Consider the following 229,723-nt stretch of genomic DNA (forward strand, 5'->3'; position numbering starts at 1 on the left):
TGTGTTTCGGCTTTCTGGCGAAGCAACACCATCCGGCTTCTTTCAAGCATATGTTCGATTAAACGACCGGTCTCTTTGGACGGGTTTATTTGATCGAAATTGCTTGCTTCCATGTGCGGCGCCCAGTCCGGCGTAAGATCGCTCGCTTTAAGCCCCTGATAGCGGGTCGCAAGCTGCGCATTGTCTTCGAAGAAGGCGGCCTGAAGTTTGGTCGCGCGATCGATGCCCAGGCGCAATGGCGTCTGCACCGGATAGGACTGGAAATACTGAATGTGACGCGTGCGCAAATCGGGCACGGACATGACGGCCTCAATCATGGAGAGGTCAAGGCCCATGGTCAGGGAGTCTTCGGCATTCTCTATAATGTCAGACTCGATGCTGGCTGGACCCGCATCCATGCCCTTGAGCGGGAATACATCGTTCTTGAAGGCCGAGAGGCGAATGCTGGAAATTCCGAAAACGCTCGCCCACTTCTTTACCATGCCCAGATAGTCGTAATATGGGGTAGATGGCTTCACGACGTTAAAGCTCGCGCGGGATATTGGCTGCCCGAAAAGAACCGAATTCGTGATAGCGCTGATTGCCATATCGATTTGCGGACGCAGATGAAACAACACGGTCACGTTTTCGAATAAGCCGTCGAACAATGTTTTAAGCTCGGAAATCCATTCTGGCTTGGTCAGACGAGAGTGAGCGTGTTCGCAGCTCAAGAAGAAGACGTCCGCGCCATTCTCGCGCGCTTTCATGACTTCGTTCTCAAGCTTTTCGCGGGTTTTTTCGCGAAATTTGACCTGTGCATCGGCGCTCTGAATGCCGAACATCTCCAGACTGTCATCCTTCTCAGAGAAAGGACGCGCATATGCGATCAACTTTCGATGGTTCGCCGGGAAAAACGGAGCACCCATACTGGCGGAATACCAGAGTTTGCTCTCGGCCAGCTGGCTGCGATAATGGAACAGAACTTTCTGCCAGTTAGCGGCCCCCGTCTGTTCCGTCCCGACGTGCAATAGAAGATGCATAACTTCAGTACCCCTGCACAATACAAAATAAGCGTTTCAGCTGAAACGCTTCCCCCAATTTCATCAGACACTATCGGCAGTGGTGCGAGTTATCCATCGTAAATCGTGAGATTTTTTGGGGAATTGATCGCTGAGGCGACATCATTGGAAAGATTTTTAGCGCGGCTGTTCGCTGGCGCCTTTTCGCGCCAGTTCATCGGCTCTCTCATTACCCTCATCGCCTGCGTGTCCCTTGACCCATTTCCATTTCAAGTGAGGGTGACGGGAGGCGGCAACATCAAGTCTCTGCCATAGATCTGCGTTCTTAACCGGTTTTTTCGCGGCCGTTTTCCAGCCATTGCGTTTCCAGTTATGGATCCACTTGTTCAGACCGTCCTTCACGTATGTAGAGTCGGTATGTAGCGTGATGTGGTAGCCATCTTTAACAGCCTCAAGCGCGACAATGGCGGCCATGAGTTCCATACGGTTATTTGTGCTTTCGGGCTCTCCGCCATAAAGCTCTTTCTTGTGTGCGCCGCTTATTAGGAGCGCGCCCCAGCCGCCGGGGCCGGGGTTTCCGGAGCAGGCTCCGTCTGTCCAGATTTCAACTGATTTAGTCATCACACAGGTTGAACCGAGCTTTGAGCGTAGCGTCAATTTCAGAAGTGCAGTTTCACCCAGATTTTTCAGGCGTCTTCGGTTTTAGCTTCTATTGTCGGGGCTGAAGTGAAGATTGTGATGAGGCTTTGCAAGTCGACAGGCTTGGTCAGCACATGATCGAAGCCGACAGCCTTGTAATGTTCGACCTGATGGGTCATCGCGTTGGCGGTGAATGCAACATATTGGGTACCAAATCGGCCTTTCTCCTGATCGATTTGTTTCATTCTGATGAGTGCGTCGATTCCATCCATAACGGGCATCTGGATATCGAGGAAAACGAAACTGAATGGCGCCTTCTCATATGCGCTGACCGCATCCAGACCGGTCTCAACGATCAGAGGGGAGATTCCCAGACCATCCATCAGTACATCAATAACCTTGCGGTTCACAGAATGGTCTTCGGCGACCAGAACCTGAGTACTGTTCTCGAAGCTGACTGGCACTTCGGCATCGTTGATGATTTGACTATCTTCGGAAACGAGTTCAGCCGGAATGGAAAATTCGATCCGTGTTCCTGAGCCTACGGTGGAACTCGCGTAGATGCTTCCATTCATCAGTTCGACAAGTTGTCGGGAGATTGCGAGGCCTAGACCCAGCCCGCCAAAGCGGCGCGTGGAGGAACTGTCAGCCTGCATGAACGGTTCAAAAATCGTCTTCAGTTTGTCGGATGGTATGCCTTGGCCAGTATCTTCGACTGAAAACCAGAGACAAATTTTGTTATCCGCGCCGCCAGTCTTGTTCGCCCAGCATCTGACTTCGATACTACCGCTGTCTGTAAATTTCAGCGCGTTGGTGATCAGATTGTAGAGGATCTGGCGGATACGTGACGCGTCGCCGTTTACCAGAAGGTTTTCGCTGATACTCGGCACAAAGCTGAGTGAGAGTTCTTTTCTTTCGGTGCTTGCTTCGAAAAAGACTCTCGTCTCTTCGAACAACTCGCGTGGCAGAAATTCGTTGTTTTCTATGATGATCTTTTCGGACTCGATACGTGAAAGGTCCAGAATATCGTCAAGAACTGTTGTCATCAACTTGCTTGAACGCTGTATGAGCGTCACGAGCTCAGACTGGCGATCATCGAGTTCCGTTTTTTCGAGCGCACCGGCGAGGCCGATGACACCGTTCATCGGCGTTCTTACTTCATGACTCATGTTGGCGAGAAAACGCGATTTTACTTCGCTCATACGTCGAGCATCATCTCGCGCATGTATGACTTCGCGGTTCTTTCGGAGCATAAGAAAAGCGAATGCAATGGAGAGAGTCAGTAGTAGTCCGAACAGGGCGGACAACCATTGGAACAGTTTGATCGTTCGTTGCTGGAGAGTGTTCTGCAGGTTCAGCAGATTTGCGCGTTCGGTAATCCGGTCTGCTTCTTCCTGCAGATATTGCATCTGATTGGCGGCAAGCGCCTGGATTTCGTCATCCAGTGCAACGGCCTTCGTCTGGTGGAAGGTCAGCATTGCATTATAAGCGCTTTCAATATCTCCGGAGAGCGCAAAGAGCCTTGCCTCGAGTTCCGCGACGATGAACTGGTTTCGGTTTGTGAGTTGCGCTTCAGGAAGTGCGCTTAGCGTTTGGAAGTAGGCTTCAGCAAGTTCTTCGTTACCCGAACGAATGGCTGCATCAACAGTAGTGACAGCCCATTCGAACTGTGTGCGGTCTTTTTCCTGGAAATATGGCTCTGCCTCAATAGAGCATTCCATAGCGAGCTCATTATTACCACGGGCAAGGTTCAAAAGTGCGCAGCTATGAAGAGCATCTCCGCGCAGATATTCGTATACGCCCGTTTCCGTGGCGGTCAGAAACGTATTGGTCAGGCGCTCAAGCTCATCAATCCGGTTATGTGAATACAGCAATGTTGCAAGATCATGTGGCGTTGAACTGACCGTGTAGGGCAGCATCAAGTCCTGAATGGTCCAATATTCGCGAGCAAGCAGTTCGACGATTTCTTCAGGCGAGGTATGTGCCTCGAAGACCCTGATTTCTAGTTGGGCAACATCAAACTGGACCAGCTCGGAAACGGGGTGTCTATTCGTGAACGCCGTAATATCTCGCATGACATTTGCGGCGTCGATGTCCTGATCCAGTTGCAAAAGGAAGATAGATTGTAAGATCAGAGCCCGGACATACTCATCAGTCGTGAAGTTTCGTGCGCGCAGGAAAGCGTCGATCCGATCCAGCCCCATGTGATAGTTATTAGACGTCGACGTCTCATACCCGATGGCGGTGAGTGTTCGAAACGATGAGGATACTTCGAGTCCTGTTTCTGCGAGAAACGCGTTCATCTCTTCTAATACGCGAGGATAATCCGAAAGGCCCATAAAGGAATCGTGGAACACGTATTCCATGTGCCGTTCGAGAAGTTCACTCTCAGGCAGGGTCTCTTTCAGGGCTTCAAAATCATGATAGTCGCCCGGCATAAAATAGCGAGACAGAATGTCTTCGGCCAATTGAACTGCAGCGTCGGGCCAGTTTTCAGCGGTCGCCGTAGTTATGGTGTTGCGGGTTGTCTGTGGTTCATTCTGAGCTGAAGCAGGCGCGCTTAGAAAAAGGGCGAGCGCAGAGAAAACTGCAATGCCACAGCTTGCCGTGCAGCTGAGCGAACGTGTCGAGACTTTGTTTATTTCGCCCACGCCGGCTTCCACCTATAATGCAGTTTACCTGAAGAGTGGTCAGGATTCCTGAAAAATGGGAAGCAGAAGCTGATGAATGTCAGGTTAGCGCTTTACTATTTGATGGTGTTTTGTCGTTTTTTTTTGAATATGGGCTACGTTGGCGGGATTAGCTGGCGATATATCCGTAATCTTCCACGGTTCGTGCCAATCGGTGGAAACCCAGCTTTTCTGCGTACTCGACCGGATTTTTCGGGCGCACGAGCGCGTCGGCTGGCGTATCCGTCCAGTCGACGAGGCGTGTCAGGAAGAAACGCATAGCCGCGCCATGGATGAGTGCTGGAAGAGCTTTGCGTTCGGCTTCGGTGAAGCTGCGCACGCTATCATAGCCAGCCATCAAGGCTCGGCCTTTGGTCATGTTGAATTCGCCGCGCGCTTCAAAGCACCAGGCGTTGAGCGCGATCGCGACATCATAAGCCAGCATGTCAGTGCAGGCAAAATAGAAGTCGATAACCCCGGAAAATGTATCACCGAGGAAGAACGCGTTATCCGGGAAAAGGTCTGCGTGGATAATGCCTCGTGGCAGGGTTTCAGGATCAGGCCACTGGTCGTGCAAACGATCCAGATCACCAGAAATAAGCGTGGCAAGGTTGGGAGCCAGCGTGGCGGCAACGCTCTCGCGGCCGTCATAAAGCTCATCCCATGCGTCGATGGACAGATTGTTCGGACGTCCGAGAGAGCTTGTCTGTAGCACAAGGTGCATGCGCGCCATGGCTTCGCCAATCTGGCGGCACTGGTTTGCGTCCGGCCGTCGCGGAGACATGCCCTTCAGAAAGGTGACGATGGCAGCTGGCTTATCGAGGAGTGTCTGAAGCGCCGACCTATTCTTTCCTTTGACCGGCTGAGGGCACGGGAAGTCTGCGGCAGACAAGGCTTCCATCACACCCATGAAGAAGGGAAGATCGTCCGGGTTTACGCGCTTCTCATAGAGGGTAAGAATGAAGCGCGCCTTGGTGGTCTCAAGGAGGTAGTTGGAGTTTTCAACGCCCTCTGCAATGCCTTTAAAAGCAACCGCTTCACCGATGTCATATCGGGTCAGAAAGTCGTTCAGTGCGTCGTCATCAACTTCAGTGTATACAGCCATGCGCTTCCTTCACATGAGAGCCCCATCGGGTCAATTGAGCAGTTGTCGCGGGTTGGTTGTATTGAACGATAGTGGCTCACCTTTTTGTTGAGCAGGCTGCACTCATTTTGTGCATGATGATCGATAACATTCAAGAAACAGGGCTGTTGCTCCAGTTCTTGGAACGAAATGCCAAATTGATGACTTATTTCGTTCTTAAGCGTGACCCGGTATTGCGTACGTGTCCATTTTCGGAGACGACGGGATCACATCAGCCTGGGGACAGGCATTTGAAGAATGAGGTTGATTATGCATTTCAGGACACTTGGTGTTTCCATTTTGGCGCTCGGGCTTGCCGCATGCGGGGGACAGGATGAGCCAGCGCCGGTAGCTTCGACACCTGCCCCTGAAGAAGTCGTTGAGACGCCTTCTAATCCGCAGAATATGAGCTGGGAAGGTGCTGCACTCGTTGGCGCGCTTAGCGCAACTGAGCAGGTCACGGTAACGCCGGGTGCTGCAGCAGTTACGCTGGTAAACACAAATATCGGCGGTATGAGCTCTGGCGGAGAAACGTCTGGCGCATCCATTGAATACACTGGGCCAACGCTCGGCAGCCTCGACGGTCAGACGGTTACAGTTAGTTTTTCAGCGCGCGCGTCAGGCGGTCAGGCGAACCGCGTCGCGGTCGCTTATTCTACGAATGCTGCAGGCAATAGCGGGTGGGAACGCTTTGATCTGACGTCTGAATTCGCAGAGTATTCTTTCGACTACACCATTCCGGACATCGTTGATCCGGCGTCAGACTTTGTCGGCTTCTGGCCAGCTGGCGACACAGTGGTCGAACTGGAGTCTGTCTCTGTGGCGGTAGCTGAATAAGTTTGGTGAAAGCTAAAAACGAAGGCGGTGCTGAAGAACGCCGCCTTTTTTGTATCAGATTGCTAGTATTCGTGGGAGTTTGAAGGTCACGTGCTCATCTGTGACGCGGATTTCTTCCATCGAGACGTCGAACCTTTCGCGGCAGGCATCGATCAAATCGTCGACGAGGATTTCAGGTGCGCTGGCGCCCGCTGTGATGCCGAGCGTTGAGACGCCCTCAAGCCAGCACCAGTCTACGAAATCGACCGATGCGATGAGGCGCGCGGCCTTTGCGCCTGAACGTAGCGCCACATCTACAAGTCGTTTCGAGTTCGAAGAGTTTTCCGCGCCGATGACCAGCACCAGATCAGCGCCTTCAGCCATGGCTTTTACTGCTTCCTGACGATTGGTCGTTGCATAACATATGTCTTCTTTATGCGGTGCTGAAATGGACGGGAAACGGCGCTGTAGTACGCCGATAACTTCGGCCGTGTCATCTACTGAGAGCGTGGTCTGTGTAACAAACGCCAGATTGTCCGGATTTTCGACGCTGATCGTCTCAGCGTCTTGTGGCGTTTCAATCAGACGAATCGTTCCGTCAGGCAGCTGGCCCATTGTGCCGACGACTTCGGGGTGGCCAGCATGGCCGATCAGAAGAATGTCACGGCCGGCATCAGCATGTTTCTGAGCTTCAACGTGAACTTTAGAGACGAGCGGACAGGTCGCATCGACGTAAATCATCTCGCGAGACGCGGCCTCAGCGGGTACGGATTTTGGCACGCCATGGGCAGAAAAAATGACCGGACGGTCGTCAGGGCACTCATGCAGTTCTTCTACAAACACCGCGCCTTTGGCCTTCAGGCCTTCGACAACATGGGCGTTGTGAACGATTTCGTGGCGCACATAAACGGGTGGTCCCCATTTAGTCAGCGCCTCTTCGACGATCTGAATGGCACGGTCTACGCCGGCGCAGAATCCACGCGGGGCAGAGAGGCGGATCGTCAGTGACTGCATGTTTTCTTATTACCTCTTGTTCACACGGCACAATGCGCCGTTGCCAGTTCGGGTTTGCACCGTTATCACGCTCTAACAGATGGTGTCCTTACAGAAAACGGCCAAGGAGTTGTTTCACGTGCGTCTTTTAGTGTCTTCTACCCTTGCCGGGTCCGCTTTGCTTCTTTCAGCCTGTTCCACTTTGGATGGCCTGGACACCCGCACGAACCAGGGGCCATGCCCTGCTGCCGGTTCTGTGTATGAGGCGCAGCGTGTGGTCGAATTCAACGGTGAAGGTGATCAATACTATGACATCGAGTATACCGGCGAAATTAACGGTGTGCGACTGTTCTGCCGTTATGTAGAGGACAATCCGATCGAAGCACAGATCGAGATCGATTTTGCATTCGGTCGCGGAGAAGCTGCGACGGCAAACCAGCACACATTCAACTATTTCGTAGCTGTGACGCGTACAAACCGCGCGGTGATCGAAAAGCAGGTCTTCCCTGTGAATGTTGAATTCCGTAATGGTCGTCAGGTTGTGACAATGGAAGAGACTGTAGGTCGCATCGTGATCCCGCGCGCTGATTCTTCAATCTCCGGCGCGAACTTTGAAATTCTTGTGGGCTTTGAGCTGACCGATGAACAACGCACGTTCAACGAAACCGGTCGTCGCTTCCTGCTCCAGACACAATAACCAGTACAGTTCAGTAAATAAGGAAATCCGGTCATGGCGGACATAGCGTCCGAACTGTCCACGGCATGTGGACAGGCGTTTGAAGCAATTGGTCTTGAAGCAAAACTCGGCATGGTTCGCCGATCTGACCGCCCGGACCTCGCAGATTTCCAGTGCAACGGCGCTATGGCGGCGGCTAAGGCTGCGCGCCGCAACCCGCGTGAGATTGCGGGCGAGCTCGTTGAGAAACTGTCTGGCCATCCTGCCATTGCGGACATCACGGTGGCTGGCCCTGGCTTCCTGAATATCAAAGTGACTGAAGAGCTTCTCGCAGGCCGTGTACAAGGCGTGCGCGAAAGTGAATTTGCAGGCGCGGACCAGAGCGCAGACACCAAAACCATTGTGATCGATTTTGGCGGCCCGAACGTTGCCAAGCCAATGCACGTTGGACACCTGCGGTCTGCCGTTATCGGCGACACTCTGAAGCGTCTTTGTCGTTTCCTCGGCCATACCGTTATCGGCGATGCGCACCTTGGCGACTGGGGCCTTCAGATGGGCCAGCTGATTGTCGGTCTTTCCGAAGAGCAGCCTGACCTGCCTTACTTTGATGTGGGTAATGAAGGTCCGTTCCCTGCCGAAAGCCCGGTCACGATTGAAGATCTTGCGCGGCTTTACCCGCTTGCATCCGGCAAATCCAAGTCGGATGAGGCGTATCGCGAGCTTTGCCAGAAAGCCACGGCAGAGCTACAGGCTGGCCGTGCGGGCTATCGTGCGCTTTTGAAACATTTCATCGATGTGTCGGTTAAAGCGCTGAAAGTCGATTATGACCGTCTCAATGTGTCGTTCGATCTCTGGAAAGGCGAAAGTGACGCGGATCCGTTCGTCGCGCCAATGGTCACTGACTTGAAAGATCGCGGCATTGCCGAGGAAAGTGATGGCGCGTGGATTATCCGCGTGGCGCGTGACACCGACAAAGGCAAAACCGAAATGCCGCCGTTTATTCTCGTGAACTCACGAGGTGGCGTCGGCTATCACACGACTGATCTCGCGACGATTTTTGACCGCGCGCAGAACATCAAGCCGGATACCATGCTGTATGTTGTGGACCAGCGTCAGGCGCTGCACTTCCAGCAGGTTTTCCGTGCGTCTGAAAAAGCGGGCTATTTCCCGGAAGCAGGTCTGGAGCATATCGGTTTCGGCACGGTGAATGGTGATGATGGCAAGCCGTTCAAAACGCGTGACGGCGGCACCGTGCGCCTTTCCGACCTGAACCGTATGGCGCTGGAAGAGGCTGAAAAGCGTATCTCCGAAGCAAACCTCTCTGACGATCTGTCAGAAGAAGAGGTGCGCGATATCGGTCTGAAGATTGCGCTTGCAGCGACACGTTTCTCTGATCTTCAGAATACCCGGACTACGGATTACAAGTTCGATCTGGAGCGCTTCACAAGCTTTGAAGGCAAAACTGGTCCGTATCTCCTTTACGCAGCAGTTCGCATCAAAGCGCTTCTGCGCCGCGCAAAAGGCGAGGGAAATGCTGCGGGCGCGATCAGGATCGTCAGCGACACAGAACGTAAGCTCGCGATGCAGATGGACGGCTTTAACACGGCGCTGGAGCAGGCGTTTGAGAAGCGTATGCCACACTTCCTCTGCGAGCATATCTACAACCTCGCTCAGGCGTTCTCAGCATTCTATGCAGCCCATCCGATCGCTGCGGAGAAAGACGCAGAGCTGCGCGCATCGCGACTCGGTCTGTGCGAAGCGGTGTTGAACCAGCTTGAAACGGGCCTCGACATTCTGGGTATTAAAACCCCAGAGCGCATGTAGTGCCTCAATAAGGAGCAGGAAATCGCTGATTTTCTGCCGAATTTGCAAGAACTGGGGATAGGCCGCGGAATCTGCGGCCTGTCATTTGACTCTCACCTTGTGAGTCATACTCTTTGACTCGCGTAATGTTTACGCATAGAGACCACGCTCTCGACGGGAGACACCGGGATTAGCCCCGGGGCCGAAGGCGCAACCGCCCCGGAAACGCTCAGGCAAAAGGACCGTTGAGAACGAAAACGCTGGAAAGAGGCAAAAAGCCTCGCCGACGGAGCAAGTGAGCGCGTTTCTGGCTCACGGAATCTCTCAGGCACCGAGACAGCGGGGGCTGGCTGCGACACGCGGCTGCTAACCCGTTGGAGTGCATTTTGAGTGACCATCCGCCGCTAGCGCAAACCCCTTTGCATGATGTTCATGTCCGCCTCGGCGCGAAAATGGTCGGCTTTGCCGGTTATGACATGCCAATCCAGTTTGAAGGCGTCATGGCCGAGCATAAGTGGACTCGCGAACACTGCGGTCTGTTTGATGTCTCCCATATGGGACCATGTCTTCTGACCCTTCCTGGCGGTCCACGTGAAGATGAAGACGCGCACATTGAAATTGCCAAACTGATCGAAACGCTCGTTCCGGGTGACATTCAGGGCCTTGAGCCAGGTCAGGCCCGGCTGACCGTGCTGCTCAATGAAAACGGCGGCATTCTCGATGATCTGATCATCACCCGTCCGTATGAAGGCGACCAGCAGGGCCGTCTCTACATCGTTGTGAATGGTGCGACTAAAGGAGACGACTGGGCGCTGATGAACGAAAAGCTCGGTGATCTTGCTGATCTTGAGCGCCTCGATAACCGAATTCTCGTAGCTCTTCAGGGGCCTGACGCTGAAGCCGTTGTGAGCGAAAGCTTCCCGGAAGCAGCCTATCTCGGCTTCATGGAAAGCCGCCGTATGGTCTGTAAAGACCTCACTTGCATCGTGTCACGTTGTGGCTATACGGGCGAAGACGGTTTTGAAATTCTCGTTCCGGCGTCAGGTGTCGGTCATATCGTCGAACTGCTGGGCGATGAGCGTGTAAAGCCGATCGGTCTTGGCGCGCGCGACAGCCTTCGCCTTGAGGCAGGTCTCTGTCTTTATGGGCATGACCTTGATCCTCAGAAAACGCCTGTCGAAGCGTCTCTCACATGGCTGATCTCCAAGAACCGCCGCGCAGCTGCAGACTTTCCGGGCGCGACGAAAATTCTCGACCAGATCGCTAATGGCGCGCCGATCCGCCGCGTAGGCATCCAGCCAATGGACCGTGCGCCAGCGCGCGAAGGCACCGAGATTTACGCAGGTGACAAGAAGATTGGCGAGATCACATCAGGTGGTTTCGGGCCAACTGTCGAAGGCCCTGTGGCTATGGGGTATGTCGACCGCGAGTTTGCCAAAACGGGCACTGAACTGACGCTTATGGTTCGCGGTAAGCCGCGCGCCGCGAAGGTCGCAAAGCTTCCGTTCGTTCCGCACAATTACAAGAGATAAGGCGTCTGGTCGGGCACCAGATATATGCCGGGCAGTTTGAAAAGGGGTAAGGCAATGACTGTTAAGTACACAGAAGATCATGAATGGGTGAGCGTTGAAGGTGACACCGCGACTGTAGGCATTACCTCCTATGCCGCTGAACAGCTTGGCGATGTTGTCTTTGTTGAGCTGCCTGACGTTGGCGCTAGTTTCGAAAAAGGTGACGATATGGCTGTCGTCGAGAGCGTAAAAGCTGCCTCCGACGTTTATGCGCCTGTGTCTGGCGATGTCATCGAAGCTAATACAAAGCTCAGCGATGCGCCTGAAACCGTCAACGAAGCTCCCGACAGTGAAGGCTGGTTTGCGAAAATCAAACTGTCAAATCCCAGCGAGCTCGATTCGCTGATGGACGACGCTGCATACAAAGCTTTCTGCGCAGACCTCTAAGCGGTCTGACACTTAAACCAGAAATTCTGAGAGAGGCATAATGAGATACCTCCCGCTTACACAGGAAGACCGCGCAGATATGCTGTCGGTGATCGGCGCAAACAGCGTCGATGATTTCTACACAGACGTCCCTGAAAGTGCGCGCCTGCCAGGCACTGTGCCGGGCCTGCCGGACCATCAGGGCGAATTCGCCGTTGAACGCTATCTGACCAAACTGGCCAGCAAGAACGTCACAGCATCTGACTCAGCCTTCTTTGTGGGCTGCGGCGCCTATAAGCACCATGTTCCGGCGAGCGTCGACATGGTGATCCAGCGCTCTGAATTTCTGACGACTTACACGCCGTACCAGCCGGAAATCGCGCAAGGCACGCTTCAGACCCTGTTTGAGTTCCAGACGCAGGTTGCTGAAATCACCGCAATGGATGTCGCCAACGCGTCCATGTATGACGGCGCAACATCCTGCGCAGAAGCTGCGGTCATGGCATGCCGCGCGACGCGCCGTAAAAAGGTTGTTCTGTCCGGCGGTCTCCACCCGCATTATGCAGCGTCCACAAAGCTTCTTTGCGAAGCGCAGGGCATTGAGGTTGTCCAGCTGCCAGCCGCGATTGATGGCGAGCTTGAACTTGCTGGTGCAGTCGACGACGCAACGGCCTGTGTGATCGGCCAGAGCCCGAATGTGTTCGGCACAATTACCGACATGACGCCGGTTGCTGATGCCGCTCACGAAAAGAAAGCGCTGTTTGTGTCTGTCTTCACAGAAGCGGTCAGCCTTGGCCTCGTGAAGCCGCCAGGCGAAATGGGCGCAGACATTGCTGTAGGTGAGGGACAGTCCATTGGTAACTCCCTCAATTTCGGTGGCCCTTATGTTGGACTGTTCGCAGCGACGCAAAAGCTGGTTCGCCAGATGCCAGGCCGCCTGTGCGGTGAAACAACTGATGCTGAAGGCAAGCGCGGCTTCGTGCTGACGCTCTCAACGCGTGAGCAGCACATTCGCCGCGACAAGGCGACGTCTAACATCTGTACAAACTCCGGCCTTTGCGCGCTGGCGTTCACAGCGCACATGACGCTTCTCGGCGGCAAAGGTCTGCACGACCTTGCTGTTCTGAACCATGAGGCAGCGTGTGATCTGGCGGACGCTCTGGAAGCCGTAAATGGCGTTGAAATCCTCACGCCGCGCTTCTTCAACGAGTTTGCCTTCCGTGTGCCAATGAATGCAGCTGACGCGCTTCAGGGCCTTCTGGACCGTGATGTTGTTGGCGGTGTGCGTGCATCGCGCCTCTATCCGCATGAGGATGAGCTCTCCAACGTCATCGTTTGCGCGGCAACAGAATGCACAACATCTGAAGACATCGCCGCCTACGCGTCAGCCCTGAAGGAGATCCTCTCATGAGCATGAACTCTCAAGGCCGCCCATCAGCGCCAGTTGCCGCGGGCTCTCAGCGTGACACTGAAACGGTATCGGGCTCCAAAGGCCTCTACCAGTTTGAACCGCTGATCTTTGAAACAGATCGCTGGGGCAAAACCGGTGTGGACTTTCCAAAAGCCAAAGGCAACAAGTCGCGTCTTGGCGGCGTAGAACGTGCGGGAAAGGCTGAGCTGCCGGGCCTGTCCGAGCCTGAAACGGTTCGCCACTATATGCGTCTGTCACAGCGTAACTACGCAATCGACCTTGGTCTCTTCCCGCTGGGTTCATGCACTATGAAGCACAATCCGCGTCTGAACGAGAAAATGGCGCGTCTGCCGGGCTTTGCTGACATTCACCCGATGCAGCCTCAGGCGAGCGTGCAGGGCGCGCTGGAGCTGATCGACGAGCTGGCGACATGGCTGAAAACGCTGACAGGCATGCCGGCCGTTGCGATGAGCCCTAAGGCAGGCGCGCACGGTGAGCTGTGCGGCATGCTGGCAATCCGTCAGGCGCTCATCTCCCGCGGTGAGGCCGATACGCGTAAGCGCGTGCTGGTACCTGCATCTGCGCACGGCACGAACCCTGCGACAGCTGCCCAATGCGGTTTCATTGTAGACGAAATCAGCGCTGACACGCGTGGCCGCGTCGACATTGATGACCTGCGCTCGAAGCTGGAAAAGACAGATGATATCGCCGGCATCATGCTGACGAACCCGAATACGTGCGGTTTGTTCGAAACCGACATCAAGGACATCGCTGATCTTATCCATGAGGCTGGCGGCTATTTCTATTGTGACGGCGCGAACTTCAACGCGATCGTTGGTCGTGTGCGCCCGGGTGACCTTGGCATCGACGCGATGCACATCAACCTGCACAAAACCTTCTCTACGCCGCATGGCGGTGGCGGTCCGGGTTCCGGCCCGACCGTGCTTTCAGAAGCGCTCGCGCCATTCGCGCCTGTACCATTCATTCTGAAGGGCGAAGACGGTTTCCGTCTGGTGGAAGAGGCTGAGGAAGAAGCCAAAGAGAGCTTTGGCCGTATGGCAAGCTTCCACGGTCAGATGGGAATGTTCGTACGTGCTCTGTCTTATATGCTGAGCCATGGCGCAGATGGTCTGAAACAGGTCGCTGAAGATGCTGTTCTCAATGCCAACTACATTCAGGCCAAGCTGAAGACGGTTATGACGCCTGCGTTTGACGGCTTCTGCATGCACGAGGCGTTGTTCTCGGACAAGTTCACGGCTGAAGGCATTGAGACAATCGATATCGCGAAAGCGCTCATCGATGAGGGCTATCACCCGATGACCATGTACTTCCCTCTGGTCGTGCATGGCGCGATGCTGATCGAGCCGACCGAGACAGAGAGCAAAGCCGAGCTCGACCGTTTTTGCGGCGCTCTGGAAAGCGTAGCCCGCCGCGCGGCACAGGGCGATGATACGCTGAAAGGCGCGCCATATCTTGCGCCGATGAAGCGCCTTGATGAAACACAGGCAGCACGTAAGCCGGTTCTGAAATGGGCGCCGCCCGCGCCTGAACAGCTGGCCGCTGAATAATCACACGCTAAGGCGCGACGGTTTCATTCAGTCGCGCCTTTTCCTTGTCTGTTTGCGGCTTGCGGAACCGCTTGGTGAGGAAGCGCAGTGCAGGCTGTTCGAAGAAATGATAGATGATGGCCGCAAATAGGGTCGAACCGATCACCATACCCGTCATGAAGAGGGCGTTATCGAATATGCCTTCGGAGCCAAGGCGGAACATATTCAGTGTGCCCGGTGCCATACCGAGCATCGTTTCAGCTTTTGCCGCGATGATAGCACCGATGATGGGCAAGCCCGCAATCACGAAATGATGGCCCAGATAGAGTGAGAACGACCAATCGCCTAACCGGCTAAGCGGCTTGAGCCACTCGCTTGTTGCGCGGGCCTGAAGGCCTGCAGCGCCGTACAGAAGCATGGCGCAGGGCAGGGTGAAAACCAACATACGGCCCCATTCCAGCGTGAAGCGGTTCGGATATGGGTGGAGCAGTGTTGCTGCGATGAAGGCAACGACACCTAAGCCGAATATAGCGGCAGGGAAGAATGGTTTGTCCTGCTTCAGGAACAGATAGGCGGTGAACGCGCCGACGATGAACTCAACAGTGTGCACAGAGAAGGCGAGCTTGAGGTAATCGGCTGCATAGGCAGCGGACCAGCCCATGGCTGCGCCACCCAGAACTATGATGGCCCATAGCCCTAAAAGGGTTGGCATGTATTTGCGCGGTGCAAGCAGGATGAATGCGAAGACGATGTAGAACCAGACCTCATGCACCAGCGTCCAGCCCAGGCCGAGAATTGGGAAATTCGGCTGAGGGAGAAGGAAGATGGATCTGAGAATATGGTTCAGCGGGTCATTATCGTACTGCGCCAGAGCCGCTGCATCATATGGTGTGCCGTAAGACAGGAAGAAGAACAGCGCCATCATGCCGGAGAACAGCCACCAAGGTGGATAAATCCGAAAGGCACGGGCCAGCAAAAAGTCTTTCACCGTTGCGACGCCGGAAGGTCTTGAAAAGGTCACATAGACCATGATGAATCCGGAAATCACAAAGAACAGGTCCACACCGGCCCAGCCATTGGAGAACAGCCCGCCTACCAAGGCATATTCATCGGTTCCCATCTCGCGCGCATACTCGAATTCAATGGCGCGGATATGGTAAAACACTACGAGATAGGCAGCGAAAGCGCGTAAGGCCTGGATCAGGTTCAATCGCATGGTGTGCTTCGTCCCGGTTAAAATCACATACACGCGTTGGTAAGCGCTTATCCGTCAAATAATGGCCGGTTCGCGCGCTTTGTCCAATTGCTTTATAACTCTGCTTACCCCATATCGACTTTCATGATCGCTCCGAACGAAAATCCTTCATCTCAGACAGAGAAAGCTGCCGCATCTGCGACGCAGGCCCCTCCGTCTATGGTGAAGCAAGGTGTAGCCGCAATTATCCGGTCTGCTCTGGCGATTCTCGGTGCGATTTTGATCCCGCTTGGCGTGATCATCGCCTTCCTGACGCCGATCATTCCTATTGGTCTGCCAATTGTGATTCTGGGTGTGGTGCTTTTGGCCCGCAATGCGGTCTGGGGACGTCGCTGGCTGCAAGGTATGCTGGCCCGTCATCCAAGCCTTGAACGGTTCGCGCCTGACTGGCTGTTGCGTCTTATCTTCGGCGAACACAAAGACAGCTAGCGACAGCGCTTATTTCTCCAGTTGAAGCAAATCTTCCGATAGCCGCTCGATCTGCTGAGTGAGGGCCGCCTGCGTGTCGTAGATCGCCTGATTGTAGACAGCAGGTCCAATTTCTTTGATGAGATAGTCCAGGAAAAATCCGGCTTCAAAGCTTCCAACGTCGGCATCCAGTTCCTCTGACATATAGGCCTTAATACCATCGATCAGATGATCTCTCTGCGCATCGGAGAGTTTGATGTCGGCCATATTCGGTGCCTCCATGGTTTGCAGCTGGCGCCTAGGATTGATGAGGTCGCGCGCAAGGGCAACAAAAAACGCCGCTTCGTGGGAAGCGGCGTTCTTAAAGTTCTTATCGGTTCAGCAGAGCTTAGAGCGCTGACTTAACCTGACCCAGTGCCTGAGTGAATGTGTCTGCGCCGGATGTCTTGTCCGCGTTAGAGCGAACCAGATCTGCTGCAGCACGTGTCGCAGCATCAGCCGCTACGCGCTTTACAGCACGGGTAGCTTCTTCTTCTGCGCGCGCAATGCGTGCTTCAACCTGAGCTTCGCGACGGGCGACCATTTCAGTCAGGTCTTTGTCAGCTTGCACCAGCATAGCTTTTGCATCTGCTTCAGCCTGACGAACAATGGCATCGGCCTGATCAGCAGCTTCCTGCTGACGACGCTCAGCCTCTTTCAGCATTGCTGACGCTTCTTCACGAAGCTTCTGCGCTGAATCGAGTTCGCGTTGAATTTCCTCTGCGCGGGAGTCGAGTGTTTTCCCGATCGCTTTGAACGCACCAAGGCGCCATACGATAAGCAGGAAAATGATCAGGACACCGGTCGCCCAGTAGGTAGAATTGAAGTACCAAGGGTCACCAGCGGCAGCGAATGCTGCCGGAGACGCGATTGCTGCTGCTGTTGTAAGCGCAGCAATGTTTGAAATGCGCATCATGCTGACACCTCATCCATAGATTTGCTTACAGAAGCCGCGATTTCAGCATCAGCAGCAGATGTACCAAGCTGAGCGAGGATTGCAGACGTCGTAGACGTTGCGATCTCTGCGACATTCGCCATCGCTGTAGCCTTCATCGTTTCGATGCGAGCTTCAGCTTCCGCAAGTTTGGCGTCAAGTTCAGCCGTTTTTGCAGCGCTTGTCTCAGAAATCTTTGCGTCGATCTCAGAGCGGGCTTTTTCCGCGTTTGTGCGCGCTGCGGCCCGCGCCGCTGCCAGTTGCTTGTCCGCTTCGACCAGAGCTTCGTCTGCTTCGGACTTCATCCGAGCAGCCTCATCAAGGTCGGAAGCGATCTTGCCTTTACGCTGCTCGATGACCGAACCCAGCTTAGGCAGGATCAGTCGGGAAAGCAGCAGGTAAAGGATGGCAAAGGAAATCGCCAGCCAGAAAACCTGAGAAGAGAAGGTGCTTGCTTCAAACGCCGGGAATGCAGACGCGGCATGGTCAGCGCCATGCTCTGCTACATGTTCCAGGTGTTCTGCACCGTGGGTTTCTTCCGCCATGGGTGGATGACCTTGTTCTTGTGGTTACGGGCCTCGTTCTAACGTAGAGGCCCGTGCGTTGCTTGTTTGGTAGAAACTACCAGACTAGACCACGAAGAGCAGGATCAGGGCGATCAGGAACCCGAAGATACCGAGAGCCTCGACGAGAGCGAAGCCAAGGAACAGGTTACCTTGCTGTTGTGGAGCTGCAGATGGGTTGCGCATTGCAGCGTCGAGGTAGCTTGAGAAGATGTTGCCAACGCCCAGAGCTGCACCAAACATAGCGAGGGTTGCGAGACCCGCGCCAACGTACTTCAGACCTTCTTCCATGGTAATAACTCCCCTAAATGGAATTTGTGCTCGTGAAACCTACTCTGTCCGCTACGTCAAGTCTTGGTAACGGACTTTATTGAGTAACTAACCTCTTAGTGAGACGGGTGGAATGCATCATTCAGATAGATGCATGTGAGAATTGCGAAAATATACGCTTGCAGAAACGCTACAAGAAATTCGAGAGCTGTGATGGCGATAGCCATGACGAGCGGTAGCCAGAAACCGACCACACCAACAACCTCGAGAGCCGAGAGCGCTTCGCCTGTTGCGACTGTCGCGAGCATGGCTGCGCCGAAGCCGACAAAGAGTTTGAGAACGATGTGACCAGCAAGAATGTTACCGAACAGACGCAGAGACAGCGTAACCGGGCGAACGAAGAAAGAGATGATTTCCAGCGGCACCAGCAGGATCAACAGTGGCCATGGAACACCTGATGGTGCGAACAGTTTGAAGAATTTCAGACCGTTCTTCATGAGGCCGTAAATGATCACAGTGAAGAAGACGAGCAGCGCAAGAGACGCTGTCACAATCACTTGTGAAGTCGTCGTGTAAAAGAGCGGAACCATGCCGAGCATGTTCGCGGCGAAAATGAACATAAAGAGCGAAAAGACGAGCGGGAAGAATTTGAACCCTTCCTCACCGATCGTGTCACGGATCATGTTTGCGATGAACTCGTAACCGACTTCACCAACTGACTGGATGCGGCTTGGCACGATAGACGCTTTAGACGTCACGATCATGTAAAAGCCAACAACGAGCACAACTGCAAGCAGCATAAAGAAGCTGGCATTGGTGAATGAGATGTCGAACCCTGCAAGCTCTGGGAGTTTGATCCAGTCTGTAATGACAAACTGGTGCATTGGGTCGAGTTCCATACGAAACATCATGCCTGTTCGTGCCCCTTATTTGCTTCGTCAGTCTTTGCCGGCGAAGCATCAATCGTCGTTTCCGCGTTGCGCTTAGCCTGCTGTTCGGCAGTACGCAACATCAATCTGAAGCCAGCGGCTATTCCTAGCAGCATCAGAACCAGTAACCCCCAGGGTTTTGTTCCCGCCACATGGTCAAGCGCCAGACCAAAAACTAATCCGACCAAAGCTCCCCCGACAAGGTCGAGGACCATTTTCATGCCAAGACCGTAGCCTGCGGCAGATGATGAGCCAGGTTTGCGTTCCGTCTTCGCCTTGTGTCTCGCCTGCGCTGCAGCGATGCGCGCAGCCAGATCGTCTTGTTCTGGCGAATTAGGAGGCATGAGCCCACCGTGAATGAAAAATTAAGCTGTGACCGAAGTCGCGCGGAAACTAGCCATGTGCAGTTGCGAAGTCAAGCAAGCTGAGAAAGTCTAGTGCATTGTAAATATACAGAAAAAATAATATCTCTGACTATTCAGCTGCGACTAATTGTTCCGCAGTGCCTAAATCCACTGAAACGATACGCGAAACACCTTGTTCCTGCATGGTGACGCCAAACAAGCGGTCCATACGGGACATGGTGACGGGATTGTGCGTGATCGTAACGAATCGCGTCTGTGTCCGGCTCTTCATTTCTTCGAGCAGCCGGCAGAAACGGTCGACGTTTACATCATCTAGTGGAGCGTCGACCTCGTCGAGGACACATATCGGTGCGGGGTTAGACAGGAAGACCGCGAAAATAAGCGCGGTTGCCGTTAGCGCCTGCTCGCCGCCGGACATCAGATTGAGCGATGTAACCTTTTTACCTGGCGGTTGGGCGTAAATCTCAAGGCCGGACTGGAGCGGGTCATCCGCCTCAACTAGCTTGAGTTCTGCCTGACCGCCATTGAAGAGCGCGGTGAACAGGCTCTGGAAATGCTCGTTGACCGTTTCGAACGCTGCGAGCAGGCGGCCGCGACCTTCTTCATTCAGCGCGTGAACGCCTTCGCGGAGTTTCGCGATGGCGGCGGTAAGGTCGGCTTTTTCTTCATGCTGGGCACCAAGACGCTCAGCAAGTTCTTCAGCGTCTTTCTCCGCGTCCTGATTCACGCTGCCAAGCGCGGCGAGTTCATGCTTCAGGCGAGCAAGTTCGTTTTCGAGCTCTTTCGATTCGCGTTCCATCCACTCTTCTTCGAGTGATGATTTGGCAAGCTGGATCAGGCCGTGCGGCTGACGGTTAAACTGGGAGCTGGCGAGTTCGACTGCATCGTTCAGGCGTTCTTTGGCCGTTTCGAGATGAGCCTGCGCCATGACTGTAGCTTCACGCGCCTGAGTCGCGGCTTCTTTGGCGCGGCGTGCCTCGGCCTCTGTTTCGCGTGAACCTTTTTCGGCTTCGGCGTGTAGGTCGGCAGCTTCCTGACGTTTTACTTCCAGGGCCTGAAGCTCTGCAGCAAGCGTTTCAATCGCTTCGTCAACGCGTTCCGGGCCGGCTTCGACCGTTTCCAGCGCAGTGCGGGTCTGTGTGCGTGCTGCTGTCAGTTCCGAGATTCGAGTCTGTGAGCTATTCAGGCGTTTGGTCCATTCCTGAACTTCACGTTCCAGGCCGCGCTTGCGTCCTTCCAGACGCTCACGGTTGCGCTGCAAATCGGAAAGGGAGTTGCGAGCCGCCTGTTCGTCCTGACGGAGTTCATGAATACGGCGGCGGACTTCACTCAGCTCCGCTTCAGCCTTGGCTTCGTCGCCTGATGCGGACACATCCTGCAGAGCGTCGACTGCTGCTTGCGCATCATCACGTTGCTGACGCGCTTCAGAGACGGTGGACTGGAGATTATCGCGCTTCAGGCTGGCGCGTTCCAATTCCTGCTCGGCGCGGAAAACAGATGCGCTCGCTTCGTTTCGTGCTTTCTGCAGGGACGGGGCGTGGGCGCGCAGATCGCGAAGTTCGGACTCGGCTTCGCGGCGGCGCGTTTCGATATTGGCTTGAGCTGCCTGAGCCGAAGCCAGATTTGATTCCAATTGCGGAAGCTCGGCCTGACAGGCTTCGAGACGGTTTTTCTGTTCAAGCTGTTCAGCCTGAGACAGTGGCGCATCACTACGGCGGATATAGCCATCCCAGCGCCAGAGGCCGCCTGTTCTGGAGACAATTCGCTGACCAACCTGTAGCTGACCGCGCAGCGTGTTTGCCTCAGCGTCAGTTTCGACAACACCGCATTGTGCCAGACGGCGGTCCAGTTCGGACGGCGCTGAGCAGACGGAGTTGAGCGGCGTTACACCAGCCGGAAGTGACGGGTCGGATCCTCTGTCCGCACCCGCCCAGTAAGATGGGGCATTCGGATCAGTCGGGGCATTGAGATCATCGCCAAGCGCAGCGGCAAGCGCGCGCTCATAGCCAGCCTGCGGGCTGAGGGAATCCATAATCGGCGGCGCAGACGAGCTTTCAGCCTTCCGTAACAGGCGTTCAAGGCCCGCAATCTCGGCTTTGACACTGCGCAGCGCGGTATCGGCCTCTTTAACCGGTTCGCCTACAGTTTCTTCCTCGCGGCGAAGGGCGAGTGAGCGTTGTTCGGCTTCAGAGATAGACGCCGCCATATCTTCAAGCGCGGATTCGGCGTTCGCCAGTTCGGTGCGCGCGGTTTCAAGAGCTGTTTCCAGCGCCGATACATCCGGCAGGCGGGAGAGCTCTGCTTCCAGCTGGCTCAGGCGAGCATTTGTCTGGTTCAGGCGATTGCTGAGATCGCGGCGATTGCGTTCTGCTGCTTCACGCTCGGCGCGTAGGCGAGCGAGGGTTTCAGTCGCGGTCTGTCCGGCAAGCTCAGCTTCATTGAGGTCCTTCTGCACCATTTTCAGTCGGCCCTGAGCTTCCATCTGGTCGCGTTCGAATACAGCTGGATCCATGCTCGGAAGAGAGGCAAGCTGCCGTTTGGCATCTTCAATGCGGGATTCAGCGTCCTCAGCTTGTCCCTGTTCGCGCTCGATGTCGGACACAATGCGCTTCAGATCGGAGGCATGGCGTTCTAACGCAGTCTCGATGGCACGCTTTTCGGCCTGAAGCTCGGTCATACGGACTTTAGCCTGACCAACGCGGCCGGAGGCTTCGGTTTCAGCCAGGCGAAGTGGTTCAATTTTCTCGCGAGCCTGAAGCGCGGTACGCTCGGCCATAGCGTCTTTGATCGTCAGTTTTTCAACGCTGGCACGCGCTTCACGAAGCGCCTGTTGGTGTGTGTCGACTGCTTCCTGCGCCAGCGACCAGCGGCGATGGCAAAGCAGAGCTTCGAGGCCGGTGATAACCGCGGACAGGTCTTTATGCTTGCGAGCTTTTCGTGCCTGACGTTTCAGGCTTTCTAGCTGACGTTCCACTTCCGAGGAGAGATCATCAAGGCGTTCAAGATTGCTCTCTGCACCGCGTAGCTTCAGTTCGGCTTCGTGGCGGCGCGTGTTCAGGCCTGCAATACCCGCAGCTTCTTCAAGGAGGCGGCGACGGTTTTGCGGCTTGGATCCGATTAGCTCGCTGATCTGGCCCTGACGAACCAGCGCGGGTGAGTTCGCACCTGTCGAGGCATCTGCGAAGATGAGCTGGATGTCCTTACCGCGAACAGTCCGCCCATTCACTTTATAGGTGGAGCCAATACCGCGACGAAGACGACGCAGTATTTCCAGCTTGTCATTATCGTTGAATTCCGGCGGCGCTCGGCGATCCGTATTGTCGATCACCAGCGTCACTTCGGCCATTTCGCGGGCAGGGCGTTTGGCCGTACCGGAGAAAATGAGATCGTCCATTTCGCCGCCACGCATAGCGCGCGCGGAGCTGGCACCCATCACCCATCTCAGAGATTCCAAAAGGTTCGACTTACCGCAGCCATTCGGCCCGACAATACCCGTCAGCCCCGGCTCAACATAGAAGTTGACCGGATCAACAAAGGATTTGAACCCTGCAATTCTGATCTCGGTGATCTGCAATCAGGACCTCAATTCCGGAGAGCAAACGTCTCCATAGCTTACGACTCTGCAGCATCGCTAGATTCGCAAGACGTTACGATACCAGAACGAATTCGTGTCAGAAAGTCTGTGTAAAACTCGAAAAGAGGTCGGAAAGCTAGTCGAGCGCTGCCAGAGCAGCATCGATGACGGCATTCATACCGTCCGGTGTGCGTGCTTCATTGCCGAGCTGAGCGCCATTGAGGAAAAGCGTCGGTGTATGGGTGACGCCCATTTCTTCACCGCCGCGCACAGTTTCCATCATGGAAGAAAAGAGTTCGCGGTCGCGCGTACACTCCCGAAAACCGGCATTGTTGATGCCGTACTCGGACGCGATGTTACGCAACATGTCGCCAGCAGAGCCTGAGCGGATCGCGTTGAAGAAATCCTGCTGGTCGTCGTAAAACTCGTCCAGCACATCGTAATAATCATCCGCACCGGCGCAGCGCGCGACAGCAAAGCCAGCGGTTGCGATTTCTGCAGGTGCGGTTGGAAATTCGCGGAAGATGAAGTTGATATCGCCTGCGTCTACGCGTTCCTTGATGACGGGCATGACGGTCGCGTGGAACTGACCGCATGCACCACATGTGATGGATGCGTACTCGATGAGTGTAAGAGGCGCATCCGGATCACCCATGATCACATCGCCAATGGCGATTTCGTCGAGGGTCGCCGGGCCGTCATCCTGCGCGCTGGTTCCGCCGCTGCCATTTCCGCAAGACGCGAGTGTCAGGGCGGCGACAGAGGTGATTAAAGCGCGCAGCATGGTCATATCAGTTTGTCCGTTCGAAAGGATTATTCAGCGGCGAGGGCTGCGTCGATTAGCGCCGCCATACCTGCGCCGGTCTGAGCGTCATTGCCGAGCAGTTCGCCGTTCATGAAGATGGTTGGAGTTGCACGCACGCCTGCATCCTGACCAGCTTCAATTGTGGCAACCATAGAGTTGAACAACTCTTCATCTGCAAGACAGGCGCGGAATTCAGGCTCTGAAAGTCCAGCGCCAGCCGCGACATCTTCAAGCCACTCACCAACTGTGCCGCCGCGTGCGGCCTGCAACATGTCATCCTGTCCGGTGAACAGCGTATCCAGAACAGGATAATACTGATCTTCGCCTGCGCAGCGGGCAATCAGGAAGCCCGCCATCGCAATTTGAACCGGTGGTGTCGGGAATTCGCGGAAGATGAACTTCACTTCACCCAGCTCGATACGCTCTTCGATGACCGGCATGACCGATTCATGGAAGTGCGCACAGTGAGGGCAGGTGACGGAGGCATATTCAACGATTGTGATCGGTGCATCTGCATCGCCGAGCACCACGTCACCCAGAACAATATTGTCGAGCACGACTGCAGGCGCCTCTGCTTCACCTTCCTGCGCGAGAGCAGCAGTCGGTGCAGCGGTCAATGCGATTGCAGTGAGTGCAGAAGTCAGCCAGTTCGGGGATTTCATATATGTCTCCAGTCGGTTGCGGAAGGTCTGGTGAGGTTTAGTCAGCCAGTGCCGCATCAATCAATTCGTTCATGCCTTCAGGTGTCTGCGCTTCCGGGCCAGCAAGTTCGCCATTGATGAAAATGGTCGGTGTGCCTGAGACGCCCTGAGCCTGCGCATCGCGGATGACGTTAGACATTTGTTCGTACAGGTCCTGATTGCGTGTGCAAGCACGAAACTCAGTTGCATCGAGGCCGTGGCGTGCCGCGGTCGCCTGGAGTGCATCACCAACGGTGCCGGTGCGCGCGGCCTGAAAAATGTTTGTCTGGTTTTCAAACAGGTCGTGCAGAACATCATAGAAGCGGTCTTCGCCCGCGCAATGTGCGATTGCATGGCCCGCCATAGCGATCTCGACCGGCTGTGTCGGGAAGCCACGGAAGATGAACTTCACGTCGCCTGCTTCAACCCGTTCTTCGACGGTAGGCATAACTTCGCGTGAGAAGGTGGCGCAGTGCGAGCAGGTGATGGACGCATATTCAATGATCGTCACAGGCGCGCTTGCATCGCCCAGTACAACGTCACTTTCGACGACGCCAGTGGAGCCGCCGGAACCGGAATTGCTGCCACCACATGCCGCGAGTGCAAGTGCAGCTGTCGCAGAAATTAGCCATTTAGATACGTTCATGCCCGTCATCCGTTTGTTTGTCTTACAGATTCGCCCTCAGGCGTGTTCAGCGGTCATCTCTATAGACTGCCTCACCGAACGCCAACAGTGCCTGAGACAAACGTGGATTTTTTACGCTTGCAACACCTTCATTCAGTTGATCACGTTCTTGTGCACTCAATGGGCGAAGCTTGCGCGCCTTGTCACCATTCTGACCGGGGGTGGCTTTGTGCACAAATTTCAAATCTTTAAGAAAACCGCCGCTTGACGCCGCCAGCCTCTGTTTCAGCATCTCTTCCTGATGCTGGAAGATCGGCGAGGCAGACGGCAAAATCTCAAGCGTTAGAACGCGGTTCTCCGCCTTGCCAGTCAGCTTGACCGGATATGACAGTTTGGCGAGACGCTCGCCGACAAGATCTTTCCAGCGGCGTTGCAGCATTGAAATGCCCGGACCTTCATTTTTGCTGTAGGGCTTCATGATCTTGGTAATGCGCAGGCTCAGGCGTTCGCCCTGTCCATTTGCAGGGCGCGCACGGTGCTTGGATAGCCGTTTCAGCGCTTCGCGTTCGGCGTCGAAGTCCAGCGACTGTGAGTTTTCGGAGCGGTTCGTTTCGCCGGGCATGCAAATCATCTCATATCAGGGATGGCCCCATGTAAGAGAGGCGCTATGTATCCATTGATGTCTGATACCCATACACCCGGCGCCGAGATCAGCGCAAATATTCTTCGCTGGTATGACGCCTCCGCGCGCAGTCTGCCCTGGCGTGTCTCGCCTCAGGATCGGGCTAAGGGTGTAAAGCCGAACCCGTATCATGTCTGGCTGTCGGAAATCATGCTTCAGCAGACGACTATTCCGCATGCGACGCGCTATTTTCTCGACTTTGTGAAACGCTGGCCGACGGTTGATGACCTCGCATCTGCACCGCGTGATGACATTATGAACGCATGGGCGGGGCTTGGGTATTACTCGCGGGCGCGCAACCTTTATGCGTGTGCACAAGAGATATCCGAGCAGGGCGGCTTTCCTGAAACCAGCGCGGGGCTGATCAAGCTTCCGGGTATTGGGCCTTATACGTCCGGCGCGATTGCTGCGATTGCCTTTGACGAGCAGGTCGCGGCAGTGGATGGCAATGTCGAGCGGGTGACGACGCGTCTTCTCGCCATGGATGCGCCACTGCCCGACATCAAGAAAGACATCAAAGCCATTGTGGAAAGCTGGGTGCCGGAAGACCGGCCGGGCGACTTTGCGCAGGCCATGATGGATTTGGGGGCAACGGTCTGCACGCCGCGCTCACCTGACTGCCTGATCTGTCCGCTAAGCGAGCCTTGTAGAGCGCGTGCGCTGGGGCGGCAGACAGACTTTCCGGTCAAACCTCCCAAGAAGACCAAGCCGGTGCGGCATGGCGCAGTGCTGCTTGCGATTGTTGGTGACGGGCTGGTCGCTGAGCGCCGCGCGGATAAAGGATTGCTTGCTGGAACTCTGGGGCTGCCGACGACTGCATGGAATGACGTGCCGTCAGAACCAGCTATTGCTTCCGACGACCGCTATCTCGGCCGTGTCGAACACGTGTTTACGCATTTCCGCTTATACTTAGACGTCTACATGTCTGAAGCGGCTGACGCGCTGGATTTGATTGCAGAGGGGGAAGAGGAACTCATCCCACTGTCAGAGCTGTCGACTGCGGGGCTTCCATCAGTATTCCGGAAGGCTCTGAACCTCTATCAGAGCCCCCGAGGAACGTAGTTCAGAGCGGCTAGCCGTTCTGAAGTTCTGCTTTTACCTGTTCGTTATGCGTCTCGGCCAGATCCCAGATTTCTTCAAATGTGAGCGTGCCGTCGGCGGCGATGACGTAGTCACCTTTTTCGTCACCAATCAGTGTGTAAGCACTGTCTGGATCATCCGCGTCTGACTCATACCAGTAATCAAGCGCATACAGGTTTATAAGCCGTGTCATGGGGCCTCCGTGTTAAACCCGAATCGGTGTTGCCCTTCCAGCTATATATAAAGGTAAGCATCAATAATGCGTTGATCAACCGAGTCCCATCTGCGTACGGAACTTTCTGCGCAGAAGATCGATCGGCTCCAGACCGTTCCGGCTTTCATAATGCCAGAAAGTCCAACCATTGCACGCTGCTGCACGCTGAACATGCGCACCGAGACGGTGAATAGAGCCGACATCACGGCCATTTGTCAGGCTGCCATCAATGCGAACGCGCGCTTCGTGGCGTCGTGATGCAGAGAAAAGACGGTCGCCCGGACGCAGATAGCCACTCTCGATCAGAGCGCCAAATGGTACACGTGGCTCCGCCTTCTTGCTTGTGACAGTTTTAAGCTGTTCGCTCTCATAAGGCTGAACCCGGGCTAGGCGCTCGCGGGCATGACGTGCATAGCCGCCATCCTGTTCGATGCCAACGAAGCGGCGGCCAAGTGCCTTGGCAACAGCGGCCGTCGTTCCCGTGCCGGAGAACGGATCGAGAATAAGGTCATTCTCTTTACTGGTTGCCAGCAGCACGCGGTGCAGCAGGCCTTCCGGCTTTTGCGTCGGGTGAACCTTCTTGCCGTCATCACCTTTCAGGCGCTCCTGACCGGTGCAGATCGGGATCGTCCAGTCAGAACGCATCTGAAGATCGTCATTGAAGGTCTTCAGAGCGTCATAATTGAACGTATATGGCTTCTGGTTCGGGTGCTTTGTCGCCCAGATCAGCGTCTCGTGCGCGTTCTGAAAGCGTGTGCCCTTGAAGTTCGGCATCGGGTTGGTCTTGCGCCAGATCACGTCATTCATGATCCAGAAGCCGGCATCCTGAAGGATGGCGCCAACGCGGAAAATATTGTGATAGCTGCCGATAACCCAGATCGCGCCTGTATCTTTCAGAACGCGGCGGCAGGCAGCCAGCCATTCGTGTGTGAAGAGGTCGTAGGAGTCGAAGCTGTCGAACTGGTCCCAATCGTCGGTAACGCCTTTAACTTCGGAGTTATCCGGACGGGTGAGATCGCCGCCAAGCTGCAGATTGTATGGCGGGTCTGCAAAGATGAGATCCACCGAGTTTTCCGGCATGCGGTTCATCACGTCGACGCAATCACCTTGGATGATCACATTTTCCAGCGCGTCCATATCGAAAAAACCTCGTTCTAAAAATCTTCTGAGATGCCAATCCGAAGTGATTTCATGAAGAATGTCTTACCGAAGCGAATCAATCGGAAAATTTTGTTAAAATTTTACGCTTCAGAATCCGAAGGACATTTGCGGCGAGTCTTTTGTCGGTACTTTGAAGAGGTCACATCGCAATCGGGCAGGTTGTTCTGTCATACCTGCGCGCCTGACCGCCTTCTTGAATCGCGCCGCAATCAGGTCTGCGAAAGGGCCATCACCACGTTGTCGTTTGTGCCATTCAGCATCATAATCTTTGCCACCGCGCATTTCTCTCAGCGTATTGATGACGCGCGCTGCACGATCAGGAAAATGAGCTTTCAGCCATTCCTGAAAAATATCCTTCAGTTCATATGGCAGGCGCAGCAGTACATAACGCGCATTCATTGCGCCTGCGTCCGCTCCGGCAGAAATCATGGCCTCAAGCTCGCTGTCATTCAGGCAGGGGATTATTGGCGCTGTCATCTGAACGACAGGGATGCCGGCTTTCGCCAGCGCTTCTATCGTTTGCAGACGGAGTGACGGCGCCGCCGCTCGCGGCTCCAGTCTGATCGAAACATCATGCTTAAGCGTTGTCATGGAGAGGCCGGTAGACACCAGGCCGCGTTCTGCCATGCCGGACAGGATATCGATATCTCTCCGGATCAGTGCGGACTTGGTGAGGATCATCACCGGATGGTTGAATTCGTCCAGCACGCGCAAAATCTCGCGTGTGAGGCGCAGGCGTTTTTCTTCCGGTTGATAGGCATCGGTATTGATGCCAAGCGCTATAGGGCGCGGTTCATACTTACGCCCTGAGAGTTCGCGCCGAAGAAGCTCGACCGCATTATTCTTGAAATACAGCTGTCGCTCAAAATCGATGCCCGGCGAGTGGCCGAGATAAGCGTGCGATGGACGCGCAAAGCAATATGCGCAGCCATGCTCGCAACCACGATAAGGGTTAATCGAACGGTCGAAAGAAATGTCCGGCGACTGGTTTTTTGTGATGATGGTGCGCGCCGTTTCCGAGTGCCATGAAATGCGGCTGGCTTCGTCTATGAAGTCTGTCGCATTCTCCCAGCCATCGTCGAACTTGTCTGTCTGAACAGTTTCGAAGCGCCCGGCGGGATTAGACACAGCGCCGCGTCCCCGCCTTGCGTCTGAAGGCGTGAGGGCATTGATTTCATTGGACTTTATGCGTCCGTGTTCCGGAAGTTTCTGGCTGGCTTTCATGCCTCAAGAAATATCAGACTTAAAAGAACAAAACAAGAACATTTAAGCTGGAAGGACTGAGTTGAACATGTTTTTAAAGTTTCACCTTCGAGCTGTTAACAAAAGTGCCGGAAAAAGCAGGAAGAACTTGAGAATGGTCTGAAGTGATTCACGAATGTTCAATTCTGCTATGACATTATTGAGTTAGTTAGGGGACTGGAATGGCGCTTTAGCCGCTCAGCAGAGGGTATGTTTGTGGCAGGTTTTAATCCGGGTTTGCTGGTACTTGAGGATAGTACGACGCAGGCCAAGATGATTTCGAGAATGTTTGAGGATCAGGGCGCGTCGGTTACCGCCGTAACAACGCCGCGCGAGTTTTCTTCTGCGCCGCATCTGTTCGACCTGAAAGTCAATGCTGCATTGATTGATGTGCACTTTGGCGAAGTGAGCGGTCTGAAGCTGATCGAGCCATTATCCCGTCGCTGGCCTTCGGCTGTCCTGATTATGATGACGGCCAATGACACAGACGACTTCGCGATTCTCGGCGAAGCGCGGAAAAAAGGCGCCCATCTGGTTCTTAAAAAGCCTTTCAAACGTGAAGACGTTATGGAAACGCTTGCTGATATCAAATCAATTCAGGAAACGGGTTCACGTCGCAAGCATGTAGTGCTGATAGACGACAGTAAGACGACCTGCCGCATCGCATCGGACCTTCTGCGCGCACATGGATTCCGCGTGTCCAGCTTCCAAAGCGGCCTTAGCGCCATCCAACAGTTGAACTATGATCATGTTGATGTTGTTCTGACTGACATGCATATGCCTGAAATGTCAGGCAGCGAGTTGATCTGCCTGGTACGCGACGTCTGGGCGAAGGTTCCAATTGTTGCGATGTCGGCGGATGAGAAACTCGCCTCTCAAAAAATCGATGTCGATGCGTTTATTCAGAAGCCGTTCGGCCCGGAAGAGATTATCTCTGTCCTGAAGTATGTGATGCGCCGTGATGAGCTGGAGCTCGACTGCTAGCTAGCCTTTGCGCTGGCGACGCCATTTCGTCAGCGCGTCGAGATCATCGATATCAATCCGCTCATCTAGGTACGCAATGCGGTTGATTTGCAGATTGTCCCGAACATCGGCGAGCGCCCACTGGCTTGACCATCTGACCTCATCAAACGGGGCTTTGGTCCGGCAGGTCTTAGCCATGCCAAATAGCCAGAAGCCGCCATCATCGGCTGGCCCAAAGACTGCGCCGTGCGTTAAAAGCTTCTGGCTTGCCGCGTGAATGTCTGCAGGGCGAAGGTCCGGCATATCGCTTCCAACGAAAATTACACGCCCGAGCGGCGCGAGATCGAAGGCGCGGGTAAGCCTGTCTCCAAGGTCGCCGCCGCCTTGCGGAATGCGGATCAGCTGGTCCGGCCAGAGGGGCTGACGGCTTTTGACGGCTATATCTGGCGCAACGCTCAGAACGCCGGCCCATCGCTGGTCGTCCAGCGCGCGTAGGGCTCGCGCTGTACTCATCGCATTGATGCGCCGTGCTTCGGTCTTGCCGATATCGCGGGCAAGGCGCGTTTTGGCCACGCCCATCCGGTTCGGTTTGACGAAAGCAAAGACGGTGATCGGTGTCATGCGTTTGGTGCGATACGTGTCTGGCTATTTATAGAGTTTGGAGAGCTTTTCAGGGCTTGCGCCCAGATAGTAGCGCGTCAGCAGCAATGCGTTTGCGTAGGCGCGTTTGCGCCAGCCGTCGCGCTCATACTTTTCAGCTGATGTGAAGGCACGCACCGGCAGGATTTTCAGGCGTCGTTTGCGAATACGGCGGACCATATCGACATCTTCCATGAGTGGCATGTCTTTGAAGCCGCCAAGGTCTTCGTACATGGTGCGCGGCATTAGAAGGCCCTGATCGCCGTAGGGAAGGCCAAGCAGTTTAGCGCGCTGGTTCGCGCGCTTTTCCAGCCAACGCGCTTCTTTGGAATTGCTCTGATAGCGCAGTTCAAACGCGGCGGCGTGGGTTTCATGCTCAAACATGTGACGGTCGACCATGCGTGGCCAGTTCTTGTCGAGCTTGGTATCGGCGTGGAGGAACAAGAACCACTCGCCAGTCGCATTCTTCGCACCGGTACGAAGCTGTCGGCCTCGGCCTTTCGCGGCCGAGCAGATGACGCGTGCGCCCCAGTTGAACGCGGTGACGATGGAATTGTCGGTCGAGCCGCCGTCCACAACAATCACTTCACGGATGATTTCATCCTGCATGCCCTTCATCAGGGATTTCAGGCAGGTCGTGAGCTGTTTTTCACCATTATAGACAGGGATGATAACAGAAACAGGAGCGCGCAATTTACTGAGCCTTTTTACTATACACGGTTGGGGTCAGTGGTGGTCATTTCAGGTGATCCCGCTCTCTTCCATGAATTTTCTGATGTTGAGCAGGTCTTCCCAGGCTTTGGATTTTTCCGCTGGTCTCTTCAGAAGAAAGGACGGATGGAAAATCGGGAAAACAGGGACGGGCTGTTTCAGCCCGGGTACGTCCAGATTGAAGCGTTTTCCGCGCATCTGGCCAATTGTTTCTTCGCTATGGAGCAGGGCGCTGGCGGGCACCAGACCGGTTGCAATGATTAGCTTGGGTGCCACCAGTTCGATATGCTTGTCCACGAATGGACGACAAATAGCCAGCTCTTCTGGCGTCGGGTTCCGGTTGCCGGGCGGACGCCAGAAGTTGACGTTGGTCAGATAGGCGTTCTCGTCTCGAGACAGGCCGATCGCTTTGAGCATTTTGTCCAGAAGTTGCCCGGCAGGCCCGATGAAAGGTTTGCCGCTTTTGTCTTCTTCACGGCCTGGACCTTCGCCTATGACCATCACGTCGGCATTGGCCGGGCCGTCTGCGATTACGGTGGACTGAGCTTTGAGTTTCAGTTCGCAGCCATCGAACGCCTCAAGTGCAGTGCGCAATTCATCCAGTGTGCGGATATTCGCAACGGCGCTGCGTGCAGCTTCGTCGGCGGTAATACGTTTTGCGGCTTTCCGCGTCTGAGGGATCGCCTGTTGCGGCGCACTGGTTTTGGCTTTCGGAGCTGACGCATTTGCTGCGCGGATCAGCTTTTCCAATTCACGTGTGTCTACCGGAACGCCTGCGTCTTCCCACCAGTCGGTGAGTGGCTTTAGCTGTTTTAACAAGTTGTCGGTCAAAGCCATGGTTAGTGATCGGTAACATGTGAAGTTTGAAACTGTTCTAAACACGTTTCACCGATAGTGCCACCGCCTGTATTTGCCATTTTCACATATTTGATTGGCAGCCAGACCGTTGAGCATAATCTGGTTTTTTGCGAGAAAAGAATAAGCAGTATTCTGACAAAGAATATTTTTGCATTCGCAAATACAGTTCAGATTTCAGCTCTTTCTGTCGATTTTTTGCCATTCCAGCCAAAAACTTTGCTCAGTTGGCCTTGGGCGGGCGATGTAACACTTGAACCTGTCCGTGTTTATCATGCATTAGCTTTGCAAGAATTGCGTTTGGACTTTTGGCTCGAAGGTCATTAGATCAAACGTCTGAACCAGAATGTACACCGGCTTGGGGAGATAAAGCATGGCGTCTGACGCTGTAGAACGTGAGTCCATGGAAGTTGATGTACTGATCATTGGTGGCGGACCTGCTGGTCTGTCTGCTGCGATCAGACTCATGCAGCTGTCACAGGAAAAAGGCGAAGAGCTTTCTGTGATCGTGCTGGAGAAGGGTGGCGAGATTGGCGCTCACATCCTGTCAGGTGTCGTTGTTGACCCTGTTGGTCTTGATACGCTGATCCCGGACTGGCGCGAACGCGATAACCGTCCGCTGCGCACCGAAGTCACTGGCGACAAATTCAAATATCTCGGCCCTAAGGGCTCTCTAGATATTTCCCTGCTGCCAATGCCGGGCTTCATGAAAAACCATGGCAACTTCACAGGCTCTCTGGGTAATGTCACACGCTTCCTCGCTGAAGAAGCTGAGGGCATTGGCGTTGAGATTTTCCCGGGCTTTGCTGCGTCTGAGCTGGTCTACGGCGAAAATGGCGAAGTTCGCGGCGTAATCGCTGGCGTGAACGGCCTCGACGCTGAAGGTAACCCAAAGCCGGACTACGAGCCGGGTATGGAGCTTCTCGGTAAGTATGTTCTGTTCGCGGAAGGTACACGCGGCTCCCTGACGAAAAAGCTGATCTCCAAGTTCGATCTCGACAAAGAATGCGAGCCACAGAAATACGGGATCGGCCTTAAAGAGCTCTGGTCGGTTCCGGAAGAAAACTTCCAGGAAGGCTATGTTCAGCATACGCTTGGCTGGCCGCTTCCAGACAATGTTGGCGGTGGGTCATTCCTCTATCACTTCCGTGACAATGGCGAGCCATTTATCTCTCTCGGTTTCGTGGTTCACCTGAACTATGAGAACCCTTACATCGCGCCTTATCAGGAATTCCAGCGTTGGAAGCATCACCCTGAGGTGATGAAGTATATCGAAGGCGGTAAGCGCGTGTCTTATGGTGCCCGTGCGATCACTGAGGGCGGCTGGCAGTCTGTGCCTAAGCTCGCCTTCCCGGGCGGCGCCCTGATCGGATGTTCAGCCGGTTTCGTCAACGTGCCGCGTATTAAAGGCTCCCACAATGCCATCCTGACAGGCATGATGGGTGCTGAAGCAGCATTCAATGCACTGCAGGCAGGCCGTTCCGGTGACGAGCTCGTCGAGTACGAAGAGGCTTACGAAAAGTCCAGCGTTTACAAAGAGCTTAAAACAGTTCGTAACGTTAAGCCTATCCTGTCCCGCTTCGGTACTGTGCTTGGTACAGGTCTTGGCGGCGTCGAGATGTGGCTCACATCGATCTTCGGCGGCTGGTCACCTTTCGGCACGCTCGGTCACAAGAAAACTGACGCAGCGTCTCTCAAGCCTGCTGCGAAGTTCAAGCCGATTGATTATCCAAAGCCGGACGGCAAATACAGCTTCGACAAGCTGACAAACGTAGCCTTCACCAACACCTATCACGGTGAAGATCAGCCATGTCACCTCAAGCTGCTCGACCCTGATCTGCAGAAGTCTTCAGAGCTCGGTGTCTTTGACGGTCCATCAGCGCGCTACTGCCCTGCAGGCGTGTATGAGTGGGTAGAAGAGGCTAATGGCGAGCAGCGCTTCCAGATCAACTCGCAGAACTGCATTCACTGCAAAACTTGTGACATCAAGGACCCGAACCAGAACATCAACTGGGAAACACCAGAAGGTGGTGGCGGTCCGGCTTACCCGAATATGTAATACTCAGAAGGGCGGCTCATCGGGTCGCCCTTTTCCGTTCACTGATATTTTTACCCGTATTACCAGAATTACGATTGTATTCTCGGTCCGCTTCTTTCAGTTTGGCCACATGAAAACTTTGTATCGCGCTTTATTCGCGGCATGCGGTGTATCCGCGCTTGCTGCCTGCACTACACCTTCTGCGACGACCCCGTCAGCTAACGGCTTTACGCTTGTGCCTGCGCCGGTGCCGCCGACGGCTGAGCAGTTCTCCGATTTTCTCATCGGGCGATATGCCTCTCTGACGAATGATCCGGTGCTTGCGGCAGAGACATTTGTTCGCGCGGCAGAACGAGCGCCGGAAGATGATGTGTTGCAGGAGCGTGCGATTTATTCGCTTCTGCTGGCCGGTGACAATAACCGTGCTGTTGAGCTTGCGCGCAACGCGCAGAACCATTCTGAAGATTATGGATCGCTCACTCGCCTGACCCTCGGCGTGGCCGCACTGGAAGACGGTCAGGCGGATTATGCGCGCACGCTTCTCACAACAGGTGAGGTGAGCCCGTTCAACCGCATTGTTTCACGTCTCGTAGCCGCCTGGGCGGCCTATGGCGCGGATGATTATGATGCTGCACGCACGCATGTCGTAGAAGGTCTGGTCGGCGACGACATTCTGGACGGCGTTTCGCTCTACATGCTGGCCATGATCCAGATGTCCGAAGGCGACGATGATGCGGCCATCGGCACATTCTCTGCGGTTTGGGAAGAACGCATGCGTCTGGCTGTGGCGGCCGAACATTATATGCGTCTCCTTGCTGCGCGCGGAGATACCGAACGTGCGCTTCTGATTGCAGACGAGTTTTATCAGGACGTCGGCAACAACCCGTCCGTAGACCGTGTTGCGCGACAGTTGCGCAATGGTGAGACGGTCGAGGTTAAACGCCTGGACGCCGCTGAGGGCGCCGCCATCGCAGTGTACTCTCTGGCGTCTGCGCTCGCTGCCGAAACGCGCGATGATGTCGCTGGAATTTACTTCAATCTGGCTCTGATCCTGAACCCTGATCTCGATATGGCGCGCACCATGCTCGGCAATACGCTCGATGCGGGTGGTCGCGGCGATGAAGCGCTGGAAGTGCTACAGCGTGTCGGAACAGATTCGCCATTCTTCGCGACGGCTCAGGCACAAATGGCCTGGATTCTTCGCCGTCAGGATCGTGACGAAGAAGCGCTTCGGATCGCTTCAGAAGCGCTGGCATTCACCGATGAGCGTGAAATGCGTATCCAGCTGGGTGAGCTCTATCGTTCGCTCGAAAAGTATGAAGACGCGCTCGAGCTCTTTGACGAAGTGGTCACAGAAGATGAAGCAGCAGGTCGCGAAGATTGGCTGATCTATTATGCGCGCGGCGTTGTCCATCACGAGTTGGATGACTGGGAAGCGGCAGAAGATGATTTCCTGCGCTCGCTCGAGATTGATGGCTCTCGCGCTCAGGTGCTCAACTATCTCGGCTATTCATGGGTCGATCGCGGTGAGCATCTGGAACAGGCCTTCGAGATGATCCAGCAGGCCGTCGCGCTGCAGCCATATTCCGGTTATATCGTGGATAGTCTTGGTTGGGCGTATTACCGCCTTGGCCAGTATGAGCAGGCCGTGACCTACCTCGAACACGCAGTTGAGCTCTCATCCAACGACCCGACGCTGAATGATCACCTTGGTGATGCTTACTGGCGGGTAGGGCGTCGCATAGAGGCGCGCTTCCAATGGCGACATGCGCTCGCGCTTGAGCCGGAAGAAGACCAGATTCCACTCATTCAGGAGAAGCTTGAGAATGGTCTGCCCGAACTTCCTGTGACAGTGGTTGCAGAAGACGATGAGACGCGTCACGGACAATGAGCGGGCTCAAACCGGCGAGCATTTCGGCGCATGCCAAGGTCAATCTATATCTCCATGTCGGCCCGGTGCGTAGCGACGGGCGGCATCCGCTCGATAGTCTCGTCGTGTTTGCAGACGCGCGTGCCGCAGACCGCCTGCATATTGCGCCATCAGACGAAGCGTTGCGCTTGAGCGTGTCCGGTCCGGGCATGGACGATGCGATGCTTGGCGCTGACGAAGATAATCTCGTGCTCAGAGCTGCGCGCTTGCTGTCTGAAAAGACGGGCATCACTTTCAAAGGCACTCTGACGCTCGAAAAGCATTTGCCGATTGCCGCGGGTATTGGTGGTGGATCATCTGATGCGGCCGCAACCCTTCGGCTTCTCAATCATGTCTTTGAGCTTGGTTTGAGTGTCGAAGAGCTCATGGCGATGTCTGTTCCGCTTGGCGGTGATGTGCCTGCCTGCGTCGCTGGTGAGCCTGTCCTCATGCGCGGTGACGGTGATCGTATCGAACCCGTGGTGACCGGGATTCCTGAATTTCCTGCAGTGTTGGTGACGCCGCCGATTGCGTGCCCGACGGGGCCGGTCTTCAGGGCTTTTGACGAATTGAATGATGCGCCGCCGTTTTCCGAATGCGAGCCACCAGTCGGATCAGGTGGTCAGGCGTACCTCGCGGCGTTGCGTTCTGGATACCGGAATGATCTTCAGGCGCCCGCGATTGCGCGTCACCCGGAAATTGGCGACCTGCTCGAGCGTCTTCGGGCTGTAGGAGGGGCCCGGTTCGCCGCAATGTCCGGCTCCGGCGCTACTTGCTTTGCCCTATTCGCAAATGAGCAGGCGGCTCGCCATGCGGCGGGTGTTATCCGTGATCAATCCCCGACATTCTGGGTGGCAGAGACGAAACTCGGCGCTGCCGGGTTTGACCTCTCAGTCTAAGCTGCGTACAGCAAAAAGGGTTCTATGGGGTTGTTATGCCTGAGTTTCTGACATTGCCTCTGATTTCTGCGCTCGCTGCGATACCGCTGGCTGCGCTGCTTGGTGCTCTGTTGATCCGTATTGGTCCGCGTGATGCGCCAGACGGGGATAGAAAAGATCAGGCGAAGGCGATGCCGACCTCTGGCGGCATTGCGGTGTTCTTCACTGTCGTGCCTCTTACCGTGATTGTGCTTCTGCTCAATCCGCAATGGCGGGACATTCCCGTCTTTGTTCTGCTTGCAGGTGCGCTCTACATGTTCGTCATGGGCGTCTGGGACGATCTGGTGGCGCTACCCGCTCTGCCCAAGCTTGTCGCTCAGCTCATTCTGGCGCTGGCTGTGGCCTGGCTGGGTGTGCGTGTTGGGTATTTCGACCTTGGACGCCACAGCTGGGAAACAGGGCTGGTGCTCGGCGTGATCGGATCTGCTGCGTGGCTGATCGTGACCACGAATGCCGTGAACTTTATGGACGGTTCTGACGGCCTCGCTATGGGCTCCTCAGCCGTAATCGCGACGGCACTTGCCTTCCTTTCAGCTATATCTGGCGAATACGATATTCTCGCCTGTTCGCTCATCCTGCTTGGTGGGCTGTTTGGCCTGTTGTTCTGGAATGGACGTGGCAAGCTGTTCGCAGGTGATGCGGGCGCTTTGTTTGTGGGCTTCTATCTGGCAGGGCTGGTGCTCATCTGGGTGGACAGAACTCACAGCTCGGTCTGGATCGCGCCGTCACTGTTCATCGCGTTCCTGGCGGATGTGCTTCTGACGCTCATCTGGCGGTTTCAGCGTAAGCGAAACCTGATGCAGCCGCATCGCGAGCACGTTTATCAGATCATGCTGAAGGCAAGAGTCTCGCAGCCGCTGACGGCGTGGATTTACGTTTGGGTGAGCGTGCATGGCGCGCTGATTGCGGGCCTGTCACTGGTGTTTCCGGTGGGCGGCGCGCTAGTCGGTTTCTCGCTCCTGCTTGCGATTCTTTATGTGATTAATCGCAAGATCAGAGCGTCAGCTCTCGAGAACGGTTATCTCGAGCAGGACAATCAGTAAGCGCGGTCGACGCAAAAATCAGCCAGTGACGACAGAGCGTCGCGATAAGGCGAAGCTGGCAGAGTCTTCAGCGACTTCTTGGCAATCTCTACGTATGAGCGGGCTTCGGCCAGCGTATCCTTCGCCGCACCGGTAGAGCGGATCAGGTGGATGGCGTGCGCCAAATCGCTGTCTTCCTGTGTTTCAGGATTAAGCGCACGATCCCAGAAGACTTTGTCATCTGCGCTGCCACGGCGGCGCGCGATGACGATTGGGAGCGTGATTTTGCATTCGCGGAAATCGTCGCCGACTGATTTGCCGATAACAGAAGTCGTGCCGCCATAATCAAGCGCGTCATCAACGAGCTGGAAGGCGAGGCCGAGGTTCTTGCCGTAAGCCTGCATCGCGCGAACCTGTTCTTCAGGTGCATCAGCGCAGACTGCGCCTGATTCTGACGCTGCCTCGAACAGTGCGGCCGTTTTGGCCTCGATAATGCGAAGATACTCTTCTGTCGGAAGGTCCAGCTGGCCCATCACGGCAAGCTGGTGAACTTCGCCTTCAGCGATAACGCTGGACGCGTTGGAGAGAATATCGAGAACAGACAAGCGGCCCGTTTCGACCATCAGAGTAAAGGCGCGTGCGAAAAGGAAATCGCCAACCAGAATGCTGGCAGAATTGCCCCAGACATTCTTCGCAGCTGGCTTACCGCGACGCAGGTCTGATTCATCAACGACATCGTCGTGAAGTAGAGTCGCAGTGTGAATGAATTCGACAGCAGCAGCGAGGCAGTGGACCGGGGCCATTTCTGTCGCGCCGCAGGCTTTCGCCGCAGCCAGCGTAATCAGAGGACGCAGGCGCTTGCCGCCAGCAGAAACAATATAGCCGGAGAGATTCGGGATGACGGAAACTGGACTTGCAGCGCGCTCGGTCAAAAGCGTTTCAACAGCGGCTACGTCATCGTCCAGAAGTCCGGAGAGTGTCTGGAAAGCGTTGGCGGAATCAATTTTCAATGGCGTGGCGTCCAAGGATCAAAACCTTTTTACTACTCACCCAAAAATATAGGGCGTTCTTTCCAACTAAACAAAGAGCTGTCATCCTCTCCGCGTCACTCCGCCGCCATCTTCTACGAAGATTTGCGATTGGAAAACCTCTTGGCCCAGATCAAAAGGAAAAGCAAACGCTTGGAAGAAATAATCCGAACGAATAACGCCGTAGAGTTGTCTGTCATTGATGCGCGTCTCACTGAAGCCGGTATTGAGCATGTTGTGCTGGATGGCTTCACGAGCGGCATGGAAGGGTCTATCGGGGCAATACCAAGGCGCGTGCTGGTATTCTCAGAAGATAAAGCAGCTGCGCTGGCGCTGATCGAAGACGTATTGAAGGGCGAATGATGTCGCTTGTGACCGAGGACTGGTTGCTCAACGAGCAGGTCCGCATTTTTCAGCCGGAAAAGGGCTACAGGGCGGGGCTGGATGCCATTTTGCTTGCGGCCAGCCTGTCCGGTCGGAAAGGACAGCGCATTCTGGATATGGGATGCGGTGCGGGCGGTGCGCTCTTTCCGGCGGCGTGGCGTCTTGCGGAAGTAGAGTTTGTCGGTCTGGAACGTGACATTGTGATGGTGCCTCTGGCGAAGCAAGGCATTGAGGCTAATGGCTTTTCTGGTCGTGTTAGCGTCGCTGAGCAGGACGTGTCTACCATTCCGGCAGACTGGGAGAACCAGTTCGATCAGGTCATGTCCAACCCGCCATACTTCGAGCCTGGGCGCATAACCTCCACGCATGAAGGGCGCACGCACGCCTATATGGCTGAGGTGCCCCTGAATGACTGGTTGAAGAAAATGCTGTTCGTCACAAGGCCGAAGGGGCGGATTACGCTGATCCACCGCGCTGGCGTGCTGGGTGATATTCTGGCCTATCTGATGAGCCGGTCCGGGCAGATCGAAATCCTGCCGGTAAGGTCGGCGCCGGGCGAACCAGCGAAGCGGGTGATCGTGACGGCACGCAAAGGTCTGAAGCGGGGCGAGACGGTGCTTCACGAAGGATTGATCATGCATAAGGCCAAAGGCGAGCAAGATTATACTGGACGGGCGGCAGCGATTCTTGGCGGTGCGCCGCTCGATTGGGTTTAGACCTGCCTTATTCTGACCCTGCGCGTCTGCTTAGCTTCCCATAGAAGGAGAAACTCCATGCAGACGATGTTCGCATTCCTGCTGATTTCGGGCCTGATACTTGGCCTTGTCATCGCTATGCTCGGGCATCCGAAAATCTATCGTGCAGTCTTTGGCGGTTCGGCGCGTTCGCTTGACCATTAGGGCATAAAAAAGGACGGGCCCGTGAGCCCGTCCAGATACATGGGGACGACTGGAAAATCAGATCGCGGTGAGAATGTCGGCCGCTGCCGCGTGGCATTTGTCGATCTCATGATCGAGGCCAACGCAAATGCGTGTCCATTGCGGCAGGGCCGTCCATCGATTGCCCACGACACGAACCCCGCGGTCGAGCATCTGGCTGGCAAATTCGGCATTGCTCATGCCGGTATCCATGTAGATGAAGCTGCCTTGTGGATTTGGCGCAATCGGGCGGCCTAGGTCTGCAGCCATAGCGATGAGCCGGTCGCGACCAGCTTTCGTTTTCGCACGCATTTCTTCGAAATAGGCAGTGTCCAGAAGTGACGCTTTAGCCGCGACAAGGCCGAGATGGTTCACGCTGGACAGGTGCCCATAGCCGCGCCATTCCATCGCCATGTCCGCAGGCATGAGCGCGTAGCCGATACGCTGACCAGCCATGGCATAGATTTTTGAGAAGGTGCGCGCGACGATGACCGGACGGCCCATCTGAACATATTTCGTCATCACGCCAGCTGGATAGTCTTCAGACATGTCCAGATAAGCTTCGTCGATGAAGACCGGGATGCCCTGCGCGGACACTGAGTCAACGAATGCGTCCAGCACGACCGGATCAATGGTGCGTCCGGTCGGGTTGTTCGGGTTGCATAGATAGACTGCCATACCCGGCGCAACCTGTGCTTCGATCGCAGCCATGTCATAGCCGAGGTCTGCGTCGAGCGGTGTATAAATGACGTTCGTACCATAGGCTTCTGCGACGCGTGGTACGCCTTCATAAGTGACAGCGGAGGTCAGCACCGTTTTGTCATTCATGGTTGCCCATTGTGAATAGGCAGCGAGCAGCGGAGTTGAGCCGTTGGTAATGAGCACCTGCTCAGGTGAAACGCCTTCACGCTCAGCGATCATCTCGCCGAATTCCTGAAGAAGCGGGCCGGAGTAGCGGTAGATATTGCCGACTTCAGCGCGCATGGCTTCCATCGCCATTGGCGATGGGCCGAACGGGTTTTCGTTCGATGACATGATGGCCAATGCGTCCGGATCAGGTGCGGCAGCGGCGGCGGTTTCGGTATCTGCTGTGGCCTGCGAGCAGCCCGAGAGCAGGCCTATGCCTGCTGCACCCGCGCCAATGCCGGCCATTTTTAGCCATGAGCGGCGTGAGATGCCGTTCAGGATTTCGGTGTTGATATCTGACATGATGCTTCCCTGCGAGTAGTTGCGCGGGCGACGATCAAACTGAAAAAAGAAATGTCCCGCGGCTTGAATAGAAGTCGGGGATGAAACCTGCTGCAGTGCAACACGTTTGGCGTATTAAAGGGAAAGTGTGCCGTTATTTCTTTCATCACAAAAAGATTGTGCCTAATGTTCAGGCTATGTGGGTGGCGTGTATCGCCGGAGTGCGTCATGGCGGGCATTGCATGCGTTGCTGCGCCGCTAAGAACAGGCCTTGTAACCGTGCGCGCTTGCGGCTAGCTTCCGCGCGAATTTCTCAGAGGCTCAGATGGCAATCGTAACCGCAGACAAACCGAAATCCTTTCAGGACATCATTCTCACGCTTCAGGCATACTGGGCGGAGAAGGGCTGCGCTATTTTGCAGCCTTACGATATGGAAGTCGGCGCGGGTACGCTGCACCCTGGTACGGTTCTGCGGGCGCTGGGCCCGAAGAATTGGAACGCGGCTTATGTGCAGCCATCGCGCCGTCCGGCTGATGCCCGCTATGGTGAGAACCCGAACCGTCTTGGCCATTATTATCAGTTTCAGGTCATTCTGAAGCCAAACCCGATCAACATTCAGGACCTCTATCTTGAGAGCCTTTATGCCATCGGCATCGACCCTGAAATCCACGATATCCGCTTTGTTGAGGATGATTGGGAAAACCCGACAGTTGGTGCATGGGGCCTTGGCTGGGAAGTCTGGTGTGACGGTATGGAAGTCAGCCAGTTCACATACTTCCAGCAGGTTGGCGGCCTTGATGTGCGCCCGGTTTCTGGTGAGCTGACTTACGGTCTTGAACGCCTCGCAATGTATGTCTTCGGCGTCGACAATGTGTACGAGCTGCCATTCAATGATCCGGACAGCCCGAACCCGCTCACTTATGGCGATGTGTTTCTGGAGAACGAGAAGCAGCAATCTGCGTTCAATTTCGAGCATTCCAATGTCGATATGCTGAAGCGCTGGTTTGCTGATTGTGAAATGCAGTCCAACGCGCTGCGTGAAGCGGGCAAGCCTCTGCCAGCCTATGACTATGCGCTGAAAGCCTCTCACACGTTCAACCTTATTGATGCGCGCGGCGCGATCTCTCCGACCGAGCGTCAGGCCTTCATTGCGCGAGTGCGTGACCTAGCGCGCGGCGCAGCTGAACTCTGGGCGAAGCAGGAAGAAGAGCGCGCGGCTTAAACGCCCGCACGTCTTTCCGCGCTCAAATCGTGAACTCCGGCAGAAGGATGCGTTCCGTGTCTGATCCTAAAGACGTGCTTTTCATTCTGCAGACCGATTATGCCGATCCTGCGCATGGCCATGCCGTTTTCTATTGCGAGCATTGCGTCCTGCTTGAGGGCGTTCTGGCCGCTTTTCCGAAGCTTGCAGAGAGAATTGAGGTTCGGCGCCTTAAATGGCCGCGGCCGCGCACAGATGTCTTAGATCTGCTGGGCGAGGATAATCAGAACCTTCCTGCGCTGGTGCTCTATGGTGAGGTTGAGGACGGACTGCCGGTGAATGAAGCCAATGGCCTTCACTTTGTGAATGAAAAGGATGACCTGCTCGAGGTGATGGCACGGCGCTACGGGATTTCGCGCCCCCATCCTTAAGCTTATCAGGTTCGGGGGAAGGCTTATGCCAGCCGGTTTTCAGTTACGCGGGATTCATGAGACAAAGCCCGCAGAGGAACTGAAAGCGTTTAACCCGCGTAAATATGACCAGAATAGCCGCTTCCCGACCTTTATGGTTCTGGACGCGGTTCTACCTGATTGAACCGGAATCTGACTGAATATGCTGCGCATCAATAACGACATATCCATTCAGGACTGGGAGATGACCGAGCAATTCGTTCGCGCTTCTGGTGCGGGTGGGCAGCACGTGAACAAGGTGTCGTCTGCGGTGGAGCTGCGTTTTGAAGCTGCCTCCAGCCCGTCATTGCCTGAGCCGGTGAAGCGTCGTCTGAAGCGCGTGGCCGGTCGCAAGTGGACGCTGGATGGCGCGATCATCATTCAGGTTCAGGATACCCGCAGTCAGGCGCGCAATCGCGAAATTGCTCGGGAGCGTCTGAAAGAAATGATTGAGCAGGCGCTTGTTGTGCCCAAGAAGCGGATCGCAACGCGGCCTTCCAAAGGCGCAATCCGTCGCCGTATTCAGGCGAAGAAACAGCGCGGTGAAGTGAAGTCGCTTCGTGGTAAAGTCACCCCCGGCGAGGAGTGATCTGAAGCTGAACGTCAGCCTGCGCAAACTGTTGCAGTGCGTTCAGACGGGTTCAGGCATGTTCGCCTCATCACTGAACACAGGATGGAGCCCTAAATGCTCAAAAAGTTTCTGACCTCGACCTTTCTGATTGGCGCACTTGCCGTGTCCTCCGTCAGCATGGCGTCGACGGCCCACGCACAGGATGCGTCTGCAAATGCCCGTTACCTCGCTGGTGAGTTTGAGCGTCGTCATAACGCCAATGTTGAACTTGCGGCTGATATCGCGCGTATCGCTATGATCGCTGAATACCCTGGCATCGTCTTGAGCGACATCATGATGAGCGAGCAGATGACGATGGAAGATCGCGAGCAATTTCTCGAGCTTGTCGATCCGTTCTTTGCATTTGCTGCAGCGCAGGCTGCAACTGAACTGAAGGCGCACGTAGACCGCGTCGGATGGGACGGGATCGCCGAAGCCGGTCCTGTGACCATGTCGATTGCATTCGACATTGTATCGAACCTGCGCGATTTGGATTTCCAGCGAAGCACGCTGTCCGTCTTTGAGCCATATGCGGAGCGTGAGGATATCAACGCGTATGTGTTCGCCATGTTCTATGACGACGTCATGGCTGCAAATGGTGATGCACAGAAGTGGGGTACGGCAGGCCAGTGTGAAAATGGCCAGTGGGTGCCCGCCAACATTCAGGATCGTGCGAATGTCGATGCGCGCCGGGAAGCTGTCGGCATGATGACACTCGCAGAGTCAATTGAAGTCGAAAATCAGTATTGTGGCACTGAATAAACAAGACGATGGAAAGCGCAGTCGATGCGCTTTCCATTGATTTTCTGCTACTCGTTTTCGGCTGGGGTCAGTGTAATGAGCGCATTGCCGGTATTCTGCCCGAAGCGTGCATAGCCAGAGCCTGTAACAATCATGCCGTGCGCCGCAGAAATGGCATGGCTATCAATCGAGCCGCCCTGAACCGGAAGGCCGTTGATTGAGGTGAGAGGGACAGTCGTGTCGATCTCATTAAGAACGTCACCCGTCTCGATATCGAAGGCGAAAAGCTTTCCATCCAGCGTGCCTGCAATCACCGAGCTACCTACGATGAGCGGCGTCGCCGAAAAGCCGAACAGGCTCTCACAACGGACCAGCCGTTCGCCGCGGTCGTCATCGCAGTCGACCTCAGCGCTATACTCCCAGAGCGGTGTGCCATCGCTGACATTGAATGCGAACACACCCGGACGAGGCGTTGGGGCGCCGGGGCGCACAGGGTCATTGATCGTCAGGATGACCGTCTCGCCATCGGTTGCAATGCCCCAGTGATTACCGCCGAGCGCCGTGCCTTGACCGATGCGTTGCGCCCATTCGAGTGTGCCATCATCCGCGCGAAGTGCCCATAAATGACCGGACTTCTGGCCCGCCAGAACCAGATCAACGCTTTCGCCGTCGATCTCGGAGGTGACGATTACGGCGGCGCCGCCAAAGTCGAAATCGCGGCCGATATTATACTCATCCCAGTGCCAAGGGCAGTTGGGGCCGGAGGTTTCATCGGTGCCACGGCAGTGTGCGTTCCATGCGTCGCCCACCATGGCCTGAAACAGCCAGGCCGGTTCGCCGGTATCGAGGTCCAGCGCGATGATCGCATCAGAGGTATTGGTTGCTGGCAGAGATGTATTCTCACCCGTCGTGACCAGCACGCGATTGCGCGCAACATCTACTGTCGGCTGTGACCAGATCGGCGCACCCGAAGGGCCCTGCTGCGGCTGGCCCAGATTATTGAAGAGACCGTTCGGCGAGGATTCTTCCATGGTGTGGTATTCCCAGAGATGGGAACCGTCGTCCGCGTTCAGGACAACCAGAGCGCCATGGCCGGTGCAGCAGCTTTCGACATTGGGGAACACGCCGGACGCAGAGATCGGCACGAGCACTTTATTTTCGTGCAGAATAACGCCGGGGCGAATATCGCCGCCATCACCGCGCAGGGGCTGGCCGTCTGCCTGCCAGATCAGCGCTCCCGTTTCGGCGTTTACAACATGGATCATGCGTTCATTCGCGACGAACAGGATCGCATTCTGCCCTGCGACCTCACCAAAGGTGAGGGGAGAACGCGTCTGTTCGCCGAAGCGATAGGTCCACCTTACGCAGCCCGTGTCCTGATCGAGCGCAGATAGATTGCCGCCGCCAGCATAGAATAGTGTGTCGCCAACATTGGCTGTAGCAACGCTCATCTGAAAGCCGTCCGGCTCGCCAATCACCCAGTCGATCTCAAGATTTCGAATATCGTCCTGATCGAGGCCCGACGCCTCTTCGGAGATATAGCGCCAGCCCTCTGTATTCACGCCGAACGTTGTCCAGGTTTCAGGGCCTGTCAGATCCACGGTGCGATTGTCTGCAGCGCACATGAATGCGTCCGTCCATGCGGACTGATCCTGTTCGGCGGCTTGTCCGGAGACAAGGTAATCAATCAAGTCGCTTGTCTCGTCCGCCGTGAGAGATGCGGCCATTGGGGCCATGAGGCCATTCTCGCCCAGCGCGGCTTCAATTTGCTGACGGGGTAAGTTGACCAGCTGGTCGAAGGGAATGGCGCGCTCGTCGGCCTCGTTTTCATGGCAGACCTGACAGAAGTTTTCATACACGACGCGCCCTGGAAGTGTGCCATCGGGTCCGTCATTGTCTGACTGTGCCGTAGCAGGAAACTCTGCCAGCACGAAAACCGCAGATGCCAGCAGGCTCTGCTTCAACAACGATTGCCTCATAATGTCCTCCCGATGGACGCGTTTATTCTTTCGCGTTTTGTAGCAGACTACATCGAACTGCCTAGAGGGAAAGGTCTGTCGTCACCATTTGCCAACATTACGCTGGAGACAGCGTCCTTTTGGTCGCACTTCCGTCAGCGCGATTAATAGTCATATATTTTATGCGGATAAGCTGACCGAAGGAAATAAGATGCAGCTCAAACAGATTGTTCTAAGACTGGCGCGTAATCCGGGTTTTCCGGAAGGAGACCGTGACCAGGGGTATGTCATCGTGGCGCCGCTCAACAATGACGCGAAGCTGGATGTTGATGCCTGGCGCGATGTGAAAAAGCATTGCACGGTGAAACGCTTCCACCCTGATGATGCGCTGGCGGCGGACGGACTTCTCACCCATCGTGGCAGTCATTGGCATTTCCACTATGACGAAGAGGACGAAGGTCCGGACGAGCCGCTTTATAAGCTGGCCGACCACCAGATACTTCACGGCTCCTACGTCACCATCGCGCATGGTGATGACGCAGAGCCGCTGACCTATCAGGTGGATGACATTCGCAATGTCGAGGTCTAGGCCGCAAACGAATTCAGCCGGGACGCATCCCGGCTGAGTTTCAATTTAATAGTTGGCTGGCGGGTCGCTCGCCGGGAAGGATTCATCGCCTTCCTCGTCTACGATATCCCACGTTTTCTTCGGATCCTTGAGCTTGTCATCATCAGATGGCTCGATCTCGTGTTTGTCGTCCTTCTCGGACGTGTTGAGGCTCTGCTGTTCCATCATGTCCTCCTGAACAAATTGGAATGTTTGGTCTCTAATCAACGCATCACCCCCGTTCTCAGTTTCAAGAAATCCAAAAAAATTGTCCGTTTCCGGCAAAAAATACCGTACGTATTTGTCACAGTGTGCGCTTTCATGGCACATGCTCCATTCTATGCATTGCATTTCTCTCTTGAGGCGCTAATCCGAGTGCAAATCCATCCAGCTGAAACGTGTTTCTATGCCCCAGCTTTTGCTCGAACTCTTTTGTGAAGAAATCCCGGCCCGTATGCAGGCGAAAGCCGAGTCCGATCTGGGGGAGGCGATCAAAAAAGAGCTGTCTGGTGCAGGGCTGGAATTCGGCTCTGTTGAGACGCTGGGTGGTCCGCGTCGGCTGACAGTGATCGTCAATGATCTGGATGAGAAATCCGCTGACGTGCGTGAAGAACGTAAAGGCCCGAAAGTCGGCGCGCCGGAGAAAGCCGTAGAGGGCTTTATGCGTGGCGCAGGCCTCACATCTATCGATCAGGCTGAGATCAAGTCCGACCCGAAAAAGGGTGATTTTTACGTCGCTGTGATCGAGACGCCGGGCCGTGAGGCGACCGACATTATCGCCGAGATCGTTCCGTCCGTCATTCGTGGCTTCCACTGGCCGAAATCCATGCGCTGGGGCACTGGCGATCTGCGCTGGGTGCGTCCGCTGCAGCGCATTGTCTGCGTGTTCGATGGTAACGTGGTTCCGTTTGAAGTGGACGGTCTCGCTTCAGGTAATGAAACCGAAGGTCACCGTGTGCATGGCCGCGGCCCATTCGCGGTAACAGACGCTGATAGCTATAAGGCTGCGCTTGAAGGCGAGGGGCATGTCATGCTCTCCCGCGAGGCGCGCCGTTCCAAAATTCACGCTGACGCGCAAAAGGTTTGCGCTGATGCCGGTCTCGAACTCGTTGAGGATATCGGTCTTCTGGAAGAGGTGACCGGCCTTGCTGAATGGCCTGTGGTTCTGCTCGGTGAGATGGACCCTGCTTTCCTCGATCTGCCTGAGGAAGTCATCCAACTTTCTATGCGCGTGCACCAGAAATACTTCGCGGTACGTGACCCGAAAACGGGCGGCCTCGCGCCGAATTTTGTCGTGGTGGCAAACATCTCTGCAAAGGATGGCGGCAAAAAGATTGCTGAGGGCAATTCCCGCGTTCTTTCAGCACGTCTGAATGATGGCCGTTTCTTCTGGGATAACGACCTTGCGACGCCGCTTGAAGAGATGGGCGAGAAGCTCAAAACCATCGATTTCAAGAAAGAGCTCGGCACGATTGCCGACAAGGTGGAGCGCGTCGCTGACCTGGCCCGTGAGCTTGCGCCGAAGGTAGGCGCTGATCCGGCTCTGGCTGAACGTGCTGCGCGTCTCTCCAAATCTGACCTTGTGTCTGAGATGGTCTATGAATTCCCTGAGCTTCAGGGCGTGATGGGCCGGTACTATGCGCAAAAGCAGGGCGAGCCGAAGGTTGTCGCTGACGCGATACGGGACCACTATAAGCCGCAAGGGCCATCAGATGCTGTACCGTCTGAGCCCGTCTCGATTGCCGTGGCCTTGGCTGATAAGCTCGATACGCTGGTTGGCTTCTGGGCAATTGATGAAAAGCCAACCGGCTCTAAAGACCCGTTCGCGCTTCGCCGTGCGGCGCTCGGTGTTGTGCGGATCGTTTTGGAAAATAATGTTCGGCTGGGTATAAACTCTGCAATATTCGCTACGTTCGCTGGATGGGAACGGTCGACTGCTCCGGGAACTCAAGCCGTCCCAACCAAAGACAATTCCCCTCCTAAATTCTTTGGCGGGGGGCGAGCCGTTCGAATTATAGAGCACGATCAAGCTGTTCAAGCCGACCTCCTCTCCTTCTTCGCGGACCGTCTCAAACAATATCTGCGCGATCAGGGCAAACGTCATGATCTGATCGACGCTGTATTCGCGCTTGGCGAAGATGACCTTGTAGCGATCACCAACCGTGTTGATGCGCTTCAGTCTTTCCTCAGCAGTGATGATGGCGCGAACTTGCTTGCCGGATTCAAGCGAGCCGCGAACATTTTGAAAGCAGAAGAGAAAAAAGACGGCACCAGCTATCAAGGAATAGTCGATCCGGAAAAACTCTACGAAAAACAGGAAAAAGACTTGTTCGCCGCGCTTCAGGATGGCGAAACTAAAGCCGGGGCTGCCCTTATGGCAGAAGACTTTGAAGCGGCAATGGGTGTTTTGAGTAGTTTACGTGGACCAATCGATGCATTTTTCGACCATGTCACAGTGAATGCAGAGGTTGTTGCAGTGCGGCAAAACAGGCTGTATCTGCTTTCACAAATCAGATCCGTGCTTGGCCAAGTAGCGGACTTCACAAAAATAGAAGGTTAGGGGACGAGTTTTATGAGTAAGCTTGCAGAACAGGTTACAGACGTTCGTTGGGTCTACGCCTTCGGTGGCGGTGATTCAGACGGCGAAGCGAGCATGAAAAACCTGCTTGGTGGTAAAGGCGCCAACCTCGCTGAAATGGCGAAGCTCGGCCTGCCAGTGCCTCCTGGTTTCACAATCACCACAGAAGTCTGCACAGAGTACTACAAACTCGGCGAGAAATATCCGGACACGCTGGCAGGGCAGGTTGAAGCTGCACTGACCGATCTGGAAGAAAAAACCGGTAAGAAATTCGGTGAAGCGTCTAACCCGCTTCTCGTGTCTGTCCGCTCCGGTGCGCGTGCCTCTATGCCTGGCATGATGGACACCGTTTTGAACCTTGGCCTGAACGACAAGACGGCTGAAGGTCTGGCTGAACTGTCCGGCGACCGCCGTTTCGCATTCGACAGCTATCGCCGCTTCATCCAGATGTACTCTAACGTTGTTCTGGACCTCCCGCACCACGAGTTCGAGCACATTCTCGACACGTATAAAGAGCAGAACGAATTCGACGTCGATACGCAGCTCTCTGCTGAAGACTGGATGGATGTCATCAAGCAGTACAAGGCTGCTGTGGCAAAACTCTCTGACAAGCCGTTCCCGGAAGATCCGATGGAGCAGCTCTGGGGCGCTGTCTCTGCTGTATTCGGTTCATGGATGAACGATCGCGCGATTCTGTATCGCAAGCTGAACGACATTCCGCAGGAATGGGGTACGGCGGTGAACGTTCAGTCCATGGTGTTCGGCAACATGGGCGATACGTCTGCGACTGGCGTTGCGTTCACACGTGACCCGTCTACCGGCGAAAACATGTTCTATGGTGAGTTCCTCGTGAACGCGCAGGGCGAAGACGTTGTTGCGGGCATTCGTACACCAGCGCCGATCTCCAAAGCACGCGCCGAGAAGATCAACTCCGATCTCGTCTCGCTCGAAGAAGAAATGCCAGCGGTTTACAATCAGCTGATCGAAGTCGCACAGACGCTCGAAAGCCATTACCGCGACATGCAGGACATCGAGTTCACGGTTGAGAACAACATTCTCTACATGCTGCAAACCCGTAACGGTAAGCGTACGGCTGGTGCGGCGCTGAAGATCGCTGTCGATATGGCTGCTGAAGGCCTCATCACCGAGAAGGAAGCCGTTCTGCGCCTTGAGCCAGCTCAGCTCGACCAGCTTCTTCACCCGACAATTTCTCCGAACGCGACACGCGATATGCTCGTTCAGGGCCTTCCGGCCTCTCCGGGCGCGGCGGTTGGTAAGGTTGTGTTCTCGTCTGACAAGGCGGCTGAAATGGCCGCTGACGGTCAGAAGGTTATTCTTGTTCGCCAGGAAACCAGCCCTGAAGACATTCACGGCATGCACGCGGCGCAGGCGATTGTTACGTCTCGCGGCGGTATGACATCTCACGCCGCTGTTGTTGCGCGTGGCATGGGCCGTCCATGTGTGTGTGGCGCAGGCGAAATGCAGATCAAAGAAGCCGAAGGCGTCTTCCGCGTATTCGGCCGTGAAGTGCGCGAAGGCGATGTCATCACGGTTGATGGTGCCGCCGGTCAGGTTCTGATGGGCGAAGTCGATATGATCGAGCCGGACCTTTCAGGTGACTTCGGTCAGCTGATGGAATGGGCAGACCGTGTTCGCACGCTGAAAGTCCGCACAAACGCTGAAACGCCTGAAGACGTCCGCACAGCGAAATCATTCGGCGCAGAAGGCATTGGCCTCTGCCGTACTGAGCACATGTTCTTCGACGCCGAGCGTATTCCTGTCGTACGTGCGATGATCCTGGCGTCAGACACGGCTGGCCGTAAGGAAGCGCTTGCGAAGCTTCTCCCGTTCCAGCGTGAAGACTTTGTGGAAATTTTCTCTATCATGGAGGATCGTCCTTGCACGATCCGACTGCTTGACCCGCCTTTGCACGAATTCCTCCCGCACACGGATGAAGACATTGCAGAAGTAGCCAAAGGTACCGGCCTCGATGCTGAAGACCTGAAAGCACGCGCAGAAGAGCTTTCTGAATCCAACCCGATGCTGGGTCACCGTGGTTGCCGTCTCGGCATCACATATCCTGAGATTTACGAGATGCAGGCGCGTGCGATCTTTGAAGCGGCCCTGCAGGTCGCGAAAGAGACCAGCTTCAAGCCGGTTCCTGAGATCATGATCCCGCTGGTTGCAACTAGGAAAGAGCTTTCAATCCTGAAAGACCGTGTTGATGCGATGGCGAAGGAAGTCTTCGCTGCGGCAGGAGCATCGGTTGATTACCTCGTTGGTACAATGATCGAGCTGCCACGTGCAGCCCTCAAAGCCGGCGAGATCGCTGAAGACGCAGAGTTCTTCTCATTCGGCACGAATGACCTCACACAGACTGCGCTCGGCATCAGCCGTGACGATGCTGGTCGCTTCCTCACAGCTTACGAAGACAAGGGCATCTATGAGAAAGACCCGTTCGTGACACTGGATCAGGAAGGCGTCGGCGAATTGGTCAAGATCGGTGTGGAGCGTGGCAAAGCGACACGTCCTGATATCAAGCTTGGTATCTGCGGCGAGCATGGCGGCGACCCTGCGTCTGTCATCTTCTGCCACAATGCTGGGCTGAATTATGTGTCCTGCTCACCTTACCGTGTGCCAATTGCGCGACTCGCAGCGGCTCACGCGGTCCTGAAATCGTAGATTTCGGGTCGTTTCAGACTTCAAAAACAGCGGCGCACGGTAATTTTTTACAGTGCGCCGTTTTTGCATCAGGTCCCTGGTGGGGATGCTGAGCTTGCACATGGCTTCGCTCGACGGGCGAAAATCATGCCGCCGTAGCCAACTGAATTCATGGAATTTTATGGGATTTTTTCGTCAAGTTATGACGAATGTATTGGCCTAGTATTCGCCAGCTGGTCTTGGCCGATACAGATGATAAACACGTGAACATTTCGTGATGTTAATGAGGTGCGACTCCTAATATCTTGCAAAAGCGAGGAAAATGGATATCTACACCTGACTTTGGAGGCGACTGGCACCAGTTTTGTAATTGTCAGTCCACCCGTCTGAACAGAATAAAACATTAAGACGGGTTAAAGATTAGCTGGGGTTATAACTTAAATGTTAACCTTATTTAAGACTTCTTCCCGTAAGGGATTACGTCAGCGGTCGCCTTGGGGCCGAGTGACGTCATGGTGGTCAACTATGTCTGATCGAGAGCAACGCTCTACGCTTGCGCGCGGAATCGCTATTTCCGCTTGCGCAGTGACGGCTGCGATTGCGCTCCCGACTCTGGCTGGCCGCGTTGAGACCGAAACACAACGTGCAGAATTCCGTGAGGATGCACGCTATCTTGCTTCACGTATCGAAACACGTGCGCCTGTTGAGGCCGATTCCGATTCTGCTGTCCTCGACACCGAATGGATTCGCACCGTTGAGTATGCGCTCAATCGTGCACCTGGTGCCGCAACAGACCGCTACAGCCAGCGCTATCGCGATATGGCTGCTCTCGAGACGTATGCGTCTTTCGACCCGTCTCACCTCGAGATGGCGGAACAGACACAACAAGAGCATGAGTGCCTGTCCACTGCGATCTACTACGAAGCACGCTCTGAACCGATCCTTGGTCAGATCGCCGTAGCAGAAGTTATCGTGAACCGTGTTCGCGATCACCGCTATCCTAACTCCGTATGTGAGGTTGTGTTCCAAGGTTCTGAGCGCAGCACGGGCTGTCAGTTCAGCTTCACGTGTGATGGAGCAATGGATCGTCACCCTGCACGTGGTCGTCTGTGGCGCCGTGCGCAGGATGTGGCATCTCACGTCATGATGGAGCTCAACCAGCCTCTGACAGGTTCTGCGACCCACTATCACACAGACTATGTTGATCCGGTCTGGAACCGTCACCTGGTTCACACCAAAACGATCGGCACACACATTTTCTACCGTTTCCCACGCGGTCGTGAATGGGCAGAGGTTCGTGAGCGCAATGAGCGTTCTACCTGATCACCTGATCTGAAAATAAAATCTTCTGAAAGCTGACCCGGCCTGCCGCGGTCAGCTTTCTCTTTTGGGCATAGAGCGCGCGATGCGCTTTTGCAGTATGCCGGGGAAGAAACGCTTCGCGAAGCGCGCGCGTTCTGCATCTTTGCCGACAAGATAGTGCATCTGTTTGCCGTGGGCCGCTTCCCAGACTTTTTCTGCCGCCATGGAAACGGGGTAAACGTTCAAACCGCTGGCAAGCAGCTCGTCTTTCATGAAGCGGTTCGCGCCTTCCTGGCCTGCGCTATCCAGAATCGGTGTGTCGACGAACCATGGCAGCAGGCAGCAGACCTTTACGTCAAAATCGGAAAATTCGTGATCCAGAGCTTCTGTGAGCCCGCGGACAGCAAATTTAGTGGCGGAATACACTGCCAGCTGCGGAGAACCTGCAATGCCTGCTGTGGACGCTGTATTGATGATACGGGCGCCGCGGGTTTCTTTCAGATAGGGCAGGGAGGCATAGACGCCATTGACGACGCCTTTCAGGTTCACATCGATCATACGGTCGGATTCTTCCGGTGCGATCGTCTCCATCCAGCCAAAGCTACCGATACCGGCATTGTTGAATAGCACACTCATCTGACGCTCTGTGGCTTCGCCGAAGTTTCGCATAGCGGCATTCCACGCGTCACGGTCGCGCACGTCCAGAACGCCGCTGAGAGAGTTCTGTTTGCCAATTTCGTCGGAAATGTCTTCGAGGCCGCGCTCGTCAATGTCGTAAAGACCAACGAACCAGCCCTTTTTTGCAAAGAAGCGTGCTGTCTCGGCGCCAATACCTGATGCGGCGCCGGTGATGAAGATGCTTTTGCGTCCCCGAGCTTCACTCATATGTTCGTTCCATCCCCTTTTTTGAGTGAACAGGTTAAGGTGCTCTGCGGGCTTTGCAATCAGCTTTTTTGAAAAGCCTTATCAGGCGGCATCCATGCCGAGGTCCAGGTTCAGCGCAGAGTGCGTCAGCGCGCCAACCGATATGAAATCAACGCCTGTGGAAGCGATTTCAGCGACAGTGTCGAGATTCACTCCGCCAGAAGCTTCAGTAGTGAAAGCTCCACCAACCATGCGGACCGCCTCGCGAAGATTGTCGCAGGACATATTATCCAGAAGCACCGCGTGTGGCTTGAGAGGGATGATCTCTTCAAGCTGGTCGAGCGTATCGACTTCGATTTCGACCATGCGCAGATGGCCGGCATAGTCCAGCGCACGTTTCAGAGCTTCGGTAATGCTGCCGCACGCCGCGATATGATTGTCCTTGATCATGATCGCGTCGTCGAGACCGTAGCGATGGCTTGTGCCGCCGCCGCAACGCACGGCGCGTTTTTCAACGGCGCGGTGACCAGGCGTGGTTTTGCGCGTGCAAACGATTTTGGCGTCAGAGCCTTCAATGCGGGAGACAAACTCGCGGGTGAGTGTGGCAATGCCGGAAAGACGTCCCATAAAGTTCAGCATGGTGCGTTCTGCGGTCAGAATAGAACGGGCAGAGCCGTTCAGTCTCGCAACGACCTGACCGGGCGCTACCGCTGCGCCATCGGGCGTTTCGATGTCCAGAGAGACAGACGTATCGATCATGCGTAGAGCAAGGCTGGCGGCATCAAGACCTGCGATCACGCCATCCTTACGGCCCACAATGTTCACGGCCATTGTCGTATCAGGCGGGATCGTTGCATCTGTCGTCAGGTCTCCCGCGCGGCCCAGATCCTCGCTCAGCGCGAGGCGGACAATCGGTTCCAGAACGATATCGGGAAGGGGTGGGATGAATGAGGTCAAACTCTGTCTCCTCTAAGCGTTGCTGGTCGGCGGATCGATGAAAACAGGTCCGGCCTGTCCTTTATAGAGAAAGGTCCGCTTCGGCGTATCTGATGTGTCCGGGAAATCGGACCGGAAATGTCCGCCGCGGCTCTCTTCACGTCGCAGTGCAGAGCGGACGATTAGTTCGCTGACCACGAGTGCGCGCGGCACGAGCCCTGCCGGAAATTCTTCGGCTTGCTCAATGATCCAATCAAGCAGCGCTGCGAGGCCCTTGCCATCGCGCACGACGCCGCATTCGGCCGCCATACGAGCCCGGAGCGTTTGCAGTGTCGCATCGTCCAGATCAGGTGGCGAGATGCCTTTGGCGGTGTCGTCAAGCTCTGGCAGATCGCTTCCTTTAAGCCGGTCAGCAATACGCGCAGCATAGACGACCGCTTCAAGAAGGGAGTTGGAGGCGAGGCGGTTTGCGCCATGCGCGCCTGTGGAAGTGCACTCGCCACAGGCTGATAGGCCTTTTAAACTGGTGCGTCCCCACAGGTCAGTGACAATGCCGCCCATATGATAGTGCGCTGCAGGCGCGACTGGGATCGGATCAATGCGTGGGTCGATGCCGGCTGACATGCAGGTAGAATAGACGGTCGGGAAATGCTCTTCGATTTCATCACCAATGGCATCGCGCGTATCTAGAAAGGCTTTTCCGTCCGACAGTGCTTCGATGTGGACAGCGCGCGCGACCCGGTCACGTGGCGCAAGTTCGCCCATGGGGTCGTGACGCGGCATGAAGAGCGTACCGTCTTTATTGATCAGTTTTGCGCCTTCGCCGCGCAGCGCTTCGGTGGCAAGCGGGGCAGGGTCGCGGTCAATGTCGATCGCCGTCGGGTGGAATTGTACGAACTCCAGATCAGCGACGAGGGCGCCTGCTTCGTAGGCCATGGCCACGGCGTCACCGCGAGATTCACGCGGATTGGTCGTGATGCGGAACAGTCCGCCTGAGCCGCCCGTACAGAAGACGGTTTCTCTGGCGTAGATCGGAGAGACTTCTCCGGCGCTATCGCGCACAAGAACGCCAGCCACATTCTTCTTGCTGCCTGACAGCAGGCCAATCGCCTTAAGCCCGTCGATGATTTCGATATGCTCGGCTGCCGCGGCCGCTTCTGAAAGCGCTTCCATAATGGCGCGGCCTGCCAGATCACCTGCCACACGGGCAACGCGTGCCTTGCTGTGAGCGGCCTCAAGCGACAAGGCGAGTGCGCCTTCCGCCGTCCGGTCAAATGGTACGCCAAGTTCTATCAGGTCACGTACGCGCAGCGGGCCAGCTTCGGCAATGAGTTGTGCGGTGACCGGATCGACAAGACCGTCGCCTGCCAGAACGGTGTCGCGCGCATGTTCTTCCGGAGAATCATCCGGCGCGAGCGCTGCTGCCAGGCCACCTTGTGCCCACGTCGAGGAGGACGCCTGGCCCACGGGAGCAGGGCAGATAACTGTGCATTTTCGCGGTGCAAGACGCAGGGCAAGAAACAGGCCCGCAAGCCCGGCGCCCACGATCAGGATATCAGTGCGATCACTCATTTCGTGACGCAGCCCTTAGAGAAATTGGTTGTCATGAGATCAGGAAATAGCCCCGATTGAGCGCCGGAATTCGGCAATGTGGAAACCCCAGGACATCAGATAGCCCTGCATCAGGTCAGAGCTTGTGATGGCGAGTCGAAAATTGTCCGGCAAATAGCCGCCATTATCATAGCCCTGAATGTATTCCTCAATTTCGGAGCTGATCTCCAGAATATTGTCTTCGCGAATAGCGGTGCAGGACTGGCGGACCTGCCATTGTTCAGAGCCGCAAATCTGAAGTGCTGTCAGCTCACACTCATAGACGCCCGGCTCTGACGTACCCAGCAGTAGAGCTGATCCGGTGAAGGAACATCCGGCACCTGTATCAGCTTCAAACGACCATTCGCCGCTAATGTTTGGAACGTCGTCGGATGCCTGCTCTGCGAATGCAGCGCCAGAGAGCATTGGTGCGAGACAAACAGAAAGGGCCAGTACAAGCTGTTTCATGAGATATTCCCCTCATCGCGCACGAAGATCGCTGTGGCGGTAGAAGCAGACACAAGACGCCCGTGCATTTCATCGCCGGTAACGTCGCTGATGATGAAATGATCGGGCATATAAACGCCCATCACATTGGGCATACGTTCGATAAATTCGACGATTTCGCTTTCGAGCAGATACTCTGTGTTGTCCGCCGTGATCTGACAGGTCTGGGCAACAACAGACCGTCCAAAGCCGCAATCCTCAACAGCGGTCAGTTCACATTCCAGACCGTCGGCGTCCGTCTGGCCGGAGAAGACTGTGAGAGTGCCTGTCATCTGGCAAATGCCATTGGCATACCGGTCCGTTGAGAATGACCAGCTTCCAAGTATGTCAGCATTGAATTCCGAACGCGCTGTGAACGCCGGTTCTGCCTGTGCGACAGAGAGACATGTGGCGATCATAAAGAGCGTTGCCGGAACTGATTTCATACTGACCTCCGGGGCAACCGAGCCCTTATGCAGGGCTCAGCGTTTCAATATCCTTTGGTGCAAGACCCGTTTCGAACGGACGTGCAGTCTTTGGATTTGGCAGAGCGAGCATAGCATCGATCGCTTTTTTCGCCTGCACACGAACATCTTCGTCGACCAGAACTTCGTGCTTCATCTCGGTCAGAGCGTCGAAAATGTTCTCCAGCGTAATCCGTTTCATATGTGGGCACAGATTACATGGTTTCACAAACTCTACGTCCGGATTGGCACTCGCGACATTGTCGCTCATGGAGCACTCGGTCAGCAGAACAACTTTGTTCGGGCTGCGCTCGGACACATAGTTGGACAGAGCTGATGTAGAGCCCGCGAAGTCTGATGCTTCCAGAACATCTGGTGGGCATTCAGGGTGCGCAAGAATCAGAACGCCAGGGTGTGCATCACGCAGCGCGTGGATATCGTCAGCTGTGAACTGCTCGTGCACTTCGCAGCGGCCATCCCATGTGATGATCTCGATATCTGTGACCGCAGCTACGTTGCGCGCCAGATACTTGTCCGGGATCAGGATGACTTTATCCACACCCCATTCCGCCGCGACGTGTTCAACAACCTGAACCGCGTTGGAAGATGTACAGCAAACGTCTGTTTCCGCTTTCACATCCGCAGTCGTGTTCACATAGGTGACGACAGGAATGCCGGGGTACTTTTGCTTGATCAGGCGGATATCCGCACCGGTAATGGATTCGGCCAATGAGCAGCCTGCTTCCATGTCAGGGATAAGAACCGTCTTCTCCGGCGCGAGAATTTTAGAGGTCTCGGCCATGAAGTGAACGCCAGCCTGTACGATGATTTCCGCATCTACATTGGCCGCTTCGCGCGCCAGCTGGAGAGAATCTCCACGGAAATCGCCAACAAGGTTGAAGATGTCCGGCGTCATATAGTTGTGCGCCAGAATAACCGCATTACGTTGCGTTTTCAGCTTGTTGATGCCGTGTACGAGCGGGGCAATACCCGGCCATTCCATCGGAGTGATGAAATCCTTCACCTCTTCATAGAGATGGTCCGTAGCGGCTTTAACCTCGTCATTATAGGAGAGGCCGCGAGCTTCCAGTGCAGTTGGCGTGCGCGTTAGCGCAGGCATGTCGCAACCGGGTGCAGTATCAATAATTCGGGCCATTAGTCCCCTCCTTCGATTTTAAGGGGCAAGCCCCTTTTGCTCAATATGAGTATAATATGGGCAGACAAATACGCCTTTTCAAGATCACAGGCCTTGAGAAAGGAGGAATTGATACCCTTTTGCCCAAATTGAGCAAAACTCAGTGCGTCACAAATACGTCAAAGAGCAGAAGCTGGCAAGTCAAATCTGGGAGAGGTACGAAGGGCAGGACGATCTAAAACGCAATCAAATCCATGCGGCGTGGGCATATTCCTTGCTGCAACTGCGAGATAGCGGAGAAATTTTGCTTCGGCCTTTGCTTAACCGGTCACTCTTCGCGGAGGAGCGAGGTCGCTGCGGCACGAAGGTTGTCCGGAATAGGCACGGGACGGCGCGTGTCTTTGTTGACATAGACATGCGTGAAGCTTGCTTCGGCGGCTGCGTCATCCTCGCCAACAGAAAAAAGGCCGATCAGATAAGTGATGGAGCTGTTGCCGACGCGCGCGACTGCCATACCGGCCTCAATCGGTTCCGGCCAGCCAAGGCTGGCGTGGTAGGTGCAGCCAGACTGCACGACAAGGCCGACGATATCGCCGTCGGGAACAGGCATGCCTGCTTCATTGCGCAGCCAGCTGTTCACAACGCTGTCCACCAGCTCGTAATACACAACATTGTTCATATGACCGTAGACATCATTATCCTGCCAGCGGGTGGTCAGGTGACGGTATTGTACAAAGTCGGAACGTGTCGCGCGGGTTTTAGTCACTTGTTGGCCTGCCAGTCGTGTTGGTTGTCTATATTGAGTGTTACGGGGCTTGCTGCAGTGTGCATAGAGACGGATTGGAAAAAGTCCGGCTTATCGCTGTTTGGGCGTTTGAACGCCAAGAGCTGCCTGTTCTGAGAGTATTTCTCTGCGGAAACGGAAGCGTTCAGCCGGGCGGCCGCCCGTCGCGGTTTCAAACTCGCCAGTGCCTTCAACAAAACCTGTCTTATCAAGCGCGCGGCGGAAGTTCTGCTTGTGCAGCTTGGTACCCAGAATGCCCTCAACAGTCTCTTGCAAGGCAGACAGGGTGAACATTTCCTGCATTAATTCAAAGACAACCGGGCGATATTTGATTTTGCCTCTTAAGCGGCTCATGCCGGTTGCCAGAATGCGGCGGTGGTCTGACCGCATCGGCGTGCCGGTGACGCGTTCGGGAAGGCTGCAGGGCGAGGTTTCGGCGCGGTCACGCCAGGCTTCCGGTACGATATCGGCTTCGTAAAGGAGCTCGTAGCGCTCCAGAACGCGCTCTTCGATCCACGGTTTGCCGTCGAGGCCAAAAGCAATGCTGGCGCGGGTCCACCGGTCATGGCTGGCTGCCGGACTGCCCGCGCTGTCCGCCCATTTCTTCAACTGGTCAGACAGTGGGCTGATGATGGCTTGCGCACTGTCTGCGCGATGGTCTTCCCAAGGGAAATAGCGATACCAATTGCGCCACACCGCATCGAACGCGCCGCCAATTTCCGTGGCTTCAGGTGTCAGCGCGATATAGCCGACAGAAATCACGCGATCAGCGGGGCTTCCGCTATCAAGGCGCGCTGTTGGAAGCTCGCGTCCCAGATCGCCAAATGTATAGAGTTGCTCGACATAGCCGAGTTCAAAGCCGGTTTGCGCGCTCACCCAGTCTCTCAGACCAATTTCAAACGTGCGGTGGCCTTCAGGGTCGAACGCACCAAAGGGGAGACCTTCCAGCCCGTCTTCGTCGCCGCCACGTGTCGCCAGAACGTGTGGCAGGCCATCAATGGCCGCAACGATAACTGCAGAGAGGCCGACCCGCAGAGACATTATACCCAGTGACCTCGCACATCGTCGAATTGTGTGGGCAAGGCGAATGGTTCGGCGTCTTCGGCGTAAGTATGCGGCTTCATCGTCATGACGGCCTTGAGCATACGACCGTTACGGCCAAGCAGAGAATCCGCAAATGTCACGAGCTGTCGGTTTGGCTTCGCCGTCGGTGAGGCCGCGCGCAGCAGGTCTGCAATCTCTGACTCGTCGCGATCCGGATTTAAAAGACACGCAGTAATAAATGCAGATGCGGTTGAGCGGGAGACGCCGGCCCAGCAATGAATGAGGATCGGGTCATTACGATCCCAATCGCTGACAAACTCGATTAGCTGTTCAACATGCTCCGGCATTGGCGGATCGGGCGTTTCGTCATCTGCTTCAACGTCTTCGAACGCCAGCCTTAAATGCTGGCCGTCATTCAAATCAGGAAAGACGGGGAATTCATCCCATGGGGCGAGAAGGCTCACCACTTTTACGGGGCGTATCTCGTCTGAAAGCGGCGGCGCTCGGAAGCGCGAACTGACCCAGATTGTCATGTCTTCCCCTGTTCGAAGGATACCCGCCCCAGCGCGTCTGAGGCAAAGTTCAGATGCCCGGATACGTTGCCGTAATTTCTGACGCAACGGAAGGCTAAAATAAATATGTAAAACAGAGCAATAGGTTCTTCTGATGAGAAAGCCCGTAGAAACTGCTATCCTGTTCGTGATTATCTGCGCAGGTCTCTACACCATGAAAATCGCTGGTGAGGAGCCGCAAGCCACGGCTGAACTGACCGGATATGGCAAAACGAGACTCACAGTGAATTGCCCTGATGAGTCTGGTTCAGCCTCTCAAAACCACATGACGTCTTTTAACTGGCCTGAAGCGCTTTGAAGCGTTCTACGAACTTTGCTTGGGCTTCCATGGCAGGCATAGGCGTGAGGCGCATCTCGGAATGGACTTCAGGCGCGCCGAAAATCTCGTCAGCCTCGGCTTCGGAGAACCCCGCCAGTTGAACCGCTTCCAGCCATGCACTGATGTGATCGGCTCTCTTAATCAGCTTTTTCAATTTTTTGTCGGTAACAGGTGGTAGACCGAAACGAATGTGAATCGCTCGTTCAAGCTTGTCTTCGAACGTGCGGTAACCTTCGCCCAGTACCGCTTTGAATGGCGAGATCATATCACCGATGACATATTCAGGACTGTCATGGAGCAGGGCGACCATGCATTCTTCGCGCGTCAACTTAGGTGATAGCTCGCGGCAGACTTCTTCCACGACAAGGCTGTGTTGGGCGACAGAAAATGCATGTTCGCCAATCGTTTGGCCGTTCCATCGCGCTACGCGAGCGAGGCCGTGGGCGATATCGCTGATCTCAATATCCAGCGGAGACGGGTCCAGAAGATCCAGTCTGCGACCTGAGAGCATACGCTGCCAGGCGCGTGATGCGGGAGCTTTTTGACGTGCGATTTTAGCCTCCGAATGGTCAGTTCTGCCCGGCAAAATCTGCCGGTTTTTGTTATCAAAAAGTGAATAAAATCAGATACTTTTGTAGTGATTTTATTCGTCTGAATCTTCGCTTTGAATACCCTTCATTAAGAGCCTTCACCTTACTCTGTCTACACTCCGAGGGAGAGAGTGAAAAATGATTGATGTGATGGTGAATGCGGTGCAGCAGCCTGCTGCACCTCTGATGGTTCTTTGCCTCGCGGGGCTCGCAGTCGTGATTGAAGCGATGCGCGTTAGCCGTGAAGCTATGTGGAGCGATCTTTTCGAGGACTAACCTCCGCTGAGGCGTTCTGGGTGATAATAAGAAAAATTATTGGGCGGCCTCAAGGGTCGCCCATTTTCATTTCTGCCCATTTCCATTTTTGAAAGAGCGCGTAAACAGGCTGAATGTCTGAACGTGTGCGCCTTGATAAGTTTCTTGTTGATAGTGGGTCTTTAGCGACCCGATCGGAGGCGCAAGCCTCGATCAGCGCAGGCAAGGTAACGGTGAATGGCACCGTTGTGACGAAGGCGAGCCTGAAAGTTGGCGGGGACGACATCATTCACGCAGAGCGCGCCCACCCTTACGTCTCTCGCGCGGCGCTGAAACTTAAAGGCGCGCTGGAGGTGTTAGGCGTCGATGCAAGCGGGCTAAATTGTCTGGATGTCGGCTGCTCTACTGGCGGCTTTACAGAAGTGCTGCTGGAAGCCGGTGCGGCGCACGTTATTTCGGTAGATGTGGGAACAGACCAGTTTGACCCGAGCCTGCGCGATAATCCTCGTATCAAACTGTTTGAGCAATTGGATGCGCGCAAACTGACGTCTGAACAGATTGATCATGAGATTGACCTTCTGGTCTGTGACGCGAGCTTTATCGGTCTGGAAAAGGTTCTCGATCCGGCGGTGTCATTTGTGAAGTCGGGGGGGCTGGCGCTTTTGCTCTTCAAACCACAATTTCAGGTCGGTCGTAAGGCTGTTGGCAAGGGCGGTATCGTAACAAATTTAGAAGCGGTGGACGTTGCAAAACAGGCCTTCACAGACTGGCTGGTAGCCAATGGCTTCATGCTAAAAGGCTGGGAGCCATCTTCCGTCACGGGTAGTGATGGCAATCAGGAATGGCTGGCTTACGCCATTAAAAGCTGAGGCTTCCCAAAGCGGTTAAAAACGCCATATCTTCTCTCAGGAGAGAAAAGCTATGGCTGAGAATTCCCGCAATCCGCTTCGCGCGCTGAGCGCAGCAAAATATGTCGCTGGGCAGAGTGTCCGCACGCTCTGGTATTCTGGTCATTACGCGCTTTTGCGTCGAAATATGGGCGGTTTCTCACGACCCGACGAACCTGCGTTCCAGCCTGCGAGCGGTCAGCCAAGCTTTAAGGCTATGCGCCGCGAATTCTTTAAAGCCTATCAGCGCGATCTGGCAAACATCGAAGCTGGGCTATATCCGCGCCCGCGTGATGCGCAACCTTCACAGCTCCCCTCGGCTCTGCGTCGATCACGCTCGTTCCTGAAAGATGCCGACGCAGTGAATAAGCGCCGGCTTGAGCGCAATGGTACTGAAGTGCGCGAAGAACTACGAACGGGCAATTATCCGGCCTATTACCGCCAGAACTTTCACTACCAATCCGGCGGCTGGTTTTCTGATGAGAGCGCCGATATTTATGACACTCAGGTCGAGGTGCTGTTCACCGGGTCTGCCGATGTCATGCGCCGCTGCGTTCTGGGCGAGATTGCAAAGCTCATGAAGGGCCGAGACCAGCGCCAGACGCAGTTGCTCGACCTTGCCTGCGGTACAGGCCGTTTTCTTGCCAGTGTGATGGATGCATTTCCGCGCCTCAACGCAACAGGGCTCGATCTGTCGCCAAATTATACAGAGAAAGCCAAAGACGAAGTCCGTCACTGGAAGTCTGCGGAGATTATTCAGGGGCAGGCCGAGGCCATGCCACTGCCGGATGAGTCTCAGGATATCATCGTCAGCATTTATCTTTTCCACGAGCTTCCGCCGAAAGTACGCCCCGTGGTGGCCAGAGAAATTGCCCGCGTCCTGAAGCCAGGTGGGAGCTTTGTGTTTGCGGACTCAATCCAGCTTGGCGACACACCGGAGATGGATGGTCTTCTTGAATATTTTCCGGAAGGCTTTCACGAACCCTATTACAAACACTATCTCACCGAGGATTTCGGAAAGTTGTTTTCCGAAGCCGGTCTTGTGCCATCAGACCCTGATCCGGTGTTCCTCACCAAAATTCAGACATGGACAAAGCCCGACGCATGACCGCAGCCGACAATAAAGACACAATCGACTTTCTTGATTTCTGGCTGAGCGCCGGACCGTCCAAATGGTTTAGCGGCGGTGAGGCATTTGATGAGAAATGCCGCGCCTATGAAGCGCTATGGGAGAAGGGCGCTGCAGGTGAGCTGGACAGCTGGGCAGACACCGCCTCGGGAATGCTTTCGCTGATTATTCTGCTGGACCAGATTCCACGTAATATTTTTCGCGGCGATGCAAAGCAGTTCTCGACCGACGCAAAAGCGCTGGATCTTGCACGTATGGCTATCGAGCGCGGCTATGACAAAACGCAGATGATGCCGACGCGGAACTTCTTCTATCTGCCATTTATGCATTCGGAAGATCTGGCCGACCAGCAGCTGTGTTGCGATTTACTGCGTCCTCTGAACTCGCGCGAGCATTACTATTTTGCGCTCGTCCATATGGACGCCATAGCGCGCTTCGGACGTTTTCCGCATCGGAACAAGATGCTTGGCCGTGAGACAACTGAGGCTGAGAAAGCCTATATGAAATCAGGTGGTTTTGGCGCTTAGCGCTCAGGCATTGCCCGACATGAAATAGCGAAACGCGCTGCGCACATCTTCCGGCGTATCTTCGAGCTTTGAAAGATCGAGACGGATTTTGCCGTCGCGGCGTAGCCTGAATATGCGAATTTCCCAGGGTCGCAGGCGCGTTGCTGCCGTGGCCGAAAACACATCCGGAATCGGGCGTGCGAAGCTCAGATCGATCGCAGGCAGTTTCACAGCTTTCACCTGAACCATACCGTCGCGCACATCAGAGATATCGCGCCAGCGCACCGCGCCGAGGCCGTCAATTTCGACACCATCTTCGGAGAGTTTGAGCGCAGGCCGATCAAACCGCGTGAGAGGCCAGAAGCGCAGGGCGACGAAGGTCAGTATCGCTGCAATAATGGAGAGGCCCGGTACGCCAGCCAGAAGGCCGGTCATGCCGGTTACGGCGGCGAGGCCTAAGGGTATCCAGACACGCGTCGCAATATTGGTCTTGTCATAGTCCGCCGTGAAGGTGCGTCCTGACATTAGCCCATTTGTCCTCTGTGACGGAGTTTGTGGTCTGCCAGAACGCAGGCCATCATCGCTTCAGCAACAGGTGCAGCGCGAATGCCAACGCAAGGGTCATGACGGCCCTTAGTCATCACGTCGACATCCTCTCCATCGCGTGTGACGGATTTGCGGGTCGTCAGAATGGAGGAGGTCGGCTTCACCGAGAAGCGGGCTACAATGGGCTGACCGGACGAGATGCCGCCCAGAATGCCGCCATTATTGTTGGAAAGGAAACGCGGGCCTTCATTGCCTGCACGCATTTCGTCAGCGTTTGCTTCGCCCGTGAGTTCGGCGGCATCCATGCCGGCACCAATCTCGACGCCTTTCACAGCATTGATCGACATCATTGCCATGGCGAGGTCTGAATCGAGCTTGCCATAGATTGGCGCGCCCCAGCCGGGCGGTACACCTTCAGCGACGACTTCAATCACCGCACCTACGGAAGAGCCGGACTTACGAATCTCGTCGAGATAGGTTTCCCAGGTCTTCGCCGTGTCTGCATCGGGGCACCAGAACGCATTCTGTTCTGTCGCGGCCCAGTCCCATTTCGTCCGATCAATCTTGTGCTCGCCGATTTGGACAAGTGCCGCGCGGATTTTGATGTCAGGGCCAAGTACGGCGCGGGCGATCGCCCCCGCTGCTACACGTGAGGCTGTTTCTCGGGCTGAAGAGCGTCCGCCACCACGATAGTCGCGTACGCCATATTTTTCGTCATAAGTGTAATCGGCATGGCCCGGGCGATAACGGTCACGGATATCACCATAGTCTTTGGAGCGCTGGTCGACATTTTCAATCATCAGGCAGATCGGCGTTCCAGTAGTGACCTGTCCGCCGAATTTTTCTTCAGTCTGGTCATCACTGAAGACGCCAGAGAGGATTTTGACCTGATCGGGCTCGCGGCGCTGCGTTACAAAACGGGATGTACCCGGCTTGCGCAGGTCCAGATATTTCTGAATGTCTTCTACGTCTACGCGCACGCCGCCCGGACATCCGTCAACCACACAGCCAATAGCTGGACCATGGCTTTCGCCCCAGGTTGTGACCCGAAAAAGATGACCGAATGTGTTATGCGACATGTGACCTGGCTACCGTGCTGATTTCCGGTCAATCCATAATGGCATGAGCGCGCACTGGAAAGGTGCCGACCTCTTTAATTTTCGGCGGTACAGCGGAAAACAGGAAGCCGTTATGCGGCAGTTCGGACAGATTGGTCAGATGTTCGACAATCGGTATCTCGGCGCCTAGCAGAATTGAGTGCACAGGGCGCTCGCCTCCATCCACATTATCGATGTTAAAGCTATCGATCCCGACCAGCGCGGCGCCTTCATCGCGCAACCATGCTGCGGCCTCGCGGCTGAGGAAGGGATGATCTTCGAAATATGCGTCTGTGCCGAACTTGTGCGACCAGTCCGTGCGAATGAGAACGGCTTTGCCTTCGACTTTTAAATGATCGAACCATGAAAGCCCAATATCGCGGTTAGGCGCGGCCGTTACGTTCACGCACAGCGCTTCGACAGATGATACACGCTCCAGGCTCAGACCGCACATATCGTGGCCGTCGCGATAGCGGTGACGCGGCACATCCAGATACGTGCCCGTGTTGCCGTGCATAGAGATCCACTGCATGGAGAACTCGGTGCCTTCGGCATATTTGCCGTGCGATTTCTCAAAGCTCATCCAGTCGCAGATGATCGGCGCTGGCAGGCCTTTATAGGTCACCATGCCTTCTTCAATAGAATGCGAGAGGTCGATATATCGCGGCATAATCCGTTCCTTCAGGCTTGTCCTTGTGTGGAACCGCGCACACATTCAGTCAAGGCGGCAGCATCGCAGGAAACCTCACATGTCCGACAAGAAAATTGATGACCTCATTCCGGCGTCTCCGGACTATCAGGATCAAAAGAATGCGCCAGAGGACGATCACGTGTTCTTCGCAAAGGAGAACCCGTTCGACCTGTTCGCAGACTGGCTGGAAACGGCTGTGAAATCCGAAGTGAATGATGCGAACGCCATGTCTCTTGCCACAGTCGATGCCGACGGACTGCCGAATGTTCGCATGGTGCTTTTGAAGAGCGCCGATCAGGACGGCTTTGTCTGGTACACTAATCTTGAGAGCGCCAAAGGCGGCGAGTTGACCGGCCAGAAAAAGGCCGCGCTATGCTTTCACTGGAAATCGCTGCGGCGGTCCGTGCGCGTTCGCGGTGAGGTCGAGCTTGTCAGCGATGAAGAGGCTGATGCCTATTTCCAGTCCCGCGCGCGTGACAGCCGCATCGGCGCATGGGCCAGCGAACAATCCCGCCCGATGAAGGGGCGCTTTGCGCTCGAAAAACGTGTGGCGCAGTATGCGACCAAGTTCGGCCTCGGCAAAGTGCCGCGTCCGCCGCATTGGTCAGGGTTCAGGCTAAAGCCGGTTGAGATCGAGTTCTGGCGTGACCGCCCATTCCGTCTGCATGACCGTCTGGTGTTTCGTAGAGAGAATAAAGGGGCACCATGGACCACGACACGACTGTTTCCATAAAAGAACAGGCTGGCGTAAAGCCAGCCTGATGAAGTGGGCTACGTGAGGTTGGGTGAGGTTCAGCGACCGACCGGATTTTCAATCACTACGGACGCACCGGCTGGAATGCCAAGTTCGGAAAAGCTGTAAACCAGCTCAACGCCTTCCGGCATGAGGGCGCGGCAATGGTCTTCGCGTTCTCGTTCGAACTCGACATAGAATGTGTTGTGGTCTTCGCGGTCCACATCGACACCATAATAGGATTTGTCTGTGCAGCCGTTCGATGGGACGCGTACGGTGACGGTGTCGCCAGAGACATCTGCGCTGTAGACGCGATCATCATGGGATGAATAGTGAGAGCTATAGCCGTCTGAGTCGGCATCGATGATGACACAGCCAGCGGCGAGGAGTGCAGCGCCTGAAATGGCTGCGAGGGTGATGAGTTTCATGACGGAGGTCCGTATTGTTTTGCGATAAAGCTCATATCGCAAAACAATAATAGTTCGTCAAGTAACAATATCTGGAAAAAGCGTCAAAACTGAAAACGGTTGCCGAAGCGGACGACAAACTGGCTCTGGACTGACTCAAATTCTCTCGGGAACTCGTCATAGTCGACCACAGCGCCATGGCCGAGAGACACGAAGACCTCGGTTTCAGGGCGAACTTCCCAGCGCAGTCGGCTGAAGATCGACATGCCTTCAGAGATATTGTCGTACTGGATCTGTGTATTCACAGAGATATCTGGCGAGAGATTGATGACATTCTCGACCGAGTAGACCTGCACGGTGACATCACCATTCGGAACAGAGATCTGGTCGCGGTCATATTCCAGCTTCAGGCTCCAGTATGGAGAGGGCTGGAAGTTTGTCGCGAGCTTCACTTTCACACGTTCGCCGCCGAAATAATCCTGCACTCGAATCTCTGAGTTCGTGCCGTAGGGCCGTGTGAAGGACGATCGGATCGACGCTGATGCCCCGTCATTATGGTATTCGCCTGCGGGAATGATAATGCCGCGTGGCAGCGAGAATGGCGTATTCACGACTTCCAGATTCTCAAAGAGCGAGAACTTGAATTCGTCAGTCGCGCTGTTCACGAACTCAAAATTGAACTGATTACGTCGCGTTTCCAGATTGCCGTCGAGGTCGGTGATATAATTGTGCTCTGTGCCTACCTGCCAGTACTGCAGCCAGCTATCGGTCTGGCGGAAACGGCGGTGCCAGCCTCCGCGGCTGTCCTGCGTGCCCGGGCGGTTCACGAAGCCGAGGGCAGGGCGATATTCCTCGCCAATCTCGCGGAAGGAAACATTCCAGCCCCATTTATCGTTCGGATACTGAACGAGCACGCCATAGGAATCGTCTTCAACGTCATCAGACTGGCTGCGCAGATAGAATGCTGTAGCCTGCAACAAGCCGCCGCCCATGAAGTTACGGTCGCGGTAGATGAAGTCTGTGCCGAGCACAGTGTTATCTGTAAGGCCGCGCGGGTCGCCATTCGTCGCGATGAAGCCAAGGCGGGAATTATCGAGCACATCAATGCTAACACGTCCAACCGAGAGGGTTTGCTCTTCAATATTGGCAGCACTGCCCATGCGGGTTGTTAGAAGGCCGACTTCCACGCCGTTCAGCTCTCCGCTGAGCTTGATACCGCCCTTCATGTCCACCTGCGTACCGTCAACGATACCTATGCGACGAGAGAAGAATGGCTGGCCGTTGGACTGACCCCGCCCAAAAGTTTGTCCGGCGAATTCGAAAACAGCAGCGTCCTGTAGGAAGAAGTCACGCGTCTCTGGCAGGAAGATGGAAAAGCGACCTGTATTGATCTGTCGGGCATCCAGCGGCGTGTCCGAAAAGTCGGCATTCAGCGTGAGGAGGCCGGTGAGCGAGGGCGTGAATTTGTAATAGATGTTGGCGCTCGGCGCGAAGATCAGATCGTCATCGCGCGGGCGTTCCCAGTCGCGGCTCGCTTCAATCTTGCCGAGGACTTCGATATCCAGCCCCATGCCTTCTTCGATGTCACTAATTCCGGTGAGGCGGCCCGGCTGTCGAAAGTCGAACGGCATGACGCCGGGATCAATAGAGGCCCAGCGAATCTGTTCGTTTTTGTGAGCCAGCTCGCGCGTGATGAGGAGGCCCCAGCCTTCATCTGACTCTGGATCAAAACTGATAGAGCGGAACGGAATTTCGATTTCCGCCGTCCAGCCATCATCCGTGACTTGTCCATCTGCCGCCCAGATCGTGTCCCAGGCAACAATTGGCGGGCCACCGCGTTGAAGGATACGGTCGAGACGTGCACCCGCTGCGTTCACATCAAAGCCGAAGCCGCCAAGGCCCGTATTGAACGGGTCTATATAGAAGCGCAGCATGTCATCGCGCCAGACTTCGCCATCGCGTTCCATAATGCGGGTGATGATTTCGTCAGGATTGCTGTCAAAGGCGTGGACGGCGACATAAAGCGCGTTCTCGTCGTAGGCCATATAGACGATGGTGTCTTCCGTCGGGGTGCCGACAATTGGCTCTACGGAATAGAAGTCGGTTATCTGCGTAGCCTGTGCCCAGATGGGATCTGAGAGGTCGCCATCAATGGTAGGAGCAAGATCAGGAGAGACGCGCGCAGGGGCTACGCTTGGCACATAATTTTGAAAATCAGGGAATACGGCTTCCTGTGCGCTGGCTGCACAGACAATGCCTACTGCCACACAGCTGACTAGCAAACTCTTACAAAACGACGCCAATATCCTCGCCCCTCATATATCTTATGCCCGTCGTTTTAGACAACCGCACCAACAGCGCAACAAGATAATGAGAGTTAACTACACAATTCTGCCTCTGAAGAAGGCCTCAGAGACGAACCGCCCTGATTTTCATCAATAGTTGCGCATTAAATGTCGTAGTCCGCTGCGTTCCAGCCCGGATCTGGATACTGTGGGTCCATGTCTTCGAGCGCGCCGCGAATGATTCGGGCAATCATCGCATTGCGACGGGATTTGGAGTCGGACGGCACAACATACCATGGCGCGTGCTCGGTTGAGCAGCGCTCTACCATGTCATCATACGCATCCATGAATTCGGGCCAGAGCTTGCGATCCTCAAGGTCGCCAGGATTGAACTTCCAGCGCTTATGTGGCGCGTCGAGGCGGGATTTGAGGCGCTCTGCCTGAGTTTCCGGAGAGATGTGCAGCATGAATTTCAGAATGCGCGTGCCGTTCTCGGTGAGGTGTTTTTCGAACTGGTTGATCTGATCGTAGCGCTTTTCAATGTCGTCCTTTGGCGCGAACCCGCGCACTTTGACGACCAGCACATCCTCATAGTGGGAGCGATCGAATATCCCGATATAGCCTTTGCGCGGCACCTGCTGGTGCACGCGCCAGAGATAGTCATGAGAGAGTTCTAAGTCGGTCGGCTTTTTGAAAGCGGCAACCTGAAGACCGAGCGGGCTGGTATGGGCGAAGACAGAGCGCATCGTGCCGCTCTTGCCAGATGTATCAATGCCTTGCAGCACGACGAGCAGGGCGCGCTTTTGTTCGGCGTAGAGAATATCCTGAAGCCGGTCGATCTCGCGTGCGTCTTCTTCGCAGCTGGCGCGGGCCGTATGTTTGTCGTCGAACAGTTTTTCGTCGCGTGTGGCGCAGTCCTTCAGTTTGAAGGTTTTGCCGGGCTCTGCAATCAGACGCTTTGCAACGTCCTTACTGGATGGGATTTCGATACTCATGAGGCCAGTAAGACGCGAATTCTCCCTGACAGCAAATGGTTTTGCCGTCAGGGCGGGAAATGCAGTCTAGCAGACGTTACGGTTCTGGTTGCTGCCCTGACACCATGCGGCACGGTAGCGGTCACGGGTTTGCTGAGATGCTTGCGCCGATGACAAGACAGGCGAAGAGCTCGGCGTCGGACCAGAGTTCGTCGTGTAGCTCGGTGCGCGTGACCCGTATTGCTGCTGATAGCGTGCAGCGGCAGCGCCAGCCGCGTTTGTATCGCCGCCAAATGTGCCCTCAAGCCCGGTGCCGCGCGCGGATAGCTGTGAATTCACAAATGACGAGACCTGTCCGGACGGGAACCAGTAGGCCAGAACATAGAGGTCCTGAGTGTTCAGGGTCGACATCGCACCCGCATTGTTAGCAGCAAGAACGGCGCGGGATGCGAGGTCCGTAGAGCGGTACTCGTGCACCGCGCGGTTTACGGCATCGGCATAGCGACCAGAGCGGATGAGCCCATCAATATCGCTGTTACGCTGCTGCTGTTGAGCCTGATAAGCAGCGAGTTCTGCAGCTTGAGTGCGTATCCAGTTCGTCAGATACTGCCCGTACTCACAATGGTTTTGCTGACCACCACGACAAGCACGTGTGTATGCCTGCGCCGCAAGTTCATACTCTTCGAGCATCATATAGATATAGCCTACATTACCGCAGGATGCTGCGACGCCCTGATTGCAGTTCAGCTGGTTGTAATAAATGCCGCGCTGCGCATCGAAGCTAGGAGATTCCGGATTTCCGTAAACCGCTTCGGCCATCTGACAGTAGAGACGGTCGTATGCGTCTGCGCACACACGCTCTGCCATCGGGCCAGCGCGCGAAAAGTCGACATGCCCCGGATGTTCGCCTGCGCGACCGTCATATGCGATCGCTGCGCCGTCCTTACATGCTGGAATGTTTCCCGCCTCGCAGCCTTCTTCCATCATATCAAGACCGCGTCCGATGTCGCGGAAGCCAAATTGCGGAAGGACCGCGACGTCATAGGCATACTGGCAGCCTTCATAATGGCCGACCGAGCAAGCCCGTTCGAAATTATCGAGTGCCGCGCTGCGGTCCTGACGGATATTGCCTTCGCCATAGAGTTGCCAGCGCCCGACATAGAAACAGCCATCTGGCACACCCAACTCACAGGCGCGTATGAAATACGGAAGGGCGTTTTGCTTGTTATTCGGAGCTATCTCTGCGCCCGCATAGAAACAGCCTTCAGCATTTCCGGACTGACAGGCTCGAACATTGTTGGCCGACTGGGCTTCAGCCGACGAAAATGCAGGCGCGAGCATCGTCATCGCTACGCAGAAGGCCGCGCCAGCTAAATACTTGAATACAGACATAAAATCCCCAGAACACATTATCGATAATGTAGACTGCCGGATAATTATCCATTTTGCGTCCCCTGAACAGGGGAGGGTTGCATTTCCACTGCATTCGCGAAGACGTTGGACGCGGCAGCCAAGAAAAAAGCCGCCCGGTAATCCGAACGGCTTCTCTGAAATCGATGTTCTGTCTTCTTATGAAGAGTAGAATTCGACGACCAGGTTAGGTTCCATTTTCACTGGGTATGGAACGTCAGAAAGCTCAGGAATACGAACGAATGTCGATTTCATAGCTTTCGGGTCGAGGTCGATGTACTCAGGAACGTCACGCTCAGCAGAACCGAGAGCTTCCAGAACCAGCGCCATGTTTTTCGCACGGTCACGCAGTTCAACAACGTCACCCGGCTTCAGACGGTAGGAAGGAATGTTCGTGCGAACGCCGTTTACTTTGACGTGAGCGTGGTTCACGAACTGACGCGCTGCGAAGATTGTAGGAACAAACTTGGAGCGGTAGATGAATGCGTCGAGGCGGCACTCGAGGAGACCGATCAGGTTCTCTGCAGTGTTACCCTTACGACGAGCTGCTTCGTCATAAGTTTTACGGAACTGCTTCTCGGTGATGTCGCCGTAGTAGCCTTTAAGCTTCTGCTTCGCCATCAGCTGTGTACCGAAGTCCGACATTTTCGAACGACGAGCTGCACCGTGCTGACCCGGGCGAGACTGACGCTTGTTTACTGGAGACTTTGCGCGGCCCCAGATGTTTTCGCCGACGCGACGGTCAATTTTGTATTTTGCACTATGTCTGCGGGACATGGTGTTATCCTTATTACTGACTGGGTCCGGCTTGCCACCCTATGTGGCGAGCGATCTCAACGGCGGACACCAACCACCCGTCATAGCTCCGCACCCGGGTAAACGGGGCGAAGCGCGCTAAAAGCCTGAACTGGACGTGTTTGTCAACCGCCTATTGGTCGGGTGTTTCGATTGTCTGCGATCCATAGCGGATAATGAAATACAGAACACCGAAAAGCAGGCCGCCAAGCCCCCATTCCACGCCTTGATGAAGTACCAGCGCTACAAGCGTGAAAATCAGCCCTGCGACGGCTGGAATAGCCCAGATGATCATACTTTTGAGAGTCGGCTTATCGGTCATGTCATTGAAATATGCGAGGCTTAGTCTGAGAGCAATGGCACGCGAACAGAATGCTGACCTGAAATTCGCTGTATGAGGCGAACAGGTATCGGATTTCAATGCAATTGGAGGAAGACATGTTTTCAGAAAAAAGACTTGTAACCATAGAACTAGTTGCCCGAACGCTCATGGCGTTGATTTTGATTACCGCGGGAACTAGCAAATTCTTTAGCGCTGGCGGGTTCGCAGATTACTATTCAGGTCAGTTTAGCAACGAGGATCTACGTATCACACTGCCTGGTACGTTAACTGGACTGTATCTGAACATTATACCGTTTGTTGAAGTTGGACTCGGTCTGGCGCTATTGTCCGCTACTTTAAAACCTTGGACTATTTATGCTTGGTACATGTTCATGGGGTCACTTCTGGTGGGGCACTACATCCTGCAGGAATGGTCTGAGGTAAATCAGATGCTCGACTATTTCTTTCTGGGTTTCGTCTGTCATTTACTGCCAACATTCTCGATTAGTCGACTTAAACAAATCAGTGAAAATCAGTCATCGCGCTGAATGCGGGCTTTGCCGCGACCAAGCGCGAGGGCTTTGATGGCGCCGCGGAATGTACGTGTTTCCTGCGCCGTCCAACCTGAACGGGTGAACGCGTTTCGAAGGTTCTGAACCATCACGTCTTTCTTCTGTGCAGGAAAGAAGAAGCCAGCGCGGTCGAGCTCGTCTTCGAAATGCTCCATCATGCCGATAAGCTCTTTGCGATCAGCTGGCATGTCGACACCAGTGACCTCTTCGGTTGCTTCTGCATCTGCAAACGCATGGGCGAAGACACCAACAGCCTGAGCCAGATTGAGGGACGCAAACTCACGGTTCACCGGATAGGTGAGGATAGCATCGCATATAACAACAGCGTCGTTCGGGAGGCCTGATTTTTCAGCGCCAAACAGAACGCCCGTCTTGCCCGCAGCTTTCATAAGCGCATCAACGCCGGTGCGAGTAGAATGTACCGGCTTTTCCATGCCGCGCTGGCGGGCGGTGGTCGCGAGCAGAAAGTGGAGATCTGAAACGGCCTCATCCAGCGTCTCGTAAACCGTCGGTATGACGACGCCGCTCTCAAAAGCGCCTGCAGACATGGTATCTGCTGCAGGGTTGGGCCATCCGTCGCGCGGAGCAACAATGCGCAAATCAGACAGGCCGAAATTCCCCATAACGCGCGCCGCAGCGCCGATATTTTCGCCCATTTGAGGGCCAACAAGGATGATTGCAGGCGTGTTCTTTGTCATGTCAGCCTTTTTCTGCATTCAGCGCGGCTTGTCCAGTTGTTGCCGCCGGTTTGCCAGTGGTCAGCAAACCAATACCGACCGATGTGAGGATCAGAGCGCCAAGGTGTGGCAGGCCGAAGCTTTCTCCAAGAACGAAGACGGCCAGCATGGATGTCGCGACCGGTCCGACATTACCAATGGCGCTTGTCGGGCCTGAGCCGAGGCGGGCAATGGCTTCTGAGAGCATGAAGCTTGGCAGCACGGTGCAGAAGGTTGCGAGCAGCACGCCATAGGCAATGATCAGCCATGTGAAGTCCGGCATATCGCCACTTATCGCAACGACACTGGAATGCGCCATGATCGTCGCACCGGCGGCTGTCATGGCAATGCTGGTGAACAATGCTGACCCGAGTGCCGTGATTACCGGTTTGGCCGCTGTCACGTAGATTGCGAACAGAATGGCCGCGCTGAATACCAGAAGACTGCCGAAAATGATGTGCTCGCCTTGTTGTGAGAACTCGCGCCCGAACAGAAGAAAAACGCCAGCATAGGAGAGGGCGAGTGCCATGATATGCCGGATGGTCAGCGTTTCTTTCAGGAAGATCGCAGCCAGTACCGCGACAATCGTCGGGTAGGTGAAGAGGATTAGCCGTTCCAGCTGTGCAGAGGTGTATCGCAGCCCCTGAAAATCGAGCCAGGTGCATAAATGGTAGCTCATTATGCCAAGACCCGCAGCGAGCAGTACCGTTTGCAGCTTGGTGCTCGCCAGACGCCTTCTGAACGAAAAGAAGCCCACGGCCAGAAAGGCTGGCAGCGAGAAGCCCATACGCAGAAGCATCATCTGTTCCACCGTGCTGCCTTCATCCAGCGCGAGCTTCAGCACGATCCCTTTCGCGCCAAAGAGGATAGTGCCGATAATAGCAAAGCCGAGGCCGGTCAGACGGTGATGATCATGTCGCATAGGGGCGAGGCATTAGGCCTCGGGCTGTCAGTTGGCAATGCCGGATGATGGTGAAGTGAACTTATCTGAATCAAGGAGCTGAAACAGGTCATCATTGCTCAAATACTCGTTCCAGCGGGCCACAACCTGACCGGACTTACCAAACAATATGATCTCGTTGCTTTCCAGATTGCAGCCTTGCTCGCGAGCTTCGCGCTTACGCCCGGTGAGATTCAGCGACATGACCTGGCTCATCGGGCCGAACGCAGTTGAGACATGCGTGGCTGCGCGTGCCTCGGAGAATTCAGCGACGGTGACCTGCCGCTCTGCGTAGCCAGCCCAATTGATTGTGCTCAGCTGTGTGTGTGCAAAATCTTCGTCACCGAAGTTGCAAATGACGAGGCGGACCGGATCGTTGGAGAAGTCTCGTAAAACGGGACCGGCCTTCGGCGCGTCCGAAACGGCGGCGATAGCAATCGTGCCCGCCAGTATGAGTGTTTGAAAAGCCACCTGAAATCGTCTCCCTGACCGGACGCTAACCCAGCATGCCGGAGCATAACAGGTGGCTGATCATTAAATCTCGCGTCTGTTACGCGTTACGTGCCAGCTGGCCGCCATCTACGCGGATCGCAACACCGTTCATAAAGGAAGACGCTGGCAGCACACAGTTAAGCGTGATGTTCGCGACTTCTTCAGGATAGCCATAGCGGCGCAGCGGAACGCGGCGCTTAGCGAAGATCGTTTTGTGATCGTCCTGAATGCCTTCGGTGATACCTGTGTGGATCGGGCCCGGGCAGACTGCATTCACAGTGATGCCTTTCGCACTGAGTTCGACGGCCATAGCTTTGGTGAGGCCGATAACGCCGTGCTTCGCCGCAACATAAGGCGAGTTCAGTGCGGTCGCGCCGAGGCCTTCAGTCGAGGCGATGTTTACAACGCGGCCTTCGCCGGATTTGACGAGATATGGCAGTGCTGCGCGAACCATACGCTGGTGCGCTGTCAGCATGACATTGATGGACCGGTTCCAGACTTCATCATACTCGTCTGCTTCGAACGGTACGAGATGGGCGAAACCTGCATTATTTACCACGATATCGAGGCCACCAAAGCGTTCCACAGTCGCGGCAACCGTCGTTTTTATGGCACCATGGTCGCCAACATCAAGGGCAAGGCCAAACACATGATCAATGCCAGCGGCTTTGATCTCTTCAACGACGATGTCGACTTTTTCCTGAGACAGGTCGGTGACGACAACGTTTGCGCCTTCACGTGCGAAGAGGTGCGCGGTGGCGCGGCCCATGCCTGATGCAGCGCCTGTAACGATTGCTGTTTTGCCTTTGATGGACCGGCTGAGTTCGCGATACGGCTCCATGATTGTCTCCCCTGAGCTTGCTGTTTAGTTGCGAACCTTATCCGTGAGTTCCTGCGCAATTGGCAAGAGAGGAGTGAATTAATGTCTGATTTGAGCCAAGCGCTCCTATCAGCAGTGCTGGGAGAACAGCTCTGCGGCGCGGATTGCGGCGTCATGAAGGGCGAGAAGATCATTGCGCTCATCATCAGAGGCCTCCTGTAGGATATCCGGCGGGGGATCTGGCGATTTGATCGGGACGGGATGCCACGGGGTGTCATCCCGGATGCGATGCAGTATGAAATGATGCCTCGCTGATCCGGGATCTGACCAAGGGGGAGTGCGTGCGTCAGGTCCCGTGTTTGCGGGGCGTAACGTTGTTCCGCACTGCGCACGGGATGACATCCGAGCCAGCCAGATGCCGGCAATGCGGCCGGCGCGGGCGTCGATTTCCTCGATCAGCGTGCCGAGGCGCTCCATGCGGGCAATCAACCTGTCGCAGGTATAGATGGTGTCGTTGCCGGGGCGCTCCCCTCTCCTCTGAGGAGAGGGGCCGGGGGTGAGGCGAGAAGATGTTTTTTCGGCCCTCATCCCAAACCCTTCTCCCAACCCGGGAGAAGGGCTTTCCGGCAGCGATATCCGAAAGGCCGGGAGCTTCTGATCATAGAGCGGTAAACCGCGCAGCACGAAATGAGGGTGAGCTTCTTTGTTTTGTTCTCGCGAACGATGTTCGCATAGAACGCGCTCAGGGCTGTTCTCGTTTCCACCGAACCTGTCGTCCCGAGTTCGCGATGGGGCACGCTCAAAGCTGTTTCCGAGCACAGAAGACAAACCATCCTTCACCAGACCTGATCTAAGCCGGGCATAGGCCATCCAGATGATGAGACAGCGAATGAGATGCTCAGCGTGCTCAATCAGGCGTCTGAAACGGCGCTCATCCCACCGAAAGAAGCTGGCGGGAAAACCTGTTTGCGTTGTCGAACTATCGGGAAGCGCCCATTGAAATGGAAACCCAGAGAGCCGGGCGATATAGCTCGCCGCGCGTGATTTATACGCGTAAAATTCTTCGGGAATATCCAGCTCAGGCTCGTTCATTTCTTTAGCTTAAGGTGGGAATTCACGAGGTTGATAAGGTTTTGATGCGCAGGCTTACGACATGGCGACATACAGCACCATCGATGCGATTGGCTGTGTTCACTTAGCTGTACAGTCGTTTGAAATCAGGAGTGAAATCTCTTTGCGGGGTATGAATTCATCGATATGCTGGGTTTATGAGGCAAGAAAAAAGATATTCAAGGTTGTTGAGCAAGTCGCGTGGAAAACCACTTATCAGCGCAACACTATGTCTGTTTCTGGTCGCTTTAAGTTTTGCGGTGATCGGCCGGATCATCAGTATCCATATCATTATGCACGAAATGTGCGATCCGCTCATATTTACGGGCCGGCTGCCGGATCAGGATATTTCCGGCATTGAGTGGTTTTTGATTGTCGGCGGGCTTCTTCTCATTGCACAGCTGATGGTTATGTTGGGCGGTATTCTGGATAAGCGTTTCGGTTGGGTGGATTTCAGCCTCGGAACGGTGAACGTGCTATTGGCTCTGTTCTTCGTCGCGCACTGGCTGACCCTTTGGTCGTATTATAGTCCGCAGCATCCGGCATCCCGATTTGTCGACTCAGTGTTGCTGAGTAATCCGCTCATGCGAGCGAGGATGATCTATTTAGGACCGGCCGAATACCGATCTCCGGCCAACGACCCGAATTGGGAAGTTTATGAGCCTATGCGCTATTCTGCGGGGTCGGCAGACCTCGCGATTGATGCGCCATCAGTGTATCAGCATCGCGCGTCTGGTGTGTTGGCGTCGCGTGAGATCGTTTTTCAGTGTTTACCGGCGCACATTCAAATTTCAAATGCAGAGCGCTTGATCGAAATGGGCAACGTTACTGGCGGCGAGAACCTTATCCTGAATGCAGGCCCCCAGTATGACTGGGTCTATCGGGACACTGAATGGCGGATCGTACATGTTTATGCGCATTCAGGCACGCCAGCCGGTGCCGCGCTTCTTGAAGAATACCGCCAAAACCCTTCGCCGATAGATGCTGATGAGTTCTTTGATTTGCTAGCTGCAGAGCAAGAAGAACCAGATGGCGAACCGAAGCCCGAAATGACGTTCGAAGAATTTGTCGACGCTTATATGGCCGAGATGGAGCGCAAAGCGGAACGGCGCGAACTACGGGCGAATTAGTAAGGCGCTTAGCAGTCCCCGCCAGCGCAAGGGGCTGCTATCTTTTCGATCAGCCTAGAGGCCACACTGTTCCCGGGCGATGTCGTCACCATCAATCGCCTCGGCGACTTCAAGCGGAACATCTGTCGCAATAAGCGTCAGGCCGGCGTCGACCAGGTCCTGAAATTCAGACCCGTCGCCATCCGCCAAATACTCATCATCAAGGCGTTCACCCGGACGACCCAGCGTACCGAACGCCGCTTCCACGCCTTCATCCAGAACCCGTTCCCATGCCGTAAAATCCGGATCACGTGTGCCGGTCCAGGCGATGAGTTGCGGCTTACGTACACCGAGATCGAGGAGCGTATTGATATCACGTGCGCCAAATGCGCTGGCTGTCATCATCAGTTCCGGTGCGATGCGCGCAATTTCTGCCGCTTGGCGGTCATCATATGAGATCATGATGACGTTGTTCTCCGCGCCCGCCGTGCGGACAGCTTCAATAATGTTACGGAAGCTGGTGGTCGGCTTTTTGTCGAGTTCCAGAATAGCCCCGCTCTCGACAGCCCAGTTCAGAGCGTCTTCCAGAGTGGGAATGGCATAACCGGTCTCGTTGCCGAAATTGTCCACGAGGGTCGCTTCGCTGATCTGTGCCCAATCGAATTCCGCCACGGCGCCCTGCATGGTCGTTGTACGCGTAAGGGTGCGGTCATGCATCAGAAAGAGCACGCCATCCTGACTTTCGGCGATATCGATCTCGAAGACGCGCACATCATTATCATAGCCGTATTGAAGCGTCTCGATTGCATTCTCTGGATAGAACTCATACGGGCCGCCGCGATGTGCAGCGATGGCCGTGCCGTTATTCTCGCGCAGGCAGTCAAAGATTTCCGGCAGGGACGGTCGGGCGGCGACGGGTGTCGCTGTTGCCTCGTCAGAGCTCTGCTCTACCTCAACCGGATCAACAGAAGAGACATCAGGCGATTCTACTTCACCGAAGCAGCCTGTGAGCAGGAAAGTTGCGGCGAATAGCGGTAGTGCAGCGTTTTTAAACATGATCAGAGGACCTTGGCGATGTATATTGCGGCCTCTCTCTAACGAATATTTGTGACATGGAAAATATTCAGTGCTGCCGGGTTGCACTTTTTGTTCGTTTGACGCTTCTTAATACCCAAAAAAGATGACACATGCGTCATCATACTAAGAACACGCTATTCGAACGTCAGGGAGAGGACGATGAGCCTAATCGGCAAAATGCAGGATTGGCCGCTAACCGTAAACAAGGTTATCGAACACGCCAAAGCCAATCACGGTCACCGCCGTGTTATTTCGCGCTCGGTTGAGGGCCCGATTGTCGAGACGACATACGCAGAAATTCATGACCGCGCGAAGCAGGTTTCCAACGCGCTGAAAGGTGACGGCATCAAGCTGCACGACCGTGTTGCGACGCTCGCATGGAATACAGCCCGTCACATGGAAACATGGTTCGGCGCAATGGGCATAGGTTCCGTCCTTCACACCATCAATCCGCGTCTGCACCCTGAGCAAATTGCCTGGATTGCAAACGATGCAGAAGACAAAATCCTCTTCGTCGACCTGACGTTCGTGCCACTGCTTGAAGCGGTTCAGGACCAGATGAAAACCATCGAGCGTTTCGTCATTTTCTGTGACGCAGAGCATATGCCCGACACGAAGCTTCGCAACGCTGTTCCTTATGAAGATTACATCGCGGGCCAGTCTCAGGACTGCGTATGGGGTGATTTCCCTGAAACAACACCATGCGGTCTTTGTTACACTTCTGGCACGACTGGCAATCCGAAGGGCGTTCTCTACTCTCACCGTTCAAACGTACTTCACACCTTCATCACAGGCATGGCTGATGCACTTGGTGTAACCGTCTTTGACAAAGTTCTGCCAGTCGTTCCGATGTTCCACGCGAACGCATGGGGCCTGACATTCACATGTCCTGCTGTCGGCGCTGAGATGATTATGCCGGGCGCGCAGATGGATGGTGCATCCATTTATGAGCTTCTGACGAAGTACAAAGTGACGATGTCAGCCGCGGTTCCAACTGTCTGGCTGATGCTGCTTCAGCACCTTGAAGCAAATGATCTCGATCTGCCGGATCTCGACCGTGTTGTTATCGGTGGTTCAGCGGTTCCTGAGCGTATTCTGCGCGCGTTCAAAGAGAAATTCGACGTCGATACAGCTCACGCATGGGGTATGACGGAAACCTCTCCGCTTGGCACGATTGGACAGCTGGTTCCGGAAATCCGCGATCAGGGCTGGGACAAGCATGTTGAGTACAAGCTCAAACAGGGCCGCATGCCGTTTGGTGTCGAGCTGAAAGTCGTTGATGACGATGGTAATGAACTGCCACGCGATGGTGAGAGCTCTGGTCACCTGCTCGTACGTGGCTGCGCGGTTGTCGATACCTACTTCAAAGGTGCTGGCGGCGATGGCGGTTCTGTCCTTGATGAGAACGGCTTCTTCGATACGGGCGATGTCGCGCACCTTGACCACCATGGCTACATGCAGATCACCGACCGCGCGAAAGACGTGATCAAATCCGGTGGTGAGTGGATTTCTTCCATCGATATCGAGAACATTGCGGTGGGGCACCCGAAGGTCGCCAATGCTGCAGCTATCGGCATTTATCACCCGAAATGGGATGAGCGCCCGCTTCTGATCATCCAACTCCATGAGGGGCAGGAAGCGACAAAGGAAGAGATGCTGAAGCAACTCGAAGGCAAAATCGCCAAATGGTGGACGCCGGACGATGTTGCGTTTGTCGAGGCTATTCCGCTCGGCGCGACCGGCAAGATCAACAAGCTTGCCCTTCGTGAGATGTTCAAGGACTACAAACTGCCAACTGCGTAAGCAGGAGGTTGTTTGTGCCGGAGCCTGACGTGAAGTCCATTCTGATTACGGGAGCCAGCGCGGGGATTGGTAAAGCCACCGCGCAACTCTTCCTTGAGCAGGGTTGGACTGTCGGGCTTCTGGCGCGTCGCGGGGGTGCTCTGGCGGAAATGGCTGCCAGTCATCCCAATGCACATGCACTTGAGTGCAATGTAACTGATCATGAAGCCGTCGATGCCGCTTTCGATAAATTTGTCGAAGCAGCAGGGCGGCTTGATGTGCTTTTCAATAATGCTGGTCGGGGCGCGTTTCCTGCCACGATTGACGAGATTTCGCCAGAGACATGGCTCTCAGTCGTGAACGTGAACCTGAATGGCATGTTCTGGTGCGCACGGGCCGCGTTCCGTCACATGCGCCAGCAGTCGCCGCAAGGTGGGCGGATCATCAATAACGGTTCGATCTCTGCGATGACGCCGCGTCCCGGCGCCACGCCTTACAATGCGACTAAACACGCTGTGACAGGCCTCACCAAATCACTCGCGCTGGATGGTCGTCCGTATTCAATTGCTTGTAGCCAGATTGATATCGGCAACGCTGCGACCGAGATGACCGTGCGCATGGCAAAAGGTGTTCCGCAGGCAGATGGTAGCCTGAAGCCAGAGCCGACCATGGCCGTCGAGGACGTTGCGAGTTCTGTGCTGCACATGGCGAATTTGCCTCTTGAGGCAAACATACTTTCTATGACTGTAATGGCGACGAACATGCCATTTGTAGGGCGGGGCTGATCCACGCCTGATCTGATATCATCTCAGCAGCGGAGATCCTTGCGTGACACTTTCCAGACGCCGTTTCGGACAATTAGGACTGGCTGCCGGTTTGACCGGCCTGATCGCGCCTCAATTCGCGTCCGCCAGCGATGACGAGCTGCCTGCGATGGCTGCGGGCGCGCAACCTATCTCTCCGCTGGAGCATGAGGCGCGTATCGCAAGGGCGCAGGTGCTGATGCAGGAGCAGGGCATTGATGCGCTCGTGCTGGAGGCAGGCTCTGCGCTCTTCTACTTTACCGGTATTCGCTGGTGGCGATCGGAACGTTTTACGGGTGTGGTGATCCCTGCTGAGGGGACCCCGACAGTCGTCACTCCGTACTTCGAAGAGCCGTCGGTGCGTGAAAGCGTCAAAGTGGACGTCGACGTGCGAACCTGGCACGAGCATGAAAGCCCGTTCGCGCTGGTCGCTGGAATTCTGAGTGATGCCGGCCTGAGTGAAGGCAAGGTTGCGATAGAAGAGACGGTGCGTCATTTCATTTCAGACGGAATTGCACAGGCGGCGCCGTCGTTTGAAATGGTGTCGGGCATGAGTGTCACCCGCGGCGTTCGAATGTTTAAATCGCCTGCCGAACTCGCCCTGATGCAGACAGCCAACAACATCACACTGGCGGCTTACAGGCATATTTATCCGCGTGTCGAACTGGGGATGAATCAGTTCGATATCTCCAATCTGATGAGCGAAACCACCCGCAGGCTTGGCGGAAATGTCGAGTTTTCAATGGTCCTGCTGAACGAGGCGAGCGCTTATCCGCATGGTACGGGTTCAGCGCAGGAAGTGCGCGAGGGCTCTGTCATTCTGATGGATTGCGGCTGCGGTGTGCATGACTATGAGTCCGACATTTCGCGTACATGGGTGTTCGGTGAACCAACTACGAAGCAGCGTCAGGTCTGGAACACGGTGAAACGCGGCCAAGAGCTGGCGCTGGAAACGGCGCAAATCGGAACGCCGGCGGGGCAGGTGGATGCTACCGTGCGTGCCTTTTATGAACGTGAGGGCTATGGGCCGGGATATCAGACGCCGGGGCTTTCCCACCGTCTTGGCCATGGCATTGGCCTCGACGGACACGAGCCTGTAAACTTCGTTATGGGCGAGGAGACACCTCTTGCGCCGGGCATGTGTTTCTCTAACGAGCCGGGGATTTATATCTTTGGCGAATTCGGAGTTCGCCTCGAAGACTGCCTGTACATGACGGAAGATGGTCCACGCCTGTTCAGCGAGTTTGCGCCGTCGATTGAAGCGCCGTTCGGCTGATTCTGTAGCCTATTGACCTTGTTCACCCACGCCCCAGTTCCTTCTTGGAAGGGGAGAAACATTGCGTGACAAGCCTGATTCCTGCGCTATGACTCTCTCAATCTCGGGAGTGGAGTTATAAAATGAGCAATTCTAAGAGTAAGGGCGGTATTCGCCTCGGGCTCGCATGGCTGGTGCTGTTTCTGGCGATCTTGCTGCCGTTCTGGTTCATGGCTGCTGGCCTCGGCTATAAATACGGCCTTTGGGATCTTGGAACCGCTTTGAGCACAATGACGGTGAACTGGGGGCCGAAGCTTGCAATGGGCATTGGCGGTGCCGGTATCGTGCTGACAGTGCTCGGCCTGATCAAAGCGCCGCGCGTCAAAATCGTCATTCTGTCGCTCGCGGCTATTCTCATAGCGGGTCTTGTTCTCGGACGCATGCAGGGCTTCCGAATGAATGCCCAAAGCGTTCCGCCAATCCATGATATCCAGACGGACTGGTCTGATCCGATCCAGTTCTCTGATGAAATGATGGAACTGCGTGAAGGGGCTAACCCTGTGCTCGACGCGCCTACATTTGGCAGCGGCGATAACGAACGCCTCGTGTCTGAAGCGCAAGCTGAAGCCTATCCGGAAATCCGCTCACTTATTCTGCGCGCACCGGCTGACGTGACCTATTCTGCGGCGTATTCCACGCTGGATGAGATGGGCATGGAGATCGTCACAGCAAATGAGGAAGCGGGCGTTCTGGAAGCGACTTACACCTCTACCTGGTATGGCTTTAAAGATGACGTGGCAGTCCGCATCCGTCCGCAGGGCGAAGGTAGTCAGGTGGATGTGCGCTCAGTGTCGCGTGTCGGTCGTTCCGACCTTGGTGCAAATGCCGCTCGCATCAGCGCTATTCTGGAAAGCCTGTCCAGCAAGCTGGATGTTGCGGACATGCCGTCCTAAGCGACAGCAAAGTCTAAAAATCGAAACGCGGCCTTTCGGGGCCGCGTTTTTTATTGCGTGAGAGTGTAGGTTCCGGACACGTCCATGGAGCCGGTGACTGACACATGCCCGTCTTTCACCAGATGGATCATATGACCGAGTACAGAGTGGCAGGCCGCTGGATGCAGGCGCGAATCCACGTCTGCATAGATAACCTTCACCATATCGGGAATGGTAGTATCGCCCGCTTTCAGCCGTTCGAGGATTGAGGCCTCACGCGCGCGGCGGTGGGTGATGTAAGCGCCAATAAATCCGTCCACATCGTCCGTAATCGGTGGGCCATGCGTCGGGATGAGTGTGTCGAAGCCGCGTGCACGGATTTTGTCGAGGCTTTCGAAATAGTCGCGCATATCGCCGTCTGGCGGAGATATCACGGTCGTCGACCAGCCCATAATATGGTCGCCCGAGAACAGCGCATTTTCTTCTTTTAGCGCAAAGCAGAGATGGTTCGATGTGTGTCCCGGAGTTTCGACCGTTTCCAGCGTCCAGCCTGGGCCTTCCAGAACGTCGCCATCATTCAGTTCGACATGTGGTTTGAAGCCATGGTCGGAGCCGGCATCCATCTGTACAGCCGATTCTTCATGGCGCGGAGCGGGTTTGCCATAGACTTTGCAGCCTGCCCATTCGGCGAGTGGATGTGCGAGAGGAGAGTGATCCATATGATGGTGGGTGACAATAACATGGCTGACCGTTTCGCCCTCGAGCGCCATTTTGAGCGCATCAAAGTGTTCTGACGTATCGGGGCCGGGGTCGATGACCGCGACGGTGCCGCGGCCGACGATATAGACGCCGGTACCGGTAAAGGTGAATGGGCCGGGATTGTTGGCAATCACACGACGTACGAGGGGGCTGATCTCTGTTACGGCGCCATAGTCAAAGTCCATGTCGCGGACAAACGGGATCTGGCCAGCCATAAGGCCCCCTTTCAACGTGTTTGGAGTTTATTTTGGTCCGTATGATGCACGGAATTTACGTGCCATGTAACGTGTAGAGCGCAGTTTCTGGCCAAGTGGCATGGCAACAGGCGGGCCCATATCTGTCTTGTTGGCGTCAACAATATAGATGCGGCCGTCACGCTTGTCGCGCAGCACATCAACACCACCCCAGTCGAGGCCCAGCTCGGTTGCAAAGTTTTTGATGACCTCAATCTCTTCCGCGGAGAAGACAGCTTGCGGTGAGGTGAGGGTCACATCGGTGTTTTCATTGAGGAAGCGACGGCTCAGCGGGCGGCGTTTGCGGAAGACGATTGTCGGCTCGCCGCCGACCAAGGTCGTACGCAGATCTTCTACCAGATCTCCATCAATGGAGTTATCGATGAGGCGCTGATAGCTCTTGCCTTCAATCGGCTCCATCGGCCCCTGAACGATACGGCCGTCGTGGGCTGCGTTGATTTCTGACTTTTCAACCATGAGGCCGTCATAGTCGGATGGATCAACGGCCAGATCATAGCCCGCAACGCGGGTGAACGTGGATGCGACCAGAGACTTGGAAACGTCGTTGCAGCCGAAATTGATGAATTTCACCGGATGGGAGACATCAGGCTTATCGGCATCGCAAAGGGTCGAATCATCAAAGTGGAAGATCACGTCAGCTTTGTTGACGTCTTTTTCGATAATCGCGCCGGCAGCGTGCATGACCGGCCAGATGAAATACCACGGACGTGGCTGATCAGGCAAAAAAGCGATTCGCGGCGCACGATGGCCCTGAATACGCTGCCAGATGCGCCAGCCTTGCGCGAGCGAGTAGAAGCTCATCCATGTCAGGATATCGTTCACCAGACCGAGATTGAAGGGAACGGTGTGCCCTGTCTTTTTCACCAGAACGCCGCCGTCCTGAATTTTAAAGTCTGAAAGCCAGTTCTTACTCATACCCGTTTTCCCGTCGGCAGCTTCGCGCTGCTTTGTACTCTACTTATACGCGTTGCGCTTTTTCAGCGTCTTTGGCGCAGGCTTTGCGTAGATGCAATCGCATCTTTCGTTAAAGCCAGAATGGGACATTCTCGTGACAGACAAAATCACACCTGTTTTCTTTCGCGTGATCCGTCCGTTTGCTGCGGCACTCATCGGCCTTGCCATGGTACAGGCAATGGCTGTGCCGAGTTCAGCTCCGCCCAACGCAAGTGTCCCCTCTGTCACCATTCATATCCCAGCTGGATAAAGGTGCAATCTTTACAGTGCAAAAAGCGCTTCGAGCGCTGGTCTGTGTGGTGACAAATCATAGCCGCCATTCATAGCTGCGGTCAGGATATCATTGACGGGCATCGCCTTATCCAGTGCCACGGCATACGCCCACAGAGTTGTTGAGCGTGTGCCGGAACGGCAGAAGGCGAGCACTTTCTGACCTTCGTGTGCTTTGAGGACTTCCAGCGTCGCTTTTACATCGCTCATTTGTGGTGGCGCTGTGATCGGAATGTGAACGAAGGGCAGCTGGTTTGCATCTGCGCGATCTTTGATCAGTGCGGTTGCTGGCTGGTCAGGTGTTTCGCCATCAGGGCGATTCATGATGATGGCTGCGAAGCCTTCACTGGCAGCGATATCGATTTCGTCTGGTTCGATTTGAGGCGCGGCATAAAAATGATCGGTGATCTTACGAAAATTGTGCACGATCTGACCTCCACATGAGTGTTATCTGCGGAAATCCTGATGCCAGTCTTGTCGATCAAGGTAAACCCATGCCAGATAGGCCGCTCACGGAATCCCGGCTGGGCGTATTAATCAGCTGTCCGAAAATCTGAGTGGAGTACCAAGTTTCATCGTGCCTCGATTTCTCTCACGTATTTCTCTGCCTTTCATTCTGAAACGGCTGCTGATCGCGATCCCGACGCTGTTTGTCGTGATCACGGTCGCGTTCTTCATGATGCGCGCCGCGCCAGGCAGCCCGTTCAGCAATGACCGCCGCCTGGAGCCAGCGGTCGAAGCGCAGATTCTCGCCGTTTATGGTCATGACCGTCCGCTGCATGAGCAATATCTCACCTATTTGGGAGATGTTGTGCAGGGCGATTTCGGTCCGTCTCTCCGGAACAAGGATAAGACTGTATCCGAGCTGATTGGCGAAGGGTTTCCTGTCAGCGCGACGATCGGCGGCCTCGCTATGTTTTTCGCCTTCGTCGTTGGCGGTGGTCTCGGGATTATATCGGGGCTGAAGCAGAACTCGGCGGTGGATTATGGATTAATGGGGGTGGCCACGCTGGGCATTTCCATTCCGTCCTATGTGGTAGGTCCTGTTGCGGCGCTGGTGTTCGGGGTTTGGATACCAATCTTTGCGCCCGGCGGGCTCGATCTGGGGCGCATGACGCCATACACGATCACTTTGCCGGTTATTACACTGTCGCTTTATTATATCGCAGGCATTTCGCGGATTATGCGCGGCAGTATGATCGAGGCGATGCGGTCGAACCATATCCGCACCGCGCGTTCCAAGGGTGTACCGGAGCGTGAGATTATTCTGAAGCATGCTCTGCCAATCGCAGTTCTGCCTCTCGTCAGCTATATCGGTCCTGCCTCCGTAGGTGTTGTGACCGGTTCTCTCGTGATCGAACGCGTCTTCAGCCTTCCTGGCATTGGCAGCTTCTTTATCGATGGCGCGCTGAACCGTGACTACACGCTGGTTATGGGCGTGGTGATTCTTTTTGCGACGCTGATCCTTCTGATGAACCTGGTGGCTGACGTCCTTTATGCAATTCTGGATCCGAGGGTGAAGTACTGATGATCGGAATGCGTAACCCTCAGAACGACGCGGCGCTGGAAGCAGCCGCAGTCGCTGGCCGCTCGCTATGGGATGATGCCCGTGCGCGTCTGTTCCGGAACAAAGCTGCTGTGGCCGCTATGATCGTGCTGGGCCTTTTCACGGCTTGTGCGCTGATCCTGCCGCTATTCTGGCCACATGAATATGAAACGCTGTACCGTGATCGTGTAGGCTGGTCGCCGACCTTCGAGCACCTTCACATTATGGGGACAGACACGCTTGGCCGTGACCAGTTCATCCGTCTATTGGTTGGTTATCAGGTGTCCCTGGCTGTTGGCGTTCTGGCGACATTCGTCAGTCTCGTCATCGGTGTGACATGGGGTACAGTCGCAGGCTATTTCGGTGGCCGGACTGACAGCATTATGATGCGTATCGTTGATGCGCTCTATGCCATCCCGTTCATTTTCTTCGTGATCCTGCTGACCACCGTGTTTGGGCGGAACATCTATCTGATCTTCATCGCGATTGGTGCCGTCGAATGGCTTACCATGTCGCGTATCGTGCGGGGGCAGACCCTGTCTCTGAAAAACCGCGAATTTATCGAAGCGGCACGTGCATCCGGTGTATCTCAAGGCGCGATCATTGCACGTCACATCGTACCGAATATTATCGGCCCTGTTGTCGTATACATGACGCTGATTATTCCGCAGGTCATTCTGCTGGAGAGCTTCCTCAGCTTTATCGGTCTTGGCATTAACGAGCCGCTGACATCACTCGGCGTTCTGATTTCGAACGGTAAGCAGCAAATGTCGTCCAGCCCGTGGCTTCTTTTGTTCCCGGCGGTTGTCATGGCGGTAACATTGCTCTGTCTGAACTTCATCGGTGACGGCGTGCGTGATGCGGTCGATCCGAAAGAGCGCTAAACTGATCTGAATAAACCAATAAAAAAGCCGCTCCTTTCGGGGCGGCTTTTTCTTTTAGGGTTCCGGCAAGGGTTATTCTTCTCGACGTACCCGGATGGCACGCCCACGATCATCGAACTGCATAAGGTAACTGCCTAAAGCCGCTCGACGAATTGTCGCTGTTCGCGGTGGGTTACTGCTACGCAGGCGAACAATCTCGGAGTCGATTTGTCGCCACACCTGACCGTTTCTGAAGTAAATGGTCAGCTTGTCGTAAGCGCCGCGGTTGATTCTTGCGATCTCCAAAGTGACCGCTTCAATGTCGCCTTTGTCATCACGCACGACATTCTGCGGGCGTTCTGGTTCAGGTTCTGCAACAGTCGGAGGGGCCGGGCGCTGTTGTGCAGTTTCGGAAGTTTCTACCGGAGTGGACCCAGGTGCTGGTTCGGGTGTTGCCGGAGCTTCTGCGACTGCGGCTGGTGTTTCGTTTTGCACGGCATCAGCCAAAGCATTGGCCTCCCGGCCAATAGATGGCAATCGGAAGCTCGGAAGACTTGGCAATGAGAAGCCGAAAGCGTCTTCTTGTACTCGCTCCGTATCCTGTCGGGTCAGGGTCCGGAATTCGCCGGCTTGTTGAGCGACCTGAGTCGCGCTGACAGCCGTATCAAAACAGGCAAGACGTGCTGAATCATCAGCGATATCTGCGCAGGCATAAATGTCTGCGAGCGGGTCGACTTCATCGGCGAGTGCCGGAATTCCCAGCAGGGAAAGGCTTGCAACGCCGGCGAGGCAAATTTTTTTCATCACGAGTGTCCGTATTTGTGCATGAATGCAGCGAATATACTTGAACTGTAACCGTCTGCGTTTCAATCTCAACACAGATCGACATAGAATGTCCTCTTAAAGTTCGGAGAGATTGGAATAAAAATGCGAAACAAAAATGGTTTGCTTTCGGCGTCGCTAGCGGCACTTGCGCTTTCACTGGCAGCTTGTGGTGGTGGCAGCGAAGTCTCTCCAGACACGCTAAGACGCGGCATCAGTGCGAACCCTGATTCCGTCGACCCGCACAAAGTGTCTTCCCAGTGGGAGAACATCGTAATTGGTGACATGTTCATCGGCCTGTTTACGGACGGCGCAGACGCAACACCGGTGCTCGGCATGGCTGAAAGCTATGAAATCAGTGAAGACGGCCGCACTTGGACGTTCGAGCTGAAAGACGCCAACTGGTCAGATGGTGAGCCGGTGACGGCCAGCGATTTCGAGTTCGCATTCCGCCGGATTCTGACGCCATCAACAGCGTCTCAATATGCGTCTATGCTGTTCCTGATCGAGAATGCTGAAGAGTTCTATGGCGGCGAGGTTGAGGCTGATCAGCTGGGCGTTCAAGCCGTTGACGATGACACACTTGTGATCGACCTCGAATATCCTGCGCCTTATCTGCCGGGCATTCTGAAGCACTATGTAAGCTTTCCAGTGCCCGAGCACGCTATTGAAGAGTTTGGCGACGACTGGACGGATCCTGAAAATATCGTCGTGAATGGCCCGTATCGTCTTGAACAGTTCCGCACAGGTGACTTCCTGCGGTCTGTCGTGAACCCTGAATGGGAAGGCGCAGAAGACCTTTGCTTCTCAGAGGTCATCTATTTCCCGTATGACGACCTCGACGCCGTTGAGCGCTACATCCAGACAGGCCGTCTGGATATGAACAACTCATTCGACGGGCAGCGCACTGACGAACTGCGCGAGCGTTTCCCAGGCTGGGTGCGCACAGCGCCGGCTCTCATAACGACATATTATTCTATCAATACAGAACTTGAGATTTTCGAAGATACACGTGTTCGCAATGCGCTCGCTATGGCGCTAGACCGCGACTTCATGGTCAACGAAGTTCTGACAGCCGGTTACGAGCCTGCTTACTCTCTCATTCCTCCGGGCACAGCGAATTACACCGAAGACGGTGCGCAGGTATACTGGGCCGATATGAGCCAGGAAGACCGTATGGTTGAAGCGCGCCGACTGTTGGAAGAAGCCGGCTTTGGCCCGGACAACCCGCTTCAATTCGAGTACACTTACCGGTCTACAGACGATAACCCGCGCGTTGCGCCTGCGGTTCAGGCCAGCTGGCTGGAAATCGCTGACTGGGTGCGCCCTGAAATTCTGCAGAAAGAGACGCAGGTCCAGTATGCACTTCTGCGTCAGGGGGACTTCCAGATCGGTGATGGTGCGTGGGTTGCCGACTTCAACGATCCGAAGAACTTCCTCTTCCTTCTGCAGTCTAATGCCGGCCCTATGAACTATGGCCGTTACAACAATCCGGAATATGATGCGCTGGTAGAAGCTGCAGACAATGAACGCGATCTTGATGTTCGTGCTCAGATGCTGGAAGAGGCCGAGCAAATGATGCTCGACGATATGCCGGTGATTCCAATGTGGTATCAGGTCACGAAAAATCTCGTTGATCCGACACTTACGGGCTTTGTTGACAACGCGGATGATGTTCACCGGTCACGCTATATCTGCCGCGAAGGTTGATCTGATCGTCTGAGCGTCGGGCTTATTAGCGGGAGCGGTTGATGTCCGGAGAACTCGAAGCAGGAGCGTTAGGCTCCGTTGGCGGATTGTCCAAAGGGGCAGGGGACGGGGACTTGTCTGGTGACCCGTGTCGCAATTGCGGCACGGTTGTCACCGGCAGGTACTGCGGAAACTGCGGCCAGCTCGCTCAGACGTTTCACCGGCCGATCTGGTCTCTGGCCAGCGAAGTGCTCGGTGACTTTCTATCTCTTGATGGGCGCGTCATGCGCACGCTGCCATCGCTTATGTTGCGGCCGGGAAGGGTCACAAGGGAATATCTGACGGGTAAACGTCAACGTTTTGTGCCACCTTTCCGGCTCTATCTTCTCACCAGTTTTATCTATTTTGTGATGCTGTTCGCCTATGGCGACTCGCAAGGCTGGTTTGATATCAGATACATAAATCAGGAAACGCCGGTAACTATCGGCGCGACGCCTCCCGAAGGAATGTCTGAGGAGGAAATGGATGCCGCTATGGAGCAGGCACAGGAAGCGCTGGATGATGCGGGCGTCCCGGTAGATATTGAGGTAGTCGGAAATCTTGATGCTATAAGTAACATTCCAGCGGAGCAGGGGCAGGGTGTTATAGGTGAAAACACGTCCAGTCGCACCAGCGTGTTTCGCGAAGACGGGCGTGTGAACCGCGATGATATTCTCGATAATCTTCGCAACAGCGATGATTTCGATGACGATACCAAAGACTTCCTTGCAATGGTGGTCGGGCACGTAGCGGATGCGTACGAAAATCAGGGAATGTTTTTCGCGTCCATCCAGAACTGGGCACCAAGAATTGCCTTGGCGCTGACCCCTGCGATGATACTATTGCTCACCATCGTGTACCCGTTTTCTAAACGCATTTACATTTACGACCATGTGATCGTGTCGCTGCATTTCCAAAGTTGGTACTACATTCTGCTGAGTGTGGCATTTTTATTTTTCTGGCTTGGGCTCGATTGGTTTGTGTTCGTATTGTTCATCGCGCCGCCGATCTATATTTATCGAATGCTTAGAGAGGTATATAGTTCAGGCAGAATATTGTCGCTTCTGAGGACCGGTTTTATTCTGTTTTCTCTTACGCTTATGGTGCAAATATTCTTCGTTATTCTTGTTATAGTTGGCGCCTTCGAAGTGACGCCCGTAGCAGGCGGACTGTCATAAAAATGAGGCCTTTCTGCCACAGTTTTGGGCAAATTCTTACAAACCTGTCACTATCAATTGACGCTTGCGCCAAGGCCTGAATAGCTTCCAATCAAGTCGGATTCTGGGGATCCGGCACTCCCTTTGTCATTGGCAAATTTTGCCAGCTGCCAAAGCGTTACTTTTTGGAGGTTCAAACGTGAACGGGAAATTATTTAAATCACGCCTGCTGGCGACTTCGGTCTTCGCGGGCTTCGTGGGTGCTATGGCGCTCGCGCCTGCACATGCGCAGGAAGTTGAAGATGATATCGTAATCATCACTGAGGACGAAGAAGAAGCTTCGACGCAGGAGCGTGTCGTCGTAACTGGTTCACGTATCGCACGTGACACTTTTACCTCTACATCTCCTCTGCAGGTTCTGACCGGCGAGACGATCAACGAAGCAGGTGTTCTTGACCTCGGTGAAGCGCTTCAGTCGACGTCTGTTGTTCAGGGCATTCAGCTCGACCAGACTTTCAACGCGACTCAGGTTTCAGACGCGGGCCCAGGCGCTCAGTCTGTAGCTCTTCGTGGTCTGGACGCTGAACGTACTCTGGTTCTTGTGAACGGTCGTCGTTATGCGCCGGCTGGTATCGAAGGTGCGCCTTCGTTCCCGGATATCTCTCTGATCCCAACATCAGCGATTGAGCGTACCGACATCCTGCTTGACGGTGCGTCTTCTGTATACGGTTCAGACGCGGTTGCGGGTGTTGTTAACATCATCCTCCGTTCTGAGTTTGAGGGCCTCGAAATCGGTGGTCAGTTCAACAACCCTCTCGAAGGTGGTTCTGAGAGCTACTCTGTAGACTTCATCGCAGGTGTTGTTGGCGACTTTGGTCACCTGACCATCGCGGGTGAGCACTATAACCAGGAAGCGCTTTACGGTTGTGATCGCGACTGGATGCGTGCGACTGCTAATCCTGACAACTGGCCGGACTTTGCTAATCAGTCTGTCTGCGGTTCTATTGACATCAGTGAAGACGGAACTGAGCTTGGCACACAGCGTCAAAGCCAAAGCTTCTCTGCTTTCCCGTTCGGCGCTATTCTTCTCGGTCGCGCGGGCCAGACAGACGGTGCAGGTATTCCTAACTTCATCCAGGCCGATCTCGGTGGCAACTTTAATGGTCTGTACGGTCTGACAGTTCTTGGTAACCAGGATCTGCAACTGAGCCCTTCATTCCAGCGTTCATCTATCTTTGTAACAGGTGAGTTTGACCTGAATGACTTCGTTGAAGGCATGACTGCTTTCACCGAGTTCAACCTGTCTAACCGTCAGTCGAGCTTCACAGGTGCTTCTGGTGTTATCGACGCTGCTGTTCAGCCGTCTAACCCATACATTCAGTCTGAAGGTTTCACGATTGGTGGTGCTGGGCCAACATCTAACTTCACAATGCGTCCGCTTGACCCGACACCAAGCGGCGTTGAGTCTGAGCTGACGCAGTACCGTTTCATTTCCGGTGTTCGTGGTGACCTCGCATTCCTTTCTGATGCACTGGCTGACTGGGACTATGAAGCATTCGGTGGTTATACGCGTTCACAGGGTTATTCTGACCGTGGCGTGATCCTTGAAGAAAACCTCATCCGATCTCTGAACACAGAAATCGATCCGGCTACGGGTACGGTTGTTTGTGCGGCTACGCCAAACCCGACTGGTCCATTCAGCCCTGGTGAGGTGACGGAACCATGTATTCCGTTCAACCCTTTCTTCGCGGGCCTCTACCCGACAGACGGATCTGATCCATACTTCGAAGACCCACGTCTTCTGGACTATCTGTCCGGTACGCGCTCTTCCTCAACTTTTGTTGATGAAACGATCTTTGGTGCGTTCGTATCTGGCCCTGTATTTGAGCTTCCAGCTGGTGAAGTTCAGGTCGTTCTCGGTACAGAATTCCGTGAAGATGCAATTGATACGCGTTCAGATGATGTGACCGCTCGCGGCTTGGGATCAGGCTTCTTCTCTGACCGTCCGACATCCGGTACGGTTGATCTCCTCGAATTCTACGGCGAGGTGTTCATCCCTATCCTTTCTGGACAGCGTTTCGCCGAAGACCTCAGCGTGGAGCTTGCTGGCCGTGCAGTTGATCACCAGTTTTATGGTCGTAACAGCACATACGCGGTCAAAGGTTCCTGGTCTCCAACGGACTTCCTGACATTCCGTGCTACATACGGTACGTCTTTCCGTGCACCGAACCTGCGTGAGCTCTTCCTCGAAGGTCAGTCTTCTTTCGCAGCTCTGAATGACCCTTGTGAGGTTCCAACTCTCGCTCAGACTGATACGGACGGTGATGGTGTCCTTGATGCTTACACACCGGGTGCGGACAACGATAACGATGGCGTAGGTGACCTTGACGGTCGTCGACCAGACGTACTGGCTAACTGTCAGGCTGAAGGCCTTGATCCGTTCAGCCTCGCAATCGGTATCAACACAGGTACTGTTGAAACATACAGCTCTGGTAACACTGGTCTCGATCCGGAAACTTCAGAATCTTATTCTTATGGTTTCGTGTTCGAACAGCCGTTCACAGATAAGTTTGACCTGCGCTTTGGTATGAACTTCTGGGAGATTGAAATTGAAGACTCTGTCTTCAACCCATCTGCTGGATTCCTCGTAAACGAGTGCTATACGTCCGCGAACTTCCCGAACGACCCGTTCTGTACACGTCGTCTGCGTGACCCGAACACTGGCTTCCTGCTTGAGATTGACGCTACACCGTTCAACATCGCTTCTGAAACAGCAAGCGGTATGGACGTCAACGTTGGCTTCAACACGGACTTCTCAGCGTTTGGTCGTGACGTATTCGCAAGCGTTGACCTGCAGGCGACACGTTCAGACGAGATTTCTCAGACGATCATTCTCCCAGGATCTCCTGCGACTACGGATGAGTTTGCAGGCGAAATCGGTAACCCGGAATGGCGTCTGACGAGCCAGTCTCGTCTGTCTTTCGACGAGTGGAGCTTCTTCTGGCAGATGCGTTACATCGATGGTCAGACTGCTGACTTTGATGACCAGCCTGTGAACTGTAATTCTACAGCGAACGGTGGTACTGCATCTCGTGAAGTGCCAGAGTGTTACACTACAGACGACATTTTCTACCACGACGTATCTGTAACTTATGATGCAGACACATGGTCCGTTCGTGCGGGTATCCGTAACCTGCTTGACCAGGATCCGCCTCGTCTCGACGAAGATGTGACATTCACTTCCGACGCTCGTAACGTGCCGCTTGGCGCTGGTTATGACCGCATCGGTCGTACTATCTTCGTAAACGTTTCCAAGCGCTTCTAATCGAACGCTGAAACGTTCGAAGATCGAACGTAAAAGAATTAGGGCCAGCAGTTACGACTGCTGGCCCTTTTTCGTATCCAGATCCTGTGTTGAGCAGCGCGGTAAGTAGCGTCGCGAGGCGAGGGTAATCTTCGCTGTCGTCCGTGTGGTTGGCCTTGGAGCCATGCTGAAGCCCAGGGAAAGGGACGGGTAGGAGACGATCCGGTAACTGATCAGCGGGATGTTCTCTCACTGCTATTACTTGATAGGGGCAGTGTAGGGACTACTGAAAGGTTCTTCAAAACAATGTTCTTGGCGCACTGGCAAATGTAGTGCTGTGATCGCTCTTAGCCCTTAAGCTTAGCGCCGTCGTGCTACCATCTGACAAAGAAAAAGGCCCGCTCCCGATAGGAAGAGGGCCTTTCATGTTTTCGCTTCAAGGCGTGTCAGTTTAACGGATCGAACCGTACTCAGAACGCATCTGTGTCTGCCCGGAGCTCAGTGCCTGGGACTGCTGGATAAGCATTTGGACCTGCTCGTTCTGAAGGAGGACGGAAAGGTCTTCCATATTCGCCGCAGCGCTAGCTGAAGAGCCTGTCAGGCTGCCAATGAACTCTTCCAGGGTTGGCGCTTCCGGATAATAGATCGTCTCTGTGTTCGCATCTTCCGGGATGTTTGCCAGCTCGCGGGCATGGTCGATGGCATCCATCAGGCCGCCCACATTCGTGACGAGACCGAGATCAGCAGCATCAGTTCCGCTCCAGACACGACCACGCGCGATTTCACGTACTCGCGCCTCGTCCATTTCGCGGCCGGTCGCTACGATGTGCATGAAGCGATCATACGTCCGCTCAAGCCCGGCATAGAGCAGCTCACGTTGTTCGTCTGTGAAGCTGTCCAGCGTGTAGACTGACGCCATAGGGCCTCCAACCGCAATTGTACTTGGATTGACGCCGAACTGGCGCATTGCATCTGCAAGCGCGAACTTGCCGCCATAAACGCCAATGGAACCGGTGATCGTGGTCTCAGACGCGAAGATGGCGTCTGCGCCAGCGGAGACGTAATAGCCGCCGGACGCCGCGACAGAACCCATGCTAACAACAACTGGCTTGTTCATGTCCGTGCGGACACGTTCAACAGCGCGCCAGATCTGTTCGGATGCGATGGCTGAGCCGCCGCCTGAGTCGACCCGGAACACGATGGCGCCGACATTGTCGTTCCGGCCGGCCGCAAGGATCGCCTCAGCAATAGAATCAGATGCGAAATTGCCTTCGCCGCCGAATGGGGAGCCGCTGTATCCGCCTGTCACGATACCGCCTTCGCCGCCAACAATCGCGATTGCAGGGCTGTCATAGCGCACGTATGGCGGTTGGTAATCAAACACAGACACGAGTTCTGCGCTTGAGCCTGCTTGCTGCAGCGCTGCGCGCTGTGCATCTTCCGGCCAGTTGATTTGCGTAATCAGGTTCGCTTCCAGGGCGCGGTCTGCGGTGATCGGGCCGCTTTCCAGAAGTGAGCGCAGGCTCCCGACATCATTATACGCGCGGTCTTCGGCGATATCACGTACAGTAATGTCCCAGATATCTGAGATGAGCTCCAGCATCGCTTCGCGGTGCGGCTCTGTGTAATCGTTCTGCTGGTATACGTTGGGCGCGTTCTTGTATTCGTAGAAGGCGAGGATCTCAGCTGAAGCCTGAAACTCTTCAAACAGGTCGCCCATGAAAAGGGTCTCTGTTGAAAGGCCAGAGACGACAATTTCAGAGCCAGGCTGCAAAATAATCTCGTCAGCAGATGAAATGCTCCGATAGGCGGACGGGCTAGTGCCCAGAACGCCCTGTGTGTGAACGTGAACGAACTTACCATTGTCGCGTAGCGTTTGAATCGTATCGCGCAGCTCTTCAGCGCGAGAGTGGCCGATTCCCATTTCGCTGGCACGGATGAAGACGCCTTGGACGGCAGGGTCTTCTGCAGCAAGTTCGAGATTCTGCAGCATTCCGATAAAGGAGGAAGATGATCCAAACGGAGGAGGGGCGTTTACGGGCTGATCTGGCAGCGGACGGCGCAGATCAATTTCCAGGACGATTGATTCGGGCGGCGGTTCGGCTTTTGGAATCATCGCAATCACTGCGAGGAAGCCAAAGGCCAGAAACAGCAGCAGGGCGATAAAGCCGCCCAGTACTGAGGCAAAAAAGGTTTTCAATTCCTGCTCCTTGGTCGGAATGTACAGTTCACATTTATCGAAAAAGAATAAGGAAAGAGCTAATTTTTGTAAAGATTTTATCGCATCACAAAAAAAATTCCCTGCGCTGGCGGCATTGAGGTGAAACAATCTGAAGAATCTTCAAAAAGCTGGTTGCATCCTTAAAAAGCATTGGGTAATAACCGCCGCTCGTTGGGGCGTCGCCAAGTGGTAAGGCACCGGTTTTTGGTATCGGCATTCCCAGGTTCGAATCCTGGCGCCCCAGCCACCTTTCTGAAAACAACTGAACCGTTCCGTCAGATGAATTTTGTCTGGCGCGAACTGTCACATAACTATCGGAAAGCCGTGACGAAGTCGCAAAGGTTCATCCCGTTGCTTTACAGCGTTGTCGCCTAATACCCCAAAGAATTGAATCGGCCTGAACGTGTTCCCGTATCAGGATTTTTCGGCGTATTTTTTGCGGGGCGCGGTAATAACTAAGAACACCGCTGAATTCTGTTTCAGGTCTTCTCTGAGCACTTTGCTGAATAAAAATTTTTCAGTTTTGCGGGAAATTTGTTCACGTCATTCTGGTTTTTAAATTGGTTAGAAAAAAAATACGCACTCGCCAGACGAGTAAAGCCAAATAATCATCTGGTCCTGTACAATAAAAACACGCTCCTCTTACCAAGCAAATCAGGAGTGCATTTAGTGACCAAAAAGTTAATCAACATCAGGGGCGGACTGTTTTGAATTGCGGTCCAAAATTGATGCTGGACATTCACTTCATAACGGGGCACTTCGGTCTGGGGCCAATTCCGGGCACCTTTAAGGCAGCGCTGTGTTTCAGCTATTGTCTTAACGGCAGTTCAGTGATTGGTTACATTATAACCTGTTGAGTTGACGTATTGATCTTTTCCTGAAGGTTGATAGCGTCAGGATGTCGCTCGGGGACTGGCGTCATTTCAGCCAATGAATTGGCTCAACAAGATAAGCCGGATGGCTAGCATCCGTATTTCGGGGCTTGCGCGGTCCATAGAGGCCGGCAGAATCCCAGAACTGAACCTGCGTGTGTGTGCAGGGCTATGAGTTTTGACGGCGGCAGAGTGCTCTGTCTGCCGCCTTGCGGATTTCTCGCGTGAATGTCACGCGCACAATGGGAGTGAGAGGCGAACATGAAGAATGTTCTTTATCCGGCCTGCAGCGCAGCGATTGCTGGCCTTTGCCTGGTTGCATTGCCTGCATCAGCTCAGCTGAACCAGGCGCTCGAAATTGGTGAACAAGCTACACGCCAAGCCGAGCAAATTCAGGTTCAAATCAACCAGCTCGACGACGAGCGCAGCGATCTCGAGCGTGAATATCGCTCACTGCTGCAAGAACTGACTGCTGCTGAACTTTTCGTTCTGCAACAGGAGCAGGTTGTTGAATCTCAGCAGGAAGAACTCGCTTCAGCACGCGAGCAGCTCGAGCGTATCGATGAGACGAAAGCTCAGATGATGCCGATGATGTACGCAATGATCGATGATCTGCGCACATTTGTTGAAGCTGACCTGCCATTCAAAATGGACATCCGTACAGAGCGCCTCGAGCAGCTCGACACAGCTATGACAGCTGCGGACGTAACAGCGGGTGAGCGCTACCGCCTCATCGTTGAAGCGTACCAGGCTGAAATGCAGTACGGTAACACCATCGACACATTCGAAGGCGAAATCACAAACGCTGCTGGCGAAGCGATCACGGTTCAAATGTTCCAGTATGGTCGCGTCGCACTTGTTTATCACAACCCTGCAAACGGTCAGGTCGCACGTTGGGACCGCGCAGCTGGTGACTGGGAAGTTCTCCCAGACAGCTACCGTCGTCCGATCCAGGATGCGATCCGTATCGCTGAAGGCACGAAGCAACAGGACGTTCTCTTCGCTCCTGTCGAACGCTTCTCGGTCGAGTAACGCAAGGTCAAGGTATCGTAACTATGAAAAAGAACACCTTTTCTATGAAAGCGCTTGCTGCCGCCGCGATGTTCGGCGCTGGTACGCTTGTCTCTGCCGTTCCGGCAGTTGCTCAGGTCAGCTCACTCTCTGAGGTTCTGGAAGCTGTCCGTCGCGACTCTAACGAACTGTCTTCTGCTAACCAGCAGCGCCTGAACGAATTCCGTCAGGCTGCTAGCGAGCAGGAAGCGTCTATGGCGTCTCTCCGTTCACAGCTGAACGCTGCAAACAGCCGTGGCCAGTCTCTGGCTAACCAGGTTGCTGCAACGGAAGCTGAACTCGGCGAACTCCGTGCTGAGATCTCTGAACTTGCTGGTGACTTCGGTCAGCTGCACGGTCAGTTCCGTGAGGCTGCTGGTCAGGTTATGCCTGTGCTGCGCAACTCACTGGCATCTGCTCAGTACACAGGTCGTGTAGAAGGTCTCGCTGAAGTTGCTGAGTCTCAGTCGCTTCCGGTTCGTGAAGAGCTTGACCGTCTTCCAAAGTCGATCCTTCTTGAAATGATCGCTCAGTCTGAAGTCACGTCTTTCGAAGCACCTGTTCAGCAGATCGGTCCAGATGGCGAAACTCAGACAATGGAAGTTTTCCGTGTAGGCGTATTCAACGCTGCTACAGTTGACGGCACACGTTTTGTTGAAATGCGTAACGGCGATCTTATCGCTTACGAGAAGCAGCCTCCTGGCAACTACTCAAGCGCTATGGCTGCTCTGATTTCTGCTGGCGAAGGCGAAGTTGTTCGCGCTCCGATCGACCCGTCTAAAGGCACGCTGTTTGACACATACGGTAAACTCCCAACATTCGATGACCGTATCGAAGCTGGTGGTACTGTTGGTTACGTCATCATCGTAATGGGCATCATTGGTGTTCTCCTCGGCCTCTTCAAACTCGTTTCCATCATTCTGATGACAGGCGCTATGCGCTCTACAGCGAAGTCGAAGCAAGCTGGTAAAGGTAACCCTCTGGCACGCGTATTCGGTGTGTACGAAGCTCACCGTAATGACGGCGTAGAAACACTCGAAATGAAACTCGACGAGCAGATCCTCAAAGAGTCTCCGAAAATCGAACGTTTCAACGACATCATTAAAGTCTTCGCGTCTGTTGCTCCGCTTCTCGGTCTCCTCGGTACGGTTATCGGTATGATCGTAACCTTTACGGCGATCACGATTTACGGTGCTGGTGATCCACAGCTGATGGCTGACGGTATCTCCCAGGCTCTTATGACAACCGTTATGGGTCTCTGTGCGGCTATCCCGCTTCTTCTGATCCACGCAATCTGTTCAGCGGCTTCCCGCTCTGCGTCTCAGCTCCTCGACGAGCAAGCTGCAGGTCTGGTTGCAGAACGTGCGGAACGTGAGGCGGCGGCTTAGGCCGTCGCAAGGTGGAATGGAGGCAAGCATATGCTAGCTGACCTTCAAGCCTTTCTGGGTCGAGGTGGACCAGTCCTCGTCGTGATCATGGCTACCACATTCATTATGTGGGCTCTGATTCTCGAGCGGATGTTCTACTTCAACTTCGGGCACAATGCTGTGGCCAAGAGAGCTGTAGAAGCTTGGAATAGTCGTAAAGACAAATCCTCGGTTCTGGCTCACTGGGTTCGCGAGAAGCTTGTGTCTGAAGTTCGCCAGCAGGCGGAACAGAATGTAGGCCTCACGAAAGCGATGGTAGCTTTAGCGCCATTGCTGGGTCTCCTCGGTACAGTGACGGGGATGGTGACCGTATTCGACGTTATGGCCCTTTCTTCGGGTTCTGACGCGCAGGCAATGTCTGGTGGTGTGTCTCGTGCAACCATCCCGACAATGGCAGGCATGGTCGCCTCTCTGTCAGGCATCATTTTTACCAGCAGTATGGATCGTACGGTTAGCCGTAAGGTTCAGACGGTCGCAGACCAGATGGAGATTGATGCATGAGAGGACGTAAGCGTAAGGCGGAAGAGTCCGAAGTCGATCTGACACCAATGCTCGACATCGTATTCATTCTTCTTATCTTCTTTATTGTGACCGCGACCTTCATCAAGGAAAACGCGATCGACCTGACACCACCGCCTCCGGCTCCGCCGGATCAGCCGGTGAACCCTCAGCCTACGGTGCTTATCCGTATCACTGAGGACAGCCTCGTCACGGTCAATGGTCGTCTTTCGGATGTTGGCTCTGTGCGGGCTGCGATTGAACGGCGGATTGCGGAAAATCCGGAAAGCGCTGTTCTGGTTCAGGCACACCCACGTGCCCGCAACCAACTGGTCATCATGATTGTTGACCAGGCTCGTAGCGCCGGCATTGAGAATGTCGGTTTCACAGTCGACGCAACAGCATAGGAGATCGTCATGGCTCGAAAAGTACGTGCCCGCGAAGCTGAGGAACAGGCGCTTGACCTGACTCCAATGCTCGACGTGACGTTCATCCTGCTTATCTTCTTCATCGTTACCGCGCAGTTCATCAAACTGCCGGGTGTGGATATCAGCCGCACGGACGCTGAGAACGATAACAATATTGCGCCACTCGGGATCATCATCGCGATTGACGAAAACAGCGATGTTTTCGTTGCCCGTGAGAAGATTGAGCTGAGCGAACTGGAATTCACGATCCGTGAACTCCGCGAGACGAATGCCAAAGGGGAAATCGTTCTCCAGGTGGATAATGCGTCTGAAGCGGGTGTTCTCGACTCTGTGATGCAGGCGATCGTTTCAGCAGACCCTGAGTCCGCTGTGAACGTGTCGACTGAGCTGGACTAAGGAGGACTACAACATGTTTAGTAACCCTTTGGTACGCATCATTCTTGGTGTCCCTTTCGCCGGTGCGATCGTCGTAGCTCTGTTCATTCTGATGGGCTGGCTCATTGAGCCAAAGCCTATTGAACTCGGCGAAAGCGAGTTCCGCTCTCTCTCCCGCGTTACACCGCAGGAAGAGGCGACGGAAATTCGTCGTACGACACGTCAGAACGTTCAACGTATTCAGACAGCAGACCAGCCGCCGCCACCGCCGCGCCTGTCGTCTTCTCGCTCTGACGTGAACCTTCCGACGCCGCAGATTCAGGGTGCTGCACCTGCAACAGTCGAGATCGGAAACGTTTCCGGCTTCGCTCTGGACGCAGTGGCCGTGTCTGACCGTGACGCGCAGCCAATTCGTCCACCTGTTCCGTCTTACCCTACACGGGCTGCGGAACGTGGCATCGAAGGCAGCTGTGATGTTCGGTTCGACGTGGACGAGCGCGGTCGTCCGTTCAACATCGAAGCGACTTGCACGGATAACGTGTTCGTCCGTGAAGCTGAACGTGCGGTTAGCCGAGTTGAGTTTGCGCCGAAGATCGTCCGTGGACAGGCGGTTCGCCGCGTGAACGTGGTCTATCCGATCTCGTTCAACCTGCAATAATTTTGAGGGCATGTAATAACGTAACAAAATATAGATTATTCTGTAATGTTATGATATAACTCTTCTTGTCATAGGACATAGGAGAGGAACATGCCCCAAAGATTATCCGGTTTTAGTTCTGATGCTGGCCGCCTGGCGGCCAGTTTCATCCCCGCCGCCGCTTTCACTCTGTGTTTGTTTGTCGTGATGGATCGGTTGGTGTCAGTCGGGGAAGTTCATTTGTCGGAGAGGACTGTGAGGTCTCTGGTGCGAATTACGCCGCCGCCGGAAGTGCCTGAAACGATCATCCGCCGTGAACCTGTAGAACGAATTAGTGAGGTCCAACCTCCACCTAGATTAGATCCAGTCCGTCGGCCGAACTCAGGTGAAATCGGTTTGACGCCAGTCGAGCTTCTAACCCCTACACCGGAAATTGATCCGGGGCCGGTTGGAGACTTTGTTGGGACCATAGTGGTGATTGGCAGAGAAACTGGAGTGCCTGTAAGGGCACCAATTGTTGAATATCCGCATCGCGCTCTGACGCGCGGGATTGAAGGCGATTGCGAAGTCAGCTTCTCTATTGACGCAGTCGGCCGGCCATTTGGCGTTTCGGCAAGCTGCACCGATGAGATTTTTGCGCGCTCCAGCGCGCGCGCAGTTGAGCAAACCTTGTTCGCTGCACCCGTGAGAAATGGTGTACCGGTAGGTCAGGGCAACCTTGTCTATCCGATACAGTACAGGTTGGAAGACTAGCAGCCGAATGACGGCTAGGGAGTGAAGACGATGCGTAAAGCACAATGGATGACTGGCGTCCTCGGCGCTGCATTGATTGCATTTGCGGGAGTTGGTTCAGCTCAGGCGCAACAAGCGTGTGAAGCGACTGAGTTCGGCTCTGAAGCGGGTCAGGTTTACCTGAACGCTGAGACCGAGCTGATCCAGAACGACAACCCTGCAGGCGCTCTGCAACAACTCAACCAGCTGCGTAGCATGGAATTGAACTGCTATGAGCGCGGTGCGATGCTTCGCCTTAGCGCGGCTGTGAAGATCAATCAGGATGACCTGACGGGCGCTATTCGAGACCTCGAAGAAGCGATCCGCGTTGGCGCGATTGCCGGTGATCAGGTTGGCCAGACTTATTACTCAATTGCTCAGCTGCACCTGCAGACAGAGAACGTTCCACAAGCGAAAGCTTATATGGATCGCTGGCTCGCAACTGGTGTGACTCCAACCCGTGATCAGAACTGGCAGCTGGCGGTAATCCACCAGCAGCTTGAAGATTATCGCGGCGCGCTGCCGTATGCGGAGCGTGTTCTTGCGGCAGATGGTGACAATGCCAGCCGTCAGACGATCGACTTCCTGATCTTCCTCTACGACCGTACAGGCGACCGCGCGAAGAAAGCTGAACTGCTTCAGCGTCTGCTTCGCTCTGATCCTAACGACCGTCGTGTCTGGGATGCGATTGCCGGTGACTATTATTCCGGTAACCAGGAGCGCCGCGCGTTTGAGGTTTACAAAGCGATGTACCTTGCTGGTCTTCTGACAGAAGAGCAAGAAATCATGCGCGTGGTGAACTTCTACAACCAGTTCAACGTCCCGTTCGAAGCGGCACGTATTCTGGAAATGGAAATGAACCGCGGTCGAGTGTCCAAGACATTCGAACGTCTTGAGCTTCTGGCGACACTCTATCAGGTTGCCCGTGAATTCGATCGCGCGCTGCCGGCTATTCGCGAAGCGGCTCAGATGAGCCCGGATGGCAAAATGTATGAGCGTCTTGGTCGTTCCCTCTTCGAGCTCGGCGAGTACGAAGACGCGATTGAGGCTTATCAGTCCGCTATTTCCCGCGGCGGTCTTTCAGAGCCGGGTTATGCTCGCGTCATGATTGGTCAGGCGATGTACGAGCTGGACCGTAAAGGTGAGGCTCGCGACTTCTTCAACGAAGCGACACGCTTCTCTGATGGTCGCCGTGCGGCAAACGGTTGGATCAACTTCCTTGACTCCGAAGTTCGTACTCAGCTCGCTCTGCAACGGTTCCAGCTGCAGACTCGTCTGCAAGGTCTGACAAACGAGAAAGACAGCTGTCAGGAGCTTATTGTCTTCGGTAGTAACCTGCCAGAGGGCTGCAGCACGATTGATGACCGTATTGCGGAAGTACAGGCGGAAATCGACCAACTCGGCTAAGGTCGGTTGATCTACATCAAAAGTAAAAAGGCGCCCGCATACGCAGGCGCCTTTTTTGATTCTAGGCTGATGTGTGCCTTTAGAGGTTGAGGGAGAACGCGTCGGTCTTGCCTGCGATTGCGAGCGCGAAGGCATATTCAATTGCCGTCTCTTTAAGTCCTTCGAAGCGTCCGGAGGCGCCGCCATGTCCCGCGTCCATATTGATGCGGAGGAAGTAAGGCCCGCCTTCTGGCGCTTCATGGCGCAAAGTCGCGACCCATTTGGCAGGCTCCCAATAGGTTACACGCGGGTCAGTCAGGCCACCGGTAATCAGCATGGCAGGGTAGGGGCGCTCAGAGACCTGATCGATAGGGGAATAGGCGCGTATGGTTTCATAGTCGTCCGGGCTGTCGATCGGGTTTCCCCATTCCGGCCATTCAGGCGGCGTCAGAGGAAGATCGGCGTCTGACATCGTCGTCAGCACATCTACAAAGGGTACAGCTGCGATGATGCCGGCAAAGAGTTTCGGATCGAGATTGGATGCCGCGCCCATGAGGAGGCCGCCCGCGGAGCCGCCATGGCCTACGATGCGGCCTTCCTGTGTGTAGCCTTGCTCTACGAGGTGACGCCCCGCTGCCACATAATCGCGGAAGGTGTTTTCCTTCTTCTCCAGCTTACCATCGAGGTACCATTGATAGCCGAGGGCCTGAGACCCGCGAATGTGAGCAATGGCGTAAATGAACCCCCGATCTACAAGGCTGAGACGCCCGGTGCGAAAGTCGGCTGAGATGGTGACACCATAGGAGCCATAGCCGTAGAGGAGGACAGGCGCGCTGCCATCCAGTGGCGTGTTCACATGGCGAAGCAGAGTGACAGGCACCTCGGCGCCGTCGTGAGAGGGCGCCATAATGCGCTCCACTACATAGTCCTCAGGGTTATGGCCCGATGGAACTTCGCGAGTCTTGCGTAAGGTGGGCTCGCGCGTTGTCATATCGTAATCGAAGATCTGATCCGGCGTTGTCGGCGACGCATAGGCAAAGCGTAAGATCGCAGAGTCGTATTCGTATCCGCCTGCGAGGCCGAGATCATAGGCGGCTTCTTTCATCTCGATGGCGTGCTCGGCTCCGTCGCGCGAACGGATGACGATGCGCGGTAAACCTTTTTCGCGTTCTACGCGGACGAGGTGGTTTTCATAAGAATCAATATCGAGAATGAGTCGACCTGCCTGATGGGGCAGAACATCGGTCCAGTTATCACGGCCCGGAGAGCTGATCGGTGCTTTCACAATCTTGAAGTCGACCGCACCGTCCGAATTCGTCAGGATGTAGAACTCGTTGTCAAAGTCGACCACCGAGTACTCGATGTCCGTTTCTCGCGGGGCAATCGTAACCAGCTCCGGATCGGTTTCGTCGGCGCAGAAGAAATGAACTTCAGACGTTGTATGGCCACCTGTGCGTATGAAGATGTATTTTTCAGACGGACTCTGCTCAATGTTTACGAAGAAGCCTGGATCGGATTCCTCATAGACAAGCGTGTCCTCGCCGGTGCCCAACACGCGGCGATAGACGGCTGACGGGCGCCCTTGGTCATCACGATAGACCCAGAAGATTACATTCGAGCCAGCGCCCCATACAAAATCGCCTGTCGTGTTCTCAATTACATCCGGTAGATGTTCGCCCGTAGCAATGTCGCGAACGGTTATGGTGTAGAATTCTGAGCCTTTATCATCGATAGCTACGGCGATCAGTTTGTGATCTGGAGACTGACAGATGTCTCCGGTGTCGAAATAGGCTTTACCGTCGCCTTCGACATCGCCATCAAAAAGGATCTGGTATTCGGCATCGGTCTCGAAGGCCTCTTCCCATCGGCGCCGCGCATAGGCGCCATACTCGCCGCCTTCACGATGGAAGGTGAAATAGGCGAACGGGCCATCAGGCGTCGGCACGCTGGAATCGTCTTCTTTGATCCGGCCCCTCATTTCCTGAAACAGTTCCTCGCGCAGCGCTTCGGAAGGATCTTCCAAGACTGCCTTGGTGTAGGCGTTTTCAGCGTCCAGATAAGCGCGAATGTCGGCGGAAAGGACGCTCGGGTCTTTCATGACCGTCTGCCAGTTATCATCCTTCAGCCATGCATAGGGAGATACCCTTGTGTGCCCGTGCTGAGTGATCGTTTCAGAGCGTCTTTCAGCGATCGGCGGCGTTCGGGTCATATATGTCCTCATGAAGTTTGCGGCAGTCTCGGCTTGCGTCTTTGCCAGCGGAAATTTGTGTCTTCATAAGGTAATATCTGCTTCGGATTACACCAGATGGATTGGCGTGATTTCGCCGTTTGAAATGCTTCAGTTATGTGATTTGAGTATTTATGATAAATATAACATATAACAAAAACAGCTATTTATAAATTTTTTTGCGCAAATAATCGTCCGGATATAGACAAAAAAATACAATAGTGACACATTGTTGTCATGAAGAAACTTGTTGGAGTGCTTGGCACATTGGCCCTTGTCGTCAGCGTGATGCCGACCGCAACGGCCGAGCAGGGCGTAGAAGAAAACGCTCGTGATCTTACAATTGATGTCACCGGAACAGCTGTCCCAGCGAGCCTCGGTGAACTCACATATCCGTATTTTGCTGCAGAGCGCGGCATGGCTGGCGAATGCTCTATGGAGCTCAACGTAGACGAAGCTGGTGAAGCGACGTCGTACCAGATCCGCGAATGCTCACACGCGACCTTCCGTCGTGCGGCAGAGTCTTTCGCACGTACGCTGAACTATGCGCCAGCGGAAGCGGCTTCCACTCAGGAACTGACTGTGTCCTGGGGCGCAGGCAGCTAATCGCTTTCAAACAGACTTAACGCTCCGGAGCGATCCGGGGCGTTTCCATTTTCTCGATTGGCAATTGAGCCCCCTCAAAAGTTCATGAGCGATCGAGACCTGACCTCCGCTTCCAAAGAGCCTTGGAAGCGGAGGTTTTTTTATTACCCTTCGTCGCGTGGAACGAAGTTCAGAACCGCACCATTGATACACCAGCGCAGGCCGGTTGGCGGCGGGCCGTCTTTGAAGACATGGCCCTGATGCAGGCCGCAAACGGCGCAATGGCATTCGGTCCGCGGCACGATCATTTTGAAGTCACGCTTTGTATCAACCACGCCCTCAGAGGCCGGCTGGAAGAAGCTCGGCCAGCCTGTTCCGGACTCAAATTTGTGGTCGGATTGCCAGAGTACCGTATCGCACCCGACACAGTGATAATCGCCGTCGCGTTTTTCGTCCTGATAATTGCCCGGAGTGAAGGCGCGTTCCGTGCCGTCTTTCACGCCGACGCGGTATTGCTCCTCGTTCAGGATTGATTTCCATTCTTCGTCGCTGCGGACAACCTTTGGGGGTGTTTGGGTCATAAAACGTCCTTCCTGACAGTCTTTACGAAAATTTAGGTCAAATACGGGCAGATTCTATCATCAATGGTTAAACCCCGCAGAGGTTTCGTTAAATGTCAGAAGTTTCGCAAGGCAGTTCGCTCTTTCCGCGCCGTACGCGCTGCCGCCTGGCGGATGCGCCTCTGCAGACGATCATGGACCTCGGTCATCAGTCGCTGACGGGTGTTTTTCCCAAATCTCCTGAAGACAAGGTCTCTGTAAGTCCGCTGGAACTCGCCTTCTGTGAAGAGACGGGTCTCGTTCAGCTTCATCACGATTATCCCGGTGAGCTTATGTATGGCGAGACTTACGGTTACCGCTCCGGTCTCAACGCTTCGATGGTGCGCCATCTGGAAGCTAAGATTTATGATCTCGAGAAGCGTGTGCGTCCCCTTGGTTCCGGTGACGTGGTTCTGGATATTGGAGCAAATGACGCGACATCGCTCAAGGCGTATAAAACGCCGGGTATTGAGCGCATTGGAATCGACCCGAGCGCCGAGAAATTCCGCCGCTTCTATACCGACGATATTGCGCTGAAGGTCGATTTCTTCAACGAAGAAACCTATCGCGCTGCGACGGGCAAACAGGCCAGCATCGTGACATCCATCGCGATGTTCTATGATTTGCCGGATCCGGTATCTTTTGTGAAAGATATTGCAAGCGTTCTTGCGGATGATGGCATCTGGCATTTCGAGCAGAGCTATCTGCCGCTCATGCTTCGCCAGCTTGCTTATGACACAGTGTGTCAGGAACACTTGGAATATTATTCTCTAACGGTCGTGAAGAATATCCTTGCGCAAGTGGGTCTGAAGATTGTCGATGTTGAGCTTAACGGTACGAATGGCGGCTCATTTGCAGTGACTGCGGCCCATCAGGGCAATCGCAATATTCCGGTTAATCAGGCTGCAATTGATGAGCTTTTACAGGTAGAAGTGGCAGCTGGCCTGCATACGATGATGCCATATCTGGACTTTGCGCAGCGCGCTGAGTTTCACTCTAAAATGCTCGTTGAGAAGCTTCAAAGCCTCAAAGCAGATGGCAAGCGTATTCTGGGGCTGGGGGCTTCGACGAAGGGCAATGTCATCCTGCAATATGCGGGCATTGGCCCTGATATGCTGGATGCAATTTCCGACGTGAACCCTGATAAATGGGGCTGCGTCACGCCGGGAACGCATATTCCGATCGTACCTGAAGACGTCGCCCGCTCCATGAAGCCGGACTATTTCCTCGTACTGCCTTGGCATTTCCGTGAAGGTATCATCCAGCGCGAGGCCGAGTTCCTGGCCGGCGGCGGAAAGCTGATCTTCCCGCTGCCGGAGGTAGAGATTGTTTCAACGACCGAGGTTGTGAACCTCGAAGCCGAGTTTAGAAAAGCGTCTTGAGAGCGTCACCGTCATAGGCGCGGGTTTCATCGAAACGGCCTTCTTTGACCTTTTTTACCCATTCCGGATCCTGAAGCAGGGCGCGGCCGACAGCGATCATGTCGAATTCGCCCTTGTCGAGGCGTTCAACTACGTCCGCGAGTGGGCGTGTTTTTGACCCTTCGCCGCGGAAGGCGCCTGTGAACTCTGTAGAGAGGCCTACAGAGCCGACTGTGATGGTTGGGAGGCCAGTGAGCTTCTTCGCCCAGCCCGCAAGGTTCAGGCCTTCTTCGCCGTCGATCTCAGGGAATTCAGGCTCCCAATAACGACGCTGAGAGCAGTGAATGCAGTCTACGCCAGCATCAGCGAGAACGCCGAGAAAGGCTTCCAGCTCCTGTGGCGTTTCACAAAGACGCGCGCCGTAATCGAATTGCTTCCACTGCGATATACGCAGAATCAGAGGGTAGTCGTCGCCAACTTTAGCTTTCGCGCGTGAGATGATGTCCGCTGCAAACTGCGCGCGGGATGTGATGGAGCCACCATATTTGTCGTCGCGGGTGTTCATCACGCCCCAGAAGAATTCATCGACCAGATAGCCATGAGCGCCGTGGATTTCAGCGCAGTCAAAGCCAAGCTCTTTCGCTGTGACGATGCCGTCAACAAAGGCTTCGATCATCGCATCAACATCATCAAGTGTTGGCGTGTCATAGACCTGCTTGCCAGCATGCGTGACGCCTGACGGACTGTCTGACTGGGCTTCCGGATGTGGGCCCTGACCTGGCTTGCGCGCCATGCCGACGTGCCAGATTTGCGGTGCGATCTTGCCGTTATTGGCATGGACTTCGTCAACCACATGTTTCCAGCCAGCTTTGGCTTCGTCCGCATGGATATTCGGAATGTTCGGGTCGAAAGATGCGCCGCCACGGTTGATGGTCGTACCTTCAGTGATAAGCAGACCAACGTCAGCGGCTGCACGGCGGGAATAATAGTCCGCAACATTCTGGCCAGGTACGCCGCCCGTCGCGAAAGAGCGGGTCATGGGGGCCATTGCCAGGCGGTTTGCAAAGGTGACACCTTTCAGCGTGAATGGCTCAAAAAGCGGTGCAAAATCAGACATGCGTTCTCCCGATACTGTCTATGTTTTGGTTCAAGCATCCTTACGTGGGATGCCCTGACGTTTGTCAAACCCGTGTACATGTTCAGCAGGCATGTTTCTTGCTCATTTTCTCGTGAACAGCCATTCCGGACCGAAATAAGCGCTCGCGCGGGAAGCGAATATGCCAGAACGATACAACAAAGCAGCGTCTGACCGATTTCAGCATGCCCTGATCTGGGCGCCAGCGGTTCTCATCTGGGGTATTTTCGCACTTTTTGCGCTGCCAGCCATGTCTGCTGCAGCCGCGCAAACTGCTCCTGAACCGGTTGTGACTGACAATACCGTTCGCCGTACAGTGACGCGTACCGTGCGTCGTATTGAAGCTGACGGAACGGAGACCATTTTGACGGAGCCGGTGACTGATGCTCCTGCAAGTTCGACTTATATGCGGCCTGCAGGCTCGACATCGATCTATACCGCACCTGTGACAACGCAAACGACGACCGGTTCTTCAACGCGCTATTCCAGCCCGTCTGAAACGCCTTCATCGACCACGAGCACGTCAACGACTACGACGCGAACTTACACGCGCTATCCTGATACGAGTTCCACAATGCAGCAGGATGTTGGGGCGACGACGACCTATCGTCCGACGACCACTACGCGTACTTATACTTCCCAGCCTCAGCCATCTGGCGAATCCAGCGGGACGAATTCGGGCACCAGCTATCGCTCGGATACGGTGACGAGTGCTACGCCTGTTCGCCCCTATACCCGATCTGTCACCACGACGCCTACCGAACCTACACCTGTGCGCACCTATACTTATGAAAACAACGCACCGGCACCAACGGAGGCAACAACACCTGACACGGTTCAGAGCGCTGCTGTGCGCCGGACAGAAGTTGCTCCGACTACATCTGCTGTAATGCCGCGTGAGGAGCGTGCGCCGGAGCCAACGATTATTTCGCCTACTGTAACAGACAGTGCCCCCGAAATTTTGCCGATTCAGCCCGAAAATATCCAACCGCGTGTTGCGCCGCGTACACCTGCGTTAACGCGCAACCGTCTTGCGCCGACCTCTTATGACGTGCCGGATATTGGAGAAGTCCACCAGATACTCTGGTCGACATTGCTTGTGATCAACGAGGCTCAGGCTACAGGTGACTATAGTCGCTTTATGCTCATTCTCTCGCCACGCATGCGAAGCGAAGTGTCTGCTGCCGTTTTGCCTGAGCATATGCGTTCTCTTGAACCTCACCGGGCGGAATTGCTTGCATCCGTCGGGCAGGACCCGGAATTTGAAATACCGCCCCATCTCATCGCAGACGGCCGCATGCGCCTTCGCGGCGCGTTTCGCCTTAGCGAAGGTGGTGTACGCTTTGATCTCATGTATCAAGAGGTCAATGGTACCTGGCTCGTCGACGCCATTGCGTTTGCCGAACTTCGCTAGTCTTCGTCCCGCTCCAGGCGCGCGCTATCCAGCGTTTGATCACAGCGCGCCTTTTCCGTTTCGGTCAGTTTCTTATCTAGCTTCGACTGACCGAACTTCGCCCGGTTAACGTCAGCCTTCGCGGACTTGTCTTGTCGTTGTTTTTGTTTACGGAACTGACGAAGATTGACGATAGCGCCCATATTCAGGCCTCCGCTATCATGGCTTCACTAAGGGCCCACAGACGATCAGCGGCTTCGGTGTCGATCGCATACGGGCGAACGTCACAATAGCGCGGCGATTCCGGCGTGGCCAGATTGGCAACGTCGCTGTCTTCACAATAGAGCCCACCTTTGCCGTCGAGCAGTTTTGAAGTTGCCGCAAAAATTGTCGTCGAAGCACCTGCTTCCGGCTTCTTAAATAATTTAGCGGCTCGTTCGGACAATGTGCCGTCCGGATTGGTCCAGCCGAGCACCGTCATTTCTTCATTGCCGAGGTGACGCTGCAGGTCAGTCATAATGCCGCCCGGATGCACGGCGAAGGCGCGGATGCCATTGTCTTTCTCACGTTGGTCGAGGCCTACGGCAAACAGCGAGTTCGAGGTTTTCGACTGCCCGTAGGCCTGCCATTTGTCATAGTCATGGGAGAGGAAGTTCGGGTCATCCCAGTGAACATCGCTGACGATATGTCCTGTCGAAGAAAGGCAGACCACGCGCGCACCATTCGCTTTACGCAGCGCTGGCAATAGCCCCTGAGTCATCACCATGTGCCCCAGATGGTTGGTGCCGAACTGCGATTCCCAACCTGCTGCGGTGCGCGATAGCGGGCACGCCATTATTCCTGCATTATTGATCAGAAGATCAATTGCGCCGCCGGACTGCACCACATCATTTGCAAACCGTTGGACGGACGGCAGGTCTGCCAGATCCATGATTGCAATCTCAATATCTCCATCCAATCCCGCGAGCGCTGTTTTCGCCTTGTCGATGGTTCTGGCGGGGACAATCACACGCGCTCCGGCGGAGGCGAGGGCGCGTGTCGTTTCGAGGCCAATGCCTGAATAGCCGCCTGTTACAATCGCGGTTTTACCGGAAAGGTCAGTATCTCCGAGAACGGTTTTTGCCGGAGTATGTGGATCAATTCCTGAAGGGAGTTTGTGCTGATCTCGATTAAGCATTTGGTGCGGCGTTCCTCTGTTTTTTATACCTACTAGAATGCAGTGTTCCCGCTTGTTCGCAATAGCAGACTTCACTCATCGCATGTTTGGCGGGCCGCCAAACTGGTGTATGAAACCGGGCTCTTCTGGTGCCGGAGTTCGGGCATGACGTTATCAGAAAAATTAGTCCCACCGCCTTTGGTGACTGCTGCGCTTGCAGTGATGCTCGGCGTCGGCATGGACGCACTGGTGCGTTTTGTTCAGCAGGAAATGGACTTGCTGACGCTCGTCTTTTGGCGTTTCGGGCTGGCTACGGTTCTTGTGGCTGTGCCCTACTTCCTGTCGGGGCGACGGCTTCCTGGTTGGAAGGCAACGCGTTTTCATGCGCTGCGCGGGCTGGTTCACGTCGCAGCGGCAACCTTGTTCTTCTTTGCACTTAGTAAGCTTGAGCTGGTGGTTGTTACAGCGCTCGGCTTCTCCGCTGTTTTGATTATCACGCCGTTCGCATGGCTGTTATTGGGAGAGCGGCCGGCGAAATATGCCGTGCTGGCGGGCCTCATCGGATTCATTGGTGTGCTGGTGACATTCCTTGGCAAAGACATGAACCTGCGCTTCACGCCAGACGAATGGCTGGGCTTTGCCAGCGTGATGACGTCTGCCGTCTGCTATGCGCTATCTATGGTCATGCTGAGAATGCGGGCCACAAAGGATAGCGGCTTTGCTATAGCGATTTATGCCAATTTTTTTCCAGCTATCTATATGGCAGTGCCCGCCTTTCTGTTCGCAGAGCCTGCCACACTGAGTGATTTTCCGCTGCTCGTGATGCTCGGGGCGTTTGGTGGTTCGATCTGGGTATTGATGACATCCGCATACGCCCGCGCACCAGCCCAAAAGATTGCGCCGATGGAGTACACGGCGTTGATCTGGAGTGCGCTGCTCGGCTGGATTTTCTACGAGGAGGTCCCGACCATCTGGGTCTGGATTGGCGCGGCGATCATTGTCGCCGCGTGTGTGCTGGTATCACGTGAGCCTAAGGTGAAGCCTGTTTCGTCAGAGCCTGCTCACTCCTGAGGACATTGGCCGACATGATTGGCATTGGCTTCAAATGAAAAGTCTGCGGCCAGACCGGCCAGCATCACCTGTCCGCTTGCCTCAAGCTGTATCTGGTGGTCCGATAGTTTGCGTAGCGTGCCTTGAGCTTCGCCGGAATAGAAGCCTTCACAGACGAGCGTGAATGAATAGCCGGAGCCTTGCGGCTCGACGTCTCTGACGGAGCAATCTTGTCCGAGGTCAGCAGCAAGTCGATCAAGTGAGAACCGTGATTGCGACGGCGGTAAACATTCAGTGTTCTCTTCAGAGAATGGAATGTTCGCGAGTGTGGTCTGGTGTGACCAGTTCCAATACCCCGGCTCAACCTCTATCTGCGCCTGCTCAGGAGAGGTCGCGTTGAAGGTGAGGGCGGCATAACCGACAAAAATAAGACTTGTAAGGATTTGCATGGGGGGCTCCTGTTGTCAGGCGCATACCCGCACGTGAATGGGGCGATACGAAGACAAACAGAAGGTAAGTGCAGTGCGCGCCGGTTTCAGCGCGCACTTGGCGTTTAGTTTAGCGGCACTGGCCTACATTGCGGGCGGTCAGCTGACGGTGCATTGGCAGTGGGTGGCCGCCGAGCTGCAGCGCAAGATCGCTGGAAATCGTGAATTCGCTAGCAGATACGTTCACGTTGACCGGGCCTTCGATGTCGCCATTGCGGCTCGGGCAATTCAGGCTGAACTGGAGCTGCGATGCATTCACTGACGTGAGGTCGGATGCGCAACCGGCGTTCGGCTTTGCCAGATCGATGAACCAGTTCTCAGATACGAGATTTTCGTTCGCAGTGATGCAGATGGAACGCGTCTGGGACGGCGTGGCATTTGCTGACAGGCTCATGCCCTCAGTGATTTCCCATTGGCCCGGCTGAAGCTGGAAATCAGCAGCATGCGCGAGTGATGCACCTGCTACGGAAAGGCATGCGATCGAAAGAAGTTTAGCGCAGAAATTCATGTTAGACCCCAGAACAACCATTTCTTCGAATATATTTCCAGCATGATCATTTTTGCGGTCAGTGAAACTGGTTTCTCTCCATACGGGAGTAGTTTTCTGGGCAAAAAAAGAGCCGCAAACCCTGAAGTTTGCAGCTCTTATTCTTAATCGATGAATTGGTCTCGCTTAGTTGCGGGACTTGTCCACGAGGCGGTCGTTTTGCGCCCAGTGCATCATGCCGCGGAGCTTTTCACCGACTTCTTCAATCTGGTGTGAGTTCATGCGTGCGCGTGTTGCGTGGAAGCTTGGTGCGCCAGCCTGGTTCTCAAGGACCCAGTCACGAGCGAACTTACCGGACTGAATGTCTTCCAGAACCGCTTTCATCGCTTTCTTGCTCTCGGAGTCTACAACGCGTGGGCCAGAAACGTATTCGCCGTACTCAGCTGTGTTGGAGATCGAGTAATTCATGTTCGCGATACCGCCTTCATAGATCAGGTCTACGATGAGCTTGGTTTCGTGGAGGCACTCGAAGTAAGCCATCTCAGGGGCGTAGCCAGCTTCAACCAGAGTTTCGAAGCCTGCTTTGATCAGCTCGACGATACCGCCGCAGAGAACAGCCTGCTCACCGAACAGGTCGGTTTCAGTTTCTTCGCGGAAAGACGTCTCGATGACGCCAGCGCGTGTATTGCCGATAGCTTTAGAGTAAGACAGAGCAACCTGCTGTGCTGTACCCGTCGCGTCCTGATGGATCGCGATGAGGCCTGGCAGACCGAAGCCCATCTGATATTGAGCACGCAGCGTGTGGCCCGGGCCTTTTGGCGCGGACAGCGAAATGTCTACATTCGCGCTTGGACGGATCAGGTTGTAGTGAATGTTGAAGCCGTGGCCGAACATGATGTGCTGGCCGTCACGAGCGTGTGGTTCAATTTCGTTTGCCCAGAGAACAGCCTGCTTCTCGTCCGGGATGAGGATCATCACGACGTCAGCCCATTTAGTCGCTTCGGCCGGTGTCATGACCGTAAGGCCTTCAGCTTCAGCTTTCCCGCGGGAGGAAGAGTTTTCCTGCAGACCGACAACGATATCCTTCACGCCAGAATCGCGCGCGTTGAGGACGTGTGCGTGGCCTTGAGAACCATAACCGATCACAGCAACCTTCTTGGACTGGATCAGGGAAAGGTCGGCATCCTGTTCGTAGTAAACTTTCATCGTCATTCTTTCTTTCTGGGACGAATATTGTGCGCCATGCAGCGCAAACGCCTATCTGAAGCAAGACTTTGCTTCAAGTGTTTATTCGGGAAGGCCGCGCTGAATACTCAGAACGCCCGTTCTTGAGACCTGAATCAGGCCAAGTGGCTCCATCAGTTCAATGAACTGGTCAATTTTTGACGACCCGCCAGTCACTTCAAAGATGAAGCTTTCCAGCGTGACATCGAGTACGCGTGCGCGGAAAATTTCAGACAGTCGCATCGCCTCGACGCGCTCGTCCGAGCCTGTTGCAGCGCTGACCTTGATAAGCGCAAGTTCGCGTTCGAGACCAGCAGGTGAAGTAGTGATATCCACCACACGGGCAACCGGCACCAGACGTTCAAGCTGAGCTTTGATCTGCGCGATAATCTGAACTGTACCACTCGTTACAATGGTGATGCGTGACTGGTGGGCTTTATGATCCACCTCCGCCACGGTCAGGCTTTCAATATTGTAGCCGCGCGCAGAGAACAGGCCGACCACACGGGCCAGAACGCCCGGCTCGTTGTCTACTATCGCCGCCAATGTGCGGCGTACGATGGCATCCTCTGAATGATCATCAATGAAATATGCGCTCTGTGGCGAAGATGGAGTGTTAGCTTGCGTCACTTGGTATTCCTGTTCACGCTATAACCTGATGTTGTTTGTTACCTGCAGCTTTGCAGGGCTTAAACCAGAACCTTGCCGGACTCGTCGATTTCGTCGCCGGTGATTTCGCCAAGGATCATTTCATTGTGCGCTGCACCTGATGGGATCATCGGGAAGCAGTTCTCATCCTTGGTGACAAGGCAGTCAAACAGTACCGGGCCATCATAGGCGATCATCTCTTCGATGGCTGCATCAAGGTCTGCCGGGTTGCGACATTGAATGCCGTGACCGCCATAGGCTTTCGCCAATGCTACAAAATCAGGCAGGCTGTCGCTGTAAGAGTGTGAGTAGCGCTCTCCGTGCAGCAGCTGCTGCCACTGGCGGACCATGCCCATCCACTCATTATTCAGAATGAAGATTTTGATCGGCAGGTTGAACTGAACGGCGGTGGACAGCTCCTGCATGCACATCTGAATGGAGGCTTCACCTGCAATGTCGATAACCAGCGCGTCCTTATGGGCTGCCTGAACGCCGAGCGCTGCAGGCAGGCCGTAGCCCATTGTGCCGAGGCCGCCTGATGTCATCCAACGGTTTGGCTCTTCAAAATGGTAATGCTGTGCGGCCCACATCTGGTGCTGGCCAACTTCTGTCGTGATGTAGGTGTCACGGTTCTTTGTCAGCTCGTACAGGCGCTCGATCGCGTATTGCGGTTTGATCTGCTCTTCCTGCTTCTCATAAGCGAAGCCTTTCCGCGCGCGCCACTCATTGATCTGTGTCCACCACTCGCTGAGATCATTGCGCGGGTGTTGTTCGCGGCGCCAGCCTTCCAGTAGCGCGTTGATGGCTTTGCCGGCGTCGGCAATGATCGGAACGTCTACGCGAACCGTCTTGTTGATAGAAGACGGGTCGATATCGACGTGAATTTTCTTCGAGTTTGGCGAGAAAGCGTCGAGGCGACCTGTCACGCGGTCGTCAAAGCGTGCGCCAAGGCAGATCATGACGTCACAATCATGCATGGCGTGGTTTGCTTCGTACGCGCCATGCATTCCAACCATGCCGAGCCAGTTGCTACCTGATGCCGGATAGCAACCCAGTCCCATCAGGGTGGACGTGATCGGGAAGTTCGTTTCAGAAACCAGTGCACGCAGAGCTGCGCTTGCCTCAGTTCCGGAATTGATGATGCCGCCGCCTGTATAGAAGATTGGACGACGGGCATTGCGCATCAGTTCCAGCGCAGCTTCGATACCGGCCTCATGCGGCTCAGATGCCGGATGATAGGTTTTGTGCTGTGTTCCTTCAGGACCTTTGTAAGTGCCCTTAGAGAACTGAATATCCTTAGGAATATCGATAACAACCGGGCCGGGGCGGCCAGTTGTCGCTATAAGGAATGCTTCATGCATGATGCGCGCAAGGTCGTTTACATCGCGAACGAGATAGTTGTGCTTGGCGCAGCACCGTGTAATGCCAACCGTGTCGCATTCCTGGAACGCGTCGGTACCGATGAGGTGGCTTGGAACCTGACCTGTGATGACAACCATCGGGATGGAATCCATCATCGCATCCGCAATTGGCGTCACCATGTTGGTCGCGCCGGGGCCTGACGTAACCAGAGCGACGCCCGGCTTACCGGTGGAGCGGGCATATCCTTCAGCCGCATGGCCAGCGCCTTGTTCGTGACGGACGAGGATGTGCTGAAGTTCCGGTGTGGTGAACAATGCGTCGTAGATAGGAAGGACCGCGCCACCCGGATAACCGAATAACGTATCTACACCCTGATCGCACAGAGCGCGCACGACGATTTCAGCACCCGTCATGGTCAATTCCGTATCTGCGATCTTTTCTTGCGTGTCCATTTGTTCAATTCCTGCATTTTGGCACCAGCCAGAATTCCAACCAAAAATAAAGGGGCCCGCTGAGCCCCTTGCATAACCGCGCCTGCGCTGAAGTGGTCTCTCACTTCACCGACAGGCGCTTTCTCACGACTACGAGCAGTTTGCTCATCTTTTTCCTCTTAATCTTTGAATGCAGGTTATCTTTTCGAAAAAGCCGCGTCAATCTCTTTAAAAAGGGCACAAATAACCTTCTGTCGCACTTCAGGCTCCGGAGACGGGATTCTAGGCCAGAACGGGAACTGGTGAGAGATCCACGTGAATTGGCGTTTCGCGTAACGCCGCGTGTCACGCTTTGCATACTCCGCTGCAATATCAGAGCTGAGCTCGCCGCGCAGATAGGCGAGAAGCCAGGGCATTCCGTGTGCTTTCATGGCCGGAAGTGACGGATCAAGGTCGCGCGCAGCCAGCGCACGTGCTTCATCCATCGCGCCTTCCATTAGCATGCCAGCAAATCGACGGTCGATACGGGCATAAAGTTTCGCGCGCGGTGGGGTGAGGGCAACGCCTACCCATTCGCCCGGGTTGAGAATCGGCGGAGTTCGATCACCCTGAAAGCTTGAGAGTGGCTTTCCGGTGGCAGTGTGCACCTCAAGACCGCGCATGATGCGTTGGCGGTCATTCGGCTTGATCTTGCAAGCTGCGCCGGGATCAATCTCAGCCAGGCGGGCGTGAGCTTCCTCGGTTCCGATGGATTGAACCAGGGTGCGAACCTGAGAACGCACTTCATCGGGAATCGGAGGAATTTCCGACAGGCCTTTCACGAGCGCCAGAAGGTGAAGCCCTGTGCCGCCGATAATGATCGGTACGCGTCCACGCATCTGAATGCCGCGAATGACGGATTGGGCATCTTTCAGCCAGCTTCCTGCGGAGCCTGCATCAGCCGGATCGCGATATCCGAACAAATGGTGGGGCACCTGCGACATTTCTTCGTCAGATGGCTGGGCTGTAATTACCCGCAATCCTTTGTACACCTGCATCGAATCGGCATTCACGATCTCGCCATCGAGACGTTTTGCGACGTCGATTGAAATTTGGGTCTTGCCGCTGGCGGTCGGACCGTGGATGAGAATGGCAGGGCGCATTCCCGAAACCTACCTTGTTTGAAAGATTTGTGAAAGCTCATCATGAACACATTCAGTGCTAAGTCATCAGAACCTATCGCAGTCCCGGCTACGGTAGTGATCGTGTCTCACGACGAGCAGACGCATGCCGCGCCTGACCGACTGAAAGATGCTTCCATTAAAATTCTTGGTCCGGGCGCGATGGAGTTCTCGATTTCTCCGCCGAATGAGAAGTTGGCTGATCTTCTGGCTGGCGTACGTGCAGAAATTGGTGAAGCGTTTGACGTCTATGTCCGACCAACAGATGCTGCGCGTAAGAAGCTTCTAATCTGCGATATGGATTCTACGGTCATCGGTCAGGAATGCATTGACGAGCTGGCAGACTATGCCGGCATTAAGGACCAGATTTCAGAAATTACAGAGCGCGCTATGCGCGGCGAGCTGGACTTCGAGGCAGCTCTGACCGAGCGCGTCGGTCTTTTGAAAGGCCTTTCCGAGACTGCGCTTCAGCAGTGCTTTGACGAGCGTATAACGCTCAATCCAGGCATTAAGACGCTCACAGCGACAATGAAGGCCAATGGCGGCCGATGCCTGCTTGTTTCGGGCGGTTTCACCTTCTTTACTTCGCGTGTGGCTGAGGTTGCAGGCTTTGATGAGAATTACGCCAATACGCTGCTTATGGATGGCAGTGCCCTCTCTGGTGAGGTTGGATTACCTATCCTTGGCCGTCAGGCAAAGCTCGACCGTCTGAATGAAGCTGTCGAAAAGCTCGGGATATCTGCTGACGATGTGGTGTCCATGGGTGATGGCGCGAACGACATGTCCATGATTGAAGCTGCAGGTTTGGGCGTTGGCTATAATCCGCATCCGATCCTCGCAGAAGCTGCGGACGCCGTGATCAAAGGGCCGTCGCTTGCAACGGCACTTTACTTCCAGGGCATTCCGAAATCGGACTGGGTCGTCGTTCCGGACTAGGCGCTAGCTTTCCAGCTGGAGTGCATAGAATGAATAGCGGCCGTGACGCAGCACTTTGACGAGCAACGGGTCTGATCCGCCTTCTTCTTCGAAAATCTCGTTTGCATCTTCTGGTGATGTGACGGACTGGAAAGCGATTTCCGTGATGACATCGCCTTTCTGCAGATGGCCGTAAGACGGGCCTTCCGGATCAACCATATCAATCAGTGCGCCCTGAACCGGAGACGGAATTTGCCAGCGGCGGCGGGCATCTTCATCAATTTCGAGAAGCAGAAGACCGTAAGCGTTAGAGCCCGCGAACAGAGCTGGTGGTGCTTCTTCTTCCTCCTCATCAGGAAGGCCGTCATCGCGTTCGGTCAGAGTGACAGATAATACGCGGCGTGCTTCACCGCGAATAATGTTCATGCTGATCGGCGTTTCGAGTTCAGCTTCTGCAACCCAGCGAGACAGCTGGCGAGTCTCGGTGATGAGTTCGCCATCGAACCGGAGAACCAAATCGCCGATTTGTAATCCGGCTTTATCGCCCGGGCTGTCCGGTGTGACCTCGGTGACGATAACGCCAGCAGCATTGGTCAGGCCATAGGTACGCGCCAGAGGCAGGTCTACTGACTGGATATTCACGCCGAGATAACCACGGCTGACGCGGCCTTCGGCAATCAGTTCTTCTACAATGGATTCAGCAAGGTTCGACGGCACGGAGAAGCCGATACCAACAGAGCCGCCTGTCGGAGAGATGATGGCTGTATTCACGCCGACGACTTCGCCATCAAGATTGAAGAGCGGGCCGCCGGAGTTGCCGCGGTTGATAGCTGCGTCGGTCTGGATGAAGTCATCATAAGAGCCGGCATTGATATCGCGGCTACGCGCGGAGATGATACCCGCAGAGACAGATCCACCAAGACCGAACGGGTTGCCGATGGCGATGACCCAGTCGCCAACTTCAGCGGTATCAGAATCAGCGAACGGAACCGCCTCCAGTGGGCGGAGCGGTTCGATTTTCAAAACAGCGATATCCGTGTCCACATCGCGGCCAATCAGTTCGGCAGGGTAGGTGCGACCGTCAGCGAACTGCACTTCGATTTCGTCCGCACCCTCAATAACGTGATTATTGGTGACGATGTAGCCTGTCGGGTCGATGACGAAGCCTGAACCGAGAGAAGAGGTCCTACGGAAGCCGTCATCATCACGACCGAATAGGTCGTTGAAGCGCTCCATAGGCGAACCTTGCGGAAAGTCAGGCAGGCCTGCTTCGATGACGCGTTGTGACGTGGAAATGTTCACAACGGACGGCATAAGGCGGCGCGAGAGTTGAGAGAATCCGTCCGGCGTGTCGTGCACACGAGTAGGTGAGTTCGTCTGAGCCGCTGAATTCTGCGCCACTGCTGGAAGTGCGCTTGCCATGGCCAAGGCCAGACACGAAGTTGAAATCAGCTTCAGGTCCATCAAACTACCTTAAAATTTCTGTCGCCCAGCCAGAGTCATAGAGGGGTCTGGCCGTAGGAACAATCGGCTAATTGGAATCGATGTCAATCCTAGCGGCCTCAGCGCATAAAGCGAGCGGAGATATAAATCAGAATTGCGCCAAGGGTTGCAGCGATAATACCGCTTTGACGCAGCTGATCGCGTTCGGTTCCCAAAAGGCGAGCGGCCATGCGTTTCATGAAATCCGGCGCCAGAGCATACAAAAGGCCTTCTGCAGAGAGCAGAAGGCCTAATGCAACAATAAAGACACTCATGAAGTGCGCTTAACGACCGCTTGCGCGGCGTGCGCCTTCAATGAAGACACGGCAGACATCGAGCTCACTTGAGTCAGAGACGATGACTGTGCCTTCGACGATAGCTTCCTCACATGCAATCAGACCACGCTGAAGACGGAAGAAGGCAATGTCACGGCCATAAGCGTCGGCATAAATGCGGGTTGCTTCCGCGTCGCCTTCACCACGTGTTTGCTCAGCGGTCTGGTTGGCTTCGGCGCGGACAACTGTCGCTTCGCGGTCAGCCTGAGCGCGAATGAGGCGTGCCTCTTCTTCGCCCTCTGAACGGATGCGCTGGGCTTCCTGCTCACGCTCTGTACGCATACGGGTGTAGACACCTTCTGCAACCGCCGCTGGAAGGTCAGCCTGACGAATACGAACGTCGATAATGTCGATGCCGGTGCCGTCGAGCGCATCGTTCACGTTAGTCCGGATTTCTTCCATCAGCGCGACACGCTGACCGGAGACGATTTCTGGGACAGGAACCTGACCGAGCGAGTTACGGATGCTGGTTTCCGTGAAGCGCTGGATCTGACCCGCAGCAACACGCTCTTCGCGGAAACGCTGATAGAACATGAGCGGGTCGGTGATGCGCCAGCGGACGAAGGCGTCAACTGTCAGACGACGCTGGTCGGATGCCAGAACTTCAATATCCGGGATGTTGCTACCAATGTTTTTGCGATCAAGTGTGATCACCTGTTCCCAAGGCAGTTTGAAGAAAAGACCGGCTTCATCGATTTGTTCGCCGCCTTCGGTGAGCGAAAACTCGTTCCGCACAGCAACGGGGCTACCGAATTGCAGAACCAGCGCCTGCTGATCCTGACGGACCGTGTAGAAGCTGTTCAAACCGACCAGAGCGACGATGCCCAGTACGACGAGCAGAATGACTGAAATAGCTCTCATGTGTTCGTCCTCCTAGTTAGCCGTCGGGCGGCGGTTGGTGTTTTCAAGCGGCAGATACGGAACAGCCCCGGAGTCGTTATCCAGAACAGTGTTCTGCGTACGGCTCAGAATGCGGGACCATGTATCCAGGTAGAGACGTTCAGTCGTTACCGTTGGTGCCTGAGCATATTCAGCGAGGATTTGCAGGAAGCGTGACGCTTCACCGGTTGCCTCGGCGATGACCTGAGCTTTGTAAGCCTGAGCAGCCTCAAGAATAATGGAGGCTTCACCACGTGCTTCCGGAACAATCTGGTTGGCGTAGCGCGTTGCCTGGTTGATCAGCTGCTGGGCGTCCTGCTCAGCGACGTTCACGTCGTTGAACGCCTGAATAACAGGTGCAGGCGGGTCGCCGCGTGCGATGTTGATCTCAATGATTTCAACGCCGGCACCATACTGGTCAAGAAGGTTCTGTGTGAGTTCCTGAACCTGACGCGCGACTTCCGCACGTTCAGTTGTGATCACGCGTTGGAGCTCAGATCGGCCAACAACTTCACGCATCACGGATTCAGCAACCATCTGAACAGTGGCTTCCGGATTTGCGACGTTGAGGATGTAGTCCTGAGGGTTCTCTGTAGAGACTTTCCAGATAACGGAGAAGCGGACGTCTGCGATGTTCTCGTCAGATGTTAGCATCAGGCTCTGATCAGCGCTGTTGCCGATCTGAACTTCCTGCTGCGCTTCCACTTCGATTAACTGGTGAGATTCAATTGGTTGCGGCAGGTGGATATGAATACCTGCTGGCAGGTTGCGCTGCCACTTACCGAACTGGAAAACGGCCGCTTGCTGACCTGCGTCTACGACGACGACGCCAGTTGCAATCCATGCCACGGCAAGTGCGCCGATCAGAAGGAAGATGCCAGCAATGCCGAGGCCTTTGCCGCCACCGCCAGATCCGCCGGATCCACCGCGACCGCCGCCCCATGCGCCTTTGAAGCGCTCCTGGACTTTGCGCAGCTGATCTTCAAGATCTTCGCCTTGATTGCCGCCTCCCTGTGGACGTCCCCATGGAGAGTTATTATCTCCGTTGGACCCGCCGCCGGATCCCCAGGGGCCACCCCCTCCGCCTTTTTGGTCGTTCCATGGCATATAAAGCCGCTCCTTTGTGTCTTTATGTCCAACTGTTAATCGGATTCAGTCTGTTATCTAGTGATTGTTTCTGCAATGTGCCACCGAGAGCATGAAGATTATGCGTTTCTTTAAATCGACAAGACCAGATGCCGAACTGGTTTCCGAAGCCCTGAAATCAATAGCCGATCCGGCTACCGGAACACCAGTCACTGAAGCCGGTCGTATCGATCAGCTGCTCGTAACGAAAGAGGGTGATGTCACCATCACGCTCTATGGCGCGCCGCAAACGCTCGAGCGCGATGAACGCCTTCGTTATGAAGTAGAGCAGGCAGTGGGTGCGCTCAAGGGGGTCAACTCGGTGCGCGTAATGCTGACGGCGCACTCGGAGACACCTGCGCCTTCAGCAGGTCGGCAACGCGTCACAAAAGGCGCAGACCTCGCGGGCCAAACCGCTTCGAAACCGGTACCTGCGGTTACAGCGAAATCCGGGACGCTCCAAATTCCAGGTATCAAACAAATCATCGCTGTGGCGAGCGCCAAGGGAGGTGTTGGCAAATCAACGCTCTCTTTGAACCTCGCAATCGCGCTTCGCGATCAGGGCCTGCGTGTCGGCATTATGGATGCAGACGTTTATGGCCCGTCTCTGCCGACCATGACAGGCACAGTCGAATCGCATCCGGGCAAAGGCGATGGAGGAAAGATCACGCCGGTTGAAGCCTTTGGCATGAAGCTCATGTCCATCGGCTATATTTCAGATGTGGATGCACCAATGATCTGGCGGGGGCCGATTGTCATGTCTGCCATCACGCAAATGCTGAAAGACGTTCAGTGGGGCGAACTGGACGTCCTTATAATCGATACGCCTCCGGGAACGGGCGATGCTCAGCTTACACTTGCTCAGCGCGTGAGCCTTTCCGGTGCGGTGATCGTCTCTACACCTCAGGAAGTCGCTCTGGCTGATGTGCGCCGCGGAGTTGCCATGTTCCGCAAGACAGATGTGCCGGTGCTGGGCATTGTAGAGAACATGGCCTACTTCGAAGACCCTGTGTCACAGAATAGAACATATTTGTTCGGTGAAGGCGGCGCGCGACGCATGGCTGAGACACTTGAAGTGCCGTTTCTGGGCGAGGTGCCGCTTCTCCAGGCCATTCGTGAGGGTGGAGATGCGGGAAAACCGGCCGCGCTGACAGAAGGCACGTCCAGCGCTGTCTATGCAGACATCGCGCAGCAGGTAAGGGCAGGGCTGGAGGGCGTTTCAGTGCCTGAGGGGCCTGAGATTGTGTTCGAATAAGCGCGCATTCTTTTAGCAGTATTATTAAATTCATCTCACGAACTGCTGATCTGACTTGCCAGTTGGCATGAAGTTGGCTTGGCTGTCGTTATGAGTTTATTAACCGCGATCTCAACGCTCCTCGCTCTGGCCCTTGTCTGGGGTGCGGTAAGCCTCTCGAAACCTCAGCCCATTCGCGTGCCTGTAAGGAAGAAGCGATGACTGGCGCGACGACGCTCTGGCCTCAGGACCCATGGGGGCGCGTGCTAAACGGCGCGTGTGATGCGAGCGATCTGCCAGCATTGATTCAGGACATCGCGCATACAGCTGCTGATCTTGCATTCGAGCGGTTCGGTGATCGTATGCATAGCGTTTACCTGTCAGGTGACCTTGCGCGTGATGCTGGCGGTGAAGCTGCATTTATTATCGTGCTTCGCAATTCTGAATTTTCTGTCGGCCTTGATCTTTTCTGTGCAGCGGCAGCGCTTCGTGTTCAGAAGCTGCACCCAGAACTTCACGCTTGCACGTTCGAAACGTATGGCTGGGACGAAGTTTTTCCGTCTGATGGGCGTTTTTCACCAGCGCGTTTTCGTATCGGCGTGAATAGCGTAGCGGTGGCCGGTCGTGATCTGAAACGTCTGATTGCGCCTCAAAAACTGACTTCGGCAGTGTCGAATGCGTCCATCGTAGGTCTCAGCGGTCGTCTGCGCGCGCTGCAGCATCGTTTGAAAGCAGTGGCTACTGAGTCGCGCGTTCGGGCTTCCAGTAAGCAGTTTGCGCAAACCTCGCTGAAAGGTGCATTCGCCTGCGTTATGTCGAATGAGCAGGTTTACACCGAAGATTTTGCGACAATGGCGCGGTATATTGCACTCTCAGTGCCAGAACGTAAGCATACGCTTGCGTCTTTGGTAGGGCTCGCTCAGCACGGCACAGCGTCTTCTCTCGAAGCGCTCGCGTTCGTCGACGAAGTTATGAGCTGGCTGCCGGATTTTGCAGATAGCTGGCTGGACCAGAACAATCCGACCCGCGATCAGTCGATCAATCTGGTCTGATCATTTTCGCTCAAGCAGGTGATATCGGGTAGGGTAATCATCCTTCTCGCCTGCAGGCACGTCTTCGGAATCCAGCTCGGTCCACTCTTCCGGATTGAACGACGGGAAGTATGTGTCGCCCTCAATAGCGGCATCCACTTCTGTGATGTGCATGCGGTCTGCGTGACGAATAGCTTCTTCGTAAAGACCCGCGCCGCCTATAACGAACACCTCATCCACGCCTGCTTTCTGCGCCATTGCGCTTGCCATTGCGTAAGCTGAAGCAAGGTCGGATGTGAGCCACGCATCTTCGGCGCGGTAATCAGAGTTCCGGCTGACCACGATATTCGGTCGGTTCGGAAGCGGACGGCGCGGCAGGCTTTCCCAGGTTTTGCGCCCCATAATTACCGGTTTTCCGCTCGTGAGTGATCGAAAGCGCTTCAGGTCCGTCGAGAGGCGCCATGGCATGTCACCATCGCGGCCAATGACACTGTTCTTCGCTCGCGCAACGATCAAAGAGCGGAAAATCTGTGTATCGGTTCGGGCCAATTGTGCATCCACCTTGAGAAATGATAGAACCGGTCCACTTGATACTCGCACACGGGCAATGAGCAAGTGACGAACGGGTGGATTTGGGGCGAGGGGCTCAGAATGCAGGATGTTATCGGGCAATTTCTGTCTGCGATTTTTTACCGGTCAAACATCAGTGCTCTGGCTGACTTGGCCGAACCGGCTAATCTTCAGCACGCATTAATTGTATCCGTTCTGCTTGTTGTTACCGCCGCTATCATCTGGATTCTGAAAGGGCGTAGCTGGGCATTTATGTATGTCGCGCTGATTCCTGCGCTCAACTGGTCCTTCGGAAATGTGGACAGCATCAGCTTTATCGAGCCGAATGAGACGTTCCCGCATGGCGTATTGATCAATCCGTTGACCATGGTCACGGGGCTTGTCTTTGTTTTACGGGACTTCGTGCAGCGCGAAATCGGCCACAAAGTTCTTATCGTTATGACGATGGCGATTGCATGGTCATTCTATTATTCTTGGGCTGTGATTGCGGTGGCATCCGGCATTGCATTTGCTGTGTCCGAGACCGTCGACTGGCTCCTTTTCACCTTCACCAAGTACCGTCTTTCAACCCGTATTTTGCTATCGAGCGCGCTGGCAGCCCCGATCGATACGACCGTATTTCTGTACGGGGCAGATTTGGCGCAAGCTATGGCCGGTATCGCCGAACGTGGATCGCAGCTCCATCCAGCCAACTGGATTGTGTTTGTGATCGGTAAAATGGTCGGCGCCGTTGTCGTGTCATGGATGATTCGCAGACGGGAAGACCGAGGCGAGGTTGACCCGAAGGCCGCCTGATTAACCCTGATGGCGCTGTCATGGCCTCAAGACTGCATCGTGTCGTGAAACTGAACCATAACGACACGGACCATTGGGATGAAACTGGAATACGGCCTGCTAATCGCACTTATCGCCAGCGTGGCCATTATTGGCTGGACACATCTCAGTGCCGAACTTGGTCTGACGTTTCAATCGCTTGGTCTCTTGACCGGCGGTGAGCCTGCCGAAACAGGCACACCGGCTATAGAGGTTGTTGACCCAGCCTAATGGGCCAGCGCGAGCGCAGGGCCTTGATCTGCACGCAAGAGGCTCTTACTCACGCCGCCGAAGATGAACTCTTCCAGACGGTTATGGCCATATGCTCCCGCAATGATAATGCCGGCACTCTCATCTGAAGCGAGTTTCAGCAGGCCTTCAGCAACATTGCCGTTGAAGTTGGTCGCTTCAGACGCGATGCCAAAACGCTCCAGATAGGCCTGAACGAATGCGGGATCTTCACTGCCATTGCGGTCCTGTGCGTCAATCCGGTTGCTGTTCTGAGCAATAATGATCCTGTCAGCGGCTTTCAGAACCGGCGTATGGAAGCGTACAGCGCGAGCGGCTTCGGGGCTGCCATCCCATGCAATAATCACGGTGCCGTAATTCGCAGGCTCGTCCGTGCCGCAGGCGATGACCGGCAAACGTTTGTCCAGCAGAATGCTCTCGAATGCGAGACCATGATCTGAACCATTTGTGACGCACTCGTGCGGCGTGACGAATGCATCAGATAGCATGGAGATGCGAGGATAGACTTCGCTTGGCAGGCCTACCTCATGTTCGATCTTACGCTTTTCTACCGGAACGCCTTCGTCGTTGCAGACTTTGTGGAACAGCGTCTCCAGCTTTTCGCGGGCTTCTTTTTGCGCATCGCGAATACCATCAGCCAGCGTTCCGCCGGTCGCAATCATTACGCCATGCATGCTGACGCCTGTCATCAGCATGGCGCGCGCCGGATCAGGCATAGCTGACACGCCTACAAGCGTTGTGTCGAGCTTGATCGCAAGGCGCGCTGCGAGCTTGAGTGAATTTTCGAGGCTGAATTCGCCTTCGGTCAGGGCTGCGTGCACAGTCATTGTCGCGTCCTCCTCTAAAAGGCAGGGAATTACCCTGCTGTTAGTATGGATTTTGTCTCAATGAACGTGAACTACAAGTAGTCAGTTCCGCGCAGTCTGAAATAAACCTGTTTATCGACTAAACGGCGATTGGTGCTCGAATGCCCGGATGAGCGTCATAATCGGTGAGTTTGAAGTCGCTGCGTTCCCAGCCGAAAATGTCTTTACGGTCCGAGTTCAACAGCATGCGCGGTGCTGGTTTCGGCTCGCGAGTCAGCTGCAGTTGCGCTTGATCCAGATGGTTCAGATAAAGGTGAGCATCACCGAGCGTATGGACGAATTCGCCAGCTTTCAGCCCGCAAGCCTGTGCCATCATCGTGGTGAGGAGGGCGTATGAGGCGATGTTGAAGGGCACGCCGAGAAACACATCAGCCGAGCGTTGATAGAGCTGGCAGTTCAGTTTGCCATCCATCACGTTGAACTGAAACAGACAATGGCAGGGCGGCAGCGCCATGTCGTTTACATCTGCAGGGTTCCAGGCAGATACAATGAGACGGCGCGAATTCGGATTGTTCCGGATTTCATCACGCACCCATGTCAGTTGGTCGATCGTTTCGCCGGTTGGCGCAGCCCATGATCGCCATTGCTTGCCATAGACGGGGCCAAGTTCACCGTTCTCGTCAGCCCACTCATCCCAGATCGAAACGCCGTTCTCCTGTAGATATCGGACATTCGTGTCGCCGTTAATAAACCAGAGCAGCTCATAGATGATTGACTTCAGATGCAGCTTTTTGGTTGTCAGAAGTGGAAACGTATCAGACAGATCGAAGCGCATCTGGTGTCCGAACACTGCTTTTGTGCCGGTTCCGGTACGATCTCCGCGCTCAACACCGTCTTCAAGGATGCGTTTCAGAAGGTTCAAATATGTAATATCTGCGGAATCTGAATTATTTTTGACTTCCGGTTGTGTTGCGTCAGCGTTCACGTTCTGCATCCCGTTTACTTTAGTTCACTTACACACATCTGAAAAATGTAGGCTTTCTCGACGAATTTATACCACCAAATCAGAATGGTTAACCATGTGTCAGACTTATGGTTACCAAATCTCTGATAATGAGAGGATGATTCGGCGTCGCGAGTTATCTCCCGTGCAGGAGTTACCAACAATAATACGCCCCATACATTCAGCGAAGTGTGGGTGGAATGCTGAAAGCGGTACGGACATTCATAAATGCATTGAGGGAGCGCGATGGCAATGTCACGATGACATTCGCTTTGACGCTAATTCCCTTAATGATGGTCGCCGGTCTCGCCATCGACTTTTCACGTACTGAAGGGTCCGCAACGCAGGTTCAATCCGCGCTCGACGGCGCCGTTCTGGCAGCAGCTCGCGCACTTCAGGACGACAAGACGGATGCGCAAATCCGTCAAACAGGGCGCTCATACTACGATGCGACCGTTTCTGCGAATAATGTGAACGCGAGTTGCGCTAACCCGATTTTCGAAATTGACCGTGTGAACCACCAGGTAATCTCCAGTGTGACGTGCCAGGAACGGACCACGCTCTCCGGATTGCTGGGCATGGAGACCCTTGAGTTTACGCGCTACGCGGAAACGGATTATGGCGTCGGCAAGCTTGATGTCGTCTTCATGTTTGATACGTCCGGGTCTATGGGCGATAATGATCGCATGCTCGATTTGCAGCATGCGGCCCGCGATGCAGTGCGCACTATTCTGAACAGCGAAGTTGAAGATCCCGACGATGTGCGTATTGCGATCTCGACATACGCGTCAGCGGTGAATGTCGGAGAAGACCTGTTCGAGACTGTTACGGACGAAGAGCCGGATCAGTATGAGTGTTCCCGCTGGAGACGGCGTGGCCGCAGCAATAACTACTATTGCCAGCGCTGGGAGCAGGTTACAGACACGTGCGTCACCGGCCGCGAGGGCGCTCAGAAGTATACTGATGCAGCACCAGGTTCGGGCGCATGGATGCGGTATGAAACCACATCCTGCAACTCGGCGGGCCTCACGCCACTCACCAACCATCAGGGCACGCTCATTTCCGCGATCAGCACTATGCCAACTTCTGGCGGTACCGCCGGGCATCTTGGTATTGCGTGGGCCTGGTATCTGATTTCGCCGGACTGGTCGGGCATTTGGGGTTCGGATTCGGCGCCTCGCGCTTATGACGAGCCGGACTCTACCAAAGTTGCTATTCTCATGACCGATGGTGAGTTCAATGCCGATTATATGAGCAATGGTAATTCTTTCGACCATGCCCAGCGGTTCTGCGATGCCATGAAAGCGGAAGGTATTGTGATCTACACGGTCGCCTTTCAGGCACCGCAACAGGGGCAGAATATCCTGAATTATTGCTCTTCTGGCAGCGAGTATGCGTTCAACGCCTCAAATGGAGAGCAATTGGAAGAAGCCTATCAGGCAATTGCTACGAACATCTCCGATTTGCGGATTTCTCACTAAGCGGTTCAAAACCTGCCTTTTAATGGTCGAAAATCACCACTATATAAGTCTTGTTCTTCGGAACTATGGCGATAAACGCGCACGTAATAAGCGGTTTGGACCCGGGGGCGGTACCCGGCGGCTCCACCATTAACTCTGCTCATTAGGCAGAAGGTGAGGGGCCGAAATAGGATCGACAGACGTGTAAAGGTGATGCCTTCGCCCGGATGAGCTCCGTTAGAAGCTCAACTTGCAAATAGTTGCTAATGACAACTTTGCTGAAGGTGAACTCCTCGCAGCGTAATGCTGTGCGGAAACTAACCGCTTAAACTCCTGGATGGTTTAGCTCGTCCAGGCGGGGCCCGGAGGCGCCTGGCAACAGAAGCCTCCACTTTATCCATTTGCTCTCGTATCGCTTCGCTGACATTGAGCACGTTCAGGTGCGCTGTCTGTATTCCGTATTGTGCGTGTCAGCCACGATTAGCAGATATCGATCAATCCTCTGAGCTCCAGCTCCATGTCTGGCTACAGCTGCTGGACCGCGTACTACCATCCGGAGATTCATATTCCGAACACTGCCTGCCATCGCGGCCGCGACGTGATTCTGGAACTTCGAGCCGCTCTTCCAGCCTGTCTCGAGCTGGATTGTCGCTATTTGTATTCGCGGACTGAAATCCGCCTTCGAGGCTCCAGCCTGAGCTTTCAACGGGTTGCGAGCTCCGGGAATAGCTCATTGCTGCTGTAGCGGGCATTCGCTCGAGGTCCGGATTGCGCGAGATAGCGTCGCGCCAGGCCTCGGTTTCGGCCAGCGTTGGTGAACGTTCCTCTATAGAGCCATCTTCGAAAACGGTCTCTACATAGGGAACTTTCTGGCTGTCAGAGAGAGTGACAGTGATGATATCGACGCTTGTGACACGTCTGGCCACCTGTTCATCGCTCTCTTCGAATGAAAGCATCTGTCCCCAGCGTGGAGCCAGGTCTTCATCATGAGCCTGCAGGTTATCTGTTGTGTGTGAGACTTCTGTCGCGGCGTAAGCTGCTGCGGCGAGCTCTGAAAGCTCATTACTGATCTCTTCAGGAACTTCGGGCTCTGGCTCCGTTGCACATGTCTGGAAAAGGACCGCGCTCGGAGAACTGCAATCTGGATTGTTGGCTTGAGCCAAAGCGGGCAGGCCAGCCAGTACGGCCGCACATAGGGCGATTTTAGCAAGTGACATATCTGTACCCTCCGTAACGACGTCAGGCCGTCGATACGGAAAGATACCATATTTCAGAAGTTTCCGAACATCCCCTGTTCAGAGGGTCAGCCGTAAACGACTGAAATCTGCTGTGCGACGAGAGCAGGGCGTTCATGACCTTCAATCTCAACAGTCGACTCATTGATCATTTGCTTGCCACCGGACTTCTCGGTGACAGAAATGTTCTTCATGCGCAGACGGACCTTGGAGCCTACGCGGACCATATTGGTAAAACGGACTTTATCCGACCCGTAATTGATGCCGCGGGAGACGCCGGTGATTTGAAGAACTTCAGATGACAGCATCGGAAGCAGCGAAAGCGTCAGGAAGCCATGTGCAATCGGGCCACCCATTTCTTTAGTCGCGCGCTCAACGTCTACGTGGATCCATTGGTGATCGCCCGTTGCATCTGCAAACAGGTTTACGCGATCCTGATCAATGACGTGCCAGTCGGATACACCGATTTCCTGCCCGATGATGGATTCAAGATCTGCGTATGCGACTTTCTTTGTTTCAGTCATGTGTCTTCTCTTCTCGTTTAAATAATTCTGCTGTCTGATTTGCCCCAGTACCGGTCACGGACGAGGCGTTTGTAAAGTTTGCCCGTTGGGTGGCGCGGCAGTTCGGGATCGAAGTCCACGCTTTTTGGGCATTTGATTTTGGAAAGCTGCGACTGGCAATAGCGGATAAGCTCATCAGCGAGCTCATCATTCGCGGTTACGCCGGGCATTGGCTGGACAACCGCTTTCACTTCTTCTCCGAATTCGTCATTCGGCACGCCAATCACGGCAACATCGGCGACTTTTGGGTGCGTGATCAGAACGTTTTCAGCTTCCTGAGGATATATGTTCACCCCGCCGGAAATGATCATGAACGCCTTGCGGTCCGTCAGATAGAGGAAGCCTTCTTCGTCCAGCTTGCCGATGTCACCGAGTGAGGACCAGCCTTCCTTGAACGGGTGGCAAGCCTTCTTCGATTTCTCTGGATCATTATGATAGGTCGGCGGCGTGGTGTCAGAGAAGTAGATCATGCCTTCTTCGTTAGGTCCAAGTTCGTTGCCTTCCTCATCGCAAATATGCGGGACGCCATGCAGGGGTTTGCCTACGCTTCCCTTATGAGTCATCCAATCGGGCGAGGATATCCATGTCAGGCCGTTTCCTTCAGAGCCGGCATAGTACTCGTGGATGACAGGGCCCCACCATTCAATCATTTGCTCTTTAACCGGCACCGGGCATGGCGCTGCGGCGTGTACAGCGAATTTCAGGGATGACAGATCATACTGCGTGCGAGTTGCTTCGGGCAGTTTGAGCATTTTAACGAACATGGTTGGTACCAGTTGCGTATGCGTGACCCGATATTTTTCTACCAGTTGCAGGAAGGTTTCAGGATCAAACTTGTCCATGATGATCGCCGTCGCGCCGATAGACATTGCGGTCATTGTCCAGCGAAGTGGCGCGGCGTGATAGAGTGGGGCCGGGGAGAGATAGATGCTGTCCTCCGTAATGCCGCCTGCCGCGCTGAGGATCATGCGCAGAACGTTGTCTGCCCCGATAGGTTTGTCCGGATCGAGCGGCGGGCGAATGCCTTTCGGGCGCCCTGTTGTCCCAGACGAGTAGAGCATGTCCGCGCCGGCGCTTTCATCGCCAATCGGGGTGGAAGGCATGCCGTCGCCTAATGCCTCATAGGCTTCATAGCCTTGGATCTCTCCGCAAACGCTGAAATAGCGTTCCATCCTGGTGATAGCCTTCACCTCTTTTGCGGCTTCTGCGAGGTCGGGACAGGAAAAGAGCACTCGCGCGCCCGAGTCCTGCACGATGTAGTCGATTTCAGGTGCGGTCAGGCGAGACGAGATGCAGGTGAAGTACAGGCCGGATCGCTGGGCTGCCCAAGCAAGCTCCAGATACTGGATCGAGTTCGTCATGAAGAATGCGATCGTGTCGCCTTTCTTCAAACCAATCGATCTGAAAAACTGTGCCCCTTGATTTGATCGCGCTTCAAGCTCGCCAAAGGTGAGCGTCTCTCCGGTGTCAGCCATGATAATGGCCGGCTTGTCCGGATGTTTAGCCGTGTGAATGCAAGGGTGGAATGTCTGCTCCTCCGCCATGCGCGCTTCCTTCCCGATTTTTTTTATATTTTCGAGAGGATGGCGCGAGCAAAGGGCACTGTCTAGCGGTGACGCTGGGGCAGGTAATCTGAAAAGAATGAGACGCTGAGTTGTCCCGCGGAGCTGAACTAGCGTTTCAATTCGGTCGGATCAGGGTGATCGTGCCGTCCTGATAAGCGGCCAGACAGTCGGTTGCATCATTGCGAATATCGCTGTCGAGCAGAACTGTTGTGGACATGCCGTCGCCTTCGAAGCGTGGATCATCGCATTCGCCATCTTCTGCCCAGCGCCCGTTGTCGACGCCAAACAGAATGCCATCATAAAGCGTTCCGCTGGCTGCAGGCTGTGAAATGAACGTGACGCGTCCCTGCCGGTATGCGTTCAGACAGTCGGTTGCGTCTGCCTTTTTATTTTCATCCAACGGTTCGCCTTCTGCCATTGCCTCGCCTTCAAATCGCGGGTCGTCGCATTCGTTGTCGTTGGCGAAAACGCTCGTATCGGTACCGAAATTAATGCCATCATAGTGGCGTGGACGAGTAATCTCTTCTCTCAGTTCGAGGCGGTCCTCCTGATACGCGGCCAGGCAATCTGATGCGTCTGCGCGGATGTGTTCATCGGTGAGAAGCACCTGCGTCATGCCTTCACCAATGAAGCGACGATCATCGCATTCGCCATCATTTGACCAGATGCCGCTATCATCGCCGAAGTCGATTCCGTTATAGGTGACTGGCGAGAAATACGCGTTGCGAATGGTGATGCGGTCTTGCTGATATGCGGTCAGGCAGTCGGTTGCATCGGCCTCGATATTGCTCTGCTCAAGCGGAGGGCTTGCCATGCCCAGCCCCTGAAATCGTGGATCATCGCATTCATTGTCATTGGCGAAATCACTTGAATCTACGCCAAATGTAATGGTTTCGAATTTGAGCGGCTCGGTGATGGGCGTGCGCAGTTCCAACTCGCCTGACATCCAGGCCGCGATGCAGTCAGATGCATCCGCCATGATGTTTGCATCGGTGAGCAGTACGCGTGTCATGCCGTCGCCTATGAAGCGGCGATCATCACATTCGTCATCATTTGCGTACGGACTGCTGTCGTCACCAAAATTGACCCCATCGACCATGCGTGGGGCGATATAGGCGCGGCGCAGAAATATGCGGCCGGCCTCATATCCGGAGAGGCAGTCCGACGCGTCTTTCTCCACTGCGTCGGATAATCCGCCGATAATAGACATGTCGGGGCCGACAAAGCGCGGGTCGTCACATACGTCGTCATTAGCGAACTGACCTTCATCAATGCCGAACAGAATGCCTTCCTGAGAGTAAGGTTCTTCAATCTCTACAATAAGCTGGATTGCACCGTTTCGGTAGAAGAACAAACAGTCGGATGCATCAGCTTCAATGTTTTCCTCGTTAAGGAACTGAGCCATGCCCGTTCCCTGAAAGCGAGGATCGTCGCATTCGTCATCATTAGCCCATTCGCTGGAATCGACACCAAAATTGATGCCATCGAATGTGTAAGGCTCGTCGAAACTGGTGCGCAGAGCAATCGTGCCAGCCTGAAATGCGGCCATGCAATCTGCGGAATCGGCAAGAATGTTTTCGTCCTGCGTATATGTCGCCATCCCGCGTCCGCGAAAGCGCGGGTCGTCGCATTCCCCATCGTGAGCCCAACGACCGCTATCTGTGCCGAACTCCACGCCGTCATACGTGACGAAACTTGTGTTTCTCAAAAACACAGTTCCACTTTCAAAAGCCGCCTGACAGTCTTCTGCGTCATGGCCCTCATTTCGGCGAGACTGGAAACTGGATGCGTCTGGACCTGCAAAACGCGGATCATCGCATTCGCCGTCATTGGCAAAGCGACTCGTATTGTCACCGAAATCGGGTGAGGCCTGCGCGGAAACAGATTCGCCTGCCAGGCAGAGAGACGTCATCAGCGCCAGTGTTATGAAGATCCGCACATTAGCATCCTTAAAAGTCCGTGCTGTCAGTTTTGCGAGAAAACGGGTCTGGTCAACCGTGAATTCAGGGGATTGGGCGGTGTTTGAGAGGATGAAGACCACGTCGAGACGCTAAACCGAATATGAACGAAAGGGCTCGTTTACCACAACGAAGCATTCAGACTGGGTTCAATGCGGGTTCTTCATATTGGCTGCATGGAAGGAGAATTTCCCATGCAACTGAAAGCCATTACCTCTGGAGTAGCTCTCGCCGCGATGATGGCGATCACCCCCGCCGCCAACGCCCAGTCCTCTTACTGGAGCTATGACGGTCAAACGAATTACAGCTCGTATTCTTCCTGCGAAGAAGCGCGCAGCACACGTACAATGAACGGCGCGGCGATTGGCGGCCTTCTGGGTGCCGGTGCTGGCGCGATGGCTGGTGGTGATGACACCCGTAACGCGATTGTTGGTGCGATGATTGGTGCCGCAGCAGGTGGCATTGTCGGCAACCGTCAGATCCAGTGTTCTGAATACCAGTATCCGAGCCAGAGCTCGTCTTACTCTACAACGTCAAACACGCGTTATGTAAGCAGCCAGCCGACATACGGTCACACATCGTCAAATGGTTACTACAGCAATGGTCAGTACAATAACGGCCACCATAACCAAGGCTATCAGACCACATATCCGTCCCGTTCGTACTCAACGACACGGACATACAGCAACGGCCATGGCAGCAATAACGGTTACGGCAACAGCACGTACAATAACGGCTATAACAATAGTAGCTATCAGTCCGGTCGTACCTATACGACAACGCGGACTTACAGCTCCCAGCCGACCCATAGCTACGGCAATAACAGCAACTATGGTCACAATGGCAGCTATTCGAACCACGGCAACTACCAGTCCAATAGCGGCTATAACACCGGCTACCATAGCGGCAGCACATACCAGACCTCCAACCGGTATTCGCAGCCAACATACAGCTATCAGCAACCTGCAACACAGCGCTGGAGCTATGATGGCGAGACCATGTTCCGCTCTTATGGTGAGTGTGACGAAGCCCGCCGCAGCCGGACCCTCGCGGGTGGTGGTATCGGTGCCCTGGCTGGTGCAGGCCTTGGAGCCATGGCTGGTGGTGATGACACACGAAATGCAGCAGTCGGCGCGGTCGTCGGTGGTGTAATCGGTGCCTATGCTGGTCAGCGTACGATCCAGTGCTCGCAGTACTGATCCGCGCAAATAATTAGGAAGTGACCTCGGGTTATACTTGATTTTACTTCCCAGACACGTCTTCACTCCCCGTCAATCAGACGGGGAGTTTTACTATGACGAAAAGAAAAGAGTTTGAGACAGTCATCCTTGAGGTTGAGGATGGAATTGCAACGGTTACGCTAAACCGTCCGCAGAAGATGAACGCCTTCACGGGCCAGATGATGCTCGACATCATCGCAGCCTTTGACGAGACAGACGCTGATGATGACGTGAAAGCTGTCATCGTTACGGGTGCTGGCGACCGCGCATTCTGTGCCGGCGCCGACCTCTCTCAAGGCGGCAAGACCTTTGATTATGAAGCGCGTCAGGCAGGTGGTAAGGAAGCCGGTCACGCAACGCAGGAAGACCTTCAACGCGATGGCGGCGGCCGTTGCACACTGCGCATGTATGAAAGCCTGAAGCCTATCATTGGCGCGATCAATGGCGCAGCCGTTGGTATTGGCGCGACCATGCAGCTGCCAATGGATGTGCGCATTGCGTCTGACAATGCGCGCTTCGGCTTTGTGTTCTCACGCCGCGGTATCACTCCAGAAGCATGCTCCAGCTATTTCCTTCCGCGTCTCGTTGGCATCAGCCAGGCACTCGACTGGTGTTATTCCGGTCGCGTTTTCAATGCGCAGGAAGCTCTGGATGGCGGCCTGATCAAAGCGATCTATCCGCAGGCCGAACTCATGGACGCAGCCCGTGCATGGTGCCGAGAAATCATTGACAACACCGCACCGGTTTCCGTTGCGCTGACTCGTCAGATGATGTGGCAGATGCTTGGTGCGGATCACCCGATGGAAGCGCATATCATCGATAGCCGCGCGATCTTCGAACGTGGCCGTACGCGCGATGCGAAAGAGGGTGTCACAAGCTTCCTTGAAAAACGTAAGCCTGAATATCCTGAGAAGGTGTCTGATGGTATCGCGCCGCACTATCCGTTCTATCCAGAGCGCAAATTCCGCTGGCCGGAAAAAGCTGAATAGTCAGTTGATGATATCAACGAAAAGGCCTGCTTTTGCAGGCCTTTTTTAAGTCGCGAAGATCTGGTCGAAATTGCGGAATGTCTTGAATTCCAGCGCGGTGTTGCTGCCCGGTTCGCGGATGAAGAACGTACCTTGTTCGCCTACTTCCCCCGCAAAGCGGATATAGGGACCAATCTCGAATGGCACGCCCCTGGCGTCTACGCGGTCGGCAAGCGCCTGCCAGTCATCCCATTGCATGATAATGCCGAAATGGAAGGCAGGCACCTGCTGTCCGTCCACCGGATTTTTGGCCGCCTCATCCATATCATCGACAAGATGGCTGGTGATCTGGTGACCGAAAAAGTCAAAATCCACCCAACGCTCGCTCGTCCGGCCAGTGCTCGCTCCGATCACTTCAGTCATGAAGGCTGACGTCTTTTCAAGATTGGCGGTCGGAAAGGCAAGGTGAAATGGTTGCATTGAAGGCGCGTCCTGCTGCGTTTGATATCCGTGCGATTCTATAGCGGCGAATCTGTCTGTCATCATGTTTCGATGGTTTTGCGCCAGTCTGCAGAGCTATACTGCACAGGAGATAAACAGATAGGCGCAGGCATGCTTAACCGGCGTTTCTGAGCGTATCAGACATGTTTTGCTGTGAATAAGGGTTTGCACCGGCAGGCTCTGCCGATTACAGAAATGTGTCGATCGGGCGGGAAACGCCCTGCGGGAAAAGGATTACGGTATGGATTGGGGCTGGGATAACGCGCGGGCGCTGCTCGGGCTGGTGGTGATTGTTGGTATCGCCTGGGCTGTTTCTGAAAACCGGAAACTCTTTCCCTGGAAACTCGTACTGGGCGCGGTTGGTCTCCAGTTTGTGTTTGCGCTTCTTCTGTTTGCTGTTCCTCCAGTCCGCAACGTGCTGTTCAAAGCTAACGTCGTTGTCGATGGCCTTGAGAACGCAACCCGCTACGGTACAGGTTTTGTGTTCGGCTATATCGGCGACAATACGACCTTCCCGGTAGAGCAGGCGAATGCCAATCCGGCCTTCTTCTTCCAGATCCTTCCAATCGTTATCGTTGTCGCGGCTTTGTCAGCTATCCTCTGGCACTGGCGCATTCTACGCTGGGTGACCAAAGCCTTTGCCTTCATTTTCGCGAAAACCATGGGCCTTGGTGGTGCAACATCTCTGGCAGTATCTGCGAACATCTTTATGGGTATGACCGAAGCACCAGTCCTCGTAAAACCGTACATCAAAGGCATGACGCGTTCGGAAGTTTTCGTTCTGATGACGACCGGTTTTGCGACGATCGCCGGTTCCGTTCTCATCATCTACACGACCTTCCTGCAGCCGGTTATGGCGAACCCGCTCGCCCAGCTCCTGACGGCGTCTATTGTGGCTGCACCTGCGGCAGTCGCTCTCGCGTTGACGATGGTGCCTGAAACAGTGGCGATTTCCGACCGTGCGCACGAACCGGACTTTGAATACGAATCCACAATGGACGCGTTTTCTTCTGGTGCCAGCACAGGTCTTCAGATCGTTTTGAACATCGCGACCATGCTGATCGCAGCGCTCGCGCTTCTTTTCATGGTGAATGCCGCCCTTGGCGCCGCGCCGGATGTGAATGGCGAGGCGCTATCTATTCAGCGTATTCTCGGCTGGATATTCATGCCACTCATGTACATGACGGGTGTACCGATGGAGGAAGCCGCGAAAGCTGGTTCTCTGATGGGAATCAAAACGGTTCTGACCGAGTTTGTTGCCTTCCTAGATCTTGCGAACACGCCTGCAGATCAACTGTCTGACCGCTCACGCATTATCGTCGCGCACGCGATTTGCGGCTTCGCGAATTTCGGCTCTATCGGTATTCTGATTGGTGGTCTCACCATCATTGCTCCGGAACGCCGTGACACATTCCTCAGCCTGTCATGGAAGACACTTCTGGCCGGTACGCTCGCAACATGCATGAGCGCATGCATTGCCGGTGCGTTGCCAGCATCACTTTTCCTTGGTGGCTGATCTGCAACGCTGTGAATGAAGTTGGGTAGAGTTCACTCTATCCAGCTTGATTATTGCGCGACAGGGATACAGATACATCTCATGACGCCCTAAAAACGGGTGAAGGGAGGAAGTCTATGTCGCGTTTGGTCCATCTTCTTGGTGCAGGTTCAGCTCTGGCACTCGGTCTTGTAATGCCTCAGGCATTTGCTCAGGATGCAGAAGATCAGTCATTGCTGCCTCGCGTCGTTGTCGACGGAGATCGCCTTGAAACGGACCCTGGCTCCGTATCATTCATCGACGAAGATTTGGTAGCTGAGACGCTTGCAGATCACCCTGCCGAAATTCTGAACACCCTGCCGGGCGTAAATATCCATACCAATTCCGGTCAGGAGCATTTGATCGCAATTCGCTCCCCGGTGCTGAATGGTGGAGCCGGGCAGGGTAGTTTCCTCGTTTTGCAAAATGGCGTTCCTACGCGGTCACCTGCGTTCGGAAACGTGAATATGCTGTTCGAAACGCATCATGAAATCGCTGACTCTATTGGCGTAGTACGTGGTCCGGGCTCAGCGGCCTACGGCTCAAACGCGGTGCACGGCGTGGTAGACCTCTATCTGCCATCAACAGAAACAATCGGTACAGATTTCACTATAAGCACATCGACCCTTTCTCGCACGCGCGGTGATATCGTGACGGGAAATGGTAGTCAGGTTCTTGGCCTGTCCGTTCAACATGATGCAGGCTGGCGTGATGACACGAGCGTTGACCAGCAAAAACTTTATCTGGCGACAGCGGTAGAGTTTGCGGGATGGTCCGGGCAGGCATGGCTGTCGGCCATGAACCTCAATCAGGAAACGGGCGGCTTCATTCAGGGCTTTGAAGCGTATGAGGACGAGGACGTTTCAGAAAGCAATCCAAATCCCGAAGCATTCCGTGACGCGCAATTCGCCATGGCAGCTATCGAATTGGGCCGTTCTTTCGGTGACTACGTTGTGGATGTGACGCCTTATGTGCGCTGGCAGGAAATGGAGTTCCGGCAGCACTTCCTGCCTTACAAGGGTTTTGAGGAGAACAGTCATTCCGCCTTCGGTGTTATGGGCGATGTGACCCGCAGTTATGAAGACCTGCGCTGGACGATTGGTGGTATGGTCGACGCGGCGAGCGGTGATCTGCTTGAAACACAGCCCGCGCCATTTGGCTTCTTCCCCGGCGATAGCCGTTTTCCAGTCGGCGTGCACTATGATTACACGGTTGATACGCTGGCTTTCGCGCTCTGGGGTGAGCTGGAATACGAAATCAGTGATAATATTCGGGTTCTGACGGGACTTCGCGCCGAAACGCATGATTATGATTACGCGACGCGCGCACCTGCTGGCATAAATGGCCGCTTTAACGTGCCTGCAAACCGGTCTGACAGTTTTGATCTGGTGACGCCAAAACTCGGCATCATCTGGGATGATGCCATCGGCAATGTGGCGCTATATGCGAACTATGCACGTGGCCAACGAGCGCCGCAGGCATCTGACCTTTACCGTCTGCAAAGCCTGCAAACGGTAGGCGAGGTGAAATCCGAAACGCTGGACAGCCTCGAAATTGGTGCACGTGGCGCCGTGTTAGATGGCCGCCTTTATTTTGATGTCGCCGCCTATGTGATGGAGAAGGAGAATTACTTCTTCCGTGATGCGCAGGGGCTCAACGTGATTGGCGGTCGTACGGACCACGCAGGCATTGAGGGACAGGCAAGCTTTGAGCTGACTGACACGGTAACGGTGTCTGGTAACCTCAGCTGGGCTGATCACACATATGCGTTCGACCGTGCGGCAAATGGCATTGTGGATGGCAATCAGATCGACTCAGCACCGGAATGGCTTGGTGATCTGCGCATTGCCTGGGCCCCGACGGAGCGGTTCGATGCCAGTCTGAGCGTTGAATATGTTGGTGAGTACTTCACGAATGAAGCGAATACGGCAAGCTATGATGGACACACCGTTGCGTCTGCGCGTGCAAACTATGATCTGACCGACCAGCTTGAAGCCTTCGTGATCATCCGAAACCTGACAGACGATCGGTATGCCGATCGGGCTGATTTCGCATTCGGCAATCACCGGTATTTCCCGGGCGAACCGATGAATGCAACATTCGGCGTGCGGGCGTCCTTCGATTAACGCTGCGTGACGGGTTGAAAAACTTCACGTCCGGACCGACTGTCTAATCAGTCACTGGGAGTGAAACATATGAAATTATATAGTGCCAAAGGCGCACCGAATCCGGATCGCGTAACCTTCTTCCTGAAAGAGAAGGGCAAGCTTGATGAGGTTGAAATCATCGAGCTCGCGCTTCTGGAAGGTGAGCACCGCAGTTCAGACTATAAGTCTGTGAACGAGTTGGCGCGCGTGCCATCACTAAAGCTGGATGATGGCACTGTGATTGGCGAAAGCCGCGCCATCTGTACTTACCTGGAGAGTATTTTTCCCGAGCCTAACCTGATGGGGCGTGATGGGCTGGAACGCGCGCAGATCGAGATGTGGGATCGCCGTGTCGAACTCATGCTGATGATGTCGATCGCAGGCTGGTTCCGTCATGGCCACCCACGCGCTGCGGCTCTGGAAGCAAAGCAGTCTAAAGAGTGGTCCGAGATGTCAGAAGCGCAGACGCTCAAAACGGCTGATTATTTCGACCGTGTTCTGGAGCGGACCGAGTTCGTTGCTGGTGACCGTTTCACCAATGCCGATATCACACTGTTTATTTGCATGAATTTCGGTCTGTACATGCGCTGTAAGCTCTGGGAAGGGCGGCCTAATCTGTCTCGTTGGTTTGAGGCGATGCAGGCGCGCCCTATGGCGACTAAAGCCTAGCTGTTTGGCCGCTTGCGCAGGATTTTGATCGTTCCAGAGAAATTGAGGCAGGGCGTTCCGTTGGCGGTGACGACACCGCGTACAAACACAACCGAGCGGCCTGCTTTCAGAACTTCGCCGCGCACCTCCATAAGGTCGCCGACGGACGCGGCGCTGAGGAATTCCGAATTCATTGAGAGCGTCACGCCCGGTGTTTCGTCATTGATGATTTCATCGGTGATGACGAATAGTCCGAAATCGGCGAACGACATCATGCAGCCGCCATGCATATTGCCGTGGCCGTTCATGTGGCGTGGCTCTGCGCGGAAGGCGCCGACCATTTCGCCATTGTCGTCTTTCTTCATATAGAACGGACCGACCAGCTGGGATTCATAGGCGTCGCCCTCCCAATAATGCCAGCCTGCAAATTCACCCTCGGTCTTTAGTGTATACCCCATAGAAAACGGCCCTGTTCGTTAGAATCAGGACCGTCTTTAAGTTCTCAAAAGAGTGAGGTCTAGGCCTCTAACGGATCTGGCGAACCTGACCGCCGCCAATCACGCTGCGGTTTACCTCAGGAGAGCCGATATAGCCGATTTCGCCGCCGCCAATGATGGAGACATTGAGCTCTGTCGCTGCCGCTACGTCAATTTCACCGCCGCCAACAATAGAGATATTCACTTCGTTTGCCTGAACGGAGCGCGCATCAATGTCGCCGCCACCGACGAGGGCAATGTTCAGCTCGTTTGTATTCGGGAAGTCGCCATCAATCATCATGTCGCCACCGCCAGTGATCGCGATGTTGTCGATAGATGGAAGAGTGACCACAATTGTGTCTGCGTGGTTGTCGCGGCACTGACGGTCGCATTCAAGAACCAGCGTGTCGCCATCCAGGCCCAAAAGCCAGCCTTGCGCTTCAGCTTCCTGATTCACAGCGAAGGTACGACCGTGCTGGATGTGGACGTCGCCACCACCACGAAGTTCGAGTCCATCAAAATTTGATTGAGTAATATTTTGGGAGCCCACAAGATCAAGATCGTCGTCGTCAGCATTGATGACGATACAGCCGGACAGGAGTGTGGCAGCGAGCAGAATTGGAATGAGTTTCATCAGTGGTCTCCGAATTATTGAAAAACGATGCATCGATTATCGTTTTTCGGCAAGTGAAAACATTTTCACGTTTAATCCGGGCCGCCTTTCCCATTGTCATATTATGCCTGCAGTTCTAGTTAGTGTCCGACACTATATCAAAGTCGCTATATAAAAGTTGCGCGGGAGAAACACGTAAATGGCATATGATCAGGAAACACGGGATGCGCTGATTGAGATGGTTCGTCGTTTCGTCGACGAGCAGTGCAAACCGATTGAAGGTCAGGTTGCTGAAGAAGACGCTGTTCCAAAGGACGTCGTTGACGGCATGAAAGAGCTCGGCCTGTTTGGTATTTCCATTCCTGAAGAGTTTGGCGGCCTTGGCCTCAACATGGAAGAAGAAGTGCTTGTCGCGCTTGAGCTCGGCCAGACATCTCCTGCATTCCGTTCCGTCGCGGGTACAAATATCGGTATCGGTTCTCAGGGTCTCGTCATGTGGGGCAATGACGAACAGAAAGCGCAATGGCTGCCGAAAATCGCAAGCGGCGAGATTATCACTTCATTCTGTCTCACAGAGCCTGAAGCCGGTTCTGATGCGGGTAGCGTGAAGACGCGTGCTGAACGTGATGGCGATCATTACATTCTGAACGGTACAAAGCGTTACATCACAAACGCAAACAAAGCCGACCTTCTGACGGTTATGGCGCGTACTGATCAGAACACACCAGGCGGCAAGGGCCTGTCGTCTTTCCTCGTTGAAACGACAACTCCAGGCGTGACGATTGGTAAGCCTGAGAAGAAAATGGGCCAGCAGGGCGCGCACGTTTGTGATGTGATCTTCGACAATGCGCGCGTGCCAGTCGCGAACCGCCTCGGCGGAGAGGGAGACGGCTTCAAAGTCGCTATGTCTGTGTTGGACCGTGGTCGTTTGCACATTTCAGCGGTTTGTACCGGCGTAGCTGAGCGCCTGATCTCCGAAATGACAAACTATGCTGTCGAGCGTAAACAGTTTGGTGAGCCGATTGCGAACCATCAGCTGGTTCAGGCGATGATGGCGGACAGCTATGCTGAAGCTTATGCGGCTCGTTGCATGGTGCTGGATGCGGCGCAAAAGCGGGACCGCGGCGAGAACGTAACACTGCTGGCGGCAAGCTGTAAGATGTTTGCGTCAGAAATGGTGGGCCGTGTGGCTGACCGGGCCGTGCAGGTCTTCGGCGGCGCAGGCTATATCGCTGATTACGGGATTGAGCGTTTCTACCGCGATGTTCGTATCTTCCGTCTCTATGAAGGTACAACACAAATCCAGCAGATCGTTATCGGTCGTGGCCTCGCGAAACTGGCTAAAGACGGCCAGATCTAACAGTCAGGCAGTCTGAATTGGACAAGGGGAGCTTCGGCTCCCCTTTTTTGTTCCAACTCTGGATCAAGAGTTTGGTCCATCGCCAATCATTCCACCGAACAGAATGACCAAGAAGACGACTAGTAGCGCCAGATAAATCCAGATTGATGGATCACCGCGACCGCCATCACCTGCTTCTCCCGTTGCTTCTGCCGCTTCGGTCGTGTGTGTGCCTATCGTGAATGACCGACCGTCTCTGGAAACGCCCGACTTTCGTTTCATAAAACGTGCTCGACGCGCACGCATGCGATCGTAGACTTCTTTATTCTTGTTGTGTTTCAACATCGAGCTCCCAGCCGATGCCGCCGTACCCCTACGAGCGTTACATAAGTGTAATCTGAGTTGTGTTGGGTGAATTAGCAAGTCCTGGGTGAGAGATTTCGGCGGGTGAGCAAAGAAAAAGCCCGACGCTGGGCCGGGCTTTGTTTCGTCAGATTAGTTAGCCAGTTCCGGCCGGACCCTATAAGCTTGTCCATCCTGCTCCATGAAAATCTCGCTGATTTGTGGATGGTCAACAGGGCCGCCATCAGCGTCATCCAGCAAGTTTTGTTCGGAGACATAAGCCACGTAATGGCTTTGCTCGTTTTCCGCGAGCAGATGATAGAAGGGCTGGTCCTTGCTCGGACGTACATTCTCCGGAATGGATTCCCACCACTCGTCGGAGTTGGAGAATTCCGGGTCGACGTCAAAGATCACGCCTCGGAAAGGGTAGAGACGGTGCTTGACGACCTGGCCGATCTGAAATTTTGCCATGCGATCTGTCATTTTGAACAACCTCGTCACTTTGGTTCTCTATAAAGATAGATGCAGCTACCCCACTCAACAAGATGTCAGAGCTTTTGCTTCTGCATCACGTCTGCTAGTCTGGTCGCAACTTAAGCATTCAGAGCGGTACTATGCTCACCTCCAAAGCGTCTCAAAAGAAGAGGCGTCGGCGGCCGAAACAAAAAAAGCCTGATCGCAAGCCCGTATACGCGGCTATTGATCTTGGTACGAATAATTGTCGTCTGCTGGTCGCAGAAGAAAAAGGCCGGCGGTTTCGGGTTGTCGACTCATATTCTCAGATCGTCCGTCTGGGCGAAGGTCTCGCATCTTCAGGCATGCTGTCTGAAGATGCGATTGAGCGCACCATAAGTGCGCTTTCCGTCATTCGGGACAAACTCAAGAATCACAATGTGAAGCGGCTCAAATGCGTCGCGACGCAGGCGTGCCGTGCGGCGACGAACGGTCGTGAGTTCATTGAGCGCGTTCAGAAGGAAGTCGGACTATCCTTCAAGATTATCTCTCCAAAAGAAGAGGCGCGTCTGGCTGTGACGGGCGCGCTCGATCTGCTGGAGAACGATAAGGAAGTCGCGCTAGTCGTAGATATTGGTGGCGGCTCAACCGAGCTGTGTTGGGTCGATATCGCAAAAGCGAAAAAGCGAGGTCTGAAGAACTCACTCGAAAATACGCCGATGATCGCGTGGGCAAGTTTCCCGCTTGGCGTCGTCACCTTGTCAGAGCAGTTCCCGGAACGGCCGGGTGATCCGGACTGGTATCCGGAAATGCTGGCCTATGCGCGGAATATGCTGCAGGAGTTTAAGAGAGGGCAGGACTTCTCTGAAACCTTTAAGGAAAACCGTGGGCATCTGATCGGTACGAGCGGCACTGTGACAAGTTTGTGCGCGGTACATCTCGATTTGGATAAGTATATCCGGTCCATTGTGGATGGCAGCATGTTTGCTCGTGAGGACGCGCTGGCCGCGCGTCAGCGTCTGTCTTCTCTGACGAAGCAGGGGCGGGCACAGATCGGCTGTATTGGCGATGGTCGTTCGGATCTCGTACTTTCAGGGTGTGCGATTCTAGAAGCGATATGGGAGCTTTGGCCGTGCGAGCAGATGCGCGTGGCTGATCGGGGCCTGAGAGAAGGTCTACTCATGTCGCTCATCCACGGCAAGCCGCCGCGCAAACGGCGTCGCAAATCTAAAAATGATCAGGAAGGTGACGCGTCTGACGTACCGGCTGAGAAGGAGGCCGATCTTGGCTGATGATGGAAAACGTCGCTGGAACGGCAAAGGCATCGGAGCCGGAAAAGGCACTGCTGGTCGAACCGCGAAGAAGAAAACGCCCGCCTATAATGCGCGAACCGAAAGCTCGAAACGCTGGATCGAGCGCCAGCTTTCTGATCCGTACGTAAAGAAAGCGCAGGATGCTGGGTATCGCTCGCGTGCAGCCTTCAAGCTGAATGAGCTTCAGGAACGGTTCGAGATCATCAAGAAAGGTGATGCTGTCGTTGACCTCGGTGCTGCGCCAGGTGGCTGGGTGCAGGTCGCGCTTTCGCTCGGAGCGTCCAAAGTGGTCGGTATCGACCTTCTGGAGATCGAACCGATTGTCGGCGCGGTGCTGTTGCAGGGCGATGTGGCCGACGAGGCGATTATGAAGCAGCTCGAAGGCGAGCTGGGCGGCCTCGCGGACGTTGTGCTCTCTGACATGGCGGCGAACACGACAGGCCACAGGCAGACGGATCACCTTCGTACAGTGGCACTGGTCGAGCTTGCGGTAGATTTCGCGCTGGATGTGCTCAAGCCGGGCGGGACGTTCTGTTCGAAAGTCTTTCAGGGTGGAACCAGTCCCGAACTTCTTGAGCGACTGAAGGCGAACTTCACCGAAGTGAAGCACGCCAAACCTCCGGCGAGCCGGGCGCATTCGCCTGAGATTTACGTCCTTGCCAAAGGTTATAAGGGCAAGCGGAAAGCGTAGATCAGGGCGTTGCGTGCGGTGAAATCAAGTGAGGCAGTAGAAATGGCCAATAGCGAAACACCGATGAAGCCAGCCACGCGAAAGCGGGTGCCAAATGTCGAGCGGACGGCCAGAACGCGCGCAAAGCTGATTGAAGCAACTATCGCGTCTTTGCATGAAATCGGCTTCCACCAGACGACTACCACAGTCGTGGCGCAACGCGCTGGCGTGAGCCGGGGCGCAATGCTGCATCATTTCCCGACCAAGGCGGATCTGATGATGGCAGCTGCCGAGCGTATGCGCGATATGCGTGGTGAGTTGCACCGGGAGCGGCTCGCGAATCTGGAAACGCCTGCGGACAAGTTTCTCGCGCTCATCGATGTGCTCTGGGAGGCAATGGTCTCGCCATCCGGCGTCGCACGGATCGAGCTTATGCTCAGTACAAGGAGTGATTCGGACATGGCTGAGAAGTTCGTTCGTATGAATGACGAACTCGATAAGCGCCATAAGGAAAGCGTCTGGGGGCTTTGTCAGTCGGTCGGGATGTCGGGCGAAACAGCGCGTGATAAAATCTACGCCTTTGTCCAGCTCTACGCTGCGGCATTACGTGGTCTTGCGATCGACGCTTTACGTGAGGAGAGCCGTGAAGGCGCTGATTCGGCCGTGGAGCTTCTGAAAACCTTCCAATTGCAGATGTTCGAAGAATTGGTAACGCGCCAAAACTGACCCTACGGCAAGGTTTGTGTGATAAAAACGACACTACCACAATGTATCAGCGTATAGCGAACGGTGTTCACTAGCATAAAAGGTATTTACATTCTCACCAGTCATGCCTCTAAATATGTTTAGGGTCCGAACAAAATGGGTCTGTATATAAATATAAGTGGAGGAAATTATGAGGGCTGGATTGAAGTACGCCTCTATGGCGGCTTTAGCTTTTGCTATTCAACCGACATTCGCACATGCGCAGGACGACGTGGAGCGCATTCAGGAGCAATCTGAAGACGAAGGTGTGTTTCGTCAGCAGCAGGTTGTTGTAACGGGTTCCGCTATTCGCGGTACACCAGAAGACGCGGCGCTTCCTGTTGAAGTGTTTACGCAGGAAGATCTGGCACTCGAAGGTGCGCCAACAGCACTTCAGTTTGCTAAGGATCTCACTATTTCTGGTCCAACCAGCGGTGAATCAAACTATTTTGGCGGTGGTCCGCTTCTCGCGTCTCCATCATTCAACCTCCGTAGCCTTGGTGCCGACAAAACTCTGACGCTCCTCAATGGGCGCCGTATGAGCCAGAACCTGTCCAACATCCCTAGCATGGCGATTGGACGTACAGAGATTTTGAAAGACGGCGCGGCGGTTATCTACGGTGGTGACGCTGTTGGCGGCGTTGTAAACTTTATCACGCGCACAGGTTTCACGGGCTTTGAGGCGCGTGGTAATTTCATGCATGTCGATGGGTCCAATGGTGACTTCGACATGGGTTTCCTCGCCGGTTGGGGCGAAGGCGACGTTAACCTTATGGTTTCAGCTGAGTGGGAGCACCGATCCCGCCTTGAGACTGAAGAACGTGACTTCTCAAGCCTTCCATACGGTGTGAACCCATCTCCTTGGTCGACTCTTTCTGACTTGTCTCGTTATACGCCGCAAATTGGTTCTTCGGTCGTTGGCATCGCTGCCGACTTTACGCAGGCAAGTTGTGAGGCTGTTGGCGGTATCTATTCCCCGACATCTTGTGCATACGGTTATCTCCCGTTCTACAACCTTGTTGAAGATCAGGATATTTTCCGTGGATTCGCACAGCTTGATGCTGTTGTGAATGACAATATGAACTTCCATGTGGAAGCCGCATTTGCTGAAACCGATGCTCCGCATCAGTTCAACTCTCCATCGCTTCCTGCGCTTCGTGGCCCTGCGCCGACAACTGGTGCAACGTTCCAATATGAAGTTCCGCTTACGAATCCTTACGCGGCCCAGTTCTTTGCGAATACGCCTACAGCCGCCGCACCTTTCGCGCCGTTGGTAGACCGACTGGGTATCGTAATCTTCCGTCCGTTTGCTCACCAGGGCAATCCGGTTATGGGCCGTGGCGAAGGCAACTCTAACGCAGCTGATATCAATAATCAGGTTTGGCGTGTGTCTGCGGGCATTGATGGTACTTTGGGGGACTTCTTCGGTCCGTTCTCTGACGTCGGCTATGACGCGGCAATAACTTACAACTCGTCAAACAGCTATTATCAGGACGCGGACTATATCGGCTTCCGCCTACAGGACGCACTGAATGGCTTCGGTGGCCCAGATTGTGCTGTTGTGGACCAGGATCCGACAACTCCGGGTGTTCAGGCACCGGGTCTGGAAGGTACTAATGGTTGTGAGTTCTTTAACCCGTTCTCCACGGCCTGGGCAGGAAATCCTGAGCTTGGTCTCGCCAACCCTAACTACGTGCCGGGTTCCGAAAACTCTGATGCTCTGACACAGTGGCTCTTCGATCCATTGATTGTTGAAACACTGACGCAAAGCACGACTTTCGATCTGGTGTTTGACGGCACCACAGGCATTGAGCTGCCAGGCGGTGAAATCGGCTGGGCTGCGGGTGGTCAGGCGCGTGCAATTGAATCGCGTGAGATCATCCCGAGCGATCTGTACAATGGTTCTACGCCTTGTCCTTATCCTGGTACATTTAACTGTCCAGGAGAATTCGGTCAGGGGCCATTTGGTTTCCGTGGAATCAATGAGCCGGATAGCCTCGATCAGCAGAGCTATTCATTCTTCGTGGAAACCAACCTGCCGATCACAGATGACTTCAACATGCAGGCTGCTGTCCGTCGTGAAGAGTTTTCTGGTGGTCTCGGCTCTACGGTTTACAAGGTGGCAGGTCGTTGGCAGGTCTTCGATCAGTTGGCTCTCCGTGGTTCGTACGGCACAAACTTTGCCGCTCCACCTGTTGGTCTGAGCCCTGGTGAAATCAACTCTGTTGTTCGCTCGTACGGTATTCGTGGCGGCAACTGGTTGGGTGGTACGACGGTGACGCGTAGTGACATTGAGCCGGAAGAGGCGACAGTTTGGAACGTCGGTGCTATCTGGGAGAGCCAAGGTTTTGAATCCAGCCATGATCTCAGGGTGATCGTTGATTACTTTGATATCGAGCTTGTAGGTGAGCTGGACGAATTGATTGGTCACGCGGATCTTGCAGCAGCAATTGCGAATGATCCAAACGGCGCGTGCTCCAGCCCGTTCATCAATCGTGTGTCCTTCAATACCGACCCGGTGAACAATCCGACAGGCACCTGCCAGACAGGCGCAACCGTTGCTGATGAACGTGCAAATTTCGTTCGTGACTTCAACTCAGTGCAAACTGACTTTGGTAATGGTGCGGACCGCTTTACGTCCGGCATCGACCTCTCTGTGACATATGAGATGCCAGTTGGTGAAGCAGATGTGACCATGGGTCTGACGGCTACACGTCTGCTGGAGCTCGAAACAGGTCCAACGACACTTGATGGTGTTCAAATCGACGGCGGCGCGGAGCTTCTGGGTGAGCTGAACTTCTCATCAGTCGGTTTTGCATCACCTGAATGGCGTACTAATGCGTTCATCAACTACAACCGTGGTGACCATAACGTTCGTCTTACAGCACGTTATGTTTCATCTCTGACGGATGAGCGTTTCTCTGCAGGCGGCGTCTATGATGGCGGTCTTACACCGGGTGGCTTCCAGCCGGGTACAACCAACCCATTCAGCCCAATCTTCTACGAAGATATCGACAGCTCTCTGACCTTTGATGCGACTTACGTTTATGACGTGAACGACAACATCATTGTTACAGGCACGATGGCGAACATCTTCGACGAAGATCCACCATTTATCTTCAACGAATTCGGTTATGATCCACGTCTTGGCGTAGGCGCACTTGGCCGGACGATCGAAGTTGGTGTGAAACTGGTTTACTAAGACCAATTGAAGTGAATTCAGATCCGGCGGTGTTCAGCACCGCCGGATTTTTTTTACCCATAGTCGTACCTAATAGGGCTTCCTGATTGACGTGCTGGACACCCGACCGTACGATTTTTGCAGGGTTGATCGAAGGGATGATGACGGCATCCGTTGACTGAGAGGGGTACCCTATGAAGAAAGTTGTTTTCGGCATGATTGCCGGTTCCGCCCTGATGCTAGCTGCATGCGGCGGCGCAGAAGAAGACGTGGCAACATCTGACGCTGAGGCGCCTGCTGCGAGTGTAACGACTGAAGCGTCGGCCGCGAACGCTGAAATTGTGGCAGTTATCGAGGCACGTCAGGACAACCTGAAAGAAATGGGCGCCAGCATGCGCGCGATCAGTGAGAGTATGCGCTCAGGTAGCCCTGATTCAGCGCTGATATCTGAAAAGGCTGATATTATTGCGGCGCATTCACAGACAATGCCAAATTGGTTTCCCGCGGGATCTGGTCCTGAAGCAGGTGTAGAAACCGAAGCTCTGCCAACAATCTGGGAAAACCCTGAAGGCTTTGCCGAGGCTGTTTCTAATTTCCAAGCGGCTGCGGTGGTATTCCAGACAGCGGCTGCATCCGGCGATATGGCTGCCACAGGCGGCGCTCTGCGCACGCTCGGTGGCACATGCGGCGCCTGTCATGACGACTTCCGTGTAGATGATGACTAGTACGGACGTTGTTCCAGTCCGGTCCCAGAAAATCTGGGACTGGACGGTCCGGACATTTCACTGGAGTCTGGTTTTCCTGATCGCCTGCATGTGGTCGACAGCAGAAGGCCACGGCATTTGGGAGTCTCTTGATGGTTTCATGGTGGAGCAGGGGTGGATAGCCTATGGCTGGGGCGAAATGGGCTGGCATCGCCGGATTGGTATGCTTGTCCTGTTTCTCTGGTTTTATCGCGTCTATTGGGGGCTTTTCGGGGCTTCAACAGCGAAGTTTTCTGACTTCGTAAAAGGCCCGGGCAAAGTCATCGCCTATGCGAAGTCGCTGACTAAAGGCAATTACAAGCCATCAACCGGGCATAGCCCGCTTGGCGCGCTGAGTGTTGTTGCACTCATCGTTGTGGTCGGCACACAGGTGGGAACAGGTCTTTTCACGATTGATGTGAACGGTCTGGAATCTGGCCCGTTATCTAAATTTCTGGAATTCGATACGGGGCGTCTGTTCTCCGAGTTTCATGAAATGAGCTTTCGGGCACTCTACATCCTCATTGCGCTGCACGTGCTGGCGGTTCTGGCTTATCAGTTTGTTCTGAAGGCAAATCTGGTCCGCCCGATGCTCACAGGCAGCCGAAAGGTAGAAGAGGCTGCGCCGGAAAAAGCGGTTCGGGCGCCACTTTGGAATGTGGCGCTTGGCGTCGCGATTGCGATTGGCCTCACCTGGCTCGTCTGGACTGTGTGAAGGTAAAGTTGGCCGCAAATCATGCGGCCAATATAGTTGTTTTCAAAGAACCTCAGCTGCCTGTCAGTTGAGGTTTTTCTTTTGCACAATCCATTCTGGATCTGAACAGAGGGTGCAATCAGCCCCAACGAACCAGCTTTCGGCTTCTGAATTGTCTTTCAGCTGCCATTCCAGCCACGCGGTGATGACTTCTGCAAACCGGCCGCCATTGCGATGGCGGTGCGTGGCGATGTGACCCGCTCCCTCCATTACACCGTAGAAAAGGGGAACATTTTCAATCCGCTCGAAGTCGTCATTAGAGTTTTCAAAGGCAACATCATTTGTGCCGCCATTGATATAGAGCGTAGGTGTGTGAATGTCGGCGAGATCGTCCTTTGTGGCCGTCGATATAGAAAGTCCGGGGCGGGGGCCTGCATTGAACACGCCGCTATTGATAACGCCTATTGTATCTACGCGAGGGTCGTCGGACGCTTCAATTGTCATGAGGCCGCCGCAGGATTGGCCCATGACTGCGATACTTTCGGCGTCGATGCGGGCGCTTAAATCCGCAGGCAGGGAAGGGCCGCTTTCGAGCCAGTCTATGGCTTCTATCATCTGAGGCCCTGTCGTCGATGGCGCATCAGCTTGCGTGTCGTAAAGCCCTACAGCGACAACGAAGAAGCCGTGGGACGCGACTTTTGTCAGAGTCCGGTAAAATGACCGTCCATCATTTCTGCAGGCGCCATTTCCCCAGACCAGAACCGGCAGGGCATCTTCGCCTGAGTTTTCCGGATAATAAATCGTGTGCGTTGGCAGCCCCGGCGCAGGTGCAATAACTATATCCGGGTAGGGGCCAAGTTGTGTTCCCGGGCCGTCCGGTTCGGTCGCCGCCGATGTCAGGAGCGACATATCCATGCCTGAAAGTGGCTGTGTCGCTGAAGGAGGTTGGGGCGTTTCGGTTGTTCCGGCGGTACATCCGACGATTATGCCATACGAAAGAAGTGCGGTGGATATCCATAAAGCTTTCATAATGGCTCAGTCTCCGTTGATTGAAATGATAGGCAGCTCGATGTGTGAGCTTGTCTCCCCGCCAGTCAGAACACGGATCTGGCCTTCAGTGTCCTGGGCTCTGCCAATAGCGGCAAAGTTCAAGAGCAAGCGGATACGGTGTCCTCGTTGGAAGGTGTATGACATCGGAAGCATATCAAAGCGCAGTTCCGCTGGGACGCCCGGCGTTAGCGGCGCAGCATCATCAGATGTGAAGCTGTGCCATGGTAGTCCGAGATGATTGTAGGGTGGCTCTGTCGTCGCTCGGTGGCTTGCACGAAGGCGTCCGAGCATCTGGAACGTTTGCGTGGTTCCGTCCGGTGCTACGTCCAGTAGGAAAGCTGTTACGTCAGTGTCGGGCTGATCGCTTTCGATCCACAGGTTTACAACCGGGTGCCCTGTGACTTCCGTATCGCTCTCGAGAGGTTCAGTCTGAAAGACTAGGCCTTCGTCTGGCACTGACAAACTCACTGTTTCGGAGCCGGGCGGCGCGCTGAAAATGCCTTGTATAGCGTTCTCTGCCTCAGGCTGATCACGCATTAGTGTTTCGTTTGGCGATAGGTGAAGGCTTGTGCGGACTTCTGTTTCAAGTGGCCAGACATCACTCTGGCGCCATTCTGATCCGTCTGCGGCGTTATAAGTGTAATAAGTGACGGCAGGCTCCTCCATGACATTGTTTTCAATGCCTTTGAGCCAGTAATCGAAAAACCGGAGTTCCTCGACAACGAGGTCGAGCCCGGTTTCCGCTTCTACAGTCGACCAGTCGCAATGCGTCGCCGGACCTACCAGCAATTTCGTATTGTCCGGATCGAGGTTATTGAAGGTGAAGAACGGTCCGTGACGGGTTCCTGCTTCATCCCAGTTAGCGACAGACAGAACACCCGTTTCTGTCTGGCGCATGTCATCCAGATATGTATGCGGGCTGGAAACGGACCACCATTCAAGGCCTGTGGCCTGTGAGATGCTATCGCGGAACGGCACCTGACCGACAGAATCGATATTCCCCGCGTGCTCTGCAATCGCTTCATTCAGGAGTGCAGTGGCGTCAGGGCCGTTGACCGGTACAGCCATGGCGTCGCGTCTTGCCACCATGTCCCGTCCGGGGTTTGTTCCCGGCGGGGCGATAGGGCGTTCACGTGCGATGCCCCCATTTGCCGCAAATGCATAGGCATCGAGTTCTGCACTCATAGGTATAATGGCGCGGAGTGACGGCGGGCGTGTCGTGAGTGCCTGCATCTGACTGCCGCCAGTCGCCGAGCAACCCCACATACCGATATTACCATTCGAGTACGATTGGTCTGCAAACCACTCAGTTATATCGTAGGCATCCCAGCGGGCGGCTTCGACCCACTCGCCGCGATTGTAGCCGATATTGCGCCCGAAGCTTGCAAACACGCCGCGAAAGTCGACGATAGCGACGTTGTAGCCGTGAGGAACCAGTTCGATGGCGTATCCCGGATAGGCTTCGACAGCGGGTGCGCCGCGGAAGGAGCGGCGATTATACGGGGAGTGCATCCAGACGACAGGTAACGGCTCGTTTGACAGTTCACCGTCCTGTGTCGGTCGGAATAAATCGACGGCGAGGCGCGTACCATCTCGTACTGGCACGTAGAATGAACTGCGTTCGTATCCGTCATAAACAGGCTCTGAGTAGCCGCTATACTGGCCCGGGGCCGAGATAAGGTTTTCGTCCGGCGGTGTGACGTGACTGCACGCTCCGATCGTCGCCATTGATATCAGGCATGTTGCCGATAGCAGGCCTTTAAGACTCCGCTTCATTGTAATCCTCCCGCTATGCGCCCACGCTCCCGTCTTTTCGCGAAAGTGTTGTAGTCGCCTATATTCAATTGCTGACAGAAGGCGGGACAAATTTCCAGAGGGTGGGAGCAAAAAACCGTCAATTTATACTGTTTTTGTAATCGTGTTCAAAAAGCTTGAGCCGGACGCGTGCAATTTATACAACGTAAAAAAGCAAAACAGCGATCGCCATTAAAAGGCGACACGAATTGATCGGTCCCATGACGCTCGGGATTGATCGGCGAGGACGAAATTGATGATTGAAAAACGCGACCTGTTTGTCGGCGTGGCAGCCATGGCTTGTATGGCAATTCAAGGCTGCTCACAGACTGAACATACCGCAACTCCCGTCGGCGCGGATACGCCTGCTGCGCAGGTGACCCGACAGATCGGAACGGATGATCTTGTAAATGCGGCCAGCAATAACAGCGAGTGGCTCTCCTATGGTCGCACATGGTCTGAGCAACGCTACAGCCCGCTTGACCAGGTAAATCGCGAAACGGTTGGTGATCTCCAGCTTGCATGGTTCGCCGACCTCGATACAGCCCGGGGGCAGGAAGCTACGCCGCTGGTCATCGATGGTAAGATGTACATCACAACCGCCTGGAGCCTTGTGAAAGCGTATGACGCGGTGACTGGCGAGCTACTCTGGGAGTACGACCCTGAAGTTCCTGGTGAAACAGGAGTTAAGCCGTGCTGCGACGTGGTGAACCGAGGTCTGGCGGCGTGGGGTGAGCATCTCTATTTCGGATCGCTGGATGGTCGTCTGATTGCGCTGGATCGCGAAACCGGTGAAGAAGTCTGGACGACCGATACCATTGTGGACCACGAACTGCCTTATACGATTACAGGGGCGCCGCGCGCCGTGAACGGTATGATCATGATCGGTAACGGTGGCGCCGATATGGGGCGGGTTCGTGGTTACATGTCAGCTTATGATGCTGAAACTGGCGAGCTTATGTGGCGGTTCTACACCGTTCCGGACAATCCTGCCGAGGGTGAGCAACCTGAGTATCTTGAGGCGGCGGCTGAAACATGGACTGGCGAATGGTGGGAAGTTGGTGGTGGTGGTACCGTCTGGGATTCTATGGCCTATGACCCTGACCTTGATTTGCTTTATATCGGCGTAGGTAATGGTGCGCCGTGGAACCAGCAATACCGCTCCCCGGAAGGGGGGGATAACCTTTACCTTTCTTCGATTGTCGCGATCAGAGCGTCTACAGGCGAGTATGCATGGCATTTCCAGACGACACCCGGTGAAACCTGGGATTTCACTGCAACACAGCACATCATTCTTGCTGAACTCGAGATAGACGGTGAAATGCGTAGCGTCCTGATGCAGGCGCCGAAGAATGGTTTCTTTTACGTTCTGGATCGTGAAACGGGTGAGTTCCTGTCTGGAAATAACTATACTAATGTAACGTGGGCGCTGGGTCTTGATCCTGAAACAGGACGTCCTGTGGAAAATCCGCGCGCTCGCTATCTCGACGGGCCTGCGCTGGTTTTCCCGAGCCCATTCGGCGGCCATAACTGGCATCCGATGGCGTTCAGCCAGGACGAAGAGCTGGTCTATATTCCAGTCCATAACCTACCAACTCCGTTCGATAGCCCTGATGAGTGGGATTTCGCTGGTGCCAGCTTCAACACCGCAGTTGGGCAACGTGGACGCGGTGCCGTCGTTGGGAGTGGCGATGATCCTATGCAACGTCCAGCACCGGGTACCAGAACGCTTGAAACAACATCAACGGTGGAAGATTATCAGCCTGTAGAGCCACGATCGCGAGCAATGGGATCGCTTGTTGCATGGGATCCTGCTGAGCAGGAAGAGCGCTGGCGCGTCGAATACCCAATGATGTGGAATGGTGGCGTGCTTGCAACTGGCGGTGGGCTGGTGTTCCAAGGCACATCTACTGGTGATTTCCGCGCTTATGATGCTGCGGATGGTACGCAGCTCTGGTCTCAGCCAATCCAGACCGGTGCGATTGCCGCACCTATGACGTTCGAGCAGGGCGGCACGCAGTATGTTGCAATCCTTGCTGGTTGGGGCGGTGTGTTCGGTCTGAACGCAGGGCTCGTTGAAAACCGTAGCCGTCTATTCGTCTTCTCGCTGGAAGGCGAGGCAGAAATGCCAGAGGCTTATCCTCTGTTTGAAGGGGTTTTGGACCCGCCAGCGCTTACCGGTGATGAGGAAACGATTGCTCTTGGCGGTGAATATTACGGACGTTTCTGTGCGACCTGTCATGGTGGCGGCGTCATTCCGGATCTGCGTTATTCCGCGGCGCTGGAACGGGAAGAGACTTTCATGACCATCGTTCGCGATGGAGCGCTCGAAGCGAATGGAATGGTCAGCTTTGAAGATGTCATCGGCGAAGAAGCGATATCTGCTGTTCGCCAATACCTGATTTCGCGGGCCCATCAGGAGAAGGCGCGTCTCGACGCTGCTACTTCCGAATAGACCCTTCGGGAAATTGATACTGAAAAGGGGAGAGCTTAAGCTCTCCCCTTTTTTTATCCGTAAGCGAGATGTGCGTGACTGATTGCACGGCTGATCTGATGAATCAGTTTCTGAATATCCATGAGCGGATCGAGGAATTCTTTGTGCAGTGCGGTGTAGTCCGAGGTCGTCAAATCTCCGCGCTCTTCGCGAGGCTCCTTCAGATCAGACAATTCCACGATATCGAGGGCTGATTTCGGGAAGAGTTTTCGCAGCAAGCCAACCGCTTCTTCAATGCGCATTTCAACAATCAGATGCTGTACATCATCAATGTCAAAGCCGTGTCGCTCCGAAATCGTCGGCAGGCTGCCCGCAATTTCAAGAGCACGCATCATGGCTCCCTGACGCATTGCATGCAGCGCGTGGATCGGCAGGCGTGCTTCGTGCCGATAAGAGACTGACGGAGCGCTCTTCAGGCGCGAGATCAACTGGTCGAAACGGCCTAGGTCGATTGAGAGATGATCGGCGCAGCGGTTCATCGCTGACGAAATACGCTGGGAGCGGACCAGACGGTACATCATAGTACGCGCGGCTTTGCGGTCTGCATCGCCGCTGCGTTTCGTGCAGGCGACCCAGAAGCTTGGAGAGTAGACAGCTGCATAAGACCGGAGCGCCGGGATGGAGGTGCGGACACGGCCGAACAGAGCCAGATCGACCAGAGCGCGCAGGCGCGGAGAATCGTCGATCAGCTCGACGAGTTCATCAATGTCTCGTTCCAATGCGGAGCCGATACCGCAAGCGGTGTTGGCGAGCGCGCCCAGCTGTTGAAGCGTGGCATTGTGAGAAATCGCGCGAAGCGAGCGCGGGCCGGCAGGGCCTTTGGCGCGGCGTTTCGGGCGCGATCCTGCGTCGAGCAGGAAGCCGCCTGCGAATTCTCCCAACAGGACAGCATAGTCGGGATCATCAAACAGCGTCTCGTGCCATAGACGAAGCGCGCGATAGAAGTCCCACACAAGGCTGGAGCGTTGGTAGAACGGATCGCTGTCGTCATGCTCCTGCGTGAATACGCCCTCGCGCACAAAAGCGAGATAGGCCGAATCCGACAATGGCTGGTTTGCGAAGTGGATATACCCGTCGCCGCCCTGAAAGCTCACCTCATTGCGGAGAGGCACGCCGAGACGGGCGCAAAGTGATGGCGTGTGTGCGGGAAGAACGTGGTTCAGACGAGCTTTGAAGTCCCCCGGATAGGCGCCGCGCCCTGCGGACTCGCCATGCGTGTTGAAGAATAGGAGTGCAATACCCGGCATCTGTTCAGCCAACGCGGACGCGATGTGTGATTGGATTCGTTCGATTGCGATGTCTGCTGCAACCTGCCCGATAAAACGACCTGCGTCTGAGAAACCGAGCTGGATGGATAGCTGGCCGCGCGTGCGGACATATTCCTGAAACTCCGGCACTTTCAAAAGGCGCGCTACGAAGCGGCCACCATTTTCAAGCGCTTCAGGTGTTTCGAACAGAGGCGAGATATCCAGTTGCCCCTCAACGCCGTATTGGCGCGCAAGATAGAGGGCGCCCAGCACTGTCGCAGGGTTCTCACTCTCTGCGATGAGGAAACGGATCGGCGTATCAGCATCGATATGCTTGCTAATCTGGGCGCAGAGCATGAACTGGCGGCGGGCTGTGGACTGCTCAAGGAACAGGTCGCCGAAGTTGATTCTGGCTGGAACGGTGGCACGAAGCTTGTCAGCCAGTGTGTCGAGCGCGACTTGACCGAGATCATTGTCTTCCGTGAGGAAGCCAAGGTCGCGCCGGATTACTGACTGGATTTGGGCAGCATTGATGCGGAGATGAATGCGCGCCGTACCGAAACCGAGGATTTCCATCTGCCGAGACAGCTGAAGCAGGCGCAGTGCCGTGTCGTCGTCTTCGCCGTTCATGAGGGCTGTAACGCGATCTGCCAGATCGCGAATGCTGACGAGGTTTTTGTCATCGTTCTCGGTCAGCGTATTTGCAGCCTCGACCATGAGCTCTGCCTTAGACAGATCGCCGAAGAAGAGTTCAGACTGTTTTGCTGCGAGCGCCTGTGCGGTTTCAAGTTCCGCAATCAGGGCTTCAATCGCAGCTGCATTTTTAGCGTTTTGAACAAGGTCTTGCAGCGCGCTTGCATAGCGGCCAATCTGTTCTGACTTTTCTTTCAGGCGATAGGCAAGGCTTGTCCACCAATGAATATCGCTTCGACCATCAAGGTCGTAACCGACCCATGAGGCAAGCGTCGGTGCGACAGGGCGAAGGCTGCGCCACTCATTCGGATAGGCTGTGCGGGCTGTCTCCAGAACCGCTTTCAGATAGCTGCTGACGGATGCCTGCGCGTTTGCAATCGCGTTCTGCGCTTCCTCATGCTCCTGCTGGAGCGTGATGCCCTGAGCTTCGTCCGCTTGTGCGGGGGCTGTACTCTCTGCCGCGTCTGATACGGCGAGTTCAGCAAGCCTCTGACGCTCGCTGAGCGGGTTTGCGAAGGTCGGGTGAGCAGTAAAAACAATGCCGCCCACGGGCGTTTCAACGCAGTTCTTGAAAGCGTCGAGCCCTTCAGCGGCTTTCTGTGAGAGCTTTTCGTTAATCATCTCCCACGGAGATTCCGGCAAGTGGAGTTCGTGCTGCATTGCGATTAAGGCCGCGCGTTCACTGAACAGCTCGTCGGTAATGTCTTGCACGGGCGCGCTGAGCGCATCGGCGCTCAATTCGCCTTTTGACAGAGCGAAAAAGTAATCCTGGGCCAGTCTGAAAACAGAATTGGTCTGCGGGTCGCGTTCGATATCGCGCGCATAGAATTTCAGACGCTCATAGATCTCATCTTTTTTCAGGGGAAGGTCAGCGTTTTCCATGATGATGAGCCTTGAAATTTGTGTTGTCGATGTCAGCCCGGTCGAAGCGATTTCACGAGATCTGATGCTTCCTGAGCCAGTTCTGTAATTCGGGCCCAGTTGCCGGCCTGAATATCTGCTGATGTTGCAAGCCAGGACCCACCTGCTGCCGCGACATTTGGCAGTTTCAGATAGGATGGCAGTTTCTCGAAAGAGACACCGCCCGTTGGCATGAAGCTTATGTTTGGCAGCGGCGCAGACAATGCTCTGAGCGTAGAAGCGCCGCCATAAGGCTCAGCTGGGAAGAATTTCACCACATCAAACCCGTGATCGTAGAGAGAAAGGGCTTCTGTGGGCGTAGCTATACCCGGGACAACGAGGCCGGGGAAAGCTGCAAGTTCGGATAGCAGAAATGCAGGAGTGGCTGGCGTTACCAGAAATTGGGCGCCGTATTTCAGCGCTGAGCCGACATCTGATTCGCACGTGATTGTGCCTGCGCCGACGAGAACATCGAGGCCGGAATTGGAAATCTCTTTGATAGCGTCCAGCGCACAAGCCGTGCGTAGCGTGACTTCGAGTACTCGCAAGCCGCCATCTGCCAGAGCTTTCGCGACAGGAACAGCGTCTTCCGTGCGTTCGATTGTCAGGACCGGAACGACGCCTGCAGCGCGAAGCTGGCGCTTTTGTGCATTCACATCAGCCATTTGAACTTATCTCTCAAATAGAATTATCGGGGAGTGGGCGGAAGACCATTTTCTGCCGCCCAGTTCATGAGGAGGCCGGGCCAGTCTTCCAATGGTGTGTTCTCAACGCCGCGCATGCCGAAGCCATGGCCGCCATGTTCGAAAATATGGAGGACCGCCGGCACATCTGCGTCGCGATACGCGTTCATAAGCTCCATGGAATTTTCCATTACGACAGAGGTGTCATCCAGCGCGTGGAGCAGGAAAAGTGGTGGGCTATCAGGATTTACATTTCGCGTGAGGTCGTAGGCCCGAAGCTGGTCGTCAGCCGGGTTGTCGCCGAGCAGGTTATTCTGAGAGCCTGCATGTGTGTGTTCAGATCCCATCAGAACGACCGGATAGACCAAAGCCGTGATATCAGGCCTGGCGGAGAGTTCGTCCAAAGCATCCACAGGATCATAGACGGTGTCCGCGAAACGCTGGTTCAGCGAGCCTGCGAGGTGGCCGCCCGCAGAAAAGCCGATGGCCAGAACGTTCGCATCTGAGCCACGGGTGTTGGTGTTATGGTTGCGCAGGACGCGCATCGCACGCTGGGCATCCTGAAGCGGCGTGTCCGCGCCGGACGGCCAGCCTTGAAACGGTAGCCGATAGGTCATGACATAAACGTCATAGCCGAACTGGTTGAAATAGCGCGCGCCTTCCCAGCCTTCTTTTTCGATGACAACGCGCTGATAGCCGCCGCCGGGAATGAGCAGGATGGTATTGCCGGAGAAGTTTTCCGACCTGAAATAGGACACGGTAGGCGCGGTGACATCCAACGCTGCGCGGTCAGGCAGGCCGAATGAATTCTGGCGTTCCACCATATGTTCAGTCAGGTCGACAGCGTCGCGGCCTGGTGCCTGCTCAGGCCAGATGCTTAGGGTTTCGTCAGGCTGGCGTGTGATGTCGATGACAAAGCGGTCAAAGTCGATCCGTTCCGACGTCTCGGCAAACGACACGTCAGGTGTCGCGCAGGCAGCCAGTGACATGGCTGCCGTTCCGAGCATCATGGATCGACGTGTGAGCGCCGCCTTCATCATTAGAACAGCCCCGGAAGCGTGAGGGAGATGGCAGGCACAAAGGTGATGACCAGAAGTGCTGCGATCAGGGCGCAGTAGAATGGCCAGATCGTTTTAACCGCCGACTCTACCGGTATCTTGCCGACCGCTGCACCTACGAACAGGACAGAGCCGACAGGCGGTGTGACCAGACCAATGCCGAGGTTCAGCATCATGATGATGCCGAAATGGACAGGATCTACGCCAACTTCCATCACGACAGGCAGTAGAATTGGTGTCGTGATAACGATGAGCGGGGACATGTCCATAAACGTGCCGAGGCAGAGCAGGATTACGTTGATGATCAACAATACGAGGATCGGATTGCTCGTAATGTTGGTAATCAGTTCAGCCAGCTTTGTCGGCGCTTCCAGAATGGCGAGCGCATAGCCAAAGGCGGTCGCCGCACCGATGATCATCAGAACCATCGCCGTGATCTTCACGGACTGGATTGCAGCTTTAGAGAAGCGGTCCCAACCAAGCGTTCGATAGACGAAAGCGCCGATAATGATGGTGTAGATAACCGCAATGGCAGAGGATTCTGTGGCAGTGAAAATGCCTGAAAGAATACCGCCCATAATGATGATCGCGGTCATCAGGCCTGGAATGGCAAAGACAAGCGCCTTCATGAATTCGGCCCAGCCCGGGAATTTACCCGCAGCATAGCCACGCTTCACGGCAACGATCCATGACACAACCATAAGCAGGATGGCCGTCAGTACGCCCGGCACGATACCAGCCAGGAACAGGTCACCAATCGAGACACCGATGCCGGATGCCGCCGAGTAGATAATCATGTTGTGGGATGGCGGAATAAGTAGGCCTACGATCGCAGCTGTCACAGTAACATTTACTGAATAATCAGCGTCATAGCCCTTTTCCTTCATGAGCGGCATCATGGTTGCGCCCATGGCAGATGCCGATGCAATCGCAGAACCTGATACCGCGCCAAATAGCGTGGATGCGCCAACATTTACCGCGCCAAGGCCGCCGCGTGCACGGCCAAAGGCCGCTTCAGCGATATGGACGAGCCGTTCTGCTATGCCCGAGCGATACATGAGATCGCCTGCGAAAATGAAGAATGGGATTGCCATAAGTGTGAAGACGCTCACGCCCGCGGCCATACGCTGGAATACGACGACCAGCGGGATATCCATTGCAAGGAAGCAGGCGATTGAAGCGGTCAGCAGTGAGAACGCGACCGGCACGCCGAGCGCCAGACAGATTACGAGTACAGAGAGTAGAATAATCAACTCCATCGGGGATCCTCCTCATCCTCGACGTTTTCACCTTCTGCCTCTTCCAGCATGCGTTCGAGCGAGAATAGCGCGATCAGAACACCGCTGATTGGCAGGGCGAGATATGCAAGGCCGCGAGGCAGGCCGAGCGATGGAATAATGTGTTCCCAGGTACGGATAACGAGTTCACCGCCCCAGAAGGTCATGGCGATACCGCAGCTGGCGACAATCAGATCCTGCACCATGCGCATGCCACGTTTAGCCTTTGGGCCAACGGCTTCTTCAAGCGCGACGATACGGATATGGAAGCCTTCGCGGACACCAGCAGCGGCTGCGAGCAGCACATACCAGATCATCAGTGTCAGTGCGGCTTGCTCGGACCAGGACGGGCTGGAGTTCAGCACGTAACGGCCGAAGACCTGCCACCCGACGATCACAGTCATCAGGACGAGACCAAATGCGGCGATCCTTAAAAGCAGTTCAGCCGCAAAATGGGTAACTTTAGCCAGATTGTGCTTCATCACGCGCCTCCCAGTTCAGAGCCGATGCTCTGGATCTGATTGACGAGTTCTTCCTGCTCCGGCGTCACGATGAAGTTCTCCCAGACAGGCTCCATCAGTCCTTGGAAGTCAGACAGAATGTCGACTTCATTGGCCTGAATGCCAGCGTCCAGTAGGCGTTCGCGTGCGCCGGCGACACGTGCGTCCCAAAGCTCACGCATGAATGGGACGGATGATTTGGCAGCGTTGACGACCAGCTCTTGATCCGCTTCGGATAGCTTGCGCCAGCGGCTGAGTGACATCACCAGAATTTCCGGTGCCATAACGTGGCGCGTCAGGCTGTAATACGGCGCGGCTTCGAAGTGGCGGCCGGACTCATAAGACGGCCAGTTATTCTCGGCGCCATCGATCACGCCTTGAACGAGCGACTGATACACCTCTCCAAGAGGCATCGGCGTCGCGTCAGCGCCGAGCGCGCGGATCATCGCAATATAAAGGTCGGAGTTCTGAACACGGATTTTCATGCCGCGCATGTCGTCCGGTGTGCGGATAGCCTGGCGCGTATTGTAAAAGCTGCGCTCGCCTGAATCGTAGAAGCAAAGGCCGACCAGATTGTGCGGCACAAGCGAGTTCAGAATCACATCGCCGGGTGCGCCATCGAGGCTCTGTCGCATATGCTCGGTAGAACTGAACAGGAAGGGCAGGGACGGAATAACCGTCATAGGCTCGATTGAGTTCAGCGGCGCGAGATTCACGCGGTTCATGTCGAGGCCACCAAAACTGGTGATTTCAAGCGTATCGCGTTCTGAGCCAAGCTGGCCGCCTGCATAAATGCGGATGTCCAGACGACCATCAGTCTGCTCTCGCAGTACTTCGCCCATATGGCGGACGGCCTGAACCGTCGGATAGTCTGACGGGTGCGTGTCAGAGGATAGAAGCGGCCTTGAGCCCGCTTTTCCGCACGCCCCAAGGGACATCCCGGCCAGTCCGGCTGCGCCCGCTTGCAGGACGCGCCGCCTGTTTAGAGATGGCGTTTGGGTCATTTAAATTCCTGAGCCTCCCCGAAGTGATTTTTGTTCTGTTATTATGATGTCAGTGTAGGCCTGCTTTACCGCGGCTACAAACTCGTCGTCGTTGCAAAGTGTGCCGTTGAATACCTCGTCCAGCGCGAGGAATGTATTGACATCGTCAGTTTCGTCTTTGGCGATTTTTCCGAGCGCCAGCAGCTGGTTTGCGAGCGGATCGGTGATCTGCGCTTCGGCGCGGGACATACGCACAATGAACCGCATCCACGCTGCAACTCCGAAGCCGAGCTTTTCTATGCTGCGGCCAGCTGCGCGATTGGTCTCAATGGTGTTCAGAAGCCGTATCGGAAGCTTTTTCGAGCCATCCCATGCAATCTGCGAAAGCTTATGGACGATGGCCGGGTTTGCGAACCGCTCAAGCAGGTCTTCGATATAGTCTTCAAGGTCCATTCCATCTGGTGGAGATAAGGCGGGCATAATCTCGTCGCGCATCATGGCGCGAACAAGCGAGCGCAGCTCTGCATTTTCCATCGTTTCGGCGACGGATTGGTGACCATAAGCCAGACCAAGATAGGCGAGGGTTGAGTGCGCACCATTCAAAAGCCACAGCTTGGCCTTTTCGTGTCTGGAAACATCGCGCGTCAACAAGACACCTGCATCGGCGAGTTCTTTGATCACCGATGCGCCGGTGTTCTCAATTACCCATGATGTGAAGGCTTCGCGCTGGATAGGCCACGCATCGCTATAGCCGCATTCCGTCTGAATACGCTGGATAAGCGCGTCGTCTGTTGCAGGTGTGATTGAGTCGACCATGCTGGACGGGAAGTGGACGTTTGTGCGGATCCAGCTGCTAAGTGATGCATCGATCAGATCAGCAAATCGCAGAACCGCCGCTTCAAGCTTCTCACCATTGCCGGGAAGGTTGTCACAGGAAAGCACGACCAGTTTTCCAAGGCCGCTTTCGCGACGCAAGGCGAGCCCCTTTGTCAGCCAGCCAATCGCGCTTACAGGCGTGTCGACCTGCTTCAGGTCGTGCGCAATGTCGGTATGGGTTTCGTCCAGTTCACCTTCACCATTGAGGCAGTAGCCTTTTTCTGTGACGGTCAGTGTGACAAGCTTCAGATCTTCCGTTGTGAACGGCTCGAATGCGCTCGCATCGTCGCGGAATTTTACGCCTTTAAGAGCGGCGATAATTTCGCAGCTGGTTTCGCGGTCGAGTTTGATCAGCGTGTAGAAGCCGTCTTGCGCGTTGAGCTTTTCAGACGTTCCTTTAGAGCGCAGCGCTACTGCGGTAACGCCCCATTTCGGCTCGTTCGCATTCAGACGGTTATAATAATCCATCTGGTGTGCGCGAAAGAATGCACCGGGGCCAATATGCAGCACCCGCGTTGGTAGTGCAGACCGGTCGTATGATGGCGGTGTGCAGCTCGTAGCATCAATTTCCGCAAGCATCGCGTCGCCGAGCGGTTTCAGAGCGGTATCGGTGGTCATAGCGTTACACCTCGTTTCCAGATGGCAATGGAGCGCTCCTGATTGAGCTCGTGGCAGGCCTTTTTGCCGCTCGCTGTTTCGACGATGAGATCAAGGAGCGCTTCTGCGGCTTCGCTGCGGTCTGGCGAGCGAAGCACCTGTCCGGCATCGAAGTCGATCCATCGCGGTTTGCGCGCGGCGAGGTCTGAGTTTGAAGAAATTTTTAGTGTCGGAACAGGGAAGCCAAGCGGCGTGCCTCGACCTGTAGTGAAGAGAATAATGTTCGCGCCCGCGGCGGCCAGAGCCGTGCAGGACACGGCGTCATTGCCCGGCGATTCAAGCAGAGTGAGGCCAATGGCTTTGTTGCGTTCGCCATAGAGGATGACGTCTCGTACTTCCGCTTTACCGGCCTTCTGCACCGCGCCGAGCGATTTTTCTTCCAGCGTTGTGATGCCGCCGGCCTTATTTCCCGGCGACGGGTTCTCGTTCACCGGCTCGCCCGCGCGGACGAAATAGTCTTTGAAGTCGTTTACCAGCGTGCCAATGCGGCCGCGCACAGTCTCATCCGAAGTTCGACGCATGAGGAGGTGTTCAGCGCCGAATATCTCTGGAATTTCGGTGAGAATGGCGCGGCCATCATTGCTGGTGACGATGTCTGTCATGTCACCAAGGAGAGGGTTGGCTGTAAGGCCGGACAGAGCGTCCGATCCGCCGCATTTCAGTCCGATGACAAGGTCGGAGAGGTCACACTCTGAGCGCTTGTCTTCGGACATGACGTCGAGGAGCTCGTCTATGGCGTTCTGCGTCTCGTCCACCTCGTCAAGAACCGATTGAGAGCGAACGATGCGGAGCCTGTTTTCCGGAACACCGTCAAGTTCAGACGCCAGCACGTCGACTTGATTGGTTTCACAGCCGAGCGCCAGAAGAATCAGGCCGCCTACATTCGGGTGCATAGCCAGTGAGGCCAGAACTTTGCGTGTGCCTTCGAGGTCATCACCCAACTGAGAGCAGCCATGAGGATGGGGCAGCGCGATTATGCCGTCCGCGCGTCCATCAATGCGGTCAGAGGCGCGAATAGCGGCCTGCTCAGCGGTGCGGGCAACGCAGCCAACTGTCGGGATGATCCAGATTTCGTTGCGTGTGCCGACGCGTCCATCTCCGCGGCGATAGCCCTGGAATGTGCGTGAACGTCTTACGCTGGTTGCATCTGCATTCTCTGCTTCAACCGCGTAGGTCTCCGCGCCGTTCAGAGTGGAGCTGACATTGTGTGTGTGAACATGCTCGCCTTGAACGATCGCTTGCGAGGCCATGCCGATAGATTCGCCAAAACGCAGTACCGTCTCGCCTTTTGCGACGGGTGTAACGGCAAATTTGTGAAACGCTGGAACGTCCGAGATAAGTTGAAAGGGGGTATCGCCGAAACGGACGGTTTCGCCCGCCTGCATGGCGCGCAGGCATACAGCAACATTGTCCTGCGGTGAAACCTGCAGGACCGAGCGGAGCACTTCGGTTTTGCTACTGTCGACTAACAACTTCCTGTTCCCGATGACATGCTGCGAACGATAAATTTCGTCGCAATTATTTTGTTCTGTTCGCATCTATGGTAACCGGTGTCATAAGAAACGCAAGAGCGGAAAATCTGAATTTAAAAAAGGACGCTGGCTGACCATGAAAGACGGAGAATCCGGAGTAGTGACACGGGGTGGGAAGCTGCAATTGAGCGAAGATCGACTGTTTTCGTCAGATCCCATCCAACGCGGAATTGCACGCGAACTCTATGCAGAAGTCTCGAGCCTGCCGATCATCAGCCCGCACGGTCACACCGACCCGTCATGGTTTTCTGGCAACGAAAATTTCGGCAATCCGACAGAGCTTTTCCTCGCGCCGGACCATTACATTTATCGCATGCTCTATAGTCAGGGGTACAATCTTGATAATCTCGGCGTACCAAGCAAAGCAGGCGTTCCAGAGCATGATCCCCGTGAAGCGTGGCGCCTGTTCGCTAGCAATTATCATCTCTTCCGCGGTACGCCATCGCGGATGTGGCTCGACCATGTGTTCGCGAATGTGTTCGGTATGGAAGAGCGCCTCAGCGCCTCTACGGCGGATAGCTATTACGACACGATCGATGCGGCTTTGAAGTCGGACGCATACAAGCCGCGCGCACTGTTCGAACGGTTCAATATCGAAGTAATCGCGACAACTGAAGGCCCGACAGATTCCCTTGAGCATCACGAAGCAATTCTGGCGTCCGGCTGGACCGGCGGACGCGTTATTTCTGCGTATCGCCCTGATGCTGTTATCGACCCGGAACATGAGCAGTTCAAAGGCGCGATGATCGCGTTCGGCGACATCACAGGTGAAGATATCTTCAGCTGGAAAGGCTATTTGAATGCGCACCGCAAACGCCGCAAAGACTTTATCCGCATTGGCACGACGTCCTCTGACCACGGGCATATAACGGCGTGCACGGCAGACCTCTCTGATGCGGACGCTGAGCACCTCTTCCTGAAGATTGTTTCAGATGATTTCAAGGCTGAAGATGCCGAGCTTTTCCGCGCACAGATGCTGACTGAAATGGCACGTATGAGCCTTGATGACGGCCTCGTGCTTCAAATCCACCCCGGCGCATTCCGTAATCACAATCAGGCACTGTTCGAGAGCCACGGGCGTGACAAGGGCGCTGACGTGCCATCGCAAACCGAATATGTGCAGGCGCTTAAGCCGCTGCTCAATAAGTTCGGCAATGATCCGCGCCTCTCAATCATCGTGTTTACGTTGGATGAGACGAGCTATTCACGCGAGCTTGCTCCCCTTGCGGGCCATTATCCAGCGATGAAACTTGGTCCGTCCTGGTGGTTCCACGATAGCCCTGAAGGCATGCGCCGTTTCCGTGAGATGACGACAGAGACAGCCGGTTTCTATAACACCGTGGGCTTCAATGATGACACGCGTGCCTTCCTGTCTATTCCGGCCCGTCACGACGTTGCGCGCCGCGTGGATTGTGCATTCCTGGCGCGACTGGTTGCCGAGCATCGCATGGAGCTGGACGAGGCCCACGAACTGATCGTGGACCTGTCCTATAATCTGGCGAAGGCGGCCTACAAGCTTTAGTGGATCCAGCGCTCTGAGAGCGTTTCTACTTCGCCCGCATGGACCCGGACTTCATACGCCGGGTCTGCGGGTTGGCCCTCTGCAAATAGCTCATAAATCACTGAGCCATCCGTCTGCACGCTTTCAATGCTGCGGACGGGGAGTTCGCCGTCCGATGCGATAAGCGCAGCGTCGCGGACTTCTGTTGGAATGTCGGCCCAATCGAGATCGCGCTGAATTTCGACGATTTCTGCTGAGCCGTCTGCGCCCATCAGAATATCGAATTCCAGGTCGCTGCCATCCGCCAATTCGCCTTCGACGTCATAATATGTTCGACCATCGCGAACTTTGCGTAGCACTTCTTCAATTGTGAAACCGTCGCGTTCAGCGGCAATAGCTTGCGGAACGCTTGGTGGAAGAGCGTCAGGTGCAATCTCGGTGATGACGACCTCGTTGGTGGCCGCGGTCGCGCAGGCTGTAACTAGTGAAAGGCTTGCGGCTGTCAGACAGCTTTTAAAAGTCGGTGTCATATTAGCTTCCCCACTGGATGAATGGCACGGTCGCGAACAGCTCTCGCTCACGTTGGCGCGGGTCGTTTTCAAGCCGTGTGCGGGTATCAAACACCATGGTTTCACGGTCTGGCAGAGTGTGCGGGTCCCATTGAGGGATGCCGGCATGGTTTGGATTTCCATTGCGCGCGAGATTTATAAACGCAGTAGAGAGTTGATCAGCCACGCGCGCCGCGGTTGGGCCAGTACCTGACATTGCACCCGGTTGGGCAAGATTGTCGAAGGCGTGCTCGATATCAATCGTGTGGGGCGCGCCGCGCTCACGCTCGGCTGCAGGCAGGTCAAACTGATAAACCCATGTTGGTGCGCCCTGTCGAGCCCGTGCGTCTGATTCTTCAACCTGTCCACGCCAGCTTCGACCTGCTGTGGTTGCTTTGAACATGATTTCGGTCGGGTCGAGTTCGGGGAACCATTCGCGATATTTCTCGACTACATGGCCGGGATGAATATCGCAGCGGAGCTGGATCTCTAGCCAGTCCGGCAGTGTTTCCCAGGTGAGCGCGAATGCTTCGTCTCGCCAGAGGAACGCTTTAGTTTCATCGGCTGTGTTACCAAGGATCATCGGGATTTGGGCTGACTGGCCCGGTGCATCCGGGAAGAACGGATGGCGCGACAGCATGCGATAATCGAGTACAGGCCCGAAATAGAGACCGTGGGCTTCGTTGATAGGATCGCGGGCTGTGAGGCCCTCCATCAGGCGCTCCATCGGAATGGTGCGCAAGTCTTCTGGTGTTGTTGCGCTGGCGCCGATTGTTTCAAGAAAGCGTGTCGCGCGTGCGGTGCCGTTCAACGGACCACATGCGGTGACTTGCTGACCGCTCATCGTCGCGGCGGAATGGAAAAGGCCTTCAGCGGCTGGTGAGGCCATCATCGTTGCGATTTTTGCGCCGCCGCCAGACTGGCCGAACACCATGACGCGATCCGGATCGCCGCCAAAAGTCTCCGCGTTTTGCTTCACCCAGTTGAGGGCCAGCACGAGGTCCCATTGACCGGCATTGCCGCTATCAGAGAAGGCGCCGGGATAAAGGCGGTCGAGGTAGAGATAGCCAAAAGCGTTGAGGCGGTGATTGACGGTAATGACAACTACGTCGCCTTTTGTAGCGAGTCGGGTTCCGTCATATAACTCATCTGAACCAGATCCGTTCGAGTATGCGCCGCCATGGATGTAGAACATGATCGGGCGTTTCGCGCCGTCATTCAGGCCGGGTGTCCAGACATTGAGGAACAGGCAGTCTTCGCTGATTTCAGGCTGGTTTGAACGTTGTGGTGACGACGCACGGTAATTGATCGCATCGGAGATGTCGGTCCGACGGGTAGCCGGAATTGGTTTCGCAAAGCGCGAAAGGGCTGTGTCTTCGCCATAACGGACACCGCGGAAAACATTAATACCGTCAGATTTAAGACCGCGCAGCTGACCACTTGTTGTATCTGCGAGCACGGATGTTTCATCCTGTGCGAACGCACCTAAACCAGCAGCAAACGGGCTCGCCGCTGCTGCACCAAGCACCAGACGTCTGGACAGATTCATGTGTTCCTCCCGGTTTTATTACCGGCGGACGTCCAGCCCTGACTCATTCATGGCGTCTTCGACTTCCTGCACATTTGTCAGGTTAAAGTCGCCCGGGATGGAGTGTTTGATGGCGCCCGCCGCCATAGCAAATTCGATTGTGTACTGAGGGTCTGCATCATTCAGCAGGCAGTGCAGAACGCCGGCGGCAAACGCGTCGCCGCCGCCGATCCGGTCCACAACACCCTCTAGCTCATGAGCGCGCGAGGTAAAAAACGCGTCGCGGGTGTAGTATTCGCCGACCAGAGACTGATTAGATACAGAGCTCTGAGCGCGCTGTGTAGCGGCGATGGCCTTCAGATTCGGGAATGTGTCGAATGCTCGCGCAATCGCATCTTTCCGTGTCTCTGGCTCCGTACCAAGGAGCAGGGCGATATCGCGCTCGTTGATGAAGGCGATAGTCGCGTGGCTCAGAACGTTTTTCAGGATGGCAGGGCCGTTTCCGTCCCAGCTCTTCCAGAGAAGCTCGCGGTAATTGCCATCAAATGACAGCTGAATGCCGCGCTCGGCGCATTTGGCAGCCAGAAGCTGCGACGCTTCAGCGGGGCCGGGGCCGGTCGCAGGTGTTATGCCTGAAAGATGGACCAGTTTTACGCCCTCAAGCAGGCTGTTCCAGTCATAGTCGTTAGCGGTCGACGCCGCGAATGCGGAATGTGCACGATCATAGATGATCCGTGATGGCCTGCGTACGGCACCTGTTTCCAGAAAATACATGCCCATACGACCCGCACGGGTCAGGATGTTCGATGTGACAACGCCCTGAGCGCGTAGACCAGCCAGCACACTGTCTGCGAGCGCGTTGTCTTCTGGAATGGCGCTCATCATGTCAACGGAGTGCCCAAAACGGGCAAGGCTTACGCCGACATTGGCTTCAGCGCCCCCGAACTGGACGTTCAACGTGCCGGATTGGCCGAAACGTTCATTGCCCGGTGGAGATAGGCGAAGCAACAGCTCACCAAAGCACAGCACATCCGTTGTCATGACAGAATCAGATCCTCTTTAGCGGGCGAGCCAGCCGCCATCGACCGGCAATGTGATGCCCTGCACATAGTCTGATGCTGAAGATGACAGGAATACTGCCGCACCGCCAAGGTCTGATGGTTTGCCCCAGCGACCTGCCGGAATGCGGCCCAGAATTTCGGTGTTGCGTTTCTCGTCAGCCTGAAGGGCTGCAGTGTTGTTTGTTGCGAAATAGCCCGGCGCAATCGCGTTCACATTGATGCCGTGGGCGGCCCATTCGTTTGCGAGGATACGTGTCAGGCCCATTACGCCGCTCTTGGAAGCAGTATAAGATGGAACGCGGATGCCGCCCTGATAGGATAGCATGGACGCGATATTGATGATCTTGCCGCCTTTTTCTGCCGCGATCATGGAGCGCGCTACAGCCTGACTGAGGAAGAACAGAGTTTTGAGGTTGATATCCATCACCGCATCCCAGTCTTCTTCGGTGAAGTCGATGGAATCATTGCGTTTGATGATACCTGCATTGTTCACGAGGATGTCGATCTCGCCGAGGTTTTCGCGTGTTTCCGAAACGATGCGCTCGATAGGTTCCATGCTGCCAAGGTCAGCCATGATGACATGGGCTTTGCGGCCGGTTTTCTCGACGAGTTCAACAGTCTCTTCAGGACGCGAACGGCCCACCAGAGCAACATCTGCACCCGCTTCAGCCAGCGCCACGGCCATGCCTTGTCCAAGACCGGTATTTGCTCCGGTAACGATGGCAGTTTTGCCTGTAAGATCGAACGGGTTGGACATATTGGCCTCGTTTTGTTGTCGCGTTTCTGGAAGGGAAATACCCTTCAAACTCACCTAAGGTAACCGGTGTCATAACATTGAGAAAACACTCTATCAACCGGTAAGCTAGCTGTTTGGTCTCGCGGTGGACTGGCGAACAATGATTTCCGGTGTGAACTCTTTGACGAACTTTGTGTTCTCGCCGCGGAGTTGTTCCAGAAGGCGGGTTGCCGCTTCCTGACCCATCTCGCGGATCGGCAATTTTACGGTCGTCAGCTGTGGCCAGATTCGCGCTGCCATCGGCGTGTCGTCGAAGCCGACAATTGAGAGGTCTTCAGGTACGCTCAGCCCGGCCTTGCGAGCCGACGTATAGATACCAATCGCCATCTCGTCGTTGCCTGCGAAGATCGCGGTGGGGCGCTTGGCCCGGGATAGAAGATTATCGGCAGCCTGCACACCGGAATCGAAGGTGTATCCGGCTTCCAGTGTCAGAGAGCTTTCCAGCTCAATGCCGAACTCTGCCAATCCATTGCGGAAGCCGTAAAGACGTTCGTGGGCCGAACGGAAGCTTTTAGGGCCGTGGATATGGGCGATACGCTTATGGCCGAGCGTTGCCAGATGGCGGGCGGCCTGCGCTGCGCCCTCGGCGTCCTGTGTGCGGATCATACGGTAGGGCTCATCAAGCTCAACAGAGGCAATGCGCACATAGTTGCATCCCAGCTCTTCGAGCTTGTGTGCCAGAGCATCATCCTCTGAAACCGACGGCGGCATGATCATGCCGGACGGGCGATGACGCTCTACGAAGAGGCAGATTTCTTCCTGATAGTTCGGATTGGTCCGGTCTACCGGCTGCAGTACGAGTTGATAGTCCGTGACTGACAAGGCATCGAGAATACCGCGCTGCATGTTCACAACGTATTGCGGGCTCGGGTTGTCGTAAGCGAGACCAATCAGATAGGATTTGCGGAAAGCAAGGGCACGGGCTTGCGGGTCGGGCCGGAAGCCGTGTTCTGCAATAATCGCCTCGACGCGCTTGCGCGTATCTTCGCTCACCAGAGGCGAGCGGTTGATAATGCGGGAAACCGTTTTCTTCGAAACGTTTGCCAGACGCGCAATGTCGTTGATTGTAACGCGCCCTTCGATACCGGTACCGATATCGTCCAATCCCGAAGGGCGATCACTGTTTTCTTTACTGGCCACTGTCCGTACCACACCTGAGGCTGATGTTTTGCGAAAGCATACAGCCTCAAAAAGCGTCGTATAGCTGAAATTTAAGTGCCGCGAGCGCTTAGGTCGCCGCTGAGGGCGGCTTCATTGCGCGGGCTCATTGTGTTCAGATCCCAGTTTTCCGGGTTAAAAGCACGACGAACCTCAGGAAATTCGGGGTATCCGCCAACTTCGTCCTGGCTATCGATAATGCCGCCGCGTCCTTCCGCAGCATCCGCCGTCACGCGAACGTCATGTGTGTCGCGGTCCCAAGGGCGTGCGCCTGCATTGGTCAGAACGTAGGTTTCTACCTGATCGGATGGAAGGATGCGCAGTGATTCGAGGTCCATGTGCGCAGAATCCGCTGTCAGGAACTCAGCTGGGCCAACGGTGTAATGACCGTACATCGGCGCATCATGGCCCCAACGGTCTACGGCAATATTGTCGCTCTCATAGATAGACAGATCGCCAATGCCGCCAATCATCACCATTGGCAGGTCGGGCTGTGTAGACGGGCCATAGCGCATGACGTTTGAAACGAGGTCCATCTCGCCAAGCTCAGGCGCGTGACCCGCCCATTCGAGCGCTTGCAGATTGTAGTGAACGGCACGTTGGCCCGGATTGTAGATGAAGTTGTTCACGATCGCGCCGTGCACGTCGCCTTTGAACAGCGGGCTGCGCTCATAATTTGAAGAGTACAGGTTCGCATAGAGCACGATATTGTTCACGTGGTCGTGGATAAGAGAGCCTTTGGAGTGCTCGCCTTTTGCGTGAACAGAATGTGCGAGGCCCTCTGCGATGATATTGTTGGAATACAGCACATCATGAGACGCGTTCTGGTGCCATTCTTCCGGTGTCTCGCCAGAGAAACGGCGGCTTGAAGAGGACAGGTTCTCATCAGTCGCCCAGCTGAAAGAGCAATGGTCGACGACAATGTTGTACGCGCCACCTGTGGACAGGCCGTCAATGTCGTCACCTGAACGTTCAGGCATGCCGCGGTCGCCTGGACGTACGCGTAGGTGCTGAACTATGATGTCGTGGCCAGAAATCGTGAAACCGCCGCGGATCAGCGTGATGCCCGGGGAGGGGGCTGTCTGACCGGCAATCGTGATGTCTGATCCACGGATAGGCAGGTTGTTGCCGTCCAGATCAATCGCGCCTGCAACTTCAAAGACGATCGTAACCGGACCGTCATGCTCGGCTTCCAGTGCGGCGCGGAGCGTGCCCGGGCCTTCGCTTTCAAGAGAGGTGACTCGAACGATTTCGCCGCCATTGCCACCATTGGTGACAGATTGCGCGTATGGGGGGAGACCGTAATCCCATCCGATGGCGTCCGGCGCTGGCAGGGTGTAGCTGACTGCAGGCGCTGCAACTGGCTCAACAGCCGTTGCGCAGCCGGCCATCAGAGCAGGTCCTGCCGTGAAAAGCGTAGTCGCGATGAGTGCGGTGCGAAGTTTAGAAAAGCTCATTTGATATTTCCTCCCCGGAAAAGTGTGCTCTCGGTATTTTGTTGTTGGATAAACGTACAACAACGTCTAGACAAGCATGAATGACACCGGTTACCATCGATGTCCAGAACGACAAAAGAAATAAAGAAAACGAGGCTTGGAAATGAGCGAGGAAACGCAAACACAGAAACTCGCTGGATCAGATGCGCGGGCTGAGGCATTTGTCACGGCACGTCGCAGCGGTGCCGGAATTGACGTGTATCCAGGCGAACTGCCAGCCAGCCTCGACGAAGCGTATGCTATTCAGGACGTAGCCATCGCGCTTTGGCCTACTGCCATTGCAGGCTGGAAAGTTGGACGGATTACGGGCGAGTATGAAACAGAACTCGGTCATGACCGTCTGGTCGGCCCAGTGTTCGAAGAATTTTTCCATCGGAACGCCGGTGATGTGCTCACTCTTCCTGTGTACGCAGACGGCTTTGCGGCGGTTGAGGGTGAAGTCACCGCTGTTATCAGCAAGGACGTGCCTGCGGGTAAGACCGATTTCTCGACTGAAGATGCGCTGGAATACATCGGCGCGCTGCATTTTGGCGTTGAGCTGGCAAGCAGCCCGTTCAAAGGAATCAACGACTTTGGCCCGTTGGTGACGATCTCCGACTTCGGAAACAATCGAGGCCTGATTATAGGTCAGGAGATTTCTGGCTGGCGCGATATGGACCTGTCCTCATGGACATTTGAGACATTTGTGAATCAGCAGTCTGTCGGGCGAGCAACCCCTGAAGCTATTCCGGGTGGTCCGGTAGAATCCGTTCGCTACCTGCTTGAAAATACGGCTAAACGTGGCCTGCCACTGAAGGCCGGCATGATGGTTCTTACGGGCGCTGTAACAGGTGTTCATGAAGCTTTTGCAGGTGATAGTGCGTCCGTCACCCTGGCTGGAGAAGAGATTTCACTTCGATTGACGGAAGCATAGTCCCTGATTTTCTGTCACATGATCTGAAGTGAGGGGCTCGCCTTTGGCGGGCCCTTCTTTTTATGTGTCGTTACGCAAAGCCCTGTACTGCAGGTTATAAAACCGGGCAGCGCCTTCGCGTGACGAATAGATACCCGGTCGTAGGCTGAGAAAGCCGTAGGCGACATTGTGATGGTAGCCTGAAACTTCCATCTGCACGTCCATTTTAGACCAGCTTTCGCCATCAAGGCTGAAATAGAAGGTGAGCACGTGTTCATCATTTTTCATGCGAACGAAAAGGGTCTCCGTTCCCGCTGGAATATCAGCAGCGCGTCGACGTGCCATGCCATACCGATGGAAAAGAAGTCCGTCATCATTGAATGCGAGACCGGCATAAAGTTGGTCATTGTAGAAGGCGAGTAGTCCAGCTTCATTGCCTGTGTCGCGTCGCATTTCGACTGTGACTTCGTAGGATAGGTCACCAGCAACAAAGCAAAGTGGAGAGCTGTCTTCAGGGCTCTCGCCGCGCGCGGTCAATACCAGTCCGGGCTGAAGCAGGGATATGCGCTCATACTCGTCGCGAGACGGGCGGAAGAAGCGCCATTGATCGGCGAGACTGGAGCCTGAAAAGTCATCTGAATGAGGCGTACCGTGCGTGAGGCTTCTCTCCGCTGCGGGAATAGGGAAGGCTGAAGATAAATCGCCGCCAAGCGATTCCCACCAGCCGTCCTCGCGCCAACGGACGGGTTCGAGCAGCGCTTGCCGGCCCAATGTCCAATAGCCGTTTTCATATCCGTGGGAGATGAGCCACCAGTCACTGTTCGGCCCGTCGATCAGCGTAGCATGACCGCGTGACCACCATTGTTCGTCGCGTGTCAGTGTTCGAACCTGCGGATTGTTTGGTGCGTGTTCCCATGGGCCGTGTACCGAGCGGGATCGTACGCTGATGACCATGTGGCTCGTCGGTGGGCCGGCCGTTCCGCCAACGGCCGTGAGCATGTAGAACCAGCCATCTTTACGCAGCATTTTGGGCCCTTCAGGGCAGAAGCATTCCACGTCCCAGCTTTCAGGATAGCGCCACGGATCATAAATGTGCGTAACGTCGCCATCCGTAGCGAGGCCATCATCTGTCAGCGCGATCATGTCGCCGTTCGATAAAAACAGATAGCGTTTACCGTCTTCTCCGACGATGTGTCCGGGGTCGATATGATTGGGCAAAAACAGGTCGACAGGATCTGACCATGGGCCTTCGATATTGTCCGCTGTAATCACATAAATCGACCGGTATTCATCGGTGCGAGCTGGAATATAGAGATAGTACCGGCCTTCATGCAGCACGAGATCAGGTGCCCAGACCGAGCCGATATAAGTGTTGAGCGCAGGGGCAACCGGCTCCCAGTTTACGAGATCATATGACCGGTAAATCATCAGCCCCGGATATGCCTCAAAGGTTGAAAAGGTAACGTAGTAGACGTCGCCATCACGTATGATTGCCGGGTCAGGGTGATCGCCTGCGAAGATGGGATTGAGGAAGGTGCCATCTCCACGGTCAGCTATACGCTGGTCTTCATAACCAAAGCCCCATTCGCGATCTTCAGCGGTCGAGCGCGGCTGGCCTGATGGGCTCGAACATGCGTTCAGCGCGGGAAGGGCGATCCCCGTTGCGGCGAGTGATTGAAACAGTTGGCGGCGGGTAGGGCGTGTCATCTGGAACCTCCGATTAGTTAAGAAAAAACCGGCGCCACAGGGAAAGCGCCGGTTTCAGTTTGATCTGCAGAACAGGAGATAGTTCTGAGGGAGAACTTAGTACTTGAAGCGTGCACCGAACAGGAACTCGGTTCCCGTGTGGTGGTAGACGTTCACAAGATCGGCAGCATCGAAGATTTGCTGTTCGAACTCGTCAGTCAGGTTGATCGCTTCGAACGTCAGATCGATCTGGTCGTTCAGCTGGAACGAAGATGCGAAGTCCAAGTTGAAGCTGGAGTCTACACCGCGCTCGTCACGTCCGTTAGAGTTTTCGCGGCGTGTGATGTAGGCATCACGTTGCGCAGCAGACAGACGTGCAGAGAAGCGGTCATCTTCATAGTACAGGGTTGCGTTGTACGCGTTCGGAGAGAAGCCGATAATGTCATCAGACTCGACGTGCGTGAAGTTGCCCTGGAAGCCGAAGTTGGACCAGAAGCCCGGCAGGAATGTGAATGGCTGTTGATAGCCAATCTCAAAGCCGGAAATGCTGCCTGGGCCGCCGTTAGATGTCTGGCGAACTTCAACAGTCGGATCACCGCCAGCCTGGATCAGGTTGAATAGCGGGCTGGATGCTGGTGGCAGGCTCGCTGGGAGGCCTGTCTGGCTGTAAGGTACCGCGTTAGAGATCGTAGAGTTGAAGAAGTTGTCTACGTCTTTGTAGAAGTACGCAAAGGACACGAGTGCTTCATCGTCGAAATACCATTCCAGAGACACGTCATATGTCGTCGCGCGGAAAGGATCGAGACCCGGGTTACCCGCGCTGTAGGAGAATGGAGGGCCGTTGAAGCTGTCCAGAGAGCCGCCTGGTGTCAGGTTGCCGAGAGATGGACGCGCCATAACCTTCGCAACGCTTGTACGCAGAACGAGATCTTCGCGAAGTTCGAAGTTCAGGTTCAGAGATGGAAGCGTGTCTTCATATGAGCGTTCAACCGTTACGGTTGTACCGCTTACGATACCGGTAGATTCAACTGTTGTTTCGACATAACGAACACCAACGTCACCACGGACTGGAACATCACCGAGCATGTATTCGAAGTCAGCCTGAACGAATACGCCCAGATCTTCTTCTTCTACACCACGGGTATTGCCGTCACGCACAGCGCCCGGAATGCCATAAGCGTTGATCAGGTCAGCTGCTGCGGACACGTTTGGAATAATCCAGCTCGTGTCATTGCTGCCTGGCATTCCGAGGTTTGTGCCGAAGCCGGACAGGATGCTGTAGAGGTCAGCTGTGATCGGCAGACCTGTTGCACCTGCCGGGCAGGTGATGCCCGGAAGACCGCAAACCAGTGAGCCGTTGGTAGACTCACGACGCGCTTCGGTTGTGTCGAACTCGAACTGTTTCAGGCTAACGCCGCCAGAGAGAACGACTGCATCGTTGAAGTCATACTCAAGTGTACCAGCGAAGTTGGTGAAGGAGTTTGAAACGGAGTTCGGACGGTCACGGAATTCTGTGAACGCGAACTGGGACGGGTCAGTGATGTCGAGGCTACCGAAATCAATCGCTGGCGTATTTTCGTTGCCACGGAAATCATAGGTGTAGCCATTCACGTCGCCGACAGCGTCGAAGAAGATGGTTGTCTGAATCGGGTTGTCGAAGTCGGACTGAACCGTACCAGCAACAAAGTTACCGCGCAGACGATCAGAAAATTCGTGGTCAACTTCCAGAGTGAACTGGGTGAAGTCTGTTTCGAGTTCGTCGTAACGGCCTTCAGAACGGATCGGGTGAGTACCGTTTGCGTTCGGGCTGATGTTGAAGTTACCTGAGTCGACGATGTTCTGTGCATTGTTCAGCGTGAAGCTATTGACGTCGATCTGGCCTTCCTGGCTACGGAAGAAGACTTCCATATAGTTCTCTACGCGTGTCGCTTCGAAGTTCGAATAGAGAGCGTCGAGAGAAACTGTTGTGCGGTCAGTCGGACGGAACTGAACAGAACCCGTCAGTCCAAGGCGTTGCTGATCGTTAGTCAGGCGGCCATAGCGCGGAATACGCGGGTGATAGTTCAGAGAGTTTGTGTCTACAGATGCGCAATCCGGACCTGCAGGGCAGGCAACGCCGTTGACTGAGCGGAAGTTTCCATCCTGCCAACGAACCGTAGAGAAGCCTTCTTCGAGGATTGTGCGGTCTGAATAAGCCGCAGACACAAGAACACCGAAGTTCTCTGCGTCGTTGGTCCAGGACAGGAGGCCAGCATAGCGAGGGCTGAACTCTTCAGAAAGATCGTTATAGCCGAACTGTGCTGAGCCAGCGGCTGTCAGGCCAGCGTCATAATCCAGCGGACGCGCTGTACGCAGATCTACCGTCGCACCGAGGGAGCCTTCATCCATAGACGCAGACGTCGTTTTGGTGACGACGATCTCGTTGAAGAGGTCAGATGCGAATGTGTTGAAGTCGAAACCACGGCTACGGTTTGTGCCGCCAGAAGAGTCTGCACCGCCCGTGGTGGAGAGTGCTTCCATGCCGTTAATGCGTACACGTGTGAATGTAGAGCCGAGACCACGAACCGTGATCTGGCGACCTTCCCCTGCAACGCGGTTGATCGAGATGCCAGGGATACGCTGAATAGATTCAGCAAGGTTCAGATCAGGGAATGCTGCGATGTCTTCCGCAACAATGGCATCAACAACGCCAGATGCTTCGCGCTTAACGTCGAGAGCTTCAGCAAGTGAGCCGCGGAAACCGGTTACCTGGACAGTGGACAGACGGGCTTCGTCGTCAGCTGTTTCAGCTTCCTGGGCAATAGCGGTTGGTGCCGCCACAGCCATTGCAAGCAGGGATGCGCCTGCAAAAAATTGATTGAACAAAGTGCGTTTCATGAACTTCCTCCCAAAGGTGTGTCACGGTATGACACCGGTGTCATTGAGAAGACTATGCGATAGGAGATTCATCAGATCAAGCCTGAATTTTCAGCATATGATTTTTTTTTAATCATCTAGCCATTTGAAAATTATAGATTTTGACTAATAATTAAGGACCTTCAGCCTTCCGAATAGGGCTTATTTTTCAAAAGAATAATGTGTAAGTGTTGAAAAAAAATCACACTTTTGACGTTCTGAACACGTTCTCAAAGGCGTGCTGCTTCGTATTGGTCATGTTTTTTTATGTCTGAAATGCCTTTTGGCAGTCATTTTTACTCGTAAACAGCGGATTGAGAATCACGCTCGTTTTTGAATTTATAATTTTTATTAAAACTGGTGCCGCGAGGGAGAATTGAACTCCCGACCTCACCCTTACCAAGGGTGCGCTCTACCACTGAGCTACCGCGGCATTGAAATCGCAGAGCGGGCTCGTTACCTCAAACCATTGCGATTGAAAACCCCTTATGAGTAGCGCGGATAAAGAATGTCTGAAGAAACCGGCAAATCCCCTCACAAGCGTTCTGCCGCTGAAAAAGAGCAGAGATTAAAGGATGCATTGCGCGCCAACCTGCGGCGTCGTAAGTCGGCGGCGAGAAAGGCCAAATCGGAGCCCGATACGTCATCCGGTCCGAAATAGCCTGAATTGATCTGACTTTTGCCGCAATAACGCCTTTGCGTTTGCGCGACTCCGGGAATAGCTTGCGCCATGGACAAACTTACAATTCGCGGCGGCCACCAGCTGAACGGAAAAATCCGTATTTCAGGTGCCAAGAACTCCGCACTGAAACTCATGGCAGCTGCGCTTCTGACAGACGAGCCTGTCGAACTGCGTAATATGCCCAATCTGGCTGACTCACGCTTTATGGCGCGCCTGCTTTCGACGCTTGGCGTTGACGTCTATTGGCCACAAGGCGACTCTACCTGCCGCCTTAACGCAGCGAACATCTCTTCCACGATCGCGCCATATGATCTGGTGCGTAAAATGCGTGCGACGTTCAACGTCCTCGGTCCGCTTCTTGGGCGCATCGGGCATGCAACGGTTTCACTTCCAGGTGGCTGTGCAATTGGCGCACGCCCTGTGAATTTTCACCTTGATGCTTTTGAGGCAATGGGCGCCGACATTGTGATCGAGCAAGGTTATGTGAAAGCCGCTGCAATTCGTGGATTGAACGGTGCGATTATCGATCTGCCATTTCCGTCCGTTGGTGCGACAGAGCATACAATGATGGCTGCCACCCTCGCGAAAGGGACCACCACCATTAATAACGCCGCGCGCGAGCCGGAAATTATCGACATTGCTAACATGTTGAAAGCCATGGGCGCGAAGATCGAAGGCGAGGGAACATCGACTATTCGTATTGAGGGCGTCGATAAACTCAAAGGCGTGTCTTATTCTGTCATGCCGGATCGTATTGAGGCTGGCACTTACGCCATGGCTGCGGCGGCGGCTGGTGGAGACGTTCTCCTCGAGGGCGCGCCGGCTGCTGAAATGACATCTCTGCTGGAGCATCTTCGCAAGGCGGGCGTGACTGCGACCGTGGAAGACAATGGTGTACGCATTCAGCGAAATGGCGCGCGTCTGAAGGCCGTTGACGTCGATGTGCAGCCACACCCGGGGTTTGCGACTGACCTTCAGGCCCAGTTCATGGCGCTGATGACTGTTGCGGACGGTACGAGCACAATCACAGAAAACATCTTCGAAAACCGATTTCTCCATGCACCTGAGTTGAACCGTTTCGGCGCCGACATCCGTGTGCAGGGCAAGGTTGCTACGGTGCACGGCGTAGACCATCTCGTAGGGGCGCCCGTGATGGCAACCGACCTGCGCGCATCTGTCAGCCTGGTCATCGCCGGTCTGGTCGCTGAAGGTGAGACTGAAGTTAATCGCATTTATCACCTCGATCGGGGCTTTGAGAATCTCGAAGAGAAACTAAATGCATGTGGTGCCCGGATCGAACGCGGGGCCGACACAGAATAACGACGGAATGCCCGGAGGCGGAATTGTCGCAAGCGAACACATTGAGATTGATGGCCGTAGATGCCGACGATCTGAAAATCATTTCAGCTGCATGTCAGGACGGCGTCTGTAAGCCGGCTGACATTGCTTATGAAGCTCGCAAGCGACGTTTCCTCATCGAGTTTAATCGGTTTCGTTGGGAAAATGGCGAAGGCGACGCGCAACAGCGTGTTCGCAGCGCACTGTCTCTGGAAGATGTCACGGGCGTAAAGGCGCGCGGTCTGCCGCCGAAGTCCGCCGATCTTGTGCTTTCGCTTATGTCTGTCGAGTGGGAAGAGGGGGATGAAGCTCCTTCTGGTCAGTTCCGTCTCATTTTTGCTGGCGACGGAGAGCTTGTTGTGTCAGCAGACTGTCTGGATGCAACACTTGTGGACGTGAGCCAGCCATGGCCCGCAAAAAACCGTCCGGCACACAAGGAATAACGCCAGATGGCACGGCGATTTAATAGTTCTGATAGTGGTTTCGAAGCCGACTTCGGCGCATTTCTGAAAGAACCTCGCGGCAATGCGCAGGATACGCGCGACATTGTGCGTGAAATCCTGGATGCGGTTGAGACGCGCGGCGGTAAAGCTGTGGCTGAATATACAAGCCGGTTCGACCGTTTCGAGATTGAGCCTGACACGCTTTCAAACCCATCTATGGATCTAGCCAAAATTGCGGAAGGCTGCCCGGATGAAGTAAAGCGCGCCATCGATTTCGCGCATGACCGTATCTCGGCCTATCACGAAGCGCAGATGCCTTCCGACCACAGCTTTGATGATGGCCACGGGCTTAATCTTGGCTGGAAGTGGAATGCCGTGGATTCGGTTGGCGTCTATGTGCCTGGCGGACGCGCGAATTATCCGAGTTCTGTGCTGATGAATATGGTGCCGGCACGCGTTGCAGGTGTGAAGCGTATTGTGATGGTTGCGCCAACGCCGGATGGTGTTTTGAGCCCTGCTGTAGCTTACGCTGCTATTCGTGCTGGCGTTCAGGAATATTATCCGATCGGTGGTGCGCAGGCTGTTGCGGCACTGACTTTCGGTGCCGGTAATATGAAGCCGGTAGATAAGATTGTTGGCCCGGGTAATGCGTTTGTCGCCGAAGCGAAGCGTCAGGTGTTCGGCCGGGTAGGCATTGATACGGTGGCCGGACCTTCTGAGGTTTGCATTATCGGTGACGGCTCCGTTCCTGCCGACTGGATTGCAGCTGACCTCCTGTCCCAGGCTGAGCACGATCCTGCTGCACAATCCATTTTGATTTCACCGGAAGCAGAATACCTGGATGCGGTTGAGCGCGAGCTTGATCGCCAGCTCCAACAGCTTCCTACGGTCGAGACAGCAACAACATCATGGCAGGCGCACGGCGCTTTCATTCAGTCTCGCTCCATCGATGAAGCTTGCGAAATTTCCAATCAGATTGCGCCGGAACACCTCGAACTCGCCATTGAGGCACCTGAAAGTAAGGTTGATGTGGTCCGTCACGCGGGCGCGGTCTTTCTCGGTGCCTGGGCGCCTGAAGCGCTCGGTGACTATGTGACAGGATCGAATCACGTGCTTCCGACTTCGGGAGCCGCGCGTTTCTCCTCGGGGCTCGGACTTTTTGATTTCCTGAAACGGATATCTATCCAGTCGGTCAGCCGCGCCGGTTTCGAGCATCTTGCACCCTCAGCGATTGCGCTTGCACAATCTGAGCACTTGCCTGCACACGAACGGAGTGTTTCCATTCGATTCGGTAAGGAAACAGAGACGTGACCAGTTCTGAGCGGATCATCGCTGTAGACATCGACAATGAAACCCTCAGTGCGGCCGGGCCGGATGCTGAGCACGAACGTCGTGTGGCGATTTTTGATCTGCTCGAAGACAATACCTTTTCTTTGGAGGGTAATCCCGCAGGCCCCTACAAGCTTGCTTTATCGCGTCAGGATAACCGCCTGATTATGCAGATCAGCAATGAAGAAGATGTGCATTTGCACACCTTCATTCTGTCATTGGCGCCATTTCGCCGGATAGTAAAAGACTACTTTATGATTTGCGACAGCTATTATGATGCGATCCGCAATCAGACTCCGAACCAGATCGAGGCGATCGATATGGCGCGTCGCGGCATTCACAACGAAGGTTCTGAGCTTCTGGCAGAGCGCCTGCGCGGGAAAATCGACACAGATTTTGATACGGCGCGTCGCTTGTTTACTCTTATTTGTGCTCTGCACGCCAAAGGCTGATATTTTTTACCAGCTAAAAAAGCGCTTAAATTCAGGGGTCTTGTGCTGTCCCTTGAAGTTTATGCGGCTATTTTGTGCATAATGGGTAACGCTTTCGCGAAAATTACACTATATGCGAGCCCTTGATTAGATTGGTTGCCTTCGAGGAGTGCATGGCAAAAGAAGAGATGCTTGAATTCACTGGAACGATTGTGGAATTGCTTCCCAATGCGACGTTCCGGGTGAAGCTGGAAAATGACCACGAAATCGTGGCTCATACGGCAGGTAAAATGCGTAAAAACCGAATTCGTGTTCTGACAGGCGATAAAGTGCTTGTTGAAATGACCCCGTACGACCTCACCAAGGGGCGCATTACTTACCGCTTTAAATAGTGGTGTCCGACTCTTCTTTGCCTGATCTTGTGCTCGCTAGCGCCTCGCCGAGGCGGCGCGACCTGCTTGCGCAAATGGGCATCATTCCTACCAAAATTTATCCTGCTGACCTTGATGAGACCTCTCATCAGGGCGAGCTTCCGCGCGTCTACGCCGAGCGGTTGGCCATAGAGAAAGCTCAGGCCGTGCAGGGCCAATTTACGGGTAGCGTTATCCTTGCAGCAGACACGGTTGTTGCTGTCGGGCGCCGTATTCTGCCAAAAACCGAAGATGAAGTCTCTGCGCGCGAATGCCTCGAGCTCCTCTCCGGGCGTGCCCACAGAGTTATGACGGCCATCGCGGTTATCGCTGCTGATGGCTCGTTGTCTCGCCGCGTTGTTGTTACACGTGTGAAGATGAAGCGTCTGACCGACGAGGAGATTGCAGTTTATCTCGCGAGTGGCGAATGGAATGGTAAGGCTGGCGGCTATGGCATTCAGGGCATGGCGTCGGCATTCATTTCTGACCTGAGTGGTTCATACTCTGCAGTCGTTGGACTTCCATTGTTTGAAACACGAAATCTCCTGATGGGGGCAGGGTTTCCTGTCCTGACCAGCGGTCATGCTTGAGCTGATCGATATCAGCTGGATTGGTGAGCGCTGGTCGCTGGCCAGCCTGCCGAACGGAGAGCCGGTTGCACTATTTATCTGGCGTGATCGCGATATTGATGCGTCAGCGCGTTGCGGCGATGTGCTGCCTGCGATCGTAAGGTCCATCGACCGCTCAGGCAGGATGGGCTTTGTCGACCTCTCGACCGGTGAGCAGGCATTTTTCAATATTTCAGAATCACGGACACCGCCTATAGTGGGCGCGCATATCAATGTCTCGGTGCGTGCAGAGGCGTATGGTGATAAGCTCGCCAATGTTTCACCGACATCAGCTCAGCCTGTTATCCTGTCTGAAAGCGATGCGCAAAATGCATGGCTTGAGCGTTTGCCGGGGTATGCTGATCTGACAGATGAGCTCTCCTTTGTGCAAAAAGCAGAGATGTGCCGCGCGGCAATAGATGTTGCATCGGCATCGACCGTTACGATCGACAATGGCGGAGAGCTACATTTTGATCATACGAGGGCTTTGACTGCGATAGACGTAGATTCATCGGGGCGAGTTCAACGCTCAGGTGTTCCTGGATTGAACACGGATGCGCTTGCCACAGCCGCGCGCCATATCAATTTGCGCAGGCTCGCGGGACTATTTGTAGTTGACCTTGAGGGCGCGCCGAAAGGTGAGAAAGCAAAAGGGTTGGCAGCCCAATTCCAAGCCAGTTTGAAGGCGTTGACCGGACGTACGGTGAGGGTGCTGCCTCCGTCTGTGTTCGGATTGATAGAGGCTACGGTAGCACGTCGCGAAAAGCCGCTGTTCGAGATTACGACTGAGACATGCAGTGCAGAACGCCGAACTATGGAAGCGTTTTTGAGCGCGATGCGTGAAGCACTAACTCTTGCCGAATCGGATCGAAGCGCTTTCTTTGCGCTGAAGACGTCGGCCGCGCTGACCGAGTATATGAAACAGACCGCATTTGACTGGCAGGGCGAATTAAAGGCCCGGACAGGCGGTCGGATAAGATGGGAGCCTCTGAACAATGCGGGGCTCGATTACCAGATAGAGTTGATATGAGCCGCCTGCCACTTTGCCCGATTTGTGAGAAAAACCGCGCGAAACCAGAGTTTAAGCCTTTTTGTTCGAAACGATGCGCAGATGTGGATCTGTCGCGCTGGCTGTCCGATGGGTACGCCATTCCGGGAGAGGCCTCCGATCAGGCAGAAGAAACGCCGGGCAATCGACGAGACACTGGCGAGACTGGCGACTAGGTTTCTCACACAAAATTCGAAAAACTTTGGAACCCGTAAGTCTGCCGCGCGTCATGCTTGTGTCAGAGCATGAAGTGGGGGCTTTTTCGCCTGTTTCCGGACTGCTCTGATTGTTCAGTAGAGCGTGCGATGCCGGTGGGAGGAAGTGAAAAGGTCATCCGGCAATTTCAGAAATCGATTCTCATCAAAATTCGGTGTTTCGTTGCTCAAGCGTGACGTATTTGACGCAGAGTTATCCCTATTAAGGCGAAAATCTGGCGAAGAATGCCTAGAACTGTTGCATTCTAGCCTCTCTGGTCGAAAACGACATGAAAATGCAACGACTTACCTCGGAAAGGGTATCGCATTTTTCTCAGAAACTGGATATGTACAAAGATGTGTGGACGTTCCACACGGTTTCCTATGGCCGCTCAGTCCGACGACTTTGGCGGCTCACTCAAGGGGATGGGTATGAAAAAAACTCTTTTGTGCGCCACCGCAGCCCTCGCAATGGCGACGGCAACGGGCGCGGCCCACGCAACTGACGGATGGTATGTCCGCGGTGACGTAGGTTACACTTTTGACGGCACATTCGATTATGATGCTGTTACACCGCTTCCGGGTAACCTGGCGGGTTCTGCAGACATCGACAATAACTGGCTTTACAGCGGTGGTCTTGGTTATGGTTTCGACAATGGTTTCCGCCTCGAAGGTGCGTTGACCTTCCGTGACGCCAAATTTGATGTTCCTAACGATGTAGCGGCTCGTACGCTTTTTGATGCAGGCCTCTCTGGCACTCAGACCAGCTATGACGCGGCTGCAGGCCACGCGACTGGTTGGGATTTGATGCTTAACCTGTATTACGACTTTGATCTGGGTCGTAATTTTGCTCCGTATATTGGTGGTGGTCTCGGTATCTCTGAGCTCAATGCGAACGTTCGTAACCTTTATGTTATCGACACGACGTCACTTCCGACAACGGTCACACAGGTAAATGGCTTTAACGACGGATCTGGTGACTTTGCTTACCAACTCCTCGCTGGTTTCGGTTATGATCTCACTGAGCAACTGACTTTTGACCTTGGATACCGCTATTTCGTGTCTCCAGACCTCGAGTTCGCTGGTATCCAGACGAGCTATGAGTCAGAGTATATCGAACATAACGTGACAGCTGGTCTGCGTTGGCAGTTTGCGGCTCCGCCGCCACCACCGCCTCCGCCACCGCCTCCGCCACCACCGCCACCACCTCCTCCTCCGCCACCACCACCGCCGCCTCCGCCGCCGCCTCCACCGCGTCCGGCGCTCCCAGCGTGCTCGACTGTGTCTCAGGAATTCGTGGTTTACTTCGAGTGGGACGAGTCTGACCTCACATCTGAAGCGGCAGCGGTTATCGACCGTGCGGTTCGTCAGATCGCAGCTCGCGGTGACTGCTCTGTATCTACAGTAGGTATCGGCGGCCACGCTGACCGCTCTGGTGCAGCAGCTTACAACGTTCGTCTTTCTGCACGTCGTGCGGCAGTGGTTCGTGATGCTCTCGTAGCTCGCGGTGTCTCTGCTGACATGATCAGCACAGAAGCCTTCGGTGAGACTGAGCCTGCTCGTCCAACTGAAGACGGTGTACGTGAGCCTCTGAACCGTCGTTCAGAAGTGCGCATCATCGTTCAATAATCCGAGCGATTATCGAATTAAAGGCGGCCCGACTTTGCAGTCGGGCCGTTTTTTATTGCGCTGAACCCGTCACTCCGTGAAAGATTTTGTCGGTTACGGCTTTATCTGCGACGCGCGCCATCTTACGTTTCCTCTTTGATTTCTAGCGATCCGGATTCGCGTGAAAGCCTTTTGTGGCTCCCCGCCGCCATTGGCTCCAAATCCTGTCGCAACGTTTTGAACTGGAAAGGTATGCATGCTCGATCAGCTCAATGAGACTGATAAACAGGTGCTAGCGCAGATCGCGGGCAAAGGTGATGAGATGTGCGCGCTGACTGTTGATTGGTCGCGTGTGAATTCAGGTAGCTGGAATACAGAAGGTCTCCGCAAGATGGTGCCTTTGATTTCCGAACGTCTTTCAGTGCTGCCGGGCGACACCGAATTGGTTGATCGCGGCGACATTCCGCAGATCTCTGCTCAAGGTAAGGAAACAGGGCATCCGACAGGACCCGTGATCTGTCATGTTTGTAGACCGGATGCCCCGGTTCAGATCGTCTTCACGGGACACTATGATACCGTTTTCCCGCCCTCAGCAGATTTTGACGATGTGACTGACATCGGAGAGGGCAAGCTGAATGGACCAGGCCTGGCGGACATGAAGGGCGGTCTCATTGTAATGACCGAAGCACTTCGCGCGTTTGAAACCTCGGATGTCGCGGGCCAGATCGGCTATCGCATTGTGATCTCCCCGGACGAGGAGATCGGCAATCCTGTAAGTGCGGAGATTATTCATGAAACCGCGCTCGGTGCACATGTCGGGATGACGTACGAGCCAGCGTTGGAGAGTGGTGACTTTGCAGGTGAACGCAAAGGCAGTGGCAATTTCAGCCTCGTTGTTAAAGGCATCTCGGCTCATGCTGGACGTGCGCACGCCGACGGACGAAGTGCGGTACTAGCGGCAGCGAAATTTGTGGTCGCTTTGGAGAACCTGAACGGTGTTCGTGATGGTGTTACCTTCAACACAGGAAAGGTTGAGGGCGGTGGTCCTAATAATCAGGTGCCAGACCTTTCCGTTATACGCTTCAATGTCCGCGTTCCGGATCAACCGGCGACTGACTGGGCTCAGGAAAATATCGACAAGCTCGTAAGCGGTCTGAATGAGATGGATGGCATTTCAGCTCATATACATGGTGGATTTTACAGGCCGCCTAAACCGTTCAACGCTGCGCAGCAGGCCTTGTTCAGTGGCGTTCAGGAAACTGGACGTGCGCTCGGGCTTGAATTGAGGTGGGTGTCGACTGGCGGTGTTTGTGAGGGCAATAATGTGTTCGCAGCGGGTGTGCCCAACATTGATACGCTGGGCGTTCGCGGTGGACGTATCCACTCTACCGAAGAATTTGTAGTGACCGATAGTTTCGAAGAGCGCGCTTCTCTGTCAGCGCTTATTCTCTGTCGTCTGGCAGAAGGGCGCATGGACGCTCACCAGATCAAGAAACTCATGGAAGGAAACTCATGAGCATGCTGATCATGCGACCGTCACAGCTGGACGATTTCGACGATATGATGGAGCTGGCGGAGCTGTCGGGGCCGGGCTTTACGAGCCTGCCGGTAGATGAAGGTTTGATTCGTAAACGCCTTCAGGCCTCTGAAAAAGCCTTTTCGGGCAGCCCTGATGCGCCCCAGCAAGGCAAGTTTCTTCTGATAATGGAAGACAGCGAGACGGGGGAGGTGGCTGGTTGCTGCGCCGTGAAGGCGGGCATCGGTATGAACCGTCCTTTCTTCAACTATCGTATCATCACGATTTTGCAGTCTTCTACGGTTGTCGACCGCCGGTTCAGCATGGATGCACTCGTCCTGACCAACGAGTTCATGGGCTATACCGAAGTGGGTACGCTGTTCCTGAAGAAAGAATTCAGGGGAGGGCCGCATCGGGCAGGGCGTCTGGCAGCGCAATCGCGTTATTTGCTAATGGCCGCAGCGCCTGACGAGTTCGGCGAGATGGTTTTGGCGGAGCTGCGCGGCGTTGTGAACCCGAACGGTATTTCGCCATTCTGGGAAGGCGTCGGACGTTGCTTCTTTGATATGGATTTTCAGGAAGCAGACTATCAATCAGGCGTCACCGATGGCCAGTTCATCATGGATCTGATGCCGAAATATCCGATCTATGTGGACCTTCTGCCGCCAGAGGCGCGTGAAGTGATCGGTCGCTGTCACGTCGAAGGTATTGGCGCGATGAAGCTCCTCGAATGGGAAGGGTTTCGCTTCGAGCGCGTTGTCGATATTTTTGACGGTGGTCCGCAGGTTTCTACGCAGCGGAAAAATATCCGTACGATTCGCGAATCGCGCGTGGTTACGTTTGAGCTGGGCGTACCGGAAGACCGTGCAAAGAATGCTCTCGTCTCAACAGACTCACTTGAAAACTTCCGCACAGCGTGGGCGAAAATTGATACTCGCTCGGACAGCGTTGCTGTGATGGACCAAGCCGTATTCGATGCACTGAAGATCAAGCCGGGGCATCAAGGGCGTATCTGGACAAAGGAATAGGCATGTCTCTCTTTATCGCAGGGCAATGGATTTCCGGCGCGGGGCCGGAGCTTCAATCGACTGATCCGGCAACAGGCGAAATTGTGTGGGCAGGCAAAAGCGCATCGCCTGCAGATGTCTCTGAAGCCTATAAAGCGGCTCGTGGCGCCTTTCTCGGCTGGGCGCGTACGCCGCTTGCGGAGCGTGTGGAGATTTTGCGCAAGTATGCGTCCGTGCTGGATGAGATGGCGGACGAGCTGCCGACTACGATTTCCCGGGAAGTCGGCAAAGTGCTTTGGGAAACACGCACAGAGCTCGGCGCGATGAAGGGCAAGGTCGAGCTCTCGATCAAATCCTATGAGGACCGTACCGGAAATACTGTATCTGACACAGCGTTTGGCCGGTCCGAACTGGTACACCGTCCGCACGGTGTCATGGCTGTTATGGGGCCGTTTAACTTCCCGGGACACCTGCCGAACGGACATATCGTGCCCGCACTTCTTGCTGGCAATACAATTGTTTTCAAACCCTCCGAGTTTGCACCTGCGACGGGTGAATTGCTTGTCAAAGCGATGGAAAAGGCGGGACTGCCCGCTGGCGTTCTGAATCTTGTTCAGGGCGCGCGCGATACGGGCGCTGCGCTTCTGGATGGCGATCTGGACGGCGTTTTGTTCACCGGTTCGGCAGCTACGGGCACTTTTATCCATAAGAAGTTTGGTGGTCGTCCTGAGGTTATGCTTGCACTGGAAATGGGCGGGAATAATCCGCTTATTGGCTGGGAATTTGCTGATGTTGAAGCGGCGGCTGATATCGCCGCGCAGTCTGCGTATCTGACAAGCGGCCAACGCTGTTCCTGTGCACGTCGTCTCATCGTGCCGGACGGCGCTGAAGGCGAGGCGCTGGTTCAGGCGGTGCTGGCACGCGCCGAAGGCGTGAAGATCGGCAAGTGGGATGAAGACGGCGTCTTCATGGGTTCGCTCGTAAATGACCGGGCCGCAGACGGCGCGCTCGTCTTTCAACAGAAGCTTGAGGAAGCGGGCGGTAAACCTCTGAAAAAGCTTGAGAAACTTCCAATTGGTGATGCCTTCGTTTCGACGGGCATCATAGACATGACGGATGCTGCGAATCCGCCAGATGAAGAGCTGTTCGGGCCGTTTTTGCAGGTCTACCGTGCAAAGTCTTTCGAGGATGCGCTGCGCATTGCCAACAATACGCAGTATGGCCTCGCAGGTGGCCTGATCAGCGATAATGCTGCGCTTTGGAACGAAGCGCATATTAGCATGCGTGCCGGTATTCTGAACTTTAATCGACCGACCGCAGGGGCGTCATCGGCGCTTCCATTTGGCGGACCGGGTATTTCGGGTAACCACAGACCTAGTGCCTGGTATGCCGCAGATTATTGCGCATGGCCGCAGGCGAGCCAGATTGCAGATGCGCCTGAACGTATGAGTGCGCAGGGGTTCCCGAAATGAGTGAGCCTTATGAAGTCAATTTTGATGGCCTGATCGGACCGACGCACAATTATGGCGGTCTGTCTGATGGTAATCTCGCGAGCTCTAACAATGCCGGTGAGGTTTCCCGTCCGCAGGAAGCCGCGCTGCAAGGGCTTGAGAAAATGCGGACGCTTTACAAGGCCGGGCTGAAGCAAGGATTCCTGCCGCCGCTTATGCGTCCAAACATGACTTTCCTTAAGCGTGCCGGCTTCACCGGTAGTCAGGAAGATATGATCAAAGCTGCCGCTAATGAGGCGCCATCGCTTTTGAAGACGGCATATTCTGCGAGTTCCATGTGGGCGGCAAATGCCGCGACGGTTTCACCTTCAGCTGATACGCAGGACGGTAAGCTGCATCTGACGCCCGCAAACCTCTCAACAATGCTACACCGTAGCCTGGAGCACCCTGACACGTTCCGGAACTTGCAAACCATATTCGCGGATATGGGGCAGTTTGCAGTGCATGAAGCTCTGCCAGAGCATTCAAACTTCTCTGATGAAGGCGCTGCAAACCATGTGCGCCTGTGTGCTGACCATGGTGCGGAGGGCGTGGAAGTGTTCGTTTATGGTCGTGAAGCCAGTGAAGATACAGCGGGCTTCCCCACGCGTCAGACAAGGCTCGCATCCGAGCGCATTGCTGCCATGCACGGGCTGAAGCCGGAGCGTACAGTTTACATCCGTCAGTCGCGTCAGGCGATTGATGCAGGCGCTTTCCATAATGACGTTGTCAGCGTTGGGTCGCTAAACACGCTGTTCACGCATGAGCTGGCATTTGAAGACAAAGCGGCCGCCTATGATGCCATCGCGAAAGCTGGCGAAGGATTGTTCGACTTGAACGTTGTTGAGGTGCCGGATGCTGAAGTCCCTCTCAAAGACGCGATCAAATCCTATCTGTTCAATTCCCAGCTTGTTAAAATGCCGGGCGAGGATCGCCTTGTGCTGATTGCGCCGACTGAGACCGAAGAGACAGAAAGCACGCGTCTGTTCTGTGAGGCGATGACGAAGAGCAACGGGCCCATCGGGCGTGTTCACTATGTAGATGTGCGTCAGTCCATGCGAAATGGTGGTGGCCCAGCGTGTCTGCGTCTGCGTGTCGTGCTGACCGAAGAGCAGCTTCGCGGCGTGAATCATGCGTTTTTGCTGGATGATCAGAAGATTAACGCGCTGCAGGATTGGGTGCGCGCCCATTATCGTGAAACCCTGAGCGCAGCAGATTTTGCGGATCCTGCCCTTGCGCTGGAAATCAGCAATGGGCATCTGGCTCTGCAGAAACTTATCAATGACTTCGGCGCACAGGTGAACTGACATGGCAATGGATCGCAACACACTGGAAACAATGCTTCGTGAGGCTTTTCCGGACGCTGAGATAGAACTGACAGATCTCGCAGGTGATGATGATCACTGGAGCGCGAAAATTGTCTCTGAAAGCTTCCGCGGTAAGCCGCGCGTGGCGCAGCACCAGATGGTTTATGCTGCGCTGGATGGCAAAATGGGCGGCGTTCTGCACGCGTTGCAGCTCAAAACGTCTGCGCCAGCGTAAGGCGGTTTTGTGAAAACAGCGATCATCGGAGTATCTGGAGCGCTTGGTCGCGCTATTTTCGATTTGCTCCGCACGGACGCTAACGGGCACGACATTGTTCTGACCTCTCGCGATCCGTCCAAACTAGAATGGGCGGAAGGTATGGCAGGTGTTGAGATCCGAACGCTTGATCTCGATGCGCCGGAAAATGCAGCGAAAGTGCTCGCTGATTGCGAACAGATCGTTTTCTGCCCGATTCTTTCGAGCAGTGGACCGACCGCGCGCCAGATGAGGGCGAACGGAAGCTCTGCGCATCTTATCCTGTTTTCTTCAAATAATGTCGGGATCGATTTTGAGTCTCCGGTCTATGCTGCGTTGCGCGCTGAAGAAGAGACTGTTTCTACAATGTCGGGCGGTAAGCTCGCCATCATCCGCCCGTGCATGATCTATGGAAACCGTAGTGACGGGAATATTGGTCGTTTGATTGGCCTCGCCGAGCGGTTCCGGGTTCTGCCTTTGATGGGGGCGGGTACAGCGCGTCAGCAGCCAGTGCACTATGATGATCTTGCGTTGTTGACGATCCATGTCCTTAAGAACCAGTCCCAGCCTTTATCGAAAGTCGGGGCGGGTGGGCCCGAAGTTCATCAGATGAAAGAGATTTACCGGATAATCTCCGAAGAGGTATCCGGACCTGTCGTAACTGTTCGTGTCCCAGACATAATTTTGCAGCTTGTCCGTAAGATTAGGGGGCAGGGCGCGGACCTTTCCGATGCACAGATCAGGCGCGCAGATGCCGATCGCTTGCAGACCTGGCCAGCCGCCGAGGGGTGGCAGGCCAGGATATCCATGCGGGATGGCATCAGGCAAATTGCTGCACTGCGCTAACATTTGCGGCAACAGGCCTTGATATTTCAGTTCAAAAGCCTCACTTCCGCGATAGGTTTTAAGGAGAACTTTCATGAGTGTTCAGGACACAATCCGCTCTCAGGTCGATAAGAACGACGTCATGCTGTATATGAAGGGCACACCGACCTTCCCGCAGTGCGGATTTTCTTCCGTTGTGTCCCAGATTCTGAACTATCTTCAGGTAGATTATGAGTCTGTGAACGTGCTCGAAGACATGGAAATCCGTGAAGGCATCAAACAGTTCTCGAACTGGCCTACGATTCCTCAGCTTTACGTAAAAGGTGAGTTTGTTGGCGGATGCGATATTGTAAAAGAAATGTTCGAAGAGGGTGAGCTGAAGACTTACCTGATCGAAAAGGGCGTTCTTGCTGAAGCGTGATGGTTTTCAAACCGGCCATTTTCAGGTACAGCCGCGCGCTCCCCGGAAACTGAGGCCGTTATGACCGTCAATGCACCTGTAGAAACAAACTCGCAGCCGAAAGTAGGCATCGTCTCTCTCGGCTGCCCGAAAGCGCTTGTTGATTCCGAGCGTATCGTGACCCGTCTGCGCGCTGAAGGCTATGCGATTGCGCCGGACTATAAGGGCGCGGACCTCGTTCTCGTAAATACATGTGGCTTCCTCGACTCTGCGCGGGACGAAAGCCTTGATGCAATTGGCGAAGCAATTGCCGAAAACGGCAAAGTCGTCGTGACAGGCTGTCTGGGGGCCGAGCCGGATGTTATCCGTGAGCGCCACCCTAAGGTTCTGGCGATCACAGGTCCGCATCAGTACGAGCAGGTCATGAATGCGGTGCACGAGAACGTTGCGCCGCCACCTAACAAATATCTCGACCTTGTTCCGGAAACTGGCCTGCGCCTCACGCCGCGCCATTATGCCTATTTGAAAATCTCAGAAGGTTGCCACAACAAGTGCAGCTTCTGCATCATTCCGAAACTGCGCGGTGACCTAGTATCCCGCCCGATCGATCATGTCCTGCGCGAAGCAGAGCAGCTGGTGAATGCAGGTGTTCAGGAGCTGATGGTGATCAGTCAGGACACGTCGGCGTACGGCCTTGATGTGAAATACGAGCCACGCATGTGGAAGGACGAAGAATACCAGACGCGTTTCTTCGATCTCTGCAAAGGTCTCGGCACGCTCGATGCCTGGGTTCGCCTGCACTATGTGTATCCGTATCCGCACGTCGACAAAGTCATGCCGCTTATGGCGGAAGGTCATGTCCTGCCTTACCTCGATATTCCGTTCCAGCACGCCCACAACGATGTTCTGAAGCGCATGCGTCGCCCGGGTCAGGGCGGAGAAAAAGCGCTCGAGCGTATTCTTCAGTGGCGCAAGGATGTGCCGGACCTCACAATCCGTTCGACTTTCATTGTCGGCTTTCCGGGTGAAACAGAGGAACAGTTCGAGTTTCTGCTCGATTGGATGCGCGAAGCGAAAATCGACCGCGCGGGCTGCTTTAAGTACGAAAACGTCGAGCATGCCGAAAGCCGCGCGCTGGACGATCACGTGCCTGAAGAGGTCAAGGAAGAACGCTGGCATCGCTTCATGGAAGTTCAGGCGGAAATTTCTGCAGAACGCTCCAAAGCGCAGATTGGCAAGATCGTTGATGTCATTGTTGATAGCGTTGACGAAGACCGTGACGTCGCTATTGGCCGGACCAAAGCTGATGCGCCTGAGATTGACGGCACTGTAGAGCTCGCCGAAGGCGGAGAGCTGGAGCCGGGCATGATCGTGGAAGCGCGCGTCGTTGGCGCAGATCATTACGACCTCTGGGCCGAGCCAGCTTAAACGTCTTTTCCCCTGAACGGGTGAATTGCAAACTTGTGCCCTTGCCGTAATGTTGCGGCAGGGGACACTTCTATGATTCAATATCTGCGCCCGAGCTTCTGGCAGGCAGCTATCAAAGATCCGCTGACATGGCTCGCCATCTCTGTGGACTTTGTGCCTGTCATTCTGGTGTTTTTCTTCGGTTGGGGCGCAGCGCCTTTGGTTCTGCTCTACTGGGCAGAGAATGTGATTATTGGCGTGGTCACATTTCTCCGGATTATTGCATCGTCGATTGTGGGTCTCGGTAATTTTGGCTCAGTGTTTGGCTTTTTTCTGGCAGCGTTTTTCAGCGTACATTACGGCATGTTCTGCTTCGGGCACGGCGTGTTTCTGTTTTCATTCATCAATCTGCCTGGAGTTGAGATTGGGATCGGGCCTCCAGGGCCTGATGCGATCATGGAGATGCTTGGTGCTATTGTGATGGCCTATCCGGCGGCGCTCTATGCGATGGGGCTTATCTTTGCTTTTCAGCTCATCGCCGCGGTTATGGACTATTGGCCAAATCGGCAGCATGACTATGCGTCGCCGCAGGAAGAAATGTTCTCCCCTTACGGCCGCATCATTGTGCTGCATGTTGGTGTGTTTGCAGGCGCCTTCGCGCTGCTTGCGATTGGCGATCCTGCGATTGGTGTACTCGCGCTCATTCTGTTGCGCATGGCGTTCAGCGTACTTGGACGCGCCTGGCGTGACAGGGAAAGAGGGACAGAAGGAAGCCGCGCCTAAGCTTCGGCTTCGTCTTCAGCTTCGCGGTCAAGGAAGTCCTCAATCGCTTTAGCGAGGGCGCGCGGGTATAGGATATGCTCTCGCTCGAGGACACGCTCGGCCAATGTATCTGGCGTGTCGCCTTCCTGAATTGCAACGCGCTCCTGATCGATCACAGCGCCTTCATCCACGCCTTCGGTGACCCAGTGCACGGAACAGCCTGCTTCGGCGTCTCCGGCCTCAATGGCACGCTTGTGCGTGTGCAGACCTGGATATTTCGGCAGAAGGGACGGGTGGATGTTGATCATCCGGCCTTCCCATTGCTCGGTGAACCAGCTTGTCAGAACGCGCATAAATCCGGCGAGCGCGATGAACTCCACATTGTGAAGTTCGAGCGTCTGCTGAACATCTTTCTCAAAAGACTCGCGGTCGTCGTACGCGCGGTGATCAATCGCCGCGATTGGCAGACCTTGCTCACTGGCCCATTCAAGGCCAGCAGCAGAATAGGAATTAGATAGCACGAGAACCGGTTTTGCCACCACGTCTCCGTCGAGACAGGCTTCCACCAAAGTTTTCATGTTGGAGCCGCGGCCGGAAATGAAAATCGCCAGGCGGACCGGTTCTTCACGCTCAGGCATTCTTCAAATGTCCATACAGGAAGGCGTCTTCGCCGTTGAAGCGGAGGGCCGCCAGAACTTCTTCGACCTTCTCAGGCGCGACCGCGAGGATGATACCGATGCCCATATTGAACGTACGCCACATTTCAGCATCTTCGACATTGCCGACGGACTGCATCCATTCAAATACAGCTGGCGGCGTGTAGTCATCACCGTCGCGAACCGGCACCAGTGTATCCGGCAGCATACGCGGCAGGTTCTCGGTCACGCCGCCGCCGGTAATGTGAGCGAGGCCTTTAATGTGGCCGGATTTGATGAGCGGCAGAACGGATTTTACGTAAAGCTTGGTTGGCGTCAGCAGGGCTTCGCCAAGCGATTTGCCTTCAGCGAATGGCGCGTCTGCCGAAAGTTCGAGGCCTGACCGCTCGACGATTTTGCGGATGAGGGAATAACCGTTGGAGTGCGGCCCGGAAGACGAAATCGCAATAAGTGCGTCGCCGTCGGCCATCTGATCCATTTTCGGAAGAATGTTAGCGCGTTCGACCGCGCCAACGACGAAGCCTGCAAGGTCATAATGGCCCGGCGCATACATGCTCGGCATTTCGGCTGTCTCACCACCAATAAGTGCGCATCCGCTCTGGCGGCAGCCTTCAGCGATACCTGCAACTACCTCAGCAGCCGTATCCGTCTCCAATTTGCCAGTGGCAAAATAGTCGAGGAAGAAGAGCGGTTCAGCGCCCTGTGCCAGAACGTCATTCACACACATGGCAACGAGGTCGATACCAATCGTCGTATGGAAATTAGCTTCCTGAGCCAGCAGCAGCTTAGTGCCTACGCCATCTGTACCTGAAACCAGTACGGGATCATCATACCCGCAAGCCTTCAGATCGAAGAGGCCACCAAAGCCGCCGAGGTCGGATGCAACGCCCGTACGGAAAGTCGATTTTGCCAGCGGTTTGATCTTGTCGACCAGCTCATTGCCTGCATCGATGTCAACGCCTGCCTGGCGGTAGGTCATAGGAGAGGAATCTGTCATGAAGGCCCCGTTAGCATGGCTTCCCTGTTCTCGCCATATTCTCTGTCTTTAAACTTGAATAAATGACTGCTAGGACGAGTCGTATGAAAAAGATTTCCGTATTGCTGAGCGCAGTCATTGCGCTTTTCATGGGCGCGACGTCAGCTCACGCTGATCTGCGTGATGTATACACGATTTCCAACATTCCAGTGGATCGCACAGCGAATACGACGCGAGAAGCCGAAGCGCAGGCGGTAGCCGAAGCCAAAATCATTGGTTTGTACCGTCTGATCGAGCGTCTGACCCTGGAAGAAGATCGTGCGCTGCTTGGCGAGGATTTCTACAGCTATTCAAATGCCAACGAACTGGCTGCGGCGGTAGACGTTGATAACGAACGCCGTTCGACAACTGTTTATCGTGCAGAGCTGTCAGTTGTTTACAACCCGATCCGTCTGCGAGCGCAGCTGTCTCAGCGCGGCGTGCCATTCATCGATCAGCAGGCGTCGCGAGTTTTGCTTGTCCCTGTTTCAGCGAGTGCGGCGCCCGTGGCTGAATGGGCTGCAGTGTGGCCGCGATCTGATGAAGGCGCTCTGAGCCCTTACACGACGTCTCAGCGTCCTCGCTCTTCAGTCGCAGATTGGTCCGCAGTTGCACCGGAAGTGCGCTCTGTGGGCGCTACAGGCGCTATTTTTGCGGGTCTTGTCGGTACAGAGGGCGATTACGCCGTAAACCTCACGCGTATGACGGCGGCGGGACAAACCGTCATCGGCCGTACCCGCTCAGTTGCAACTCTCGAAGAGGCTGTTGCTGAGGCATCGGCATATATGGACGCCGCCTGGAAGAGTCAGTCCATTGTTCGAAGCGATGAAGCGCGAACAGACAGCACCGCCGTGGCGCGTTTTTCCGATCAGCGCAGCTGGAATGCGATGCGCTCTGCTATGTCGAACTCACCGCTGATTTCCGGTTTCCGTGTTGACGCTATCGCGCGCGACGGAGCGCTGGTTTCTTTCACCTACGCAGGAAGCGAAGAGCGCCTGCGTACCGAATTCAGTCAGCGCGGCATTAATCTGTTATCTTCGCCGGATGGCTGGGTGATCGAATATGGCGGCAGCCGCCAGTTTTAGGGCTGATTGATTATGCCGGGTGAGCAATTCAAACTCGCTTTCCCATCGCCGATTTTGCCGTTGGATGCGTTGTTCTCTGATGATCAGGGGCAACAGTCGCTCAGCGTGCTTCGGCGCTGGCAGGAATGGCCCAAATCGACGTTGTGCGTGACGGGGCCGGAGAATTCCGGCGTCACCAGTATTCTGAAGAGTTGGGCAAAAGAAGTTGGTGGCCGATACCTTGTTCCAGCGGATTGGGAAAATCTGGACCCCAAGGCGTTGTCAGACCTACTCGGTCATCCATTGTGCCTGGACGATTGCCATCGTGTCGAAGCGTCCGCGAGCCTTCTGACGATCCTCAATCTCGCAGAAGAGAGCGGTGTCAAAATTCTGATTGGCGGGCACGGCCAGCCGTCTGTCTGGCATGTCACGCCGCCAGACCTTGTTTCACGGCTTGCCGCCATGACAACGATCATGCTGCCGGCTATGGACGATGAAGCCTTTATCCGTCGTTTAAGGGCTGCCTGTCTCAGAAGGTTCATACGAATCCCCGAAGAAACACTGTCTTTCCTCGAGCCGCGGCTTGATCGCAGCTTTCAGGCCATTGAAGCATTTGCTGATCGTCTGGACAGAGCAATGACGGAAACGAAACGTCCGGCGACTATTCCGCTTGCTCGCGACGTTCTCAACGAATTAATCGAAGAGTGGGAAACAGACGAGGTCTGACCCATTGTCTTGAGGCTGATATGAGCATTTCAAAATCCGGTTCGGAGCATAAATCAGGTTCTTCCGAACCGCGGGCGATAACCTTGTCATCGCCATCACGGTTCATCGACCGCGAACTCTCCTGGCTTGGCTTTAATCAGCGAGTTCTCGAAGAAGCGGCAAATGACAAGCATCCGCTTCTCGAACAGCTCCGGTTCCTGTCGATCTCGGCAAATAACCTCGACGAATTTTATATGGTTCGCGTGGCTGGTCTTCGTGAACAGGTCCGAGCAGGTGTCTCGCGTCCGGGGCTGGATGGGCGTACGCCGGCGCAGCAGCTCCAGTCGGTGAATGAACTTGCACTGCGGCTAATGGCCGATCAGCAGACCCGCTGGAACGAGCTGCGTAAACGACTTCAGCAGGAAGACATTCATGTGCTCGAAGTCGAGGATGTGACCAAGGCGGACAAGGCATGGCTGAAAAGCTATTTCATGGACCACATCTTTCCGATCATTACGCCGCTGGCGGTTGATCCGGCGCACCCGTTTCCGTTTATCCCAAACCTTGGCTTCGCGATTGCGCTGGACCTGAAAAACAACACAACCGGCGAGATGATGAAGGCGCTTATGCCGCTCCCATCTCAGGTAGACCGGTTTATCCGACTGCCAGCGACGCCGAAGACGAAGAAGTCCATTCGGTTCCTATCGCTGGAAAGCATGCTGGAACTTTTCCTCGACATTATCTTCCCGGGTTTTAGCTGCCTTAACCGCTGTGAATTCCGTGTTGTGCGCGACAGCGATATCGAGATTGAAGAGGAAGCCGAAGATCTCATTCGCGAATTTGAAATTCTGCTGAAGCAGCGCCGCCGGGGCCGCGTTGTTCGGCTGAAGCTCGAACGCGGGGCTGATGAAAGCCTCAAGAAATTTATCGTGTCTGGCGTCGGTGCCGAAGATCAGGACATTATTGAGGTCGATGGGATTCTGGGCATGGCCCAGCTTTCCGAGCTGATCACCGATGATCGCCCTGAACTGTCCTTTGATTCCTATGAACCACGTTTCCCGGAACGTGTGCGTGAGAATGGCGGGGACTGTTTTGCCGCGATCCGTCAGAAGGACATGATTGTCCATCATCCGTATGAGAGCTTCGATGTCGTCCTGCAGTTCATCAAACAGGCTGCCCGTGATCCTGACGTCATCGCCATCAAGCAAACGCTCTATCGAACAAGTAAGAACTCACCGGTTATTGCGGCGCTCGTTGAAGCTGCCGAGGCTGGTAAGAACGTCACTGCGCTGGTTGAAATCAAGGCGCGCTTTGATGAGGAGGCAAACCTTCGCTGGGCGCGCGATCTGGAGCGTGCCGGTGTTCAAGTTGTCTATGGCTTCATCGAGTACAAAACGCACGCCAAAATCAGTCTGGTCGTGCGCCGTGAAGGCGGAGAGCTTCGAACTTATACGCATTTCGGCACTGGCAATTACCACCCGATTACCGCCAAGATTTATACTGATTTGTCGTTGTTCACGGATGATCAGGCGCTTGGTCGGGACGCAGGTCGCATTTTCAACTATGTGACGAGCTATGCTGAGCCTCCAATGCTGGAGAAGGTCTCCATGTCACCGCTGAACATGAAGAACGACATTATCAAATTGATCAAAGCCGAGATTGCCAACGCTAAAGCCGGCAAGCCTTCCGGTATTTGGGTGAAGATGAACTCGCTTGTTCATGCCGAAGTCATAGATGCGCTCTATCGCGCAAGTCAGGCGGGCGTGCCGATCGAGCTGGTCATTCGCGGCATTTGTTCACTTCGTCCGGGCGTGCCGGGCCTCTCGGAGAATATCCGGGTGAAAAGCGTCGTCGGGCGTTTCCTTGAACACTCACGTATTGCCTGCTTTGCGAATGGACACGAGCTGCCATCACGTGACGCCAAAGTCTTCATTTCGTCTGCGGACTGGATGAACCGTAATCTTGATCGACGCGTTGAAGCCTTCGTTCCGTTAGAGAATGAAACTGTGAAACGTCAGGTGCTCAACCAGATTATGGTCGCTAACCTGAACGATGATGCGCAGAGCTGGATTTTGCAATCGGACGGCACGTATGAGCGCGTTTTGCCTGACGGTGAACCATTCAGCGTGCACGACTATCTGATGGAGTATCCGAGCTTGTCAGGTCGGGGCGAAGCGCTCGATATGGAAATGCCGCCTAAGCTGGCACCGAAAGCAACGAAGAAGGCCAAGGCTTAATGGCGACAGGAATTGCCAGACCACCCGTCTTGTGGAGATTTTCCAGAAAGCAGGCTGTCCGGCAGCAAGCCGTTATTGATATCGGTTCGAACTCTGTTCGCTTGCTCGTTTATCAAATTGACGGGCGCAGTATCGTTCCGCGCCTGAATGAAAAAGTTATGGGGGGTCTCGGACGAGGTTTGGCGGACACCGGGCGTCTTTCACTGGAAGGCGTAGAAGCCGCGCTGCAGGCGTTGTCGCGCTATTCCGCCATCTGTTCTTCTCTGGGCGTAGATGACGTAACCGCTATCGCCACCGCGGCCACACGTGAAGCCGAGGACGGGGATGCGTTCTGCGAAGAGATCGAGCGTGTATCCGGTTTCCCTGTGCGCGTGCTCACTGGCCCTGAGGAAGCTCATTATGCGGCGCTTGGTGTCGTAGCGGGGCAGGGCGCGCCGACAGGTCTGATCGGTGACCTCGGGGGCTCGAGCCTTGAGTTGATCACGACGGATGCAGGCGAGCTTTCCGAAGGTAAAACTTATAAGCTTGGTCCATTCGCACTGCAGGCTTTTCAGCCCGACGAAAAGACGAGCCTTTCCAGCCATGTGAAAAAAATTCTGAAATCACAGGGCGGGGTGCCGAAATGCCGGAATTTCTACACAGTAGGTGGCGCTTGGCGCGCGATAGCCAGTATTCATATGGCGCTTAATAATTATCCGCTTCAGGTGCTTCAATCTTATGTCGTGCCGTCGTCAGAGATGATTTCGCTTTGCAAACTCCTTATGGACGCGAAAAAGCGTCCTGACGATGTTATTCGGTCCGTGGCGGGCAAGCGAACACCGATTATCGAGTATGCAGCGCTCACGCTGAAAACAGTCCTTGAAATGTCGAAGGCTGAAAACGTCGTTGTTTCCGCAAATGGTGTTCGTGAAGGTCTGGTTTTCAGCGGCATGGAAGCGGAAATCCAGTGCCTGGATCCCTTATTTGCCGGCGTCGCACGCCTAGCGCGACAAGATTCTCGACAGGCTGGTTTTACCAACGAGTTGCACAATTTTTCAGCCCCGATCCTGAGCAGTGTTCCGCCTGTTTTTGGTGAAGAATACGCGCCTGAAGACCGATTGAACGAAGCTGCGTTTCTGTTGGCGGACATTGGTGCGACGATGCACCCAGATCACCGGTCGGATATTGCACGCCAGATTGTGCTTCGTGGCCCATATTCTGGTGCAGACCATCCGGCCCGCATTTATCTGGGGTTGATTACGGCGTTTCGGTACTGGCGCAAATTTCAGCCCACAGATCTGGAGCTGAACGCTCTGACGCCGGAACAGATCGACAGGGCAAAGACTGTAGCGTTGATTATACGACTGGCCGCTGAGTTTTCAGGACGGACTGAGAGAATACTCAAGCGGGCGTCTTTAGGCGTCAGCGACGGTAAGCTCGTGCTGACCATACAAAAACGCCACCAGAACCTGATGTCTGATGGCGTGAGAAAGCGTTTGGGGCATCTTGCTTCCCAGCTCAATCTGGACGCCGATGTCAGATAGTCTTCAGGCTTTGCTCGCCTGAGACGTGTCGAACAACTCGACCTTACCTTGATTGAAGGTGATGGCGAGACGGCCGTGCAGTAGATCTTCAGCCTGGCGTCCAAACAAGTCATAGCGCCATCCGGACATGACAGCCGTGGAATCGCCGTCGCCTGATGCAATGCGTTCAAGGTCAGCCGCGTTTGCGACAAGGCGGGGCGTGACGTTTTCATCATCGCACACCTGTTTGAGTAGGACGCGTAAAAGGTCTGACGCGCCAGCTGGCGACGCTGAACGATGTTTAGGCTTTTCTACCTGCGGGGCCACTTCATCCACATTGTCCAGCGCGTAGTTGATGGTATCAAGCAGGCCAGCGCCGTGACGGGATTTTGCAAACCCCTTTGGAACGGAGCGAAGACGCTCCAGCGCTTCAGCTGTGCGCGGGCGCTGGTCGGAAATTTCCTGTATCGCGTCATCCTTGAGGATGCGGCTGCGCGGACGGTTAAGGTCCTGCGCGAGGCGTTCACGCCAGATCGCCACATTCTTGAGAACAGCCAGATAATCTTTCTTCGGGCGGCGGATTTTCATCCGGTTCCACGCATTCTCAGGATCGGTGTCATAGAGACTCGGCGCGGCCAGCGCCTGATTTTCTTCCTCGATCCAGCTCCAGCGGTTTTTAGCATCCAGCTTTTCGGCCATGCGATCATAAACCGTGCGCAGGTGTGTTACATCGCCGAGCGCGTATTTCAGCTGCTTCTGGCTTAGCGGGCGGCGCGTCCAGTCCGTAAACTGTGAAGATTTGTCGATCTGCTGACCGGCCAGACCCGACACCAGGTTCTCGTAAGAAATGGAATCACCGAGACCTAGCGCCATGGCGGCGATTTGCGTGTCAAAGATCGGGGATGGCGGCGTGCCCATCAACCGATAAAAAATTTCCATGTCCTGGCGGGCAGCGTGGAAGACTTTTCCAATCGACTCATCACCCATTAATTTCAGGAATGGGGCGAGGTCGAGCCCATCAACCATGGGGTCGATAATGCCCTCTACGCCGTCACCAGCCGCCTGAATCAGACACAGGGTCGGCCAGTATGTACTTTCACGGTGGAATTCTGTGTCCACAAAAATGACGTCGCTTTGTGAAAGTGCGTCACAGAAGGCGTTGAGTTCGCCTTGTTCTTTGATTACAGCGATATCCGTGTCGCTCATGTGCAGGTTTGCCTTTCACTCGCTTGACAAGGCAGGGTGCCCTGTGTCGTGTGCGCGCCAGAATAATTTTATCAACGGAGTCTTCCTCAAATGCATCTCTACCGGACGCACACCTGTGGCGCGCTACGGCAAACCCATGTGGGTGACACGGTCCGCTTGTCGGGCTGGGTACACCGCAAACGCGACCACGGAGGACTCCTGTTCGTCGACTTACGCGATCATTATGGTCTGACGCAATGTGTCGTAACGCCTTCAAACGAAAATTTTGAACGTCTTGAGCGGATTCGCGTTGAAAGTGTCATCACGATCGAAGGCACAGTCGTTGCGCGTGACAGCGAAACTGTGAACGAAAATCTGCCGACAGGTGAGATCGAAGTTCAGGTTGCGACGCTCGATATTCAGTCGGAAGCTTCCGAACTGCCTCTGCCAGTGTTTGGTGAACCGGACTATCCCGAAGATATTCGTCTGAAGCACCGCTATCTCGATCTGCGTCGTGATAGTCTGCACAAGAATATGGTTCTGCGTAGTCAGGTTATCGCATCTCTGCGTAACCGTATGGTCGAACAGGGTTTCACTGAATACCAGACACCAATCCTCACAGCGTCTTCTCCGGAAGGTGCGCGCGACTTCCTCGTGCCGTCACGTCTTCACCCGGGCCAGTTCTACGCGCTGCCGCAGGCGCCCCAGCAGTTCAAACAGCTGCTCATGGTGTCCGGCTTTGACCGTTATTTCCAGATCGCACCATGTTTCCGCGATGAGGATGCACGAGCTGACCGTTCTCCAGGCGAATTCTACCAGCTCGATATCGAGATGAGCTTTGTCACGCAGGAAGATGTCTTCCAGGCGATCGAACCTGTTATGGCTGGCGTATTCCGCGAGTTCCAGAGCTGGGATGGGAAAAAGCGCGATATGGCCGAAGGTCCTTTCCCGCGTATTCCATACCGTGAAGCTATGGAAAAGTACGGTTCTGACAAGCCGGACCTGCGTAACCCGATCGAGCTAAAAGATGTCACTGACTTCTTCAAAGACGAGAGCAAAACAGGCTTCTCTATCTTTGCGAAGATCACAAACGGCGGCGGCAAGGTTATTGCGATCCCTGCACCTAAGGCGACGGAAACCCAGTCCCGTAAATTCTTCGACGACTTCGATAAGTGGGCGAAGAAAGAGATGCAGGCTCCGGGCCTCGGCTATGCGCGTCTGCGTAAGGACGAGAGTGGCAACGTTGTCAGCCAGGACCCTGTCCTGAAGAACTTCGACCCTGAGCACCTGAAAGCATTCCTCGAGGCAACAGGCCTTGAAGATGGCGACGGTGTCTTCTTCTCTGCGGGCAAGAAGGAAGCAGCTTACAAACTGGCTGGTCCTGCGCGTCTGCGTATCGGTGAAGAGCTAGACCTCGTTGAGAAAGACGTGTTCCGCTTCTGCTGGATCGTCGACTTCCCGATGTATGAGTATGACGAAGACAACAAGAAGATCGACTTCTCTCACAACCCGTTCTCCATGCCGCAAGGTGGTATGGAAGCGCTGGAAGCAGCCGATACGGATGAGAAAAAACTCGACCTTCTGGCCTATCAGTATGACATCGTTTGTAACGGTGTTGAGCTGTCCTCAGGCGCGATCCGGAACCACCGCCCGGACATCATGCTGAAAGCCTTTGAGCTGGCGGGTTATGGACCTGAGGTCGTTGAAGAAGAGTTCGGCGGCATGCTGAACGCCTTCCGCTATGGTGCGCCTCCGCACGGCGGTATCGCACCGGGCGTCGACCGTATCGTCATGCTGCTGGCAGAGACTGAATCCATTCGTGACGTCATTCTCTTCCCATTCAACCAGCAGGCTCAGGACCTGATGATGGGTGCGCCTTCTGTTGTTGACGACAAACAACTTCGCGAGCTCAACATCCGTCTGGCTCCGCAGAAGAAGTAATGGAATGCCACCCCTTACCTAAGGTGAGGGGTGGCTTCATTCTGAAAACGAATACATATAGCCTCGTACACGCACCGTAGAGGGCGGACTTCGGGGGTAATATGAGCGAAGCAGCACCAGTCAGGCCGTTATCACGCCTTCAGAAATGGGTGATTGCGTTCGGGCTCCTCTCAATGGGAGTCGGCTTTACCATTAGTTTCGTCGTTGCGCCGCCACTTGCGCGGAGCGCTGGCCTGACCGAGCTTCAGGTCGCGGGCATGTTGACGCTGTCGTCTCTGCTGTTTGCTTTCATGACGCCCGTCTGGGGACGTATTTCCGGACGGATCGGCCGTAAGCGGGTCATGGTGTTCGCGCTGTTCATGACGGCGTTCAACAATATGATCTTTCTTTTTACGCTGGATGCCGCGATCCACGGTGTTTTCGTGGGGCTTCAGGCCTTCTTCGCGCTAGCCGCCGTACGAACCGCATTTGGTCTGTTGTCTTCAGGCCTTCAGCCGGCGGCCTTCGCGGCAATGACAGACGCCACGACGGCGCATGACCGAGCTGCCGGTCTTGGATTTCTCGGCGCAGCGATGAGCGTAGGTTCGATACTTGGGCCCGCGGCAGCAGCTGTACTTGCCCGTTTCGGTGCATTGGCACCGCTATGGGGCTCGGTCGCATTTTCTTTGATGTGTAGCGTTATCTTCCTTTTTGTCCTGCCGAAAGAAGAAGCTGATTCTACGCGTCAGCGCCCGAAGCCATTATCCCTGATGGACCCGCGCGTGCGCCCATTTATCATTTTCTTGATTTCCTATTTTATGGCGGTCGCCTGTGTTCAGCAAACGATCGCTTGGTTCGTGTCTGACCGTTTCGGATATCAGGGAGCAGAGGCCGTCGAGTTTGGTGGTCTGGTGTTTGCCGTAATGGCGGTGTGCATGGTGCTCGTGCAGACTTTCTACGTAGATCGTTTCAAGCCGGACCCGCGCTTTATGCTGCCGGTAGGGCTGGCTCTGGTTGCCACAGGATATGCCACTGCGATTATCCATACCCCGTTCATTTTCCTTTGCGTGTCGTTTGCTGTCATGGGTAGCGGTGCAGCGTTGATCGTACCGGCGCTCAATGCGCTGGGGACGCTGGCTGTTGAGCCTAAAGATCAGGGGGCGGCGGGTGCGCTCATGGCTGCTGCGCCGCCTGCGGGCTTTGTTGTAGGGCCGCTCATCGGTGCGGGCCTTTATATGATCCACAATGATCTGCCGCTGACAGTCAGTGCTACGGCTATGGTCTGTCTTCTGATCGCAGCTCTGGTGTTCGTGAAACGCCCCAAAACCATCCGCCAATAGCTCAGGCAGGACAAAAAGCGCACTTGTCATTTATTAGCAGCAGGTCTTTGTGAGCTTATGAAGATTCTGATCGCTGGCGGCGGTATTGCCGGACTTACTGCTGCACTCTGTTTTGCTAAAGACGGGCATGATGTAACTGTGCTGGAGCAGGCCGCTGCATTCAGCGAGGTCGGAGCTGGCCTTCAAATCGGCCCGAACGGGATGCGCGTCATGCAGGCGCTCGGTCTTGAGGCGGAACTGCGCCGAACTGCTTTTGAACCGGAACGCATTGAGATGCGCTTTGGCGAAAGCGGAAAAACGATTTTTACAATCCCTTTGAAGGATAAAGCAATTGACCGCTGGGGTGCACCCTATCTGCATATCCACCGGGCGGACCTGATTTCCATCCTCGAAAGCGCTTGCGACACTGCGCCGAGCATTGAGGTCCGGTTCAACACGCAGCTTCAGTCAGTAGAGCAAACCCCCACGGGCGTCACGGCTCATCTATCGGGTGGTGACGTAGACAATGCTGACCTGCTTGTTGGTGCAGATGGTATTCACTCAGTCGTGCAGGAACACATTGTCGGACCTTACGTGCCTCGCTTTACAGGCTGCATTGCGTGGCGCGGCGTTGTGCCCGCCAGCAAGCTGACAGTGCATCCGCCACCACCTACAGCATGTGCCTGGGTCGGGCGAGGTAAACACGTCGTCACTTATTATCTGCGCGGTGGTGAGTTGGTGAACCTTGTCGGCGTGATCGAACGCGATGATTGGCGTGAAGAGGGCTGGTCGATCGAAGGCAAGAAGGACGAGCTGCGCGCTGAGTTTGAAGGTTGGGACCCGGTCATCGGCGATATCATCGAGCAGGGTGAGTCCTTTTTCCGCTGGGCGCTGTTCGACCGCCCATCCCTTCGGCGCTGGGTTGACGGGCGCGTATGTGTGCTCGGAGATGCCGCCCACCCGATGCTACCATTCGTGGCTCAGGGCGCGGTGATGGCTATGGAAGATGCCTGGATGCTGAAATTATGCCTCAAAGCCTCTCCCTCTGTCGTGGAGGCGCTGAAGACCTATCAGGCCCGTCGTCACGCGCGCGCAACCCATGTGCAGGCGCTATCGCGCCAGAATGCGACGACGTTCCATCATCGTAATCCGGTGAAACGTCTCATGACATACGGACCGATGTGGCTGGCCGGAAATATCCTTCCGGAGATCGTTCATCAGCGTATGGACTGGATTTACGGCTACGACGTCACTGAATGATACTTCTGCAGAATATTCATTTGGAACCAGTGGAATGATCTGATAGCCCACTATACCATGACTATAGGTAATAATCCGGGATAACCTGGAAGAGTGTCATGGGGAGACAGGTCAAATGACAACAGTTTCAGCCTTTCCGGCAAAGAGCCTTGCAGAGATCCGCGAAATTCTTTGTGCGCCTGGACAGCGCTTTGAGATGGAAACCGTCGACGTAAACGGCGTGCCGACTCGCGACTGGAAAAACGGCGCACATACACTGCGTGAACTCGCAATGCAGGGCCGAACACACGGCGATCACCTTTTCACAATCTATGAGGACGAACGCGTCTCGTTTGACTCATGGTTCCGCGCAACATCTGCGTTCGCGCGTAAGCTACAAGAACTTGGCATCAAGAAAGGTGACCGCGTTGCGCTCGCTATGCGAAACCTGCCGGAATGGCCGGTCGCATATTTTGCAGCTGTTTCCATCGGCGCGATCATCGTTCCGCTGAATGCGTGGTGGACAGGTGCAGAGCTTGCCTTCGGTATCGAAAACTCTGGCTCTAAAGTACTGGTCTGCGACCATGAACGCCTCGACCGTCTTTCGGGTGACCTCGACAAGGTGACCACGCTGGAAGCAATGATTGTATCGCGCGCGCCTGAAGCGTCTGACGATTACATTCAGCTTGAAAGCGTGATTGGCGCTCCGTCGAGCTGGAACACGCTTCCGGATCAGGACCTTCCTGACGTAGTGGTGAAACCTGAAGACCGAGCGACGATCTTCTATACGTCCGGCACAACCGGTCAGCCAAAAGGTGCGGTTGGTACGCATCGTAATGCGACTACTAACGTGTTTTCTACCGGGTATGCGACGGCACGCGGCGCTCTGCGCCGGGGGGAAGCGCCGCCAGAGCCGGAACAGAAAGTTGGTCTGCTGGTCATTCCGCTTTTCCACGTGACGGCAGCGAATGCACGCATGATGGGTTCCATCTTTGCCGGCCACACGTTGGTCTTCATGTACAAATGGGACACGGTAAAAGCGTTCGAAATTATCGAGCGTGAGAAGGTTCAGTCTACCGGCGGTGTGCCGACAATCGCATGGCAGCTGATCGAGCATCCGGACCGTGAAAAGTACGATCTGTCATCTCTCGAATCGATTGGTTATGGCGGTGCGCCGTCAGCGCCGGAACTCGTCCGCAAGATTCGCGAAGTCTTTGGCGCAGAGCCGGGCAATGGATGGGGTATGACGGAAACGTCTGCGACTGTGACAGTGCACGGCGCGGAAGACTATGAAGCGCGTCCTGAAAGCTGTGGCCCACCGGTTGCGACAGCCGACCTTAAGATTATGAGTCCGGATGGCTCCAAAGAACTTCCAGTTGGTGAAGTCGGTGAGCTTTGGGCACGCGGACCTATGGTTGTTCAGGAATACTGGCAGCGCCCTGAGGCAACGGAAGAAACATTCGTTGATGGCTGGGTGAAAACTGGCGACCTTGCTCGTCTCGATGAGGAAGGCTTCTGCTTCATTGTCGACCGTGCAAAAGACATTATCATTCGTGGTGGTGAGAACATTTATTCATCTGAGGTCGAGAATGTTCTCTATGACCATCCGGCGGTTACCGATGCGGCGCTGATTGGTATTCCGCACCGTACTCTCGGTGAAGAACCTGCAGCAGTCGTCCACCTTGCGCCGGGTATGAGCGCAACCGAAGACGAGCTGAAGCAATGGGTCATGGAACGCCTTGCCAAGTTTAAGGCGCCTGTGAAGATCGTGTTCTGCGAAGACACGCTGCCGCGTAATGCGAACGGCAAGATCCTGAAAAAGGATCTGAAATCGCTCTTCGAAACAGCTGAAGCCTAGCGCCTACTCGTCTGCGTTACATGCGCGGGCGAGGGCTAACGCCCCAATGATACCTGACTTGTCACCAAGCTTCGGCTTGGTGACATAGTTTTGAAGGCCAGCATCCAGAGCGGCATGCTTCATATATCCGCCAAGATGTCGTTCGGCTTTGGCGCGAATACGTTCGATGAGGCCTTCGGTTTTCATAACGCCGCCGCCGAGCACAATGCTGTGCGGCGCATGCGTAAGCGTAATGGAGTGGACGAGCTGGCCCAGATAATCGGCCTCAATATCGTGCGCAGGATGATCGGAGTTGAGGTCTGATAACGGCTGTCCCCAACGAGCTTCGATTGCCGGACCCGCGGCGAGCCCTTCCAAACAGTCACCATGCGAAGGGCATAGGCCTTCGAATGTGTCGCTTTCAGCCCTTCGAGGCAGAATATGACCCATCTCGTAATGAGAGAAGCCTGAGAGGGGCTTTCCAGCCTTAACGAGGCCAACACCAATACCTGTGCCGACCGTAACATAGGCGAGGGTCTCAGCGCTCTTGCCCGCGCCGTAAATCTGTTCTGCGAGCGCGGCGCCATTCACGTCTGTATCGATAATGACGGGCACGCCGACTTGCGAGAGCCGATCCTGATATGAAACGCCGCGCCATGCCAGCTTGGGTGTCTCAAATATTTCGCCATAGTTCGAAGCGGCCGGATCAACGCCAACAGGGCCGAAGCTTGCAACGCCAATTGCCGTCAGATCTGAGGCGTGTTCGCTTTGGGCCCTCTCAAAGAAGTTGATGATTGAAGCGAAGGTCTCGTCAGGCTCTGTAGTTGGAATGGTCGCTTGAGCACTGATCGAGAGATCATCGTCTGCGACTGCAACGACGCATTTTGTTCCACCCGCTTCAATTCCGCCCAGCATTGTCTGTCCCTTAGAGCGGGGAGAGCGTGTGACCGCCATCCACCGTGATGGTGGTGCCGGTCATATAGGACGCGGCGTCGGAAGCGAGTAGAACCAGCGCACCATCCAGTTCCTGATAGTCACCGAAGCGGCGCATCGGAATGCGTTTGGCCATACGCGCACCTGCTTCGCTTTCCAGATAGTCTGCGTTGATGTCTGTCTTGTAGTATCCCGGTGCAATCGCGTTGACGCGGATACGGTGACGAGCAGCTTCGACCGCCATGTTTCTGGTCATATGGTCCACGGCAGCTTTTGAGGTCGAATAGGCTACGTTCATCATGGCCGGCTTTTGCGCTGTGATGGATGCTATGTTGACGATAGAACCGGGCTGGCCCGCCGCAATCAGCGCATTAGTTGCCGCTTTGGCCACGCGCCAGACGCCATTGAGGTTTGTCTCGATGACGGATTGCCATTCTTCTTCAGGGGTTTCATGGAACCAGCTCGCCTGACCAATCCCGGAATTGTTGACGATAATATCGGCAGGCCGCCCAAACTCTGCAGCAATTGCCGCAAAGGCGTCATTTACTGATTGCGGAGATGTTACATCCATCGCGACACTGAACGCTTTGTGGCCTCGTTCTATCAGAGATAATTCAAATGCCTGAAGACGATCCAGGCGCCGAGCGGCCAGAATGACAGTTGCGCCAGCATCGGAAAGTGTTTGCGCGAAATGTGCGCCGAGGCCTCCGGAAGCGCCGGTCACCAACGCAAGCTTGCCGGAAAGGTTTAGTCTGTCTGCAAGTTTTGTCATGTGTCGCTCTCTGTCATCTGTGCGATACAGATGACAGAGCTTGGCGACTTAATCCACACTCACGTGGCGTTAATTAGAAACGGCTGTTTCCAGGTTGTTGGATAGGCTCAAAAGACGTGCCTCTGCGATCTTGAGGCTGGTTTCAGCCTGAATGCGGGCGATCTGTGCATCACGGAACGCGTTCTCGGCATCCAGAGCGTCAACCAGCGTACGAAGACCTGCTTCGTGTTCACGCAATGCGCCTTCCGCTGCAAGGCGTGCTGCAGCTTCGGCGCGGCTTGCGGCTGACACGGCAAGGCGTCGGGCCTGAATGTCGCCCCAGAGGCCGCTCACGGCTTCCTGGAGCATAAGTTCTGCGTTACGTACGTCAGCTGTCGCCTGAGAACGGGCTGCCAGTGCTTCGCGTTCGCTCGCCTGACGCACGCCATTTGTGAAAAGCGGCATTTCGACGGTTACGAAGGCGCCTACGTCGCTGATAGGATCTTCAAAGAAGAAGAACATATCTTCGCCATGGGTAGCGCGGGCACGAAGAGAAATACTCGGGCCAAATCGTGCACGCGCTTCTTCCAGACGTGAGCCTGCGACGCTCTGCATGGAACGCGCTGCTTCAAGATCGGAATTTTGGATGAGAACGCGGTTGAGCACTTCATCAAAGGTCGTAAACCCGGTCTCGGACAGAGAGAACTCGCCCACCGGATTAGCATCCGCAACACCGGTAAGACGCGACAACCGTGCCGTGGCGGCAGAGAGCTGGGCGCGGGTAGCTTCAAGCTGGGCCTGAGACGAGGCGAGGCGGGCTTCTGTGATCGCAACGTCTGTCCGGGTGAGCTGTCCCTGATCAAAGCGTGCCTGCGTTTCCTGAAGGCGCATGTCGAAGGTTTCGACGCGCGCTTCGGCGACGTTCAGAACCTGCTCGGCCAGCCACGCCTGAGCGAAAGCTTCGAAGGTTTGCAGAATGGTCTTTTCGCGCTGGCCGGTAAGTTGGTTGCGTGCGGCGTCATATTGAAAATCGGCAGCATTCACGGCCGCCGCGTTGGCGCCGGACGAAAATACATTCCATTCGGCCTGAAGACCGACGGAGCGCGGGATTTGCGTAATGCTGTCAGCGGTGAAATCTGTTTCCAACGCGCCGACTTCTGCACGAATGCCGGCTTGTGGGCCAAGCCCAGCGCGCGCCATGTCGCTGCCCGCTGTCGCTCGGGTCAGGCCTGCCTCGGCGCGTTCAATGCTCGGATCGTTCAGAAGCGCTCGAGAGATCGCTTCTTCCAGCGTTACCGGAGACGCCGCTGCTGTAGACGAAAGTAGGGCGGCCAGAAGACCAGCCAGCCCCAGTCGGGAGGATTTCATCATTTGAAAGCGCAGCCTGATTTCACACCGAGAGCTTTGAAGATCATGGCAGCCGGGCAAAAGCCGGTGAAGGCTGCCTGGAACATGTTGAGGCCCGCAAAGGCTGTCAGCAGGAACCAGTATGGAGATACGTAATAGCCAAGCGCGAGGCTTGCGAGGATTACGACACCGGCAAAGGCGAAAATTGCACGATCAAGATTCATGACGTCTACTCTTTTAGTAATCAGCCCTGTGGGATGCCGAGGATTTGCCCCGCCCACGACATGAGCTGTGGTTTCTGCATGGCACCAGACTGGATGCCAGCCTGTTTGCCGTCTTTGAAAGCGATGAGGGTCGGGATGCCGCGAATATTGAAGCGACCGGCAGCCTGCTGGTTCTCATCGGTGTTGAGTTTAAAAAAGCGTACCTGATCGCCCAGCGCCTCGGCGGTCTGGGCATAGGATGGCGCCATCATGCGACACGGGCCACACCATGGTGCCCAAAGATCAAGGACATACATCCCTGTGTCCTTTGCCATCAGTTTGGACAAGGTGGCACCGTCAATGTCACGTGGCTTTTTTGTAGCGAGCGTGACGCCGCATGTGCCGCATTTGCCCTGAGAAAGTGCCTTTCCAGCCGGTACACGGTTCAGCTGTCCGCACTCTGTGCAAACGAGAGTATGTGAAGTGGCTGTCGTCATGGTCGGAAAGGCCTCCTTTCGGCCTATTTGAGCTTGTGAGTTTTCAGAATGCTGAGCGCGGCATTCTCGTAGAAGGTTTCAGACTTGCCTGATTTGATCTTCTTCAGGAAGTATTTCTCGAAGGCGATCTTGGCAGTGTGGACCCATCCGCCAGACATAGACCAGTTGACGTTTCGCGGAGGAATTTGAGGCTGCGCAACGAATGCCACGCCGCCATCGCCAAAGTCTGCGATACAGATCGCATTCCATGTAGCCTCATGCGTCGGCTCTTTGCCGCGCAGAATTTCACCAAGGTTTTCAGCTGTTGCTGTGACCATAGACTCAATCATGAAGCCAGTTTTCGGAACGCCGACAGGAACCGGTGTCTGTTCGACTGGTGGGATGGCAATACAAACGCCAATGCCGAAAATCTCCGGATATTTCGGGTTACGCTGGTGCTTATCCGTCAGGATGAAGCCGCGCGGATTGGACAGACCTTCAACATCGCGCACAGCAGGAATACCGCGGAAGGCCGGAAGCATCATGGAGAACTTCATTGGCAGCTCATGCTCTTTCTTGAGCGTGCCGTCTTCGTTCATTTCTTCCACGATCATCTTGTCTGCTTCGACGCGTTTGACTTTCGCATTGCAGATCCAGTTGATGTGACGCTCGCGCATCTCGCTTTCGAGAAGGCCTTTCGTGTCGCCGACGCCGCCGAGACCAAGATGGCCAACATATGGTTCAGACGTCACGAACGTCATCGGCACTTTGTCGCGAACTTTACGCTTGCGCAGCTCGGTCTCGATGATCATCGCTGTTTCGTAGGCGGGGCCATAACAGGATGCGCCTTGAACGGCCCCTACAATGACCGGGCCTGGATCAGCGCATAGCTCTTCAAATGCAGCATACCCTGCGGTTGCGTGATCGATATGGCAGACCGACTGGGTGTGCCCGCCATGCGGGCCGAGGCCTTCGATCTCGTCGAACGCAAGCTCAGGGCCTGTCGAGATGACCAGATAATCATAATTAACTGAAGAGCCATCTTCCATGCGAACGCATTTGGCTTCCGGATCAACTTTAGCAGCTTTACCGACGATAAAGTCGATCTTCTTCTTCTTCATAGGTTTGACGAGGTCGACAACAATGTCTTTGCGCTCGCGCCAGCCGACGATGACCCAGGGGTTAGAAGGAACAAACTGGTAGAAGTCATATTCGTTGATCACAACGACTTCATCTTCGCGGCGAGCCGCATTTCGAATCTCGTAAGCGGCGATAACGCCACCTAGTCCTGCACCTAAAACAACAATTTTGGCCATCTCAGCCTCCCAAAAATTATGTTTGCATTATTTATAAAATCATAATATTAGAAAGTGTGCAATATGTCGCATATAAGATTATGCTAAACTGAGGCAGATAAGGGTGTAATTACCGAATGGTGCCTCAGAAAATGGGAGTTAGATGATGAGTGACGGATGCGATCTGCCGCCAACAGACATTTTTGAAGACCTCAAAGCGCAGAAGATTCTGCTTGTGGATGTGCGTGAGCCAGCTGAGTTCGCGAACGAGCGCATTCATGGTGCGTTGCTTCATCCGCTCTCTACCTTTGAGCCAAAAGCGATTCCGACTGACGGTGAGCGTCGTGTCATCTTCCAGTGCGGTTCTGGCAAACGTTCTCGCATGGCGCTCGATATGTTCATGAAAGAAACCGGCGCTGATGCCGCTCATATGACGGGCGGTATTGGAATGTGGAAGACCCACAATCTTCCGGTGGTCAAAATCAATCCAGCTACAGGTCAGGTGCAAGATGCAGGCCGCTACTAAACTTGCTGCGCTCGCGACGTTGATTGCTATCGCAGCGCCTGCTGCCCTCGCGCAGAATATTACGGTCGAAGAGACGACAGTCGTCGATTACCGACCGGTGATCGCACGTATCGAAGCTGGCGACATCGCGACGGCGCGTTCGCGCCTTCAAGGCGTTGTGTCGCGTCTCAGCATTGATGAAGGTCAGGTTGTTGAGGCGGGAGAGCTCGTTGCGCTCGTGACCGACGACACGATCGGCCCCGGGCTTGCGGCGTTCGATGCCCGTATTGCGGGCCTTCAGTCACAGATTTCGCAAGCTGAAGCAGATCTGGCACGCAATGAAGCGCTGTTCGAGGATGGCTTTTTCCCGCGTGCGCGTCTCGACGAGCAACGTACCGCGCTCGAAGTTCTGAACCGCAATCTTGCTTCTGCGCAGGCTGAACGCCGTGCGCTGGCTGCACGGCAGTCCGAGGGCCGTATTCTGGCTCCGGCTGATGCGCGCGTCACGAGCGTGAATGTTGTTGAAGGTTCTGTCGTGAACCCGGGTGAGGTGATTGCCAGCTTTGCGACACTGAATGGCGTTGTACGTCTGTCATTGCCAGAACGTCATGCTTCTCAGGTTGCTGAAGGTGAGACGATCTCTCTGCGCCAGCCATCGCGTGGTAATGAAGTTCACTCGGCGACCATCATCACGGTCTATCCTGAACTTCGCGACGGCGCAGTCGTAGCGGATGCGACAGTGCAGGGCGGTCTCAATTCGCTCGTTGGTGAACGTGTAGACGTGCTTGCGCCCGTCGGTGAACGCCGCGCAATCCGGATCCCTTCTGAATATGTATCGACGCGCTATGGCGTCGACTTCGTACGCGTCGAGGTTGGTGAACGTTTCGTCGACGCGCCGGTCGCTCTCGCGGCGCCTCTTGGCGAAACTGAAGGCTATTACGAAATCCTGTCCGGTCTCCGCCCAGGCGACGTAATTACGATGCCGGAGTAAGATTATGAAAGCGGATATTTCCGGTTCCATCACCAAAGCGACGATCCGTTCGCCGCTTACACCGCTCTTCCTCCTGTCAGCTCTGGCTGTCGGGTTGATCGCGCTTCTGACGATCCCGCGTGAGGAAGAGCCTCAGATTTCAGTGCCGATGGTAGACATTATGGTGTCTGCCGCGGGTCTTCGCGCCGCCGATACGGTTGAGCAGGTTACAGAACCGCTCGAACAGATCATTATGGCGATCCCAAATGTCGAGCATGTATACTCGCAATCGCGCGATGATGGTGCGCTGGTAACCGCGCGCTTCGACGTTGGCACCGATGCAGATGATGCCATTTTGCGCGTTCACGAGCGCATTCGTGCAAACATCGACCGTATTCCGAATGGCGTGCCTATGCCGCTTGTTGTCGGTCGCGGCATCAATGACGTTCCGATTGTCAGCCTGACGCTGTCTCCTGAAGAGTGGACCGGCAGCGTTTGGTCCGACACCAGCCTGCGTATGATTGTGGACGAGCTCCAACGCGAACTGATGAAGGTCGATGAAGTCGGCCTGACATATGTTGTTGGTGGGCGCCCTCTCGAGATGCGCGTCGAGCCTGACATACAAGCCCTTGCAGCTTATGGTGTGCCACTTCAAACGCTCGTTCAGTCTGTTCAGCAGGCGGCTGCTGCGCAACCTGTTGGTACCGCCCGTCAGGAAGGCGAGAGCGTTATTGTTCAGGCTGGTGACCGCGTGAACTCTGTTGCAGAGCTGGAACGTCTGGAGCTTCCTGGCACAGGTGGCCGTAGTGTTTATCTGTCTGATGTTGCGACAGTCCGTGTGGTTGGTGAGGAGACTGAAGACCGCGTCTGGACGCTTGAGCGTCATGAAGGCGCTGACGAGTTCGATGCGCGTCCAGCTGTTACCCTCGCGCTGGCGAAACGACCCGGTGCGAATGCGGTGAACGTGGCCGAAGCTATTCTTCATCGCGTTGACGAACTGACGGGCACGCTTATCCCAGACGGTGTGCGCGTGGAAGTCACACGCAACTATGGTGAGACTGCGAACCACAAAGCGAATGAGCTTCTTTTCCACCTTGGTCTTGCGACGGTGTCTATCGTTGTTCTGATCGCGTTTGCCATTGGCTGGCGTGAAGCGCTGGTAACACTGATCGTTATCCCGACGACCATTCTTCTGACGTTGTTTGCGTCACTTATGATGGGATACACGATCAACCGTGTGAGCCTGTTCGCGCTTATCTTCTCGATCGGTATTCTGGTCGATGATGCAATCGTCATCATCGAAAATATTGCCCGTCACTGGGCAATGAAGGACGGCCGGACACGTGTGAAGGCAGCCGTGGATGCGGTTGCTGAGGTTGGTAACCCGACTATCATCGCGACGCTTACTGTCATCGCCGCGCTTCTGCCTATGATGTTCGTGTCTGGTCTTATGGGGCCGTACATGGCGCCAATTCCGGCGAATGCGTCTGCAGCGATGATGTTCTCATTCTTCGTCGCGGTCGGCATCGCGCCTTGGCTGCTGATGAAAATTGCGGGCAATGCAAAGCTTGCTGATCATGGACATGATGAACACGCCGAGACGCGTATCAGCAAATTCTATCGGGCTGTTGCCGGACCGATCGTGAAGTCGCGAACGACAGCATGGACGTTCCTTCTGATTGTCGGCGTAACGACGCTGGCTTCGATGAGCCTGTTTGCTTTCAAGGCGGTACCGGTAAAACTTCTTCCCTTTGATAATAAGTCTGAGATCCAGATTGTTCTTGATCTGCCGGAAGGTGCATCCGTTGAAGATACCGAACGGTCGCTCTTTGCGCTCGCTGATGCGATCCGTGGCGTGCATGAGGTGGAGACGATTCAGGCTTATGCAGGCACCGCAGCGCCGTTCAACTTTAATGGCCTGGTACGACACTACTTCCTGCGAAACTCTCCGGAGCTCGGCGACCTTCAGGTCAACCTGTCCGAGAAAGAGCATCGTGACCGGTCCAGCCATGAAGTGGCTCTGGAACTGCGTCACCTCGTTCTCGATGTACCGCTTCCTGAGGGCGCGAATGTAAGCGTTGTCGAAGTGCCACCTGGTCCGCCGGTTATCGCGACCCTGATGGCAGAGATTTACGGTCCAACGCCGGAAGCACGCCGTCAGACTGCAGGAATTGTTCGCGGCTTCTTTGAAGAGACCGATTTTATCGTGGATGTGAATGATTCGATCGGGTCGCCAGCACCGCGCCTGTCTATCTCTGTCGATGAGCCACGTGCGGCCGATTATGGCGTCATGCAGCAGGATATCCTCGACACGGTCGCCTTGGCGTTTTCTGGTCAGACCGTTGGCGTGAACCCGCGCGGCGAAGGCCGTGATCCGCTGAACATCAATATCCGTCTGCCACGCGCTGAACGCGCATGGACGCAGGAGATCGGTGCGATTCCTGTCCCTCGCCGTATGGGCCAGCCGGGTATTGCGCCTGTGGAGCTGGGTGCTCTGGTGAAGGTTTCGGAAGAAGTGGGGTCTCCGCTTATCTTCCGCCGGGACGGCTATTTCACTGACATGGTGATGGGCGAACTTGCTGGTCGTTATGAGGCACCAATCTACGGCATGTTCGAGATTCAGTACCTCATCGCGGAATATGACTGGGAGGCAGTCGGTCTGGAGGCACCAGCGGTACGCATGTATGGCCAGCCGGAAGATGAAACCCGTCCGACCATTCTTTGGGATGGCGAATGGGAGATCACATATGTGACCTTCCGCGACATGGGCATGGCTTTCGGCGTTGCACTGGTTGGTATCTACATTCTGGTGGTTGCCCAGTTTGGCACGTTCCGGGTGCCACTGATTATCCTGACGCCCGTTCCGCTCACGCTGATTGGTATCATGATCGGTCACTGGTTGTTTGGTGCCGCCTTCACGGCAACGTCAATGATTGGCTTTATCGCGCTCGCGGGCATTATCGTGCGAAACTCCATCCTGCTGGTGGACTTTGTGCGCCACCGGACGGATGCGGCCACGCCTCTGAAAGAGGTTCTGCTTGATGCCGGCGCGATCCGTTTCAAACCAATCGTACTGACTGCGCTTGCGGCCATGATTGGTGCAGCAGTGATCCTGACAGACCCTATTTTTCAGGGATTGGCGATTTCACTGCTGTTTGGACTTGCATCTTCTACTGCGCTTACTGTTCTGGTAATCCCTGCAATCTATATTGCCCTGCGGGGACCAGAGTGGCTGCCGCCTGAAGCTGAAACCGATGATGGCGATGGCGCAGAGATGATGGTTACAGAGGAGCGTTTTTCCTGATGACAGTATTGCATCCAGACTCAAAGGAAGCCTTTGACGTGGTTTCAGACCGCATCAACGAGGCATCTGAAGTGCTGAAAGCCATGGCCAGCGAAACGCGGCTGAAGATTCTCTGCGCGCTGAGCGGTGGTGAGTTGTCTGTGAACCAGCTGGTTGAATTGACGGATCAGTCTCAGTCAGCTGTGTCTCAGCACCTCGCCAAGCTCCGTGCAGCCGGGCTCGTTGAGTCCCGCCGCGACGCGCAGACGATTTTCTACCGCTGTAGCGGTGGCATAGGTAAGGCGCTAGTTGACACATTGTGTGGCTTCTACGGATAACAATCTGAGATTTCAGATCGTTTCCGGAGCTTTCCTTGATCGACAGACTTGAAGCACTGGCGCGAATTAGCGCCAGTGCCGTTCGTACCCGGTCCGAGACCGTCCCACTGGCTGAAGCCGCTGGGCGTACGCTTTCCGAACCAATTCTCGCTAAACTCACACAACCGGCATCAAACATGTCTGCCATGGATGGCTATGCGGTGCGTGATGCCGATTTTGTGCAAGGCAAAACGCTGAAGCTGGTGGGTGAAGCGCCCGCTGGGCACCCGTACAAGGGTAGTCTCGGTCAAAACGAATGTGTCCGCATCTTTACCGGTTCAGTCGTACCCGATGGTGCAGACCGTGTTGTAATGCAGGAGAATGTCAGCCGTGAAGGGGATGCCGTCACGCTCACGGAGCCAAAGTCGCCCAGCCTGCATATTCGCCGTGCAGGTATAGACTTCGCCAAGGGCGATGAGCTGATCGCGGTCGGAACTCGTCTCACACCACGCCATCTTTCTATCATTGCGGCGGCCAATCATGGATCGGTTGATGTCTATAGACGCCCGAAAGTGGCCGTGCTCTCTAACGGCGACGA

General features: G+C 54.9%; 220 protein-coding genes, 2 tRNA genes, 1 other RNA gene and 2 riboswitches (2 of these 225 only partly in view). Of the genes, 111 read left to right on the forward strand and 112 right to left on the reverse strand.

The window, feature by feature from the left end; genetic code table 11:
* From G523_RS0110050 to G523_RS0110065, 4 genes are all read right to left on the reverse strand, one after another.
* Window positions 1-1,019: the 5' portion of a hypothetical protein gene (locus G523_RS0110050; RefSeq protein WP_022694931.1), read on the reverse strand. Its footprint begins 169 nt before the window's first position; the window shows 1,019 of its 1,188 coding nt (coding positions 1-1,019); the start codon lies at window positions 1,017-1,019; the stop codon falls past the left edge of the window.
* Window positions 1,020-1,175: 156 nt separating this feature from the next.
* Window positions 1,176-1,619, reverse strand: a complete 444-nt coding sequence (rnhA, locus tag G523_RS0110055) for a ribonuclease HI (RefSeq protein ID WP_022694932.1) — start codon at window positions 1,617-1,619, stop codon at window positions 1,176-1,178.
* 65 nt (window positions 1,620-1,684) lie between these two features.
* Complete coding sequence (locus tag G523_RS20360) at window positions 1,685-4,288, reverse strand: ATP-binding protein (protein WP_155802641.1); 2,604 nt, start codon at window positions 4,286-4,288, stop codon at window positions 1,685-1,687.
* Between the two features lie 148 nt (window positions 4,289-4,436).
* Window positions 4,437-5,411 carry a homoserine kinase gene (locus G523_RS0110065; RefSeq protein WP_022694934.1) on the reverse strand — a complete coding sequence of 325 codons (975 nt, stop codon included), beginning with the start codon at window positions 5,409-5,411 and terminating at the stop codon, window positions 4,437-4,439.
* Between the two features lie 288 nt (window positions 5,412-5,699).
* Here G523_RS0110065 and G523_RS0110070 point away from each other — a divergent pair, with 288 nt between their 5' ends.
* Window positions 5,700-6,266: a hypothetical protein gene (locus tag G523_RS0110070; protein WP_022694935.1), complete on the forward strand. Its 567-nt coding sequence runs from the start codon at window positions 5,700-5,702 to the stop codon at window positions 6,264-6,266.
* A gap of 54 nt (window positions 6,267-6,320) precedes the next feature.
* Here the strand turns inward: G523_RS0110070 and ispH are convergent, their stop codons facing one another.
* A complete protein-coding gene (gene ispH / locus G523_RS0110075) occupies window positions 6,321-7,259 on the reverse strand; it encodes a 4-hydroxy-3-methylbut-2-enyl diphosphate reductase (protein WP_022694936.1) in 939 nt (312 codons plus the stop codon).
* A 118-nt stretch (window positions 7,260-7,377) separates the two neighbouring features.
* Here ispH and G523_RS0110080 point away from each other — a divergent pair, with 118 nt between their 5' ends.
* The 6 genes from G523_RS0110080 (at window position 7,378) to gcvPB (ending at window position 14,633) form a co-directional block, all read left to right on the forward strand.
* The gene (locus G523_RS0110080) at window positions 7,378-7,935 is read left to right on the forward strand and encodes a hypothetical protein (RefSeq protein WP_233347284.1); all 558 of its coding nucleotides are present in this window, start codon (window positions 7,378-7,380) and stop codon (window positions 7,933-7,935) included.
* Window positions 7,936-7,968: 33 nt separating this feature from the next.
* Window positions 7,969-9,738, forward strand: coding sequence for an arginine--tRNA ligase (gene argS / locus G523_RS0110085; protein ID WP_022694938.1), 1,770 nt, complete (start codon window positions 7,969-7,971; stop codon window positions 9,736-9,738).
* A 144-nt stretch (window positions 9,739-9,882) separates the two neighbouring features.
* A riboswitch (glycine riboswitch) is annotated at window positions 9,883-9,972 on the forward strand.
* 3 nt (window positions 9,973-9,975) lie between these two features.
* Window positions 9,976-10,059, forward strand: a riboswitch (glycine riboswitch).
* Window positions 10,060-10,103: 44 nt separating this feature from the next.
* Entirely contained in the window at window positions 10,104-11,249 is a 1,146-nt protein-coding gene (gcvT, locus tag G523_RS0110090; protein ID WP_022694939.1) for a glycine cleavage system aminomethyltransferase GcvT, read from the forward strand.
* Between the two features lie 54 nt (window positions 11,250-11,303).
* Window positions 11,304-11,675, forward strand: coding sequence for a glycine cleavage system protein GcvH (gcvH, locus tag G523_RS0110095; protein WP_022694940.1), 372 nt, complete (start codon window positions 11,304-11,306; stop codon window positions 11,673-11,675).
* Between the two features lie 40 nt (window positions 11,676-11,715).
* Window positions 11,716-13,065 (forward strand): aminomethyl-transferring glycine dehydrogenase subunit GcvPA, encoded by a 1,350-nt coding sequence (gene gcvPA, locus G523_RS0110100; RefSeq protein WP_022694941.1) that lies wholly within the window; start codon window positions 11,716-11,718, stop codon window positions 13,063-13,065.
* Entirely contained in the window at window positions 13,062-14,633 is a 1,572-nt protein-coding gene (gene gcvPB, locus G523_RS0110105) for an aminomethyl-transferring glycine dehydrogenase subunit GcvPB (RefSeq protein WP_022694942.1), read from the forward strand. Before gcvPA ends, gcvPB begins: the two co-directional genes overlap by 4 nt.
* 7 nt (window positions 14,634-14,640) lie before the next feature.
* On the opposite strand, the gene G523_RS0110110 is transcribed toward gcvPB, so the two are convergent.
* Window positions 14,641-15,828: an acyltransferase family protein gene (locus G523_RS0110110; protein WP_022694943.1), complete on the reverse strand. Its 1,188-nt coding sequence runs from the start codon at window positions 15,826-15,828 to the stop codon at window positions 14,641-14,643.
* A 123-nt stretch (window positions 15,829-15,951) separates the two neighbouring features.
* Here G523_RS0110110 and G523_RS18935 point away from each other — a divergent pair, with 123 nt between their 5' ends.
* Window positions 15,952-16,296 carry a hypothetical protein gene (locus tag G523_RS18935; protein WP_022694944.1) on the forward strand — a complete coding sequence of 115 codons (345 nt, stop codon included), beginning with the start codon at window positions 15,952-15,954 and terminating at the stop codon, window positions 16,294-16,296.
* Between the two features lie 9 nt (window positions 16,297-16,305).
* Here the strand turns inward: G523_RS18935 and G523_RS0110120 are convergent, their stop codons facing one another.
* The 11 genes from G523_RS0110120 to G523_RS0110170 form a co-directional block, all read right to left on the reverse strand.
* Entirely contained in the window at window positions 16,306-16,542 is a 237-nt protein-coding gene (locus tag G523_RS0110120; RefSeq protein WP_022694945.1) for a DUF2164 domain-containing protein, read from the reverse strand.
* A gap of 121 nt (window positions 16,543-16,663) precedes the next feature.
* Entirely contained in the window at window positions 16,664-17,230 is a 567-nt protein-coding gene (locus tag G523_RS0110125; RefSeq protein WP_022694946.1) for a F0F1 ATP synthase subunit B family protein, read from the reverse strand.
* Window positions 17,227-17,793: a F0F1 ATP synthase subunit B family protein gene (locus G523_RS0110130; protein WP_022694947.1), complete on the reverse strand. Its 567-nt coding sequence runs from the start codon at window positions 17,791-17,793 to the stop codon at window positions 17,227-17,229. The genes G523_RS0110125 and G523_RS0110130 overlap by 4 nt, the downstream gene beginning before the upstream one ends.
* An 84-nt stretch (window positions 17,794-17,877) precedes the next feature.
* Window positions 17,878-18,102, reverse strand: a complete 225-nt coding sequence (locus G523_RS0110135; protein WP_022694948.1) for a F0F1 ATP synthase subunit C — start codon at window positions 18,100-18,102, stop codon at window positions 17,878-17,880.
* A 95-nt stretch (window positions 18,103-18,197) separates the two neighbouring features.
* Window positions 18,198-18,980 (reverse strand): F0F1 ATP synthase subunit A, encoded by a 783-nt coding sequence (locus tag G523_RS0110140; protein ID WP_407674751.1) that lies wholly within the window; start codon window positions 18,978-18,980, stop codon window positions 18,198-18,200.
* A gap of 8 nt (window positions 18,981-18,988) precedes the next feature.
* Window positions 18,989-19,354: an AtpZ/AtpI family protein gene (locus tag G523_RS18940; RefSeq protein ID WP_022694950.1), complete on the reverse strand. Its 366-nt coding sequence runs from the start codon at window positions 19,352-19,354 to the stop codon at window positions 18,989-18,991.
* A gap of 130 nt (window positions 19,355-19,484) precedes the next feature.
* Window positions 19,485-22,949 carry a chromosome segregation protein SMC gene (gene smc, locus G523_RS0110150; protein ID WP_022694951.1) on the reverse strand — a complete coding sequence of 1,155 codons (3,465 nt, stop codon included), beginning with the start codon at window positions 22,947-22,949 and terminating at the stop codon, window positions 19,485-19,487.
* Window positions 22,950-23,085: 136 nt separating this feature from the next.
* Window positions 23,086-23,739: a thioredoxin domain-containing protein gene (locus G523_RS0110155; RefSeq protein ID WP_022694952.1), complete on the reverse strand. Its 654-nt coding sequence runs from the start codon at window positions 23,737-23,739 to the stop codon at window positions 23,086-23,088.
* A 23-nt stretch (window positions 23,740-23,762) separates the two neighbouring features.
* On the reverse strand, window positions 23,763-24,416 hold the full coding sequence (locus G523_RS0110160) for a DsbA family protein (RefSeq protein WP_022694953.1): 654 nt from the start codon (window positions 24,414-24,416) through the stop codon (window positions 23,763-23,765).
* A 37-nt stretch (window positions 24,417-24,453) separates the two neighbouring features.
* A complete protein-coding gene (locus G523_RS18945; protein ID WP_162141043.1) occupies window positions 24,454-25,080 on the reverse strand; it encodes a DsbA family protein in 627 nt (208 codons plus the stop codon).
* A 46-nt stretch (window positions 25,081-25,126) separates the two neighbouring features.
* Window positions 25,127-25,681, reverse strand: a complete 555-nt coding sequence (locus G523_RS0110170; RefSeq protein WP_022694955.1) for a DciA family protein — start codon at window positions 25,679-25,681, stop codon at window positions 25,127-25,129.
* A 57-nt stretch (window positions 25,682-25,738) separates the two neighbouring features.
* Between G523_RS0110170 and G523_RS0110175 the strand changes: the two genes are divergently transcribed.
* Complete coding sequence (locus G523_RS0110175) at window positions 25,739-26,803, forward strand: A/G-specific adenine glycosylase (protein WP_027441620.1); 1,065 nt, start codon at window positions 25,739-25,741, stop codon at window positions 26,801-26,803.
* Between the two features lie 10 nt (window positions 26,804-26,813).
* Here G523_RS0110175 and G523_RS0110180 read toward each other — a convergent pair whose 3' ends face one another.
* The 3 genes from G523_RS0110180 to G523_RS0110190 form a co-directional block, all read right to left on the reverse strand.
* A complete protein-coding gene (locus G523_RS0110180) occupies window positions 26,814-27,014 on the reverse strand; it encodes a hypothetical protein (protein WP_022694957.1) in 201 nt (66 codons plus the stop codon).
* 75 nt (window positions 27,015-27,089) lie between these two features.
* The gene (locus G523_RS0110185) at window positions 27,090-28,172 is read right to left on the reverse strand and encodes a site-specific DNA-methyltransferase (protein ID WP_022694958.1); all 1,083 of its coding nucleotides are present in this window, start codon (window positions 28,170-28,172) and stop codon (window positions 27,090-27,092) included.
* A gap of 111 nt (window positions 28,173-28,283) precedes the next feature.
* The gene (locus G523_RS0110190; RefSeq protein ID WP_022694959.1) at window positions 28,284-29,420 is read right to left on the reverse strand and encodes a PA0069 family radical SAM protein; all 1,137 of its coding nucleotides are present in this window, start codon (window positions 29,418-29,420) and stop codon (window positions 28,284-28,286) included.
* A 234-nt stretch (window positions 29,421-29,654) separates the two neighbouring features.
* Between G523_RS0110190 and G523_RS18950 the strand changes: the two genes are divergently transcribed.
* Window positions 29,655-30,422: a response regulator gene (locus G523_RS18950; protein ID WP_162141044.1), complete on the forward strand. Its 768-nt coding sequence runs from the start codon at window positions 29,655-29,657 to the stop codon at window positions 30,420-30,422.
* Here the strand turns inward: G523_RS18950 and G523_RS0110200 are convergent, their stop codons facing one another.
* Genes G523_RS0110200 through G523_RS0110210 form a run of 3 tightly spaced genes read right to left on the reverse strand, consistent with a single transcriptional unit; the run spans window position 30,423 to window position 32,588 of the window.
* On the reverse strand, window positions 30,423-31,022 hold the full coding sequence (locus G523_RS0110200) for a TIGR04282 family arsenosugar biosynthesis glycosyltransferase (RefSeq protein WP_022694961.1): 600 nt from the start codon (window positions 31,020-31,022) through the stop codon (window positions 30,423-30,425). It abuts the gene before it with no gap.
* A gap of 24 nt (window positions 31,023-31,046) precedes the next feature.
* Entirely contained in the window at window positions 31,047-31,733 is a 687-nt protein-coding gene (locus tag G523_RS0110205; RefSeq protein WP_022694962.1) for a TIGR04283 family arsenosugar biosynthesis glycosyltransferase, read from the reverse strand.
* 48 nt (window positions 31,734-31,781) lie between these two features.
* Complete coding sequence (locus G523_RS0110210) at window positions 31,782-32,588, reverse strand: uracil-DNA glycosylase (protein WP_022694963.1); 807 nt, start codon at window positions 32,586-32,588, stop codon at window positions 31,782-31,784.
* 391 nt (window positions 32,589-32,979) lie between these two features.
* Here G523_RS0110210 and G523_RS0110220 point away from each other — a divergent pair, with 391 nt between their 5' ends.
* From G523_RS0110220 to G523_RS0110235, 4 genes are all read left to right on the forward strand, one after another.
* Complete coding sequence (locus tag G523_RS0110220; RefSeq protein ID WP_022694965.1) at window positions 32,980-34,665, forward strand: electron transfer flavoprotein-ubiquinone oxidoreductase; 1,686 nt, start codon at window positions 32,980-32,982, stop codon at window positions 34,663-34,665.
* Between the two features lie 109 nt (window positions 34,666-34,774).
* Entirely contained in the window at window positions 34,775-36,535 is a 1,761-nt protein-coding gene (locus tag G523_RS20365) for a tetratricopeptide repeat protein (RefSeq protein WP_022694966.1), read from the forward strand.
* Entirely contained in the window at window positions 36,532-37,452 is a 921-nt protein-coding gene (locus G523_RS0110230) for a 4-(cytidine 5'-diphospho)-2-C-methyl-D-erythritol kinase (protein WP_022694967.1), read from the forward strand. The genes G523_RS20365 and G523_RS0110230 overlap by 4 nt, the downstream gene beginning before the upstream one ends.
* A 35-nt stretch (window positions 37,453-37,487) precedes the next feature.
* Window positions 37,488-38,534 carry a glycosyltransferase family 4 protein gene (locus tag G523_RS0110235; protein ID WP_022694968.1) on the forward strand — a complete coding sequence of 349 codons (1,047 nt, stop codon included), beginning with the start codon at window positions 37,488-37,490 and terminating at the stop codon, window positions 38,532-38,534.
* Here G523_RS0110235 and G523_RS0110240 read toward each other — a convergent pair.
* The gene (locus tag G523_RS0110240) at window positions 38,528-39,523 is read right to left on the reverse strand and encodes a polyprenyl synthetase family protein (RefSeq protein WP_022694969.1); all 996 of its coding nucleotides are present in this window, start codon (window positions 39,521-39,523) and stop codon (window positions 38,528-38,530) included. The two genes, G523_RS0110235 and G523_RS0110240, sit on opposite strands and share 7 nt — an antisense overlap.
* Before the next feature lie 171 nt (window positions 39,524-39,694).
* Between G523_RS0110240 and G523_RS0110245 the strand changes: the two genes are divergently transcribed.
* The 3 genes from G523_RS0110245 to G523_RS21295 are packed head-to-tail and all read left to right on the forward strand — an operon-like array spanning window position 39,695 to window position 40,824.
* Window positions 39,695-39,904, forward strand: a complete 210-nt coding sequence (locus G523_RS0110245; protein ID WP_027441623.1) for a putative signal transducing protein — start codon at window positions 39,695-39,697, stop codon at window positions 39,902-39,904.
* A complete protein-coding gene (locus tag G523_RS0110250) occupies window positions 39,901-40,641 on the forward strand; it encodes a tRNA1(Val) (adenine(37)-N6)-methyltransferase (protein ID WP_027441624.1) in 741 nt (246 codons plus the stop codon). Before G523_RS0110245 ends, G523_RS0110250 begins: the two co-directional genes overlap by 4 nt.
* Window positions 40,642-40,698: 57 nt before the next feature.
* Complete coding sequence (locus tag G523_RS21295; RefSeq protein WP_022694972.1) at window positions 40,699-40,824, forward strand: hypothetical protein; 126 nt, start codon at window positions 40,699-40,701, stop codon at window positions 40,822-40,824.
* A gap of 57 nt (window positions 40,825-40,881) precedes the next feature.
* On the opposite strand, the gene G523_RS18960 is transcribed toward G523_RS21295, so the two are convergent.
* Window positions 40,882-42,051: a pyridoxal phosphate-dependent aminotransferase gene (locus tag G523_RS18960; protein ID WP_022694973.1), complete on the reverse strand. Its 1,170-nt coding sequence runs from the start codon at window positions 42,049-42,051 to the stop codon at window positions 40,882-40,884.
* 304 nt (window positions 42,052-42,355) lie between these two features.
* On the opposite strand from G523_RS18960, the gene G523_RS0110265 reads away from it, so the two are divergent.
* The 5 genes from G523_RS0110265 (at window position 42,356) to G523_RS0110285 (ending at window position 45,052) form a co-directional block, all read left to right on the forward strand.
* A complete protein-coding gene (locus G523_RS0110265) occupies window positions 42,356-43,252 on the forward strand; it encodes a glycine--tRNA ligase subunit alpha (protein ID WP_022694974.1) in 897 nt (298 codons plus the stop codon).
* 56 nt (window positions 43,253-43,308) lie between these two features.
* On the forward strand, window positions 43,309-43,662 hold the full coding sequence (locus G523_RS0110270) for a DUF3088 family protein (RefSeq protein ID WP_027441625.1): 354 nt from the start codon (window positions 43,309-43,311) through the stop codon (window positions 43,660-43,662).
* Between the two features lie 25 nt (window positions 43,663-43,687).
* On the forward strand, window positions 43,688-43,825 hold the full coding sequence (locus G523_RS20930) for a hypothetical protein (protein ID WP_022694976.1): 138 nt from the start codon (window positions 43,688-43,690) through the stop codon (window positions 43,823-43,825).
* A gap of 18 nt (window positions 43,826-43,843) precedes the next feature.
* Window positions 43,844-44,269: an alternative ribosome rescue aminoacyl-tRNA hydrolase ArfB gene (gene arfB, locus G523_RS0110280; protein WP_022694977.1), complete on the forward strand. Its 426-nt coding sequence runs from the start codon at window positions 43,844-43,846 to the stop codon at window positions 44,267-44,269.
* A 96-nt stretch (window positions 44,270-44,365) separates the two neighbouring features.
* Window positions 44,366-45,052, forward strand: a complete 687-nt coding sequence (locus tag G523_RS0110285) for a DUF6624 domain-containing protein (protein WP_022694978.1) — start codon at window positions 44,366-44,368, stop codon at window positions 45,050-45,052.
* Between the two features lie 47 nt (window positions 45,053-45,099).
* Here the strand turns inward: G523_RS0110285 and G523_RS0110290 are convergent, their stop codons facing one another.
* Window positions 45,100-47,010, reverse strand: a complete 1,911-nt coding sequence (locus tag G523_RS0110290; protein WP_081648758.1) for an outer membrane protein assembly factor BamB family protein — start codon at window positions 47,008-47,010, stop codon at window positions 45,100-45,102.
* A 190-nt stretch (window positions 47,011-47,200) separates the two neighbouring features.
* Between G523_RS0110290 and G523_RS0110295 the strand changes: the two genes are divergently transcribed.
* The gene (locus G523_RS0110295) at window positions 47,201-47,578 is read left to right on the forward strand and encodes a hypothetical protein (protein ID WP_022694980.1); all 378 of its coding nucleotides are present in this window, start codon (window positions 47,201-47,203) and stop codon (window positions 47,576-47,578) included.
* A gap of 45 nt (window positions 47,579-47,623) precedes the next feature.
* Here the strand turns inward: G523_RS0110295 and G523_RS20935 are convergent, their stop codons facing one another.
* Complete coding sequence (locus tag G523_RS20935) at window positions 47,624-47,782, reverse strand: hypothetical protein (protein ID WP_162141045.1); 159 nt, start codon at window positions 47,780-47,782, stop codon at window positions 47,624-47,626.
* Window positions 47,783-48,002: 220 nt separating this feature from the next.
* Here G523_RS20935 and glyS point away from each other — a divergent pair, with 220 nt between their 5' ends.
* The 3 genes from glyS (at window position 48,003) to G523_RS20370 (ending at window position 54,158) form a co-directional block, all read left to right on the forward strand.
* A complete protein-coding gene (glyS, locus tag G523_RS0110305) occupies window positions 48,003-50,156 on the forward strand; it encodes a glycine--tRNA ligase subunit beta (RefSeq protein ID WP_022694982.1) in 2,154 nt (717 codons plus the stop codon).
* Between the two features lie 12 nt (window positions 50,157-50,168).
* A complete protein-coding gene (ppdK, locus tag G523_RS0110310) occupies window positions 50,169-52,856 on the forward strand; it encodes a pyruvate, phosphate dikinase (protein WP_022694983.1) in 2,688 nt (895 codons plus the stop codon).
* Window positions 52,857-53,360: 504 nt separating this feature from the next.
* Window positions 53,361-54,158, forward strand: coding sequence for a cell wall hydrolase (locus tag G523_RS20370; RefSeq protein WP_051134771.1), 798 nt, complete (start codon window positions 53,361-53,363; stop codon window positions 54,156-54,158).
* A 51-nt stretch (window positions 54,159-54,209) separates the two neighbouring features.
* On the opposite strand, the gene G523_RS0110320 is transcribed toward G523_RS20370, so the two are convergent.
* The 9 genes from G523_RS0110320 to G523_RS18980 form a co-directional block, all read right to left on the reverse strand.
* A complete protein-coding gene (locus tag G523_RS0110320) occupies window positions 54,210-55,022 on the reverse strand; it encodes an SDR family oxidoreductase (RefSeq protein WP_022694984.1) in 813 nt (270 codons plus the stop codon).
* An 81-nt stretch (window positions 55,023-55,103) separates the two neighbouring features.
* Window positions 55,104-55,958 (reverse strand): carboxylating nicotinate-nucleotide diphosphorylase, encoded by an 855-nt coding sequence (nadC, locus tag G523_RS0110325; protein WP_022694985.1) that lies wholly within the window; start codon window positions 55,956-55,958, stop codon window positions 55,104-55,106.
* Window positions 55,959-55,970: 12 nt separating this feature from the next.
* Window positions 55,971-57,509 carry an L-aspartate oxidase gene (locus tag G523_RS18970; protein ID WP_022694986.1) on the reverse strand — a complete coding sequence of 513 codons (1,539 nt, stop codon included), beginning with the start codon at window positions 57,507-57,509 and terminating at the stop codon, window positions 55,971-55,973.
* Window positions 57,510-57,548: 39 nt separating this feature from the next.
* Entirely contained in the window at window positions 57,549-57,995 is a 447-nt protein-coding gene (locus G523_RS20375; RefSeq protein WP_022694987.1) for a hypothetical protein, read from the reverse strand.
* Window positions 57,992-58,459, reverse strand: coding sequence for a hypothetical protein (locus G523_RS0110340; protein ID WP_022694988.1), 468 nt, complete (start codon window positions 58,457-58,459; stop codon window positions 57,992-57,994). The genes G523_RS20375 and G523_RS0110340 overlap by 4 nt, the downstream gene beginning before the upstream one ends.
* Before the next feature lie 25 nt (window positions 58,460-58,484).
* Window positions 58,485-59,633, reverse strand: a complete 1,149-nt coding sequence (gene nadA, locus G523_RS0110345) for a quinolinate synthase NadA (RefSeq protein WP_022694989.1) — start codon at window positions 59,631-59,633, stop codon at window positions 58,485-58,487.
* A gap of 307 nt (window positions 59,634-59,940) precedes the next feature.
* Window positions 59,941-60,378 carry an acyl-CoA thioesterase gene (locus tag G523_RS0110350; RefSeq protein ID WP_022694990.1) on the reverse strand — a complete coding sequence of 146 codons (438 nt, stop codon included), beginning with the start codon at window positions 60,376-60,378 and terminating at the stop codon, window positions 59,941-59,943.
* A 90-nt stretch (window positions 60,379-60,468) separates the two neighbouring features.
* Window positions 60,469-61,437, reverse strand: a complete 969-nt coding sequence (locus tag G523_RS0110355) for an NUDIX hydrolase (RefSeq protein ID WP_022694991.1) — start codon at window positions 61,435-61,437, stop codon at window positions 60,469-60,471.
* The gene (locus G523_RS18980) at window positions 61,437-61,973 is read right to left on the reverse strand and encodes a tyrosine phosphatase family protein (protein WP_022694992.1); all 537 of its coding nucleotides are present in this window, start codon (window positions 61,971-61,973) and stop codon (window positions 61,437-61,439) included. Before G523_RS18980 ends, G523_RS0110355 begins: the two co-directional genes overlap by 1 nt.
* Before the next feature lie 133 nt (window positions 61,974-62,106).
* Between G523_RS18980 and G523_RS0110365 the strand changes: the two genes are divergently transcribed.
* A complete protein-coding gene (locus tag G523_RS0110365; RefSeq protein WP_022694993.1) occupies window positions 62,107-62,310 on the forward strand; it encodes a hypothetical protein in 204 nt (67 codons plus the stop codon).
* Here the strand turns inward: G523_RS0110365 and G523_RS0110370 are convergent.
* Window positions 62,288-62,842, reverse strand: coding sequence for a YfbR-like 5'-deoxynucleotidase (locus G523_RS0110370; RefSeq protein ID WP_027441628.1), 555 nt, complete (start codon window positions 62,840-62,842; stop codon window positions 62,288-62,290). The two genes, G523_RS0110365 and G523_RS0110370, sit on opposite strands and share 23 nt — an antisense overlap.
* Before the next feature lie 217 nt (window positions 62,843-63,059).
* Here G523_RS0110370 and G523_RS21135 point away from each other — a divergent pair, with 217 nt between their 5' ends.
* The 4 genes from G523_RS21135 to G523_RS0110390 all read left to right on the forward strand — a co-directional run bounded on the left by G523_RS21135 (window position 63,060) and on the right by G523_RS0110390 (window position 65,719).
* Entirely contained in the window at window positions 63,060-63,197 is a 138-nt protein-coding gene (locus G523_RS21135; protein ID WP_022694995.1) for a hypothetical protein, read from the forward strand.
* A 113-nt stretch (window positions 63,198-63,310) separates the two neighbouring features.
* The gene (locus tag G523_RS0110380) at window positions 63,311-64,045 is read left to right on the forward strand and encodes a TlyA family RNA methyltransferase (protein WP_022694996.1); all 735 of its coding nucleotides are present in this window, start codon (window positions 63,311-63,313) and stop codon (window positions 64,043-64,045) included.
* Window positions 64,046-64,097: 52 nt separating this feature from the next.
* Window positions 64,098-65,171, forward strand: a complete 1,074-nt coding sequence (locus G523_RS0110385) for a class I SAM-dependent methyltransferase (protein WP_022694997.1) — start codon at window positions 64,098-64,100, stop codon at window positions 65,169-65,171.
* Window positions 65,168-65,719 carry a DUF924 family protein gene (locus tag G523_RS0110390; RefSeq protein ID WP_027441629.1) on the forward strand — a complete coding sequence of 184 codons (552 nt, stop codon included), beginning with the start codon at window positions 65,168-65,170 and terminating at the stop codon, window positions 65,717-65,719. Before G523_RS0110385 ends, G523_RS0110390 begins: the two co-directional genes overlap by 4 nt.
* A 3-nt stretch (window positions 65,720-65,722) precedes the next feature.
* Here the strand turns inward: G523_RS0110390 and G523_RS0110395 are convergent, their stop codons facing one another.
* The 3 genes from G523_RS0110395 to G523_RS0110405 are packed head-to-tail and all read right to left on the reverse strand — an operon-like array spanning window position 65,723 to window position 68,011.
* Window positions 65,723-66,223 (reverse strand): hypothetical protein, encoded by a 501-nt coding sequence (locus tag G523_RS0110395; protein WP_022694999.1) that lies wholly within the window; start codon window positions 66,221-66,223, stop codon window positions 65,723-65,725.
* The gene (aroC, locus tag G523_RS0110400; protein WP_022695000.1) at window positions 66,223-67,323 is read right to left on the reverse strand and encodes a chorismate synthase; all 1,101 of its coding nucleotides are present in this window, start codon (window positions 67,321-67,323) and stop codon (window positions 66,223-66,225) included. Before aroC ends, G523_RS0110395 begins: the two co-directional genes overlap by 1 nt.
* A gap of 28 nt (window positions 67,324-67,351) precedes the next feature.
* Window positions 67,352-68,011: a cyclase family protein gene (locus G523_RS0110405; protein WP_022695001.1), complete on the reverse strand. Its 660-nt coding sequence runs from the start codon at window positions 68,009-68,011 to the stop codon at window positions 67,352-67,354.
* A 79-nt stretch (window positions 68,012-68,090) separates the two neighbouring features.
* Between G523_RS0110405 and pdxH the strand changes: the two genes are divergently transcribed.
* Window positions 68,091-68,765, forward strand: a complete 675-nt coding sequence (pdxH, locus tag G523_RS0110410; protein ID WP_022695002.1) for a pyridoxamine 5'-phosphate oxidase — start codon at window positions 68,091-68,093, stop codon at window positions 68,763-68,765.
* Between the two features lie 59 nt (window positions 68,766-68,824).
* Here the strand turns inward: pdxH and G523_RS0110415 are convergent, their stop codons facing one another.
* The 6 genes from G523_RS0110415 to G523_RS0110440 all read right to left on the reverse strand — a co-directional run bounded on the left by G523_RS0110415 (window position 68,825) and on the right by G523_RS0110440 (window position 74,958).
* On the reverse strand, window positions 68,825-69,193 hold the full coding sequence (locus tag G523_RS0110415) for a hypothetical protein (RefSeq protein ID WP_022695003.1): 369 nt from the start codon (window positions 69,191-69,193) through the stop codon (window positions 68,825-68,827).
* An 83-nt stretch (window positions 69,194-69,276) separates the two neighbouring features.
* Entirely contained in the window at window positions 69,277-71,439 is a 2,163-nt protein-coding gene (locus tag G523_RS0110420; protein ID WP_022695004.1) for a carbohydrate binding family 9 domain-containing protein, read from the reverse strand.
* Between the two features lie 182 nt (window positions 71,440-71,621).
* The gene (locus tag G523_RS0110425; protein WP_022695005.1) at window positions 71,622-72,452 is read right to left on the reverse strand and encodes a polyphosphate kinase 2 family protein; all 831 of its coding nucleotides are present in this window, start codon (window positions 72,450-72,452) and stop codon (window positions 71,622-71,624) included.
* A gap of 66 nt (window positions 72,453-72,518) precedes the next feature.
* Window positions 72,519-73,823 (reverse strand): tetratricopeptide repeat protein, encoded by a 1,305-nt coding sequence (locus tag G523_RS0110430; RefSeq protein ID WP_022695006.1) that lies wholly within the window; start codon window positions 73,821-73,823, stop codon window positions 72,519-72,521.
* Between the two features lie 177 nt (window positions 73,824-74,000).
* Complete coding sequence (gene rpsD / locus G523_RS0110435; protein WP_022695007.1) at window positions 74,001-74,618, reverse strand: 30S ribosomal protein S4; 618 nt, start codon at window positions 74,616-74,618, stop codon at window positions 74,001-74,003.
* A 151-nt stretch (window positions 74,619-74,769) separates the two neighbouring features.
* Window positions 74,770-74,958 carry a hypothetical protein gene (locus G523_RS0110440; RefSeq protein ID WP_022695008.1) on the reverse strand — a complete coding sequence of 63 codons (189 nt, stop codon included), beginning with the start codon at window positions 74,956-74,958 and terminating at the stop codon, window positions 74,770-74,772.
* Window positions 74,959-75,074: 116 nt separating this feature from the next.
* Here G523_RS0110440 and G523_RS0110445 point away from each other — a divergent pair, with 116 nt between their 5' ends.
* Complete coding sequence (locus tag G523_RS0110445; RefSeq protein ID WP_155802644.1) at window positions 75,075-75,506, forward strand: MauE/DoxX family redox-associated membrane protein; 432 nt, start codon at window positions 75,075-75,077, stop codon at window positions 75,504-75,506.
* Here the strand turns inward: G523_RS0110445 and G523_RS0110450 are convergent.
* From G523_RS0110450 to G523_RS0110470, 5 genes are all read right to left on the reverse strand, one after another.
* A complete protein-coding gene (locus G523_RS0110450; protein WP_027441632.1) occupies window positions 75,491-76,228 on the reverse strand; it encodes an RNA methyltransferase in 738 nt (245 codons plus the stop codon). The genes G523_RS0110445 and G523_RS0110450 overlap by 16 nt on opposite strands.
* A 1-nt stretch (window position 76,229) precedes the next feature.
* Window positions 76,230-77,168: a DMT family transporter gene (locus G523_RS18985; RefSeq protein WP_022695011.1), complete on the reverse strand. Its 939-nt coding sequence runs from the start codon at window positions 77,166-77,168 to the stop codon at window positions 76,230-76,232.
* A 27-nt stretch (window positions 77,169-77,195) separates the two neighbouring features.
* The gene (locus tag G523_RS0110460; RefSeq protein WP_022695012.1) at window positions 77,196-77,657 is read right to left on the reverse strand and encodes a hypothetical protein; all 462 of its coding nucleotides are present in this window, start codon (window positions 77,655-77,657) and stop codon (window positions 77,196-77,198) included.
* Between the two features lie 79 nt (window positions 77,658-77,736).
* On the reverse strand, window positions 77,737-78,519 hold the full coding sequence (locus tag G523_RS0110465; protein ID WP_022695013.1) for an SDR family NAD(P)-dependent oxidoreductase: 783 nt from the start codon (window positions 78,517-78,519) through the stop codon (window positions 77,737-77,739).
* Between the two features lie 108 nt (window positions 78,520-78,627).
* Window positions 78,628-79,590, reverse strand: coding sequence for a hypothetical protein (locus G523_RS0110470; protein ID WP_022695014.1), 963 nt, complete (start codon window positions 79,588-79,590; stop codon window positions 78,628-78,630).
* Window positions 79,591-79,868: 278 nt separating this feature from the next.
* Between G523_RS0110470 and G523_RS0110475 the strand changes: the two genes are divergently transcribed.
* Complete coding sequence (locus tag G523_RS0110475; RefSeq protein ID WP_162141046.1) at window positions 79,869-80,738, forward strand: hypothetical protein; 870 nt, start codon at window positions 79,869-79,871, stop codon at window positions 80,736-80,738.
* A gap of 54 nt (window positions 80,739-80,792) precedes the next feature.
* On the opposite strand, the gene G523_RS18990 is transcribed toward G523_RS0110475, so the two are convergent.
* On the reverse strand, window positions 80,793-81,773 hold the full coding sequence (locus G523_RS18990; RefSeq protein ID WP_022695016.1) for a glycerophosphodiester phosphodiesterase family protein: 981 nt from the start codon (window positions 81,771-81,773) through the stop codon (window positions 80,793-80,795).
* 180 nt (window positions 81,774-81,953) lie between these two features.
* On the opposite strand from G523_RS18990, the gene G523_RS0110485 reads away from it, so the two are divergent.
* The 4 genes from G523_RS0110485 (at window position 81,954) to G523_RS18995 (ending at window position 86,587) form a co-directional block, all read left to right on the forward strand.
* Window positions 81,954-83,597, forward strand: a complete 1,644-nt coding sequence (locus tag G523_RS0110485) for a long-chain-fatty-acid--CoA ligase (protein WP_022695017.1) — start codon at window positions 81,954-81,956, stop codon at window positions 83,595-83,597.
* A 14-nt stretch (window positions 83,598-83,611) separates the two neighbouring features.
* Window positions 83,612-84,361 carry an SDR family oxidoreductase gene (locus G523_RS0110490; RefSeq protein ID WP_022695018.1) on the forward strand — a complete coding sequence of 250 codons (750 nt, stop codon included), beginning with the start codon at window positions 83,612-83,614 and terminating at the stop codon, window positions 84,359-84,361.
* A gap of 43 nt (window positions 84,362-84,404) precedes the next feature.
* Entirely contained in the window at window positions 84,405-85,655 is a 1,251-nt protein-coding gene (locus G523_RS0110495; RefSeq protein ID WP_027441634.1) for a M24 family metallopeptidase, read from the forward strand.
* 122 nt (window positions 85,656-85,777) lie between these two features.
* Window positions 85,778-86,587: a DUF1499 domain-containing protein gene (locus tag G523_RS18995; RefSeq protein ID WP_022695020.1), complete on the forward strand. Its 810-nt coding sequence runs from the start codon at window positions 85,778-85,780 to the stop codon at window positions 86,585-86,587.
* Window positions 86,588-86,637: 50 nt separating this feature from the next.
* Here the strand turns inward: G523_RS18995 and G523_RS0110505 are convergent, their stop codons facing one another.
* On the reverse strand, window positions 86,638-87,540 hold the full coding sequence (locus G523_RS0110505; protein ID WP_022695021.1) for an MBL fold metallo-hydrolase: 903 nt from the start codon (window positions 87,538-87,540) through the stop codon (window positions 86,638-86,640).
* Window positions 87,541-87,567: 27 nt separating this feature from the next.
* Entirely contained in the window at window positions 87,568-88,494 is a 927-nt protein-coding gene (locus tag G523_RS0110510) for an ATP-grasp domain-containing protein (RefSeq protein ID WP_022695022.1), read from the reverse strand.
* A 133-nt stretch (window positions 88,495-88,627) separates the two neighbouring features.
* On the opposite strand from G523_RS0110510, the gene G523_RS0110515 reads away from it, so the two are divergent.
* Entirely contained in the window at window positions 88,628-88,783 is a 156-nt protein-coding gene (locus G523_RS0110515; RefSeq protein ID WP_155802645.1) for a hypothetical protein, read from the forward strand.
* An 11-nt stretch (window positions 88,784-88,794) separates the two neighbouring features.
* Here G523_RS0110515 and G523_RS0110520 read toward each other — a convergent pair whose 3' ends face one another.
* Complete coding sequence (locus tag G523_RS0110520; RefSeq protein ID WP_022695024.1) at window positions 88,795-89,229, reverse strand: TIGR01244 family sulfur transferase; 435 nt, start codon at window positions 89,227-89,229, stop codon at window positions 88,795-88,797.
* Between the two features lie 151 nt (window positions 89,230-89,380).
* Between G523_RS0110520 and G523_RS0110525 the strand changes: the two genes are divergently transcribed.
* Together G523_RS0110525 and G523_RS0110530 are read left to right on the forward strand one after the other, a co-directional pair.
* A complete protein-coding gene (locus G523_RS0110525) occupies window positions 89,381-90,331 on the forward strand; it encodes an ABC transporter permease subunit (protein WP_022695025.1) in 951 nt (316 codons plus the stop codon).
* On the forward strand, window positions 90,331-91,233 hold the full coding sequence (locus G523_RS0110530) for an ABC transporter permease (RefSeq protein WP_022695026.1): 903 nt from the start codon (window positions 90,331-90,333) through the stop codon (window positions 91,231-91,233). Before G523_RS0110525 ends, G523_RS0110530 begins: the two co-directional genes overlap by 1 nt.
* A 72-nt stretch (window positions 91,234-91,305) precedes the next feature.
* Here G523_RS0110530 and G523_RS0110535 read toward each other — a convergent pair whose 3' ends face one another.
* A complete protein-coding gene (locus G523_RS0110535) occupies window positions 91,306-92,016 on the reverse strand; it encodes a hypothetical protein (protein WP_022695027.1) in 711 nt (236 codons plus the stop codon).
* 123 nt (window positions 92,017-92,139) lie between these two features.
* Between G523_RS0110535 and G523_RS0110540 the strand changes: the two genes are divergently transcribed.
* The 3 genes from G523_RS0110540 to G523_RS0110550 all read left to right on the forward strand — a co-directional run bounded on the left by G523_RS0110540 (window position 92,140) and on the right by G523_RS0110550 (window position 98,244).
* Window positions 92,140-93,744, forward strand: coding sequence for a peptide ABC transporter substrate-binding protein (locus G523_RS0110540; RefSeq protein ID WP_022695028.1), 1,605 nt, complete (start codon window positions 92,140-92,142; stop codon window positions 93,742-93,744).
* A gap of 41 nt (window positions 93,745-93,785) precedes the next feature.
* Window positions 93,786-94,940 carry a DUF3667 domain-containing protein gene (locus G523_RS0110545; RefSeq protein ID WP_022695029.1) on the forward strand — a complete coding sequence of 385 codons (1,155 nt, stop codon included), beginning with the start codon at window positions 93,786-93,788 and terminating at the stop codon, window positions 94,938-94,940.
* Between the two features lie 178 nt (window positions 94,941-95,118).
* Window positions 95,119-98,244, forward strand: coding sequence for a TonB-dependent receptor domain-containing protein (locus tag G523_RS0110550; protein ID WP_155802646.1), 3,126 nt, complete (start codon window positions 95,119-95,121; stop codon window positions 98,242-98,244).
* A gap of 430 nt (window positions 98,245-98,674) precedes the next feature.
* On the opposite strand, the gene sppA is transcribed toward G523_RS0110550, so the two are convergent.
* On the reverse strand, window positions 98,675-100,423 hold the full coding sequence (sppA, locus tag G523_RS0110555; RefSeq protein ID WP_027441637.1) for a signal peptide peptidase SppA: 1,749 nt from the start codon (window positions 100,421-100,423) through the stop codon (window positions 98,675-98,677).
* 193 nt (window positions 100,424-100,616) lie between these two features.
* Between sppA and G523_RS0110560 the strand changes: the two genes are divergently transcribed.
* The 9 genes from G523_RS0110560 to G523_RS19000 all read left to right on the forward strand — a co-directional run bounded on the left by G523_RS0110560 (window position 100,617) and on the right by G523_RS19000 (window position 107,909).
* Window positions 100,617-100,691: transfer RNA gene (locus G523_RS0110560), tRNA-Gln, on the forward strand.
* Window positions 100,692-101,577: 886 nt separating this feature from the next.
* The gene (locus G523_RS0110565) at window positions 101,578-102,348 is read left to right on the forward strand and encodes a DUF3450 domain-containing protein (protein WP_022695032.1); all 771 of its coding nucleotides are present in this window, start codon (window positions 101,578-101,580) and stop codon (window positions 102,346-102,348) included.
* Between the two features lie 23 nt (window positions 102,349-102,371).
* On the forward strand, window positions 102,372-103,754 hold the full coding sequence (locus G523_RS0110570) for a MotA/TolQ/ExbB proton channel family protein (protein WP_022695033.1): 1,383 nt from the start codon (window positions 102,372-102,374) through the stop codon (window positions 103,752-103,754).
* A 30-nt stretch (window positions 103,755-103,784) separates the two neighbouring features.
* Window positions 103,785-104,294, forward strand: a complete 510-nt coding sequence (locus G523_RS0110575; RefSeq protein WP_022695034.1) for a MotA/TolQ/ExbB proton channel family protein — start codon at window positions 103,785-103,787, stop codon at window positions 104,292-104,294.
* Window positions 104,291-104,698: an ExbD/TolR family protein gene (locus tag G523_RS0110580; protein WP_022695035.1), complete on the forward strand. Its 408-nt coding sequence runs from the start codon at window positions 104,291-104,293 to the stop codon at window positions 104,696-104,698. Before G523_RS0110575 ends, G523_RS0110580 begins: the two co-directional genes overlap by 4 nt.
* 9 nt (window positions 104,699-104,707) lie before the next feature.
* A complete protein-coding gene (locus G523_RS0110585; RefSeq protein ID WP_022695036.1) occupies window positions 104,708-105,115 on the forward strand; it encodes an ExbD/TolR family protein in 408 nt (135 codons plus the stop codon).
* Between the two features lie 13 nt (window positions 105,116-105,128).
* Window positions 105,129-105,752 (forward strand): energy transducer TonB, encoded by a 624-nt coding sequence (locus G523_RS0110590; RefSeq protein WP_027441638.1) that lies wholly within the window; start codon window positions 105,129-105,131, stop codon window positions 105,750-105,752.
* A 234-nt stretch (window positions 105,753-105,986) separates the two neighbouring features.
* Window positions 105,987-106,484: a TonB family protein gene (locus G523_RS20685; protein ID WP_162141047.1), complete on the forward strand. Its 498-nt coding sequence runs from the start codon at window positions 105,987-105,989 to the stop codon at window positions 106,482-106,484.
* A 30-nt stretch (window positions 106,485-106,514) separates the two neighbouring features.
* Window positions 106,515-107,909: a tetratricopeptide repeat protein gene (locus G523_RS19000; RefSeq protein ID WP_022695039.1), complete on the forward strand. Its 1,395-nt coding sequence runs from the start codon at window positions 106,515-106,517 to the stop codon at window positions 107,907-107,909.
* A 79-nt stretch (window positions 107,910-107,988) separates the two neighbouring features.
* Here the strand turns inward: G523_RS19000 and G523_RS0110605 are convergent, their stop codons facing one another.
* Window positions 107,989-110,097, reverse strand: a complete 2,109-nt coding sequence (locus G523_RS0110605; RefSeq protein ID WP_022695040.1) for a S9 family peptidase — start codon at window positions 110,095-110,097, stop codon at window positions 107,989-107,991.
* 255 nt (window positions 110,098-110,352) lie between these two features.
* On the opposite strand from G523_RS0110605, the gene G523_RS0110610 reads away from it, so the two are divergent.
* Complete coding sequence (locus G523_RS0110610; protein ID WP_022695041.1) at window positions 110,353-110,721, forward strand: energy transducer TonB; 369 nt, start codon at window positions 110,353-110,355, stop codon at window positions 110,719-110,721.
* Between the two features lie 143 nt (window positions 110,722-110,864).
* Here G523_RS0110610 and msrB read toward each other — a convergent pair whose 3' ends face one another.
* Window positions 110,865-111,281, reverse strand: a complete 417-nt coding sequence (gene msrB / locus G523_RS0110615; protein ID WP_022695042.1) for a peptide-methionine (R)-S-oxide reductase MsrB — start codon at window positions 111,279-111,281, stop codon at window positions 110,865-110,867.
* 92 nt (window positions 111,282-111,373) lie between these two features.
* Between msrB and G523_RS19005 the strand changes: the two genes are divergently transcribed.
* Window positions 111,374-112,681, forward strand: coding sequence for a class I SAM-dependent methyltransferase (locus G523_RS19005; RefSeq protein WP_022695043.1), 1,308 nt, complete (start codon window positions 111,374-111,376; stop codon window positions 112,679-112,681).
* Here the strand turns inward: G523_RS19005 and G523_RS0110625 are convergent.
* The gene (locus G523_RS0110625) at window positions 112,665-113,777 is read right to left on the reverse strand and encodes an NADH:flavin oxidoreductase (RefSeq protein ID WP_022695044.1); all 1,113 of its coding nucleotides are present in this window, start codon (window positions 113,775-113,777) and stop codon (window positions 112,665-112,667) included. The genes G523_RS19005 and G523_RS0110625 overlap by 17 nt on opposite strands.
* A gap of 160 nt (window positions 113,778-113,937) precedes the next feature.
* On the opposite strand from G523_RS0110625, the gene G523_RS0110630 reads away from it, so the two are divergent.
* Complete coding sequence (locus tag G523_RS0110630) at window positions 113,938-115,209, forward strand: hypothetical protein (protein ID WP_022695045.1); 1,272 nt, start codon at window positions 113,938-113,940, stop codon at window positions 115,207-115,209.
* Here the strand turns inward: G523_RS0110630 and G523_RS0110635 are convergent.
* Together G523_RS0110635 and G523_RS0110640 are read right to left on the reverse strand one after the other, a co-directional pair.
* Window positions 115,206-115,391, reverse strand: a complete 186-nt coding sequence (locus G523_RS0110635) for a DUF4169 family protein (protein ID WP_022695046.1) — start codon at window positions 115,389-115,391, stop codon at window positions 115,206-115,208. The genes G523_RS0110630 and G523_RS0110635 overlap by 4 nt on opposite strands.
* Before the next feature lie 2 nt (window positions 115,392-115,393).
* Entirely contained in the window at window positions 115,394-116,365 is a 972-nt protein-coding gene (locus G523_RS0110640) for an oxidoreductase (RefSeq protein ID WP_022695047.1), read from the reverse strand.
* 144 nt (window positions 116,366-116,509) lie between these two features.
* Between G523_RS0110640 and G523_RS0110645 the strand changes: the two genes are divergently transcribed.
* Window positions 116,510-117,415: a DMT family transporter gene (locus G523_RS0110645; RefSeq protein WP_081648762.1), complete on the forward strand. Its 906-nt coding sequence runs from the start codon at window positions 116,510-116,512 to the stop codon at window positions 117,413-117,415.
* Here G523_RS0110645 and G523_RS0110650 read toward each other — a convergent pair.
* From G523_RS0110650 to miaA, 6 genes are all read right to left on the reverse strand, one after another.
* Complete coding sequence (locus G523_RS0110650; RefSeq protein WP_022695049.1) at window positions 117,406-117,843, reverse strand: DUF3617 domain-containing protein; 438 nt, start codon at window positions 117,841-117,843, stop codon at window positions 117,406-117,408. The two genes, G523_RS0110645 and G523_RS0110650, sit on opposite strands and share 10 nt — an antisense overlap.
* A gap of 109 nt (window positions 117,844-117,952) precedes the next feature.
* Window positions 117,953-118,390 carry a DUF3617 domain-containing protein gene (locus G523_RS0110655; protein WP_022695050.1) on the reverse strand — a complete coding sequence of 146 codons (438 nt, stop codon included), beginning with the start codon at window positions 118,388-118,390 and terminating at the stop codon, window positions 117,953-117,955.
* 165 nt (window positions 118,391-118,555) lie between these two features.
* On the reverse strand, window positions 118,556-119,575 hold the full coding sequence (gene ilvC, locus G523_RS0110660) for a ketol-acid reductoisomerase (RefSeq protein ID WP_022695051.1): 1,020 nt from the start codon (window positions 119,573-119,575) through the stop codon (window positions 118,556-118,558).
* 81 nt (window positions 119,576-119,656) lie between these two features.
* The gene (gene ilvN, locus G523_RS0110665) at window positions 119,657-120,223 is read right to left on the reverse strand and encodes an acetolactate synthase small subunit (RefSeq protein ID WP_022695052.1); all 567 of its coding nucleotides are present in this window, start codon (window positions 120,221-120,223) and stop codon (window positions 119,657-119,659) included.
* 59 nt (window positions 120,224-120,282) lie between these two features.
* Complete coding sequence (locus tag G523_RS0110670) at window positions 120,283-122,055, reverse strand: acetolactate synthase 3 large subunit (protein WP_022695053.1); 1,773 nt, start codon at window positions 122,053-122,055, stop codon at window positions 120,283-120,285.
* A gap of 176 nt (window positions 122,056-122,231) precedes the next feature.
* Entirely contained in the window at window positions 122,232-123,176 is a 945-nt protein-coding gene (gene miaA / locus G523_RS0110675; RefSeq protein WP_022695054.1) for a tRNA (adenosine(37)-N6)-dimethylallyltransferase MiaA, read from the reverse strand.
* A 42-nt stretch (window positions 123,177-123,218) separates the two neighbouring features.
* Here miaA and serB point away from each other — a divergent pair, with 42 nt between their 5' ends.
* Entirely contained in the window at window positions 123,219-124,130 is a 912-nt protein-coding gene (gene serB / locus G523_RS19010; protein ID WP_022695055.1) for a phosphoserine phosphatase SerB, read from the forward strand.
* Window positions 124,131-124,133: 3 nt separating this feature from the next.
* Here serB and G523_RS0110685 read toward each other — a convergent pair whose 3' ends face one another.
* From G523_RS0110685 to hflK, 4 genes are all read right to left on the reverse strand, one after another.
* Window positions 124,134-125,531, reverse strand: a complete 1,398-nt coding sequence (locus tag G523_RS0110685) for a Do family serine endopeptidase (protein WP_081648805.1) — start codon at window positions 125,529-125,531, stop codon at window positions 124,134-124,136.
* Window positions 125,532-125,671: 140 nt separating this feature from the next.
* Complete coding sequence (locus G523_RS0110690) at window positions 125,672-125,866, reverse strand: DUF2065 domain-containing protein (RefSeq protein WP_022695057.1); 195 nt, start codon at window positions 125,864-125,866, stop codon at window positions 125,672-125,674.
* A 9-nt stretch (window positions 125,867-125,875) separates the two neighbouring features.
* The gene (gene hflC, locus G523_RS0110695) at window positions 125,876-126,787 is read right to left on the reverse strand and encodes a protease modulator HflC (protein ID WP_022695058.1); all 912 of its coding nucleotides are present in this window, start codon (window positions 126,785-126,787) and stop codon (window positions 125,876-125,878) included.
* A gap of 12 nt (window positions 126,788-126,799) precedes the next feature.
* Window positions 126,800-127,912, reverse strand: a complete 1,113-nt coding sequence (hflK, locus tag G523_RS0110700; protein WP_022695059.1) for an FtsH protease activity modulator HflK — start codon at window positions 127,910-127,912, stop codon at window positions 126,800-126,802.
* Between the two features lie 100 nt (window positions 127,913-128,012).
* Here hflK and G523_RS0110705 point away from each other — a divergent pair, with 100 nt between their 5' ends.
* A complete protein-coding gene (locus G523_RS0110705; protein ID WP_051134831.1) occupies window positions 128,013-129,185 on the forward strand; it encodes an Mrp/NBP35 family ATP-binding protein in 1,173 nt (390 codons plus the stop codon).
* A gap of 197 nt (window positions 129,186-129,382) precedes the next feature.
* Entirely contained in the window at window positions 129,383-130,216 is an 834-nt protein-coding gene (locus tag G523_RS0110710; RefSeq protein WP_022695061.1) for a hypothetical protein, read from the forward strand.
* Here the strand turns inward: G523_RS0110710 and G523_RS0110715 are convergent, their stop codons facing one another.
* Window positions 130,217-130,744 carry a dihydrofolate reductase gene (locus G523_RS0110715; RefSeq protein WP_022695062.1) on the reverse strand — a complete coding sequence of 176 codons (528 nt, stop codon included), beginning with the start codon at window positions 130,742-130,744 and terminating at the stop codon, window positions 130,217-130,219.
* A gap of 102 nt (window positions 130,745-130,846) precedes the next feature.
* Between G523_RS0110715 and G523_RS0110720 the strand changes: the two genes are divergently transcribed.
* On the forward strand, window positions 130,847-131,560 hold the full coding sequence (locus G523_RS0110720; RefSeq protein ID WP_022695063.1) for a hypothetical protein: 714 nt from the start codon (window positions 130,847-130,849) through the stop codon (window positions 131,558-131,560).
* A gap of 78 nt (window positions 131,561-131,638) precedes the next feature.
* Complete coding sequence (locus G523_RS20940; RefSeq protein ID WP_022695064.1) at window positions 131,639-131,809, forward strand: hypothetical protein; 171 nt, start codon at window positions 131,639-131,641, stop codon at window positions 131,807-131,809.
* On the opposite strand, the gene G523_RS0110730 is transcribed toward G523_RS20940, so the two are convergent.
* Both G523_RS0110730 and G523_RS0110735 read right to left on the reverse strand, forming a co-directional pair.
* Window positions 131,806-132,654: a universal stress protein gene (locus G523_RS0110730; protein ID WP_022695065.1), complete on the reverse strand. Its 849-nt coding sequence runs from the start codon at window positions 132,652-132,654 to the stop codon at window positions 131,806-131,808. The genes G523_RS20940 and G523_RS0110730 overlap by 4 nt on opposite strands.
* A gap of 118 nt (window positions 132,655-132,772) precedes the next feature.
* A complete protein-coding gene (locus tag G523_RS0110735) occupies window positions 132,773-133,627 on the reverse strand; it encodes a thymidylate synthase (protein ID WP_022695066.1) in 855 nt (284 codons plus the stop codon).
* A 209-nt stretch (window positions 133,628-133,836) separates the two neighbouring features.
* Between G523_RS0110735 and G523_RS0110740 the strand changes: the two genes are divergently transcribed.
* Window positions 133,837-135,117, forward strand: a complete 1,281-nt coding sequence (locus G523_RS0110740; protein WP_081648764.1) for a pilus assembly protein — start codon at window positions 133,837-133,839, stop codon at window positions 135,115-135,117.
* A 13-nt stretch (window positions 135,118-135,130) separates the two neighbouring features.
* Window positions 135,131-135,489, forward strand: a transfer-messenger RNA (tmRNA) gene (gene ssrA / locus G523_RS20690).
* Between the two features lie 101 nt (window positions 135,490-135,590).
* On the opposite strand, the gene G523_RS0110745 is transcribed toward ssrA, so the two are convergent.
* The 4 genes from G523_RS0110745 to G523_RS20380 form a co-directional block, all read right to left on the reverse strand.
* On the reverse strand, window positions 135,591-136,313 hold the full coding sequence (locus G523_RS0110745; RefSeq protein ID WP_022695068.1) for a hypothetical protein: 723 nt from the start codon (window positions 136,311-136,313) through the stop codon (window positions 135,591-135,593).
* Window positions 136,314-136,399: 86 nt separating this feature from the next.
* Window positions 136,400-136,855 (reverse strand): MaoC family dehydratase, encoded by a 456-nt coding sequence (locus G523_RS0110750; RefSeq protein WP_022695069.1) that lies wholly within the window; start codon window positions 136,853-136,855, stop codon window positions 136,400-136,402.
* Between the two features lie 17 nt (window positions 136,856-136,872).
* Window positions 136,873-138,438, reverse strand: a complete 1,566-nt coding sequence (locus G523_RS0110755; RefSeq protein ID WP_022695070.1) for an acyl-CoA synthetase — start codon at window positions 138,436-138,438, stop codon at window positions 136,873-136,875.
* A 136-nt stretch (window positions 138,439-138,574) separates the two neighbouring features.
* Window positions 138,575-140,398, reverse strand: coding sequence for a hypothetical protein (locus G523_RS20380; protein WP_155802647.1), 1,824 nt, complete (start codon window positions 140,396-140,398; stop codon window positions 138,575-138,577).
* Between the two features lie 213 nt (window positions 140,399-140,611).
* Between G523_RS20380 and G523_RS21220 the strand changes: the two genes are divergently transcribed.
* Both G523_RS21220 and G523_RS0110770 read left to right on the forward strand, forming a co-directional pair.
* Entirely contained in the window at window positions 140,612-141,616 is a 1,005-nt protein-coding gene (locus G523_RS21220; protein WP_233347286.1) for a YMGG-like glycine zipper-containing protein, read from the forward strand.
* 95 nt (window positions 141,617-141,711) lie between these two features.
* The gene (locus tag G523_RS0110770; protein ID WP_022695073.1) at window positions 141,712-142,626 is read left to right on the forward strand and encodes a crotonase/enoyl-CoA hydratase family protein; all 915 of its coding nucleotides are present in this window, start codon (window positions 141,712-141,714) and stop codon (window positions 142,624-142,626) included.
* Between the two features lie 45 nt (window positions 142,627-142,671).
* Here G523_RS0110770 and G523_RS0110775 read toward each other — a convergent pair whose 3' ends face one another.
* Window positions 142,672-143,085 carry a VOC family protein gene (locus tag G523_RS0110775; RefSeq protein ID WP_022695074.1) on the reverse strand — a complete coding sequence of 138 codons (414 nt, stop codon included), beginning with the start codon at window positions 143,083-143,085 and terminating at the stop codon, window positions 142,672-142,674.
* Window positions 143,086-143,347: 262 nt separating this feature from the next.
* Here G523_RS0110775 and G523_RS0110780 point away from each other — a divergent pair, with 262 nt between their 5' ends.
* The 3 genes from G523_RS0110780 to G523_RS0110790 all read left to right on the forward strand — a co-directional run bounded on the left by G523_RS0110780 (window position 143,348) and on the right by G523_RS0110790 (window position 147,456).
* The gene (locus G523_RS0110780; protein ID WP_022695075.1) at window positions 143,348-144,622 is read left to right on the forward strand and encodes a NupC/NupG family nucleoside CNT transporter; all 1,275 of its coding nucleotides are present in this window, start codon (window positions 143,348-143,350) and stop codon (window positions 144,620-144,622) included.
* Between the two features lie 116 nt (window positions 144,623-144,738).
* Window positions 144,739-146,766, forward strand: coding sequence for a TonB-dependent receptor (locus G523_RS0110785; RefSeq protein WP_022695076.1), 2,028 nt, complete (start codon window positions 144,739-144,741; stop codon window positions 146,764-146,766).
* A gap of 69 nt (window positions 146,767-146,835) precedes the next feature.
* Window positions 146,836-147,456, forward strand: a complete 621-nt coding sequence (locus tag G523_RS0110790) for a glutathione S-transferase family protein (protein WP_022695077.1) — start codon at window positions 146,836-146,838, stop codon at window positions 147,454-147,456.
* On the opposite strand, the gene G523_RS0110795 is transcribed toward G523_RS0110790, so the two are convergent.
* On the reverse strand, window positions 147,453-147,893 hold the full coding sequence (locus G523_RS0110795; RefSeq protein WP_022695078.1) for a PaaI family thioesterase: 441 nt from the start codon (window positions 147,891-147,893) through the stop codon (window positions 147,453-147,455). The genes G523_RS0110790 and G523_RS0110795 overlap by 4 nt on opposite strands.
* A gap of 67 nt (window positions 147,894-147,960) precedes the next feature.
* Window positions 147,961-148,545 (reverse strand): GIN domain-containing protein, encoded by a 585-nt coding sequence (locus G523_RS0110800; RefSeq protein ID WP_022695079.1) that lies wholly within the window; start codon window positions 148,543-148,545, stop codon window positions 147,961-147,963.
* 178 nt (window positions 148,546-148,723) lie between these two features.
* On the opposite strand from G523_RS0110800, the gene G523_RS0110805 reads away from it, so the two are divergent.
* On the forward strand, window positions 148,724-149,884 hold the full coding sequence (locus tag G523_RS0110805) for an acyl-CoA dehydrogenase family protein (protein ID WP_022695080.1): 1,161 nt from the start codon (window positions 148,724-148,726) through the stop codon (window positions 149,882-149,884).
* Window positions 149,885-149,947: 63 nt separating this feature from the next.
* On the opposite strand, the gene G523_RS0110810 is transcribed toward G523_RS0110805, so the two are convergent.
* Both G523_RS0110810 and hspQ read right to left on the reverse strand, forming a co-directional pair.
* Window positions 149,948-150,145 carry a hypothetical protein gene (locus G523_RS0110810; RefSeq protein ID WP_155802648.1) on the reverse strand — a complete coding sequence of 66 codons (198 nt, stop codon included), beginning with the start codon at window positions 150,143-150,145 and terminating at the stop codon, window positions 149,948-149,950.
* 213 nt (window positions 150,146-150,358) lie between these two features.
* Window positions 150,359-150,688, reverse strand: coding sequence for a heat shock protein HspQ (gene hspQ / locus G523_RS0110815; protein WP_022695082.1), 330 nt, complete (start codon window positions 150,686-150,688; stop codon window positions 150,359-150,361).
* A gap of 131 nt (window positions 150,689-150,819) precedes the next feature.
* Here hspQ and G523_RS19020 point away from each other — a divergent pair, with 131 nt between their 5' ends.
* The 6 genes from G523_RS19020 to G523_RS0110845 all read left to right on the forward strand — a co-directional run bounded on the left by G523_RS19020 (window position 150,820) and on the right by G523_RS0110845 (window position 158,024).
* Window positions 150,820-151,950: a Ppx/GppA phosphatase family protein gene (locus G523_RS19020; RefSeq protein ID WP_022695083.1), complete on the forward strand. Its 1,131-nt coding sequence runs from the start codon at window positions 150,820-150,822 to the stop codon at window positions 151,948-151,950.
* The gene (locus G523_RS0110825; protein WP_022695084.1) at window positions 151,943-152,662 is read left to right on the forward strand and encodes an RlmE family RNA methyltransferase; all 720 of its coding nucleotides are present in this window, start codon (window positions 151,943-151,945) and stop codon (window positions 152,660-152,662) included. The genes G523_RS19020 and G523_RS0110825 overlap by 8 nt, the downstream gene beginning before the upstream one ends.
* Before the next feature lie 42 nt (window positions 152,663-152,704).
* Window positions 152,705-153,367 carry a TetR/AcrR family transcriptional regulator gene (locus tag G523_RS20385; RefSeq protein WP_022695085.1) on the forward strand — a complete coding sequence of 221 codons (663 nt, stop codon included), beginning with the start codon at window positions 152,705-152,707 and terminating at the stop codon, window positions 153,365-153,367.
* Window positions 153,368-153,536: 169 nt separating this feature from the next.
* On the forward strand, window positions 153,537-156,587 hold the full coding sequence (locus tag G523_RS0110835) for a TonB-dependent receptor (protein WP_027441648.1): 3,051 nt from the start codon (window positions 153,537-153,539) through the stop codon (window positions 156,585-156,587).
* A 173-nt stretch (window positions 156,588-156,760) separates the two neighbouring features.
* Entirely contained in the window at window positions 156,761-157,291 is a 531-nt protein-coding gene (locus G523_RS19030; protein ID WP_022695087.1) for a c-type cytochrome, read from the forward strand.
* On the forward strand, window positions 157,281-158,024 hold the full coding sequence (locus G523_RS0110845; protein ID WP_022695088.1) for a cytochrome b/b6 domain-containing protein: 744 nt from the start codon (window positions 157,281-157,283) through the stop codon (window positions 158,022-158,024). Before G523_RS19030 ends, G523_RS0110845 begins: the two co-directional genes overlap by 11 nt.
* Before the next feature lie 63 nt (window positions 158,025-158,087).
* Here G523_RS0110845 and G523_RS19035 read toward each other — a convergent pair whose 3' ends face one another.
* A complete protein-coding gene (locus G523_RS19035; RefSeq protein WP_081648766.1) occupies window positions 158,088-159,032 on the reverse strand; it encodes a poly(ethylene terephthalate) hydrolase family protein in 945 nt (314 codons plus the stop codon).
* Between the two features lie 6 nt (window positions 159,033-159,038).
* The gene (locus G523_RS0110855) at window positions 159,039-160,829 is read right to left on the reverse strand and encodes a CocE/NonD family hydrolase (RefSeq protein WP_027441650.1); all 1,791 of its coding nucleotides are present in this window, start codon (window positions 160,827-160,829) and stop codon (window positions 159,039-159,041) included.
* Window positions 160,830-161,103: 274 nt separating this feature from the next.
* Between G523_RS0110855 and G523_RS0110860 the strand changes: the two genes are divergently transcribed.
* Window positions 161,104-163,302 carry a PQQ-dependent dehydrogenase, methanol/ethanol family gene (locus G523_RS0110860; protein WP_022695091.1) on the forward strand — a complete coding sequence of 733 codons (2,199 nt, stop codon included), beginning with the start codon at window positions 161,104-161,106 and terminating at the stop codon, window positions 163,300-163,302.
* A 53-nt stretch (window positions 163,303-163,355) separates the two neighbouring features.
* Here the strand turns inward: G523_RS0110860 and G523_RS0110865 are convergent, their stop codons facing one another.
* From G523_RS0110865 to G523_RS0110900, 8 genes are read right to left on the reverse strand one after another with little or no spacing between them, the layout of a single operon-like run.
* Window positions 163,356-166,163, reverse strand: a complete 2,808-nt coding sequence (locus G523_RS0110865; RefSeq protein ID WP_022695092.1) for a phosphoenolpyruvate carboxylase — start codon at window positions 166,161-166,163, stop codon at window positions 163,356-163,358.
* A 32-nt stretch (window positions 166,164-166,195) separates the two neighbouring features.
* Window positions 166,196-166,846 carry a bifunctional 4-hydroxy-2-oxoglutarate aldolase/2-dehydro-3-deoxy-phosphogluconate aldolase gene (gene eda / locus G523_RS0110870; protein ID WP_022695093.1) on the reverse strand — a complete coding sequence of 217 codons (651 nt, stop codon included), beginning with the start codon at window positions 166,844-166,846 and terminating at the stop codon, window positions 166,196-166,198.
* Window positions 166,847-166,869: 23 nt separating this feature from the next.
* On the reverse strand, window positions 166,870-167,904 hold the full coding sequence (locus G523_RS19040; RefSeq protein ID WP_022695094.1) for an alpha/beta hydrolase: 1,035 nt from the start codon (window positions 167,902-167,904) through the stop codon (window positions 166,870-166,872).
* Complete coding sequence (locus G523_RS0110880) at window positions 167,904-169,181, reverse strand: TRAP transporter large permease (RefSeq protein WP_022695095.1); 1,278 nt, start codon at window positions 169,179-169,181, stop codon at window positions 167,904-167,906. The genes G523_RS19040 and G523_RS0110880 overlap by 1 nt, the downstream gene beginning before the upstream one ends.
* The gene (locus G523_RS0110885) at window positions 169,172-169,681 is read right to left on the reverse strand and encodes a TRAP transporter small permease (RefSeq protein WP_022695096.1); all 510 of its coding nucleotides are present in this window, start codon (window positions 169,679-169,681) and stop codon (window positions 169,172-169,174) included. The genes G523_RS0110880 and G523_RS0110885 overlap by 10 nt, the downstream gene beginning before the upstream one ends.
* A complete protein-coding gene (locus tag G523_RS0110890) occupies window positions 169,681-170,703 on the reverse strand; it encodes a TRAP transporter substrate-binding protein (protein ID WP_022695097.1) in 1,023 nt (340 codons plus the stop codon). Before G523_RS0110890 ends, G523_RS0110885 begins: the two co-directional genes overlap by 1 nt.
* Window positions 170,704-172,176: a mannitol dehydrogenase family protein gene (locus tag G523_RS0110895; RefSeq protein ID WP_022695098.1), complete on the reverse strand. Its 1,473-nt coding sequence runs from the start codon at window positions 172,174-172,176 to the stop codon at window positions 170,704-170,706. It abuts the gene before it with no gap.
* On the reverse strand, window positions 172,173-173,687 hold the full coding sequence (locus tag G523_RS0110900) for a UxaA family hydrolase (RefSeq protein ID WP_022695099.1): 1,515 nt from the start codon (window positions 173,685-173,687) through the stop codon (window positions 172,173-172,175). Before G523_RS0110900 ends, G523_RS0110895 begins: the two co-directional genes overlap by 4 nt.
* Window positions 173,688-173,823: 136 nt before the next feature.
* Here G523_RS0110900 and uxaC point away from each other — a divergent pair, with 136 nt between their 5' ends.
* Window positions 173,824-175,269: a glucuronate isomerase gene (uxaC, locus tag G523_RS0110905; RefSeq protein WP_022695100.1), complete on the forward strand. Its 1,446-nt coding sequence runs from the start codon at window positions 173,824-173,826 to the stop codon at window positions 175,267-175,269.
* Here uxaC and G523_RS0110910 read toward each other — a convergent pair.
* From G523_RS0110910 to G523_RS0110935, 6 genes are all read right to left on the reverse strand, one after another.
* The gene (locus G523_RS0110910) at window positions 175,266-175,778 is read right to left on the reverse strand and encodes a hypothetical protein (protein WP_022695101.1); all 513 of its coding nucleotides are present in this window, start codon (window positions 175,776-175,778) and stop codon (window positions 175,266-175,268) included. The two genes, uxaC and G523_RS0110910, sit on opposite strands and share 4 nt — an antisense overlap.
* Window position 175,779: 1 nt before the next feature.
* A complete protein-coding gene (locus G523_RS0110915) occupies window positions 175,780-177,345 on the reverse strand; it encodes a carboxylesterase/lipase family protein (RefSeq protein WP_022695102.1) in 1,566 nt (521 codons plus the stop codon).
* Window positions 177,346-177,363: 18 nt separating this feature from the next.
* Complete coding sequence (locus G523_RS0110920) at window positions 177,364-178,365, reverse strand: sugar kinase (protein ID WP_022695103.1); 1,002 nt, start codon at window positions 178,363-178,365, stop codon at window positions 177,364-177,366.
* Window positions 178,366-178,383: 18 nt separating this feature from the next.
* Window positions 178,384-179,142 (reverse strand): 2-dehydro-3-deoxy-D-gluconate 5-dehydrogenase KduD, encoded by a 759-nt coding sequence (gene kduD / locus G523_RS0110925; protein WP_022695104.1) that lies wholly within the window; start codon window positions 179,140-179,142, stop codon window positions 178,384-178,386.
* 105 nt (window positions 179,143-179,247) lie between these two features.
* Window positions 179,248-180,321 carry a LacI family DNA-binding transcriptional regulator gene (locus G523_RS0110930; protein ID WP_033232404.1) on the reverse strand — a complete coding sequence of 358 codons (1,074 nt, stop codon included), beginning with the start codon at window positions 180,319-180,321 and terminating at the stop codon, window positions 179,248-179,250.
* Between the two features lie 71 nt (window positions 180,322-180,392).
* Complete coding sequence (locus tag G523_RS0110935) at window positions 180,393-181,796, reverse strand: pectate lyase family protein (RefSeq protein ID WP_022695106.1); 1,404 nt, start codon at window positions 181,794-181,796, stop codon at window positions 180,393-180,395.
* A gap of 142 nt (window positions 181,797-181,938) precedes the next feature.
* Here G523_RS0110935 and G523_RS0110940 point away from each other — a divergent pair, with 142 nt between their 5' ends.
* The gene (locus tag G523_RS0110940; RefSeq protein WP_027441659.1) at window positions 181,939-182,748 is read left to right on the forward strand and encodes a 2-keto-4-pentenoate hydratase; all 810 of its coding nucleotides are present in this window, start codon (window positions 181,939-181,941) and stop codon (window positions 182,746-182,748) included.
* A 60-nt stretch (window positions 182,749-182,808) separates the two neighbouring features.
* On the opposite strand, the gene G523_RS0110945 is transcribed toward G523_RS0110940, so the two are convergent.
* The 3 genes from G523_RS0110945 to G523_RS0110955 form a co-directional block, all read right to left on the reverse strand.
* The gene (locus tag G523_RS0110945; RefSeq protein WP_022695108.1) at window positions 182,809-184,434 is read right to left on the reverse strand and encodes a family 43 glycosylhydrolase; all 1,626 of its coding nucleotides are present in this window, start codon (window positions 184,432-184,434) and stop codon (window positions 182,809-182,811) included.
* Between the two features lie 96 nt (window positions 184,435-184,530).
* On the reverse strand, window positions 184,531-187,290 hold the full coding sequence (locus tag G523_RS0110950) for a TonB-dependent receptor (RefSeq protein WP_022695109.1): 2,760 nt from the start codon (window positions 187,288-187,290) through the stop codon (window positions 184,531-184,533).
* Between the two features lie 376 nt (window positions 187,291-187,666).
* Window positions 187,667-187,741: transfer RNA gene (locus tag G523_RS0110955), tRNA-Thr, on the reverse strand.
* Between the two features lie 75 nt (window positions 187,742-187,816).
* On the opposite strand from G523_RS0110955, the gene G523_RS21140 reads away from it, so the two are divergent.
* The 19 genes from G523_RS21140 (at window position 187,817) to G523_RS19045 (ending at window position 204,387) form a co-directional block, all read left to right on the forward strand.
* Window positions 187,817-187,969, forward strand: a complete 153-nt coding sequence (locus G523_RS21140) for a hypothetical protein (RefSeq protein ID WP_169447705.1) — start codon at window positions 187,817-187,819, stop codon at window positions 187,967-187,969.
* Window positions 187,970-188,038: 69 nt separating this feature from the next.
* Window positions 188,039-189,310 carry a UDP-N-acetylglucosamine 1-carboxyvinyltransferase gene (murA, locus tag G523_RS0110960; RefSeq protein ID WP_022695110.1) on the forward strand — a complete coding sequence of 424 codons (1,272 nt, stop codon included), beginning with the start codon at window positions 188,039-188,041 and terminating at the stop codon, window positions 189,308-189,310.
* Between the two features lie 23 nt (window positions 189,311-189,333).
* Window positions 189,334-189,771 (forward strand): DUF2948 family protein, encoded by a 438-nt coding sequence (locus G523_RS0110965; protein WP_022695111.1) that lies wholly within the window; start codon window positions 189,334-189,336, stop codon window positions 189,769-189,771.
* A 6-nt stretch (window positions 189,772-189,777) separates the two neighbouring features.
* Window positions 189,778-191,082, forward strand: a complete 1,305-nt coding sequence (gene hisD, locus G523_RS0110970; RefSeq protein WP_022695112.1) for a histidinol dehydrogenase — start codon at window positions 189,778-189,780, stop codon at window positions 191,080-191,082.
* Window positions 191,079-191,552: a UPF0262 family protein gene (locus G523_RS0110975; RefSeq protein ID WP_022695113.1), complete on the forward strand. Its 474-nt coding sequence runs from the start codon at window positions 191,079-191,081 to the stop codon at window positions 191,550-191,552. Before hisD ends, G523_RS0110975 begins: the two co-directional genes overlap by 4 nt.
* A 152-nt stretch (window positions 191,553-191,704) precedes the next feature.
* Window positions 191,705-191,923, forward strand: coding sequence for a translation initiation factor IF-1 (gene infA, locus G523_RS0110980; RefSeq protein ID WP_022695114.1), 219 nt, complete (start codon window positions 191,705-191,707; stop codon window positions 191,921-191,923).
* Between the two features lie 17 nt (window positions 191,924-191,940).
* Window positions 191,941-192,531, forward strand: coding sequence for a Maf family protein (locus tag G523_RS0110985; RefSeq protein ID WP_155802649.1), 591 nt, complete (start codon window positions 191,941-191,943; stop codon window positions 192,529-192,531).
* Window positions 192,524-193,579, forward strand: coding sequence for a ribonuclease E/G (locus G523_RS0110990; RefSeq protein WP_022695116.1), 1,056 nt, complete (start codon window positions 192,524-192,526; stop codon window positions 193,577-193,579). The genes G523_RS0110985 and G523_RS0110990 overlap by 8 nt, the downstream gene beginning before the upstream one ends.
* A complete protein-coding gene (locus G523_RS0110995) occupies window positions 193,576-193,773 on the forward strand; it encodes a DNA gyrase inhibitor YacG (RefSeq protein ID WP_022695117.1) in 198 nt (65 codons plus the stop codon). The genes G523_RS0110990 and G523_RS0110995 overlap by 4 nt, the downstream gene beginning before the upstream one ends.
* Window positions 193,774-194,223: 450 nt before the next feature.
* Window positions 194,224-195,420: an OmpA family protein gene (locus G523_RS0111000; protein ID WP_027441663.1), complete on the forward strand. Its 1,197-nt coding sequence runs from the start codon at window positions 194,224-194,226 to the stop codon at window positions 195,418-195,420.
* A 235-nt stretch (window positions 195,421-195,655) separates the two neighbouring features.
* Window positions 195,656-196,915: a hydrolase gene (locus tag G523_RS0111005; protein ID WP_022695119.1), complete on the forward strand. Its 1,260-nt coding sequence runs from the start codon at window positions 195,656-195,658 to the stop codon at window positions 196,913-196,915.
* Complete coding sequence (locus tag G523_RS0111010) at window positions 196,912-197,943, forward strand: arginine N-succinyltransferase (protein WP_022695120.1); 1,032 nt, start codon at window positions 196,912-196,914, stop codon at window positions 197,941-197,943. Before G523_RS0111005 ends, G523_RS0111010 begins: the two co-directional genes overlap by 4 nt.
* Window positions 197,940-199,394, forward strand: coding sequence for a succinylglutamate-semialdehyde dehydrogenase (gene astD / locus G523_RS0111015; RefSeq protein WP_407674752.1), 1,455 nt, complete (start codon window positions 197,940-197,942; stop codon window positions 199,392-199,394). The genes G523_RS0111010 and astD overlap by 4 nt, the downstream gene beginning before the upstream one ends.
* Window positions 199,391-200,719 carry an N-succinylarginine dihydrolase gene (locus tag G523_RS0111020; protein ID WP_022695122.1) on the forward strand — a complete coding sequence of 443 codons (1,329 nt, stop codon included), beginning with the start codon at window positions 199,391-199,393 and terminating at the stop codon, window positions 200,717-200,719. Before astD ends, G523_RS0111020 begins: the two co-directional genes overlap by 4 nt.
* A 1-nt stretch (window position 200,720) precedes the next feature.
* Window positions 200,721-200,954 carry a BolA/IbaG family iron-sulfur metabolism protein gene (locus tag G523_RS0111025; RefSeq protein ID WP_022695123.1) on the forward strand — a complete coding sequence of 78 codons (234 nt, stop codon included), beginning with the start codon at window positions 200,721-200,723 and terminating at the stop codon, window positions 200,952-200,954.
* 9 nt (window positions 200,955-200,963) lie between these two features.
* Window positions 200,964-201,818, forward strand: coding sequence for an NAD-dependent epimerase/dehydratase family protein (locus tag G523_RS0111030; protein ID WP_022695124.1), 855 nt, complete (start codon window positions 200,964-200,966; stop codon window positions 201,816-201,818).
* Window positions 201,819-201,891: 73 nt separating this feature from the next.
* Window positions 201,892-202,218: a Grx4 family monothiol glutaredoxin gene (gene grxD / locus G523_RS0111035; RefSeq protein ID WP_022695125.1), complete on the forward strand. Its 327-nt coding sequence runs from the start codon at window positions 201,892-201,894 to the stop codon at window positions 202,216-202,218.
* A gap of 60 nt (window positions 202,219-202,278) precedes the next feature.
* Window positions 202,279-203,625, forward strand: coding sequence for a 30S ribosomal protein S12 methylthiotransferase RimO (gene rimO / locus G523_RS0111040; protein WP_022695126.1), 1,347 nt, complete (start codon window positions 202,279-202,281; stop codon window positions 203,623-203,625).
* A 72-nt stretch (window positions 203,626-203,697) separates the two neighbouring features.
* Complete coding sequence (locus G523_RS19045) at window positions 203,698-204,387, forward strand: DUF6498-containing protein (RefSeq protein WP_022695127.1); 690 nt, start codon at window positions 203,698-203,700, stop codon at window positions 204,385-204,387.
* On the opposite strand, the gene purN is transcribed toward G523_RS19045, so the two are convergent.
* Window positions 204,384-205,004, reverse strand: a complete 621-nt coding sequence (gene purN, locus G523_RS0111050) for a phosphoribosylglycinamide formyltransferase (protein WP_022695128.1) — start codon at window positions 205,002-205,004, stop codon at window positions 204,384-204,386. The two genes, G523_RS19045 and purN, sit on opposite strands and share 4 nt — an antisense overlap.
* Complete coding sequence (gene purM, locus G523_RS0111055; RefSeq protein ID WP_022695129.1) at window positions 204,997-206,019, reverse strand: phosphoribosylformylglycinamidine cyclo-ligase; 1,023 nt, start codon at window positions 206,017-206,019, stop codon at window positions 204,997-204,999. The genes purN and purM overlap by 8 nt, the downstream gene beginning before the upstream one ends.
* Before the next feature lie 83 nt (window positions 206,020-206,102).
* Between purM and G523_RS20390 the strand changes: the two genes are divergently transcribed.
* The 4 genes from G523_RS20390 to G523_RS19055 are packed head-to-tail and all read left to right on the forward strand — an operon-like array spanning window position 206,103 to window position 211,566.
* The gene (locus G523_RS20390; RefSeq protein ID WP_022695130.1) at window positions 206,103-207,122 is read left to right on the forward strand and encodes a hypothetical protein; all 1,020 of its coding nucleotides are present in this window, start codon (window positions 206,103-206,105) and stop codon (window positions 207,120-207,122) included.
* A gap of 12 nt (window positions 207,123-207,134) precedes the next feature.
* Window positions 207,135-207,827 carry an HdaA/DnaA family protein gene (locus G523_RS0111065; RefSeq protein ID WP_022695131.1) on the forward strand — a complete coding sequence of 231 codons (693 nt, stop codon included), beginning with the start codon at window positions 207,135-207,137 and terminating at the stop codon, window positions 207,825-207,827.
* 20 nt (window positions 207,828-207,847) lie between these two features.
* Window positions 207,848-210,043: an RNA degradosome polyphosphate kinase gene (locus tag G523_RS0111070; protein ID WP_022695132.1), complete on the forward strand. Its 2,196-nt coding sequence runs from the start codon at window positions 207,848-207,850 to the stop codon at window positions 210,041-210,043.
* A complete protein-coding gene (locus G523_RS19055; RefSeq protein WP_081648768.1) occupies window positions 210,043-211,566 on the forward strand; it encodes a Ppx/GppA phosphatase family protein in 1,524 nt (507 codons plus the stop codon). The genes G523_RS0111070 and G523_RS19055 overlap by 1 nt, the downstream gene beginning before the upstream one ends.
* Before the next feature lie 3 nt (window positions 211,567-211,569).
* Here G523_RS19055 and rnd read toward each other — a convergent pair whose 3' ends face one another.
* Window positions 211,570-212,751 (reverse strand): ribonuclease D, encoded by a 1,182-nt coding sequence (gene rnd, locus G523_RS0111080; protein ID WP_022695134.1) that lies wholly within the window; start codon window positions 212,749-212,751, stop codon window positions 211,570-211,572.
* A gap of 90 nt (window positions 212,752-212,841) precedes the next feature.
* Between rnd and aspS the strand changes: the two genes are divergently transcribed.
* The 4 genes from aspS to G523_RS0111100 all read left to right on the forward strand — a co-directional run bounded on the left by aspS (window position 212,842) and on the right by G523_RS0111100 (window position 219,066).
* Window positions 212,842-214,671 (forward strand): aspartate--tRNA ligase, encoded by a 1,830-nt coding sequence (aspS, locus tag G523_RS0111085; RefSeq protein ID WP_022695135.1) that lies wholly within the window; start codon window positions 212,842-212,844, stop codon window positions 214,669-214,671.
* A 101-nt stretch (window positions 214,672-214,772) separates the two neighbouring features.
* Window positions 214,773-215,990 carry an MFS transporter gene (locus G523_RS0111090; RefSeq protein ID WP_022695136.1) on the forward strand — a complete coding sequence of 406 codons (1,218 nt, stop codon included), beginning with the start codon at window positions 214,773-214,775 and terminating at the stop codon, window positions 215,988-215,990.
* 57 nt (window positions 215,991-216,047) lie between these two features.
* A complete protein-coding gene (locus G523_RS0111095) occupies window positions 216,048-217,229 on the forward strand; it encodes an FAD-dependent oxidoreductase (RefSeq protein ID WP_022695137.1) in 1,182 nt (393 codons plus the stop codon).
* 115 nt (window positions 217,230-217,344) lie between these two features.
* Window positions 217,345-219,066 carry a class I adenylate-forming enzyme family protein gene (locus tag G523_RS0111100; RefSeq protein ID WP_022695138.1) on the forward strand — a complete coding sequence of 574 codons (1,722 nt, stop codon included), beginning with the start codon at window positions 217,345-217,347 and terminating at the stop codon, window positions 219,064-219,066.
* Window positions 219,067-219,069: 3 nt separating this feature from the next.
* On the opposite strand, the gene G523_RS0111105 is transcribed toward G523_RS0111100, so the two are convergent.
* The 6 genes from G523_RS0111105 to G523_RS0111130 all read right to left on the reverse strand — a co-directional run bounded on the left by G523_RS0111105 (window position 219,070) and on the right by G523_RS0111130 (window position 224,071).
* On the reverse strand, window positions 219,070-219,960 hold the full coding sequence (locus G523_RS0111105) for an ROK family protein (RefSeq protein WP_022695139.1): 891 nt from the start codon (window positions 219,958-219,960) through the stop codon (window positions 219,070-219,072).
* Between the two features lie 10 nt (window positions 219,961-219,970).
* On the reverse strand, window positions 219,971-220,750 hold the full coding sequence (locus G523_RS0111110) for an SDR family NAD(P)-dependent oxidoreductase (RefSeq protein WP_022695140.1): 780 nt from the start codon (window positions 220,748-220,750) through the stop codon (window positions 219,971-219,973).
* A 69-nt stretch (window positions 220,751-220,819) separates the two neighbouring features.
* Complete coding sequence (locus G523_RS0111115) at window positions 220,820-222,100, reverse strand: TolC family protein (RefSeq protein WP_022695141.1); 1,281 nt, start codon at window positions 222,098-222,100, stop codon at window positions 220,820-220,822.
* The gene (locus tag G523_RS0111120; protein ID WP_022695142.1) at window positions 222,097-222,300 is read right to left on the reverse strand and encodes a YgaP family membrane protein; all 204 of its coding nucleotides are present in this window, start codon (window positions 222,298-222,300) and stop codon (window positions 222,097-222,099) included. The genes G523_RS0111115 and G523_RS0111120 overlap by 4 nt, the downstream gene beginning before the upstream one ends.
* Window positions 222,301-222,320: 20 nt before the next feature.
* Window positions 222,321-222,776: a thioredoxin TrxC gene (gene trxC, locus G523_RS0111125; RefSeq protein ID WP_022695143.1), complete on the reverse strand. Its 456-nt coding sequence runs from the start codon at window positions 222,774-222,776 to the stop codon at window positions 222,321-222,323.
* Between the two features lie 23 nt (window positions 222,777-222,799).
* Complete coding sequence (locus G523_RS0111130; protein ID WP_022695144.1) at window positions 222,800-224,071, reverse strand: NAD(P)/FAD-dependent oxidoreductase; 1,272 nt, start codon at window positions 224,069-224,071, stop codon at window positions 222,800-222,802.
* A gap of 145 nt (window positions 224,072-224,216) precedes the next feature.
* Here G523_RS0111130 and G523_RS0111135 point away from each other — a divergent pair, with 145 nt between their 5' ends.
* The 5 genes in view from G523_RS0111135 to G523_RS0111155 are tightly spaced (at most 35 nt apart) and all read left to right on the forward strand, a layout consistent with a single transcriptional unit that may run on beyond the window.
* On the forward strand, window positions 224,217-224,576 hold the full coding sequence (locus tag G523_RS0111135; RefSeq protein ID WP_155802650.1) for a rhodanese-like domain-containing protein: 360 nt from the start codon (window positions 224,217-224,219) through the stop codon (window positions 224,574-224,576).
* Window positions 224,560-225,546: an efflux RND transporter periplasmic adaptor subunit gene (locus G523_RS0111140; protein WP_022695146.1), complete on the forward strand. Its 987-nt coding sequence runs from the start codon at window positions 224,560-224,562 to the stop codon at window positions 225,544-225,546. The genes G523_RS0111135 and G523_RS0111140 overlap by 17 nt, the downstream gene beginning before the upstream one ends.
* Window positions 225,547-225,550: 4 nt before the next feature.
* Window positions 225,551-228,829 carry an efflux RND transporter permease subunit gene (locus G523_RS0111145; RefSeq protein ID WP_022695147.1) on the forward strand — a complete coding sequence of 1,093 codons (3,279 nt, stop codon included), beginning with the start codon at window positions 225,551-225,553 and terminating at the stop codon, window positions 228,827-228,829.
* Window positions 228,829-229,146: an ArsR/SmtB family transcription factor gene (locus G523_RS0111150; RefSeq protein WP_033232407.1), complete on the forward strand. Its 318-nt coding sequence runs from the start codon at window positions 228,829-228,831 to the stop codon at window positions 229,144-229,146. Before G523_RS0111145 ends, G523_RS0111150 begins: the two co-directional genes overlap by 1 nt.
* A gap of 35 nt (window positions 229,147-229,181) precedes the next feature.
* Window positions 229,182-229,723 carry the 5' portion of a molybdopterin molybdotransferase MoeA gene (locus G523_RS0111155; protein ID WP_022695148.1) on the forward strand. It continues 649 nt past the right edge of the window, so 542 of the gene's 1,191 nt are visible here — the first part of the coding sequence; the start codon lies at window positions 229,182-229,184; its stop codon lies off the right edge, out of view.

This window comes from Ponticaulis koreensis DSM 19734, assembly GCF_000420665.1.
GTDB classification, from domain to species: Bacteria; Pseudomonadota; Alphaproteobacteria; order Caulobacterales; family Hyphomonadaceae; genus Ponticaulis; species Ponticaulis koreensis.

Bases quoted from the DNA above. Each gene is read 5' to 3' on its own strand.
- G523_RS0110135 (WP_022694948.1), bottom strand. From the start codon at position 18,102: ATGGAAGAAGGTCTGAAGTACGTTGGCGCGGGTCTCGCAACCCTCGCT.
- G523_RS0110610 (WP_022695041.1), top strand. From the start codon at position 110,353: ATGAAGAAACTTGTTGGAGTGCTTGGCACATTGGCCCTTGTCGTCAGC.
- G523_RS0110745 (WP_022695068.1), bottom strand. From the start codon at position 136,313: ATGTCACTTGCTAAAATCGCCCTATGTGCGGCCGTACTGGCTGGCCTG.
- G523_RS0110670 (WP_022695053.1), bottom strand. From the start codon at position 122,055: ATGGACACGCAAGAAAAGATCGCAGATACGGAATTGACCATGACGGGT.
- G523_RS0110390 (WP_027441629.1), top strand. From the start codon at position 65,168: ATGACCGCAGCCGACAATAAAGACACAATCGACTTTCTTGATTTCTGG.
- G523_RS0110800 (WP_022695079.1), bottom strand. From the start codon at position 148,545: ATGAAACTCATTCCAATTCTGCTCGCTGCCACACTCCTGTCCGGCTGT.
- G523_RS0110445 (WP_155802644.1), top strand. From the start codon at position 75,075: ATGTTTTCAGAAAAAAGACTTGTAACCATAGAACTAGTTGCCCGAACG.
- G523_RS0110210 (WP_022694963.1), bottom strand. From the start codon at position 32,588: ATGGCTTTGACCGACAACTTGTTAAAACAGCTAAAGCCACTCACCGAC.
- G523_RS0111110 (WP_022695140.1), bottom strand. From the start codon at position 220,750: ATGACAAAACTTGCAGACAGACTAAACCTTTCCGGCAAGCTTGCGTTG.
- serB (WP_022695055.1), top strand. From the start codon at position 123,219: ATGAACACATTCAGTGCTAAGTCATCAGAACCTATCGCAGTCCCGGCT.
- G523_RS0111005 (WP_022695119.1), top strand. From the start codon at position 195,656: ATGCTCGATCAGCTCAATGAGACTGATAAACAGGTGCTAGCGCAGATC.
- G523_RS0110720 (WP_022695063.1), top strand. From the start codon at position 130,847: ATGCAGGATGTTATCGGGCAATTTCTGTCTGCGATTTTTTACCGGTCA.
- rnd (WP_022695134.1), bottom strand. From the start codon at position 212,751: ATGAGCGACACGGATATCGCTGTAATCAAAGAACAAGGCGAACTCAAC.
- G523_RS20365 (WP_022694966.1), top strand. From the start codon at position 34,775: ATGAAAACTTTGTATCGCGCTTTATTCGCGGCATGCGGTGTATCCGCG.
- G523_RS0110160 (WP_022694953.1), bottom strand. From the start codon at position 24,416: ATGAAATCCCCGAACTGGCTGACTTCTGCACTCACTGCAATCGCATTG.
- G523_RS21295 (WP_022694972.1), top strand. From the start codon at position 40,699: ATGCAGACGATGTTCGCATTCCTGCTGATTTCGGGCCTGATACTTGGC.
- G523_RS19035 (WP_081648766.1), bottom strand. From the start codon at position 159,032: ATGAAAGCTTTATGGATATCCACCGCACTTCTTTCGTATGGCATAATC.
- G523_RS0110645 (WP_081648762.1), top strand. From the start codon at position 116,510: ATGACGTTATCAGAAAAATTAGTCCCACCGCCTTTGGTGACTGCTGCG.
- G523_RS0110625 (WP_022695044.1), bottom strand. From the start codon at position 113,777: ATGTCTGATTTTGCACCGCTTTTTGAGCCATTCACGCTGAAAGGTGTC.
- G523_RS0110740 (WP_081648764.1), top strand. From the start codon at position 133,837: ATGCTGAAAGCGGTACGGACATTCATAAATGCATTGAGGGAGCGCGAT.
- G523_RS0110505 (WP_022695021.1), bottom strand. From the start codon at position 87,540: ATGGCTGGCCAGATCCCGTTTGTCCGCGACATGGACTTTGACTATGGC.
- G523_RS0110175 (WP_027441620.1), top strand. From the start codon at position 25,739: ATGTCTGATACCCATACACCCGGCGCCGAGATCAGCGCAAATATTCTT.
- G523_RS18935 (WP_022694944.1), top strand. From the start codon at position 15,952: ATGATCGCTCCGAACGAAAATCCTTCATCTCAGACAGAGAAAGCTGCC.
- G523_RS20375 (WP_022694987.1), bottom strand. From the start codon at position 57,995: ATGAAACAGCTTGTACTGGCCCTTTCTGTTTGTCTCGCACCAATGCTC.
- G523_RS0110590 (WP_027441638.1), top strand. From the start codon at position 105,129: ATGTTTAGTAACCCTTTGGTACGCATCATTCTTGGTGTCCCTTTCGCC.
- gcvH (WP_022694940.1), top strand. From the start codon at position 11,304: ATGACTGTTAAGTACACAGAAGATCATGAATGGGTGAGCGTTGAAGGT.
- G523_RS0110945 (WP_022695108.1), bottom strand. From the start codon at position 184,434: ATGACACGCCCTACCCGCCGCCAACTGTTTCAATCACTCGCCGCAACG.
- G523_RS0110365 (WP_022694993.1), top strand. From the start codon at position 62,107: ATGAGAAAGCCCGTAGAAACTGCTATCCTGTTCGTGATTATCTGCGCA.
- G523_RS0110780 (WP_022695075.1), top strand. From the start codon at position 143,348: ATGGATTGGGGCTGGGATAACGCGCGGGCGCTGCTCGGGCTGGTGGTG.
- G523_RS0110915 (WP_022695102.1), bottom strand. From the start codon at position 177,345: ATGAATCTGTCCAGACGTCTGGTGCTTGGTGCAGCAGCGGCGAGCCCG.
- G523_RS0111000 (WP_027441663.1), top strand. From the start codon at position 194,224: ATGAAAAAAACTCTTTTGTGCGCCACCGCAGCCCTCGCAATGGCGACG.
- G523_RS0110755 (WP_022695070.1), bottom strand. From the start codon at position 138,438: ATGGCGGAGGAGCAGACATTCCACCCTTGCATTCACACGGCTAAACAT.
- G523_RS0110575 (WP_022695034.1), top strand. From the start codon at position 103,785: ATGCTAGCTGACCTTCAAGCCTTTCTGGGTCGAGGTGGACCAGTCCTC.
- G523_RS0111135 (WP_155802650.1), top strand. From the start codon at position 224,217: ATGAGTGACGGATGCGATCTGCCGCCAACAGACATTTTTGAAGACCTC.
- G523_RS0110650 (WP_022695049.1), bottom strand. From the start codon at position 117,843: ATGCAAATCCTTACAAGTCTTATTTTTGTCGGTTATGCCGCCCTCACC.
- G523_RS0111065 (WP_022695131.1), top strand. From the start codon at position 207,135: ATGCCGGGTGAGCAATTCAAACTCGCTTTCCCATCGCCGATTTTGCCG.
- G523_RS0110785 (WP_022695076.1), top strand. From the start codon at position 144,739: ATGTCGCGTTTGGTCCATCTTCTTGGTGCAGGTTCAGCTCTGGCACTC.
- G523_RS0110865 (WP_022695092.1), bottom strand. From the start codon at position 166,163: ATGGAAAACGCTGACCTTCCCCTGAAAAAAGATGAGATCTATGAGCGT.
- G523_RS0111150 (WP_033232407.1), top strand. From the start codon at position 228,829: ATGACAGTATTGCATCCAGACTCAAAGGAAGCCTTTGACGTGGTTTCA.
- G523_RS0110200 (WP_022694961.1), bottom strand. From the start codon at position 31,022: ATGACACCGATCACCGTCTTTGCTTTCGTCAAACCGAACCGGATGGGC.
- G523_RS0110130 (WP_022694947.1), bottom strand. From the start codon at position 17,793: ATGGCGGAAGAAACCCACGGTGCAGAACACCTGGAACATGTAGCAGAG.
- G523_RS0110690 (WP_022695057.1), bottom strand. From the start codon at position 125,866: ATGAGTGTCTTTATTGTTGCATTAGGCCTTCTGCTCTCTGCAGAAGGC.
- G523_RS0110440 (WP_022695008.1), bottom strand. From the start codon at position 74,958: ATGACCGATAAGCCGACTCTCAAAAGTATGATCATCTGGGCTATTCCA.
- gcvPA (WP_022694941.1), top strand. From the start codon at position 11,716: ATGAGATACCTCCCGCTTACACAGGAAGACCGCGCAGATATGCTGTCG.
- G523_RS0110640 (WP_022695047.1), bottom strand. From the start codon at position 116,365: ATGCTTAATCGAGATCAGCACAAACTCCCTTCAGGAATTGATCCACAT.
- purM (WP_022695129.1), bottom strand. From the start codon at position 206,019: ATGACAGATTCCTCTCCTATGACCTACCGCCAGGCAGGCGTTGACATC.
- kduD (WP_022695104.1), bottom strand. From the start codon at position 179,142: ATGTCCAACCCGTTCGATCTTACAGGCAAAACTGCCATCGTTACCGGA.
- G523_RS0110355 (WP_022694991.1), bottom strand. From the start codon at position 61,437: ATGTCTCTGCGGGTCGGCCTCTCTGCAGTTATCGTTGCGGCCATTGAT.
- G523_RS0110545 (WP_022695029.1), top strand. From the start codon at position 93,786: ATGTCCGGAGAACTCGAAGCAGGAGCGTTAGGCTCCGTTGGCGGATTG.
- G523_RS0110860 (WP_022695091.1), top strand. From the start codon at position 161,104: ATGATTGAAAAACGCGACCTGTTTGTCGGCGTGGCAGCCATGGCTTGT.
- G523_RS20385 (WP_022695085.1), top strand. From the start codon at position 152,705: ATGGCCAATAGCGAAACACCGATGAAGCCAGCCACGCGAAAGCGGGTG.
- G523_RS19000 (WP_022695039.1), top strand. From the start codon at position 106,515: ATGCGTAAAGCACAATGGATGACTGGCGTCCTCGGCGCTGCATTGATT.
- G523_RS0110190 (WP_022694959.1), bottom strand. From the start codon at position 29,420: ATGAAAGCCAGCCAGAAACTTCCGGAACACGGACGCATAAAGTCCAAT.
- G523_RS0111070 (WP_022695132.1), top strand. From the start codon at position 207,848: ATGAGCATTTCAAAATCCGGTTCGGAGCATAAATCAGGTTCTTCCGAA.
- G523_RS0110990 (WP_022695116.1), top strand. From the start codon at position 192,524: ATGCTTGAGCTGATCGATATCAGCTGGATTGGTGAGCGCTGGTCGCTG.
- G523_RS0111020 (WP_022695122.1), top strand. From the start codon at position 199,391: ATGAGTGAGCCTTATGAAGTCAATTTTGATGGCCTGATCGGACCGACG.
- G523_RS0110170 (WP_022694955.1), bottom strand. From the start codon at position 25,681: ATGCCCGGCGAAACGAACCGCTCCGAAAACTCACAGTCGCTGGACTTC.
- G523_RS0110510 (WP_022695022.1), bottom strand. From the start codon at position 88,494: ATGAGTAAGAACTGGCTTTCAGACTTTAAAATTCAGGACGGCGGCGTT.
- G523_RS0111140 (WP_022695146.1), top strand. From the start codon at position 224,560: ATGCAGGCCGCTACTAAACTTGCTGCGCTCGCGACGTTGATTGCTATC.
- G523_RS18995 (WP_022695020.1), top strand. From the start codon at position 85,778: ATGAGCAATTCTAAGAGTAAGGGCGGTATTCGCCTCGGGCTCGCATGG.
- ppdK (WP_022694983.1), top strand. From the start codon at position 50,169: ATGAGTAAGCTTGCAGAACAGGTTACAGACGTTCGTTGGGTCTACGCC.
- G523_RS0110535 (WP_022695027.1), bottom strand. From the start codon at position 92,016: ATGAAAAAAATTTGCCTCGCCGGCGTTGCAAGCCTTTCCCTGCTGGGA.
- G523_RS0110750 (WP_022695069.1), bottom strand. From the start codon at position 136,855: ATGACTGAAACAAAGAAAGTCGCATACGCAGATCTTGAATCCATCATC.
- hspQ (WP_022695082.1), bottom strand. From the start codon at position 150,688: ATGACAGATCGCATGGCAAAATTTCAGATCGGCCAGGTCGTCAAGCAC.
- G523_RS0110835 (WP_027441648.1), top strand. From the start codon at position 153,537: ATGAGGGCTGGATTGAAGTACGCCTCTATGGCGGCTTTAGCTTTTGCT.
- G523_RS0110295 (WP_022694980.1), top strand. From the start codon at position 47,201: ATGCAGCTCAAACAGATTGTTCTAAGACTGGCGCGTAATCCGGGTTTT.
- G523_RS0110585 (WP_022695036.1), top strand. From the start codon at position 104,708: ATGGCTCGAAAAGTACGTGCCCGCGAAGCTGAGGAACAGGCGCTTGAC.
- G523_RS0110230 (WP_022694967.1), top strand. From the start codon at position 36,532: ATGAGCGGGCTCAAACCGGCGAGCATTTCGGCGCATGCCAAGGTCAAT.
- G523_RS0110120 (WP_022694945.1), bottom strand. From the start codon at position 16,542: ATGGCCGACATCAAACTCTCCGATGCGCAGAGAGATCATCTGATCGAT.
- aspS (WP_022695135.1), top strand. From the start codon at position 212,842: ATGCATCTCTACCGGACGCACACCTGTGGCGCGCTACGGCAAACCCAT.
- G523_RS0110685 (WP_081648805.1), bottom strand. From the start codon at position 125,531: ATGGCAAGCGCACTTCCAGCAGTGGCGCAGAATTCAGCGGCTCAGACG.
- G523_RS0111095 (WP_022695137.1), top strand. From the start codon at position 216,048: ATGAAGATTCTGATCGCTGGCGGCGGTATTGCCGGACTTACTGCTGCA.
- msrB (WP_022695042.1), bottom strand. From the start codon at position 111,281: ATGACCCAAACACCCCCAAAGGTTGTCCGCAGCGACGAAGAATGGAAA.
- G523_RS0110405 (WP_022695001.1), bottom strand. From the start codon at position 68,011: ATGCCGCGATATATCGACCTCTCGCATTCTATTGAAGAAGGCATGGTG.
- rimO (WP_022695126.1), top strand. From the start codon at position 202,279: ATGACCGTCAATGCACCTGTAGAAACAAACTCGCAGCCGAAAGTAGGC.
- glyS (WP_022694982.1), top strand. From the start codon at position 48,003: ATGCCCCAGCTTTTGCTCGAACTCTTTTGTGAAGAAATCCCGGCCCGT.
- G523_RS0110450 (WP_027441632.1), bottom strand. From the start codon at position 76,228: ATGACAAAGAACACGCCTGCAATCATCCTTGTTGGCCCTCAAATGGGC.
- G523_RS0111090 (WP_022695136.1), top strand. From the start codon at position 214,773: ATGAGCGAAGCAGCACCAGTCAGGCCGTTATCACGCCTTCAGAAATGG.
- G523_RS0110655 (WP_022695050.1), bottom strand. From the start codon at position 118,390: ATGAATTTCTGCGCTAAACTTCTTTCGATCGCATGCCTTTCCGTAGCA.
- G523_RS0110415 (WP_022695003.1), bottom strand. From the start codon at position 69,193: ATGAAACTCATCACCCTCGCAGCCATTTCAGGCGCTGCACTCCTCGCC.
- ilvC (WP_022695051.1), bottom strand. From the start codon at position 119,575: ATGAAAGTTTACTACGAACAGGATGCCGACCTTTCCCTGATCCAGTCC.
- G523_RS0110790 (WP_022695077.1), top strand. From the start codon at position 146,836: ATGAAATTATATAGTGCCAAAGGCGCACCGAATCCGGATCGCGTAACC.
- G523_RS18985 (WP_022695011.1), bottom strand. From the start codon at position 77,168: ATGCGACATGATCATCACCGTCTGACCGGCCTCGGCTTTGCTATTATC.
- G523_RS0111120 (WP_022695142.1), bottom strand. From the start codon at position 222,300: ATGAATCTTGATCGTGCAATTTTCGCCTTTGCCGGTGTCGTAATCCTC.
- G523_RS18990 (WP_022695016.1), bottom strand. From the start codon at position 81,773: ATGTTTAAAAACGCTGCACTACCGCTATTCGCCGCAACTTTCCTGCTC.
- pdxH (WP_022695002.1), top strand. From the start codon at position 68,091: ATGTCCGACAAGAAAATTGATGACCTCATTCCGGCGTCTCCGGACTAT.
- arfB (WP_022694977.1), top strand. From the start codon at position 43,844: ATGCTGCGCATCAATAACGACATATCCATTCAGGACTGGGAGATGACC.
- G523_RS0110730 (WP_022695065.1), bottom strand. From the start codon at position 132,654: ATGACTGTGCACGCAGCCCTGACCGAAGGCGAATTCAGCCTCGAAAAT.
- G523_RS0110370 (WP_027441628.1), bottom strand. From the start codon at position 62,842: ATGCTCTCAGGTCGCAGACTGGATCTTCTGGACCCGTCTCCGCTGGAT.
- G523_RS0110910 (WP_022695101.1), bottom strand. From the start codon at position 175,778: ATGACACCGACTTTTAAAAGCTGTCTGACAGCCGCAAGCCTTTCACTA.
- G523_RS19055 (WP_081648768.1), top strand. From the start codon at position 210,043: ATGGCGACAGGAATTGCCAGACCACCCGTCTTGTGGAGATTTTCCAGA.
- G523_RS19005 (WP_022695043.1), top strand. From the start codon at position 111,374: ATGTCAGAAGTTTCGCAAGGCAGTTCGCTCTTTCCGCGCCGTACGCGC.
- G523_RS0110775 (WP_022695074.1), bottom strand. From the start codon at position 143,085: ATGCAACCATTTCACCTTGCCTTTCCGACCGCCAATCTTGAAAAGACG.
- G523_RS0110290 (WP_081648758.1), bottom strand. From the start codon at position 47,010: ATGAGGCAATCGTTGTTGAAGCAGAGCCTGCTGGCATCTGCGGTTTTC.
- aroC (WP_022695000.1), bottom strand. From the start codon at position 67,323: ATGTCGCATAACACATTCGGTCATCTTTTTCGGGTCACAACCTGGGGC.
- infA (WP_022695114.1), top strand. From the start codon at position 191,705: ATGGCAAAAGAAGAGATGCTTGAATTCACTGGAACGATTGTGGAATTG.
- G523_RS0110395 (WP_022694999.1), bottom strand. From the start codon at position 66,223: ATGTCAGGACGCACCTTCACGGCGGACTATGACAAGACCAATATTGCG.
- G523_RS0110805 (WP_022695080.1), top strand. From the start codon at position 148,724: ATGGCATATGATCAGGAAACACGGGATGCGCTGATTGAGATGGTTCGT.
- G523_RS0110125 (WP_022694946.1), bottom strand. From the start codon at position 17,230: ATGATGCGCATTTCAAACATTGCTGCGCTTACAACAGCAGCAGCAATC.
- hflC (WP_022695058.1), bottom strand. From the start codon at position 126,787: ATGAGAGCTATTTCAGTCATTCTGCTCGTCGTACTGGGCATCGTCGCT.
- G523_RS0110845 (WP_022695088.1), top strand. From the start codon at position 157,281: ATGATGACTAGTACGGACGTTGTTCCAGTCCGGTCCCAGAAAATCTGG.
- G523_RS0111105 (WP_022695139.1), bottom strand. From the start codon at position 219,960: ATGCTGGGCGGAATTGAAGCGGGTGGAACAAAATGCGTCGTTGCAGTC.
- G523_RS0110950 (WP_022695109.1), bottom strand. From the start codon at position 187,290: ATGAAACGCACTTTGTTCAATCAATTTTTTGCAGGCGCATCCCTGCTT.
- G523_RS18945 (WP_162141043.1), bottom strand. From the start codon at position 25,080: ATGAACGTATCTAAATGGCTAATTTCTGCGACAGCTGCACTTGCACTC.
- G523_RS21220 (WP_233347286.1), top strand. From the start codon at position 140,612: ATGCAACTGAAAGCCATTACCTCTGGAGTAGCTCTCGCCGCGATGATG.
- G523_RS0110935 (WP_022695106.1), bottom strand. From the start codon at position 181,796: ATGAGCTTTTCTAAACTTCGCACCGCACTCATCGCGACTACGCTTTTC.
- G523_RS19020 (WP_022695083.1), top strand. From the start codon at position 150,820: ATGCTCACCTCCAAAGCGTCTCAAAAGAAGAGGCGTCGGCGGCCGAAA.
- G523_RS20940 (WP_022695064.1), top strand. From the start codon at position 131,639: ATGAAACTGGAATACGGCCTGCTAATCGCACTTATCGCCAGCGTGGCC.
- G523_RS0110580 (WP_022695035.1), top strand. From the start codon at position 104,291: ATGAGAGGACGTAAGCGTAAGGCGGAAGAGTCCGAAGTCGATCTGACA.
- G523_RS0110855 (WP_027441650.1), bottom strand. From the start codon at position 160,829: ATGAAGCGGAGTCTTAAAGGCCTGCTATCGGCAACATGCCTGATATCA.
- hflK (WP_022695059.1), bottom strand. From the start codon at position 127,912: ATGCCATGGAACGACCAAAAAGGCGGAGGGGGTGGCCCCTGGGGATCC.
- G523_RS0111010 (WP_022695120.1), top strand. From the start codon at position 196,912: ATGAGCATGCTGATCATGCGACCGTCACAGCTGGACGATTTCGACGAT.
- G523_RS0110895 (WP_022695098.1), bottom strand. From the start codon at position 172,176: ATGACCACCGATACCGCTCTGAAACCGCTCGGCGACGCGATGCTTGCG.
- G523_RS18970 (WP_022694986.1), bottom strand. From the start codon at position 57,509: ATGAGTGATCGCACTGATATCCTGATCGTGGGCGCCGGGCTTGCGGGC.
- G523_RS0110430 (WP_022695006.1), bottom strand. From the start codon at position 73,823: ATGTCTGTATTCAAGTATTTAGCTGGCGCGGCCTTCTGCGTAGCGATG.
- G523_RS0110630 (WP_022695045.1), top strand. From the start codon at position 113,938: ATGCCAGAACGATACAACAAAGCAGCGTCTGACCGATTTCAGCATGCC.
- G523_RS0110880 (WP_022695095.1), bottom strand. From the start codon at position 169,181: ATGGAGTTGATTATTCTACTCTCTGTACTCGTAATCTGTCTGGCGCTC.
- G523_RS0110385 (WP_022694997.1), top strand. From the start codon at position 64,098: ATGGCTGAGAATTCCCGCAATCCGCTTCGCGCGCTGAGCGCAGCAAAA.
- G523_RS18940 (WP_022694950.1), bottom strand. From the start codon at position 19,354: ATGCCTCCTAATTCGCCAGAACAAGACGATCTGGCTGCGCGCATCGCT.
- G523_RS19040 (WP_022695094.1), bottom strand. From the start codon at position 167,904: ATGATGAAGGCGGCGCTCACACGTCGATCCATGATGCTCGGAACGGCA.
- G523_RS0110065 (WP_022694934.1), bottom strand. From the start codon at position 5,411: ATGGCTGTATACACTGAAGTTGATGACGACGCACTGAACGACTTTCTG.
- G523_RS0110565 (WP_022695032.1), top strand. From the start codon at position 101,578: ATGAAGAATGTTCTTTATCCGGCCTGCAGCGCAGCGATTGCTGGCCTT.
- G523_RS0110540 (WP_022695028.1), top strand. From the start codon at position 92,140: ATGCGAAACAAAAATGGTTTGCTTTCGGCGTCGCTAGCGGCACTTGCG.
- G523_RS0110155 (WP_022694952.1), bottom strand. From the start codon at position 23,739: ATGACCATGCTGCGCGCTTTAATCACCTCTGTCGCCGCCCTGACACTC.
- G523_RS21135 (WP_022694995.1), top strand. From the start codon at position 63,060: ATGATTGATGTGATGGTGAATGCGGTGCAGCAGCCTGCTGCACCTCTG.
- G523_RS20935 (WP_162141045.1), bottom strand. From the start codon at position 47,782: ATGGAACAGCAGAGCCTCAACACGTCCGAGAAGGACGACAAACACGAG.
- G523_RS0110070 (WP_022694935.1), top strand. From the start codon at position 5,700: ATGCATTTCAGGACACTTGGTGTTTCCATTTTGGCGCTCGGGCTTGCC.
- G523_RS0111115 (WP_022695141.1), bottom strand. From the start codon at position 222,100: ATGATGAAATCCTCCCGACTGGGGCTGGCTGGTCTTCTGGCCGCCCTA.
- G523_RS0110940 (WP_027441659.1), top strand. From the start codon at position 181,939: ATGAGCGAGGAAACGCAAACACAGAAACTCGCTGGATCAGATGCGCGG.
- G523_RS0111025 (WP_022695123.1), top strand. From the start codon at position 200,721: ATGGCAATGGATCGCAACACACTGGAAACAATGCTTCGTGAGGCTTTT.
- G523_RS0110320 (WP_022694984.1), bottom strand. From the start codon at position 55,022: ATGAGTGAAGCTCGGGGACGCAAAAGCATCTTCATCACCGGCGCCGCA.
- G523_RS0110890 (WP_022695097.1), bottom strand. From the start codon at position 170,703: ATGACCCAAACGCCATCTCTAAACAGGCGGCGCGTCCTGCAAGCGGGC.
- G523_RS18980 (WP_022694992.1), bottom strand. From the start codon at position 61,973: ATGACAATCTGGGTCAGTTCGCGCTTCCGAGCGCCGCCGCTTTCAGAC.
- G523_RS0110220 (WP_022694965.1), top strand. From the start codon at position 32,980: ATGGCGTCTGACGCTGTAGAACGTGAGTCCATGGAAGTTGATGTACTG.
- G523_RS0110285 (WP_022694978.1), top strand. From the start codon at position 44,366: ATGCTCAAAAAGTTTCTGACCTCGACCTTTCTGATTGGCGCACTTGCC.
- G523_RS20930 (WP_022694976.1), top strand. From the start codon at position 43,688: ATGCCAGCCGGTTTTCAGTTACGCGGGATTCATGAGACAAAGCCCGCA.
- G523_RS0110380 (WP_022694996.1), top strand. From the start codon at position 63,311: ATGTCTGAACGTGTGCGCCTTGATAAGTTTCTTGTTGATAGTGGGTCT.
- rnhA (WP_022694932.1), bottom strand. From the start codon at position 1,619: ATGACTAAATCAGTTGAAATCTGGACAGACGGAGCCTGCTCCGGAAAC.
- G523_RS0110635 (WP_022695046.1), bottom strand. From the start codon at position 115,391: ATGGGCGCTATCGTCAATCTTCGTCAGTTCCGTAAACAAAAACAACGA.
- rpsD (WP_022695007.1), bottom strand. From the start codon at position 74,618: ATGTCCCGCAGACATAGTGCAAAATACAAAATTGACCGTCGCGTCGGC.
- G523_RS0110185 (WP_022694958.1), bottom strand. From the start codon at position 28,172: ATGGACGCGCTGGAAAATGTGATCATCCAAGGTGATTGCGTCGACGTG.
- G523_RS19030 (WP_022695087.1), top strand. From the start codon at position 156,761: ATGAAGAAAGTTGTTTTCGGCATGATTGCCGGTTCCGCCCTGATGCTA.
- G523_RS21140 (WP_169447705.1), top strand. From the start codon at position 187,817: ATGTCTGAAGAAACCGGCAAATCCCCTCACAAGCGTTCTGCCGCTGAA.
- eda (WP_022695093.1), bottom strand. From the start codon at position 166,846: ATGGCTGATGTGAATGCACAAAAGCGCCAGCTTCGCGCTGCAGGCGTC.
- gcvPB (WP_022694942.1), top strand. From the start codon at position 13,062: ATGAGCATGAACTCTCAAGGCCGCCCATCAGCGCCAGTTGCCGCGGGC.
- G523_RS0110180 (WP_022694957.1), bottom strand. From the start codon at position 27,014: ATGACACGGCTTATAAACCTGTATGCGCTTGATTACTGGTATGAGTCA.
- G523_RS18960 (WP_022694973.1), bottom strand. From the start codon at position 42,051: ATGTCAGATATCAACACCGAAATCCTGAACGGCATCTCACGCCGCTCA.
- G523_RS0111100 (WP_022695138.1), top strand. From the start codon at position 217,345: ATGACAACAGTTTCAGCCTTTCCGGCAAAGAGCCTTGCAGAGATCCGC.
- G523_RS0110530 (WP_022695026.1), top strand. From the start codon at position 90,331: ATGATCGGAATGCGTAACCCTCAGAACGACGCGGCGCTGGAAGCAGCC.
- G523_RS19045 (WP_022695127.1), top strand. From the start codon at position 203,698: ATGATTCAATATCTGCGCCCGAGCTTCTGGCAGGCAGCTATCAAAGAT.
- G523_RS0111130 (WP_022695144.1), bottom strand. From the start codon at position 224,071: ATGGCCAAAATTGTTGTTTTAGGTGCAGGACTAGGTGGCGTTATCGCC.
- G523_RS0110795 (WP_022695078.1), bottom strand. From the start codon at position 147,893: ATGGGGTATACACTAAAGACCGAGGGTGAATTTGCAGGCTGGCATTAT.
- G523_RS0110810 (WP_155802648.1), bottom strand. From the start codon at position 150,145: ATGAAACGAAAGTCGGGCGTTTCCAGAGACGGTCGGTCATTCACGATA.
- G523_RS20390 (WP_022695130.1), top strand. From the start codon at position 206,103: ATGAAAAAGATTTCCGTATTGCTGAGCGCAGTCATTGCGCTTTTCATG.
- ispH (WP_022694936.1), bottom strand. From the start codon at position 7,259: ATGCAGTCACTGACGATCCGCCTCTCTGCCCCGCGTGGATTCTGCGCC.
- G523_RS0110265 (WP_022694974.1), top strand. From the start codon at position 42,356: ATGGCAATCGTAACCGCAGACAAACCGAAATCCTTTCAGGACATCATT.
- argS (WP_022694938.1), top strand. From the start codon at position 7,969: ATGGCGGACATAGCGTCCGAACTGTCCACGGCATGTGGACAGGCGTTT.
- miaA (WP_022695054.1), bottom strand. From the start codon at position 123,176: ATGCGCCCTGCCATTCTCATCCACGGTCCGACCGCCAGCGGCAAGACC.
- trxC (WP_022695143.1), bottom strand. From the start codon at position 222,776: ATGACGACAGCCACTTCACATACTCTCGTTTGCACAGAGTGCGGACAG.
- G523_RS0110235 (WP_022694968.1), top strand. From the start codon at position 37,488: ATGCCTGAGTTTCTGACATTGCCTCTGATTTCTGCGCTCGCTGCGATA.
- G523_RS0110470 (WP_022695014.1), bottom strand. From the start codon at position 79,590: ATGAACGAGCCTGAGCTGGATATTCCCGAAGAATTTTACGCGTATAAA.
- G523_RS0110340 (WP_022694988.1), bottom strand. From the start codon at position 58,459: ATGAAATCAGTTCCGGCAACGCTCTTTATGATCGCCACATGTCTCTCT.
- purN (WP_022695128.1), bottom strand. From the start codon at position 205,004: ATGCCTGAGCGTGAAGAACCGGTCCGCCTGGCGATTTTCATTTCCGGC.
- G523_RS0110465 (WP_022695013.1), bottom strand. From the start codon at position 78,519: ATGGAGCCGTATCGCGAACTCAGCCGGTCCATCAAAGGCAAAACAGCA.
- hisD (WP_022695112.1), top strand. From the start codon at position 189,778: ATGGCACGGCGATTTAATAGTTCTGATAGTGGTTTCGAAGCCGACTTC.
- G523_RS0111145 (WP_022695147.1), top strand. From the start codon at position 225,551: ATGAAAGCGGATATTTCCGGTTCCATCACCAAAGCGACGATCCGTTCG.
- G523_RS0110570 (WP_022695033.1), top strand. From the start codon at position 102,372: ATGAAAAAGAACACCTTTTCTATGAAAGCGCTTGCTGCCGCCGCGATG.
- G523_RS0110110 (WP_022694943.1), bottom strand. From the start codon at position 15,828: ATGCGATTGAACCTGATCCAGGCCTTACGCGCTTTCGCTGCCTATCTC.
- G523_RS0110485 (WP_022695017.1), top strand. From the start codon at position 81,954: ATGAGCCTAATCGGCAAAATGCAGGATTGGCCGCTAACCGTAAACAAG.
- G523_RS0110995 (WP_022695117.1), top strand. From the start codon at position 193,576: ATGAGCCGCCTGCCACTTTGCCCGATTTGTGAGAAAAACCGCGCGAAA.
- G523_RS0110605 (WP_022695040.1), bottom strand. From the start codon at position 110,097: ATGACCCGAACGCCGCCGATCGCTGAAAGACGCTCTGAAACGATCACT.
- uxaC (WP_022695100.1), top strand. From the start codon at position 173,824: ATGAAAGACGGAGAATCCGGAGTAGTGACACGGGGTGGGAAGCTGCAA.
- G523_RS0110885 (WP_022695096.1), bottom strand. From the start codon at position 169,681: ATGAAGCACAATCTGGCTAAAGTTACCCATTTTGCGGCTGAACTGCTT.
- G523_RS0110710 (WP_022695061.1), top strand. From the start codon at position 129,383: ATGACTGGCGCGACGACGCTCTGGCCTCAGGACCCATGGGGGCGCGTG.
- nadA (WP_022694989.1), bottom strand. From the start codon at position 59,633: ATGGCCCGAATTATTGATACTGCACCCGGTTGCGACATGCCTGCGCTA.
- G523_RS0110770 (WP_022695073.1), top strand. From the start codon at position 141,712: ATGACGAAAAGAAAAGAGTTTGAGACAGTCATCCTTGAGGTTGAGGAT.
- G523_RS20370 (WP_051134771.1), top strand. From the start codon at position 53,361: ATGTCTGATCGAGAGCAACGCTCTACGCTTGCGCGCGGAATCGCTATT.
- G523_RS0110140 (WP_407674751.1), bottom strand. From the start codon at position 18,980: ATGGAACTCGACCCAATGCACCAGTTTGTCATTACAGACTGGATCAAA.
- G523_RS0110920 (WP_022695103.1), bottom strand. From the start codon at position 178,365: ATGACAACGGATGTGCTGTGCTTTGGTGAGCTGTTGCTTCGCCTATCT.
- G523_RS0110735 (WP_022695066.1), bottom strand. From the start codon at position 133,627: ATGCAGAACGTGAACGCTGACGCAACACAACCGGAAGTCAAAAATAAT.
- G523_RS0110425 (WP_022695005.1), bottom strand. From the start codon at position 72,452: ATGAGTATCGAAATCCCATCCAGTAAGGACGTTGCAAAGCGTCTGATT.
- grxD (WP_022695125.1), top strand. From the start codon at position 201,892: ATGAGTGTTCAGGACACAATCCGCTCTCAGGTCGATAAGAACGACGTC.
- G523_RS0110705 (WP_051134831.1), top strand. From the start codon at position 128,013: ATGCGTTTCTTTAAATCGACAAGACCAGATGCCGAACTGGTTTCCGAA.
- G523_RS0110250 (WP_027441624.1), top strand. From the start codon at position 39,901: ATGATGTCGCTTGTGACCGAGGACTGGTTGCTCAACGAGCAGGTCCGC.
- murA (WP_022695110.1), top strand. From the start codon at position 188,039: ATGGACAAACTTACAATTCGCGGCGGCCACCAGCTGAACGGAAAAATC.